The 167699-nt window shown below is 52.0% G+C and carries 145 protein-coding genes, 3 tRNA genes and 3 pseudogenes; 66 read left to right on the plus strand and 85 right to left on the minus strand.

Features of this window, described 5'->3' with window-relative positions:
* Nucleotides 1–2: 2 nt before the first annotated feature.
* Nucleotides 3–503 carry a thiol peroxidase gene (gene tpx / locus BQ7483_RS06975; RefSeq protein WP_022019961.1) on the minus strand — a complete coding sequence of 167 codons (501 nt, stop codon included), beginning with the start codon at nt 501–503 and terminating at the stop codon, nt 3–5.
* A gap of 259 nt (nt 504–762) precedes the next feature.
* On the opposite strand from tpx, the gene BQ7483_RS06980 reads away from it, so the two are divergent.
* From BQ7483_RS06980 to BQ7483_RS06990, 3 genes and pseudogenes are all read left to right on the plus strand, one after another.
* Nucleotides 763–1227, plus strand: a complete 465-nt coding sequence (locus tag BQ7483_RS06980; protein ID WP_022019960.1) for a DUF4494 domain-containing protein — start codon at nt 763–765, stop codon at nt 1225–1227.
* Nucleotides 1228–1255: 28 nt separating this feature from the next.
* A pseudogene (locus BQ7483_RS06985) lies at nt 1256–1930 on the plus strand (YggS family pyridoxal phosphate-dependent enzyme); the annotation flags it as partial.
* A gap of 20 nt (nt 1931–1950) precedes the next feature.
* Nucleotides 1951–2931: a dihydroorotate dehydrogenase-like protein gene (locus BQ7483_RS06990; protein ID WP_022019958.1), complete on the plus strand. Its 981-nt coding sequence runs from the start codon at nt 1951–1953 to the stop codon at nt 2929–2931.
* A 451-nt stretch (nt 2932–3382) separates the two neighbouring features.
* Here BQ7483_RS06990 and BQ7483_RS06995 read toward each other — a convergent pair whose 3' ends face one another.
* Nucleotides 3383–4708 (minus strand): PhoH family protein, encoded by a 1326-nt coding sequence (locus tag BQ7483_RS06995; protein ID WP_022019957.1) that lies wholly within the window; start codon nt 4706–4708, stop codon nt 3383–3385.
* A gap of 131 nt (nt 4709–4839) precedes the next feature.
* On the opposite strand from BQ7483_RS06995, the gene BQ7483_RS07000 reads away from it, so the two are divergent.
* Nucleotides 4840–6093, plus strand: a complete 1254-nt coding sequence (locus BQ7483_RS07000; RefSeq protein ID WP_072545470.1) for a bifunctional folylpolyglutamate synthase/dihydrofolate synthase — start codon at nt 4840–4842, stop codon at nt 6091–6093.
* On the opposite strand, the gene BQ7483_RS07005 is transcribed toward BQ7483_RS07000, so the two are convergent.
* The 7 genes from BQ7483_RS07005 to dnaN all read right to left on the minus strand — a co-directional run bounded on the left by BQ7483_RS07005 (nt 6061) and on the right by dnaN (nt 14082).
* Nucleotides 6061–6435, minus strand: coding sequence for a RidA family protein (locus tag BQ7483_RS07005; RefSeq protein ID WP_022019955.1), 375 nt, complete (start codon nt 6433–6435; stop codon nt 6061–6063). The genes BQ7483_RS07000 and BQ7483_RS07005 overlap by 33 nt on opposite strands.
* A gap of 226 nt (nt 6436–6661) precedes the next feature.
* On the minus strand, nt 6662–8359 hold the full coding sequence (locus BQ7483_RS07010) for a trypsin-like peptidase domain-containing protein (protein ID WP_072545343.1): 1698 nt from the start codon (nt 8357–8359) through the stop codon (nt 6662–6664).
* Nucleotides 8356–9108, minus strand: a complete 753-nt coding sequence (gene rlmB, locus BQ7483_RS07015) for a 23S rRNA (guanosine(2251)-2'-O)-methyltransferase RlmB (protein ID WP_072545344.1) — start codon at nt 9106–9108, stop codon at nt 8356–8358. Before rlmB ends, BQ7483_RS07010 begins: the two co-directional genes overlap by 4 nt.
* A 17-nt stretch (nt 9109–9125) precedes the next feature.
* The gene (gene recN / locus BQ7483_RS07020) at nt 9126–10790 is read right to left on the minus strand and encodes a DNA repair protein RecN (protein WP_022019952.1); all 1665 of its coding nucleotides are present in this window, start codon (nt 10788–10790) and stop codon (nt 9126–9128) included.
* A gap of 17 nt (nt 10791–10807) precedes the next feature.
* A complete protein-coding gene (gene coaBC / locus BQ7483_RS07025) occupies nt 10808–12031 on the minus strand; it encodes a bifunctional phosphopantothenoylcysteine decarboxylase/phosphopantothenate--cysteine ligase CoaBC (protein ID WP_022019951.1) in 1224 nt (407 codons plus the stop codon).
* 20 nt (nt 12032–12051) lie between these two features.
* Nucleotides 12052–12822 carry a 3'-5' exonuclease gene (locus BQ7483_RS07030; protein ID WP_022019950.1) on the minus strand — a complete coding sequence of 257 codons (771 nt, stop codon included), beginning with the start codon at nt 12820–12822 and terminating at the stop codon, nt 12052–12054.
* A 135-nt stretch (nt 12823–12957) separates the two neighbouring features.
* Nucleotides 12958–14082 (minus strand): DNA polymerase III subunit beta, encoded by a 1125-nt coding sequence (dnaN, locus tag BQ7483_RS07035; RefSeq protein WP_022019949.1) that lies wholly within the window; start codon nt 14080–14082, stop codon nt 12958–12960.
* 176 nt (nt 14083–14258) lie between these two features.
* Here dnaN and BQ7483_RS07040 point away from each other — a divergent pair, with 176 nt between their 5' ends.
* Nucleotides 14259–14636 (plus strand): DUF3127 domain-containing protein, encoded by a 378-nt coding sequence (locus BQ7483_RS07040; RefSeq protein WP_022019948.1) that lies wholly within the window; start codon nt 14259–14261, stop codon nt 14634–14636.
* A gap of 181 nt (nt 14637–14817) precedes the next feature.
* Here the strand turns inward: BQ7483_RS07040 and BQ7483_RS07045 are convergent, their stop codons facing one another.
* From BQ7483_RS07045 to BQ7483_RS07070, 6 genes are all read right to left on the minus strand, one after another.
* Complete coding sequence (locus tag BQ7483_RS07045) at nt 14818–16329, minus strand: IS1182 family transposase (protein WP_072545345.1); 1512 nt, start codon at nt 16327–16329, stop codon at nt 14818–14820.
* Between the two features lie 175 nt (nt 16330–16504).
* Nucleotides 16505–18136, minus strand: a complete 1632-nt coding sequence (locus BQ7483_RS07050; RefSeq protein WP_022019947.1) for a DUF3352 domain-containing protein — start codon at nt 18134–18136, stop codon at nt 16505–16507.
* A gap of 71 nt (nt 18137–18207) precedes the next feature.
* Entirely contained in the window at nt 18208–18975 is a 768-nt protein-coding gene (locus tag BQ7483_RS07055; RefSeq protein WP_072545346.1) for an MBL fold metallo-hydrolase, read from the minus strand.
* 30 nt (nt 18976–19005) lie between these two features.
* Complete coding sequence (gene murB, locus BQ7483_RS07060) at nt 19006–20007, minus strand: UDP-N-acetylmuramate dehydrogenase (protein WP_022019945.1); 1002 nt, start codon at nt 20005–20007, stop codon at nt 19006–19008.
* A gap of 6 nt (nt 20008–20013) precedes the next feature.
* A complete protein-coding gene (locus BQ7483_RS07065; protein WP_022019944.1) occupies nt 20014–20871 on the minus strand; it encodes a DUF4348 domain-containing protein in 858 nt (285 codons plus the stop codon).
* A 28-nt stretch (nt 20872–20899) separates the two neighbouring features.
* A complete protein-coding gene (locus tag BQ7483_RS07070; RefSeq protein ID WP_022019943.1) occupies nt 20900–21856 on the minus strand; it encodes an NAD-dependent epimerase/dehydratase family protein in 957 nt (318 codons plus the stop codon).
* Between the two features lie 161 nt (nt 21857–22017).
* On the opposite strand from BQ7483_RS07070, the gene kbl reads away from it, so the two are divergent.
* The gene (gene kbl, locus BQ7483_RS07075; RefSeq protein ID WP_072545347.1) at nt 22018–23205 is read left to right on the plus strand and encodes a glycine C-acetyltransferase; all 1188 of its coding nucleotides are present in this window, start codon (nt 22018–22020) and stop codon (nt 23203–23205) included.
* A gap of 84 nt (nt 23206–23289) precedes the next feature.
* On the opposite strand, the gene BQ7483_RS07080 is transcribed toward kbl, so the two are convergent.
* From BQ7483_RS07080 to hisH, 8 genes are all read right to left on the minus strand, one after another.
* Nucleotides 23290–23772 (minus strand): ferritin, encoded by a 483-nt coding sequence (locus BQ7483_RS07080; protein WP_022019941.1) that lies wholly within the window; start codon nt 23770–23772, stop codon nt 23290–23292.
* A gap of 120 nt (nt 23773–23892) precedes the next feature.
* Nucleotides 23893–25053 carry a diaminopimelate decarboxylase gene (gene lysA / locus BQ7483_RS07085; RefSeq protein WP_072545471.1) on the minus strand — a complete coding sequence of 387 codons (1161 nt, stop codon included), beginning with the start codon at nt 25051–25053 and terminating at the stop codon, nt 23893–23895.
* A gap of 19 nt (nt 25054–25072) precedes the next feature.
* Nucleotides 25073–26392, minus strand: coding sequence for an aspartate kinase (locus BQ7483_RS07090; protein WP_022019939.1), 1320 nt, complete (start codon nt 26390–26392; stop codon nt 25073–25075).
* Nucleotides 26393–26434: 42 nt separating this feature from the next.
* Complete coding sequence (locus tag BQ7483_RS07095) at nt 26435–27115, minus strand: cell division ATP-binding protein FtsE (RefSeq protein ID WP_072545472.1); 681 nt, start codon at nt 27113–27115, stop codon at nt 26435–26437.
* 7 nt (nt 27116–27122) lie between these two features.
* Nucleotides 27123–27740 carry a bifunctional phosphoribosyl-AMP cyclohydrolase/phosphoribosyl-ATP diphosphatase HisIE gene (gene hisIE, locus BQ7483_RS07100; protein ID WP_072545348.1) on the minus strand — a complete coding sequence of 206 codons (618 nt, stop codon included), beginning with the start codon at nt 27738–27740 and terminating at the stop codon, nt 27123–27125.
* Nucleotides 27741–27805: 65 nt separating this feature from the next.
* A complete protein-coding gene (gene hisF / locus BQ7483_RS07105; RefSeq protein ID WP_022019936.1) occupies nt 27806–28561 on the minus strand; it encodes an imidazole glycerol phosphate synthase subunit HisF in 756 nt (251 codons plus the stop codon).
* Nucleotides 28562–28602: 41 nt separating this feature from the next.
* Nucleotides 28603–29325, minus strand: a complete 723-nt coding sequence (gene hisA / locus BQ7483_RS07110) for a 1-(5-phosphoribosyl)-5-[(5-phosphoribosylamino)methylideneamino]imidazole-4-carboxamide isomerase (protein WP_022019935.1) — start codon at nt 29323–29325, stop codon at nt 28603–28605.
* Complete coding sequence (hisH, locus tag BQ7483_RS07115) at nt 29322–29912, minus strand: imidazole glycerol phosphate synthase subunit HisH (RefSeq protein ID WP_022019934.1); 591 nt, start codon at nt 29910–29912, stop codon at nt 29322–29324. Before hisH ends, hisA begins: the two co-directional genes overlap by 4 nt.
* A 358-nt stretch (nt 29913–30270) precedes the next feature.
* On the opposite strand from hisH, the gene BQ7483_RS07120 reads away from it, so the two are divergent.
* From BQ7483_RS07120 to BQ7483_RS07140, 5 genes are all read left to right on the plus strand, one after another.
* Nucleotides 30271–30344 (plus strand) — tRNA-Asp (locus tag BQ7483_RS07120).
* A 404-nt stretch (nt 30345–30748) separates the two neighbouring features.
* Nucleotides 30749–31972, plus strand: a complete 1224-nt coding sequence (locus BQ7483_RS07125; RefSeq protein WP_072545349.1) for a site-specific integrase — start codon at nt 30749–30751, stop codon at nt 31970–31972.
* A 14-nt stretch (nt 31973–31986) separates the two neighbouring features.
* Nucleotides 31987–32628 (plus strand): site-specific integrase, encoded by a 642-nt coding sequence (locus BQ7483_RS07130; RefSeq protein ID WP_139247558.1) that lies wholly within the window; start codon nt 31987–31989, stop codon nt 32626–32628.
* A gap of 13 nt (nt 32629–32641) precedes the next feature.
* Nucleotides 32642–33055 (plus strand): virulence RhuM family protein, encoded by a 414-nt coding sequence (locus BQ7483_RS07135; protein WP_072545351.1) that lies wholly within the window; start codon nt 32642–32644, stop codon nt 33053–33055.
* A gap of 106 nt (nt 33056–33161) precedes the next feature.
* A complete protein-coding gene (locus tag BQ7483_RS07140; protein WP_072545352.1) occupies nt 33162–34079 on the plus strand; it encodes a ribonucleotide-diphosphate reductase subunit beta in 918 nt (305 codons plus the stop codon).
* 394 nt (nt 34080–34473) lie between these two features.
* Here BQ7483_RS07140 and BQ7483_RS07145 read toward each other — a convergent pair whose 3' ends face one another.
* Nucleotides 34474–34749: a hypothetical protein gene (locus BQ7483_RS07145; RefSeq protein WP_071150611.1), complete on the minus strand. Its 276-nt coding sequence runs from the start codon at nt 34747–34749 to the stop codon at nt 34474–34476.
* Between the two features lie 554 nt (nt 34750–35303).
* Here BQ7483_RS07145 and BQ7483_RS07150 point away from each other — a divergent pair.
* The 8 genes from BQ7483_RS07150 to BQ7483_RS17725 are packed head-to-tail and all read left to right on the plus strand — an operon-like array spanning nt 35304 to nt 37832.
* Entirely contained in the window at nt 35304–35564 is a 261-nt protein-coding gene (locus tag BQ7483_RS07150; protein WP_072545353.1) for a hypothetical protein, read from the plus strand.
* A gap of 12 nt (nt 35565–35576) precedes the next feature.
* The gene (locus BQ7483_RS07155) at nt 35577–36065 is read left to right on the plus strand and encodes an SLOG family protein (RefSeq protein WP_072545354.1); all 489 of its coding nucleotides are present in this window, start codon (nt 35577–35579) and stop codon (nt 36063–36065) included.
* An 8-nt stretch (nt 36066–36073) separates the two neighbouring features.
* Nucleotides 36074–36292, plus strand: a complete 219-nt coding sequence (locus tag BQ7483_RS07160) for a hypothetical protein (RefSeq protein WP_071150614.1) — start codon at nt 36074–36076, stop codon at nt 36290–36292.
* Nucleotides 36293–36303: 11 nt separating this feature from the next.
* Entirely contained in the window at nt 36304–36894 is a 591-nt protein-coding gene (locus BQ7483_RS07165; protein WP_072545355.1) for a hypothetical protein, read from the plus strand.
* A 25-nt stretch (nt 36895–36919) separates the two neighbouring features.
* Nucleotides 36920–37177 carry a hypothetical protein gene (locus BQ7483_RS07170; RefSeq protein WP_071150616.1) on the plus strand — a complete coding sequence of 86 codons (258 nt, stop codon included), beginning with the start codon at nt 36920–36922 and terminating at the stop codon, nt 37175–37177.
* Nucleotides 37178–37188: 11 nt separating this feature from the next.
* Nucleotides 37189–37422, plus strand: coding sequence for a DUF3873 domain-containing protein (locus tag BQ7483_RS07175; RefSeq protein ID WP_071150844.1), 234 nt, complete (start codon nt 37189–37191; stop codon nt 37420–37422).
* A complete protein-coding gene (locus tag BQ7483_RS07180; RefSeq protein WP_071150617.1) occupies nt 37415–37660 on the plus strand; it encodes a DUF6956 domain-containing protein in 246 nt (81 codons plus the stop codon). The genes BQ7483_RS07175 and BQ7483_RS07180 overlap by 8 nt, the downstream gene beginning before the upstream one ends.
* A gap of 4 nt (nt 37661–37664) precedes the next feature.
* A complete protein-coding gene (locus BQ7483_RS17725; protein WP_154673571.1) occupies nt 37665–37832 on the plus strand; it encodes a hypothetical protein in 168 nt (55 codons plus the stop codon).
* A 31-nt stretch (nt 37833–37863) separates the two neighbouring features.
* Here the strand turns inward: BQ7483_RS17725 and BQ7483_RS07185 are convergent, their stop codons facing one another.
* The 15 genes from BQ7483_RS07185 to BQ7483_RS07255 are packed head-to-tail and all read right to left on the minus strand — an operon-like array spanning nt 37864 to nt 49209.
* The gene (locus BQ7483_RS07185; RefSeq protein ID WP_072545356.1) at nt 37864–38322 is read right to left on the minus strand and encodes a DUF3872 domain-containing protein; all 459 of its coding nucleotides are present in this window, start codon (nt 38320–38322) and stop codon (nt 37864–37866) included.
* Between the two features lie 15 nt (nt 38323–38337).
* Nucleotides 38338–38925, minus strand: a complete 588-nt coding sequence (locus BQ7483_RS07190) for a conjugal transfer protein TraO (protein WP_072545357.1) — start codon at nt 38923–38925, stop codon at nt 38338–38340.
* 1 nt (nt 38926) lies between these two features.
* Complete coding sequence (traN, locus tag BQ7483_RS07195; RefSeq protein WP_072545358.1) at nt 38927–39925, minus strand: conjugative transposon protein TraN; 999 nt, start codon at nt 39923–39925, stop codon at nt 38927–38929.
* 31 nt (nt 39926–39956) lie between these two features.
* Complete coding sequence (traM, locus tag BQ7483_RS07200) at nt 39957–41264, minus strand: conjugative transposon protein TraM (protein ID WP_083535671.1); 1308 nt, start codon at nt 41262–41264, stop codon at nt 39957–39959.
* Complete coding sequence (locus tag BQ7483_RS07205) at nt 41215–41538, minus strand: TraL conjugative transposon family protein (RefSeq protein ID WP_072545360.1); 324 nt, start codon at nt 41536–41538, stop codon at nt 41215–41217. The genes traM and BQ7483_RS07205 overlap by 50 nt, the downstream gene beginning before the upstream one ends.
* Before the next feature lie 6 nt (nt 41539–41544).
* Nucleotides 41545–42168: a conjugative transposon protein TraK gene (gene traK / locus BQ7483_RS07210; RefSeq protein ID WP_072545361.1), complete on the minus strand. Its 624-nt coding sequence runs from the start codon at nt 42166–42168 to the stop codon at nt 41545–41547.
* A gap of 30 nt (nt 42169–42198) precedes the next feature.
* On the minus strand, nt 42199–43206 hold the full coding sequence (traJ, locus tag BQ7483_RS07215; protein WP_072545362.1) for a conjugative transposon protein TraJ: 1008 nt from the start codon (nt 43204–43206) through the stop codon (nt 42199–42201).
* Nucleotides 43207–43208: 2 nt separating this feature from the next.
* A complete protein-coding gene (locus BQ7483_RS07220; protein WP_072545363.1) occupies nt 43209–43841 on the minus strand; it encodes a DUF4141 domain-containing protein in 633 nt (210 codons plus the stop codon).
* 26 nt (nt 43842–43867) lie between these two features.
* Nucleotides 43868–44149 carry a DUF3876 domain-containing protein gene (locus tag BQ7483_RS07225; RefSeq protein ID WP_072545364.1) on the minus strand — a complete coding sequence of 94 codons (282 nt, stop codon included), beginning with the start codon at nt 44147–44149 and terminating at the stop codon, nt 43868–43870.
* A 4-nt stretch (nt 44150–44153) separates the two neighbouring features.
* Nucleotides 44154–46658, minus strand: coding sequence for a TraG family conjugative transposon ATPase (locus BQ7483_RS07230; protein WP_072545365.1), 2505 nt, complete (start codon nt 46656–46658; stop codon nt 44154–44156).
* A complete protein-coding gene (locus BQ7483_RS07235; RefSeq protein ID WP_071150627.1) occupies nt 46655–46975 on the minus strand; it encodes a DUF4133 domain-containing protein in 321 nt (106 codons plus the stop codon). Before BQ7483_RS07235 ends, BQ7483_RS07230 begins: the two co-directional genes overlap by 4 nt.
* A 33-nt stretch (nt 46976–47008) precedes the next feature.
* Nucleotides 47009–47311, minus strand: a complete 303-nt coding sequence (locus tag BQ7483_RS07240; RefSeq protein ID WP_072545366.1) for a DUF4134 domain-containing protein — start codon at nt 47309–47311, stop codon at nt 47009–47011.
* A 31-nt stretch (nt 47312–47342) separates the two neighbouring features.
* Entirely contained in the window at nt 47343–48035 is a 693-nt protein-coding gene (locus BQ7483_RS07245) for a conjugal transfer protein (protein WP_072545367.1), read from the minus strand.
* A 13-nt stretch (nt 48036–48048) separates the two neighbouring features.
* Nucleotides 48049–48441 carry a DUF3408 domain-containing protein gene (locus BQ7483_RS07250; protein WP_072545368.1) on the minus strand — a complete coding sequence of 131 codons (393 nt, stop codon included), beginning with the start codon at nt 48439–48441 and terminating at the stop codon, nt 48049–48051.
* Between the two features lie 3 nt (nt 48442–48444).
* A complete protein-coding gene (locus BQ7483_RS07255; RefSeq protein WP_072545369.1) occupies nt 48445–49209 on the minus strand; it encodes a ParA family protein in 765 nt (254 codons plus the stop codon).
* Nucleotides 49210–49904: 695 nt separating this feature from the next.
* Between BQ7483_RS07255 and mobA the strand changes: the two genes are divergently transcribed.
* The 3 genes from mobA to mobC are packed head-to-tail and all read left to right on the plus strand — an operon-like array spanning nt 49905 to nt 53625.
* Entirely contained in the window at nt 49905–50348 is a 444-nt protein-coding gene (gene mobA / locus BQ7483_RS07260; RefSeq protein WP_071150632.1) for a conjugal transfer protein MobA, read from the plus strand.
* Nucleotides 50323–51552: a conjugal transfer protein MobB gene (gene mobB, locus BQ7483_RS07265; protein ID WP_071150633.1), complete on the plus strand. Its 1230-nt coding sequence runs from the start codon at nt 50323–50325 to the stop codon at nt 51550–51552. Before mobA ends, mobB begins: the two co-directional genes overlap by 26 nt.
* A 57-nt stretch (nt 51553–51609) precedes the next feature.
* Nucleotides 51610–53625: a conjugal transfer protein MobC gene (mobC, locus tag BQ7483_RS07270; protein WP_071150634.1), complete on the plus strand. Its 2016-nt coding sequence runs from the start codon at nt 51610–51612 to the stop codon at nt 53623–53625.
* A gap of 1 nt (nt 53626) precedes the next feature.
* On the opposite strand, the gene BQ7483_RS07275 is transcribed toward mobC, so the two are convergent.
* From BQ7483_RS07275 to BQ7483_RS07305, 7 genes are all read right to left on the minus strand, one after another.
* Entirely contained in the window at nt 53627–54220 is a 594-nt protein-coding gene (locus BQ7483_RS07275) for an RteC domain-containing protein (RefSeq protein WP_072545370.1), read from the minus strand.
* 94 nt (nt 54221–54314) lie between these two features.
* Nucleotides 54315–55235 carry a helix-turn-helix transcriptional regulator gene (locus BQ7483_RS07280; protein ID WP_072545371.1) on the minus strand — a complete coding sequence of 307 codons (921 nt, stop codon included), beginning with the start codon at nt 55233–55235 and terminating at the stop codon, nt 54315–54317.
* A gap of 108 nt (nt 55236–55343) precedes the next feature.
* Nucleotides 55344–55469 carry a flavodoxin gene (locus BQ7483_RS07285; RefSeq protein ID WP_083535673.1) on the minus strand — a complete coding sequence of 42 codons (126 nt, stop codon included), beginning with the start codon at nt 55467–55469 and terminating at the stop codon, nt 55344–55346.
* Nucleotides 55469–55687, minus strand: a complete 219-nt coding sequence (locus BQ7483_RS07290; protein WP_072545372.1) for a winged helix-turn-helix domain-containing protein — start codon at nt 55685–55687, stop codon at nt 55469–55471. The genes BQ7483_RS07285 and BQ7483_RS07290 overlap by 1 nt, the downstream gene beginning before the upstream one ends.
* 62 nt (nt 55688–55749) lie before the next feature.
* The gene (locus BQ7483_RS07295) at nt 55750–57117 is read right to left on the minus strand and encodes an efflux transporter outer membrane subunit (protein ID WP_072545473.1); all 1368 of its coding nucleotides are present in this window, start codon (nt 57115–57117) and stop codon (nt 55750–55752) included.
* Nucleotides 57118–57119: 2 nt separating this feature from the next.
* Nucleotides 57120–60296: an efflux RND transporter permease subunit gene (locus tag BQ7483_RS07300; protein WP_072545373.1), complete on the minus strand. Its 3177-nt coding sequence runs from the start codon at nt 60294–60296 to the stop codon at nt 57120–57122.
* 4 nt (nt 60297–60300) lie between these two features.
* Nucleotides 60301–61428, minus strand: a complete 1128-nt coding sequence (locus BQ7483_RS07305; RefSeq protein WP_083535674.1) for an efflux RND transporter periplasmic adaptor subunit — start codon at nt 61426–61428, stop codon at nt 60301–60303.
* A gap of 485 nt (nt 61429–61913) precedes the next feature.
* Between BQ7483_RS07305 and BQ7483_RS07310 the strand changes: the two genes are divergently transcribed.
* The 7 genes from BQ7483_RS07310 (at nt 61914) to BQ7483_RS07340 (ending at nt 74435) form a co-directional block, all read left to right on the plus strand.
* A complete protein-coding gene (locus tag BQ7483_RS07310) occupies nt 61914–62495 on the plus strand; it encodes a helix-turn-helix domain-containing protein (RefSeq protein ID WP_162274248.1) in 582 nt (193 codons plus the stop codon).
* 11 nt (nt 62496–62506) lie between these two features.
* Nucleotides 62507–63607, plus strand: coding sequence for a sensor histidine kinase (locus BQ7483_RS18010; RefSeq protein WP_235847316.1), 1101 nt, complete (start codon nt 62507–62509; stop codon nt 63605–63607).
* Complete coding sequence (locus BQ7483_RS07320; protein ID WP_072545375.1) at nt 63582–64340, plus strand: LytR/AlgR family response regulator transcription factor; 759 nt, start codon at nt 63582–63584, stop codon at nt 64338–64340. Before BQ7483_RS18010 ends, BQ7483_RS07320 begins: the two co-directional genes overlap by 26 nt.
* A gap of 328 nt (nt 64341–64668) precedes the next feature.
* Entirely contained in the window at nt 64669–66003 is a 1335-nt protein-coding gene (locus BQ7483_RS07325; protein ID WP_072545376.1) for a DUF3945 domain-containing protein, read from the plus strand.
* A 27-nt stretch (nt 66004–66030) separates the two neighbouring features.
* Nucleotides 66031–68133, plus strand: a complete 2103-nt coding sequence (topB, locus tag BQ7483_RS07330) for a type IA DNA topoisomerase (protein WP_072545377.1) — start codon at nt 66031–66033, stop codon at nt 68131–68133.
* Nucleotides 68134–68275: 142 nt separating this feature from the next.
* Complete coding sequence (locus tag BQ7483_RS07335; RefSeq protein WP_072545378.1) at nt 68276–68740, plus strand: DUF1896 domain-containing protein; 465 nt, start codon at nt 68276–68278, stop codon at nt 68738–68740.
* Nucleotides 68730–74435 (plus strand): N-6 DNA methylase, encoded by a 5706-nt coding sequence (locus BQ7483_RS07340; RefSeq protein WP_072545379.1) that lies wholly within the window; start codon nt 68730–68732, stop codon nt 74433–74435. Before BQ7483_RS07335 ends, BQ7483_RS07340 begins: the two co-directional genes overlap by 11 nt.
* Before the next feature lie 98 nt (nt 74436–74533).
* On the opposite strand, the gene BQ7483_RS17890 is transcribed toward BQ7483_RS07340, so the two are convergent.
* The 7 genes from BQ7483_RS17890 to BQ7483_RS07370 all read right to left on the minus strand — a co-directional run bounded on the left by BQ7483_RS17890 (nt 74534) and on the right by BQ7483_RS07370 (nt 81279).
* Complete coding sequence (locus BQ7483_RS17890; RefSeq protein WP_164488585.1) at nt 74534–74689, minus strand: hypothetical protein; 156 nt, start codon at nt 74687–74689, stop codon at nt 74534–74536.
* 20 nt (nt 74690–74709) lie between these two features.
* Nucleotides 74710–75669, minus strand: coding sequence for a nucleotidyl transferase AbiEii/AbiGii toxin family protein (locus BQ7483_RS07345; protein WP_072545380.1), 960 nt, complete (start codon nt 75667–75669; stop codon nt 74710–74712).
* A complete protein-coding gene (locus BQ7483_RS07350; RefSeq protein WP_072545381.1) occupies nt 75666–76391 on the minus strand; it encodes a DUF6088 family protein in 726 nt (241 codons plus the stop codon). The genes BQ7483_RS07345 and BQ7483_RS07350 overlap by 4 nt, the downstream gene beginning before the upstream one ends.
* 194 nt (nt 76392–76585) lie before the next feature.
* Nucleotides 76586–76999: a helix-turn-helix domain-containing protein gene (locus tag BQ7483_RS07355; protein WP_072545382.1), complete on the minus strand. Its 414-nt coding sequence runs from the start codon at nt 76997–76999 to the stop codon at nt 76586–76588.
* Between the two features lie 19 nt (nt 77000–77018).
* Nucleotides 77019–79061 carry a bifunctional DNA primase/helicase gene (locus tag BQ7483_RS07360; protein ID WP_072545383.1) on the minus strand — a complete coding sequence of 681 codons (2043 nt, stop codon included), beginning with the start codon at nt 79059–79061 and terminating at the stop codon, nt 77019–77021.
* On the minus strand, nt 79054–79413 hold the full coding sequence (locus BQ7483_RS07365) for a helix-turn-helix domain-containing protein (RefSeq protein ID WP_072545384.1): 360 nt from the start codon (nt 79411–79413) through the stop codon (nt 79054–79056). The genes BQ7483_RS07360 and BQ7483_RS07365 overlap by 8 nt, the downstream gene beginning before the upstream one ends.
* A gap of 651 nt (nt 79414–80064) precedes the next feature.
* A complete protein-coding gene (locus BQ7483_RS07370) occupies nt 80065–81279 on the minus strand; it encodes a transposase (protein WP_072545385.1) in 1215 nt (404 codons plus the stop codon).
* A 324-nt stretch (nt 81280–81603) separates the two neighbouring features.
* Here BQ7483_RS07370 and BQ7483_RS07375 point away from each other — a divergent pair, with 324 nt between their 5' ends.
* From BQ7483_RS07375 to BQ7483_RS07385, 3 genes are all read left to right on the plus strand, one after another.
* The gene (locus BQ7483_RS07375) at nt 81604–82575 is read left to right on the plus strand and encodes an alpha/beta hydrolase (RefSeq protein WP_022019478.1); all 972 of its coding nucleotides are present in this window, start codon (nt 81604–81606) and stop codon (nt 82573–82575) included.
* Nucleotides 82576–82735: 160 nt separating this feature from the next.
* Complete coding sequence (locus tag BQ7483_RS07380; protein WP_022019479.1) at nt 82736–84148, plus strand: S41 family peptidase; 1413 nt, start codon at nt 82736–82738, stop codon at nt 84146–84148.
* A 122-nt stretch (nt 84149–84270) separates the two neighbouring features.
* A complete protein-coding gene (locus BQ7483_RS07385) occupies nt 84271–85152 on the plus strand; it encodes a PfkB family carbohydrate kinase (RefSeq protein ID WP_072545386.1) in 882 nt (293 codons plus the stop codon).
* A gap of 98 nt (nt 85153–85250) precedes the next feature.
* Here the strand turns inward: BQ7483_RS07385 and BQ7483_RS07390 are convergent, their stop codons facing one another.
* From BQ7483_RS07390 to BQ7483_RS07400, 3 genes and pseudogenes are all read right to left on the minus strand, one after another.
* Entirely contained in the window at nt 85251–86402 is a 1152-nt protein-coding gene (locus tag BQ7483_RS07390; protein WP_022019481.1) for a PepSY-associated TM helix domain-containing protein, read from the minus strand.
* Between the two features lie 44 nt (nt 86403–86446).
* Nucleotides 86447–87866, minus strand: a pseudogene (locus BQ7483_RS07395) (DUF4374 domain-containing protein).
* Nucleotides 87867–87936: 70 nt separating this feature from the next.
* Nucleotides 87937–90327: a TonB-dependent receptor gene (locus BQ7483_RS07400; RefSeq protein WP_407657210.1), complete on the minus strand. Its 2391-nt coding sequence runs from the start codon at nt 90325–90327 to the stop codon at nt 87937–87939.
* A 229-nt stretch (nt 90328–90556) separates the two neighbouring features.
* On the opposite strand from BQ7483_RS07400, the gene eno reads away from it, so the two are divergent.
* The 3 genes from eno (at nt 90557) to BQ7483_RS07415 (ending at nt 92646) form a co-directional block, all read left to right on the plus strand.
* Entirely contained in the window at nt 90557–91837 is a 1281-nt protein-coding gene (gene eno, locus BQ7483_RS07405; protein WP_022019484.1) for a phosphopyruvate hydratase, read from the plus strand.
* A 139-nt stretch (nt 91838–91976) separates the two neighbouring features.
* Nucleotides 91977–92294 carry a type II toxin-antitoxin system RelE/ParE family toxin gene (locus BQ7483_RS07410; RefSeq protein ID WP_022019485.1) on the plus strand — a complete coding sequence of 106 codons (318 nt, stop codon included), beginning with the start codon at nt 91977–91979 and terminating at the stop codon, nt 92292–92294.
* Nucleotides 92295–92301: 7 nt separating this feature from the next.
* Nucleotides 92302–92646 carry a HigA family addiction module antitoxin gene (locus tag BQ7483_RS07415; protein ID WP_022019486.1) on the plus strand — a complete coding sequence of 115 codons (345 nt, stop codon included), beginning with the start codon at nt 92302–92304 and terminating at the stop codon, nt 92644–92646.
* A gap of 27 nt (nt 92647–92673) precedes the next feature.
* On the opposite strand, the gene queF is transcribed toward BQ7483_RS07415, so the two are convergent.
* From queF to BQ7483_RS07435, 4 genes are all read right to left on the minus strand, one after another.
* Nucleotides 92674–93129, minus strand: coding sequence for a preQ(1) synthase (gene queF, locus BQ7483_RS07420; protein WP_072545387.1), 456 nt, complete (start codon nt 93127–93129; stop codon nt 92674–92676).
* Between the two features lie 12 nt (nt 93130–93141).
* On the minus strand, nt 93142–93822 hold the full coding sequence (queC, locus tag BQ7483_RS07425; protein ID WP_072545388.1) for a 7-cyano-7-deazaguanine synthase QueC: 681 nt from the start codon (nt 93820–93822) through the stop codon (nt 93142–93144).
* A gap of 74 nt (nt 93823–93896) precedes the next feature.
* Entirely contained in the window at nt 93897–94577 is a 681-nt protein-coding gene (locus BQ7483_RS07430; RefSeq protein WP_072545389.1) for a queuosine precursor transporter, read from the minus strand.
* A gap of 180 nt (nt 94578–94757) precedes the next feature.
* A complete protein-coding gene (locus BQ7483_RS07435; protein ID WP_072545390.1) occupies nt 94758–96212 on the minus strand; it encodes an OmpP1/FadL family transporter in 1455 nt (484 codons plus the stop codon).
* A 716-nt stretch (nt 96213–96928) separates the two neighbouring features.
* Between BQ7483_RS07435 and BQ7483_RS07440 the strand changes: the two genes are divergently transcribed.
* The 6 genes from BQ7483_RS07440 (at nt 96929) to BQ7483_RS07465 (ending at nt 101470) form a co-directional block, all read left to right on the plus strand.
* The gene (locus BQ7483_RS07440; protein WP_072545391.1) at nt 96929–97930 is read left to right on the plus strand and encodes a 2-hydroxyacid dehydrogenase; all 1002 of its coding nucleotides are present in this window, start codon (nt 96929–96931) and stop codon (nt 97928–97930) included.
* Between the two features lie 203 nt (nt 97931–98133).
* The gene (locus BQ7483_RS07445; protein ID WP_072545392.1) at nt 98134–98856 is read left to right on the plus strand and encodes an MBL fold metallo-hydrolase; all 723 of its coding nucleotides are present in this window, start codon (nt 98134–98136) and stop codon (nt 98854–98856) included.
* A 19-nt stretch (nt 98857–98875) separates the two neighbouring features.
* Nucleotides 98876–100003 carry a DUF4468 domain-containing protein gene (locus BQ7483_RS07450; protein ID WP_072545393.1) on the plus strand — a complete coding sequence of 376 codons (1128 nt, stop codon included), beginning with the start codon at nt 98876–98878 and terminating at the stop codon, nt 100001–100003.
* 138 nt (nt 100004–100141) lie between these two features.
* The gene (locus tag BQ7483_RS07455) at nt 100142–100519 is read left to right on the plus strand and encodes a VOC family protein (RefSeq protein ID WP_072545394.1); all 378 of its coding nucleotides are present in this window, start codon (nt 100142–100144) and stop codon (nt 100517–100519) included.
* Nucleotides 100520–100550: 31 nt separating this feature from the next.
* Nucleotides 100551–100736 (plus strand): hypothetical protein, encoded by a 186-nt coding sequence (locus BQ7483_RS07460; RefSeq protein WP_022019495.1) that lies wholly within the window; start codon nt 100551–100553, stop codon nt 100734–100736.
* The gene (locus tag BQ7483_RS07465) at nt 100733–101470 is read left to right on the plus strand and encodes a class I SAM-dependent methyltransferase (protein ID WP_083535675.1); all 738 of its coding nucleotides are present in this window, start codon (nt 100733–100735) and stop codon (nt 101468–101470) included. Before BQ7483_RS07460 ends, BQ7483_RS07465 begins: the two co-directional genes overlap by 4 nt.
* 3 nt (nt 101471–101473) lie before the next feature.
* On the opposite strand, the gene BQ7483_RS07470 is transcribed toward BQ7483_RS07465, so the two are convergent.
* From BQ7483_RS07470 to feoB, 9 genes are all read right to left on the minus strand, one after another.
* Entirely contained in the window at nt 101474–102013 is a 540-nt protein-coding gene (locus BQ7483_RS07470; protein ID WP_072545395.1) for a TlpA family protein disulfide reductase, read from the minus strand.
* Nucleotides 102014–102095: 82 nt separating this feature from the next.
* Entirely contained in the window at nt 102096–102278 is a 183-nt protein-coding gene (locus BQ7483_RS18015; RefSeq protein WP_235847317.1) for a hypothetical protein, read from the minus strand.
* 15 nt (nt 102279–102293) lie between these two features.
* Nucleotides 102294–104981 carry a DEAD/DEAH box helicase family protein gene (locus tag BQ7483_RS07475; RefSeq protein WP_235847318.1) on the minus strand — a complete coding sequence of 896 codons (2688 nt, stop codon included), beginning with the start codon at nt 104979–104981 and terminating at the stop codon, nt 102294–102296.
* A 20-nt stretch (nt 104982–105001) separates the two neighbouring features.
* Nucleotides 105002–106090: a DNA methyltransferase gene (locus tag BQ7483_RS07480; RefSeq protein ID WP_407657206.1), complete on the minus strand. Its 1089-nt coding sequence runs from the start codon at nt 106088–106090 to the stop codon at nt 105002–105004.
* A gap of 113 nt (nt 106091–106203) precedes the next feature.
* Nucleotides 106204–107109: an IS982 family transposase gene (locus BQ7483_RS07485; protein ID WP_072545396.1), complete on the minus strand. Its 906-nt coding sequence runs from the start codon at nt 107107–107109 to the stop codon at nt 106204–106206.
* Between the two features lie 101 nt (nt 107110–107210).
* Nucleotides 107211–107906: a DNA methyltransferase gene (locus BQ7483_RS07490; protein ID WP_083535677.1), complete on the minus strand. Its 696-nt coding sequence runs from the start codon at nt 107904–107906 to the stop codon at nt 107211–107213.
* A gap of 188 nt (nt 107907–108094) precedes the next feature.
* Nucleotides 108095–108370, minus strand: coding sequence for a hypothetical protein (locus BQ7483_RS07495; RefSeq protein ID WP_072545397.1), 276 nt, complete (start codon nt 108368–108370; stop codon nt 108095–108097).
* A gap of 384 nt (nt 108371–108754) precedes the next feature.
* Nucleotides 108755–108826 (minus strand) — tRNA-Cys (locus BQ7483_RS07500).
* Nucleotides 108827–109083: 257 nt separating this feature from the next.
* The gene (gene feoB / locus BQ7483_RS07505; RefSeq protein ID WP_072545398.1) at nt 109084–111555 is read right to left on the minus strand and encodes a ferrous iron transport protein B; all 2472 of its coding nucleotides are present in this window, start codon (nt 111553–111555) and stop codon (nt 109084–109086) included.
* 226 nt (nt 111556–111781) lie between these two features.
* On the opposite strand from feoB, the gene tilS reads away from it, so the two are divergent.
* The gene (tilS, locus tag BQ7483_RS07510) at nt 111782–113059 is read left to right on the plus strand and encodes a tRNA lysidine(34) synthetase TilS (protein WP_072545399.1); all 1278 of its coding nucleotides are present in this window, start codon (nt 111782–111784) and stop codon (nt 113057–113059) included.
* On the opposite strand, the gene BQ7483_RS07515 is transcribed toward tilS, so the two are convergent.
* Nucleotides 113049–113882 (minus strand): 4Fe-4S binding protein, encoded by an 834-nt coding sequence (locus BQ7483_RS07515; RefSeq protein WP_072545400.1) that lies wholly within the window; start codon nt 113880–113882, stop codon nt 113049–113051. The genes tilS and BQ7483_RS07515 overlap by 11 nt on opposite strands.
* Before the next feature lie 232 nt (nt 113883–114114).
* On the opposite strand from BQ7483_RS07515, the gene rho reads away from it, so the two are divergent.
* The 6 genes from rho (at nt 114115) to BQ7483_RS07545 (ending at nt 121312) form a co-directional block, all read left to right on the plus strand.
* Entirely contained in the window at nt 114115–116121 is a 2007-nt protein-coding gene (gene rho / locus BQ7483_RS07520) for a transcription termination factor Rho (RefSeq protein ID WP_072545401.1), read from the plus strand.
* A 47-nt stretch (nt 116122–116168) separates the two neighbouring features.
* Nucleotides 116169–117494 carry a signal recognition particle protein gene (gene ffh / locus BQ7483_RS07525; protein WP_072545402.1) on the plus strand — a complete coding sequence of 442 codons (1326 nt, stop codon included), beginning with the start codon at nt 116169–116171 and terminating at the stop codon, nt 117492–117494.
* A gap of 397 nt (nt 117495–117891) precedes the next feature.
* Entirely contained in the window at nt 117892–118776 is an 885-nt protein-coding gene (folD, locus tag BQ7483_RS07530; RefSeq protein ID WP_022019505.1) for a bifunctional methylenetetrahydrofolate dehydrogenase/methenyltetrahydrofolate cyclohydrolase FolD, read from the plus strand.
* Between the two features lie 23 nt (nt 118777–118799).
* Nucleotides 118800–119891, plus strand: a complete 1092-nt coding sequence (locus BQ7483_RS07535) for a CapA family protein (RefSeq protein ID WP_022019506.1) — start codon at nt 118800–118802, stop codon at nt 119889–119891.
* Between the two features lie 90 nt (nt 119892–119981).
* Nucleotides 119982–120055: transfer RNA gene (locus BQ7483_RS07540), tRNA-His, on the plus strand.
* A gap of 81 nt (nt 120056–120136) precedes the next feature.
* Nucleotides 120137–121312, plus strand: coding sequence for an MFS transporter (locus BQ7483_RS07545; RefSeq protein WP_072545403.1), 1176 nt, complete (start codon nt 120137–120139; stop codon nt 121310–121312).
* A gap of 162 nt (nt 121313–121474) precedes the next feature.
* Here BQ7483_RS07545 and BQ7483_RS07550 read toward each other — a convergent pair whose 3' ends face one another.
* The 3 genes from BQ7483_RS07550 to BQ7483_RS07560 form a co-directional block, all read right to left on the minus strand.
* The gene (locus tag BQ7483_RS07550) at nt 121475–121675 is read right to left on the minus strand and encodes a helix-turn-helix transcriptional regulator (protein ID WP_022019508.1); all 201 of its coding nucleotides are present in this window, start codon (nt 121673–121675) and stop codon (nt 121475–121477) included.
* On the minus strand, nt 121668–122087 hold the full coding sequence (locus tag BQ7483_RS07555; RefSeq protein ID WP_072545404.1) for a hypothetical protein: 420 nt from the start codon (nt 122085–122087) through the stop codon (nt 121668–121670). Before BQ7483_RS07555 ends, BQ7483_RS07550 begins: the two co-directional genes overlap by 8 nt.
* Before the next feature lie 150 nt (nt 122088–122237).
* Nucleotides 122238–123311, minus strand: a complete 1074-nt coding sequence (locus BQ7483_RS07560) for a sugar kinase (RefSeq protein WP_072545405.1) — start codon at nt 123309–123311, stop codon at nt 122238–122240.
* Between the two features lie 254 nt (nt 123312–123565).
* Between BQ7483_RS07560 and BQ7483_RS07565 the strand changes: the two genes are divergently transcribed.
* Together BQ7483_RS07565 and BQ7483_RS07570 are read left to right on the plus strand one after the other, a co-directional pair.
* Complete coding sequence (locus tag BQ7483_RS07565; protein WP_072545406.1) at nt 123566–125029, plus strand: Na+/H+ antiporter NhaC family protein; 1464 nt, start codon at nt 123566–123568, stop codon at nt 125027–125029.
* A 4-nt stretch (nt 125030–125033) separates the two neighbouring features.
* The gene (locus BQ7483_RS07570) at nt 125034–126269 is read left to right on the plus strand and encodes a hypothetical protein (protein WP_072545407.1); all 1236 of its coding nucleotides are present in this window, start codon (nt 125034–125036) and stop codon (nt 126267–126269) included.
* 104 nt (nt 126270–126373) lie between these two features.
* Here BQ7483_RS07570 and BQ7483_RS07575 read toward each other — a convergent pair whose 3' ends face one another.
* From BQ7483_RS07575 to BQ7483_RS07585, 3 genes are read right to left on the minus strand one after another with little or no spacing between them, the layout of a single operon-like run.
* The gene (locus tag BQ7483_RS07575) at nt 126374–127414 is read right to left on the minus strand and encodes a tyrosine-type recombinase/integrase (RefSeq protein ID WP_005642461.1); all 1041 of its coding nucleotides are present in this window, start codon (nt 127412–127414) and stop codon (nt 126374–126376) included.
* Nucleotides 127404–128723: a tyrosine-type recombinase/integrase gene (locus BQ7483_RS07580; protein WP_083535678.1), complete on the minus strand. Its 1320-nt coding sequence runs from the start codon at nt 128721–128723 to the stop codon at nt 127404–127406. The genes BQ7483_RS07575 and BQ7483_RS07580 overlap by 11 nt, the downstream gene beginning before the upstream one ends.
* Entirely contained in the window at nt 128720–129934 is a 1215-nt protein-coding gene (locus BQ7483_RS07585; protein WP_072545408.1) for a tyrosine-type recombinase/integrase, read from the minus strand. Before BQ7483_RS07585 ends, BQ7483_RS07580 begins: the two co-directional genes overlap by 4 nt.
* A gap of 337 nt (nt 129935–130271) precedes the next feature.
* Here BQ7483_RS07585 and BQ7483_RS07590 point away from each other — a divergent pair, with 337 nt between their 5' ends.
* Both BQ7483_RS07590 and BQ7483_RS07595 read left to right on the plus strand, forming a co-directional pair.
* Complete coding sequence (locus BQ7483_RS07590) at nt 130272–130706, plus strand: S41 family peptidase (protein ID WP_072545409.1); 435 nt, start codon at nt 130272–130274, stop codon at nt 130704–130706.
* Between the two features lie 300 nt (nt 130707–131006).
* On the plus strand, nt 131007–131912 hold the full coding sequence (locus BQ7483_RS07595) for an IS982 family transposase (RefSeq protein WP_072544396.1): 906 nt from the start codon (nt 131007–131009) through the stop codon (nt 131910–131912).
* Nucleotides 131913–131935: 23 nt separating this feature from the next.
* On the opposite strand, the gene BQ7483_RS07600 is transcribed toward BQ7483_RS07595, so the two are convergent.
* On the minus strand, nt 131936–132760 hold the full coding sequence (locus tag BQ7483_RS07600) for an alpha/beta hydrolase (protein ID WP_072545481.1): 825 nt from the start codon (nt 132758–132760) through the stop codon (nt 131936–131938).
* An 83-nt stretch (nt 132761–132843) separates the two neighbouring features.
* Here BQ7483_RS07600 and BQ7483_RS07605 point away from each other — a divergent pair, with 83 nt between their 5' ends.
* Nucleotides 132844–134151 (plus strand): hemolysin family protein, encoded by a 1308-nt coding sequence (locus BQ7483_RS07605; RefSeq protein WP_022019513.1) that lies wholly within the window; start codon nt 132844–132846, stop codon nt 134149–134151.
* 176 nt (nt 134152–134327) lie between these two features.
* The gene (locus BQ7483_RS07610) at nt 134328–135839 is read left to right on the plus strand and encodes an IS1182 family transposase (protein WP_072545410.1); all 1512 of its coding nucleotides are present in this window, start codon (nt 134328–134330) and stop codon (nt 135837–135839) included.
* 182 nt (nt 135840–136021) lie between these two features.
* On the opposite strand, the gene BQ7483_RS07615 is transcribed toward BQ7483_RS07610, so the two are convergent.
* The 3 genes from BQ7483_RS07615 to BQ7483_RS07625 all read right to left on the minus strand — a co-directional run bounded on the left by BQ7483_RS07615 (nt 136022) and on the right by BQ7483_RS07625 (nt 138125).
* Nucleotides 136022–137161, minus strand: a complete 1140-nt coding sequence (locus tag BQ7483_RS07615) for an IS481 family transposase (protein WP_072545411.1) — start codon at nt 137159–137161, stop codon at nt 136022–136024.
* Between the two features lie 99 nt (nt 137162–137260).
* Nucleotides 137261–137860, minus strand: a complete 600-nt coding sequence (locus tag BQ7483_RS07620) for an OmpH/Skp family outer membrane protein (RefSeq protein WP_072545412.1) — start codon at nt 137858–137860, stop codon at nt 137261–137263.
* A gap of 31 nt (nt 137861–137891) precedes the next feature.
* Nucleotides 137892–138125 (minus strand): hypothetical protein, encoded by a 234-nt coding sequence (locus BQ7483_RS07625; protein WP_072545482.1) that lies wholly within the window; start codon nt 138123–138125, stop codon nt 137892–137894.
* 197 nt (nt 138126–138322) lie between these two features.
* Between BQ7483_RS07625 and BQ7483_RS07630 the strand changes: the two genes are divergently transcribed.
* From BQ7483_RS07630 to BQ7483_RS07645, 4 genes are all read left to right on the plus strand, one after another.
* Entirely contained in the window at nt 138323–139780 is a 1458-nt protein-coding gene (locus tag BQ7483_RS07630; RefSeq protein ID WP_072545413.1) for an aminoacyl-histidine dipeptidase, read from the plus strand.
* 18 nt (nt 139781–139798) lie between these two features.
* Nucleotides 139799–140893 carry an endonuclease/exonuclease/phosphatase family protein gene (locus tag BQ7483_RS07635; protein ID WP_139247562.1) on the plus strand — a complete coding sequence of 365 codons (1095 nt, stop codon included), beginning with the start codon at nt 139799–139801 and terminating at the stop codon, nt 140891–140893.
* A 149-nt stretch (nt 140894–141042) separates the two neighbouring features.
* Entirely contained in the window at nt 141043–142329 is a 1287-nt protein-coding gene (locus tag BQ7483_RS07640) for an alpha-l-rhamnosidase (protein WP_072545414.1), read from the plus strand.
* Between the two features lie 16 nt (nt 142330–142345).
* Nucleotides 142346–144655, plus strand: a complete 2310-nt coding sequence (locus BQ7483_RS07645; protein WP_072545415.1) for a DUF2264 domain-containing protein — start codon at nt 142346–142348, stop codon at nt 144653–144655.
* Between the two features lie 94 nt (nt 144656–144749).
* Here the strand turns inward: BQ7483_RS07645 and BQ7483_RS07650 are convergent, their stop codons facing one another.
* The gene (locus BQ7483_RS07650; RefSeq protein WP_139247586.1) at nt 144750–148817 is read right to left on the minus strand and encodes a hybrid sensor histidine kinase/response regulator transcription factor; all 4068 of its coding nucleotides are present in this window, start codon (nt 148815–148817) and stop codon (nt 144750–144752) included.
* Between the two features lie 779 nt (nt 148818–149596).
* On the opposite strand from BQ7483_RS07650, the gene BQ7483_RS07660 reads away from it, so the two are divergent.
* The 6 genes from BQ7483_RS07660 (at nt 149597) to BQ7483_RS07685 (ending at nt 161671) form a co-directional block, all read left to right on the plus strand.
* Complete coding sequence (locus tag BQ7483_RS07660; protein WP_072545485.1) at nt 149597–152890, plus strand: SusC/RagA family TonB-linked outer membrane protein; 3294 nt, start codon at nt 149597–149599, stop codon at nt 152888–152890.
* A 13-nt stretch (nt 152891–152903) separates the two neighbouring features.
* On the plus strand, nt 152904–154934 hold the full coding sequence (locus BQ7483_RS07665) for a RagB/SusD family nutrient uptake outer membrane protein (RefSeq protein ID WP_072545417.1): 2031 nt from the start codon (nt 152904–152906) through the stop codon (nt 154932–154934).
* Between the two features lie 78 nt (nt 154935–155012).
* Complete coding sequence (locus BQ7483_RS07670) at nt 155013–156005, plus strand: glycoside hydrolase family 43 protein (protein WP_072545418.1); 993 nt, start codon at nt 155013–155015, stop codon at nt 156003–156005.
* 35 nt (nt 156006–156040) lie between these two features.
* Entirely contained in the window at nt 156041–157183 is a 1143-nt protein-coding gene (locus tag BQ7483_RS07675; RefSeq protein ID WP_072545419.1) for a glycoside hydrolase family 43 protein, read from the plus strand.
* A 188-nt stretch (nt 157184–157371) separates the two neighbouring features.
* Nucleotides 157372–159291 carry a glycoside hydrolase family 43 protein gene (locus tag BQ7483_RS07680; protein WP_072545420.1) on the plus strand — a complete coding sequence of 640 codons (1920 nt, stop codon included), beginning with the start codon at nt 157372–157374 and terminating at the stop codon, nt 159289–159291.
* 100 nt (nt 159292–159391) lie between these two features.
* Complete coding sequence (locus BQ7483_RS07685) at nt 159392–161671, plus strand: beta-galactosidase (protein WP_235847327.1); 2280 nt, start codon at nt 159392–159394, stop codon at nt 161669–161671.
* 74 nt (nt 161672–161745) lie between these two features.
* Here the strand turns inward: BQ7483_RS07685 and BQ7483_RS07690 are convergent, their stop codons facing one another.
* Both BQ7483_RS07690 and BQ7483_RS07695 read right to left on the minus strand, forming a co-directional pair.
* A complete protein-coding gene (locus tag BQ7483_RS07690) occupies nt 161746–162426 on the minus strand; it encodes a response regulator transcription factor (protein WP_072545486.1) in 681 nt (226 codons plus the stop codon).
* 10 nt (nt 162427–162436) lie between these two features.
* Nucleotides 162437–163939, minus strand: a complete 1503-nt coding sequence (locus tag BQ7483_RS07695) for a sensor histidine kinase (protein ID WP_072545422.1) — start codon at nt 163937–163939, stop codon at nt 162437–162439.
* Between the two features lie 183 nt (nt 163940–164122).
* Between BQ7483_RS07695 and BQ7483_RS07700 the strand changes: the two genes are divergently transcribed.
* Together BQ7483_RS07700 and BQ7483_RS07705 are read left to right on the plus strand one after the other, a co-directional pair.
* A complete protein-coding gene (locus BQ7483_RS07700) occupies nt 164123–164986 on the plus strand; it encodes a GLPGLI family protein (protein WP_072545423.1) in 864 nt (287 codons plus the stop codon).
* Nucleotides 164987–164998: 12 nt separating this feature from the next.
* Nucleotides 164999–166732 carry a carboxypeptidase-like regulatory domain-containing protein gene (locus BQ7483_RS07705; RefSeq protein WP_072545424.1) on the plus strand — a complete coding sequence of 578 codons (1734 nt, stop codon included), beginning with the start codon at nt 164999–165001 and terminating at the stop codon, nt 166730–166732.
* Between the two features lie 11 nt (nt 166733–166743).
* Here BQ7483_RS07705 and BQ7483_RS07710 read toward each other — a convergent pair whose 3' ends face one another.
* Both BQ7483_RS07710 and BQ7483_RS17825 read right to left on the minus strand, forming a co-directional pair.
* A complete protein-coding gene (locus BQ7483_RS07710) occupies nt 166744–167433 on the minus strand; it encodes a phosphatase PAP2 family protein (protein WP_072545425.1) in 690 nt (229 codons plus the stop codon).
* Nucleotides 167434–167450: 17 nt separating this feature from the next.
* A pseudogene (locus tag BQ7483_RS17825) lies at nt 167451–167699 on the minus strand (LTA synthase family protein); the annotation flags it as partial.

The raw sequence follows: 167699 nt of genomic DNA on the forward strand, positions 1-167699 counted from the left end.
GCTTACTTCAAAGCAGCCAACGCCTTGTCATAGTCAGGTTCCTGAGTGATTTCGGGTACCAGTTCCGTATAGGTCACCCGTCCGTCTTTGCCTACGATGACCACCGCACGGGCCAGCAATCCGGCCAAGGGGCCGTCGGCCATGCAGACGCCATAGTTCTCGTCAAAATCGGAAATGCGGAAGTCCGACAAGGGGATGACACGGTCGATGCCCTCCGTCGTGCAGAAACGGGCATGCGCGAAAGGCAGGTCCTTCGAGATGGCCAGCACAACCGTATCGGGCATGGAAGCCGCCAGCTGGTTGAACTTGCGGACCGAAGTCGCGCACACAGCCGTATCGAGGCTCGGGAAAATATTCAAAACCACATTCTTTCCGCCCAAATCCTTCAGCGAGAGCGCCGACAAGTCTGTTTTTACCAATTCGAAATCAGGGGCTACCGTGCCCGTCTGTATAAACTCGCCGATGAGTCTCACCGGCTGTCCCTTAAAGTTTGTTGTTGCCATAATCTTCTTTTTTAATGATGTTTCTTTCAGATAACAAGCGAAAGTAGCAAAAAGTTTGTACACAATGATTGCAACCGTATTAAAAAAACATTTCATCCGCCCCACCCCTTTTCACAAGCCGACAGGAAAATACCTCCAAAATGGAACATCCGCCGCAATTCTTCCACCTTATCTTGCATACTTCGTACTAAAAGTTTTATCTTTGTAGGGATTTAACAGAGTTGTTTATATAAAATAGAAAACTAAAAGACTGAATATTATGGCAATGCATACGTGGTTCGAATGCAAAATTCGATACGAAAAGACAATGGAAAACGGGATGAACAAGAAGGTGACCGAACCCTATCTGGTCGATGCGCTGAGCTTCACCGAAGCCGAGGCGCGCATCATCGAGGAGATCACCCCGTTCATCAGCGGCGAGTTCACCGTGGCCGACATCAAACGCGCCAACTACAGCGAGCTCTTCCCCTGCGACGAAGAGGCCGCCGACCGCTGGTTCAAGTGCAAGCTCGTCTTCATCACGCTGGACGAAAAGAGCGGCGCCGAGAAGAAGACTTCCACCCAAGTGCTGGTACAGGCCGCCGACCTGCGTGACGCCGTGAAGAAACTGGACGAAGGCATGAAGGGCACCATGGCCGACTATCTGATAGCCTCCGTGGCCGAGACAGCCATCATGGACGTCTACCCCTACAGCGCCGAGCCCGACGACAAGCCGGAAGTATAACCCCCAAAAACGATACAACCGAAAGGAGCAAAAGAAAATGATAGCAGAAAGTATCAGACAAATTCGAAGCGAACTGCCCGCAGGCGTACGGCTGGTGGCCGTATCAAAGTTCCACCCGAACGAGGCCATCGAAGAGGCCTACCGGGCAGGGCAGCGCATCTTCGGCGAAAGCAAGGTGCAGGAGATGACAGCCAAGCACGACAGCCTGCCGCAAGACATCGAATGGCACTTCATCGGTCATCTGCAGACCAACAAGGTGAAATACATCGTGCCCTACGTCGCGCTGATTCATGGCATTGACTCCTTCAAGCTCCTGGCCGAAGTGGACAAGCAGGCGGCCAAGGTGGGCCGCAGGGTAGACTGCCTGCTCCAGCTGCACATCGCCCGCGAAGAGACGAAGTTCGGCTTCAGCTTCGACGAATGCCGCCAGATGCTGGCCGAAGGCCAGTGGCGCCAGTTGCAGCACGTCCGCCTGTGCGGCCTGATGGGCATGGCGACCAATACCGACAACACCACGCAAATCAAGGAGGAATTCGAGTCCCTGAGCCAGTTCTTCCGCGAAGTGAAGGCCACCTGGTTTGCCGATGACGACGCCTTCCGCGAACTCTCGATGGGCATGTCGCACGACTACCACGAAGCCATCGCCGCCGGCAGTACCCTGGTGCGCGTAGGAAGCAAAATCTTTGGAGAACGCATTTATTAATCTTAAAAATAATCATCATCATGGCAACAACTTTACAAACCACATTCGCCGGGCTTTCCCTGAGAAACCCCATCATCGTCAGCAGTTCGGGCCTCACCGACAGCGCCGCCAAGAACCAGAAGCTCTGCGAAGCCGGAGCGGGAGCCATCGTACTGAAATCGCTCTTCGAAGAGCAGATCATGATGGAAGCCGACTGGCATGGCGACCCCAACATGTACCCCGAAGGAAGCGACTACCTCGTAGGCTACATCCGCCAGCACAAGTTGGGCGAGTACCTCACCCTCATCAAAGAAAGCAAGAAAGTGTGCGACGTCCCCGTGATAGCCAGCATCAACTGCTACCAGGATGCCGACTGGATTGACTTCGCCCAGCAGATTGAAGAGGCCGGAGCCGATGCGCTCGAAGTCAATATCCTGGCTCTGCAGACCGACGTACACTATACTTACGGCAGCTTCGAGCAGCGTCACATCGACATCCTGCGCCACATCAAGAAGACCATCAAGATTCCCGTTATCATGAAGCTGGGTGACAACCTGACCAACCCCGTGGCCCTCATCGACCAGCTCTATGCCAACGGAGCCGCTGCCGTCGTACTGTTCAACCGCTTCTACCAGCCGGACATCAACATCGAGAAGATGACGCAGGTGGCAGGCAACGTATTCAGCAACGAGGCCGACCTGGCCAAGGCTCTCCGCTGGACGGGCATCGCTTCGGCCGCCGTCAGCAAGATAGACTATGCCATCTCGGGCGGCATCCACTCGGCCGAAGGCGTGGTGAAGGCTATCCTGGCCGGTGCCTCAGCCGTAGAGATCTGCAGCGTGCTCTACCAGGAGTCGTCTGCCGTCATCAATGAATACAACAAGTTCGTGGCCGACTGGATGGCCAAGAAGGGCATGGAAAGCATCGCACAGTTCAAGGGCAAGCTGAACGTGGGCGACGTGAAGGGCGTCAATACCTTCGAACGTACACAGTTCCTGAAGTATTTCTCTTCGCACGAATAAAATCTTTCCGGTCCAAACAGGAAAAATCAGGCTGGATTCCGCTTCCGTGAAGCAGGATTCAGCCTGTTCTGTTTTCAGTATCCACACTTCATCCTTCCATCCTCCAACCCGGACAGAACGTACACATTGAACGGACAGGACGTTTACACTGGGCAAACAGAACGTTTACGCTGGGCAAACAGATTGTTTAGGCTGGACAAACAAATCGTTTAAGCTGGACAAACGGATGCTTTTCCCAGCTTCAACGACCGACCTCGGCTGGAGGAATCTTTCTTGCTGAAGAAAGAGCTATTGCTATCGGCAAAAGGCAGCAATGTTCCCCCGCAAAAGAAGCAATGTTTTGCCTGAGAAGAAGCAATGTTCTGCCACAAAAAAGCAATGCTTTCCACGAGGGAAAACATTGCTTTATGAATAAGGCGGGGATGCCTGTCAGCCAGGCACCGCCAGAGGTTTACATCAGGTTGCTGGCCAGTTCGCTCAACTCGCTGCGCTCGCCCTTCACGAGGTTGATGTGGGCGAAGAGGTTCTGGTCGCGCATGCGGTCGATCATATACACAAGGCCGTTGGACTGGCTGTCCAGATAGGGCTGGTCAATCTGCTGGATGTCACCCGTAAACACCATCTTCGTCCCTTCTCCCGCACGGGTGATGATGGTCTTTATCTCGTGGGGCGTCAGGTTCTGCGCTTCGTCGATGATGCAGTAGGTCTCGCTCAGGCTTCGCCCGCGGATGAAGGCCAGGGCCTCGATGACGAGCTGGTCGCTCTTCTGCATATCCTCCAGCCGTTTCACTTCGCTGGAGCTGGCGGCAAACTGATGCTTGATGACGTTCAGGTTGTCGAACAGAGGTTGCATGTAAGGCGCCACCTTCTCGTTGGCATCTCCGGGCAGGAAGCCGATGTCCTTGTTGGACAGGGCCACAATGGGGCGGGCCAACAGAATCTGCTTGTATTCGTTCATCTGATGCAGAGCGGCAGCCAGGGCCAGAAGGGTCTTTCCCGTACCGGCTTTGCCCGTCAGTCCCACCAGCTTGATATTGGGATCGTTCAGCACCTCGAAGGCAAAGCTCTGCTCGGCGTTGCGCGGCTCGATGCCGTAGTTCTTCGACTTGTTGACACGGCACACTGTGTGGCTGAAGGGGTTGTAGCGAGCCAGCACACTGTTGCGGTCGCTCTTCAGAATGAAGCATTCGTTGGGATGGATGATGTCCTTGAAGGGGAACTCGCCGATGTCGATTCCCTCCTTCGAGGAGTAGATGCGGTCTATCAGGGCAGGGTCGGTGCCGTCGAACACTTCGTTCGACTTTTCAAAGATGTCGACATTCACCACCTTGTCGGTAATGTAGTCTTCGCACAAGATGCCGATGGAGCGGGCCTTCATCCGCAGGTTGACGTCCTTCGTCACCAGGATGGACTTCATCTTGGGATACTTCTGGGTCAGCCAGTCGGCCACGGCGAGAATCTGATGGTCGGGCTTGCGCTCGGGGAAGGAATCATACACCCGCTTGGACTCCACATTGCCGGTCACTACGAACAATTTCCCCATCCCTTCACCCAAAGAAGCACCCTTGGTGAAGAGGTTGTCGTCGGTGATGTCGTCCAGTTCGCGGACAAACTCGCGGGCGTTGTAGTTGATCTGCTCGTTGCCCTTCTTGAATTTGTCCAGTTCTTCGAGTACTACAATGGGAAGATAAATATCATTCTCCTGGAAATTTTTCAGACACTTGTAATCGTGCAGGATGACATTGGTGTCAATTACAAAATTTTTCTTGGCTCCCATAACGCATAAGATTTAAATAGTTAATATCTTTGTCCGACGAAGACAGCAGGGTGGACCGCCATCTTTGTTGCCTATAAAGATAACAAATTAACTGATAGAAAGGATTGGTTTCCCGTTAAATATTTCAAATGATGGACTATCAGAGCACATTAACATACTTATACAACAGCGCCCCCTTGTTCCAGCAGGTGGGCAGCGCCGCCTACAAGGAGGGACTGGAGAACACCCTCGCCCTGGACGAACACTTCGGACACCCACACCGCCGCTTCCACACCATCCACGTGGCCGGTACAAACGGCAAAGGCTCCTGCTCGCACACCCTGGCTGCCATCCTGCAGGAGAGCGGCTATCGCGTAGGCCTCTACACCTCGCCCCACCTGGTGGACTTCCGCGAACGCATCCGTGTGAACGGACAACCCATCTCCGAACAATACGTCATCGACTTTGTGAAGCAAGAGCGCTCCTTCTTCGAACCACTCCACCCGTCGTTCTTCGAGCTGACCACCGCCATGGCCTTCCGCTACTTTGCCGACGAGCAGGTGGACGTGGCTGTCATCGAAGTGGGCTTGGGCGGACGGCTGGACTGCACCAACATCATCCGGCCCGACCTGTGCATCATCACCAACATCAGCTTCGACCACATGCAGTTCCTGGGCCACACGCTGGCACAGATAGCGGGCGAGAAGGCAGGCATCATCAAGGAGGGCACGCCCGTAGTCGTCGGCGAAACCACCCCCGAAACGAAGCCTGTCTTCCTGGCCAAGGTCGCAGAGATGCATGCCCCCATCTACTTCGCCGAAGATTACGACCGCGAAGACTATCCGGGCATCGAATTCGAACTGAAAGGACTGTACCAGAAGAAGAACAAACAGACGATACTCACGGCCCTGCCCCTGCTGAAGGACATCGGTTACCGCCTCGACGGCACCAGCGTGCGAAGCGGATTCGCCCACGTCACCCGCCTGACGGGACTCATGGGACGCTGGCAAAAGCTGCAGGACGCCCCTACCCTGGTCTGTGACACAGGGCACAACGTGGGCGGCATCCAATACGTGGCCGAACAGCTGAAGCAACAATCCTGCCGCCAGCTGCACATCGTCATCGGCATGGTGAACGACAAGGACATCCGCGGCGTACTGGCCCTGCTGCCACGCAACGCCGTCTACTACTTCACCCAAGCCAGCGTGAAGCGGGCCCTGCCGGCCGATGAGGTGAAAAGGCTGGCCGAGGCTGCCGGCCTGCATGGAGACTGCTACCCCGACGTGCCCACTGCCGTCAGGGCCGCACAAGAAAAAAGCCTCCCCGAAGACTTCATCTTCGTGGGAGGCAGCAGTTTCATTGTGGCCGACCTCTTAACGCACCGCGATGCACTCAATCTCCACTAAGGCATCCTTGGGCAGCGCCTTTACGGCTACAGCCGAACGGGCAGGGAAATCGCCCTCGAAATAAGTGGCATATACCGAGTTCATGTCGCCAAAGAGGGACATGTCGGCCAGGAAGACTGTGGTCTTCACGATATTGGCCATGCCCAGGCCTGCCTCTTCGAGGATGTGCTTCACGTTCTCCAGTGACTGGCGGGCCTGTGCGGCAGCCCCTTCGGGCATCACGCCGGTAGCCGCATCGATGGGCAGCTGACCCGATACAAACACCATACCATTGGCTTCGATAGCCTGACTGTAAGGTCCGATGGCACCCGGTGCCTTCTGACTACAAATTACTTTCTTCATGTTCATTCAATTTTTAGTTCTGTATATCTTTATCTTTTTCTCCAGTTGGGAAAAAATTTTTCTCCAACCGTGCAGTATTTTCTTCCTGCCTGCATTTATAGAAGTGAATACATCAAGCAATATTCACTCATAACCTTTTTTTCATACCTAGACTTAACTATCGGGGAAAGTCCCGGAAGAGGATGTGCCTGCTGCACATCCTCTTTCTTTTATTCAAGTCACCGCATCATTTGCAGTTCTTTTCTATCAAAGCATCCACATTGGGGTCGCCCAGCTCCTTGGCCTTGGCGAAACTTTCACAGGCAGCAGCCTTCTGCTTCATCTGCACCTGGGCAATGCCCATCAGGCGATAGGCTTCCGCATACTTGTCGTCGATGGCCAATGCTTCCTTCAGTATCTTCACAGCTTCTTCGTTGCGTCCCACACGGATGTTGACCACTGCCAGCTCGGCCCGATAGGTCAACTCCTTCGGATTGAGTTCGATGGCCTTGGCCAGGTCGTCGAGTGCCCGCTGATACTGGCGCGACTTCAAGGCGGCCTGCTCGCGGTAATAGTAGAAGACGTCGTTCACATTTCCATTCACCGCCTCGTAATAGGCATCATAGTCGACTACCGCGTTCCGGGCCTGGTCGGCCACCATCCGGGCCTGTGCACGCTCCAGCAGATAGGGAGCAGCCTCCTGCGTATAGGGCTTGTTGAAGCAGGCCATGCAGCTGTCGAGCAACGCCAGCACTTCTTCAGCCGGTTCCTTCATGGCCTCCTTAATCTTGGCGGTCGTAAAGAATGTGGCAGCCGAACGCAAGTCAGACTGGTTGACTGTATTGTAGGCTTCCAGCGCGGCAGGATAATCGCCCTTGGCAAACAGGATGTCGCCTTCAAGCTGCACGTAGACGGGCAGCGGCTGGATGTCGACGGCTGCACGAGCCTCCTCCAGCGCCTTGTCGAGCGACCAGTCGCCATACGGCTTGTCGGCATGGGTCAGCACGTAATTGTATATCATCTTGGAGCGGCTGAAGTGTACATCGTCCTTCTTGGATGCTACGTCCAAAGCCTTGTCCATGTCGTCGTACACCAGGTCCATGGCAGCCTCATCGGTTGCCGTCAGCTCCCGCTGGGTGGCGCGGCGCAGGTATCCCTCAGGGTTGTTGGGGTACTGGCTGATGAAATCGTTAAGCACTTCCATATACTTCTCGGGCGACAGCTGGGAGGAAGCCATGAAGAGGAAGACCAGCGCCTCCTCCTCGGTAGAAGGCAGGGCTTTCTTGATGCCGATGTCCTTCAAGGCCATATCGCTGTAGGACAAGGCGGAAATTTTCTGCGCCATCACATAGTTGGCATCCACGGCATAGCAGATGCTGGCCGTGTCCTGCCCCGTAGCTTTCTGGGCAAGACCGAACACTTCGCCTTCGGCCGTAGCCAGCGGACAGCTGACCATCTTGTCCTTCAGGTGCATGTCGAGGGTGTAGTACAAATAATTGTCGGCCACCTTGTCGACGGCCTTTACCTTACCGGCCGTAAAGGTGCGGCTCTTCTGCGTGGAGTACGGCAAGAGATATACCTCCGCACCTACCGCAGGAGCAACGGCCGCCAGCGGCAGTGCAGGTACCTTCTTCTCCGTAATGGCTACCTTGAACTTCAGGACATCGTACATGTCGTCGGCGCCCATGATGGACTCGACCGTCATCTCCTTACCCTCGTAATTGACAATCACGGCACGATGCGCACCCTTGAACAGGGAATAGTCGGACAGGGCTACACCGTCTTCACTCACAAAAAAACCGTTGCCGGAATTCAACATTTTACCGTCCTTGTCGTAAGTGACAACTGAGAACACGGCACGCTTGGCCTTTTCCAACCATTTGGGCTGGGCGAAGGCACACTGGGCCATCAGCGTGATGGCAAATAACAAAAGTATCTTCTTCATCGGGATATATCGGTTAATCGTTGTTTGACTGCTTCATAAATCAGGATACCTGCCGCCACGGATACGTTGAGCGACTCGATGGTACCCAGCATCGGTATCTTCACCCACTCGTCGCACAGGGCCAGGTTGTCGTAGGAAACGCCTTTGTCCTCGGCGCCCATGATGATGCACATCGGGCCGGTATAATCGGCCTTCGTGTAGTCGTAGTCGCCCTTCTCGGTGGCGGCCACAATGTGGAAGCCGCTGTTCTTGAGGTATTGCAGGGTGTCCTTCAGGCTCTGCTCGCGGCATACGGGCAAGGTGTGCAGAGCGCCGGCCGACGTCTTCACGGCATCGGCATTCACCGTCACGCTGTTCTTGGCGGGGATGATGACGGCATCGACCGCCGCACACTCGCACGTACGGGCAATAGCTCCGAAGTTGCGCACGTCCGTCACACCGTCGAGCATCACGAAGAGCGGGTTCTTGCCCTGCTCGAAGAGGAAGGGTACGAGGTCTTCCGTCTTCTGGTAAGTGACGGCCGAGACAAAGGCCACCACGCCCTGGTGGTTCTTGCGCGTAATCTTGTTGATGCGCTCCACCGGCACCCGCTGGACGGGTATCAGCGTCCCCTTGAGGGCGACAAACAGCTCCTTGGACAGGTCGCTCTGTATGTCTCTCTTCACCAGTATCTTGTCGATGTCCTTGCCGGCCTGTATGGCTTCTATCACGGCACGGACGCCGAAAATCATTTCGCTTTTGTCTGTCATTCCTTTATCTTATTAGTTTATTTATCCAGTTTCAACAAGGCGCGGGCGTTGTTCAGCGCGGCCTCGGTCAGGGTGGCTCCACTCAGCATGTGGGCCAGTTCCTCTACCCGTTCGTCGTCGGTCAGGCGACGGATGTGGCTGTTCGTCTCTACCTCGTTGTCTTCCTTATAGACCTTATAGTGGGCCCGTCCACGCGCGGCAATCTGCGGCAGGTGGGTGATGCTGATGACCTGACGGTCGTTGTCGCCCATCTCCTGCATGATGTCGGCCATGCGGTCGGCAATCTCGCCCGACACGCCCGTGTCGATTTCGTCGAACACGATGGTGGGCAACTTGACGGCTCCGGCTATCATGGCCTTGACGGACAGCATAACACGCGCTATCTCACCACCCGAAGCCACCTGTGAAATGCTCTGCAACACACCGTTCTTGTTGGCCGAGAAGAGGAAATTCACCGTATCGGCCCCATGTACGCCCGGCTCTTTGCGAGTGCCGATTTCCACCTGAAAGCGTACGTTGGGCATGCCCAGCGGCACCAGCCGTGCGGACATCTGCCGCTCCACTTCGCGGGCGGCACGGGTACGCGCTTCGGTCAAGACCTGCGCCTGGGCGGTGACCTGCGTGAAGAGCTCCTTCACACGCGCTTCAAGGCGGGCGATGTCTTCGTCGGACGACGTAATGGCCGAAAGTTGCAAAGCATAGTTTTCCTGCAAGGAAAGCAATGCTTTGACCGTATCAACACGATGCTTTTGCTGGAGGGAATAAATGAGATTGAGGCGGGCGTTCACTTCGTCGAGGCGGGCGGGGTTGAATTCAACTTCTTCTTCCTTGTCGGCCACCTCCTGCGAAATGTCTTTCAGCTCGATGTAGACGCTGTCCAGGCGGTCGGCCAGCTCGCCTGCAGGAGCAAAGACCGAACGCAGGCCCATCATCGTATTCTGACAATCCTTCAAGGCTTCGAGCACGCTGCCTTCGTCGGCATTCAGTGCCTGTCCGGCCCTATAGAGACCGGCCTTGATGTCTTCGGCATGGGTCAGCATCTCCGCCTCCTGCTCCAGCTCTTCCTGTTCGCCGTCGGTAAGATTGGCTTCCTCCAGCTGCTCCAGCTGGAAACGGATGTAGTCTTCATCCGCACGGCTCTGTTCGGCACGGGCCACAAGCTCTTCCAGGTCCTGACGGGCCTGCCGCCAGTCGTTGTACAACTTCTGATAGGCGGCCAGCTCGGCCTCATCGTGCGCCAACAGGTCGAGCACGTTCAGCTGGAAGCCCTCCTTGTTGAGCAAGAGGTTCTGATGCTGCGAGTGGACGTCGATGAGCAGTTCGCCCAGTTCCTTCATCTGCGCCAGCGAGGCGGGCGTATCGTTAATGAAAGCACGGCTCTTGCCCGAAGCATAGAGCTCGCGACGCAGGATGCACTCGTCTTCGTACTCCAGTTCGTTGGCTTCGAAGAAAGGCTTCATGCCATAGGCCGAAACATCAAAATGAGCTTCGATGACACACTTCGTAGCCCCCTTGCGGATGGACTTCACGTCGGCACGCTGGCCCAGCAACAGGCCGATAGCCCCCAAGATAATGGACTTTCCGGCACCAGTCTCGCCCGTTATGACAGAAAAGCCACTATCAAAGCGGATGTCCAGCTTTTCTATCAACGCATAATTCTGTATGTAGAGTGAACGCAACATAATATCTTACTCCGTATCTATCGGTTCAACACTTCGGCCAGCCGGGCAACAATGTCGGCGGCCACTTCATCCTTGGTTTTCAGCGGATACTCCGTACGGCCCTCGGCATCGATAATGGTTACCTTGTTGGTGTCGCAGCGGAAGCCTGCCCCCTTGTCGTTCAGCGAATTCAAGACGATGAAATCCAGGTTCTTCCGCTTCAGTTTGTCTTCGGCATTCTGCTGCTCGTTGTGGGTTTCGAGCGCAAAACCCACCAACACTTTCCGTTCGGGAGAAGCAGCCTTCAGCCGTCCCAAAGCGGCGGCAATGTCCTGTGTGGGCTTCAAGGCGAGGGTCATGTCGCCTGTCTTCTCGCGCTTGATTTTCTCGTCGGCCACGTGTTCGGGCGTATAGTCGGCCACGGCCGCACAAAGGATGGCGGCATCGGCCTGCGGGAAGAGCGACGTGGCGGCTTCGTACATCTGCGCGGCCGACTCCACATCACGTCTTTCGGCCATCGGATAGCGGGTGTCACGCTGTACGGGACCCGTCACAAGCAGGACACGGGCGCCACGGCTGGCACATTCGTCGGCAAGCGCAAAACCCATCTTGCCCGACGAATAATTTCCGATGAAGCGAACAGGGTCTATCTTTTCGTACGTGGGTCCTGTCGTTATCAGAATGGCCTTTCCCTTAAGGTCACCCTCCTGCGCTGCAAAGTATCGCTCCAGGTGGCGGATGATGTTTTCAGGTTCTTCCATACGTCCCTTGCCCACGAGGTGGCTGGCCAACTCGCCCGTACCCGGCTCGATGATGTGATTGCCATAGGAACGGAGCTTCTCCAAATTCTGCTGGGTGGACGGATGGGCAAACATGTCGAGGTCCATGGCCGGTGCGATGAATACGGGCGCCTTGGCCGACAGATACGTTGTGATGAGCATGTTGTCGGCAATGCCATTGGCCATCTTGCCGATGGTGGAGGCCGTAGCGGGAGCAATCAGCATGGCATCGGCCCAAAGGCCCAGGTCCACATGACTGTTCCACGTACCGTCGCGCTGGGCGAAGAACTCGCTGATGACAGGCTTGCTGGTAAGGGCAGACAGGGTAATGGGCGTGATAAACTCCTTGCCCGCAGGCGTGATGACCACCTGCACCTCTGCCCCACGCTTGATGAGGCCACGGATGATGTAGCAGGCCTTGTAGGCAGCAATGCTACCCGTAATGCCCAGAACAATCTTCTTGCCTTTCAATACATTTGTCATAATCGGAAAGCCTCTCTGATTTATTTATGTGCCAACTCACGCAAGCGGATTTTGGTGAGCATGGCCTTGGTGTTCAACGTAAAGTCACTGTTCAATATCCAGCCATAATAACCCGGATCGCGCTTCAGCACTTCGGCCACAGGCATGCCTTTGTACTTGCCAAAGTTGAAGATTTCCACCCCTTTGTCATCGTAAACCATGCGACCTGCAAAATCCACATTCTTGTTGAAGCTGGAATAGTCGGACAGGAAAGCGACATCGTTCTGCAACTCCGGATAGCGATCGAGCTGCGCCATCAGCACCTCGTAAGTAGCCCTCGTATCGGCTTCAGCCGTATGGGCATCCTCCAGATTCTTGCCGCAATAGAACTTGTAGGCAGCAGAAAGCGTACGCTGCTCCATCTTGTGGAAGATGACCTGCACGTCAATAAACTTACGACGACTCAAGTCAATGTCCACTTCGGCACGCAGGAATTCTTCGGCCAGCAGAGGAATGTCGAAACGGTTGGAGTTGAAGCCGGCCAAGTCGCATCCCTCGATGTCATTGGCCACACTGCGCGCCACTTCCTTGAAGGTAGGGCAGTCGGCTACATCGGCATCATAAATGCCATGAATGGCCGAAGCGGTTTCGGGAATGTGCATTTCAGGATTGATGCGCATCGTCTTGGATTCTTCATTGCCATTGGGATATACCTTGAGATAGCAGATTTCCACGATACGATCGCTATTGATATTGGTACCGGTGGTTTCCAAATCGAAAAACACCAGCGGATTCTTCAAATTCAGTTTCATATTGCAATTCATTATTGACAGCCGACAAACGAACGAGTTGACAAGACCATAAAGCCATCCTGACCGAAGTCCTTTTTTCGCTTTAGCGTCTTGCCAACTCGCAGGCCTTGCCGACCTTTTTCGCTATTTGTTTGTTCAATCGTTCAACATCATAGGCATCAACAACATCAACAGGTCTTCATTCTCTTCCTGCTCCACAGGAATGATGACGCCCGCCCGCGAAGGATCGGCCAGCTCGATGACCACCTCTTCAGCGGAAATGTTGTTGAGGATGTCCAGCAGGAAGGTCGACTTGAAGCCGATGCTCATGTCATTGCCCTCGTACTGACAAATCTGTGTCTCTTCGGCAGAAGTAGAGAAGTCGATATCTTGAGCTGAGATGGTAATCTGGTTCTTGCTCAAACGCAACTTGATCAGACTGCTGGCCTGAGAAGAGAAGATGGAGACACGGCGCAAAGCTCCTATCAGTGACTGGCGGTCTACCGTCACCTTGTAGGGATTGTTCTGAGGAATGACCGAATTGTAGTTGGGATAACGTCCTTCTATCAGACGGCACACCATGCGATAGCCTTCCAGCGTAAAGACAGCATTGCGTTCGTCAAACTCAATGACCACCTGTCCCTGTTCCTTGGCAAGCAAGTTCTTCAACAAGTTGGCCGGCTTCTTGGGCAGAATGAAGGCCGCACGCTCATTGCCATGGGCAGCCAGTGTCTTGCACCGTACCAGCTTGTGACCATCCGAAGCAACCATCGTAATGTCGTCCGTCGTAATGTCAAAGTAGATACCGTTCATTACAGGACGGAGTTCATCGTCGGCCGTGGCAAATACCGAACGGTTGATGCCATTCAGCAACACCTGTGCATCAATTTCCACACGAACAGCATTGTCGCCCAACTGGGTCAGCTGAGGGAACTCATCGGCATTCTGTGCCATCAGACTATACTTACCGTTCTGATACTGCACATTGATTTCCAATGTTTCAAGATTGATTTCAAAAGAAAGCGGCTGTTCAGGAATTTCCTTCAAAGCATCCAGCAACGTCTTGGCCGTGACGGCGAAACGTCCGTCAGCGTCACTTTCGTTCACCTCCAAAGAGGTAACCAGAGTTGTCTCGCTGTCCGATGCTGTGACAGACAAGGTTCCGTCCTGCAAATCGAACAGGAAACAATCCAAAATGGGCAAGGCATTCTTCGAATTTATCACACGGCTAACGGCCTGCAAATGACCGGAAAGCGCAGTGCTCGACACAATAAATCTCATATCTTCGTAATATTTTAGTTTTTTATCTCTTCAAGTTGACGTTTGCTGCACAAAGTTAACAAAAGAATTTCCTACTGACAAAGAATATGATGAGAAAAAACTGGGAAGAATGCTTCCTATATTCCTAAAAAAATGTAACTTCGCCCCATCAAAAATTAGAAAAAGCAACAATAACAATGGAATTTACAGGAAAAATTATTGCCATACTGCAGCCTAGAAGCGGTACATCCAAGAACGGCAACGAATGGAAAGTACAGGAATACGTGATCGAAAACCACGACCAATATCCCCGCAAAATGTGTTTCGACGTGTTTGGCGCCGACAAAATAGAACAATTCAACATCCAGATGGGTGAAGAGCTGACCGTATCTTTCGATATCGACGCCCGCCAATGGCAGGACCGCTGGTTCAACAGCATCCGCGCCTGGAAAGTGGAACGTGTAGGCACAACCGCTACCGCTGCTCCCGCACCAGGCATGCCGACACCTCCACCGGCACCGACAGCAGCTCCTGAATTTATAAGCGGAGACTCAACAGACGACCTGCCTTTCTGAAATCAAAAAACGGACAAGAGGAAGCAACAGCTTCCAAACAATGAGGCTGTCTCAAATAGACTTGAGATGGCCTCTGTTTGTTTCATCTCAGATTGAAGTCATTTTTCTCAAAAGAGGAGTTTACAAACTTACTTTTGAAGATATCATTCTTTCAAACTGTTTATTCGTTGTCATAAGCCTCCTACGAGGCTACTTTTGCAAGATTATGTGCCATGGCTAGCAGTCCGAACTCAATCTCAACCTTCTTAAGTCCACGAAGATGGAATCTCTTGAAGTGCTTGTTGTTCTTGAGGTTTCCAAATACAGCCTCCACATCCTGTGGTCGCTGACTGCGATATTTCAGACCTTCATCAGAGAGTAGCTTTTCACGTTCTCTTTTCTTGATTTTCCTCAGACGGTGATTTACCTGTACAATCCTTTCCGACTGGCTTCTGTGACACCGGCATCTTAACGGGCAGCCTTTACAGTTACGTGCTCTGTATCTTGATATGGTCTGCTCAAAACCGTTGTCTGTCGAACGCGTTATATCAGCAAGTCTTTCCATCCTTTGTCCCATCGGACAGTACATTCCGTCCGTTTCTTCATTATAGTAGAAGTTGGCAGACAGAAAAGGATCATTTCTGAAGTTCTTTTTCTGTTCCTTATGAAAATAATTGTACTTTATAAAGGTTTTAATGCCATGTCTGGAAGCATACAGATAGTTCTCTTCACTCCCGTATCCGGCATCACAGACAGATATGTCAGGGTATCTGTCGTAAAGGAAATGAAAATCATCCATATGCAGAGAATAGGTGGAGGTATCTCCCGCACACTGATGGAGGGTATAGTCCAGAATGAACTGCCTGTTGGTACTGATTTGGGTATTATATCCGGGTTTGAGTTGTCCATTCCTCATATGGTCTTCTTTCATACGCATGAAGGTGGCGTCATTGTCCGTCTTTGAATAGCTGTTGCGTCCGTCAAGTATCTTTCCCTGTGATTCATATTTCCTGAGCTGTTCTGGCCATGACTTCCTTACACGTCTTATCTTCGCTTTCATTTTCTTGTCCGCATCCACTTCATTCAGGGCATCATCAATCTGCTTGAGTGCCTTTTCTACTTTCTCCGGAGTGATATCCTGACAGGTGACCGGAGCGGAATCACGCAGTTCCTGTTTGGTGACAGACTCGGCGTACTGCCATATCTCTTCAAGCTGTTCCGCGATTCTGACTATGCGGGTATGTATGGACTTGCCCCAGACGAACGTATAACGGTTGGCGTTCGCCTCCATCTTCGTCCCGTCGGTACAGGCTACATCCAGACTTACAAAACCTTCCGACACGAGAAACTTTACAATGGTGGCAAATATTGTCTTCAGTACATCCTTCAGCCGGCTGCTGCGAAAACGGTTGATGGTGTTATGATCAGGAGTCACATTGCCGGTAAGCCACATGAGGCGGATGTCATTGCGACAGAATTCTTCTATGCGACGGCTGGAATAGATATTACGCAAATAAGCATAGACAAGAATTTGAAGCATCATACGTGGGTGGTACGCAGAACAGCCTTTAGGGGAATACTTACGGTAAAGTTCTTCAAGGTTTATCTGTTCAATGATACGGTGAACAACACGGACTGGATCGTTCTGGGGGATAAAATCGCCTAAACATGGAGGTAAAAGCAGATTATCGTTGGATGTGTAACTTTTAAACATTATCTTTGGGATATCTTAACTTGGTTCCCTAAGATACAAAAAATTAGGGAAACGGGCAAGTTCTGGCTGAGAGAAGTTAGGGCTTGCCCATTTTTTTTTGTAGACACAAAAAAGGCCATCTCAAAGTTTATTTGAGACAGCCCCATTGTATTATCTCATCCACATGCCGTTACATTCAGGAGGACTCCGACACTGCGTCTTTCAAACGATAAAGCAAAACGATATTCGGACAAATTACCCCATCCACACGACAAACTTGGATTGCCAACTGAAAATGACGGAAGAAATCGAAATGCGTTTCAAAAAACGAGGGTAACATTCCTGTTGTGAGCAAAGGATTCAAAGCCATGGTCTCCATATCTGCCATCAACACAAAATCATAAACAGGCGACAACTGTTCCACCATTGCTCCATATACAGGAGAACGTTCCAAACAGTTCTTTTGCTTCAATTCCTTGACATAAGCAGCCAAAGCATCTTCTTCTGCAGCAATCAACAAACGATTTTGATAAAAAGTAGCATACCCATAAGTTTGTCCACGCTTATCTGCCGCCAATTTTGCAATCAGACAACCGGAAGGCAAACGGTAAAGACGCATGCCTCCAATTCCTGTCACAGCCGAAAAATTCTTATAAAAAGGATATTGTCCTTGAGAAATATCATACAAAAGTGTGTGCAAATCCCTTTGAGCGGCCCCAACATCCTTCAACTCAATCCCCAATACCTGCCTGGGCTTGGCAAAGGAAGAATCGAGTGGAGAAAACGAACAAGAAACAACTTGTCCCTGAGCGTGTTCCAACAAATAAGCAACCAATAAATGATCAAAACGTTCTCCCTCGGCAGCAGTCAACGAATCTGCAGCACAATGACTCAAAACGTGTTGCCAGCCAGCCATGTCTACCGGCAAAGCTTCACATCTATACAATAAAGTAGATTGTGGCAATTCGACTCCTGGAAAACCTGCGACAGGATGACATCCGGCAAAAGCATAACGACAAGTATCCGCTGCCGATACGCCATAAGCCGCACCCGCACAATAAATTCCCTCTTCGGACAATTTCATATCAAACTCCAACCACACATCCCGATAGTCGGCCGAGTCTGCCTGTGGCCTTTCCCCAAGATTCTTCCAACGCAAAAATAAAACAGACTTACGAGCTTCCTGACGGGCCTGTACAGCAGGACGGAAATTTTCTAAACGAAGCAAAGATTTTCCACTTTTCCAAGTGTCGATAACCTGCTCCACCAACCGCTTCTGAAAACTGACTACCAAAAAATCGCGTTTCATCCATAACGAAAGAAAGCGTCCGTCGGAAAGAGAATAGATAGATATTTCTTGCCCCCGATAACCGAATGTTTTTGAAGGGAAACTCGATGAGCCATATTGCTTTATATAGCTTTCCAGCATCTCGCGGTCTTCAAGTCCCAATTTACAATAAAGCACCTGGTCATTTTTTAAATCAGACGGATGGAAACTGATAAGCATCTCGTTCATCTGGCCACTCAAGCCATGAGGTTCTCTTTCCATCAACATCCGCAGATAACGCTTGACGCAAGAAAACAAATCGGAAGCATAAAGGAAATGATGGTCACGACTACAGCCCATACAGTCAATAGCCTCTATGAAGTCCGTCAGTTTGTCTGTCGCAAATACAGCCTCCACATCTTGAGGGACCAAAGTACACAAATCGAAATCACGCCGCTCGTCCAACGCATTGAGCCGTACAAACGAATACACACCAAAAGCCATGCACATCAACACGATGCACACAATCAAACTAACTCGTATCGAATGGGTTGGCTTCATAGGCGCTCCAGCTTTTCTGTTTGCAAAAATAAACAAAATTGCTAACGAAGCGAAATCTGCGCCAAAAAAAATTAAAACTTTATTTTTAATCCATCATAAGCGAAATGCACATGGGGAGGAAGATGACGACTAATCTCCGCATGTAAACCAGCATGATGACTCATGTGAATAAAATAAGTTTCACGGGCACCAATACGAGCCGCCGCTTCCAAGGCCTGGGATATACATTGATGTGTGCCATGGGGTTCCACACGCAGCGCATTCATCACCAAGACATCTATCCCCTTCAACAATTCATAAGAAGCATAGGGCATCGTGAGCATATCCGTCACATATCCCAAACGCCCTCCGATCCGATACCCCAAAATGGGCAGACGACCATGCATTACCTGGAAAGGCCATATCTCTGTATTTTTTATAAGAAAAGGCTTCCCAGCCTTTACTTCGTTCAAATCAATGCGAGGTACTCCCGGATATTTGTGTTCCACAAAACAATATGGCATACGCATACGTAAATGTTCTGCCGTATACGTATCTGAAAAAACGGGAATTTCACCAAAACGACAGAAAGGACGCAAGTCGTCCAACCCTCCCACATGGTCATAGTGTTCATGCGTTATCAGTACACCATCAATGGCACCAAACCACGATGAACGCATCATCTGCTCTCTGAAGTCAGGACCACAATCTATCAAAATTGTCGTCCCCTCATCCGTATGCAATAAAGCCGAAGCTCGAAGTCTGTTGTCACGCGGATCACCCGAAGTACATACAGGACATGTACACCCTACCTCTGGTACTCCTGTCGAGGTTCCACTACCCAAAATTCTCAATTCCACTGTTATATCAAAATTAAATAGTTTCTTCCATTAGAGGAAATTTACCTCCGGCCGAATGGTAATCCCAAATTTATCGGCCACCGATTTCTGTACCGCTTCAGCCAATGCCAGAATATCTGCTCCCTGAGCTCCTCCCAAGTTAACAAGTACCAATGCCTGCTTGTCATGCACAGCCGCCCGCCCCAAAGCTCGTCCTTTCCACCCGGCTTGCTCTATCAACCATCCGGCAGGTATCTTTACATGATCAGAATCCACTTCATAACAAGGCATATCAGCAAAACGCGTGTGCAATTCCACGTATTGCTCACGTGAAACAATAGGATTCATAAAGAAACTACCGGCATTGCCACGTTCCGAAGGATCGGGCAACTTACTACGACGAATGTCAATGACAGCTTGACGAACAGCACCTGAAGTCACTTTTTCTTCATGAGAGAGCTGTTGTCGTACATTCCCATAATCAAGGATAAAATAAGGATGCTTGCTTAATCGAAAATTTACATAAAGGATAAACACCGACTTCATGGACGGAGACTTGAACAAGCTATCGCGATAAGCGTATGCACACTCCGAAGCACGATAAGTTCTTTTTACCCCATAGACATCCATCGTTTCAACGGAATCTATCAGGTCACATACCTCCACACCATAAGCACCGATATTCTGAACGGCGGCCGCTCCCACTTCTCCTGGAATAAGTGAAAGATTTTCAGCTCCGTACCAGTTTTGTTCCACACAATGACACACAAAGTCATCCCACACGACACCACTGCCTACACGTACTTCCACCCAATTCCGATTTTCATAAGTCACTTCTATGCTTCGAATCGCGGAATGAAGAAAAGTCCAGTCATAATATTTTTGAGTTAAAAGCAAATTGCTTCCTCTGCCTATACAAAAATAAGGGCGCAAGGAAAATATGCCATCGGCTACCAACTGCTTCAAATCCGCTTCAGAAGCAAATTCCAAAAACTCAGCGGTCGTGGCCTCTATGCCAAACGTATTATGCGGCAACAATGAAAAATTCTTCATAACATATTAAATCCCTGTATCTTCATATTTATAGAGTTCCCACTCTCCTCCTCTCCGCCGAAAGTAAAAGACTGTCGAATAGCCGTTACTCATGCCATTAACCTTCAAAATTTTGTTAGAAGAATGATCATCGTTCTTCTGACCATAGTCAATATTGGAAAGACGGTCAGCAGGCAAAGCTGGCCTGAACACATACCACTGATCTATATCCAATGTCGTTTCCAAAATAGAAAACTCATCATCGGGATCTACCGTAACAAATGTCAACGGTTCATGAATATGTTCCCGCTGATATACACTGTCAACAGCAAAACGTGCATAAAAAGAAGCAAAATCCTGCTCATCGTCATGCTCATCTTCCAACTTACGCAAGTTAATGGCTTCCAGCATCCACACACCCTTGTTGCGCTCAAAATAGTAACGCTTCATCGTCCTCGTTTTAAGATAAATCCATTCTACCTGAACCGATGTCAAAGATGTATCGCCTACCAGTTCCATATCCTCTTCATTGTCAAAAAGTAAGGTATAGCAGGTCTGATCAGCGAACAGAGGATCGTGTTTCCAATACTTTTTTTCAATTTTCAGCGGCGTATCACCTTTGTAATAGGGCAGAGGAAACACTGTACGCTGCCGCTGAAATGCTGTATCTGTAGCATAATAAAAAATAAAATCATCGAAAAGTTCATCCGCCTCTATTGGCTTAGGTACTTCTTCCACTGGCTCTGCCACCAATGTATCGACCTGCCCGGAACGGGCCGAATCAACCATAGCGGATATTGAACGGAAAGAGTCGATGTTCGACTTCGGGTTCTTACAAGCGAACACGCAGACGAACATCGAAACTCCCAATAATATTTTTCTCATATTTATTATTCTGACAGATCTCTCACTATCACTTGTTAAACTTGATTTTCAGCTTCTCAAGCATATCAACGGTCATTGATTCAAGATCGTATTGAGGCTTCCAATCCCACTCGGCACGAGCACAACTGTCATCCATGCAATCAGGCCAGCTATCCGCAATGGCCTGTTTCAACGGATCAACTTCATACACCATTTCAAAATCGGGTACATGTTTCTTGATGGCCGCATAAATGGTTTCGGGAGCAAAACTCATGGATGCAATATTGAAAGCATTACGATGCTTCAAACGAGAAGGATCAGCCTCCATCAAAGAAATCGCCGCATTCAGCGCATCCGGCATATACATCATATCCATCAGTGTACCTTCCTTAATCGGACAAACGAACCTTTCACCCTTTACGGCCGAATAATAGATATCTACAGCATAATCCGTAGTACCTCCTCCCGGAGGAGTCACATTCGAAATGATACCCGGGAAACGAACGGCACGAGTGTCCACCCCATATTTCGTATGGTAATAATCACTCAGCAATTCAGTTGTCACCTTACTGACACCGTACATCGTACGCGGACGTTGGATTGTATCTTGAGGAGTCATTACATGAGGCGTTTCCAAACCGAAGGAGCCAATGGAACTTGGGGTAAACACTGCACAATGGTAAACACGTGCCACTTCCAAAACATTCCACAACCCGTCAATGCCTATCTTCCAAGCCAAACGGGGCTTGCTCTCGGCTACAACAGAAAGCAAAGCTGCCAAGTTATAAATTGAATCAATCTTATATTCCTTTACAGCAGCCTCAATAGCACTATAATCTGTCACATCGACCACAGCACAGGGGCCGCTTTCTTTCAGCTCCCCCTTAGGTTCGGCACCTGTGATATAACCGGCAACTACATGCTCATTGCCATAACGCTTGCGCAGCTCCATCGTAAGCTCCGAGCCTATCTGGCCGGTAGCTCCAATTACCAAGATATTTTTCATTTCGAACAATTATAAAGTTAGAGAGTCTCATTTAATAAAGACATGCAAAGATACGCACTTTTTTTTCGAATTTCTATCTTTCTGATATTGTTTATTTCGATAAAAATGATGTTCTTTGCAGTACATGTAACTATTTGCAGAAATCTCTAAAGAAAAATGTTATGTATGGTAAAATGAAAGAATATCTCAGCCAGACACTTACTGAGATTAAAGACGCCGGACTTTATAAAGAAGAACGTCTGATTGAAAGTGCACAACAAGCCGCTATTACAGTGAAAGGCAAAGAAGTCCTGAATTTCTGCGCCAATAACTACCTGGGCCTGTCCAACCATCCACGACTCATCGCAGCCGCACAAAAGATGATGGACCGCCGTGGTTACGGTATGTCGTCCGTCCGCTTTATCTGTGGTACGCAAGACATTCATAAAGAACTGGAAGCCGCCATTTCCGACTATTTCCACACAGAAGACACCATTCTATATGCCGCCTGCTTTGATGCCAATGGCGGTGTATTCGAACCTTTGTTCACAGAAGAAGATGCTATTATCTCCGACTCACTGAACCACGCATCCATCATCGACGGTGTACGCTTATGCAAGGCCAAACGTTATCGTTATGCCAACGCCGACATGGCTGACCTCGAACGTTGTCTTAAGGAAGCGCAAGCCCAGCGTTTCCGCATCATCGTGACAGACGGTGTTTTCTCCATGGATGGCAACGTAGCCCCGATGGACAAAATTTGTGACTTGGCTGAAAAATATGACGCACTGGTCATGGTAGACGAGTCACACTCCGCAGGCGTAGTAGGAGCAACTGGCCACGGAGTCAGTGAGTTATATAATACATACGGACGTATAGACATTTACACAGGAACCTTGGGTAAGGCTTTTGGCGGTGCCATGGGTGGGTTCACCACTGGCCGCAAGGAAATTATTGACTTGCTGCGCCAACGCAGCCGTCCATATCTTTTCTCCAATTCAGTTGCACCGGCCGTTATTGGCGCCAGTCTTGAAGTGTTCAAGATGCTGAAAGAAAGCAATGCATTACACGACAAGTTGGTTGAGAACGTAAATTATTTCCGCGACCAGATGACTGCTGCCGGATTTGATATCAAACCAACTCAAAGTGCCATCTGTGCCGTCATGCTTTACGATGCAAAATTATCTCAAGTCTATGCAGCCCGCATGCAAGAAGAAGGAATTTACGTCACCGGTTTCTATTATCCGGTTGTACCTAAAGGGCAAGCCCGTATCCGCGTACAAATTTCTGCCGGACACGAAAAAGCCCACTTGGATAAATGCATAGCAGCTTTCATCAAAGTAGGCAAAGAATTGGGAGTACTGAAATAATCTGTTGAATACCCACAAAACAAATAGCCCGGAGCTTGACATCTGTCATCTCCGGGCTAATTTTATTAAGGATAAAACCAAATCTTATTGACGCTCACCCAGCTTGGAATCTACATAATACAAGTTTGAATTTCCTGCTCTCTTGATCATTTCAACAATGTTGGATGCTGTGGCTTCCTCTTCAACTTGTTCACGCACATAGCCCCACAAGAAATCCTGTGTAGCCTTATCGCGTTCAGCAGCTGCGACATCAACCAGATCGTCAATCATCTTCGATACACGGCATTCATGCTTATATACTTGCTCAAACACCTCAAGCGGAGTACCGAAATCATTCGGTACTACATCAATCTTATCCACACGAGCAGCTCCACCACGCTTAATGACATAAGAAGCCATATCAAAAGCATGCTGATGTTCCTCAAACGATTGTTTCTTCAACCAGCTGGCCATACCGTTATATCCCTCTTTCTCCATAAAGAAAGACATGGCCAAATAAAGATTGGCAGACCACATTTCAGCAGTAATCTGTTCATTGATAGCGTTCTGTAATTTTTCCGAAATCATATCTGTTTGTTTTTTAAAATTGTAAACATTACAAATATAGCAAGTTAGTTCTAATATTGTCCTAACTATAACATTTTTTAAACAAAAGTATTTTTAGTGACCTATCCACTAGCTTCTTTATTATACAAATTCATCCGAAAGGTAACCTTGAGGCAACTCACGGCAATTATATCGGGAAGCCATAATCTCACCATAAGCCCCAGCCGAACGAATAGCCAAGTAATCGCCACGCTTCACCGCATTGAGATCAACTGCCTTCCCGAAGACATCAGAAGATTCACAAATGGGACCTACCACATCATAAGTCTGTACCGGAGCATCGGATGAAATATTCTCTATTTTGTGATACGCCTGATACAAAGCCGGGCGTATCAAATCGGTCATACCTGCATCCAAAATGGCAAACTGCTTGTTGGTACCCTGTTTGACGTAAAGTACACGAGAAATAAGCGAACCACATTGTCCTACCACAGAACGTCCCAATTCAAAATGAAGCGTCTGATAAGAGCGCAACTTCAAATGATCAGCATACGTCTTAAAATAGGATGCAAAATCCGGAATAGGCTGACGATTTGGATGCTGGTAATCGATACCCAAGCCTCCTCCTACATTAATATGGCTGACCCGAATACGATGCGCCTCCAACTTATCCAACAGTTCATTGACCCGATTGCATAGAGCCACAAAGTCACCCATATCCAATATTTGGGAGCCGATATGGAAATGCAAACCGACGAATTCCACATGCTCCATCGAAGCTGCAATTTCTATTACTTTTTCCATATCGTTCATGCTGATACCAAATTTGTTCTCAGCCAATCCCGTTGTAATATTGGCATGCGTATGTGCTCCCACATTGGGATTAATGCGGAAAGCTACACGAGCAACTTTCCCTTTAGCAGCGGCCACCTCATTAATGACTTCCAATTCGGGTATAGACTCCACATTGAAACAGAAGATGTTATAGTCCAATCCCAATTCTATTTCCCAATCAGCCTTCCCCACACCGGCATATACAATTTTACCCGTGGGAAAGCCCGCCTTCACTGTTGCCTGAATTTCACCGCCACTCACACAATCAACTCCCAAGCCGCTCTCACGAATAACGGTCAGCACCTTAGGATTGGCGTTAGCTTTCACGGCATAATGGACTACAAAATTCTCATAGCGTGCCACTTCTGCACGAATCGTCTCCAGCGTCTTGCGTAACACCTCCGTATCATAATAATAGAAAGGAGTGCGTACTGCGCCGAATTTATCCAAAGGAAAATGTCCTTTCATACAGTCCCTATTCTCCCTCTTAGTTTTCACCAAACAAAGCGGCACTCAAAGACTGCAATGCCCGTTTCTTATCTTCTTCACGTATCAGGAAGGATATGTTATAATTGCTTCCACCAAAAGAAATCATGCGTACAGGTATGTCGCGCATAGCATCGAGTGCTTTGGCCTCAAATCCGACATTTTCCCATTCCAAATCACCTACTACGCAAATGATACACATGTTGCGGTCAACAGTAACGGTTCCATATTTCTTCAAATCATCCAAAATTTCATTCAGATGTTTTACATTATCTATTGACACCGACACGCCCACTTCCGATGTACAAATCATATCAATGGAAGTCTGATAGCTTTCAAATATCTCGAATACCTTACGCAAAAAACCATAAGCCAACAACATGCGGCTCGATTTGATTTTAATGGCCGTAATATTATCCTTAGCTGCCACAGCCTTGATTTTGCCCTTCTCCGTATCGTTGGAAATCAACGTACCCGGAGCAGACGGATCCATTGTATTCAGCAGGCGCACAGGAATATTGGCATACTTAGCCGGTTGGATGCAGGTCGGGTGCAGAATTTTGGCTCCGAAATAAGCCAATTCGGCAGCCTCTTCAAACTGGAGCTGACGGACGGGAGACGTTTTGTCGACTACACGCGGGTCGTTGTTGTGCATGCCGTCGATATCAGTCCAAATCTGAATTTCTTCAGCATTGATGGCTGCTCCAATCAAAGATGCCGTATAGTCACTGCCTCCACGTTGCAAATTGTCAATCTCGCCATAGGCATTGCGACAGATAAAGCCTTGGGTAATATAGATGTCGGCTTCAGGATAAAGTTCGAGCTGGGCCTGCAATTTTTCACGAATGTAAACAGGATCAGGCTCAGCATTCTTGTCCGTACGCATAAATTCCAACGCAGGAAGCAATACAGACTTTACGCCGCACTCCTGAAGATAAAAATTCATCATACCGGTAGAAATCAGTTCACCTTGAGCCAGTACAACTTTTTCCTCAAACAGGGTAAACAAATCCTTCGTGTACGAACGGATATAGTCAAAATGTGACTTAACAAGTTCCAGACACTTCTTTTTATATTCATCGGTCGAATAGAGTTCATCAATATGCCGGCGGTACTGACTTTCCAGCTTATTGATAATTTCATTGGCTCCTTCCGGATTCTTCTTATACAGATAATCGGAAATTTCGACCAACGTGTTTGTAGTGCCCGACATGGCAGACAATACCACAATCTTGCGTTCGCCGTCAGTAATCAATTTGGCCACTTCCTTCATCCGCTGGGCCGAACCTACCGACGTACCTCCAAACTTTAATACTTTCATTTTTTCTTCTTGTTAAGTTGTTAAACTATTTATTTTCTATTTTTATTCCTCTTCTACCGCCTGGCAAAGACGGTGACTCTCACAGCGATACACTTTGCCTGGAAATTCGCGAAGCAACTGCAAATTATGGGTCGTCATAACCACCAATGAACCTTGTTCACTAATTTGATGCAACAATGTCGTGATAGCCCTTCCTGTCTCCACATCCAAATTTCCCGTGGGTTCATCGGCAAAAATAATGCGAGGAGAGTTCAACATGGCACGTGCAATGACGATACGCTGCTGTTCACCGCCCGACAGTTCGTTAGGCAGCTTATACCCCTTGTTGTTCATCCCCACCAGCTGCAAGACTTCCTCTATACGATCTTTCCGCTCACCACGATGTTTCCAACCCGTTGCCTGAAGCACAAAATCCAAATTATCGTAAACAGGACGGTCAATCAACAATTGAAAATCCTGAAAGATAATACCCAGTTTGCGACGCAACTGAGGAATATGCTTGCGTTTGATACGCCCCATGTCATATCCCAAAACTTCAGCACTGCCGGAAGCTATCTCCAGTTCGCCATAAAAAGTTTTCAAGAGACTGGTCTTGCCCGAACCTACCTTGCCTATCAGATAGACAAACTCGCCCGGATAAAACTCCAAATTGACATCTTCCAACACGGTCAACTCCTGCTGACGTATCTCTACATCTTTATATTTAATCAGCGGTTCGCTCATTCCTCCATCAATGCTTTTTCCAACCAGCTCCATGCCTTTCTTTCAGTTCGCGGGCAATGTCTTCGATACTATAGCCTTTTGAAGTCAGTAAAACGATGAGATGATACAACAAATCGGCACTTTCATAAATCAAGCGGTCGCCCGTACCGTTGCAAGCTTCAATCACCGTTTCTACAGCCTCTTCACCCACCTTCTGAGCCATCTTATTGACTCCCGAACGGAAAAGGCTGGTTGTATAAGATCCTTCGGGCATCTCGCTATGACGAACGTTGATAAAGTCCTGCAATTCCTTCAGGAACATCACCGGCTGTTCATTCTTCTCCCCCCAACAAGTATCGGTACCGGTATGGCAAACAGGCCCTGCGGGATGAACTTGAATGAGCAATGTATCCTGGTCACAGTCTTCCTTGACTGACACTACATGCAGGAAATTTCCACTTTCCTCGCCTTTCGTCCATAAACGGTTACGAGTGCGGCTATAGAAAGTCACCTTGCCTGTTTCCATCGTCTTAGCGTATGCTTCACGATTCATGAAGCCCAACATCAGCACCTTGGCAGTGTCAGCATCCTGTATGATGGCCGGTACCAGTCCGCCCATCTTGTCGAAATCTATATTTACTTCCATTTTGTCCATGACAACTAATAATCCACGCTTCTAAAAGCTATTTAAAAATAAGGTTCAAACAATCATCAGATTCTCATCGGTACACCTTGGCCGCAAAGATACGATTTTAAATCGGGAATTTTAATCTCTCCGAAATGAAAAACGCTGGCTGCCAACGCAGCATCGGCTTTACCCACCAGAAAGGCATCGCGAAAATGCTCCTTCCGACCGGCTCCCCCCGAAGCAATGACAGGAATAGAAAGTCCGTCAGACAATGCTGCCAATGCCTCGTTGGCATAGCCTGTCTTCACACCGTCATGATCCATGCTGGTAAACAGCACTTCGCCGGCTCCACGCTCCTGCGCCTCCCTTGTCCAGGAGAAAAGTTCCTTGTCGGTTTCCACACGGCCACCATTCAGATAGCAACACCAACCGTCAGCCGTCTGGCGGGCATCAACAGCCAGCACACAGACTTGTGAGCCAAAGTGGCCCGCTATCTCGTCTATCAGTTCCGGATGGCGTATGGCGGCCGAATTGACAGACACCTTGTCGGCCCCCGCCTCCAGCAACCTATCTACGTCACTCAGTTCGTGAATACCTCCTCCCACCGTAAAGGGAATACTGATATTTTCTGCGATACGTCTGACCAAATCCGTAAATGTCTTCCGTCCTTCAAAACTGGCCGTAATGTCAAGGAAAACCAATTCGTCCGCCCCTTGCTCACTATAGATACGAGCCAATTCTACAGGGTCGCCCGCCTGACGCAGGTTCACAAAATTGGTTCCTTTCACTGTCTGCCCGTCCTTGATGTCGAGACAGGGAATAATTCTTTTGGCTAACACAAACTTATCTATTATTTACTTGTCCAACAAATATCATTTTCTCATTCAAGCAAAGGACGCAGATCATCCAACGTGACCCGTCCTTCATACAAAGCCTTGCCAAAAATGACAGCAGGCACGCCGATATCCTGCAGACGATAAATATCGTCCATATTACCTACACCGCCACTGGCTGTAAGATACAGATCAGAATCATGCGCCAGGATTTCCTTATATAAATCCAATGAAGGCCCCTGCAACATTCCGTCCCGACTAATATCCGTACATATCACTTGAGTGATTCCTTTCTGGCGATAACTGTCTAAAAAGGAAAACAGGTCGAGATCACTGTCTTCTTTCCAGCCGCTCACGGCAATATGACAATCCTTGACATCAGCTCCCAAAATAATGCGTTCAGGGCCATATTGCTCTACCCAACGGCAGAACGAATCAGGATCTTTCACAGCCACACTGCCACCTGTCACCATCCGCGCACCGCTTTCAAAAGCGATGTGAAGGTCTTCGTCACTCTTCACACCTCCCCCAAAATCGATGACTAAAGAAGTGGCCGAAGCAATCTGCTCCAACACCCGATAATTCACCACATGTTTGGAAGCCGCACCATCCAGATCGACCAGATGCAAACGTCTGATGCCACCCGCTTCCAGCATACGTGCCACCTCGAGCGGATTTTCATTGTACACCTTCTTGCTGCCATAATCACCCTGGGACAAGCGTACACACTTGCCGCCTATGATATCAATGGCCGGTATCAATTCTATCATAATTCCAAAAAGTTTTTCAAAATCCGTTCACCCACATTTCCACTCTTCTCCGGATGAAACTGAGTGGCATAAAAATTATCTTTGTGCAAAGCGGCACTGAACGGCAATATATAATCGGTTTCTGCTGCCGTAGCCTCGTTCAAAGGAACATAATAGCTATGAACAAAATACACAAACTCATCTTTAGTAAAGCCACGAAACAGAGGACTGCAGGTCTGTCCGATGGTATTCCACCCCATGTGGGGCACTTTGTCTTCATGCCTTTCCGAACAGAAACGCTTTACTTCGGCATCAAAGATTCCCAAACAATCGACATTTCCCTCTTCCGAATGCCTGCACATCAGTTGCATACCCAGACAAATACCCAATACAGGTTGCCGCAAGCTCTTAATCACTTCATCCAGTTCGGAAGCACGCAGAAACTCCATTGTTGTGGCCGCTTCTCCCACACCTGGAAAGATGACCCGGTCGGCTGCACGAAGCTTCGCCACATCAGCCGTCACCTCCGCTTCTACACCAAGGCGCTTTAGCGCACAATGTACCGAACGCACATTACCGGCATTATATTTCACAATCGCTACTTTCATTCGCTCCTATTTTGTCCTTCAGATTACAATATTCTCTCATTAAGTCCGCAAAAATAACCATTTATTACTGAATAACGAATTTTTAGAGCACAAAGTTTCAAAACAGAGATCATTCGTTTCGCTATCCACATCGACAGTCCTTTTTGCACAATCTATCCTCTCCAATAATGGGAATACTAAATAAAAGTTAAATGTCGATTCGTTCGTTTTTCACCAACGCTCTCTATATAAGACAATAAGGGTTACTTGTTCAAGCAAACCACGAAAAAAAATAATCCGATGCTATTGTAGATTCAGAAAAAAGGTCTACCTTTGCAACCGCAATCGAGAGAGATGGCAACGAAACAATAAAAAATCTGGTGCGTTAGTTCAGCTGGTTAGAATACATGCCTGTCACGCATGGGGTCACGGGTTCGAGTCCCGTACGCACCGCTTACGAAAAAAGACTGAAATAAGAAAGTCGAAGACAATATCCTCAAAGTCAGTAACTTTGGGGATATTTTTTTGTTATACCACGACAGATGAATACCCCGTTGGAAGTCGAAAATTGGACAAATCGAGTAACCAAATCGTAACCAAGAAAAAAAACGGGAATTTTGGTTACGACTTCGTAGATATGTCGTTGATTTGTCGTTGTTTACGTTCAATTTTATCGACACGCCGTAACCTAAAATCCTGAGCAGAAAAAGGAAACAACCGGCACGTTTACGATTCATTTCATGAGGATACACGACAATGACCCTCAAATGTCTGTTTCATAGCCGCCAAGTGTCCGCCTGTGGATTGCGTCAAGTGATTGTCAAACAGTATTTTTGCAACAAAAAACTTAAAAGCGCATGAAACGGAACACATTCAGCGTACTTTGTTACGCAAGGAAAAGGGAACAAGGAAAGGACAAGCAATATCCTATCATGGTTCGCATCACCATTGACAGCGAACAGGTACAGTTCAACTCACAGTTAATGGTGGATAAGAAGATGTGGAAGGACGGTGGCGTAGTCGGTCGTAGTGCGACGGCGGTGTATTTGCGCACGCAGATAGAGAAAATCAAGACCGACATTACCCGCATCTACGAAAAGGAAATCGAAAACAACCGCTACCCTTCACCGCTGAAGCTGAAGAACATCTATCTGGGCATTGAAACGAAAGCCAACACGCTGCTGACCGTGTTCAAGAAGATGAACGAGGAAAAGCGGAAGGAAGTGGGCACGTCGCTCTCACAGAACACCTACAAGAAATACGACCTGACATACCGCCGTATGGAAGAATACATTCAGTTCAGGTTCAGGAAAGAAAAGTATAAAGACATTCCATTGACGGAAATCAACGAGGAATTTATCAACGGCTTCCGCAACTTCCTGCGTGTGGACAAGAAGGTCGGCCACAACGCCACCTCGAAGATGATGCAACTGTTCAAGAAAGCCGTTACCCGCGCAAGGAACGCCGGTCTTATCCAGTTCAACCCATTCACGCAGCCCATCACCTTCGTTCAGGTGGACAAAGGCTTTCTGACGATGGACGAACTCCAGAGCATTATGGACAAGGAGATTGAAGTGGAACGCCTGCAACGGGTGCGCGACGTCTTTGTATTTTCCTGTTGGACGGGGTTGGCGTACATAGACGTATATCTGCTCAAAGACGAACATATCCAGAAGTATCTGGACGGCAACTATTGGATTATCTCCAAGCGCCATAAGACCGGTGTGCCCATCAACGTGCGCCTGTTGGACATTCCCCTGCGCATCCTGCAAAAGTACAAGGGTAAACAGCCCGACCACCGCGCCCTGCCCATGCCGAGCAATCAGAAGATGAACGCATATCTGAAGGAACTCGCTGATATTTGCGGAATTAGGAAGAACCTGACCTATCACCTCGCAAGACACACGTTCGCCACAACCGTTACGCTAACTAACGGAGTATCAATAGAATCCGTATCAAAAATGTTGGGACATACTAATATTCGCACTACGCAAATCTACGCGAAGGTAATCAACCAGAAAAGCGGCAGTGAGATGGAAGCCCTTTCCGACAGGCTGCATGTATCCATGAACGCATTATAGAAAGGAGGACAAATATGAGAACGATAGAAAGACAGCTTAGAGCCAGACAAACGGCGGTGGGTCTGAACGAAAAGGAATTGAGCAGACTGATGAAAGCCACGTTTGACACACCGCGTTTGGAACAGGTGCGTGACCTTTTCATCTTTTCGAGCTTTACAGGCCTGCATTACCAGAACCTGAAATCCCTCCGTAAAGAGAATTTCCACAACAAGTACGGGCAGAAGTGGATTTTCATGGTAAGGGAGCAGACCGACGCTTTCATCCACATTCCCCTGCTGCCTGTCCCACAAATGATATTGGAGAAGTACAAAGTCCGGTTTGCCGGAACGGATGAACTGTTGCCCGTCCCCAGCAACCAACGGCTGAATGTCTATCTGAAAGAGATTGCGGAACTCTGCGGCATCGAAAAGAACATGACCATGTATCTGGCTTACCATACGTTCAAGGATACGATAACGACAAAAAACGGCATATCCACCGGTACGGTATGCCGCATGTTAGGGCGGTTCGACCTGCGCGGCCGCCATGCTTATGTTACCGACCGCATCATCAAGCGCGAAATGGACAGAGTGGCGCGTAACTGCACCCCGTTTGAAAAAATTGCGGCGCAATACATCATGACAACCAATAAATCCGTATATTGTCCCACCAAATAAAAACGATACCCCTATGCTACACAGAGGAAACATCACCATCACCGGGCTGGAGGACATCAACCGCCACCCCACAGTCAGCGTCAGGCTGGAGAACGGCAACGTATGGCTCACCAAACATGAGCTTGCCCGCCTGTTCGGAGTGTTCATCCAGACGATAGACGCCAATATGCGCTCCATCTTCAAGTCGCGCATCCTGAACGAGAGCGAGGCAACCATCACGGAGAAGCAGGATAAGCGATACGTTACCTACTATAATCTGGAGGCCGTCATTTTTCTCAGCTTCCGCATCAACACCTATTGCACGAAGCTGTTCCGCGAATGGGTGCTGAATTCCCTGTGCGAGTACAAGCGGCTGAAGGAGAAGCAACCCGAAGTCCTTGTCGTGTTCAACGCTTCGGACAACCAGACCTTTATCTCGTATAACTGAAGTCCCCCGAATCCCGCAAAAGCGAGCCTTGTCCACGAAATAAAACCGGGCAAGGCTCGTTTTGTATTCTCCAAACCCTTATCTTTGGGCAGAAAAAGCCCCAAAGATGATAGAAGACCTCCACATATCCGTCCCTCTTAGTGAAGTACCCGAAGCCCAAGTGGGCAATTACTTCACCCTCTCCCGGATGCCCGGCGAGTTCCTGATAATCCAAAAACCCGACAACACGTTCTATTTCCTATGCAGCCGGGAGTGCGACATCGTGCGGATATGCGAGTCCTTCGACTGGTACATCGTATCGAAGGACGCTTTCAACGACCTCCTGAGCATCGGCATCGGTCTGGCCGACAAGGAGAGCATCGACGGCGAGGTCTATCGCGTGCAGGACGAGGCCACGCTCTCCCTTTGGCGCGACATCCTCCGCTTCACCTTCGACAGCGATTTCGTGCGCCGGTTCTTCCCCTACAACACCCGTTTCAAGGGCAAGATGCGCATCGACGGCGCACTGTGCTTCTACATTCACGATTATTACCCCACGCGCTGCAAAGGCATCGCTGTGGAAGACCGCAAGACCAGCAACTTGGTTTTCCGATTCAAGGAAGGGCAGCAGGCGGCTCTCGTCGCCAAAATCTTCTCCCTCTGCATCGCCCGTATGCCTTTCTACAAGGAAAAGGCGGCCAATGCCGTGCTTATCCCCATTCCGGCGGCTACCCGTGAGCGCAACGCCGCCCGTTTCGCCCGGTTTTGCAGCCTCCTTTCGCGGCGTCTGAAAATCGTTGATGGTTTCCGTGCCACATGGATAAGGGAAGACCGTGAGCAGATGAAAGGCACTCATGGTCTTGATAAGCTCTCCAACCTCATTTTCCACCCCGTCTATTTTCAAGGACGCGATGTCTTTCTTGTGGACGACATCGTGTCCACCGGCGAGAACTTCACGCAGATGAAGCGCAGGCTGATGCAGCTTGGAGCCAACTCCGTTACCGGATTATTCTTGGGACGGACGGTGAAAATGGGGAAAGAATAAAAAGACACACCCTTGGTTTCGACATTTCCGCAAGTCGGGCAACCCAAAGTGCTGAGTTGGGCAACTCAGCTCGGTGAGTCGGGCAACTCAGCAAAACGAGTTGGGCAACTCACGGAAACGGGTTGGGCGACTTGCAGGCTTGGGATAAATGCAAAGAATACAATATTCCAATCCCCGACCCATGCTGCGGAATGTAAAAGCCCGTCATTTCCGTCGGCAAGCATATCCCCGTTCCCGTTGGGAATGGAAATACCCTTGCCGCCTACGCAAAACCGTAGAAACATGCCGCATGGTCAAGCGTGATGAACCAAATCATCACACCATATCCCATACGCCACTTTTCCTTGCCCGGTTTTGCCGCAAGGTAGGCTTTTACGCTTGCCCGACCCGCCCGTTATTGCACGTTGCCGCCTTCGAGGGCGGAGTCGAAAGCACTATAATGGTCATCGTCATGCACGCTCAATGCCGCCACGAGGCTGTTCAACGTGCGCACGGCATCCAGCCGTTGTTCTGGCGAGCATTCCTCCGGATGGCTCAATACATCAATGGCGCAGGTCAGATGCGCCTTTGTCTGCTGCAAGGTGGACACATCTTGAATGGGAAACAGGTAGAAAAGTCCTTCATCGGAAGAACGGACGATGCCCTTCAGGGCGGTAGCTTGTAATTCCATATCTTTCGGGTATTAACAAATGACGTAACGCTGCCGGCCACCGCACCCAAAGCATCGCCAAACGCTTAATACAGAGTGAACCGGCAGGTTACGTCAAGGTATAACCTACCCGGTCCATTTACCTCTGTATTTTGAAATTGGCGATTTCTGGATGCCGGTAAATGAACAACATTACCACGATGCTATTTGCACCGCTGGCACAAAGGTAAGAAAATAACGCCAATAATCCATTGCCATCCTTAAAAACCTCCTTCGGAAAAATCCATTGCGGAGAGAAATCAATGTCCCTACGGTATGTTTCCCTTGCCGCTTTCATTCCCCATCACTCCACAATGTGCTATTGAAAGGTTGGGGGAGCTGACTTATTACGTGCGCAAAGGTAATTTCGGGTTTTGACGGACTAATCAAATTTTTTAGGCACAATCTCCACACTTCGCAGGCTCAGGTAGTATTCCACCGAAAAAATTTGCTTCTGCAAAACCCTGTCCTTTGCCCCGCTTACGAAATAAGTCAGCTCACCCAACTCGTCAATGCATAAAAAAAATGTCGTGATTATGAAAGCAACAAGAGAAACAAATGGAAATAAGTCGCTTCCCAATCTGCCTCTGCATAAATTCTTGGGCGTGGCGGTGAGGTTCTTCCTTGCGGCATTCTGCACATCCCTGTACGGTGGCTCCCTGCTGGTGTGGTTCGTCGGGTCGTGGCTGGTGTGGAACTTCCTTGCGGGTGTAGTACGTTTCCTGTGGGGCTGCCTTGTGTTCCTGTTGGCATTTGTTTCGCTTGTCGCTTTCATGGTCTGGGTATTAACACTCTAAACTCACATCATCATGGAAACAACAGACATCTCAAAAAACGTGTCGTTTACCGGACACCGCTCCGGCAGGATAAGCCAACCCATGCTCACCCTTTTTGCAGGCATGGTAACGGAAATCAAAAGCCTGTATGCTTCGGGATGCCGTAATTTCTTCTCCGGCATGGCGGAAGGCGGCGATTTGGTTTTCGCCAAGGCGGTCTTGGCGGCAAGAAACGAATTGACCGACATTCGGCTGGTAGCTGCCATCCCGTTCCGGGAGCAGTCCGCACGCTATTCCGACATGAACAAGAGGCTTTACATCAGCCTGTTGGAAGAAGCGGACAAGACGGTTATCCTTTCAGAAAGCTATCACAAGGGCTGTTTCCACCGGCGCAACGACTTTCTGGTGGAACATGCGGCAATCATGCTCGCTTATTGGGACGGACTGCCCTATGGCGGCACATACTATACCATAGGAAAGGCGCAGATGCTGAACAGAATAATTATAAACCTTTATAAATAAGAACGCTTATGAAACGGTACAGCAAGACTATCGCACAGCAGTGCAAGTATTATGAAGTGGAGGACATTTTCGAGTACATGGTGGAAACCTACATCAACGGCAACCACAGCACCTTTACCCGGCTGTTCAAGGAACTGGAGAAGGACGCACGCAGGTTGTTCATCGAATACCTGTTGTGGGAAGTCAATCCCCAATACCACGTGGAAATACTGAAAGCAACCATCTAAAGAATTACGGTATGGACAAGATAATATCCCAAATGACGAAAGAAGGAAAATTGCAGGCTTTGGCGGACTACCATGCCTGCAAGCGTGAGCGGCACATCATTCTCCGCTATATCCAGGCACTCCGCCGGGAAGATGCGGAACAGACCGCCTATTTCGAGAGCTTCGGCGAAAGCGTGCATCAAATTGTGCTGAACGTGAATACCTACGAGCGCAGGCTTGTTTTCGGCTATGTGGACAAGCAGTTCAACGAATATGGATGGATAAATGGCATGTTGCCCATCGTGGAGGAAATACGGTTGGACACATCCAACGTGATACACATCGGCCAGTCCGTGAATGGCACGTATGCCGTTACGGTGAGCTGGTGTACCGGCACGGCAGGAGGCGGTAGCCACCCATCGGTATGGGATGAACCCATTTCCGACTACAAGGAAGCGGTACGCACGGGAATACATCGGCTGGAAGGGCATTACACTTATGCGGAACGCCACTCCCTGACAGACAAGGGAAATTACAACCCGAAGTATATCCGCAAGTTGAAAGCCGGATTGCGGGAACTGAAGTTACGCTATACCGCCCCGCAGCAGTTGAGCCTTTTTTGATTATTCACCTATAAATATATAATGTATGGACGTAAAGATTGAAAGCATGATTTTCGGGTGGGACGAGCGGATACCCGAAGTGTTGGTAAAGTTCATCAATTCCGTGACGCTGACAAAGGACGAACAGGAGCTTCGCGAACTGGTGAAAGTATTTGCACAAAGCAAGGAGTTCAACCGCTTCTTCGCTTTCGGATACGGGAGCAGCCACTTTTGGCTCAAACAAAGGATGGCATCTGACCCGGACAAGTGCATGGAGAACCGCTTATTGATTGTCGAATTTTAAGGAATTGTATGATGGTTACAAGAATGACAGAAAACGGCGTTTCGACCTGCCGGGCAGCAGGAACGGAACAATTCGAGAAATTCCAGACTGGTTTTGGGAGAAGAAAACGCACGCTTGTGCAGTACGATTACAGGGCATCCGATGGGGAATTGTTCTCCTGCGTGGCTCCGACTTTGGAGGAATGCCGCCGCAGGCGCGATGCATGGTTATCGGAAAAGGAAAGAAAGGAGGCCGGCAATGAATGACGGTTACGAAACGCTGATAATCACATTTAGCGAACCCATCGAGGTTTTGGACGGTAGGTTTGAGGACATCGACACATGGGGCGTGGACAGCCTGAAGAAGTGGGTGGACGATTACGAGACCACACGCTTCACCCCGATAAACGGCTATACGGCAGTCATCACATCCGAATACAACATGAAGCCCGTAAGGGAATGGTTGGAACATTACATGCCCATAGCGGAAATGAAGGAATTGTAGAGGGATGATGCGCTTGCAGAAGCAGCCCGCCAGAACCAATCCGACGGGCTGCAACCGTTTCACACCACAGGCATGTCAGTCCGTTTCCTCGCCCCAAAGCTCCGTATCAGTCGGGGCATGGCGTATGGCACGCCAGATGCAACAGCCGGTTACGGCAAGAAGCGTCAAGTAAGCAATGGCAAAACAAAGCATAGCCGTCAGTATTATGGAGCAGGCTGTTCCGGGTTCTCTACTCCTTCTTCCGTCTCGTTGTTGAACGAAAAGCTCTTGGTTACCGTCTGGTTAAACGAATCCACAATGTAGATGTCAATCGTCTGCTGGTCGGTGCAGAGCGACCTGTAATAGAGCCGGAAGGTCTCGCCCGGCAACGAATAAAGGTCATTGGGCAGCAATACCGTGCCGTCCTCCAGACGAAGCTCCCCCTTGCCCGTAGGCTGGAAATAGCGGATGAAATACTCCGTTTCCTCGTACCGCCCGCTGCGTACCAACTGGCAGCGTATTTCGGCTTCCCCGCCTTCCACGATGGTACTCTGTACCGGCAGGGTTGCCAAATCGAACTCATACACCTGCTGGATGTCCAGCTTGTCGGAACAGGCGCAAAGCAGCACGGCGGCTACCAATGCGAAACCGGCGGTAAAAATCAGTTCAGTCATTCTTTTCATTGTCTTGATGATTTATTAGTCCAATATGAATTTCAGCCCCACCCCGAACTGGAAGTGGAAATTTCCCGTACCGCCACCCCACAGGCAGCGTTCACGCGCATGGAGGAGCAGTACTGTCCGGTTGGTGAGGTAGGTTTCTATCTCCAGCGATACCGCGCCGCCATAGACGAAAGCGTCGCCGTCCGTGATGCGTGCCCCGTCATAAAGCAGGCTCTCGCCCCAATTCACCGTTTCATAACCCGCCATCGCCGAGCCGCCCACGTAGCAGAGGAACACTTTGTTCGCGTCCGAGAGGAAGTTGTAGTAGTATCCCCCTTCCGCCGTGAACTGCGACATCGGCAGGCGCGTGTCCTTGTACGGGTGGTACTTTTGCAGGTACTCCGCACCGAACACCCACTTGCTGCACCCTTTCGTGTACGAGTCCATCGACAGCCCGAAGTGGTAGCCCAACTCATTGCGCCGGCTTGCCGAATGGAAGCCGTCCGCCATGCCCGCCGTCAGCCGCAGCCCTTTCATGCCCGGCAGACAGCGTTGCGCCTGCACCTTGTCTGCAAGGACAAGGCACAGCGCCATGCCGATTAGAATAAACACCGTCCGTTTCATCTTACTTCACCTTCAGTTCGTTGATGACACGGGCACGCACCAGTTCGGCATTGGTGACCGTGAACTGCTGATGCCTCCCGCCGTTCTGCTCGTTTATTTCCACCACCAGTTGCTTGTCGTCCGGCAGGGTGAATTTGGGCAGAGTGAACACCGTGCGCTCCCGGCTCTTGCCGCCAATCTCCGTCACGTAGTTATAGGCACGCAGCGGTACAATCACCTGCTCTTGGATGGCGGTGCGCTTCGCCACTTTCCGGTCCACCACCTTGAACGACACGAAGTCCACCGTGAACGGCACGTTGGAAGAGTTCTTCAGTTCCGTGTGGAAGTAGAGCAGCCCGTTGTGCGTATAGATTCCCTTCAGGATGTACTGGATGCCGAAGCGTTTGCAGCCGATATGCTTCACCAGCCGTTTGTCGTCCTTGTGGATGGACTTCATGATGAGCCGCACCAACAGCGGTGATTCGCTGCCCAACTCCTTCAGATAAACCTCCTGCGAATTGTTCGGGCGGTTCACCGCCTCCCCGTCGTGCAGGAAGTCCTTCATCTCGATGTTCAGCTTGACCGGCTCGTCGGCATATTTCACGTTATAAGTATAGTAGCTCCCATCCTCGGTTATCACCGCCAGATTGGTCTCTCGGGAGAAGTCGCGCAGGGCGGCCTTCACCCGGAGCACGTTTTCCGAGCCGTCCGCCTTGCCCGCAATGATGTCGGCGGAACCCAAGTCCACATACTTGATGGCGGAGGGAAAGATGATATGCACGGTCTTGTAAAACGTAACCTCCAGCGCATACGGTGGTATCATCCGGTCGAAGGTTATCGGGCGTGTCAGCCCGTCGAACAGGTCGCCGGTGGACGGGCTTTGTTTTACCCCATCATCGCCCGTTTCAGTTTGCTCTACTGTTTCTTCCGTTTCTTTCAAGTCGGTTTCTTCCACGACCCTCTGCGCTTGGGCATGGGTCATTGCGGTCATGAGAGCCGCCATAAGCATAATTTTCTTCATTTTTCCTTGTGAATAATAGTGATACATAAGATTATTTCTTGGGCACAAGCAGCACCGCGTGGTTCGCTTTGAGCGTTACCTTGACGGTGCGGAACTTCGTGGCGAGGTATTGCGACAGCCCCTGTATCGCACCGCGTCCCAAGTCCGAGGCCAGTTGCGCCCCGGCATCGGTGGAGATGTTGATGCTGCTGCCCATCGTGGAACCCATGTTGGCCGCCATCTCCTTGAGTGCGGTCAGTTCCTGCGACCCCGGCACGGAGATGCCTTTCATGCCGCCCATGTCATATACCTCCAGTTCCACCGGCACGACCCTCCCTTTATAGGCAATGGAGCTGACGGTCAGTTCCATGCGCTCCCCGTTGATGCGTGCCGTAGCGGTCAGCACGGTGTTGGCCGGTATATACATGCCCCCGACATCGACCGGTTCCAGCAGGCGGATTTCCGCCTCCTTGCCGTCGCTTACCGTGACCGTGCGCCGGATGCAGGCACGGATGCTGTTCCGGGCCGATACGCCCGCATGGTCCGACACGGTATGGAACCCCAGATTGTGTGGACGGCTGTACCGTTCCATGAACTCGGCATCGGACATCGGTTGTGCCAGCATCGACACGACCTGTTCCGCCACCTGCGTGACCGGGCTGACCGTCCTTCCCTCCGTTTCCGTTACGGGTACGGACTTCGCTCCGCCACCCTCTTGCGGCAGGTAGCGCGAGGCCATCTCGTAGGATTTCTCCATCAGGCGGAGCTGCTCGTCGGCGGTTTCCTTTGCCTTGCGTTCCTCTTCCGCCCGGCGTTCCTCTTCCGCCCGGCGTTCCAGTTCCTGTATGCGCCACTCCAGTTCCAGCGTTTTCTGGTCGTCCTCCGGCTCCGGCTGCTCGTAGAAGCTGCCAATCTGCCGGTTGATGTCCCGGTAGGCATCTGCCGAGGTGCGGATGGACGACCTGCCCGATGATGCAGTTTCTTCGGTCTGGAACACATCTTCCACGGCCTCCCTGTCCGTATCATCCTCCGCCACCGCCAAGTCCTGCAGGGTGCTCATCTTCTCCCGCTGCTTGCGCTCGAAATCCTGCTGTTCGTAGGCGGCACGCTTGTCCGAAGGCAGGTTCTTTTCCTCCGGCATGGGCACTTCCACGTTGAAGCCGTCGGGCAGGCTCTCCCCCTCGTCCGACGGTGCGAATATCAGCCACATCGCCACGCCGAAGACAAGGAACAACAGCGGATAGACCAGCATCTTCCTCCGTTTCCGGATTTCTTCGGGAGTCAGCGGTTGGGACTCCTTCCGCCCGAGTTCATTCTTTTTTGCCGTTTCCGGCTGTTTTTCCGTTTTGTTCTCTTTCATGTTTCCTGTCATGATTAAAATGGATACTGTCTTTACTTATGCCCGGATGCAGTTCCAACTGCCGCATCCGTTCTATTCTCATCTGCTCTCCCCGGCGTTTGCCGATGTTGTATATCGACGACACGGTGATGTAGATGGAGAGGGCGCTGAATCCCACGAGCATCGCCACCACCACGATGAGCCGCACATCGGGCGACATCCGCCCGCACACGCAGCGCATCCCGTCGCTTATCCGGTCAGGGATGTAATGGAGCCACTTTCTTGTCTTTCCCATACGCCTTTACCTTTCTATGGTCCGTAAATCGCGGTTCTCCAGAATGGTGAACTGCTCCATCGTGAAACCGTGAGGATTGTTGTCCGACCGCACCGAGTTCAGCAGGCGGCAGCGGGTTACAAGACTGCGCTCGGTGATGTTGCTGCTCCTGACGAGCGACTGGCGGGCATAGGTCGTCACGATATAGGGGTAACGCTCGAAGTCGCACGCCACGCTGTCCACCCGCACGGTCTGGTTGATGTTCGCCGAGATGATTCGGTTGTAATACCCCTTCTCTTCCCAGTCCTTGTAGTAGCGGAAGGCACTTTCGTCACACAGGTACAATGCCCGGCGGATGTTGCCCTCAATGGCCGCCTTGTCGGGCGAGAGTGTGAAGAACAGTTCGTGGAACCGCCTGACATGTTCCCGCGCCTCGACCGGACGGTTCTGGGAAAGGTCTTGCGAGAGCGCGAGGATGAGCGACTTGCCGTTGTCCAGCACGTAGATTTTCTCCCGCTGCTTCTCGGCGAAGCTGTATGAACTCCACAGCGCGTAGCCCGTGACCAACGCGCACAGCACGACGAAGGCTATTGCCATCGTGCGTATCTGCCGGAAGCTCGTTTCGATGTTCTTTAATGACTTGAATTCCATTTTCTTTAATTCTTGTTGTTGATTGTTGAATCATTTGCCCCGCAGCTTGCCCGCGACATGCCCGGCACCAGCCCCGGTAGCCGCTGCCGCCACTTTGCCGGTCTTGACGGCGGAGTTGTTCACCTGCTTGCCGTAGTTGCCAGCGCCCGCCGCCTGTATCACCCATGTCGATACCGTCGGGATGGTGAAATACCCCACGATGGCGATGAGCATGAAGATGATGTAGGCCGAGTTGTTCGTGTCCGGCACGAAGTTCGGGTCGGTCAATGCCGCGATGTCCTTCTCAATCATCAGCGTCTGGATGCGTGCCAGCACCGAACTGAACAAATCGGAGATGGGCAGCCACAGGTAGATGCTGATATACTGGCATATCCAATGCACCATCGTGCTGTGGAAACCGTCATACACCGAAATGGCGAATGCCAGCGGCCCCAAGATGGAGAGCACGATAAGGAAGAATGTCCTCAGCGTGTCCAGTATCAGCCCCACCGCCTGAAAGAGCAGTTCCAGAAAACTGCGGAAGGCGTTGCTGATGGTCTGCTTGATTTCATACTTGCCGCGCTCGATGGCCATCCCCGCCATCGTCTTCAGTTCCGACGGTGTCCAGCCCAAGTCTTCAATCTGCCGCTCGTATTCCTCGTCGCTGACCAGATAGGCCGTTTCCGGGTTACGCACCAAAGCCTCGTATTCCAGTTTCTCCCGCTTCTCGGCGTACTCCTCCATGTCGAGCGTCTGCCCTTGCAGGATGCCGTGGCAACCGGTGACGATGGGACTCATGATGCCGTTGATGGTTCCTAACACGAAGGTGGGGAAGAACATGATGCACGCCCCGATGCAAAACGGACGGAACAGCGGATACACATCTATCGGCTCGGCACGTGAGAGCGCCTGCCACACCCGTGAGGCCACGTAGAACAACGCGCCCAATGCCGCCACCCCGGTGGCCACGCCCGTGATGTCCGAGCAGAGCGGCATCATCTCGTCATAAAGGCTGCGCAGCACTTCATGCAGGTTGCCGAATGTACTTTCTCCCGTCATGGCTACCAGTATCTTTGGTTATCGGTCCCGTACAGGTCGAGCACGCGCCGCGTGTCGTTCTTCTCCTTTGCCCGGAGGTACGACACGCCGATGTTGCGGTTCGTATAGTAGCGGACTAAGTTGCGGTGGTTCTTCACATCGCGGTAGATGCGGTCTATCAGGTCCATGCGCTCCTTGTCCGTCATTGAAAGGCCGGTCTGCGTGACGACCGTCTTCAGCTCGTCGAGCATCCCGCTGCTTTCCTCCAGCATCTTCGTGTAGCCCGAGGCGATGGCGGCCAGTTCGTCCGTCGTGTAGTTCTCGTCGGCAAGCATCTTCTGGAACGAGTTCACGTAGATGTCCGATATTTCCCCCACGAGCAGCACGGTCTGTTGCACCTTGCGGGCGTCCTTCACCAAGTTATGCACCGACTTGAGCGCGTCGTAATACTTCTTTCCCTGCTCGTAAATCTTGACCGTTTCCTGAAAGTTCTTCACCATGTTCTCAGCGGTCGTGGTGGTCTGTATCACGTTCCGCGTGGTGTTCACGATGCTCTGCGCGAGGTTCGACGGGTCAAAGGTCACCCATTGCGCCCGGACCGTCGTGGCGGTGCAGAGCAAAACCGTAAGACAGATTGCTGTTATTCTTTTATTCATATCCGTTGATGATTAAAATGTTCTTGTCAATATTCATATTCCCTGCAATCCCGTACATACACCCCTTCCGAGGCGAGCACGAGCCGCTCGTTTTCTTCGTCATAGGCGACCTGCACCCTTTCGGGCAGTTCCGCCCATGTCCCTTGCCCGTTCCGGTAGAGCGTGGCGGTCAGCACGGCTCCCCAGCGGTAGGCGAGGGCGATGCGGTACGTATGCCCTTCGCGGTACACCCTGACCGGGGGCGACTTGCCCCGGCTTTTCCACCGCCCGCAGATGCGGTCGAGCGGGAACAACGTTGCATATTCCATAGGCTCATCCTTTCCTTGCGTTCCTTTTCTCCTCTGCCAGCCGCTTGATGGCCAGCTCGATGTTGCCGCCGAGCTTCTCCGCCATGCGCTGCACCTCCACCTTCTCGCTCTCTTCGGTGGTGTAACAGAGGTATTCCTCCAACGAGGTTTCCGTTGCATACACCGCCGACTGCACGCCGCCAAGCCCGAACCACACCTCCTTGTACTTGCGCGTCGGGTCGTTGGACATGTTCACCGAAAGAATCTGCCCCTTCTCCTTGTCCGTCAGCCCGAGCAGCGTCTGTATCTGGTCGAACTTGTTCAGGTATTTCCGCTGGTCAAGGAGAATCTTGCAGTCCGAGTTGTTGATGATGCTCTCTTTCACTATCGGCGAGGAGATGATGTCCTCCACTTCCTGCGTGACCACCACCGCCTCCCCGTAGAACTTGCGGACGGTCTTGTAGAGGTAGCGGATGTAGTCCGCCATGTTCGCCGAGGCGATGGCCTTCCACGCTTCCTCGATGACCACCATCTTACGGATGCCTTTCAGACGGCGCATCTTGTTGATGAACAGTTCCATGATGATGATGGTCGTGACGGGGAACAGGATGGGATGGTCCTTTATCTGGTCGATTTCGAAGACGATGAAGCGTTTCGTCAGCAGGTCAAGCTGCTTGTCCGAGTTGAGCAGGAAGTCGTACTCGCCGCCCTGGTAATAGGGTTCCAGCACATTCAGGAAGCCCGCCAAATCAAAGTCCTTCTCCCGTACCTGCTTCTCCTCCAGTATCCGCCGGTAGTCCGACTTCACGAACTCGTAGAAGGTGTTGAACGAGGGTTCTTCCACTTCCCCCGAGCGGATGCGCTCGATGTAGAGCGACACGGCGTTGGACAGCGCCACCTCCTCCGAGCGCGTGGCCGGTTCGTTGTCCTTCTTCCACAGGGTGAGCAGCAGCGTCTTGATGCTCTCCCGCTTCTCGATGTCGAACACCCGGTCGTCGGTGTAGAACGGGTTGAAGGCTATCGGGTGCTCGTCGGTGTAGGTGAAGTAGATGCCGTCCTCGCCCCTGGTTTTCTGGTGTATCAGCGAGCAAAGCCCCTCATACGAGTTTCCCGTATCCACCAGCACGATGTGCGTGCCCTGTTCGTAATATTGGCGGACAAGGTGGTTCATGAAGAACGACTTGCCACTACCCGAACCGCCCAGCACGAACTTGTTGCGGTTGGTGGTGATGCCCCGTTTCATCGGCAGGTCGGAGATGTCCACGTGCAGCGGTTTCCCGCTGATGCGGTCTGACATCTTCAGTCCGAAAGGGGAAAGCGAACTGCGGTAGTTCGTTTCCTCCGTCCAGAAGCAGACGGCCTGCTCGATGAAGGTATAGAATGATTCCTCCGCCGGGAAGTCTGCGGCGTTGCCCGGCATCCCCGCCCAATAGAGCGTGGCGGCATCCACTGTGTCGTGGCGCGGTTTGCACTCCATTGCGGCAATCTGGCTGCCCGTGTCGTTGCGGATGACCTTCACTTCGTCCGGGTTGTCCGTCCACGTGATGACATTGCAATGGCAGCGCACCGAGGTCAGCCCGTAGGAATGCGCGTCGTTCAGGTACAGGTCTATCCATTCCTTGTTGATTTGGTTGCTCCGCGAATAGCGCGAGAGCGACTGCATGTTGCGTGCCGTCTTCTCGAAGCGTTGCAGGTTCTCCGCGCTGTCGTCGATGAAGAGGTACTGGTTGTAGATGTGGTTGCATGGGAGCAGCAGCCCCACCGGGCTGGCGAAGGAGAGGCGGCAGTCCGACCGGTCTGTGGAGAGCCGTTCATAGCGGCTGTCCGTACCGACCCGGCCCGGCAGCGCGTCCAGTTCCGAGAGCGTATAGACCGACAGCCGTTTGTCGCCGATGCGCACCCCCTCGTCGCCCAGTTCGATGTCCTCCAGCGTGCCGGTGTCCTCCAGCGACAGGCAGAGGTATTTCTCCAGCAGGCCGGACTGTTCCTCCGTGCCGGTTACCTCGTCGCCCGACAGACGGCGCAGTCTGACCAGTCCCGTGTCGTTTACAATGCGGGCGAACTGCCCGGCGGCATCTAAAAAACGTGCCGCCGTGTCCCGGTTCACTTCCTTGGGGATGATAAAGCCCCGGCACAACGACGAGAAGCTGCTCTGCATCCGCATCCGCTCCTTGGTCGTCTTGGTCAGATACAAGTAGCAGCAGTGGTTCAGGAAAGGCCGTTCGTTGAAGTGCAGTTCATAGCTCCGCGAGAGGAAGCCGAGCTTTTCGCCCTCCGTCCGGCTGCGGTAGTGTTCCTTCACGAACCAGTCCTGCTTGTGTACCACCGTGTAGTCGGGCAGCACCTTAACCGCTTTGCACCATGCCGCATGGATGGCGGCATATTCGGCAGAGGTTACCGTGAACAGTTCGGGAAGCTCCACTTCGAAGGCCACGGTGATGTCCGCGTCTTTCGAGACGATGCAATCCGACTCGACGGCCAGCAGCGGGAACTTGCTTTCCAACGTGGCGGCTTTCAATATATTTCTCATAGGCTTCTCTTTGGGGTGAATAACTTCCGGACGCTAATCCGGTTAATCAGGTATCGCGGGTGCTGCCGTTTGGCGAGCCGTTTCATCAGCCCGTGCTCGCCGTACTTGGCGTTCAGGCGGAATGTGAGCCATACCAGTATCGATGCGGATACCGCGCCAAAGGCGATGCACACCCATTGACCTGTTCCTGCCATGTACATCACGATGAACACCACGAACACGGCAAGCAGTCCTCCGGCGAAGATGAACAGGTATTGTGCCTTCAGCCCCTTGAACTCCGCGCTCTGCCCGATGCCCTTGTTCAGTTCATATTCCATAATCCTATTCTATATATTATTTATGTATAGGGATTAGAGGAAGAACGAGCGCAGGATGGTGGCGGCGACTATCAGGAAGATGCACGCCCCGAACCACGAGGCGGCGGTCTTGCTCGTATCCGGGTCACCCGAACTGAACTTGTTATATACCTTGATGCCTCCTATCAGGCCGACCACCGCACCGATGGCATAGACGAGTTTCGTTCCCGGGTCGAAGTACGAGGTGACCATCTGCGTGGCTTCCGTGATGCCCGCTTGTCCGTTACCTTGCGCATAGAGCGCACCGGCTGCCATCAGGCAAACCGCCATGAAAAAGATTCTCTTTGTTGTGTTCATAAAAAGTTGGTTTTATGCGGATAGACCGCTGTTAAACAATGTCGTCAATGGAAAAATCACCGGGTACGATACTCTCGGCGGGAGGCTCTGGTTGCCGTATCCGGCGGTAGTCCGCCAGATGCAGCTCGATGAGCGAGGCGATGCGCCGTTCCCGTTCCGCATCCCCGGCGGTGAGCTGGTCGAACATCGGCGTGCCCTTGAGTTCGGCAAGTGCACGTCCGGCCTGCTGCCGTTCTGCTTCGGTGGCGGTGCTGTCATCCATCGCCATGCGCACTGCCAACCCCATGTCCTCGAAACGGAGGCCTGTAGCTTTGGGAGCATAGCCTTCCAGCATTTCATCTTCGTCTATTGGAGGCTCACCGGCATCCGTTTCCCGGTATTCCATCGGTTCGTCCTGCCCCTCCACAGGTTCCAGCCCGCCTTCGGCAAAGAGCGCGTCCAGCTCGTCGGCGGACACCACCTTGGGGTATCGTTCCGATTCCGCTGCAAAAGTACCCGCTTCGACTTCCGGTTTCACGGTTTCCGTTTTCTCGGGTACTTGTGGCGTGGAGTGGCACAGGGAAAATGTGCTTTTGCCTAAAATATCTTCCGCGTCGGCTACTTTACGGGGCAGCGTTTCCTCGCTTTCGCGCTGCCTTTTCCGGCGTTCATGCCGCTCATACAGGAGATAGGCGGCTGTCCAGAGCAGGTAGCCCACGACGCATAGCGTGATAAAGGTTGTCATAGATGATTGTTTTTTAAAAGATTCCCGTATTCCGTTGCTTGTATTCGCGTTCGATGTCCCCCTGCCAGTCGGCAAAATGCTTCTCTAACACATTGTCCACGTAGCTGAACAACGATACCCGGTTGCCTCCGATGGTCTGCACGATGCGCTGTATCCGCTCGTGGAACTCCTTGCGCAGATAGATGGTCTTGCCTAACCGGGCGCATACGGGAGACTCGTGGATGAACAGGCGGAGGTATTCGCTCTCATGGGCTGGCTTGATGTCCGGCTGTTCCGTTTGGCGGGGTGCGGGCGTTTCCGGCTCCACCGTAGGAGGGACGGCCAGAGCGGGCCGTTCTTCCTTGAACGAGGCGACGATGGAGCTTTCGTCCAGTTCCGTCAGGCTGATTTTCTTCCGTTCTCCCATAGCCTACCTCCCGATAATGGTGAGTATCTCTTCCGTTATCTCCCGGATATGGCTTCCTTTGGCGAGCGTGCCGTCCACGGGGAACAGCGTCGAGCGGAACACCGCCTTGTGTTCCCCCGTCAGTTCGCGCCGGAACCGCTTGCTGTCGGGCAGGAAGGTCTGCAGCACCTGCAATCCCAGCTCCCGGATGATTTCCTCATATACCCTGTAGAGTTCCGACTTCTCGCGCCCGTCCACCATGTTCCACAGCAGGTACAGCCCCTTGATGTTCGTCTTGCCCGTGTCCATTAGCGTGTCCTTCAGCTTGGTGGCGAAACGCAGTGTGCTTTCCATCACCACCCGGTCTGCCGCGATGGGCGAGAAAATGTAGTCCATGTTCGCCAGCGTCCGCAGCACGCCGCCGCTGTTTACCGTGCCGGGCAGGTCGAAGAACACGATGTCCGTGCCGGGCAGCTTCTCCAATAGTCCTTCCGCCTTTTCCACGGCATCCTCCGCCGTGCCCTCGACGACCGGGTAGGCCTTCTTGCCGATACGTTGCAGTTGGCGGTAGGCCATCGCCTTGTAGTGTTCGTCCTCCATGACGGTTTTCAAGTCGCGCTTGCGCATTTCGGCGATGCTGTGCTGCGGATAGTCGCAGTCCACCACCGCCACGTTCAGCCCTTTCACGTAGTGCAGGTAGCTGGCCGCCAGCACCGTCAGGGTCGTCTTGCCCGCCCCTCCCTTCTGGGTGGAGAAGGCGATGTAAAGTGTTTCTTTTTCTGTTGGCATAACCGTTCCGTTTCAAATGATGCGGCAAAGGAAAAGAGAAACGGGAACGGTGGAAAAGGATTTCACGCTTCGGGGCGCGAGTGGCTCGGCTTTGGCGTGGAGTGGCTGGCTGGTTGGTCATACATCTGATTGTCCGGATAGTCCGTTGGACATCCGTATGATTGCCGGGTGGAATGGCTGATGTGTCGGTGGCTGGTATGGTTGGACGGTTGTTTGTGCCGTTAGCCGCTTGATAGGTTGTCTTGTTCTGCAACTGCCCGGCTGTCGGTACGGTTGGATGTCGGGCTGGCTGGTCAGTCGGCTGTCCCAACGTTGCAACAGGGTATGGGTTCCTATCGGAATTATCCTCAGGGCAAAGTGGCTGTCCTATGGCATAATGTGGCCGGCTGGGATGTTGTGTGGCAACCGGCTCCGCTTCCTACCTTTGCGGCATGAATCCGTCGGCGTGGCCGGAGGCTTACCGTCCGGTTATCGTCCGCTTTCCCCGAAAGCGCTTTTCCCCACCGGTGGGGAAAACGTATGTTCGCCAGAACATAGCAAGCTGTGTTTTTTGCAGCACGCATCCGCTTCTGCCGCAAAAAACGCTTGCCCTTGCAGGGGGCGCAATTTGGCTCCGAAGTCGCAAATTGTAAGGATGGGGCATAACGGCGGCACGGCCACGGACGGGCAGGTTTCACCTTTTAATGACAGCAAGCATGAATGAACAACAGCAACACCCGAAAAGAAGGAAAGGCGGACGGACACCCAAGTCCGCGCCCGCCTTCCACCGCGAGACCGTCAATCTCGACGCCGCGCAGCACGCCCGGTTCCTCACCCTTTACGAGCAGTCCGGCCTTTCGTCCAAGTCGAAGTTCATCGCCGCGCGTATCTTCGGCGACAGCTTCCGGGTCATACGCACCGACCGGGGCACGATGGAGTATGTGGCCAAGCTCACCGCCCTGTACCAGCAGTACCGAGCTATCGGTGTGAACTACAACCAGGCGGTCAAGGAACTGCATGTGCATTTTACCGAGAAAAAGGCGTTGGCATTGCTCTATAAATTGGAGAAGCTGACCCTCGAACTGGTGGCGCTCAGCCGCCGCATTGTCGGACTTTCCGAAGAACTCAGGCGGCATGGTGGCGAAAATCAGCACGGGTAAGGACTTGTACGGTGCGTTGGCTTACAACCAGACGAAGGTGGAGAATGGGCACGCGAAGATATTGGATGCCAACCTGCTTCCGTACCCGGAGGACGGGCGTTTCCGCATGGGCGGAACAATGGAGGCTTTCACGGCATGGCTTCCCTCGCACTACCGCACCGAGAAGCCGGTCATCCACATCTCGCTCAATCCGCATCCCGACGATGCATTGACCGACGGGCAGCTTGCCGCCATCGGCAGGGAGTACATGGAGCAGTTGGGCTACGGCAACCAGCCTTTTCTTATCTTCAAGCACGAGGACATCGACCGCCACCACATCCACATCGTGTCCCTGCGCGTGGACAGCGGGGGCAGGAAGATTTCCGACCGCTTCGAGCACCGCCGGAGCAAGGAAATAACCGAGCAGTTGGAACTGAAGTACGAGCTGCATCCGGCAGAGGGGCAGAAGAAGGCGGAGGAGTGGAAGCTCCGCCCGGTGGATGCGACGAAGGGCGACATACGCCGGCAGATAGCTGATACCGTCAAGCCGTTGCTCAAGCTCTACCGCTTCCAGTCGATGGGCGAGTTCCGGGCGTTGCTCTCTTTATATAACATAGGCATGGAGGAAGTCTGGGGCGAAGCGGGCGGACGCGCCTATCACGGCATTGTCTATACGGCATTGGATGCGGACGGGAACAAGGTGGCGACCCCCATCAAGTCGGCAAGGCTGGGCAGGATGGCGGGTGCGGAGGGCTTGCAACGGCGCATGGAGTGGTCAGCCTCGCGCATCAGGGCGGACGGTTGCCGCGAGCGGCTGCGCCCTCTGTTGGCCGATGCGTTGCGCAAGGCCGGGGATGAAGTGGATTTCCGCCGCCGTCTGGCTGTCATGAACATGGACTTGGTGCTACGCCGCAATGAATCTGGCAGGATTTACGGGGTAACCTTCATCGACCACACGAGCCGTACCGTGCTCAACGGCTCCCGGCTCGGCAAGGAGTTCTCCGCCAATGCCTTGGAAGCGCGTTTCAACGTGGCGCAGCCCGGACTGTCGGAAGAGGTACAGCCACATATAGCAACATCTGCGCCGGAACCCGATACGGACGGTAAGGTACTGGGAGGGCTGTTGTCCGTCATTGAGCCGGAAACCGGTGCCGTTCCGCGCTATCCGCGCCTGCACAAGCCTGACAAGAAGAAACGCCGCCGCAGGTACGGGCGGCAGGACTGAATGCAGCCCGGATAACATTCAACCGAATTTCAATCACCGTTAAAACAAGTATAACTTATGTCACAGGAAGATGATTTGAGAGGGCTGGCCAAGGTCATGGACTTCATGCGTGCCCTCAGCGTATTGTTCGTCATAGTCAATGTATATTGGTTCTGCTACCCCTCGATGAAGGAATGGAACATCGACATCGGGGTGGTGGACAGGATACTGCTCAATTTCCAGCGGACGACCGGGCTGTTCTCGTCCATTCTTTGGACAAAGCTGTTCGCCCTTGTGTTCCTCGCGCTCTCCTGCTTGGGGACAAAAGGCGTGAAAGAGGAAAAGATTAAGTGGCCGCATATCTGGGCGGCGCTTGCCGCCGGTATCGTGCTGTTCTTCTTCAATTGGTGGCTGCTTGCCCTGCCGCTGCCCCTTTCGGCGCGTACCGGTTTCTATCTGCTCACCTTATCCGCAGGCTACGGCTGCCTCTTGGCCGCCGGGGTATGGATGTCCCGCCTGCTCCGGCAGAACTTGATGGAGGATGTGTTCAACAACGAGAACGAATCCTTCATGCAGGAGACACGGCTCATCGAGAACGAGTATTCCGTCAATCTGCCCACCCGCTTCTGGTACAGGAAAAAGATGTGGCACGGCTGGATAAACGTGGTGAACCCTTTCCGTGCTTCCATTGTCTTGGGCACGCCGGGCAGCGGCAAATCCTTTGCCGTGGTCAATTCCTATATCAAACAGCAGATTGAGAAGGGCTATGCCACCTATATTTACGACTTCAAGTTTCCGGACTTGAGCACCATCGCCTACAACCACCTGCTCCGCCATCTGGACGGCTACAAGGTCAGGCCGAAGTTCTATGTCATCAACTTCGACGACCCCTCGCGCAGCCACCGCTGCAACCCGCTCAACCCGAAGTTCATGACCGACATCTCCGATGCCTACGAGAGTTCCTACAACATCATGCTCAACCTTAACCGGACTTGGGCGGCCAAGCAGGGCGACTTCTTCGTCGAGTCGCCCACCATCTTATTTGCTGCAATTATTTGGTTTTTACGCATTTACAAAAACGGAAAGTATTGCACCTTCCCCCATGCGGTCGAGTTCCTGAACAAGCCCTACGAGCAGATTTTCCCCATCATGTCCTCCTATCCCGAACTGGAGAACTACCTCAGCCCTTTCCTCGACGCATGGCTCGCCGGGGCTGCCGACCAGCTCATGGGGCAGATTGCTTCGGCCAAGATACCGCTCTCGCGCATGATTTCCCCGGCACTCTATTGGGTGATGTCCGCCGACGAGTTCTCCCTCGACATCAACAATCCCGACGAGCCGAAGGTACTCTGCATCGGCAACAACCCCGACCGGCAGGCCATCTACGGGGCGGCGCTCGGACTGTACAACTCGCGCATCGTCAAACTGGTGAACAAGAAGGGCAAACTGAAAAGCTCCATCATCATCGACGAGCTGCCCACCGTGTTCATCAAGGGGCTGGATAACCTTATCGCCACCGCGCGTAGCAACAAGGTGGCCGTGCTGCTGGGCTTTCAGGACTTCTCGCAGCTCATCCGCGACTATACCGACAAGGAGGCGAAGGTCATCATCAACACCGTCGGCAACATCTTCTCCGGGCAGGTGGTGGGCGAGACGGCCAAGACGCTCTCCGAGCGCTTCGGCAAGATTCTCCAGAAACGGCAGTCCATCTCCATCAACCGCAACGATGTGTCCACCTCCATCTCCACCCAGATGGACAGCCTTATCCCGCCGAGCAAGATTTCCTCGCTGACGCAGGGCATGTTTGTCGGTTCGGTGGCGGACAACTTCGGCGAGAAAATCGAGCAGAAGATTTTCCATTGCGAGATTGTGGTCGATGCCAAGAAGGTGGCGGAAGAAGAAAGGACTTACCAGAAGATACCCGTCATCACCGACTTCCGGGATGCCGACGGCATCGACCGCATGAAGGAAATGGTGCAGGAGAACTACAACCGCATTAAGGAGGAAGCCCGGCAGATTGTCGCCGACGAACTGGAACGTATCGGGAGTGACCCGAATCTGAAGCACCTGCTGGAACTGAACAAACAGGCGTAGGCTACTTGTTCCGCCGGTATTGCTTCTCGTCGTCCGTGTCCATCTTCCGCAGCAGGACTTCCCGGAGCCGGTCGATGAAATAGGTGCGGTCGTCGCCTTTCCGACGCCGCATCCGGGCATAGTAGCTCGAAGCGTTTTTCACGTCCACGCCGAGCACGCCGCACACGTATTCCACCACTTGCTTGAGTGTGATTTCGCCGTTATTGAACAGCTTCAGTTCATGGCAGGCATAAAGTATTTCTATCAGATGAATTATGTCATCCGTCCAGCGGATAGATGCCGAATTTGCGGGAAAATTTTTTCCTCCGGATTCTTCTTTTACAGGAGGATTCTTGCATACCCATTCAATGGCGGAATCCGTGTATTGGATGGCCGCATGGATATGTGCCCGGCAATGTTCATGCCGGTATTTGTTTACCAAGAGGATGACTTTAATATGGTTCAACCAGAAATAGACTTTTCCCAAAGGGTTGTTATCCATACAATGACAGAGTATTGCATGGGCAAAATCCTCGAAAGCGTCGTTGAGTTCATCAATGCTGACTTGGGAAGCATTGAGCAGACGGATATATTTCAAATTATGTATAGGTTCCATTAACATTGCAGCTTGTTAAAAGCCACAAAGTTAGGCTCTATATGCGAGAAATGAATTCTTTATTTGGCTCAACAGATTGTTTAAAATGTCCAAATCAGAATTGTCGAAAACGGGTGATGAGATTACCGGGAGTGTCGCCAAGATACTTCTTGCAGAAAGAATTGAAATAGCTGGCAGACGAAAAATTGCATCGGTCGGCGATTTCAAAAGGGAGAAACTTGCTGAACTGAATCAGATACATTACCTGTTCCTTACGCTGTTTCAACATCCATTTGTATGGAGAGGTATGGAAATGTTCACTAAACAGTCGTTTGAACGTGGAATAGGAATATCCGCAAAGGGCGGCCAGTTCCTTTACATCTTTGGCTTCACTATGATGCTTGAATACGGAATCGATGAAACTGTATTGGTGAAGAGGTTCTGCCAATTTAATCAGGATGTCTATTTCTTTATGGACTTTTTCATTTAGGATGTTTTGATGTGCAATAATGCGTTGTTGATAAAGATATTTGTCTATAAGACATACAATGGGAGATAGACGAACAAAATCACTCAACATATAAAGGATGAACGACAATGTTTTTAATTCTTCTATTCGTTTTTCTTCTATGTATTGTTGTGCAATAGAAATGAGGAATAAAACGGTCTTTTCTTCAGAAGAAAGACATGTTATTAGGAGATATTGCTGATAATCTGCATAATCAGAACAAAGATATATTTTGTTTTGAATTAATACAGAGGCTATGTCATTGATAATTGGGTTTTCTGTTGTCAATGGCATTAATTTGTTATCTTGCACAAGCAGTTCGAGATAATTGGAATGTTCCAGTGATGCTACCGTTCGGATGAAAATACCCGAATGTAGAATTTCTTGGGGTAAATTACCATATAAGAAATCACGAACTGTCATTGTATCCTTGCATTTGATTAGTAATTTATTATTTGTTTCTATTCCATTTTCAATGTTTTTCACACCTTCCTTAAAACTGCGTACTCCTTTTCCTTGACCTTTCATCAGTTCGGGGATTTTTTGATTTTATGGAATTTACTGTTATTCCATCATATCACTGGCCCAACTTTGTATAGTATTCCGGCTTGCTCTGTTCAGCAGCTTGCCGTCCTATCATTCCAAGCTGGGATAAGTTTTCCGTAATTCTTTTACGCTATTGCTTATGCCACTACCGCTAGAAGTGGCAAACGGAATGAACACTTTGTCTTTCAGGTCATGGCTCTCAATGAATATGTTCATCAATAATAAGTTTCATGGAACAGCAGGTCAAAATACAGGGTGTCATTCCGGAAGTATATCATGATTTTATTTTCCCTCGCCAACCAGCCGATGGCAAATGCCAAATCTGTTGGATTTAATTCTGTTAGTTCAACCAGTTCCTTCATCGAAACGGTTTTGTTATCACGCAACGTGCGCCATACAACGCCCGCATTTTTACCAATCATATTTTTATACATACGTTTGAGTTTTTAGTGATTACAACTACTATTCCTGACCATTCACTTTGTAAAGGTGGAGGTCATTCGCAACCTCCACCTACCGCGTGATATAAGTCTATCACGCCTTGTATCTTCTCAAAGTGGTCTTGCGCCTGTGTCAATTCCGCGTTGAGCAGGTTCTGGCGGGCGGTCAGCACTTCCAGATAATTGGTGGACGAGTGCCGCATCAGCAAACTGGTTTTACGCACCACTTCACGCAGGGCGGCAATCTGTCCGCTGTCGTAGTCAAGGCGGATACGGGCAGACTGCCAACGGGTTAAGGCATCATTTACTTCCTTTCCGGCATCCAGCAGGGATTGACGGAAAAGCAACAGTGCTTCCTCTTGCTGGGCTTTGGCTTGCCGGAGATTGGCAATGTTCGCTCCTTTATTGAATAATGGCTGTACCAAAGAGCCGACGGCGTTCAACAGCCAACTGCCGGGATTGACTACGATGCCCCCTGCATTGTTCGTCCAACCTGCCGAGCCTGACAAGTTAATGCTGGGGTAGAAAGCGGAACGGGCTGCACTGGTGGCGTAATAGGCTTGCGCTAAGTTCGTTTCCGCCTGTCGCACATCGGGACGGTTTGCCAACAACGCTATCGGTATTCCTGCGGACAAGGTATCTGGGAACTCTTGCTTTTCCAACGTACCTCGTTCTATATCCCGTGACGGGGATGCCAGCAATGCGAACAGGCTGTTTTCCGTCTGGCGGATGTCTTGCAGAGTGGTTGTGATGGAGGCTTCCAACGCCAGACGGCTTGCTCGTGCTTGGAGTACAGCCGCGTCATTCGCTTGTCCGGCACGTTTCAAGGCTTCAAGCGTCCGCTCCGTTTCCTCCCAACTATCCAAGGTCTGCTCGCTGATGGCAAGCTGACGGTCGAGCATCAGCAGGGTGTAATAACTGTTGGCAATAGTGGCTATCAGTTGTGTCCGTACCGCCTGTTCATAAGCACGGCTACCTTCCAGCGCAGTTTGCGCACCGCGTTTGGCATTGGTCACTTTCCCGAATAGGTCTATTTCCCAACTGGCAGAGCCTGCCAAGTTATAGGTTTTGGCAGGTTTGCCGCCATCAATGCTGCTCAATCCGCCGTCCGCGTTCAATGAAAGTGAGGGAAGGTAAGAGAGCCGTGCGCCTAATAGCACCGCTTCCGCCGCTTCCACCCGTGTACGGGCTATGCGCAAGTCGGTGTTTTGCGCCAACCCTTCCTTTATCAGGGCTTGCAGGCAAGTGTCGGTGAAAAGTTTGTCCCAAGCGACTGTGGCAATGGACGCCGAGTCGGTTGGCTCCACATCCCTATACAGTCCTTCTGTGTTTATTTCGGGACGGGAATAAGGTTTGTAGATGGAGCAGCCGCCGAGGACAGCCGCCGCTCCAATCATCATCGTTATTATATATATGTGTTTCATATTCATTTTTTCTTATCTAAATTCTCTATTTCCGCTTGTATAGCCCAATCTGTTTCTTGCCGTGAAGCCTGTACCGGCCTTATTTTTTCTTGCAGATATTGGAATACGATAAACAGCACAGGAACGAACAGGAGCAATGCCACCGTGCCGACTAGCATACCTCCGACCACGCCCGATGCCAATGAACGGCAACCATTCGCACCCACACCGTGTGCCACCATCAAGGGCAACAATCCGAGCACCATTGCCGCGACGGTCATCAGGATGGGGCGCAGACGGTCTTTTGCAGCCATATACGCGGATTGTACCAGCGACATACCCGCTTGCCGACGTTTCACGGCGTATTCCGTTTGCAGGATGGCGGTCTTTGCCAGCAAACCGATGAGCATAATCAGTCCGGTCTGCATATAGATGTTGTTCTCCAACCCGAAGATTTGCGCGAACACGAAACTGCCCAATAACCCGAAAGGCACGGACAGGATAATGGAGAACGGGATGAGGAAACTTTCGTACAGGGCGCACAATATCAGATAAATCAGCACGAAACAGATGGCGAAGATAATCGTCACGTTATTCGTCGTCTGGCTTTCCTCACGCGAGATGCCTCCGTATTCATATCCGAAGTTGGCTGGCAATACTTTTTCCGCCGTCTCTTTCACGGCATTCAGCGCATCTCCTGAACTGTACCCATCGGCAGGCGTTCCGTTGATTGCGATGGAATTATAAAGGTTGAAACGCGCCACATCCTGCGGTCCGTAAGTCTTAGTCAGCCGGACAAACTGGGACAGCGGTGTCATTTCTTCGCCCACACGCACATAGATATGGTTCAACGATTCGGGCGTGACACGATACTTCGGGTCTGCCTGTATCTGCACCCTATACAATTTGGAGAAGCGGTTGAAATTGGACACATAGCTTCCTCCATAATATCCCGACAGCGTTTCCAGTATCTGGGCGGTGGTGATGCCTGCCTGTTCACACTTGGCTGCATCGATGTCCACCCAGTATTGCGGATAATTAGTTTCGAAAGCTGAGTATGCCATAGCAATCTCCGGACGTTCGTTCAAAGCTGCCACAAACTGGTCGGCCACCTGCTTGAACTCGTCCAGACTGCCACCCATCTTGTCTTGCAGATACAGTTCAAATCCGTTGCCCATACCGTAACCGGGAATCATCGGCGGGGTCATCGCGAATAGTTGCGCATCGGGTATTTCTGGCGCAAAGGCATAAACGCTGTTGGCTATTTCCTGTGCCGACTGTCCCGGTTCGTTGCGCTCGCTCCAATCCTTCAATGAGAGGAAGCAAATACCCATTGACGGGCCAGCCCCGGTAAAGGAAAAACCGGCAATGTTGCCATTGTATTCCACACCCGGAATCTGTTCCAAGTGTTTGTTCACCTCAGCCATAATCCGTTGGTTCTCTTTCATAGATGTGCCCGGCTTAGCGTTCATACTGACCATTACCGAACCCATATCCTCATCTGGGATAAGTCCGGTCTTGGTGGTGCGTATCAAGAATACGAGCAAGACCAACGACAGCCCGATGGTGCTCCACATCAGCCATTTCCGTTTGACGAAGAACAAGACACCACGCAAGTAACGTCCCGAAACGGCTTCAAACGCCGCATTGAACGCCTTGCGGAAACGGGCGGCGAAATTATCTTTCGTCTTGCCCTGCTCGTCTTTGTACGGACGAAGCAGCATAGCACAAAGTGCGGGCGAAAGGGTGAACGCGTTGATGGCGGATATACCTACTGACACTGCCATTGTTATACCAAACTGCTTATAGAACTCGCCGGATGTACCTCCCATCATTGACACGGGAATGAATACCGCCATAAAGATGAGCGTAGAAGTAAGAATGGCGGAAGACACGTTCCGCATGGCATCGTTGGCTGCCATATAGGACGAGCGATAGCCTACATCAAATCTCGCCTGCACCGCCTCGACCACGATAATGGCATCATCGACCACCGTACCGATGGCAAGCACCAGCGCGAACAAGGTCAGCAGGTTGATGGAGAACCCCGCTAAGGACATCACGGCAAAGGTTCCCACAATGGAAACCACAATGCTGATGGTAGGAATCAACGTGGAACGGATGTCCTGCAAGAACACATAGACTACCAGCACCACCAGAATGAGTGCTTCCAGCAGAGTCTTCAATACAACATTCATCGAGGCGTGTAGAAAACGGTTGGTGTCGCTCAGTGTAACAAATTCCAATCCGGCAGGCAAATCCTTGCTTATTTCTGCCAAGGTAGCGTCAATCTCGTCGATGGTGGCGGAAGCGTTAGACCCTGCTTTCTGGTATATCGTCGCCATCGAAGACGGAAGCCCGTTCATCTCCGTGGCGTAGTCATAGGCTTCATCCCCCAATTCGATTTCCGCCACTTCTTTTAGGCGCAGCACCTCGCCATTGGGCAGCGAGCGGACAACCAACTCACCGAACTCTTCGGGTGTGGAAAGGCGTCCGCGGTATTTCATCGTGTATTGATAGGCGTTGTCGTGGTTCTCGCCGAAAGCACCGGTTGCCGCCTCGATGTTCTGCGCGTTCAACACCGCCGTAATATCCGAAGGGATGAGCTTGTATTGCGCCATCTTGTCGGGATTCATCCAGATGCGCATACTGTAATTAGAGCCGAATATCATCATATTGCCCACGCCGCCGATGCGCTTGATGCGAGGCTCTACATTGATTTTCATATAATTGTTCAGGAACTGGCGGTCGTATTTCCCTTCTGGCGAATAGAGGGCGAATGTCTTCAGTTCGGCATTCTGCTGCTTCATCGTAGTCACGCCGATGCGCGTCACTTCGGCAGGAAGCAGGCTCAGGGCGGTGGAAACGCGGTTCTGCACGTTCACGGCTGCCATATCAGCATCGCTGCCTTGCTTGAAATAGACATTGATGGTGGCCATCCCGCTGTTGGAGGCAGTCGATGTGATGTAAGTCATATCTTCCACGCCGTTGATGGCTTCTTCCAACGGGACGATGACGGATTTCTGTACGGTTTCCGCGTTGGCTCCCGGATAGGTGGTGTACACCTGTATGGTAGGCGGTGCGATGTCGGGATACTGTTCTACGGGTAGGTTGAATATGGCAATGACTCCCATCAGCACAATCAGCACCGAGATGACGATGGACAATACCGGGCGGTCTATAAAAAGTCTCAGGTTCATAAGGCTATTTCTCCTTTCTTTCGTCTTTTAGGGTAATCTGCATACCATCGCGCAGCGTACCGACACCTTCTATCACGATTATATCTCCTGCGGCCAGCCCCGAGCGGACAATGTATTGCTTGCCGTCATTCAGCTTCTCCACCTTGATTTCAACGGCAGATACGGTATGGTCTTCCGCTACCTTATAGGCCAAAATCTTGTCTTGCAGTTCGGTGGTGGCGGTCTGCGGTATGACAATGGCGGCATCGTCGCGGTGGGGAATGATGACGTTGCCGATGCCTCCACTCAACAGTAGGCGGTCTTCGTTGGGGAAGACACTTCTCACAGATACCGTACCCGTCTGTTGGTTGATGACACCGCTGATGCTTTCTATACGTCCTTCCCCGGAATACAGCGTCCCGTCGTTCAGTCGCAGGGAGATGGAGGGCATCTTCCGGATAAGGCTGTCCGGCGAGCCATATTCACGGAGCAAGGTACGCAACTGGTTCTCGGTCATCGAGAAATAAACATACATCGAGGAATTGTCCGACACGGTGGTAAGGGGCTGCGGAAGCGATGCGCCAACCAATGCCCCTACCCGATAGGGAAGCGTCCCCACCACACCATCGGAAGGGCTTTTCACTTCCGTATAAGACAGATTGTTACGCGCGTCCGTTTCCTGTGCACGTGCCTGTTCCAGCGAGGCTTCCGCTACGGCAAGCGCGTTCCGTGCCGTGGAAAGGTCGTATTCCGACACCACCTGCTCCGCGAACAACTGCTGCTTGCTGGTGTAGTCCAAACGGGCGGTTTCCACCTGCGCTTCTGCCGCATGGACGTTGGCTATCGCCGTGCGGAGAGCTGCTTGGTAAGGCACTTGGTCGATGACAAACATCACCTCGCCTTTCCTGACCTTCTGCCCCTCGGTGACACAAAGCCGAGTAATCTTGCCGGACACTTGCGGATAGATTTCAATATCCTGCCTTCCACGGATGGAAGCGGAATAGCTCTCATTAATCTCTACCGGCCCTGCGGAGACGGTTATCACCTCGCACATCGTCGGTACATTTCCTCCTGTTTCCTGTTGCTTACAGGCAACCAAAGAAACCATACATCCTATGAGGATGGCTCCAATTGCTGTTCTTTTCATGTTCATTTGAAAACCATTAAATTTGATTTTAGCAACTGCAAAGAAAGCGTCCGAAGGAGAAAATGGCAACGGTCCTTTGCGCGAAGCGGTAGAATTAGTGCGTGAAGCGTAAATAGGCGCGGATGGGGCGAAACTGCTTTTTAACTACAGTCCCCAGCGGGGACAGCATCAATCCTACAGGATAACCGCTTTCCCCGGCGGGGACAACACGAATCCTGCTGGAGAAGCACTATTCCCAGCGGGGACAGCATCAATCCCACAGGATAAGCACTTTCCCCGGCGGGGACAACACAAATCCTGCCGGAAAAGCACTATTCCCAGCGGGGGACAGCATCAATCTTGCAGGATAAGCACTTTCCCCGTTGGCAATTCCCGCTCCGTCCTGCCATTCCGACGCTTCACGCGCCATTATCGCTGTTTCCTGCTTGATGGACTTGATTCACTTCCCGGACGGGCGTAATTTTGTCGGCGTGGAAATAAAAGCAGACGTTATGAACGATAATAAAGAAAATGTTAAGACCCTCGTGTTAGAGGTTATCAAGCATCAAGGTGATTCATCTTTTCAGCATTGGATGGAATGCACGGGACTGGAGTTTGTGGAACTGTCATCCGTTATCGGAGCTTTGTTGGAAGACGGGAAGCTGGCTTTGCATACTGTGGAAGAGCGGTGTACAAAGCATCTGTACCAGCCTCACGACAAACAGATTTTTATCCGGTTTATGGAATTGCTCTCCAAATACTTTACCCAAGAAAGGCACGTGGAATTTTATGCGTCCAAAATGTGCATCACTCCCAAGTATCTGTCCACTACCGTGAAACAAGTGAGCGGAAAGACTCCCACTGCCTGGATTACAAACCGGACGATTGAAGAAATCAAGCACAGGCTGCTCCATACGCAAGACACGATTAAAGAAATAGCATATAGCCTTCATTTCCCCAACCTCTCTTTCTTCGGCAAGTTCTTCAAAAAGGAAACGGGGATGTCGCCCAAGCAATATCGTGCCAATAATATGCATTTATCCATCAGTCCGATTGGGGTGTTTGCGGAAAATTGTAATTTTATGCTCGAATAAAGAGATTTCTTATGGAGAAAACCATCGAAGGATATAAATTCGACCGACTAAGGAACCGTCTGCCACTGGTGGCTGCGGTATTTTTGCTTAGCTATCCGCTGTCATTCATCGTAGACAAGGAATATATCCTATGGCTGCTGAGCGGGGAAATGACTTGGACTGAATGCTTGGCGGACTTCGGGCTGACATTGCTGTCCAGTTTCCTGTTTGTGGAGATTTCCGTATTCTATTGCAAGCTGTTGCTCCGCTTTATGCCCTTTTCGCGCAATCCATATCGCAGTCTGTTCATTTACGCTGTACTGCTGCTTGTGCTCAATAATCTTACAGCCGTCGCATTCTCGTGGCTGACGGATATGGTTTACAATACGGAGGTTTCCTTTTTCCACGAAATGATGTATATGGTCAGTGCCATTGTAACATTCATTTCGTATGTTTATACAAACGCCCGGTATATGGAGGCCATCATAGATTCGGAAAATCAGAAGAAGAAATTGGAGATTAACTTGTTGAAGGAAAGCGAGCGCACCACGCAAATGCAGTTGGAAGTGCTGAAAGCGCAGATAGACCCGCATTTTATGTTCAATAATTTCAGTATTCTTTCCGAACTGATTGTGGAAGACCGCACATTAGCGGAGCGGTTCTTGGAGAACCTGTCAAGCGTCTATCGCTACGTCATCCAAAACTTGAAGCGCGACACCGTGCCGATAAGCGAGGAGTTGGCTTTCCTGCGTTCCTACATCTACCTGATAGGAATGCGCTATGAGGATGCTATCTGCATCGATGTGGATGAAAGGCTGGAACAAGCCTGCGGGCAAGTTCCTCCGGTCAGTTTCCAGTTGCTGGTGGAAAATGCTATCAAGCACAATCAATTGTCGGTGCGCCAACCGCTTCATATCCGTATCTTTCAGGAAGGGAACTACATAGTGGTAGAAAACGATTTGCGCCCTATGTCCTCCGAACTGTCCTCCACGGGCATCGGACAACGGAACATCGCCGAGCGTTACTTCTTGTTGTGCAAAGAAAAACCAATCATTGAGAAAAGTGAACATTCATATATAGTCAAATTGCCCATAATACCTAACGAGTATGAACATCCTTATCATAGAAGATGAAAAGCGGAACTTCAACCTGTTGAAAAGGCTGTTGGAGGAAATGGACGGCACATTCCGTATTGACGGACCATTGGCAAGCATCGTGGAAGCGGTGGAATGGTTGCAGACGCATCCCGCTCCCAATCTGATATTGGCGGATATCCGCCTGTCCGACGGACTAAGTTTTGATGTGCTGCGACAGACAGCCGTGCCATCACCTGTCATTTTTACTACTGCATACGACGAGTACGCCATTCAAGCCTTCAAGTATAACAGTTTCGATTACTTGCTGAAACCCGTCAAGCCTGACGAACTTGCCGCCGCCATCGGGAAAGTGCGCCGCGCGAACACTCCGCAAACCAACGGCGAGGATATGCGCCAATTGTTGGAATATATGCGCCGCAGTAATTATCGTTATCGGGAACGTTTCCTTCTTCCTTACCGTGACGGTTATCTATCTGTACAGGTGAAAGACATCAGCCACATCGCTTTGGAAGAACGCAATACGCTCTTGTATCTGAAAAACGGCACGTCCGAAACCGTGCCCTATTCCCTTGATGAACTGGAAACCCAACTCAATCCCGATGCCTTTTTCCGTGCCAACCGTCAATATATCATTCATATAGACAGTATCCTGAGCATTAATAACTGGTTCAACTCCAAATTGAAGATTCATTTGAAGAAGTATCCCGATGTGGAAATCATCGTAAGCCGTGAAAGGGCTGCGGAATTGAAAGGGTGGCTGGACCGATAATAGAGTTTATATAGAATAAGGAATGGAAATTATGATTATCAAAGCCCTAAAACCTTATTCTATATATTCTCTATTGTCTAATAAGAATAAGTTCATTAATTGGGCAGGCCATCTAATAGGCAATCTGTTGCTATTAATAAATTTAGTGTTTTCATTTCTCACCTTGTACCGATTGATAGAGAGAGTCGTGTCTAATTTCTTGTGGCCACTTCACGCCACCCCATAGCCACTTGCCTCCCGTCCGCTTATTTCCCATTGCCTGACAAGGCTGTCCGTTTACTTTCGTGCCGCAATCAACTTATTGTTTCACGATTTAATTCATTTGTATATGGACAACCTCAAGGACATGAAAGACGAAGTGCTGGTAGTGACCAACGCTTCCGACGGCAACAACCCCCATGTGGTGGAGCGCATCGAACAGGACGGCTTATTGAAGACCCAGCCGCTGGCAAAGGCCAAGCCCGACGGCGATTTCCTGAAAATCGACCGCAGCGAATCCATCCTCGAAGCCTTCTTCTCCAATTTCAAACGGCAGTTTGACAACCCGTCCGACTTCCGTTTCTACCACATCCCGGCGGAACTGCTCGCTGCCGCCAAGGATATGGCGGACTTGTTCCGCAAGCCGGAAGAGAACGCGGCCATGATTGACGGGTACAGGTTAGACCCGGAACAGCACGTACAGAAACAGGACTTGCGGCAGGCTCCCGCCACCGAAGAACCCGCCCCGCAGCAATCCACGAAGTGGAGCATGGAGCAGGTGGACTGGCAGCAGCTCGCACGCATGGGCATCACGCCCGAATCGTTGGGCGAAATCGGTACGGCACGCTTGCTCAACGGGCATGAATCTGCCGTGCTTGACATCCGCACCAGCTTCGAGGGCATCAGCTTTGAAACACCGGCCTGCATCCGGCTGGTGGAATCGCCCGACGGAAAACCCGTACTCAACATCGAATGCTGCAAACGGTATCCGGATTTGAAGGAGTACATGGGGACGGAACTGCCCCAAGAAGTGCAGGACAACCTGCTGAAAACGAATAACGCCGGACGAACCATTGACATCCGCCAACCTGACGGTACGGTGGAGTCCTGTCTTCTGTCCTTCAATCCCAAGACCAACCGCCTGCACCACCTCCCCATGCAGGATATGAAGCAGGTACGTGAAATCAACGGCGTAACGCTGACCGAAGACCAGGGACTCCGCCTGATGAACGGCGAGTCCGTATTGGTCGGGGGCATGTGGTCCGAGCGGAGGCAGAAGCATTACGACGCACGCCTCCAGTATAATGTCTGCAAGGGCGGTTTCGATTACGACTTCCGGGGACTGAACCGCAAGGTGGAGCAAGGGCAAACGGAGCGGCAGGAAATCATCATCCCGCAAAAACTGAAAGGGGTGGAACTGACCCAAGAGCAGAAAGATGCGTTGAAGGCAGGCAAGGCGGCGTATGTCAAGGGTATGTCCGACAGTGGCGGAGGCACGTTTAACGCCTACGTGCGCCCCAATTACGAGAAGATGAAGTTCGACTTCTTCCGCTGGAATCCCGACAAGAGCCAAAAGCAGTCGCAGGGACAGACTGGCGGGCAGCCGAAACAATCCGCGCAGACGGCATCCCAGAACCGCCGTATCCGGAAGTCGGAGAAAAAGGGAGTCGGTGCATCACTCTGATTACTTACCTATAATATATAAGTGTATATGAAGAATGTCATCATCGCAGAAAAGCCGTCGGTGGCGCAAAGCATCGCGGCAATCGTAGGAGCAGGACAAAGGAAGGACGGGTATCTGGAAGGCAACGGCTGTGCCGTAACATGGGCTTTCGGGCATCTGGTCGGGCTGGCCATGCCCGAAGCCTACGGGTTTGCCGGTTTCCGGCGGGAGAACCTGCCCATACTGCCAGCCCAATTCACGCTCATCCCCCGCCAGAAGCGTGAGGGGAAGGAATACAAGGACGACCCCGGCGTGGTGCGCCAGTTGAACATCATCAAAGGACTGTTTGAGGGTGGCGACCGCATCATCGTGGCGACTGATGCCGGACGCGAAGGGGAGCTGATATTCAGATATATCTACCATTATTTAGGCTGCACCAAACCGTTTGTCCGCCTGTGGATAAGCAGCCTGACCGACAAGGCCATCCGCGAAGGGATGGAACGGTTGCTGCCGGGCAGCAATTATGATAATCTCTACCTTTCCGCCAAGGCACGCAGCGAAGCGGACTGGCTCATCGGTATCAACGGCTCGCAGGCGCTCAGCCTTGCCGCCGGGCGGGGCGTGTTCTCGCTCGGACGGGTACAGACACCCACATTGGCCATGATTTGCTCCCGTTATCTGGAGAACAAGTCGTTTGCCCCGAAGAAGTACATGCAGATACGCATCACGGTGGAGAAGGACGGCATCGCGTTCCATGCCACAGCGGAACAGCGTTACGAGAACAAAGCCGCCGCAGACAGTGCGTTGGGCGAAATGAAAGCGTGCGGCACGCTCCGCATAACGGCACTTGCCCGGCGGGAGGTCAAAGAAGAACCTCCGCTGCTCTATGACCTGACCGCCCTTCAGCGGGATGCCAACACCCGGCTGGACTTCCCCGCCGACCGCACGCTCTCCCTTGCGCAAAGCCTGTACGAGAAAAAGGTGCTGAGCTATCCGCGCACCGGCAGCCGGTACATTTCCGAAGACGTGTTCGAGGAAATCCCCTCGCGCATCGCCCTCTTGCGGCAACATCCGCGTTTCGGGCAGTATGCCGCATCGCTTTCCGGAGCACCGCTCAACCGCCGCAGCGTGGACGGAGGGAAAGTGACCGACCACCATGCGCTGATTGTAACCGAAAACCTGCCCTCCGGCCTTTCCAAAGACGAACAGGCCATCTACGACATGGTCGCCGCCCGTCTGCTCGAAGCCTTTTCCGCCCCCTGCATCAAGGAGGTGACGGAAATCCGTGCGGCGGTGGGCAGCAGCGAAGCGCAGGCCAAAGGCACGGTGGTCAAGTCCGCCGGATGGCGTGCCGTGCGCGGCGAAAAGGAAGAGGACGACGGCGGGGGTATGGCACTCCCAAATCTGGAACAGGACGAGACGCTCCCGGTAAAGGCACTCGAAGCGGTAGAGCGGCAGACCAAACCCAAGCCGCTGCACACCGAAAGCTCGCTGCTCTCGGCGATGGAGCATTGCGGCCGGGAGATTGACGACGAGCAGCTACGGGCGAGCATCCGCGAGACGGGCATCGGAACCCCTGCCACCCGTGCTGCCGTCATCGAAACGCTGTTCGCACGCGGTTATATCCGGAGGGAGAAGAAAAGCCTCGTGCCCACCGACAAAGGCATGGCGGTCTATGAAACGGTGAAGGACAAGAAGATTGCCAACATGGAAATGACCGCCGCATGGGAGGACACGCTGGCACGCATCGAATCGGGCGAGGCCGATGCTGCCGCCTTCCGGCGCGACATCGAGGCATATACCGCACAGATTGTAACCGAACTGTTGGAAACCAAAGTGTCCGTAGCGCCTTCGGAAAGCGAATACCCGTGTCCCAAATGCCGGAACAGCCGGGTGCTGTTCTTCCCCAAGGTCGTCAAATGCGCCGATGTGGACTGTGGCTTTACCCTCTTCCGTAACAAGGGCGGCAAGGAACTGTCGGACAAACAGCTTGCCGAACTCCTGACCAAAGGCAGAACCGGTGTTATCAAAGGTTTCAAAAGCAGGGATGGCAAGGCTTTCGACGCTTCATTGGTATTGCGCCCCGACTTCTCCGTGGGCTACGAGTTTGCCGACAAGAAACCATCCAAAGGCAAATCTTCCAAGAAATGACCCTCCCGACATCAACTCGGACTTGAAGCGGGATGAGGTCGGACTTGATGTGCCATGAAGTCCGGCTTGATGCTACATCAGGTACGGCTTCATCCTATACAGGCATAAAATGTATTTTGTAACACGAATAAAAAGAAGAATCATGAATCCGAACAAACCGAACATGCCGGCTCCGTCGGTAGAGCCGGACGAACTGTCCTATTACCGCCTTACCCTGTTGTCCTACCTCCGCGAATCGCATCCCGAACGGGCTGCCGACGATGCTTTTATCCGCGCGCGTGCCGACCTTGCCGCCGAAGCGTTCAGCAATGCCGTCAGGTCGGGCATGAATTATGACGAAGCCGTCCAACAGGCGGACGAGGTGCTGTTCCAGGGTCTGCACTTTTCCCGGCTCGACACGCTCATCACCGTGTTGTGGAACGAGTTTGCCGATGAGGTACCCGCAGGCCGCGCCCGCGAGGTAGCTCTCCAGCTCCTGCCCGAATGCGGCAGGGTGTTCAGCGGTTACGACCTGAGCGACGGTTTCGAGTTTACCCCCGACTTCGACCGGCTGTGCGGGGAACTGGCCGGTGTAATCTCAATCTGGCTCGAAGAAAATGGCATATAACAAGAAGGCACATCTTAGGGACAACATCGAGGCCATCCGCCTGATGTTCCGTCTGGAACGGGAGAGGCGTGCCGCCACCCCGGAGGAGCAGGCGGTATTGGCCGCCTATTCCGGTTTCGGGGGCATCAAGGCGGTACTGTCCCCTTTCGGCAAGCTCACCGACATCCTCCGCTGGACGCAGAGCGACCGCGAACTCTTTCCCCTTGTGTCGGAACTGCATGGCGTGCTCCGCGAGGGGGCGACGGATGAACGGGAATACAAACGGCTGGTGGACAGTGTGAAGGCATCCACCTTTACCGCGTTCTATACACCGCCGGAAATCATTGGTGCACTGGCATCCTCATTAAGTGAGCATGGCGTGTCGCCGCACCGCTTCCTTGACCCGTCATCGGGCACGGGCAATTTCTTGTCTGCCTTCCAGCCGCATTTCTATAACGCCACCGCTGTGCCCGAAGCCACCGCGTATGAAAAGGACTTGCTGACCGGGCGTATCCTCCGGCAGCTTCAGCCCGGTACGGATGTTCGTGTGCAAGGCTTCGAGGAGCTTCCCCCACAGGACAACGGGCGGTTCGACGTGGCGGCGAGCAACATCCCCTTCGGCGACATCCGCGTATTTGACCCGTTGATGGACGATGGCACGGCACGGCGCTTCGCGATGAACTCCCTGCACAATTATTTCTTCGTCAAGGGGCTGGATGCCGTGCGCGAGGGCGGCATCGTGGCTTTCATCACCTCGCAAGGGGTGATGAACTCCGCGATGGGCACGCCCGTGCGCCAATATCTGATGGAAAGGGCGCGGCTCCTGTCCGCCATCCGCCTGCCCAACAATCTCTTTACCGACTATGCCGGTACGGAGGTGGGCAGCGACCTCATTGTGTTGCAGAAGGACACGGCATCCGGAAGGGAATATACCGGCCTTGAAAAAGCCTTCGTGGAAGTCAGCACGCAGGCCGACGGCACAACCCAGAATGAATACTTCGAGCGTACCGCCGCCATTGTCCATACGCGCGGCCATGTGGGAACCGACCCTTACGGCAAACCGGCACGCGTCTTCCTGCATGACGGGGGCATGGATGCCATCGCCGCAGACCTGAAATGGATGCTGGACAAGAACCTGTCGGAAAACCTCGACCTTGACCTTTATCTCCGCTTCTCGCCGGTGCGCGAGTTGCGCGAACTGGCGGAAGTACGGGCGGAAAGTCTTCAGGAACGCATTGCACAGGTGCGGGCGATATCCATGCCGGAACAGCAGCGTGTCGCGACGGAAATGCCGGAGGCGGTTGTGGAAGAACCGCCCATTGTCCGCTCTGAACCGGAAAAACCCGTCACGCAGGAGCCACTGATGTCCCTGTACGACCTTTTCGGCTTCACACAGGAGGAACGGCAGGCGTTCAGCACCGGACGGAAGCCCAAGCGGAAGAAGAAGCAGGACACCCCGCAGCTCTCCCTGTTCGACATTGTGGAACCGCTCAGCGGCCAGTCCGTACCCGACAAGGGGGATGCCATTGCCGCATCGCCCGCAGAAAAGCCTGCCCGGACTGCACAGCCCGAACCGGCAGCCGCACCCCAAGCCCCGTCGGAAGAAGAACTTCGGGAACGGGAGCGCCGCCGGGCGGAGGAAGAGGCCGCACGGCAGGAGCGCATGAAGCCACGCCCCTTCACCGGCGAAAGGCTGGAGCACTACCGGAACGGCTCACTGGTGGATATGGACAGGCAAATCGGCTACCTCTCCGGCATGGATAAGGGAATCCCTGTGTTCCATCCGCTGGAACTGCCTGCCCGCCAGCAGCAGCGTGCCGCATCCTACATTGAACTTCGCGACACCTACCACCGCCTGTACAACGACGAAGCGGAACACCGGCAGGAGAACGGGGAACTGCGTGCGGGCCTGAACGGGCTGTACGACGGCTTTGTCCGTCAGTTCGGCAACCTGAACGACAAGAAGAACATCGACCTGTTCCGCATGGATGCCGATAACCGGGAAATCCTCGCCTTGGAGCGTTATACCGACGGCAAGGCGGTCAAGGCCGACATCTTTGACCATCCCGTGTCGTACAACGTGAACGAGATTACCCACACCGACGATGTGCACGAGGCATTGGCGGCCTCGCTCAACAAATATGGCGAGGCAGACATGGAATATATGGAATCGCTCACCGACAAGCCGCAGGCACAATTGCTGGATGAACTGCGCGGCAGGGTGTTCTACAACCCGCTGGCGAAGCGTTTCGAGATTGCCGACCGCTTCATCGCGGGCAATGTCGTGGCAAAGGCGGAGTATATCGGGGAATACTTGCAGACACATCCCGACGATGCCGAATCGCGCGTTTCGCTTGAAGCATTGCGTAAGGCGGCACCGGTACCCATTCCTTTTGAGGAACTGGACTTCAACTTCGGCGAACGCTGGATACCGGCTGCCGTGTACAGCCGCTATGCCTCATGGCTGTTCGACACCGACGTGTCCGTCCGCTACAACGCCAGCGCGGACGAGTACAATATCCGTGCCTCCGAACTCAGCCCGCGTATCTATAACCAGTACGCAGTCCGTTCCGAAACGCGCCTGTTCAACGGCGTGGCCCTCATGCGCCACGCCATCCACAACACCACGCCCAACATCACCAAGACCGTCACGGACAAGGACGGCAAGGACATCAAGGTGCGCGACCCCGAAGCCACGCAACTGGCCAACAGCAAGATTGACGAGATACGTGAAGGCTTCTCCGACTGGCTTATGGAGCAGTCGCCGGAGTTCAAGAAGAAGCTGGAGGACATGTACAACCGCAAGTTCAACTGCTTCGTGCGCCCCAAGTTCGACGGCAGCCACCAGACCTTTCCTGACCTTGACTTGAAAGGGTTGGGCATCAAGGATTTGTATCCATCTCAGAAAGACTGTATCTGGATGCTGAAGATGAACGGCGGCGGCATCGCCGACCATGAGGTGGGTGGCGGCAAGACGCTGATAATGTGCGTCGCCGCCTACGAGATGAAGCGGCTCGGACTGGCGCACAAGCCGCTCATCACCGGCCTGAAGGCGAACATCCACGAGATTGCGCAGACCTTCCGCACCGCCTATCCCCATGCCAAGATACTCTATCCGGGCAAGGAGGACTTCACGCCCGACCGCCGCGTGGAAATCTTCAACCAGATGAAGAACAACGACTGGGATGCCATCATCCTCTCGCACGAGCAGTTCGGCATGATACCGCAGTCGCCCGAAATCCAGCGCGACATCTTGCAGCAGGAACTGGACAGCGTGGAGGAAAACCTGGAAGTCTTGCACCAGTTAGGCAGCGAGGTAACCAATGCCCAACTCAAGGGCGCGGAAAAGCGCAAGATGAACTTGGAAGTCAAGCTTAAGGAGCTGACGCACGAGATAGAAACCCGCAAGGATGATGTGGCGGACTTCAAGCGCATGGGCATCGACCACATCTTTATCGATGAGAGCCACCGCTTTAAGAACCTCATGTTCACCACGCGCCACGACCGTGTGGCGGGGCTGGGCAACTCGGAGGGCAGCCAGCGTGCGCTCAACATGCTCTTTGCCATCCGCACCATCCAGCAGCGCACCGGCAAGGACTTGGGAGCCACATTCCTGTCGGGGACGACCATCAGCAACTCACTGACCGAGCTGTACCTCCTGTTCAAATACCTGCGCCCCAACGAACTGGAGCGGCAGGGCATCCGCTCCTTCGACGCATGGGCGGCGGTGTTCGCACGCAAGTCCATTGACTATGAGTTTTCCGTGACCAACGAGATTGTGCAGAAGGAACGCTTCCGCTATTTCATCAAGGTGCCCGAACTCGCCTCGTTCTATTCCGAGATTACCGACTTCCGCACGGCGGAGGACATCGGCATCGACCGCCCGAAGAAGAACGAGATACTGCACAACATCGCGCCCACGCCCGACCAGCAGGAGTTCATCGCCAAGCTCATGCAGTTCGCCAAGACCGGCAACGCCACCGTATTGGGCCGTCCGCCGCTCACCGAGAAGGAAGAAAAGGCCAAGATGCTCATCGCCACCGACTATGCCCGCAAGATGTCGCTTGACATGCGGCTCATCGACCCGCTGAAATATGACGACGACCGCGACAACAAGGCGACCCACTGCGCCGACATGATTGCGCAGTATTACAACCGATACGCCGAGCATAAGGGCACGCAGTTCGTGTTCAGCGACTTGGGCACGTACAAGCCCGACCAGTGGAACCCGTACAGCGAAATCAAGCGCAAGCTGGTGGAAGACCACGGCATCCCCGAAGACCAGATACGCTTCATTCAGGAAGCCAAGACCGAGAAGAAGCGCAAGGCGATGATTGAGGCGATGAACGAGGGGCGCATCCGTGTGCTGTTCGGCTCCACCGAAATGTTGGGCACGGGTGTCAATGCGCAGAAAAGATGCGTGGCCATCCATCACTTGGACGCACCGTGGCGCCCAAGCGACCTCCAGCAGCGCGACGGGCGCGGCATCCGCAAGGGCAACGAGGTGGCGAAGCTCTATGCCGATAACAAGGTCGATGTCATCATCTATGCGGTGGAGAAATCATTGGACAGCTACAAGTTCAACCTGCTCCACAACAAGCAGCTTTTCATCACCCAGCTCAAGCAGAACCGCATGGGCAGCCGCACCATCGACGAGGGCAGCATGGACGAGAAGGGGGGCATGAACTACTCCGAGTATGTGGCCATCCTCTCCGGCAACACAGACCTTTTGGACAAGGCGCGTCTGGAGAAGAAGATTGCCGGACTGGAGGGCGAGCGCAAGGCGTTCCAGCGCAGCAAGGGCGATTCGCGCATCCGGTTGGAGACCCTGTTGGCCAACCAAGCCTCCAACAGCGACATCATCGCGAGGGCGCGGCAGGACATGGCCGACTTCGAGAGCCGCGTGCAGTACGACAAGGACGGCAAGAAGCTCAACCCGCTGAAGATTGACGGGGTAACGGGCAGCGACCCCAAAGTCATTGCCGCCCGGCTGCACGAGATAGAGGACAAGGAGCGCACGCACGGCCAGCCGGTTCCCATCGGCTCCCTCTACGGCTTTGAAATCGTGGTCAAGACCGACACCACCGTCAAGGAGGGATTGGACTTCTGCGAGAACCGCTTCTTCGTGCGCGGCACGGGCAAGCTCCTGTACAACTACAACAACGGACGCTTGGCAGCCGACCCGCAGACCGCCTGCCGGAATTTCATCAACGCCTTTGACAGCATCCCCCGCCTGATAGAGAAATACACGCGGGACAATGCTGACATCGAGAAGGAAATCCCCGTCCTGAAGCAGGTCGTGGACGAAACATGGAAAAAAGAGGATGAGTTGAAGCAACTCAAGGCCGAGCTTGCCACGCTTGACCGCAAGATATTGCTCTCCTTGAAATCCGTCGATGCGCAGGAGGCCAACACTGAAGGGGTAACGGAAATCCGGCCGGAGCCGCAAGCTCCATCGGTGGCGCAACCCGCTCCCTCAATGCCCGGCGACCCTGCCGTCCCGGCAGCATCCGAACCATACGTCCACCGTATGCCCGACTACATGGCACATGCGGCGGAGCGCAAACCGCCGGTGCTGTCAGCCATGCCCAAGACCATCAGCATCAAGGAGCTGATGAGCGCGGGCAAGGAAAAGGTCGTAATCGGCGGCATCCCCCAACCGGAAGACGGCACGGAGAAGCCGCAGGAAAAACCGAAATGGAGGATGAAGCTGTGAGCGGGGTACACTTAATGAAAAACTTGGCAACTACATATAGTAAGGTGGTTGCCAAGTTTTCTATTTCAAATCTCGCCAATACATTCTTTATATGTTTTTCACCAAAATGTATATTGAGCCTTGAACTTCGCATAAACCTTCTTTGCCGCCTCCCTTTCTTCCTTGCTTTCAGGTTTCAAGTGAGCTATCTTCTCCGCAAAGCGTTTAGCGTCCTTACCGGTAACTACCGGCGTTTCTTTAATCGGTCGAGCCATAAATTCCTGTATGTTGTAAATTATATCTTGTTTTCAATTATCGAAATGAAATCATGCAATTTCTTTCCAACTTGATTCGCATCAGGTATCCGGCTATATGCCAGATAATTTAATTCCCGTTCATAATATCCGCCCAATTGCTTCCATAGCTCATTGAATGAACCAAGAAGGGGAGATTCTTTAATGGGTGTATGTTTCCATTTTTCCGGTGAGTCAAACATTTGTCGGTCATGCGCCGCCAGTTCTTGCAGGTCTTTAATGAAATCCTGTTCCACATATTCCATACATTCCCTATCGTCAAGCAGAAAATAGATATCATAGAAATGGCGGATTTTCCCGGTTAATCCTTGCACCGGATTATCCATAAAGGAGAAACGGAGAAGCGAAACGACTTTCTCGCACAAGGTGCGCCGTTTGTCCAGAATGTTCAGTTCAAACGGATGCAGGTCATATTCTTCAATGAAAGAGTCCATACCTGTATTTTCAAGGTAGGAAGTGATAAAGCTCTTTATTTGCCGTCTGACATATGGATAAGGATTGGCAAACGAATTTATTTCCACGACTACACGGTTGGCGACAAAATCAAACAACGGGTCATGGACGCTTGCCGGATATTGGTACAAGGCTTTCCGATAACGGGAACCCTTACTTGTCAGTTCAGGCACAACCTGTTCCTGCAAGCCTTGGGTCATTTCTTTGCAGACCTTGGAAATCAAAGTCTTTATCTGATTTCCGCTCAACTTTTGCGTGAGTACAGCCACATCCACATCTTCCGAGAAGCGGTTAATCAATCCGTACCCTTTTGACAAGGATGTGCCGCCCTTGAACACCGTGTTCTCCATATAAACGCTTCGGGAGAGTTGTTGCAATATCTTGCTTATCCAATAGTCTTTTTCGATATAGACCGGTGCTATATGGTAATATTCGGAAGCCGCGCGTATTGCATCTGCTAACAGTTCAGGTTGTTTTTCCAGTATCATTCAATCCTCCATTTCTTTTTATTAGGCAATGTATCTTCATTTATTCCCAATTTATAGACCGTTACTGGATTCAATGAATCCCATAAAGGTTGCGCTTTCGCCATACCGCAATCGTTCTCGATGATGGTTCCCAACAAGGCGCGTACCATTGGCGGATAGGCCTCGGCCAAGGCAACCATCTTTTCCTTCTCCCTCCTGCCAAGTTCTCCTACCAGAAAAGCTATGCGCCTGTATGATGCCTCTATCGTGGTGTCGGGTATTTCCTTGATGAAGCGGATGGCATCCAATAATTGCAGGAGCGGAATATTGTCTTTGGTTATCGGGTTAGGTTGCAGGACAAAGCAGACGGTGAATATATCCCGTTGTTTCTTGTTCCTGCGTTGGTTTGTGCCGATTTGGATGATGTTGGGCACTTGTGTAGTAAGCCCTAACCGATTAAAGACGGAGTAACCGGTCAAATATCCGATGCGCTTTCCGTTCTTTTCCAACAAATCCTTCACCAACTCTTCTTGTCTGGGTTTCAACGTTCCGAACACGCTCTTTTTAGGCTTGTAGAACCGTCCTTTGGATATTTTAGCCAAGTAGCCTTCACCCGCCAGCCGATTCAGCATTTTAATGATGCTTTCGCTCGTTTCGGCAGGCAAGTTTAAGTCCCGGTAGGTAAACACGTAATCGGGCTGAAAATCTTCCAATCGTTTCTGTACTTCTCTTGTGATAATCATAATCCCATGTCCTTGGTTGTCGGTGCAAAGATAAGAAATATTCTTGTTTTTACGACACAAAACTGGAATTTTATTAGAAATGGCTCCACCCTGTCCTCCCGACAGAATGAAGCCGGTTGTTTAACTTAAATAGCGGGAACTTCCTGCTTCACAGCGGTAGAGAGTATCCCTGAACGATGAACATCCAAGATGCATTATCCACAATCATCTGAGAGTTCTTTTTCTTCTGTTTCTTTCTCCCCGCCGTTTTCATCCATTTCTTCGGGCATCGGATAAGTTTCCGACAGCTTGTCCTTCCGTGCCTGACGCTTGATTTCGTTCTCGTCGAAGTTGTTGCGGATGAACTCGTGCAGGTCTGATTCCTTGTAATAGGTCTTGTGGTATATTGAATGGAATTTCAATGCCCCGTTGTTCCGGTATCGCTGGAGCGTGCGCTTGCTGATGCGCAGCAGTTGGCACACCTCCTGGTTGTCGTACAGCCGTTCCCCGTTCAGGTAGTTCAGGTGCTTCTGCCGGTTCTCCGCCTTGTCCAGCTTGCGCGATATGCGGTAAAGTTCACCCATGATGCGCTCCATCCACGCCTCAAATTCAGTCTTGTCCACTAACATGGCCGTTCCTCCTGTGCTTTTATACCTCGCCCAGCATGTAGCTGTTCGGGCTGTCGGGTGATTTCACAATGATTTCCTTTTCCCGCATGAAGCGGATGTAGCTCTTGGCCGTGCGTTCCTTCACCTCGAACGCCGCCTGAAGTTCTTCCGAAAGCTCCATGTAGCCGATGAAGCGTTTCCGGCTGAACAGTTCGCGTGCTACCGCCACGAGTTCCTCTTCCTTGCGCCTGTCCTTTTCCTCTTTCGGTTTCTCGCCCAGATAGGCGTGCATCGCCTTCTCCTTGTCCCATGCGAATTGCATGAGCGGTACATCCAGCGGGCTGCCGTCCCGTACTTTCAGGGCTTTCACCACCGAAACGGCGGGCTTCGTGTCCTTTTCGATGGAGAGGATGGCGGCAGCCTTGCGTTGCAGTTCGCTGCCCAAGTGCCCGCGCAGCTTCAGCCCGTTGGGGATGAAGTGCAGCACCGTGACGATGCACGTGTTGTAGATGCCCGCCAGCCGGTAGAGTTCCTCCACGACGGCGATGCTCTCCGCCTCGTCGTTGGCGCAGCGTATCAGGTCGGCGATGCCGTCAATGACCACCAGATGGATGCCCCCGTATTGGTAATGGAACTTGTCCATGCTGAGCACAATGGACTTCAGCCGCTCCTTGCGGCTCATCCCCGTCAGGCAGTATGCCTTGAACCACTCCGGCATCGTGTCGCGCCCGCAACGGCGCAGCAGGGTACTTACGTTCTTGTATAGTTGCACCTCGCTCTGTTCGGTGTCATAGAACAGCACCGCCTTGCCTTTCGGGTTCCCTTCAATGGAAACGCCCAGCGTGTCGATGCCCTCCGCGTTTTCCGGTTTCACAGCACCGGCAATCAGGGCGGCCACATAGTTGCTTTTCCCCGTACCCTCCCCGCCGGTGATGCAGAGCAGGTTCCCTTGTGTTCCCAGCGGCACATCGTTCACCGATACTATCATTTGTGCCACAGGTGGCGGGTTGTTGAAATCCAACTCGCATGATTTTAATGCTGACATATCTTCCTTGTATAATGAATCCAAATGGTTTAAGAACAATTTCAATAAATCGTCGTGCGTGTGTCCCAACGCAAAATAATCCGTTACATCCTTTTCTTCTTTTGTTCCTGACAGTGGCAGCAAAAGGCGTTTCAATGCAAACGGCTTCAATTCTTCCTGCCGTTTGGCGGAAACTTCCAGACCGGTCTTGTCCATATCATACAGCAGGACAATGTGTTTGAACCGGTAGGAGAGCAGCATCAGCACAGAGGTAGGGATGACTGTCGTTTCCGAATTGAAACAGATGGCATGGAATCCGTTTGCCGCAAGGCTCATCACGTCTTTCTCACCGCCTGTGATAAACAACAAATCCCCTTTGGCGGATAATTGGTCAAGTCCGAAGCAGTAATTGTCGCCCAAATCTCCGGCATAGAGGAAACGCATCTCCGAGCGCGGGCGGTAGATTTTAATGTATTTGTTGCCTACATAGCCATACATCGGTTCCTGTGCCGTTTCAGTCAAGGTATAGCTTTTCCCTTCCTGATTGACGGAACTGAACGAATGCAGAGGCCGTACATTATATTTATTTAATGTATGCTCCGTGATTCTGGATTTGCTCCAAAATATCCGGTCTGTTTCATTGAACGCCCTTGGTACGATATTATACGGGCGTATTTTCTTTATCACCTGTTCCGGCGTGGGCGGACAAACTACCTGAACGGAAGATGTGTCCACACAATTTTCGTAACCGTCTGCCAACCCCAAATGCAGGTCATGGTCAATGATGCGCATGATTTCAACGAAATCCTTCGCGTTCCTGCAACTCAGCCCCGTCATTGTCCCTACCAACTCGAAGCAGTCCCCGGAATATTCCTCATTGCCGAAATCCTTCATCTTATACACCGAATGCCGCCGGTCATAATATACGTTGCACGATGCCTTCGTATCCTTATATAAAGGATTCAGGAACTTCTTACCGATGCGGAACGGCACGGGCAGGTAGTGTCTGAACACCGAAAGCCCCCTGTCCGTCGCCTGCAAAATATCCTCCTTATTCATTGTCTTCGTCCTTTGTTATATCCAACAACCGGTTCTTCTTGTAAACGTCTATCAGGTGCGGTTCACACGTGATAACCTTTTCCCGTACCTTTTTCTCTATTTCTGAGAGCTTGTACAGGCACTTGCGGCGGAACACCGAATACTCTACCAGTCCGTCGCTCCTTAACCGTTGCAGGGTGCGTGTGCTGATATGGAGCATATCGGCCACTTCTTGACTGTCCAGCCATACATCGTTGTCAAAGTCGCAATCCTGCAACTTGTGTTCATTCTTGGTAATGAACTCAGCGATTTTCGCTATTTGCCCCATCATCTTTTGATAGGCGGCACTTTCCATTACGATAACTTCTGTCATAATCCTAATTATTGAAATGTTTGCCGCAAAGTTCCCGATAAGTCAAAATCCGCATGGTATACTATACGTGTACTACACCATAATTTTTTTGTTCCTGCATTTTTTTGCGGGAAAATGCGAGGTCAATCCGTTTCGGTCAGGAGTAAGGTTAATAGGTTCAAAATTAGTTCAGTGCAAGGTGCAAGCCTATTTATATATATAGGCTCGCACCTTGCACTTGAAAAAAAGGCTGAAAAAAAATATTGTCAAGAACTTGCATGTTTCAAAAATGTGTAGTACTTTTGCACTCGCAATCGAAAGGTGACACGGTGGTGTCATAAGCTACGAAAATTGACAAGATGAAATCGTAACCAAGTCGTAACCATTAAATTTTAGGTTACGCATAAGTTACTGATTAAAAAGATATTATAAGCGGCAGGTACGATTACCGTACGCACCGCGAAAACAATAAAGAGGCTGTCTCAAAATTAAAAACAGAGATAAGTTTACTTACAATTTATAAGCTACAACATAAAAACCTCCTGCTTTTAGTCCTATAATTGCAATAAATAAGGGCTAAAGCAGGAGGCTTTTTATTACTAAGTTTCAATCTGTAAGATTATTACTTTTGAATTTCTATTTTGACAATAGTTCGTTAACCATTAGCCTAGCCTAAGCGGCTTTGGCAGTAAATAAAATGAGTTCTTTGAAAAGTCTGTCAATTAAATGCGTGTCTGGTTCAATCCCAGACACGTGAATAAATCGTTCAAGCATGTAAGCATTGTGTATGACTGACTTGCATGATGATATGGAATATTTTATTCCCATCCTCTTACAGGCAGCCTTGGCAAGGTTTATCGCTGCAAGTGATGCATTAAAGTGAAATGCCAGTTTCCTGAAGTCTGTAGACTGACAGTTTGTTATTCCGGCATATTGCTTGGCATCACGAAAGCAAAATTCGAGTTGGAAACGTGTCCTGTAAAAGTCCAGAACATCCTGTGCGTTCTGTGTTTCGTCCGTAGAGAAATACAGCTGCCATTTGTCCGTTCCATCCATAGGATACCATACAGCCAGGCTCACAAAGCGTTTGAGCGCTTTGGAGTATGCTTTCAGTCCGTAAAGTTTACCCTTGTTCACTTTGTACTCGGTACATCTTGTGATGTCCAGATTTTCAAAGTCAATTTTCTCGTCATGTAATTTTGGACGTCCGCGTTTTCCTGTCCTATTTTCTAAGGTGGGATAAAACAATACGGCATCATTCCTGAAACGGCTTATTACGTGGAAACCGTTATCGTACAATGGTTTGATGAAAGTTGCCTTTGAAAAGAACGCATCACATACGACTGTGCCAGAAATACGTTTCAGCTGTTCCTGTATGCTGATAAGGTAAGAGCTGTACCAGTCAACAAGATTCTTCTCACAGCTTTCCAGCGTTGCGTTGTCAGGTGTCTGTACAGAACCCAAAGTCATACATTCATGGTTGTCAACGTCTATAACTCCAATACCGGTTATTTCCAGTCCGCGTTTGTATTCACCGGCACAACCGGACCAGAAATAGCCAATCCATGGCGTTTTGCTGCCTGATTTTGGAATGAAAGACGGATCAACGGCTATCGCCTTACGACCACCTTTAAGGTGTTCTCTAATGATGGCTTCATTGAAGGAAAACCAGTCAAAGCCATCATTCTCAAAATTGTTTCGGTATGTCTGTTCTGAGAAACATCCATATCGTCCCATTTGTAGGAAATTGATGCGGTCAGGTATGGCCATGAACAATTTTATTGCATCCATGAATACTTTCTGGAAAGATTTGCTTATATTTACAACTGATTCGAGAGCATTCCTGCACTCGGATTGGTATTGCATAAGGAGTGATTCTTTGGTCATAATTAAAAGTGGTGAGATACTTCTAATTTACTAATAATCAACAAATTATGCAATACTTTCATGCTTTATTTTCAGCTATTTATCATATATTTTTCATCACTTTTCTTACCCCTTAACGATTCATTCTTGACAGTATTTCAATGATCTCTTTAATAATATTGAACTGGCTAACACCGATTCTATTATTTAATTAAATTTATCGGTAAAAATTTACCGAAGTATTGATTTTGAGACAGCCTCTTTATTTATTTTTATACATTTCCTCGGATTAAGCATTCTTGTTAATCTTGACTATCAAAACAAACCTATATAGATAAACAGAATATGGAAACAAAAAAGCATGTAACAGCCTGCCTGTTGATCGGACTTCTATCCATTGCCTACCTGCCGAATGCCGCACGTGCCTCTGAACAATCAGGCAAGAAAAAGATGAAAGTGGAGATAACCGAAGGTCAGATTGATGTCATCAGCAATATCATCTATTCCCAAGTTACCCTACGCAATGCCAATCGCCCCCTCAAGATGACCCTGCTTGTTCCACGAACCCAGGAAGCCAAGCCTGCCATTGTTTATTATCCGGGAGGCGGATTTACTTCTGCCAACCACGAAAAATTCATTGAAATGCGCATGGCTTTGGCAAAAGCCGGTTTTGTAGTGGCAGCTGCAGAATACAGAACAGTCCCCGATCGCTATCCTGCATTGATTAACGATGCCAAAGCCGCTGTCCGATACCTGCGGGCACATGCCCGGAAGTTCGGCATTGACCCTCAACGCATCGGTGTCATAGGCGACTCGGCAGGAGGCTATGTAGCCCAGATGATGGGAACCACCAATGGAGAGAAGCAATTCGATACAGGCGACTTCACAGAGGTTTCATCCGACGTACAGGCAGCAGTAACCATCTATGGCATCAGCAACTTGATGAATATTGGTGAAGGCTATCCCGAAGCCATACAGGAAGTACATAAATCACCGGCCGTTACCGAAGCTTTGCTGATACACGGCCCTGCCTTTGCCGATTTCGCCGGCGAAAGCATACTCAGTGATCCTCAAAAGGCTTTGGAAGCCAGTCCGATAGGTCATATCAAACAAGGAATGCCTCCATTCCTCATCATGCACGGATCGGCAGACAAGCTGGTGTCTCCCATACAGAGCGAACAGCTCTACCGTGCACTGACCGAGAAAGGCAACCAAGCAGACTATATCGAAGTAGAAGGAGCCGGACATGGTGATTTGTACTGGTTCCAACCGGCCATCATAGACACAGTGGTCCGCTGGTTCAAGGAGCACCTGTAATCCGTTGCTGGACATCCTGTCTGCCAAAGGCTTTTCTCTCGCATGATTCACTGCCCATCCGTTCTAAAAAAGAATAAATGAGCCAACTGTCCGACATAGAAAGATGTTTATTGGACGAAAAACTGTACTTTTGTGCCATATATCAAGCTGTAGATTTCAAATGATGAAACGAAATATCTTATCATACCTGACAGCTGCATGCCTTGCCGCACTGACAGCCCTCACCTCCTGCGGAGAAGACCGTTCTGGAGAATATTATGCCCTTATCAGTTCGAAGACGTGGATGTACCAGACCATGCAGGACTACTACCTCTTCTACCAGGACCTTCCCGCCGAATCGGAACTGGACTTCTTCATGACGCCAGAACAGTTTCTGAATGCTGCCGCATCAGAGAAAGACAAGAAAAACGGAGTACTCTATTCGCATATCGACTCGGTAAAGACTACTTCCACCACCCGAACCTTGAGCGAAGTCCCCACTTACGGCTACGAAGCGGTCATGCTCCAGGCTGAAAACGGTGATTATGCCCTGCAGGTGCTCTACACACAGCCCGACTCGCCAGCCGAGGAAGTCGGACTGAAACGCGGAGACCTCATTATCGGTGCCGACAGCATCAAAATAGGCTCGAACGACTACGGAAAATATGTCAGTAGCCCCACGACAGCCCATAAGTTTACCTTGGGAACGTACAATGCCGAACTGACCAAGATGGATACAACCGGCACCGTACAGATGCCTGCCCCCCGCATCGTCGAGATGCAGAACCTGCTGAAGACAAGCCTCATCAGCAGTGGGAACCGCACGGCGGCCTATATCCTTTATAATGAATTCGGAGAGGAAGATGGCAGCCAATGGCAATCACTTTACAGCCAACTGGCCTCGACACACCCCGACGACATCATTCTTGACCTGCGCTACAATCCGGGAGGATACGTTTCGACGGCCCAATTGGTAGCCACGCTGCTTGCCCCTTCCACCGCCCTCGGACAACCCATGCTCTACATGACGCCCAACGACAAGATTGCCACCGTAGAAAGCTATAACTTCGATGCTTCTCTTCTGCCCGGAGGAAGCAACCTCACTTACCGCAACCTGTACATCCTGACGTCGGGTAATACGGCCTCGGCTTCGGAGATTGTCATCAACTGCCTGCGCCCCTATCTGACGGGCAACCTGTATCAGGTAGGCACCGCCACCTTTGGCAAGAACGTGGCCCAGGCACGATACACCGACGAACAGGCTCCCCTGCTCGAACTATGGCTCACCACCTATTACCTGAGCAATGCCGAAGGCTATCAGGATTATGATGCCGAAGGACTTCAGCCGGACTTTACCCTTTCCGAAAGCTATGGAGGTACATTGGGCGAACTGGGATCCGCGGACGACCTGCTGATGCAACCCGTACTGGTCCACATGGCTACCGGCGCCTTTCCCAGTAGCGAAACTCCCGCCGCCACACGAACCGGCAAGGCCATTCCGGCCGGCATGAGGATTATACACCATTCCATCGACGACAAGCCCCACCGGACGCGTACCGACCGCCGTCCAGACGTTCTGTCATCCAGCAATTGAGCTCCAATCCCGGCACCGAAAACGTTTTTTCACTTGAAAACTGAAACAAAGTCCTCCGGTTTTCAAGACTTAATCTAAATATTGTGTACCTTTGCAGCCCGAATACAAGAGAAGAGAATAGAATGAACCATAAATTATGCTGCATCGGGTACATTACCCGTGACAAAATTGTTACGCCCGGCAACACCGTCTACATGCCAGGAGGTACGGCCTTCTATTTTGCCAAAGCCGTCAGCCGCCTGCAGGCCGATGACTTCCTGCTGGTCACTGCCCTGGCCGAAGAAGACCGGGCTGCCGCCGATGACATCACCAACGAAGGTATCGAAGTAAAGCTGGTGCCCACGGCCCATTCCCACAGTTTCGAAAATATCTATGGCGACAATCCCAACGACCGCCGTCAACGGGTCACCGCGCAGGCCGACCCTTTCTGCATCGAAGACCTGAAGGACGTACAGGCCGACATCATCCACCTAGGTACCCTGCTGGCCGATGACTTCTCGCTGGAAGTCATCAAACACCTGGCCAGCAAAAGTACACTGGCTGCCGATGTGCAGGGATTCCTCCGCAAGGTGGAGAACGAAAAAGTCTATCCGGTAGACTGGGCAGAAAAGAAAGAGGCACTGAAATACATCCACACCCTGAAAGCCAACGAGAGCGAAATGGAAGTGCTGACCGGATGCAGCGAACCCCACGAAGCGGCACTGCTCATTGCAGACTGGGGCGTGAAGACCGTCCTGCTGACGCTGGGCGACAAAGGTTCACTCATCTACAGCGGCGGACAGTTCTACGACATCCCCGCCTACCCCACCCTTCAGGTAGTAGACGCTACCGGATGTGGCGACACCTACATGGCCGGCTATCTGTACAAACGCAGCCAAGGCGCATCCTACGAAGAGGCCGGCTGCTTTGCCGCAGCCATGTGTACCATCAAGCTGCAATCGCACGGTCCCTTCAACGGAACGGAGGAAGCCATCAATGCCATCCTGTCGGGTGTGAAGCATTAAATCCTGCGACGGCATAAACATAACGCGGGCTACACGAGAGAAGAGCTTCTGCTCCATCTGCGTGTAGCCCGCGCCATTGTTTTTGTTCCCTTATCCGCCTATGCAGCAGGGCGTTTGCGCCCGATGCGCTTGATCCACAAGTAATAGCCTGTCAGCGGCAAGGTAGCTCCCAACAAGGCAGCAAGGAACCATAATATGCGGGTCAGCAATCCACCCCAACTACCCACGTGTACAGAATATATCCAGCCGCGTATCTTGCCCGAACCGTCCAAATCCTGGTAGAGCGTGCTACCGGTCAACCGGCCGGTACGAGGGTCAAACTGATAACGGTCCACGCCCCGCACATTGCCGAAACGATTGGCCGTGACACTGGCCGAACCGTCGGCGATACTGATTTCACGGCTACCGGGATGAGAAGCTGCCAATGCATCGTACACTTCCTGCCAGTGGGCATACCGTTCGAATGTCCCTGCACCGGCATGTTCCTTCTTGCCGTGTCTTTTGCCATCCCCTCCTTTGGACGAGGCATTCATGGCCGCATTGCCATGTCCCATGCTGGGCTTCATCTCCACGCCGAACAAGGTATAAAATCCCGTCTGATACCAGCTGAACGACCACGTCAGTCCTGTCAGAGCCATGACGAGCAGCAACAGCAAGGCATACATGCCACCCGCCACATGCAGGCCATACCAGAAGCGACGCCAACCCTTGCGGACGGCAATCTTGAGACTATTCTTCAACGCCTTCCGTGTACGGGGCCACCAGATAATGACACCGGAAACAAGCACGAAGACAAACAGCAGCGTGCTGACGCCCACCACGACCTTACCCCAAAACACACCGTCGCCCGACGGACGACTGTCCAGCAGCCAGCGGTGCAGACGGAACATGGTACTGAAAAAAGGCAGACGCTCCGCACTCCCCGTCACCTCACCCGTATAGGGATCGACATAGACCGATGCGCGAGACGGCTTCGAGAGCGGCAACTGCCAAGCCTTTCCCTTGTCAGGAAAGACGGTGACACCTGTTACCTGCACATCTATGGGCAACGTAGCCGATACCCGACGGACCACCTCATCCATCGGTAGCGGCTGACGCCCCTGCGGGTCTACATGGAACACTTCGGGACGCAGCCACTGCGTCACCTCCTTCTCGAACACCAGCATGGCCCCCGAAAAGCAGGTCAGCATGATGATGAGTCCGAAGGGTACGGACAGCCACAGGTGTATGTTTCTAACTGTTTTCTTCATACAATCTTATTCTATTCAAAGCGCAAAGATACAAAATTCAGTCCTTATTCCGCTTCCAGCCGCCCCACACCGTTGAGCGATGTTGCCTTTACGACCAGTCCCTTGGTAGCCGTGGCTGTAGACGGTTCGATGCGGTAGATGGCGGGATAGCCCGAAGCGGTGGTCACGGCAATGTAGGCCGAACCGTTCTCCATGTAGGGCGTGTTGCCGAAGCCGCTGACATCATCGGGCAGTCCGCCGACGTAGGACAAGTTTCCATTAGTAACGTTGAACACAGCCAAACGGTTCGCTACCTTGTCCGAAGCGGTAATAGCCTTGTCGTACATCAGCAACAGGAAGTAGTCGCCCCCGATGTACCAGCTGCGCAGGAAGGAAGCGCCGTCGGCCTTCTCCTCCAGATTGTAGTAGTAGGCATCGTCGAAGGTTTCGGTCGTAGTGTTGATGCGTACCACACCGGCAGGCAGAGTGGTCTGCTGACGGACGTCCTTCATGGTCTTGGCATACGAGGGCGAGAAGACATACACGTAACCGTCGTCTGCCAGCCAATCCATCTGGTAGTACTGCGACTTGTTGCGCCCGCAGGCGTAACTGATTTTGTCAGTTTTGATCAGCTTATACTCTGTCAAGGTCTGGTCGGTGAAGACGACCATCCAGCATTCATCGGGATACTGGGTCCACTGGAGTTCGTCCTTGTCGTATGAACCACTACCACTGCCGCCGGACTCGGTCTTGATAAGGTCCTCATAGCCGCTACGCACCCACTTGTAACTACCGTCCTCGTTCTTCTGCATGCAACCATATTGGCTGAGGCCCATGGGCACAGCAGCGGCATAGAGTTTCGAGCCCACTTGCTCCAGCCCGGCCAAGGTCACATATTCGCCGTTGCCCAGGAAGTTCTCGGAAAGGAAAGGTGTCGAAACGGTGACGGAATTACTGGTATTAGGTCTGGTTCTCCACGTCGAGATACGAAGCCAAGAACGACTGGGGCACATAGCCGTTCTCGTCTTTCAGTTCCGAAGGACCGTCGCCTGTGGAAGTGGTCATAATGTAGCGGTCGTAGAGACCGTAGGTGGTGAAACGATTGACGTAGTACTCCTGCGAACGTTTCTCCAGCGCACCAACGGCGTCCATCTGAAACGACTGTGTGGTACCCGCCTCTCCCTGGTGGTAGTTCAGGGCATAAAGATACCGATTGCCATAGAATACCCAATAAGTGGCACCTTCGTTCACCAGACCATTGCCCTGGGTAGTCACTTCGCCTTCGTCGAGCGAGGGAACAGTCAGCAGCACGTAGGTATCGGTACTGCTGCTGGTCACAGTAGCGGCTATCACGTAGTTTCCCTTGGCAGCTTCATCACCGTTGCCTCCGTTATTCGGTTCGTCCTCCGAACAGGAGGCCAAGGCCATACCAGCCAGCGTGGCGGCAAAGAGGCCTGTCAGTAAATAGTTCTTGTTCTTTTTCATCTTCTTCTTTTCATTTTATATTTATAAATTAGCTCTTTTTCAGTCAGCCAAAACTTTTTGCGGAGCGTAATCAATCACCGAAATATACCCGTACCTTGCCGTAGAACGCCCGTCCGGCCTTCTGAAGGCTGAAGTTGTCATACAGGTCCTCGTCCGTAAAGTTACGGCACTCCACAGAGAAGTTGTAACGGCCGCCCTTCAGGCTGTAGCTCAACATGAGGTTGTGGGCAAACTGGTTGGGGACGATGTAGTCACTGCTGCTGCCGATGACCTCGGAATAATAGGAAAAGGCATGCGTCCACTGGTTGTCATAGGTCAGTGTCAGCACATTGCCCCGTCCGCCCAGGTCGTGCCAGTAAAGGTTGGCGTCGAAGTCGGCGAAACGATAGGGCACGTTGGGCATACGCGAGCGGTGGCCCAAGTTCTCTACCGCGTTGCCCGTGCTGCCTATCTGGTAGCGTTCATTGTCGCGCACGTCCATCTGGGTGAAGTTGCCGCCCAGGCTGAGCCAGCGTCCCAAGCTGTAGCGGGCAGAGAGGTTGTAGCCCTTGGTCAGCACGTTCCCGTAGTTGATGTAGGTGGCGTTCTCCTTGCCGCCGCTCAGGTCCTGCACGTTGCGCTGGATGTAGTCGTGCGTGTCGCGGTACACCAGCCCGCCCTCCACGTAGACGGAGTGGCGGCCCCAGGTCTTGCTGTAACTCAGACTGAAGTTCACGTTGTGGCTGCTCTCGGGGCGCAGACTGATCTGCCCGCTCTCCAGGTCCTCGTCGCCGAACATCTCTTCGATGGTAGGCAGGCGGTAGGCACGCTCGTAAGACAGCTTGGCCTGCAGACCGTCGAGCACGAAGTAAGTGCCGGCCGCACCATAGCCCCAGGAGCTGACCGTCCGGTCGGTGCGCACATAGTTGCTGCCGGTGTCGTCTTCGGCCATGGGGCCGGCCACATACTGGCGGTAGTACTTGCCAAAAGCGGAGAGGTTCCAGCGATCGGTCGGCATCAGGCGGTAAGAGAGGCCGGTGATGTTCTTGCGCGTTTCTTTGGCAATGGGGTCGGTCTGTGCCTCGGCAGCCAGCAGCGACGTGTTGTCACGGTGGAAAGTGCTGAGCACGTGGTTCAGGGTGAACGTATGTATGCGGGCCAGGCGATAGTTCAGCGTGGCCGTGGCGTTCCAGTTGTCGTTGTCGGCACGACTGTACTGGCGCGACTGTTCGCCGGGCGTGTTCAGCGGGTAGCGTTCGCCCAGCCAGTTGTATTTGTAGTGGGCCGTATCCACATTGGTGGTGGCGTTGCGGTTATAGTTGGCAGACAACGTCAGGTCGAGTCCCTTCAACAACAGATTACGCTTGCTGTACTCCACCGAAGGGATGAGCGAATGGCCGTAACGATGCTTCTCGCCGAAGACGGTCTTCTGGCGGACACCCGTCTGTATGTCCTTGTACATGTGCGACCAGATGAAGCCCACCATCAGGCGGTCGGCCCACGGCTTGTCCACAAAGCCCGCCTTGGCGACGACGGCCTCGTTGTGATACGTGTCGTTGAAGCGGCGGACGCGTACCAGCTCCTTCTCGTTGAAGCTGCCTGTCTCGAAGTTCAGCACAGGAGCGTCGACGTGGTAATCGTTGTCCGAATAGTTCTGGAAGGCATTCACCTCGTAGGTAAATCCATTGCGGAAGGTCTGCCCGAAGCGAACGTTGGACTTGTGCGTGTTGAACGAACCGTAGGAATAGGAAGCGTCCGCAAACCAGCGGCGGCGCTGTTTTTTTGTCACGATGTTGATGACACCGCCGATGGCATCGGTACCGAAACCTACGGGCACCACACCTTTATATACTTCAATGCGTTCGGCAAAGCCCACGGGGATGTTGTTCAGACCGAACGAGCTGCCTGTGCCCTCCTGCGGGATGCCGTCGATGAACACCTTGACGTGCTTGCCGCTGAATCCGTCCATCATCACCTGCATATCCGAACCCACCCCGCCCGACTCGCGAAGCTTCATGCCCGGAGCCTTGGCCAAGGCCTCGCTCAGGTTCTTGGTGGTATTCTGCAGTTCGCGGGTGTCTACCGCCACGGCGTTGAAGGCCGAACGTTTGACACGGCTCACACCCGTAGAGACGACCGTCACCTCTTCCAGTTGCTGTACGTCGGGAGTGATGGTGATGTCCACACCGTGCGCACCGTCCTTATCCAAGGTGAGAGGCCGTTCCACCGTCTTGTAGCCCACGGCCGAAACGACCAACGTATACTTGCCTGCGGGGGCATGGATGCGGAAGCGTCCCTCACCGTCGGTCGCGCCGCCATAGGACGTTCCCTTCAGATAGACGGTGGCGAAATCAACCGTTTCCTGTTCCGTAGAAGTGATTTTACCTGATACGAGGCAACGATTCCCTGCATCGTGTCTTCTGCCATGAGCCCCCTGTGCCCGGAGCACCGATATTCCCAGCAGGCACATCAGACCTGCCATCCATAAAGTAAATGTAGTTGTTTTCAATCTCTTTCTGCTCTTGATTTCCGGCTGCAAAGTTCCGCAGAAATCACTTTTCCCACAATCGCCTGTTTTTGGTATTTCCCACACATCCAAATACTCGATTGTAGGTATTGCACAGAAACGTCCTTTCGCCGAACTTTGTGCCACCGAAAAATGTTATCTGAAAAGAAACGTCAGAACAATAAACCATCAAAACAAGGAAAGTATGAGAATAGAAAAAATCACCGCCCGCGAGATACTCGACTCGCGCGGCAACCCCACTGTAGAAGTAGACGTAATGCTGGAATGCGGCGCCATGGGCCGTGCCGCCGTGCCTTCGGGCGCATCGACTGGCGAACACGAGGCTCTGGAGCTGCGCGACGGCGACAAGCACCGCTATGGCGGCAAGGGAACGCTGAAAGCCGTAGAGAATGTGAATCAGATCATAGCCCCTGCCCTCATCGGCCTATCGGCACTGGAACAGCGGACCATCGACCACAAGATGCTCCAACTGGACGGCACGCCCACCAAATCGCGTCTGGGTGCCAATGCCATCCTCGGCGTGTCGCTTGCCGTGGCCAAGGCAGCCGCCTGTGCGCTCGACATTCCTTTATATAGGTATATAGGCGGTGTGAACACGTACGTGATGCCCGTGCCCATGATGAACATCATCAACGGCGGCTCGCACAGCGATGCGCCCATTGCCTTCCAGGAGTTCATGATACGTCCCGTAGGTGCCCCCTCCTTCCGTGAAGGCCTGCGCATGGGCGCCGAAGTATTCCATGCCTTGAAGAAGGTGCTCCACGACCGCGGCCTCAGCACCGCCGTAGGCGATGAGGGAGGTTTTGCCCCCGCACTGGAGGGTACGGAAGACGCACTGGACAGCATCATGGCCGCCATCCGTGCTGCCGGCTACGAACCGGGACGGGATGTAAAGATTGGCATGGACTGCGCCTCCAGCGAGTTCTATAAAGATGGCGTATATGACTACACCATCTTCGAAGGCGCCAAAGGCAAGAAACGCACCGCCGACGAACAGATAGCCTACCTGGAGGAACTTATCGACAAGTATCCCATCGACTCCATTGAGGACGGTATGAGCGAGAACGACTGGGAAGGCTGGAAACGACTGACCGAGCGCATCGGACACCGCTGCCAGCTGGTGGGTGACGACCTCTTCGTGACCAATGTGGAATTTCTGCGCAAAGGCATTGAAATGGGCTGTGCCAACTCCATCCTCATCAAAGTGAACCAGATCGGCTCGCTGAGCGAAACGCTCGATGCCATCGAGATGGCCCACCGCCACGGCTACACCACCGTCACCTCCCACCGCTCGGGCGAGACGGAAGATGCTACCATCGCCGACATTGCCGTAGCCACGAACAGCGGGCAGATAAAGACCGGCTCCCTGAGCCGTTCGGACCGCATGGCCAAGTACAACCAGCTGCTCCGCATCGAGGAAGAGCTCGGCGACCTGGCCGTATACGGCTACCGACGCATCAGGTAACCTGCACCGACCATAGATTTACTTGGGAATGCCCTCCGCCAGCGGAGGGCATTTTTTGTATTATTCCGCCAAATATATGTTCACTTATTTGTGAATAAACGGATTATTCCATACATTTGCAGGCACAATAGGAAATGCCATGACTGTCACATTTGAAGAAACCTATTTGCAGGAACTATACGAAAAAGGGACGACCAGCGACAAGAAACATCGCTATCAGCCCGATATTGTGAGGAGATACCAAAAGTGTATCAAGTATCTTAGAGCAGCTCCCAGCATTGAAAAGCTGGCAGCCATCAACTCTTTGAATTATGAATTGCTGAAAGGAGATAAAGAAGGAATTTCTTCCATTCGCGTGAATAATAAGTATCGAATAGAATTTACCGTCCGCGAAACCATAGAAGAGCCCATAATCACCGTATGCAATATATTAGATTTGTCCAACCATTATAAATAATAACGATATGATAACCCTGAAAGGCATTGACCCCAAAATGATTGCTAACAATCTGACCTCATCGGAACTCATTCATCCCGGCGAGATGATCAAGGACGAAATAGAATATCGAGGTCTGTCCCAACGGAAACTTGCTGCACAGATGGGTATCTCACCTACATTACTCAACGAGATACTGAACGGAAAACGTTCTGTTTCTACCGAATATGCGTTATTGTTTGAAGCAGCACTGGGCATTGACGCAGAGATTTGGATCAGACTACAGGCCGACTACGACATGCAAAAGGCCAAATCGAACAAGTCTTTTCTGGAGAGACTGGCGAATGTCCGCAAACTTGCCGCCGCCCTCTGAGAGAGCGGCAGGCAGTCGGTGCGGAGACTATTCCCGGCTCATCAGCCGCTGCTCGGCCATGCGCTCGTATTTGGTACCGGGACGGCCGTAGTTGGCATACGGATAAATGGAGATACCGCCACGAGGAGTGAACAGGCCTGTCACTTCGATGTACTTGGGATTCATCAGGCGGATGAGATCCTTCATGATGATGTTCACACAGTCTTCGTGAAAAGCACCGTGATTACGGAAGCTGAAGAGGTAAAGCTTGAGACTCTTGCTCTCTACCATCTTCACATCGGGAATGTAGGAGATGCGTATCTCGGCAAAGTCGGGCTGGCCGGTGATGGGGCACAGACTGGTGAACTCGGGGCAGTTGAAACGCACCCAGTAATCGTTCTCGGGATGTTTGTTGTCGAAAGCTTCGAGTACTTCGGGAGCATAGTCTTGCTTATACTCGGTCTTGCGACCCAACAGGGTCAGTTGGTCTTTCAGTTCTGTCATTGTTCGGATGGTTTAAATAGGTTTCTTTTTGAGGTACATGTTTTTGTTCGCCAGGTATTTTTCCAGCCCTTCGCGGCGCAGCTTGCAGGCAGGACAGTGTCCGCACCCGTCACCGGGGATACCGTTGTAGCAGGTCAGCGTCTCGTGGCGAACCAGATCGAGTACACCCAGTTCGTCGGCCAGCGCCCAGGTCTCGGCCTTGTCAATCCACATCAATGGGGTGTGGATGACGAACTGCTCGTCCATAGCCAGGTTGAGCGTCACGTTGAGCGACTTGATGAAGGCGTCGCGGCAGTCGGGATAACCGCTGAAGTCGGTTTGCGACACACCTGTCACCAGGTGGTTGATGCCCCGCTCGCGGGCATAGACGGCGGCAATGCTCAGAAAGAACAGGTTGCGGCCCGGCACAAAGGTATTCGGGAAGGAGTCGGCCGGCTTCACCTGGTCCATCACCATCGTCGTGTCGGTCAGCGAATTGTGGCCCAGCTTCCCGATGAACGACACATCCATGACATCGAAACCGACATCGGCCTTTGCGGCAATCTGTCGCGCCAGTTCCACTTCCTTCTGATGTTTCTGCCCGTAGAGGAAGCTCAGGGCAACTACTTTCTTGAATTCACGTTTGGCCCAGAAAAGGCAGGTGGTTGAGTCCTGTCCTCCGCTGAACACAACCAAAGCAGTATCACGGTTCATATACAATAATTATTTTAGAATATATTCTTAAGAAAAACAGCCACGATCACGCAGATTTACCCAGATAGGAACACTCAGAGTTCCTTCACCTTCCACACCTTGTAGGAGATGCCCTCGTCGTAGACATCGCTGCCGTCGATGCGCTTCACGGCCTTCACCACGCGGATGGTGACGGGCAGGATGACCACCTCGTAGGCCGACTTCAGCAAAATCTGCAAGCCCATCATCACCACCAGCTCACGCCAGGCAATGACACCTCCGAAAGCCACGGGGAAAAAGATGAGCGAATCGGCCGTCTCGCCCACAACGGTAGACCAAATGGCACGCACGGAGAAGTTCCGCCCGCGGCTGGCTATCTTCATGCGGCTCATCACATACGCATTCAGAAAGGAACCGACCAGAAAAGCCATCAGACTGGCCGCCACGATGCGCGGCGCCATGCCGAAGACGAAGTTGAAGTGCTCCTCGCCCTCCCAAAACGGAGCGGCAGGCAGCGACACGGCTATCAGTCCCAACGTGACGACGAAGAAGTTCATCACAAAGCCGCTCCAGATGATGAGCCTCGCCTTGCGGAAGCCCCAGACTTCGGCAATGCAGTCGTTGATGATGTAGGATATGGGAAAGACCAGCAATCCGGCAGTAACGGTGAGGCTGCCCAGCTGGATGACCTTGGTTTCGAGAAGATTGGCTGCGATGAGGCATACGTTGAACACAATGCCCATCAGCATAAAAGATACGGATACTTTTTGCTTCATACTCCTGTTTTTTACGTGGTTGTCCTAGAATACACGGCCGCCTCAGGCGGCATTTCCTTTTGAAATCGGGTGCAAAGATAGACTTTTCCAAGCAAACAGACAACAGGCGGAAGCAGAAAAAAGACTGCCGACAAGCGTCGGCAGCCTCTCTGAGTAAATACAAAAAAGGGGAAAAGAATGTCAGAACTTATAGTCGATGCCCACGCCGAAGACCTTGTTCGTGCGGGTGAACACGTCGGTACCGGCCAGCTTGGGCAGCTGGGAAGCCACGGACTCGGGCAGGCCGATGTTCTGCAGCTTCTGAGCCATGTTGTTGTAGTCGCTGCTGTTGCGGGTATAGTCTTCGTAGTTGGTCCAGAAGTAGGCGATGTTGAGGTTCAAGTTCTTGGCCAGCTTGATGCCCGCGCCGAAGCCGAACGACCAGGAACTGGTGACGAAGCTGATGTCTTCCATGTAGTCGTCCGTCAGGCCATACTTGGTGCGCTGCATGCCGCCGCTAATCTGTATGCGCTTGTGCACGTCCCACTCGATGCCGGCCAGGTATTCGTTTGTGCCGGAGGAGAGCAGCTTCTGTTTGTCGTCGGCCATGTCGGCCTGCTTGTCGAAGAAGTGGTGGTAGCCCACGGAAGCACGGAGCGTGGGCAGCAGGTCGTAGGACACGCCGACGGTCAGCAGGCCGGGGATGTCGTTCGGCGTGTTGATGCCGTGGTCGTAGGCAGGGAAGCCGGTAGTGTTGATGCGCGTGTCGTTCTCCACATTCAGGTTGGTGTTGAACTCATACTTCACGCCGACGTTCAGTTTGTTGTAATTGAAGTCGAGGCCGATGATGGGCGTCAGTCCCCAACCCTTCTGGTCGCAGTCCAGCTCCTTGTCGGCGGTCGCGTCGGCCAGCTTGGCGAGCAGGGCTTTCTGGGACTCGTCGGACACCATGCCTGCCATGGCCTTGAAGGCATCCGAAGCCGGCACCATATTCTCCGTACCCGGCATATTGATCTGGATGTCGCGCAGGTAGCCTGTATAGTTGTTGCTCACGTAGTTCATGCGTCCGCCCACGAAAGCCGAGAAGTGCTCGTTGATTTTGTAGGTGACGCCCAGCTGCACGCCGTAGAAGAACTGGCTGCCCTCCATGTAGCTGTCCACGTTGTAGCGGTTGATACCCAGGCTCTGACCAAAGACGGGGAGCATGGAGATGATGGACTCGAACGAGGCCAGACCGCTGTTGAACGTCGCCTTACCGCCACCGCCCGTCACGGCAAAGCTGCCCGAGAACACCCAGTCGCCGTTCTTGTAGGCCGCCTGGAAGCTGGGGATGACGGGAGCCGAAGCCTCGCCCTTGAACAGCTTGGTGGCATTGCCGCCATTCTGCACGCCGTAGGCAAAGGGCGCGAAGGTGGACGTTATCTGACGCGTCTGATAGGCGCTCTGGATGTTCAGTGACAGATGCAGACCGTCGCCGCCCTCGATGAAGGCCAGTCCGGCGGGATTGGAGTAGACGGCGTCGATGCGGGTCGAAGCGTCGCGCGCCAGCATGCGCAGAAACAAAACATTCTGATTGGTGTTAGTCAGGAAACCTCCTGCGAAAGTTGGGATAGAAACCATCAGCAGCGCTGTGCTGATGAACAAGTTTTTTCTCATCTCTTCGTTTTTTTATTGATTTCGGGCGCAAAGGTACAATAAAATTGCACACCGGCAATAGCTTTGTGCAAATTTCCAGCGGAAACGCCTCCCGATAATTGAAAAACAAAACTGTTTCCGATGAAACAAACAGAAAGACGGAAACGTTCATTTTCCCCTCTGAAACCACTTACAGGCAGCCTTGACATTCTGTCAAGAAGTGACACTTTGCTTTTCCTATCGCCTGAGAATCGCTTCTTTCGGCCCAAAGGACGAGCCGGTCCGAAAGAACGAAGCAGGAAGCACGTTATCATCTGATGCACAATCGGATAGCAAAATCCTTACATTTGAAATAGAAGGGGAAAGAGTGAAAAAACGAGGTCGCGAAGCGGAAGCGATAGCTTTTCCAGCCGAAACCCACCCTTTTCCCACACGAAACACACGACTTAACGAGAGAAAACAGTGCTTTTCCCCGCAGGAAACATACGATTTGACGAGGGAAAAGCAGCGGTTTGCCCTGCCCAAAGCGGCTTTCCGACGGGTTTTGAGCGGCTGTTTTCCCCTTTTTCCGCTCTATCCGGCCGTTTTCGTCCGAAGCCGCTGTCAGCCAAAACGGCCGATTGCTATCTTTTTGTCATTCATCCGCGTCCAATCGTTCTTCTGCAAACATTTTCGGTACAAGGTTTGTTATTGTATAACAAAGAACAGAAATCAACCCAACTAAAACTCAATGAACCATGGCAACAACCATCGCATTCTTCGGTTCGAAGCCCTATGACGAGGCTTCCTTCAACGAAAAGAACCAGGATTTCGGCTTCGAACTCCGCTTCTACAAGGGACACTTGAACAAGAACAACGTCATACTGACGCAAGGCGTGGACGTGGTGTGCATCTTCGTGAACGACACGGCCAACGCCGAAGTCCTCCACCTCATGGCCCGGAACGGCGTCAAGCTGCTGGCCCTGCGCTGCGCGGGCTACAACAACGTCGACCTCAAGGCCGCCGCCGAGTGTGGCATCACCGTGGTGCGCGTACCCGCCTACTCGCCCTACGCCGTGGCCGAATATACCGTAGCCCTGATGCTCTCGCTCAACCGCAAGATACACCGTGCCGCATGGCGCACACGCGAGGGCAACTTCTCCCTGCACGGCCTGCTGGGCTTCGACATGCACGGCAAGACGGCCGGCATCATCGGCACGGGCAAGATTGCCAAGAAGCTCATCAGCATCCTGCGCGGCTTCGGCATGAACATCCTGGCCTACGACCTCTATCCCGACTACAACTTCGCCCGCGAGAACCAGGTGGTCTACACCACGCTCGACGAGCTCTACCACAGCTCGGACATCATCTCCCTGCACTGCCCGCTGACGGAGCAAACGAAGTACCTCATCAACGACTACTCCATCAGCAAGATGAAGGACGGCGTGATGATCATCAACACCGGCCGCGGACAGCTGATCCACACCAACGCCCTCATCGAAGGGCTGAAGAACAAGAAGATAGGCTCGGCCGGACTGGACGTCTACGAGGAAGAGAGCCAGTACTTCTACGAAGACCGCTCGGACAAGATCATCGACGACGACACGCTGGCCCGTCTGCTGTCGTTCAACAACGTCATCGTCACCTCCCACCAGGCCTACTTCACGCAGGAGGCGCTGAGCAACATCGCCACCACCACCCTGCAGAACGTCAGGGACTTCACGCAGGGCAAGGCGCTGGAAAACGAGGTGAAGCTCTGAGGCGTACGGCAGTGAAGGCGTATCCAGACAAAAGTATCTGAAAAACTCTCCTCCTTCCGGAAGGAGGAGAGTTAACATAGCCCCTCTTATCCGATACAGCTTTGCCTCTTCCCATGCTTTCAAAAAAATCAATAAAATATACGACCCGCAGCGGAGTTTCGCCCACTTTTTCGTAATATTGCAATCGCAACGAAGAAGAAAGCATGAAACTGGACTACATATACCACAGCGGCTTCGCCATTGAAGCAGACGAAGTGACCGTCCTCATCGACTATTGGAAAGACTCGTCGGACGAGCCGGGGCAAGGCTTGGTCCGCGATCATCTGTTGGGACGGCCGGGCGCACTCTACGTCCTCTCCTCCCATTTCCACCCGGACCACTTCAACCCCGAAGTGCTCCGCTGGCGCGACCAGCGGCCTGACATCCGTTACATCTTCTCCAAAGACATTCTGAAGCACCGCCGCGCCTCGGCCGACGATGCCTTCTATATAAATAAAGGTGGTATCTACGAAGACGACCGCCTCCGCATCCAGGCCTTCGGCTCTACCGACGTGGGAGTGTCCTTCCTCCTCGACCTGCAGGGCATCCGCCTCTTCCATGCCGGCGACCTCAACAACTGGCACTGGAGCGAAGAGTCCACCCCGCAGGAAATCCGCAAGGCCGAAGGCGACTTTCTGGCCGAAGTCCGCGACCTGCAGCAAGTCGCCCCTGCCGTCGACGTCGCCCTCTTCCCCGTAGACCGCCGGATGGGTCGTGACTACATGCGCGGCCCCCTGCAGTTCGTCGAACGGATCAAGACCCGCATCTTTGTCCCCATGCACTTCAGCGAAGACTACGAAGGCGGCAACGCCTTCCGTGCCCAGGCCGAAGCCAACGGCTGCCGCTTCCTCGCCATCGACCGGCGGGGCCAACGTTTTGACATCTAACTAAAAATATATGTACACAATGAAAAGAATGACACAAATCCTGTTCGTACTCTTCTGCCTGTGCCTGCCCGCCGTGCTCCAGGCCCAGAAGCGCGACGACAGCAAGTATCTGGCCGGAGCCGTTCCCGAAGAAGACGGCAAAGTGGTCTTCAGCAAGGAATTCAGCATCCCCGGCATGTCGCAGGACGAAATCTTCGAACGCATGAAGAAGTGGATGGAGCTCCGCCTGAAGAAGAATCAGAACGAAACCAGCCGCGTCGTCTATACCAACAAGGAAAAGGGGCAGATAGTCGGCATGGGCGAAGAGTGGATTGTATTCGCCTCCAGTGCCCTCTCGCTGGACCGTACCCGCATCACCTACCAGCTCAGCGCCTTCTGCCAGCCCGAGAAGTGCGAGTTCCGCATCGAAAAGATACGCTACACCTACCGCGAAGGCCGCGACCAGGAAAAATATGTAGCCGAGGAATGGATTACCGACCAATATGCCCTGAACAAAAGCCAGACCAAGCTGGTATTGGGACTGGCCAAATGGCGCAGAAAGACGGTAGACTTTGCCGACGCCCTCTGCACGGAAGTGACCGAAGCCCTGAGTGCCGCCAGCATCGACCAGATTACGGTGAAGAGCGACAACGAGGATGACGGCAAGGACGAAGAAAAGACAGAAAGCAAAGCCATCGTCAACGCCGGCCCGACGGTCATCGAAGCCAAGAAGCAGGTCGTAGAAGTTCCGGCTGAAGCTCCTGCCACTGCGGCCGAAGTACAGCAGCAGCCTGCCGCCCCGGCTCCCCAGCAGACGGCCTACAAGGAAGTGGCCCCCGACCAGGTGCCCGCCGACGCCATCCAGATTGGAGCCGGCAAACTGGTGATTGTCATCGGTACCGACGCCTTCAACCAGACCATGATGACCGCCAACGCCGGAGGCTCGCTGGGCCAGATGTCGGGCAAGGCTGTCATCTACACCTTCCTCTCACCCGACCAGGCTCACGAGCTGCTCGACCGGGCCGAGACCTACACCGTTCGCTTCTACCCCAACAGACAGCAGGAACCCACCGTCGTACTGGAATGCAAGAAACTGCCCTCGCAGGAACCGCTGGAAGGCCAGCCCCGCATGTACATCGGCGAAATCGTGAAGGCACAGATAAAATAAACCCAAGAGAGATATGAAGCACCACAGATTACACAGATTCCCACAGATGATAAATTAATGAACAAGTAAAAACAATCTGTGACAATCCGGGTAATCTGTGGTTCCATATACCCTACAAGCACTTATTCAAAACCAATTATGGAAATCAAAAGCAAATTCGACCATTTCAACATCAACGTCACCAATCTCGAACGCAGCATCACGTTCTACGAAAAAGCCCTGGGGCTGAAGGAAGACCACCGCAAGGAAGCTGCCGACGGCTCGTTCACCCTCGTCTACCTGACCGACGGATGCAGCCCCTTCCTGCTGGAGCTCACCTGTCTGAAAGACCATACCCAGCCCTACGAACTGGGCGAGAACGAAAGCCACCTGTGCTTCCGCGTCAGCGGCGACTACGACGCCATCCGCCAATACCACAAGGAGAACGGCTGGGTGTGCTTCGAGAACACCGCCATGGGCCTCTACTTCATCAACGACCCGGACGACTACTGGATAGAAATCCTCCCCGCCCGATAACTTTATTTTTCACCTCCAAACATCCAGACCTATGAGCATAGAAGACGCCATGATGGGCGGCATCGTTTTCAAAGGCAAGAAAGAAAAGCCGAAAGGCGAAGCCAAAGTGAAGACCAAAGCCAAGAAGAAAACCTACATCACCGGCCTCCACAACTCGGGAGCCGCCAAGATGAAAGCTGAAATCCGCCGCAAGCGGGCCAACCGACATAAGAAATGATACAGACCGACCTGCTGACAGCCGACAAAGACCCCATGGGGGCCGCCATCCTCGACTACCTGGAACACGGGAAAGCCGACAAGCTGCGTGTGTTCTCCTCCCAGTTCGACGAGGATGAGATACCCGTCCGCACCCTGTTCCGCACCGGGAAGCAGATGTCTCCACTGGAACGGACCGCCCTGCAACTGGCCTCCGGCCGCATCCTCGACGTGGGAGCCGGAAGCGGTTGCCACAGCCTGGCCCTGCAGGCGGCAGGCAAGGAAGTGGAAGCCATCGACATCTCCCCGCTCTCGGTGGAAGCCATGCGCCGGCGGGGAGTGGGGCAAGCCGTGCAGGCCAACCTCTTCAGCGACAGCTTCTGCGGGGCCTACGACACCCTCCTCATGCTGATGAACGGTTCCGGCATCATCGGCCGCCTGGAGAACCTGCCCGCCTTCTTCCGCAAGGCCAAACAGCTGCTCCGCCCGGGCGGCAGCATCCTGATGGACTCCAGCGACCTGCGCTACCTGTACGAAGACGAGGACGGCAGTTTCGTCATCGACATCGCAGGCGACTATTACGGCGAAGTGGACTTCCGGATGCAATACAAGCAGGTGGAAGGCGACCCGTTCGACTGGCTCTACATCGACTTCCAGACCCTTTCCCTCTATGCCGCACAGAACGGCTTCACGGCCGAACTCGCCAAGGAGGGCAAGCACTACGACTACCTGGCCCGGCTGCGCCCGAAAGCGTGACCGTCAGTCCCCGGCCAGCATCGCGTCAATCTTTCCGACCAGCCGCTGGAATTCCTCGGGATTGTAGAGGCGGGTCAGCATGACGATTTTCCCGTCACGGTCTATCAGCACATTGCGGGTGATGCCTGCCTCACGCTGGGCATAGAGGGCAAAGATGTCCGCACCCGGATCCAAGCCGAGCGGATAGGTCACCTTCGTTGCTTTCCCGAACGCGATGACCTTCTCCAAAGGCTCGTCGCGGTCGATGCCCACCAGGTAAAAATCCTTGTTGTCCTTATGCTTCTGCCAGATGTCCTTCTCGATGAACGGCATCTCCTTGCGGCACACACCGCACCAGCTGGCCGTAAACTGAAGCATGACCACCCGGCCGCGCAGGCTGGACAACTTCACGCTTTGCCCGTCCGTGAGTTCCACCGTGAAGTCGGGAGCCTGATCGCCGACTTTGACAATATAACCGTTGGCATCGCCCTGCTTCTCCTGGGCATGACCCGCCAGGCTCATCAGCGCCAGCAGGCAGAAAAAGAATACATTCAGTCGTTTCATGTTGCGTAAAGGAATGATGGTTGGTCGCAAAAATATGGTTTAAAACTGGAATGTACAAATCCCGTCCCATGATTTTCCCTTCCTATTCAAAAAGCTCCCCTTTCATCAGGGCATCGGAAACCTTGTTCAGCCGGCACATTTCCTCCCACGTCGCCCCATTGCGTTCCAAGGAATAAAAGGCCGACTCCGGCAAAAGGATGTATTCCCACTCCCGTTCCATCCGGTCGGCAGCACTCAGCGTATTGATCTTTCTGCACCATTCCACCGCCGCCTTCTGTTTTTACCTGACATTGGCATCGGCTATGCGGTCGTCGCTTTTCGTTTCTACGATATAAATATGTGCTGCCGTGCAAACCATGAAGTCGGGATGGTAAGAAGCCAACAAACCATCCTGGCGCAGGTAAAACAGCGAAGCAAAGGGATGCTGACTTTCATTGATTTTCAGAAAACGTTCCACCCCTCCGTCCTTGTCCAGAAACTCAGAAAAAGCTCTTTCAAAGCCACCCCGGTTACTCGGATAGCCCACGCGCTCGTAAATCACCTTCTGCAACGGCAGGCTGTAATGCTCGCGGATGCGCAAGACAGGAACCGACGAGAACCATATCTTCTCGACCACCGCTTCACTGACCATCACGCTCTGCTGCATCCGGTGAATGGCCACACTCATCTCGCGGATGATGTGCGAAGTGACTGCCCCGTTCTTCGCCAACAGGATTTTCCAGTCATTACCATTGAAAGGATCGAACGGCTGGCCGAACAGCCGCGTACGAATATAACGGTCCAGAATGCGCATAATAGCTGGCTGGTTGATCTGCAAGGTGGGAAACGGACGGAGTGAACGCACTCCCACCCTGTCCATACGCGTCGTCACGATGCGCAACAACTTCTGCAAATATTCATTGTAACTGGCAGCCGTAAACAGGTCGGCCTTCACTTCATACCTTCCGAAACGCGTTTCAGCCATCACTGATTCCGACACAAACGTTTCCCCCTCCGTAGCCAGAAAGCCGCGCAGATATTCCAGGGTAAAGTCGGTATATGGATAGAGGGAAGCGGCATCGATCTGAGCCGGAGTAATCTCTTCCTCGGCATCACGCATCACCACCGGCCAAAAGAGGTCGTAGTCTTCATAGTCTTCCTTCAGCCCCACTTTGACAAGATCGCCCACGGCACTCCCGGATGCCACTTCGCCCTCATCCGTACCGGCCAGTCCTTCGTCCATCAGTTCCCGGTAGAAGGCACTGAAAGCCGGATGCTCGATTACGGAAAGCATGTCAAGGTAGGATGTCGGCTGCAACCGCTTCACCAATACCCTCCGACGGTCTCCTTCCTTCTTTTCCCGATAGGCAGCCTCCCGCCACATCAGCCGGAGTCCGCGCCCCACAGTCTGCTCCAACAAGATAGGAGCCTGCGACGGACGGAGCGGCACAATGACACAGATGTTGTTCACATCGAAGCCTTCACGCAGCATCAGTACCGACACGATAACCTTGGGCGAGGCATAGCGGTCTACGTTGAACAGCCGTTCCTTCACGTGCAGCCACTCACGTTCCTTCATCTCTCCCTTCTGATTGCTGTCGATGCGCAACACGTCTTCCTCGCACAACCCTTCTTCCATCAAGAATTGCCCGACAAAAGGCGTCACCGACGTGTCTTCGCACACCACCAGCATCTTGGGATGCTTGTCGGCGTCCAGCTTCACAAAATCATTCTCCAGAATACGGAGCTTGGCCAGTCCGGCACGCAGCATCAGCCGCTGCCCTCCGCTCAGGGCGACCACTTTATTCCGTTCGTCACGCACCGCCCTGTAGTCAAGGCTTTCCAGTTCGATCAGTTCCTGCCTCCTGTCCAGCAACAGGGTCTTCACCAATCCCTGCTTCATGGCCTCGGCCAAAGGAAAATCTGTCACAATGTGCGGGAAGTAATGCTTCACCCTCCTGATGCCGCTTCCGCTGGTGTCGTAGGGGGTAGCCGAGAAATCTATCTGGAAGAAGGTCCCCTGCTTGCCGCGGGCCATATAATCCAGCCCTTTCTGCCATTCCACTTCCTGCACCTCGCCGGCCACTCTGTTCTCGTGGATGTGGTGCGCTTCGTCATTGACCACCATCAGTCCGGGCAGGGAAGCCAGATAGTCCATCTCTTCGCCCCGCAAGAATTTGCGGTCGAGCACGTCGAGCGAGTTGCCCGCACTGATACCCGGGCGCAAGGGCAGCAAGTCCTCAACAATCACCTCCGGAGAAGTCTCGTCGTACACTTCGGCATCCGCATCCTGCGAAAGGAACAGATGCCAATTGGTCAATGCCACCAGACCGTCGGCCGTGGTCTTGCGACCGATGCCCTCTTCCTTGCTCACCACATTGTTGCGCAAGAAGCCGAACACTTCATCCCGATAGACCGAAGGCAGAAACAAGTCACTGTTGCGACATAGATCGTTGGTATCAAAATCACGCTCGTTGGTTTCCGGATCCAGACGCCCCATGTAGGCGTCGAGCAGACGGTCGTACACGACCAGGCCGGGAGCCACTATCAGGAAATTGCGGGTATACCGCCCGGAAGGCTCGCTTTCGTGCCGGGCATTGAGCAACTGCCAAAGTAGGAGGGCGTGCATCACCCACGTCTTGCCCGTACCGGTGGCCATCTTGACGGCATACTTGGGCAAATTGTATTTTTCAGCCGCCAGCAGGTTCAGGTCGGCCTGGGCCAGCAGGTCGGGGGCCATCTCCCGATAGATGTCGGCCACCGAAGCGATGCGCACTACTTCGTGCAAATAGATGATATTCAGAATGGCCTGCCGCTGCCCTGAATGGAAATTGCAGGCACGTTCACTGAAGTAGGGTTCCGTAAACCAGTATTTCAACAAATCTGCCGTAACGGGCGATACCGCCTGCAACATCTCACCGCTTTCGAAGGCACGGTTCACCCGTTCCGACAGGCGGGCCGCCAGTTCAAGGGAAATATCTGTTTTCATGTTGATTCTCATTGACAGGTTTATAAAGTTTCAGTAACCATACTCTCGAAGCCGAATACATCGACGGCCTTCACACAGACCGTCCGCCTTCCCGCTTTACGCGGCACGCGAAGGATGGCCCGATAGACACAATGCAAGGGGTCGCCGTCGTTGGCCATATTTTCACGATAGTCCTGCCAAAGGCTTCGGAAGGTGATGCCGTCGTAATCGGGGTCGATGCTCCAGTACTCAATCAGGGCCAAAGGGTCGAGACGGATTACCTGCCTCAACTTTTCCTTATCCTTGTCGTCCAGCGGGATGTTGTCGGGCGAAAGCAGGACATAGTTGTCAAGAACAACCTGCAATTCGTCCACCTCCTGCGAGAAAGGACGGATCTGCATGGGCCTGCAAACCAGATACTGCAACGTACTGAAGCGTACGGATCCTTCGCGCACCAGCTTGTCGTAACCTTTCTTCGAGAGCTTGTCGAGCAAGTCGGGCGGAATGACAAGCACATCCACCTCGTCCTTGTACTGCATGATGGCACGGCTGACGTCGAAAGCAAAGTTCCAACCCAGCACTACCGCCTTGCGCCAACCGCCACCCAGCAGGGTATTGCGTGCTTCGCAGGCCCGGCGGACGGTGGCCATGCCGGTCAGCTTGTTGGGACTGTCTACCAGCACCAGGGCACGTTCGGCCTTCACATGTCCCCAATTCCGGTCGTTCAGTTGCTCTTCGGTAAAGGGAATGGCACCATAGAGCTGCATGACGATGCGGCTCAAGTCGCCGATGCGTCTGTACAGCTTGCTGGAGCCGAAGACTTCTTTCTGATAGTCCCCGATGGACTGATAAAGGAAGGGCTTCACCTTTTGGTCGATAAACCGTTTGCGCATGACGAGTGTAGCGGGTTTACCGATATCGGTCGTTATCCAGCGGCGTCCCAAGCGTTCGGCCACCGCAGCCGCAGTACCGCTACCACCAAAGAAATCACAAACGAGGTCACCTTCGTTAGAAGATGCTTTAATGATACGTTCAAGGAGGGCTTCGGGCTTTTGAGTTGCGTAACCTGTCCGTTCATAGGAAGAAGTTGCCAACATTCCTATATCTACCCAATAGTCTTTCGTATTCACAAGTGTATATGTGCCCTTTTCATCTTGATAATACACTTGAGCTGGATTTTTACCAGACCAAGGCATCATATACGATTTTTCTTTCACTATATTAACGTGAGTTCGATATAAAATTAGAAAATAGCCAGTTGTCCGTCATTGACAAAGTTTACATCAATGGCGGGCTTTTTTTCAAAAAAACAATATGCTGCTATAGCCGACAAAGAGTTGGCTATAAAGTTATTGAACGAACGATGTCTGGAATGTTCTATCTGTGCAATGTTCTTCAGCTCGTCATTGACCGTTTCAATCAAGGCCCTTTTTCTGAGCAGGATCTTGTCGGCAATGCTCATCAGCGAGTTCTTCATATTGTTTTTAACTTTAGTGACAAGCTGAATGCCATTAAGGAAAAGGTTCTCGAAGAGAGCCTGGCCAATATATCCCTTGTCAGCACATAGTTTTCCTTTGATGTTTTCCAGAAACTTACCCTGCTTCAAAGGCTCCCGGTCATCCACGTTTCCAGGAGTAAACATAAAATTGAGGATTTCCCCTTTGTCATTGATTATCAGATGTAGTTTGAATCCGAAGAACCATCCCATAGAACATTTTCCACGCTCGGCAAGTCCTTCAAATGTCTTATGAATAAGGATTCTTTGGTTACGGCAGACACGTAAAGGAGTGGAGTCGACAAAACTGATGCCGGTACAGGTTCCCAGCAGGACTTTCTTGATGAAGATGGTCATAGGAAGCAGCACTTCCTTCTCCAGTTCCACAAAACGGTTATAAGAAACCTGACGCGGAAAAAGGTGTTTCAGATGTTTACAGACATATTCCTTGTAGTAATGCTTGAAACAGCGAAAACCACCGGAGTGAAACAGGATTAGAATAACCATAATCTCAGCATCATTCATACGGTTAGGCTTGTTACGATGCCTGGTTTTCTTATCCTCAATCATATATTTTTCCTGTTGCAATGTAAATTCCTTGCAAAAATCATCGGCCATACAATAAATCTCTGTAACTTTAGACTCTGGAAACATAGTGGTAATCGTTTAAATCTTATAATTCAGCACTATAAATTTAATACTTTTATCGCTATGTTTCTAATTATCACTGAAATATATTTATTTTTATTTCGAACTCACGTTATTTTAAAAGTCAAATGACTATTATTCTTACTATAAAATAGTATTGTATCATGCTTCTTCGCATATCCCCCACCGCCAGCTCCTCCAGATTTATAACACCAAATAATTTCATTCAAGAAATTCTCCTTTCCGAATATATCATCCATCAACACCTTCACATAATGCCCTACGTGCCAATCAATATGCACATAAATGCTTCCTTTATCAGAAAGCAATTCGCGCATCAAGACCAATCGGGGATAAAGCATCTTCAAGTAAGACACCGTTCCGTCTTTCCAAGTGTCTGCATAGGCAAACTGCTCGATTGTAGTAGGCTTCTGTTCAATATCCGCCCCCGGCAGATTGATTCTGGTCCGATAATCGGCCTTGCTGTCAAACGGCGGATCTATGTAGATCAGATCCACCTTGCCGCGCATCGGCGGAAGTCCCGTGGCCTCATCGCCGGCGATAAGCGCCTGCATGGCCAGCAGGTTGTCACCATAAATCAAGCGGTTGATCCACTCTTTACCGAAATTCAGTTGTGCCGCTTGCCCCTTCCACAGGCCACTGATGTCTTTGGAAGGCAGCACCAGTTCGTTGGTTTGCAGCCCTATGTGCGTGCTGCTACCAATCCGCTCCAATATCCGTTGTGCCTCTCTCCGGCCTTCCTCAACGATTTTGGGCAATTCAAAGATCAAGGACTTTGGCATACGCTCTCCTCTGTTTTTATGCGTTGTGCCATCGCCCTAATCCCTACGAACACACTGCGTGGGCTAATCCTTGCCTCTAAAGTGCGGTCGTAGGAAACCGATGCAAACAGACAAGAACGCCCACGCATATACGCGAGCATTCGCACATCTGTTCCCGGTTTGCATTATGAAATTTCCTACGTTTCACTTTAACTAAGAACAAACAGCAAACGCTGATTCATAAATTCATAAACTGTCGGGAAACCGCCACCACCGTGGCCCGCTTCCCTACTTGCAAAGATAAGAGTATTTTGCCAATCCACGGCAAGCAAAGGAAAATAATAATTCGTCTCAATCCGAATATGCAGTTCCCATACCTTCCTTCCCAATAGGAATTTCCATAAATCGCAATCAAAACATTCAACAAACAATACGTCGTTTCCTTCCTTCCCGATGCCGTCTGCATTTTCAGCTTTAAACCCCAAGACCCTTATGTTTCAAACATAGGGGGTGAATGTTTCAAACATAAGGCCTTCATGTTTGAAACATTCCCAACGATGGCCCAAAACCGCCCGAAAACAAACATGGTTACTTTCCATAAACAAGAAATCAGAATTGTTTACAAACTATAAACAAAAAAAAGAAAGTCAGAGCAACACTCTGAATAGAGTGAGGCCGCTCCAACTTCTTAAGACATGCGCTACTGTTCATGCATAACGGTCTGCAATCGAGTATTTTTTTTGCGTCGGACTACAGGCGGTCTACGGGCGCACAATAAAATTATAAAATCAGGAAGTAGTTAAATAGCTGAAAGCCAATAAACAACAAAAGCCCCGCCTTTTTGAAAGGCAGGGCTTTTGATGATTTCGAGGTACCTGGCGGATTCGAACCGCCGTGCACGGTTTTGCAGACCGCTGACTAAGCCACTCATCCAAGGTACCAAGATCGCTTCGCAAGGGCTTTATTTCCGATTGCGGATGCAAAGGTAGTACATTTTTTGTAATTACCAACTATCCGCAGCATTTTTTCTTCATTTCTTTTTTCACCCCTGCCGAGGGACATCCGCCCGAACAACCGCAGCACCCGCTACAGGGATGCTCCCCGCTCTTCGAACGACGGAAAAAGGAACGGATGCTCTTCGCTATGCGCCACACACAATAGGCAAGGAGCAGCGCAACAACCCAATTCTGCCAGCCTGTCATACGAACAGCCCTCCCAGCTGATGGACGGCAAAGGACATGATCCATGCCAACACGGTGGTATACGTGGCGGCAAAGGCCGCCCATTTCCAACTGCCCGCCTCCTGCCTGATGGCAGCCAGGGTGGCGATACACGGGAAGTATAGCAGTACGAAGACCATATAGCCATAGGCCACAAGCGGCGTGATGGGCAGGCGCTCGGCCAGCGTAGTCTGGTCGGCCTCGGCATCGTCGGCATAAAGCACACCGAGCGAGCTGACCACCAGCTCCTTGGCACCTACACCCGACAGGATGCCGATGCTCAGCTTCCAGTCGAAGCCCAGAGGCTCCATGACAGGTTCGATGGCCTTGCCTATCCGACCGATGTAGGAATTCTCCTGCTGCTGGGCCAGGTCGGCCGAAGCGTCAGGACGGGGATAGTAACCCAATGCCCAGATGACGATGGAAGCCACCATGATGATGCCGCCCATCTTGCGCAGGTATTGCGCACCCTTCTCCCACGTGTGGCGGAAGATGGCTTTCGAAGTAGGCATGCGGTAGGGCGGCAGCTCCATGACGAACGGCGTGTCGTCACCCTTCACCAGGAAGCGGCTGAAGAGGCGCGCCATGATGACGGCCAGGATGATGCCCAAGCTGTAGATGCTCAGCAGCACCAGGCTGGCGTGCTTGGGGAAGAAGACGCCCACCAGCAAGAGGTAGATGGGCAGACGGGCACTGCACGACATCAAGGGATTGATGAGGATGGTCACCAGCCGGCTCTTGCGGTTCTCGATGGTGCGCGAAGCCATGACGGCCGGCACGTTGCACCCGAAGCCCATGATGAGAGGGATGAACGACTTGCCGTGGAGGCCCATCTTGTGCATGATCTTGTCCATGATGAAGGCGGCGCGGGCCATGTAGCCCGAGTCTTCCATCAGAGAAATGAACAGGTAGAGTATCAGGATGTTGGGCAGGAAGACGATGACGCCCCCCACACCGCCGATGATGCCGTCAATGAGCAGGTCCTTCAGCGGCCCTTCGGACATGTTGTTGCTGATGAAATCGCCAATGACAGCCACCAGGCTCTCAATCCATCCCTGCGGATAGGCTCCCAGCACGAAGGTGATTTCGAACATCAGGAACATGAAGAGGAAGAAGACGGGGAATCCCCAGATGCGGTGCGTCACGATGGAATCGATGACCCGCGTCATGTGCTCCTTGTCCTGATGGTTGTCCACGAACGTCTCGCGCAGGGCGCCGGAGATGAATCCGTATTTGGCATCGGTGATGGCCTGCTCGCTGTCCTCATTGAGCACCTCGCGGATGCGCTGCTTTTCGCGGTCGCGCACTTCCAGTATCTTGTCGCCGTTGGGCAGGCCCTTCACCATGCCCTCCAGGTCCTTGTCGTTCTCCAGCAGCTTGATGGCCAGGAAACGGGTGGAGTATTTGTGGCGGATGTTCTCGTTCTCGCTGATGACCAGCTTCACCGCGTCGATGCTGCGCTCCAGCTCGGGGCCGTGGTTGATGTGGATGTGGCGGAAGAATCCCCGCGGATGCTCCTCCTCTTCCTGATGGCTGCCGAACGCATGGTCGGGCACATATTCCTTGTGCCACTCGCGGAAGTCCTCGAGAATCTCGGCCCTAACCTGTCCCTTCTTGTCGAGGAAGTCGCCGCCTTCGTACAGGGTGATGAGGATGTGGAAAAGTTTCTCCACGCCGCGGCCCGTACGGCTCACGGTGGGCAGCATCGGCACGCCGAAGAGCTCGCCCAGCTTCACATAGTCCAAGGTATTGCCGCTGGCCTCCAGTTCGTCGTACATGTTGAGGGCCACCACCATGCGGACATTCATGTCTATCAGCTGGGTGGTCAGGTAGAGGTTGCGCTCCAGGTTGGAGGCGTCGACTACGTTAATGATGATATCAGGCGTCTGGTCGATGATGTGGCGGCGCACGTAGATTTCCTCGGGCGAATAGGCCGAGAGCGAATACGTGCCCGGCAGGTCGACGATGCGGAAGTGATAGCCCTGGAAGTCGAAGAAGCCTTCCTTGGCATCGACCGTCACGCCGCTGTAGTTGCCCACATGCTCGTGCGCGCCCGAGGCGATGTTGAAGAGCGACGTCTTGCCGCAATTCGGATTGCCCACGAGGGCCACGTTGATGGTGCGGCGCTTGTCGCGCGCCAGGTTACGCATCTCCTCCTCGGTCAGGCGGATGTCCTCCTCCAGGCCTTTGTGGTAGCCGGGCTGCACGTTGTGCTCCCTCGCCTCCTGTTCGCTGATGACCTCAATCATGTCGGCCTCCTGCCGGCGCAGGGAGATTTCATACCCCATCACTTTATATTTCACCGGGTCCTTCAGCGGCGCGTTGAGCAGCACTTCCACCGTCTTGCCCTTGATGAAGCCCATTTCCACAATGCGCTTGCGGAAACCTCCATGACCCATCACTTTGACAATCACGCCTTTCTCACCGGTCTTCAATTCGGATAAACGCATAGTCTTTGAACTTTCTCTGTTAATAATCAGGCGCAAAGATACAAGTTATACAGACAAAGCACAAGCAATTTAGAATGTTTTTAAATAACGAGAAGCAGAAAGCAGCTGTTTTTCCTCATCAGTTCTTTCCTTCCAAAACCACAAAGCAATGCTTTCGTCCAGGGAAAACGGTGCTTTACGGGCCGCAAAGCAATGCTTTTCCAAGGTTTTTCTTACCTTTGCACGTATGGAAAAGAAGAAAGTTGCACAATACATTGCCCGAGAACGCCTGCTGGAAGCCGGCGACAAGGTCGTGGTGGCCCTGAGCGGCGGTGCTGACTCCGTAGCGCTCCTGCTCCTGCTGACGGAGCTGGGCTATGCCTGCGAGGCGGCACATTGCAACTTCCACCTGCGCGGCGAGGAGTCCGACCGCGACGAGCGGTTCGTCCGCCGCCTGTGCGAGGAGCGGCACATCGCCCTGCACGTGGTCCACTTCGATACAGCCCAACATGCCGCCCGCCGGCACCTCTCCATCGAGATGGCCGCCCGCGAGCTGCGCTACCAGTGGTTCGAGGCTCTCCGTCGGGAGCTGGAAGCAGACGCCGTAGCCGTGGCCCATCATGCCGACGACAGCGTGGAGACCTTTCTGCTCAACCTGATGCGGGGCACGGGCATCAACGGCTTGCGGGGCATCCGCCCACGCAACGGCCGCATCGTCCGCCCCCTGCTCTGCCTGACGCGCGATGACATCCTGCACTACCTCGACCGCCAAGGACAGTCGTACGTCACCGACAGCACCAACCTGCAGGACGAGTACACCCGCAACAAGATACGCCTGAACCTCCTGCCCCTGATGCAGGAAATCAACCCCTCCGTCCGTCGGAGCATCCTCCACACGGCCGCACACCTGGATGAAGCCGCCACCTTATATAATATAGGTATTGCCGAAGCCAAGGAAAGGGTCCTCTGCCCCGAAGGCATCCGCATAGCCGCCCTGCTGAAGGAAGTCGAGCCGCGGACGCTGCTCCATGAAATCCTCCATCCGCTGGGCTTCAACGAAGCGCAGACGGACGACATCTTCCGCTCGCTCGACGGCCAGGCGGGCAAGACGTTCGAGTCGGAAGGCTGGCTGGTAGTGAAGGACCGCGACCTGCTGCTGATGCAGGACAAGCAAGCCATGAACCGCCCGCCTCGGTTGGAAATGACGGAAGTGGAACTGACGCCCGACTTTGTCATCCCCCGCAACCGCCTCACCGCCTGCCTGGACACCGACAAGCTGCACCACGCCCTGACCCTGCGCCTGTGGCAGACGGGCGACACGTTCGTCCCCTTCGGCATGAAAGGGCGCAAAAAAGTAAGCGATTATCTGACCGACCGCAAATTCTCCCTCCTGCAGAAGCAGCGCCAATGGGTGCTGTGCTGCGGCGAAGACATCGCCTGGCTGGTGGGCGAACGGACAGACAACCGCTTTCGGGTAGACGAACACACCCGGCGGGTGACGCTCGTCAAGGTTCTTACAGAATAATCCGATTCTCTTTCGGCCGCTGGAAGCAGTCGCTCAGCAGAGCCGCGAAGGGCGTATCGAACGTACGGGCCTTCTGCGGGCAACCCTTCACGCAGGCACAGCAACGGATACACTTGTCGGCCAGCGTCGTACACTCTTCTCCCTTCACAATCGCCCCCGCAGGACAACGCTTCACGCAAAGGCCGCAATGCGTACAGAGTTTTTCGTCCACCTGAGGCGTACGAGGCATGGGTACACCATTCTTACGCAGCTTGATTACCTTCCGCAAGAAACGCAACAAGGGGAAGAACGGCTGCCGCGGACGCTGGATGCGCTTCACGTCCACGCCATACAGATGCTCCGCATCGGCGGCAGAATCTATTTTCGTCCGCACCTTGGCTCCAAACTCTTCGGCATATTTCAGGTCATCCTCATCAGGACGGCCGGCCGCAATGGGATAACGGTCGCTGCTGTAGGAATGCTCCCCGACAAACGTCCCGCCGGCTATCACCTTGAAGCCCCGCGCGCTGACAAAGGCGTCCAGCTCCATCAATGCCTTCTCGTAGGCACGATTGCCATATACCACCACCACGACCGCCGGCGTACCGTCGGCCTGAAAATCCTTCATCCGCTCCAACGCCAGGGGAGCCACATGGCCGCCATACACAGGTACGGCAACCACCGCCAGCGTGTCGGCCTCAAAGTGCGTCTTTTCAGGCATCTGCAAGGTCGCATCTACAAAACCCACCTCGGCAAGGCCGGTACCACGAACAATCGCCTCACCTATTTGTTTGGAAGTATGTGTCGGCGAAAAAGTAATCAGATCAATCGATTTAATAGTCATAAATTCATTTTTATGGAAGCAAAGATAAGTTATTCCGTTCAAAAAACAGGGCATTTTATAGGAAACCTGAAAAATAATCATTACCTTTGCGCCGTTGAAACACATTCAATAAAACAACATCCCTTTTAAAATTATAATTCAAAGCAAAGGCGGTTTCAGACTTAAGTGTCGGCAACGGCTGCGTTAAGCTGGGTACCTCCTTCTAAAAAATATAATCATACACACATATTATATGTATAACATTATTCAATTGAACGACAAAAGTTTGTCGGAACTCCAGAGTATTGCGCAAGAATTAGGTATCAAGAAGACAGAATCTCTGAAGAAAGAAGAACTGGTCTACAAGATTCTCGATGAGCAAGCCATCGTCGGCGCAACGAAGAAAGTAGCGGCCGACAAGCAGAAAGAAGAGCGTAAGAACGAACAACGCCAGCAGAAACGGTCGCGCGTGACCATCAAGAAAGAAAACGTAGACAAGGTCTTCTCGGCTGACAAGAACGGCGACCTGAGCCGTCCCAATCCGAAAGAGGCACCCCAAATAGAAGAAAAGCCTCTGATCCCCGTACAGCCCGCCGCAGAAACAGCTGCTGCACCTGCTGCAGAAACGGCCGCAGAAGGTTCGGAGACAACGAAACGCAAGCCGGGCCGCCCCCGCAAGACCAAGAAAGCAGCGGAAACCAAGGAAGCTGCCCCTCAGGCAGAGGCTCAGGAAACGACGGAGACACCTGCCCCCCAAACTGCAACCGACAGCGAACTGAAAGCCGCTCCCGCAGAAGAAGACAAGAAGGAAGTGGTAGACGACAATCCCATCCTGGCGGAAGCGGACAGCGACTTCATCCCCATCGAAGACCTGCCGACGGAAAAGACAGAGCTTCCTTCCGAACTGATCGGCAAGTTCGAGGCTACCCGCGTAGAAGCTCCCGCCCTACCGGCCGCCCAGCAGAAGCAGCAACGCCAGCGCATCCGCCGCGACAAGAACGTTCCCGAAAACCGCAACAACGGAAACAACAACAATCCCAATAACAACCAGCCACGGGCCATCCAGCCCTACAATGCGGCCAACAACGCCCAGCCCCAGCCCGAAAACAAGCCGGCCGAACGCGAAAAGGCCTACGACTTCGACGACATCCTGAACGGCACCGGCGTACTGGAAATCATGCCCGACGGCTATGGATTCCTCCGTTCGTCGGACTACAACTACCTCTCCTCGCCCGACGACATCTATGTATCCCAGTCGCAAATCAAGCTCTTCGGCCTGAAGACAGGCGACGTGGTCGACGGTGTCATCCGCCCGCCCAAGGAAGGAGAAAAATACTTCCCGCTGGTGAAGGTATCCAAAATCAACGGCCGTGATCCGGCCTTCGTGCGCGACCGCGTTCCCTTCGAGCACCTCACGCCGCTCTTCCCCGACGAAAAGTTCAAGCTTTGCAAAGGCGGATACAGCGACTCGCTCTCGGCCCGCGTGGTAGACCTCTTCGCCCCCATCGGCAAAGGCCAGCGCGCCCTCATCGTGGCCCAGCCCAAGACCGGTAAGACCATCCTGATGAAGGACATCGCCAACGCCATCGCCGCCAACCATCCCGAGGTATATATGATCATGCTCCTCATCGACGAGCGTCCCGAGGAAGTGACCGACATGGCCCGCACCGTCAACGCCGAAGTCATCGCCTCGACCTTCGACGAACCGGCCGAACGCCACGTGAAGATTGCCGGCATCGTGCTGGAAAAAGCCAAACGCATGGTGGAATGCGGACACGACGTAGTCATCTTCCTCGACTCTATCACCCGTCTGGCCCGCGCCTACAACACCGTTTCGCCCGCATCGGGTAAGGTTCTCTCCGGCGGTGTGGATGCCAACGCGCTGCACAAGCCCAAACGTTTCTTCGGCGCCGCCCGCAACATCGAAGGTGGCGGCTCGCTTACCATCCTGGCGACGGCCCTGATCGATACCGGCTCCAAGATGGACGAAGTGATCTTCGAGGAATTCAAGGGTACGGGCAACATGGAGCTGCAGCTCGACCGCAACCTGGCCAACAAGCGCATCTTCCCCGCCGTCAACATCGTCGCTTCGAGCACACGCCGCGACGACCTGCTGCAGGACAAGCAGACACTGGACCGCATGTGGATCCTGCGCAAGTATCTGGCCGACATGAATGCGCTTGAAGCCATGGACTTCGTGAAGGACCGTCTGGAGAAGACCAAGGACAACGACGAGTTCCTCATGAGCATGAACAGCTGAGAATAATGAACAATTGATAAGAAACAATTGATAATTGATAAAACCTTATGTTCGATAACTTAAGCGAACGGCTCGAACGGTCGTTCAAGATATTGAAAGGTGAAGGCAAAATCACCGAAATCAATGTAGCCGAAACCTTGAAGGACGTACGCAAAGCCCTGCTCGATGCCGACGTCAACTACAAGGTGGCCAAAAACTTTACTGATACCGTCAAGGCAAAGGCCATGGGACAGAACGTGCTGACCGCCGTCAAGCCCAGCCAGCTGATGGTGAAGATTGTCCACGACGAACTGACGCAGCTGATGGGCGGCGAAACCGCCGAAATCGACCTGAGCGGCAAACCGACAATCATCCTGATGTCGGGTCTGCAAGGTTCGGGTAAGACAACCTTCTCGGGCAAGCTGGCCCGCATGCTCAAGACGAAGAAGAACCGCAAGCCGCTGCTCGTGGCCTGCGACGTCTATCGTCCTGCCGCCATCGAACAGCTGCGCGTACTGGCCGAGCAGATTGACGTGCCCATGTACAGCGAGCCCGACAGCAAAGACCCTGTAAAGATTGCCCAGAACGCCATCCAGGAGGCCAAGGCCAAAGGTTACGACCTGGTCATCGTCGATACCGCCGGTCGTCTGGCCGTAGACGAGGAAATGATGAACGAGATCGCCGCCATCAAGGAGGCCATCCATCCCAACGAAATCCTCTTCGTGGTCGATGCCATGACCGGTCAGGATGCCGTGAACACGGCAAAGGAATTCAACGACCGCCTGGACTTCAACGGCGTGGTACTGACCAAGCTCGACGGTGATACCCGTGGCGGTGCGGCCCTCTCCATCCGCTCGGTGGTGAACAAGCCCATCAAGTTCGTGGGTACCGGCGAGAAGCTCGATGCCGTCGACCAGTTCCACCCCAGCCGTATGGCCGACCGTATCCTCGGTATGGGCGACATCGTGTCACTGGTAGAGCGCGCGCAGGAGCAGTACGACGAGGAAGAGGCCAAACGCCTGCAGAAGAAGATTCAGAAGAACCAGTTCGACTTCAACGACTTCATGAGCCAGATCCAGCAAATCAAGAAGATGGGTAACCTGAAGGAACTGGCTTCCATGATTCCGGGTGTGGGCAAGGCCATCAAGGACATCGACATCGACGACAACGCCTTCAAGAGCATCGAAGCCATCATCAACTCCATGACGCCGAAAGAGCGCACCAACCCCGAAATCCTGAACGGCTCGCGCCGCCAGCGCATCGCCAAGGGTAGCGGCACGAACATCCAGGAGGTGAACCGCCTGCTGAAGCAGTTCGACCAGACCCGCAAAATGATGAAGATGGTGACCGGCAGCAAGATGGGCAAGATGATGATGCCCAAGCTGAAGAAATAATCCCCTTCTCATAGCGTCCCAACGTCGAAAGAAAACGAGCAGACGCCAATAAGTCTGATAAACGCAGATGATTATCTTCTGAAAAGGATAATCGCCTGCGTTTATTTGTATAAGGCATCAACGAAGCACTGCGTGACACTCTCACGAAGCACTGCATGACAACCTCACGAAGCACTGCATGACACCCTCATGAAGCACTGCATGACAACCTCACAAAGCACTGCATGACAACCTTACAAAACCCATACTTTCAAAGTATAGTTAAAATCTTACTTTTCCAACCTTTTATTAGGGTAAATGAATATTTCACATTATCTTTGTCTGAAACCCTGCGTGGAGAAGCAATGACAAAAACAATAGAATAGAAAAATCATGAACCTTCAATAAAAAAGAAATTATGACACTGATAGACGGAAAAGCAATTTCAGAACAAGTGAAGCAGGAGATTGCCGCCGAAGTGGCGGAAATCGTGGCCCGCGGAGGCAAGCGTCCCCACCTGGCCGCCATCCTGGTGGGACACGACGGCGGTAGCGAGACCTACGTGGCCGCCAAGGTAAAGGCCTGCGAAGTATGCGGCTTCAAGTCGAGCCTCATCCGCTACGAAGCCGACGTGACCGAAGACGAACTGCTGGCCAAGGTGCGCGAACTGAATAACGACCCCGACGTGGACGGCTTCATCGTGCAGCTCCCTCTGCCCAAGCACATCTCCGAACAGAAAGTGATTGAAACCATCGACTACCGCAAGGACGTGGACGGCTTCCACCCCATCAACGTGGGACGTCTCTCCATCGGCCTGCCCTGCTACGTATCGGCCACACCGAACGGCATCCTCGAACTGCTGAAGCGCTACCACATCGAGACGCAAGGAAAGAAGTGCGTCATCCTAGGCCGCAGCAACATCGTGGGCAAGCCGATGGCCATGCTGATGATGCAGAAAGCCTATCCGGGCGACGCCACCGTCACCGTATGCCACAGCCGCAGCCGCGACCTGGTGAAGGAATGTCAGGAGGCCGACATCATCATCGCCGCCATGGGCCAGCCCAACTTCGTGAAGGCCGAGATGGTGAAGGAAGGCGCCGTCGTGATTGACGTAGGTACCACCCGCGTGCCCGACGCCAGCAAGAAATCGGGCTTCAAGCTGACGGGCGACGTGAAGTTCGACGAAGTGTCCCCCAAGTGCTCGTTCATCACCCCCGTGCCGGGCGGCGTAGGTCCCATGACCATCGTCTCGCTGATGAAGAACACCCTGCTGGCCGGCAAGAAAGCCATCTATAATGACTGACCCACCTCCCGACCCTGAAGGCAATGAAGAAGTGGGTGCTCCTTACCTTATTCCTCTATAGCGTAACCCTCTCCGCACAGGAGCGGATTACGCTATTGTTTGTGGGCGACCTGATGCAGCACCAGGCGCAGATCGACGCCGCCCGCACTCCGCAGGGCACCTACGACTACACGCCCTGCTTCTCCCTTGTCGGCCCGCAGATACAGGCGGCCGACATCGCCGTCGGCAACCTGGAAGTAACGCTGGGCGGACGTCCCTACACGGGCTATCCCGCCTTCAGCGCGCCCGACGAATATCTCCATGCCATCCGCGACGCCGGTTTCGACGTCCTGCTCACCGCCAACAACCACTGCCTGGACCGCGGGCAGAAAGGGCTGGAACGCACGCTCCACCTGCTCGACTCCCTGCAGATACCTTCGGCCGGCACCTACCGCGACTCCACCGACCGCCACCACCGCTATCCGCTGCTCCTGCAGAAGAAAGGTTTCCGCATCGCCCTGCTGAACTATACCTACGGCACCAACGGCCTGCGCGCCAAGGCTCCCAACCTGGTGAACTACCTGGACCGCCGCCAGATGCTGAAGGACATCCACACCGCCCGTGCCTGGCAGCCCGATGTCCTCATCGCCTGCCTGCACTGGGGCAACGAATACCAGCAACTGCCCAGCCGCGAACAGCAGGAACTGGCCGACTGGCTGTTTGCCCAGGGCGTGGACCACATCATCGGCAGCCATCCGCACGTGGTGCAGCCCATGGAGGTGCGTACCGACAGCCTCAGCGGCGACCGCCATCTGCTGGTCTACTCCTTGGGAAACTACTTTTCCAACATGAGCGCCCGCCATACCGACGGCGGTGCCGTTGTCAGCCTGACACTGGAGAAAAGCCCGTCCGCCACTCCTGCCCGTCCCCATACCCGCCTGGCGGAATGCAGCTACAGCCTGGTATGGACCGGCCGCCCTGCACTGACCGGCCGAAAGAACTTCGTGCTCTATCCTGTCAGCGTCCCGGCAGACAGTCTGAGCGCAGCAGCCCGTAACCGGCTGAAAATCTTTACGGAAGACACACGCAAGCTGTTCAGCCGCCACAACAAGGGAATCACCGAAAAGACAAAATGAAGCGGAAAGAGAAAAAATATTTTCCGAAAGCTTTGCCAGTTCAAATATAATCCATATCTTTGCACCGCATTTAGGAAATGCACTAACATGGTGGCTGTAGTTCAGTTGGTTAGAGCGTCAGATTGTGGTTCTGAATGTCGAGGGTTCGAGTCCCTTCTGCCACCCGCAAATTAGTGGTAATCCTCATAAGCGAAAGCTTATGGGGATTTTCTTTTTTAAGAAGTTTCACCTTACCCCGCACAACAATGAAACAGGAATTGAAAGAAAACGGCGGACTGCCGGCCCATATTCTCTGGACCCTCGCCATCGTGGCAGGCGTTTCCGTTGCCAACATCTACTACAACCAGCCCCTGCTCAACCTGATACGGCAGGACTTGAACGTTTCCGAATTCCAAACCAACCTCATCGCCATGATCACGCAGGTGGGCTATGCGCTGGGCCTGCTGTTCATCATCCCGCTGGGCGACCTCTATCCGCGCAAGAAAATCATCCTGACCAACTTTGCCCTGCTCGTCTGCTCGCTGCTGACAATGGCCGTCGCCACGGACATCCGCATCATCTGGACCGCATCATTGCTGACGGGTGTAGGCTCCATGATTCCCCAGATCTTCGTACCCATCGCTTCCGTCTTCTCCCGGCCGGAGAACAAGGGGCGCAACGTGGGCATCGTCATCTCGGGCCTGCTGACGGGCATCCTGGCCTCGCGCGTGGTCAGCGGCTACATCGGCGAGCTGCTGGGCTGGCGCGAGATGTACTTCATCGCCGCCGGCATGATGGTGGCGTGTGCCGGGGTGGTGCTGAAGGTATTACCCGACATCCGCCCCACCTTCAGCGGGCGGTATGCCGACCTGATGAAATCGCTCTTCCGGCTGGTGAAGGACTACCCCGAACTGCGCATCTACTCCATCCGTTCCGCCCTGGCCTTCGGCTCCATGCTGGGCATGTGGTCGTGCCTGGCCTTCAAGATGGGTGGCGCACCGTTCTATGCTGACAGCGACATCATCGGTTTCCTGGGCCTGTGCGGCGTGGCCGGCGCGCTGACCGCCTCGTTCGTAGGCAGCTGGGTGAAGAAGGTGGGTGTGCGCAACTTCAACTACATCGGGTGCGGGCTCATCCTCCTGTCCTGGTGCTGCTTCTATTTCGGGCAGAACTCCTTTGCAGCCATCGTGGCGGGCATCCTGCTGATAGACATCGGCATGCAGTGCATCCAGCTCAGCAATCAGACAAGCATCTTCCACCTCTGCCCTTCGGCCTCCAACCGTCTGAACACCATCTTCATGACCACCTACTTCATCGGCGGCTCGCTGGGCACCTTCCTGGCAGGCAGCTGCTGGGAGCTGTGGGGCTGGGGAGGCGTATCGGCTGTGGCCTCGCTGCTGACCCTGATATCACTGGGCATCACCGTCGTCACGCAAAAGTAAAAAGACAGTTTGCCCCGCCTGAAACAATGACTGTTCAAGCAGGGCAAACCAACCGTTTAGGCTAGGCAAACCGCTCGTTTAGGCTGGGAAAACCACTCGTTTAAGCTGGACAAACCAACCGTTTAAGCTGGGTAAACCGTTCGTTTAAGCCGGGCAAACCAATCAGTCGCCCTCCTCAAGCATGAAGACACTCTCGACCGGCTGGCCGAAGACTTTCGCTATCTTGAGGGCCAGCACCGTAGAAGGAACGTATTTCTTGGTTTCGATGGCATTGATGGTCTGGCGGCTCACTCCTACCGCCTCGGCCAGTTGTTGCTGCGTCATCTGATGGATGGCGCGCTGTACGCGCAAGGTATTATTCATGACTTTCCTTTCTGAAACGCCAAAGTTTCCAATGAAAAACGACAAGAAACAAAATCAATACGGTAAACATATTGACAGCCATAAAGTTGAGGTATGACATTCCGTAAATGCAAAGTGTCACTACAATCAGAATCAAGTAGTTGCTCACAACGGCCATTGTCCAGGCCTGCATGCGCAGATGGGCAATACATTCGTCCTCATCCTTCTCACGCGAAAAGGAAGCCAGCAACAAACTAACAGCAAGACCAATCACAACAAGTTCGTCAAAACAATCCCTCATCCCTATTTGGGACAAGAAAGTATCCATCCACGATCCATTAGACAAGAGATAAAGACCTCCCAACACAAAAGGAATGCCCAACCACAATCCTACTTTCTTGCAGGAGGGCGACAAAAGATAATCGGTTTTCATATCGCAATGGTTTTAAAGATTACGATGCAAATATAAAGCAAACATTACAATAAAACAAGTATTCTTGATAAAAAGTAATGTTTGCTTTACTTTTTATTCTGATTAGCCGATTCTTTTTCCCATGCAAGCCACAGCTCAGACCGCAACGTTCTACCTCGACACGCGGCCCGAGGTGTTGCCCTGCATAAGGCTTTCCACCTCTTCAACGGTTACCTGGTTGAAGTCGCCATAGACGGTATTCTTCAGAGCCGACGCCGCCAGGGCAAAGTCAAGTCCCTTCTGTGCATCGTCGGGATAGGCCAGCAAGCCATAGATCAGACCGCCCACAAAGGCATCACCCGCCCCCACACGGTCCACCTCGTGATCGATGTCGTAGATGCCGGTATGGTGGAACTGCCCGTCGGCCAACAGTACGGCGGCCAGCAGATTATGGTTGGAAGTGATGGAATTGCGCAGCTCCAGAAAAATCTTCCGGCAGCGGGGAACGCGCTCGCCCACCTGACGCATGAAATCCTCGAAAGCCGGCAGGCTGGCTTCGAACGAAGAGTCGGCCGCCGTCGTTGCCCGGAAGCCGACAGGCTTCACGCCCATAATCTCACGATATTCGGGCTCGGCGGCAAAAAGCACGTCACTGTACTGCACCAGCGGCATCATCACTTCGGCCGCCGTCCGCCCATAGTTCCACAACTTCTTGCGGAAGTTCAGGTCGCACGAGATGGTGAGCCCCATGCGGTCGGCCACCTCCAGCGCCTCGCGACAGGCATCCGCCCCCTCCTGCGAAAGGGCCGCCGCGATGCCCGACCAGTGGAACCAGCCGGCACCGTCGAACACCCGCTCCCAGTCGACCATCCCCGGCCGGATGGTGGCGAAAGCCGAATCCTCGCGGTCGTACACCACGTTGGAATTGCGGAACGCCGCTCCCGGTTCCAGAAAATAAATGCCCATGCGCTTGCCGCCAAACACAATGCCTTCCGTACCCAGCCCTCCGGCACGCAACGAAGCGATGCAGGCGCGGGCAATGGCGTTGTCGGGCAGGCGTGTCACAAACTCGGTGGGCACCCCGAAGTGGGCCAGCGAAAGAGCCACGTTCGCCTCGCTGCCTCCATACGTCGCCACAAACTCGCCTGCCTGCGCAAAACGCTTGAAGCCGGGCGTCGTGAGCCGCAGCATCACTTCACCGAAGGTCACCACTTTCTTTCCATTGTTCAGATTCTTGCTTTCCATATCTATTCCTTTCTTTATGCAATCAGTCTTTTACGCTGCGAAAGTACAAAATAGAATGAAAAAAAGCAGGAGACAAACGATAAAAAAGTAAAATCAAGCAGGAAACAGAAAGCATAAATATTCAATAAACGAAGATAAAAGTACAAACAAATGAAAAATCAGCCTCATTTTTATGCATAACAGACTACAACATGAAAGAATATCCATAAAAATGTCGTACCTTTGCGGCCGAAACAAAAAACTGAACAAATCTCATGGATTCTACGAAAAAGATTCCCTCTCCCCTTGTCTCCCTCCTGCCTATCGCGTTGCTGGCAGGGATGTTGTTTGCCACCATCAGCACCTTCGGAAGCGATGCCCTGAGCGGGGGCAGCCAGATTTCCCTGCTGGTCACCACCTCCTGCTGTGTCCTCATCGGCATGGCCTTCTACCGCATACCGTGGAAAGACTTCGAACTGGCCATCACGAACAACATTGCGGGCGTGGCAACCGCCCTGCTCATCCTGCTCATCATCGGTGCCCTGAGCGGCATCTGGATGGTCAGCGGCGTGGTGCCCACCTTAATATATTATGGGATGCAGATTATCCATCCCGACTTCTTCCTGGCCTCGACCTGCCTCATCTGCGCCCTCGTGTCGGTGATGACGGGCAGCTCGTGGACGACCATCGCCACCATCGGCATCGCCCTGATGGGCATCGGTAAGGCACAGGGCTTCCACGAAGGCTGGATAGCCGGAGCCATCATCTCGGGAGCCTACTTCGGCGACAAGGTCTCTCCCTTGTCGGACACGACGATCCTGGCATCGTCGGTTACGGATACTCCACTCTTCACCCACATCCGCTACATGATGATTACCACCGTTCCCTCGCTGCTCATTGCCGTCATCCTGTTCACCGTCATGGGACTGACCCACGACGGAGGCAGCACCGCGCAAGAGATGAATGCCTTTGCCGCCACCCTGGAGGGCAAGTTCAACATCACTCCCTGGCTGCTGCTCGTACCGGTGGTGACGGGCATCCTGATTGCCCGCAAGGTACCCTCAGTAGTCACACTGGCCATTTCGACCGTTCTGGCCTGTGTGGCCGCCCTCATCTTCCAGCCCGACCTGCTGCGCGAGGTAGCCGGTGAAGGCGGCGGTCTGTTCAAAGGTACCATGATGACCTGCTACGGCAGCACCAGCCTACAGACCAACAACCCCATCCTGACCGAGCTGGTGGCGACGCGCGGCATGGCGGGTATGATGAACACCGTGTGGCTCATCCTCTGCGCCATGTGCTTCGGCGGCGCCATGACGGCCGGCGGCATGCTGGGCAGCATCACGTCCGTATGCGTGCGTTTCATCAAGAATCGTGTCAGCACCGTAGCCTCGACGGTCTTCTCGGGCCTCTTCCTGAACATTGCCACGGCCGACCAGTACATCAGCATCATCCTGCTGGGCAACATGTTCGGCGACATCTACAAGAGGCAAGGCTACGAAAGCCGCCTGCTGAGCCGCACCACCGAAGATGCGGTCACCGTCACCTCCGTCCTGATTCCCTGGAATACGTGCGGCCTGACGCAGGCCACCATCCTGAGTGTACCCACACTGACCTACCTGCCGTTCTGCTTCTTCAACCTCATCAGCCCATTGATGAGTATCCTGGTAGCCGCCACTGGCTATAAGATAGTGAAGACTGCCTCACCCGCTATCGGACAATCCTCTAACAAGAAACGCTAAAAAGATGAAGAAAATCATTCTGTTATTTGTCTGTCTGTATGCATGCATGAACCAGGTGCAGGCGGCGGACGATTCCCGTTACATCGAATTTGCCCGCACGTATGGCATCGTGCGCTATTTTTCTCCCAACCCCTATACGCAGGACTGGTCGGAAAGCGATTGGATGAAAGTATGTGCGCTGTTGGCCAACAGGATAGAGACGCAACCTTTGGATGAAGTATTCCGTCCGCTTGCTCCCACGTTATCATTTTCGACCACCCCTGTTTCCGCAAAGGAGGACATCATCGCTCCAAAAAGTTCAGCCAGATATTACCGTTACAACGGTTCCGGCGAGTTGAATGTACCCTTTTTGGCCAAGCTACTCATCCCTGGACTGTCCAAATACATACCTTATTATAAGAAATTCAGCACTGTTACCGAACGACTGGATTCGGTAACCACCCCCGTCGCTTGCCGGTATTACAGCTACCCACTGACCGATGGCAAATACCTGAACATCCAGCATGCTCTGCCGGAGAAGATATTTGACCGCAAGACTACACACCGCCTGCTTGCCGATGCAAAAAATTATTGGAAAAAACATCAGAGCGACGATAAAACATTATCCCAAAGACGCCGTTTCATTTTTGGACTGCTGGCAGATAAAGCAATCAGGGTAGCCGATCTGACTGTCCGCTGGAATATTATCCGCCATTTTTATCCTTATTATGAGGAAGACAATCTTGACTGGGACCACCAATTGGAAGTCTATCTGCAAAAAGCCATTCAAATGGACAACATGGATTCTTTTGAATCACTCCTTAAATGGTACAATTTGATTGGCCGTTTTCTCAATCCGATAAAGGACGGACATCTTTTCGTCCGCAGAGACATGACAATTTCTTCTATCCAAACCACCTACCTGCCCGAATTCTACGCAGACGCTGAAACAAAGTTCGTAAACGACACATTGCTCATACGCACAGGAATAAATGACAAGCAGTCCTGGCGCATACTATACACCATCAACGACCGGCCAGCTTCCGCATGTTTGCAAGATGCCAGGCTGATAACGAACGCTGCCACCGACTCACACCGCGACCAGATGGCCGCAGACAAACTTTTCTCTTCTACGGCATACGACGCCCCATTCGTTATCTTGAGCAGCGATCTTTCGGGAAATATGCGCAAAGATACGCTGCTATTATCCGAAATTTCGGATAACAGCAGTTATCCAAACCAAAATATTATCCCAACTTGACTTTTTACTATATTGAATATCAGTAAATTGTTATATTTTGGTAGCAGATAATAAAGAGTGATTGTTCCATTATTCAAGAACAGTCACTCATTTATTACTAAGTATTATCTCAATCCAAGAACTGTTGCTAATGAATCTTTATTTCTGATTTTCTTATATTTCTTTTCAACGCCTAAAGTCAGATTGTCTTCCATAGAGCATAAAGCTTGTATCATTTGTTCTGATGAAACTCCTACGTATTTCATTGTCGTTTCAATGCTCTCATGCCCCAATAGTTTTTGTATCTGCGCCAAGTTTACACCGTCTTCCAACCAATGGGTAGCCCGTGCATGCCGAAAACTATGGCAATGAAAATCTACAGGAATTTCAAGTAGCCCCTGAGACGCAATCCTAACATACATTTTCAACCGCTTGCTAATCGCTTCTGAAGTGATTTTTTTGTTTGCATGGCCATATATGGGGAAAAATACAAAATCAGAAGGTAACGGATTTGCCGGATGGAACAACTTCACATAATGTCTCAGTATTCTTACCATGCTGTTCAACAAATAAATGGTACGTTGTTTATTCCCTTTACCCAAAACAAGAATGTAACCTTTCGTTTCATCCAGGTGCAGTGCCGACAGCCTCAATGATAATATTTCATCTATTCTTGTTCCGGTACTATATAAAAGATTGAACAAGGCAAAATCCCTCTTACCTATCAATGTACGTGTATTGATGCTTGCAAAAATCCGTTTGATTGTATCTTTTGTGATTACTTCCACTTGTTTTTTAGGTTGCTGCATTCTTTTTATTTCAGCGGCATCACAATCATATTTTATGAATTGGATTTTCTTGTGCGCAAGGAAACGGAGGAAATTTTTCAATATGGAGAGGCGATGATTGCATGTTTGCGGGCTGCATTTTCTTACTTCTTTCAGCCACGCAATCCATTCTTCAATCCAGTCCTTACGGAAGCATTCCCCACAAAGGGTATTTGATGTGACTCCTTTTGAGGATTCAAGGAAGTCTATATAGATTCCCATTCCCTCTCCGTATGATTTTAAAGCGTTATGGCTCAGATTCCTTATACACGGAAGATAGACCGTATGCCACTCATGGATGGCATCGGCGATAATTGAATGTTCTGCTTTAGTCTTCATATTCAAAATAGTCGTTTAAATCAGGCAAAAGTTCTTCATACCCACATCCTGTCAGATTTTCCAACTGGTGTGCAAACAGCGGTACAAGCCTGTAATAATATAATGTGTTTTGAATGTAACGGTGTCCCATGGAACGGCTGAGATATAAGAGTTTGTCCATCCATTCAATGCCGCAGTGATCCCAACCGTTTATGTTCACGACCACATAGTGACTGCGAAAATCATATGCTCTTGCGTGTGCCGTACTGACTTTCTTCCATACTTTCTTAAAACTTGCCGTTACCCATTCTCCGGAATATGGTTTGTCATACCCGTTAGGAAAGAATGTCTTTCTTCCGGGCATGAGATTTTCCATTTTGACATTATACATCTGCAATAGCGACCACATGGATTCGTGCAAGGCAACCCGATGTTCATCTATGCTCTTTGTGTATCTTATATTTATAACACCGGATTGCAAGTCTACGTCTTCTACTCTGAGCAGACGGGCTTCTGTTGTACGCATCCCTGTACTGTACAAAAGTCGGAAAAAGACCGGAACTTCCACTTTCATAAGCGCAGCCCTCATGTCACGGCAATTTATTGGAGGTTCGAGATTGTCCGCTTCATTAAAGAATCTTGCAAGCTCTTCTGGAGTAAACGGATGTGGTTCGAATGATGTGACATTGACTCTTGGAATGGTGGATGGAAGAGGAATATTTACAAAACCACGGCTATTCGCATATTTCAGAAATCCTCTGACACCTACAATTCTGTTATTGCATGACTTTGCGGATTCCGTTTTTTTCTTCTTGCAATAATCAAGGACAATTTCTTCTGTAAGAACTTCGGCTGACGGATAATTTTGAGCGCAGAAGTCATTGAAACGGCGAATCTTGTCCATTGTCCGCCTACTGAATTTCCCAGAAGCTCTTTTGTAAAGTTCATATTTCTTGACTATATGGGATATTGCGGAATAAGAGTATGGCTGTTCTGAAACAGGAATACGCTTTGGCTTAGGTGTGTATTTTATATCCGGAGGATATGATGGCAATTTGAACGGTGCCCCATATTTCGACCGGATATAACGGATGAAGCGCCTCAAAATAATGCATCTGTTACGGTTTGTATAATAGCTTTCCTTATCTGTCCTTGATGCCCATCCGGAGATAATATCATCCGACAGCACTCCGCCATGATTCATACAGTACTTGGCGAAAGAGTTCAGGTATATGCGGGTTATATAGTCACATTTTCCGATACCGGAGATGAAATTGACATATTCAGACATCAAATCTGCAAATTGGGGTAGATGTGAATCTGTTTTCATTCGAACAACTCCTTTCTTATTGGATAACATTCAATATTGATTCCGCATTCTCTCAGATGAGGGATGTCAGCATCTATATATGGGACTATAGATGAAGAACAGATATGTCCTAAAATATGGCTGATGACCCTAATCTCGGTACCTTTACCAAGTAATTTAGAGGCGAGGTTGTGCCGAAATACGCTGACTCCACGCCCGGATTCACCTTTTCTAAGGTTTAGTTTCTCAAAGACTGTATTGACAATGGTGCCGATACTTTTGTTCTCCAACCTTTCTGTCGTATTCTTCTTGTTGGGAAACAGATACACGGATCCGGCCTCATTGTCCCGTTCATTCCGTATGTAATCAAACAATGAGTTTCCAACATGGGGAAGAAGGGGCAACACTATCGGATTACCGGTCTTTTCCTGGACGAAGCTGACTCGTTCCTTCTTCCAATCTATGTCTGTCAATTTCAAGTTGGCAATGTCACATCCTCTTATGCCAGTATATAAAGCCAATGAAACTATAGCTTTTTCCCTGAAAGTCAAAATATTGTTAGAATCTGACAAAGCATTTTTTATCACATTGATTTCATCATCCTTAAGATAGTTGAAGTTTTTCCTTTCATATTTCAAATCAGGGAAATAACCTAATACTTTTTTCATGTCGTATAAATCCCCCAACTCTTTAAGGGCTGACGCTATGTGACCGCAATATGTCCTTGAACGCTTTTGCTGTTCTTCTTTAAGGAAAAAGGACAAAACATGTTCTTCTTTGATTTCATCCAATGAAGAGACGTGGAACTTTTGCATCTCAAAAAGGAACATTGTAACGGCATCGGTTTCCATTTTTACTGTGGACTTCTTTTTATGTTCTGCGACACGCTTCCGATAAATGTCTATAACTTTCCGAAAACTGGGGTTAAGCATATTATACCTGGAAGGATAGCATAACGGAACAAAGGACTTCTTGTCCGGGTAGTGCCCAAATTCATCATATGCTTGGATAGTACGTAAATGCATCATCCTAAGATCCAATGTCGCTTTTGTATATCCCCTTGTACGGATAAACTTTTCTGCAAACTGTTCATACGAATGAAAACATCCTTCATGTTCAAAAAGAAGTCTTAAAACAAATTTTACTCCTTTGATGTACTGAATGTCATAACCACGGGAAACGAGGTTGTCCAGTAACTTCTTCTGGCTTAATTTTAACTGTGCTATATTCATATTCTTCCTATTGGCTTTAGTGCCATTAGCAAAGATATAGGAATGTATTATCCAAACCTATTCATCCTATAACAGAATGATTTACAGAATAAAAAACTATATTTTTAGGATAATGCTGGGGTTTGGATAACTCTATGCCCAACGTCCTGACCTACCAGTTTCCAGCCGTAAGCCCCAATCCATCCGGAAAGATGCAAACGGCATCCTCCATATTGACGCCACTTCACCCGAGCTGAACGAGAAACGATTTCTATCCGCACTGACTCCTGACGTCAAGGGGCTTTGTTTCGATTTACGGGGACTCCCGACATACCGGTTCGAAGACATACTGGCACACTTGATTGCCTCCGATGTGAAAGCACCGGCCACCGAAATTCCAATCAATAGTTTTCCATTCCAGCAAAATGTATCGTGGCATATCAATGCAGAAACCTTGAAGGCAAAATCACCTCACGTTGACTTGCCTGCAACCTTCTTGTGCGATGCCCGAACTGTCAGCTGGGGCGAGACCATCCTCATGATGATCCGTCAATACGGATTGGGCAAGATTATCGGACAAACAACAGCCGGTACTACAGGCGACATGACTTTATTCAATCTGCCACTTTTCCCATTCTCCATGACCGGAATGCGTATGCGTTGCATGGATGGGGAAAAACACCATTCCCAAGGCATCGTGCCTGACAGAACAGTCCCCGTCTATGCTAAGGATTACATGACTGATTATGACAGGACCTTAAACGTAGCTTTAGACGACATTGAATCCCGTTGAAAGGAAATAGAGCTGTATCAAAATGAAAAAAAGCAAAGACACATACCCATTGCCGTACAAACAACTACGGAATGTGGATCCCGCATCAAGTGCGGGATGACAAGATATCAGTACTTTTTCATTCTGATACAGCTTCGAATCGCTACAGGCTCGAATTCAAGAAGGACAGGGCTCCTGCTTCTCTTCTTATTTAACGTGAATTCGATATAAGTAAATAAATATCTCATTGAAAATTAGAAACATAGCGATAAAAGTATTAAATTTATAGTACTCAATTATAACATTTAAACGATTACCGCTATGTTCTCAGAGTCTAAAATTACGGAAATTTATTGTATGGCCGATGATTTTTGCAAGGAATTTGCGTTGCAACAAGAAAAATATATGATTGAAGACAAGAAGGCTAGACATCGTAACAAGCCTAACCGTATGAGCGATGCAGAGATTATGGTGATTCTTATCCTGTTTCACTCGGGCGGTTTCCGCTGCTTCAAGCATTATTACAAGGAATATGTCTGCAAACATCTGAAGCACCTTTTCCCGAGACAGGTTTCCTATAACCGTTTTGTGGAACTGGAGAAGGAATTACTGCTCCCCCTGACCATTTTCATCAAGAAAGTCCTGTTGGGGACATGTACCGGCATCAGTTTTGTCGATTCTACAGTCCTGCGTGTCTGTCGCAACCAACGTATATTGATTCACAAAACATTTGAGGGGCTTGCCGAGCGTGGGAGAAGTTCCATGGGTTGGTTCTTCGGATTCAAATTGCACCTGATAATCAATGACAAGGGCGAAATCCTGAATTTCATGCTCACTCCCGGAAACGTGGATGACCGCGAGCCTCTGAAGCAAGGCCGGTTCCTGGAAAACATAAAGGGGAAATTATGTGCCGACAAAGGATATATTGGCCAGGCTCTGTTCGAGAATCTTTTCCTTAACGGCATACAACTTGTCACCAAGGTCAAAAACAATATGAAAAATTCACTGATGAGCATCGCCGACAAGATCCTGCTCAGAAAAAGAGCCTTGATTGAAACGGTCAATGACGAACTGAAGAACATTGCGCAGATAGAGCATTCCAGACACCGTTCATTCAATAACTTCATTGCAAATACGCTGTCTGCTATCGCGGCATACTGTTTTTTTGAGAAGAAGCCCGCCATTGATGTGAACTTTATCAATGACGGGCAACTGGCTATCTTCTGATTCTTATTTCGAACTCACGTTATTTATTTATGATTCGAGAAGAATTTCTCAAAGAACAGAATCTGGTAGTCAATGGAATTGTTCCAATAGGAGAGGTTGTGCACACCCGGACGGGTAATGAAGTCGTGGTCGATGCCCCGGCCCAACAGACGCTTGTGCAGGTCCTTGTTCACTTCCAGAAAGAAATCGCTCTCACCGCAATCGAAAATGATGGCCAGGTCGCCGTTCTGAATCTTGTCTATCTGGTTGATGACCGTATGCTCGTCCCAGCGTTTCTTGTTGGCGGCAAATTCGCCCAACTGCCTGCTCATCTCCCAGTTCTGCGGGAAAGGCCGGATGTCAACGCCACCGCTGGTGCTGCCTGCTGCACCAAACACGTCCTTGTGCCGGAAGGCATTCCACAGGGCACCGTGACCGCCCATGCTCAGGCCCGTAATGGCCCGGCCCTGCCGTGAGGCCACCGTCTGATAATGACGGTCGGTATACTCTATCAGCTCGGAAGAGACAAACGTTTCGTAGCGGTAGGCCGGATTCAGCGGACTGTCCCAATACCAACTGTTCTTTCCGTCGGGACAAACAAAAATAATGCCCTTCTCGTCGGCAATGCGAGGCAATTCAGGCTTAATCGTAATCCACGACTTGGCTTCCCCGCCATATCCATGCAGCAGATAAATCACAGGACATGCCTGCGCCTGTCCGCCCAACGCCTTGTCGGGCACTACATAAACTACTTTGACACCCTTGTTCATGGCACGGCTCTCAACCATCACAGTATCTACCTGTGCCGCCCGCATTCCCATTGCCACAAAAATCAACAGGATACCGGCCAAAATGCTCTTGTTTTTCATCATTTCTTAATGTTCTAATACTAAAAGACGGATTATTTGCTCCAAATTTACTATGTTTGCAGCAGAAACACTTCAACTATTATATGGAATTTATCATCATTCTACTTTTATTAGTATTGAACGGCATCTTTGCCATGTACGAAATCGCACTCGTTTCCTCCAGCAAGGCACGTCTGGAAACCCTGGTCGGTAAGGGGAACAAACGGGCCAAAGGAGTGCTGAAGCAACTGGAAGAACCCGAAGAATTTCTTTCCACCATCCAGATAGGCATCACGCTCATCGGCATCGTTTCGGGTGCCTACGGAGGTGCCAACATTGCCGACGACCTGGTGCCCCTGTTTGCCTTGATACCGGGGGCAGAGCCCTATGCCGCCAATTTGGCCATGGTGACCACCGTCGCCCTCATCACCTACCTGTCGCTGATTATCGGCGAGCTGGTTCCGAAGACCATTGCCATGAGCAATCCCGAAAAGTGGGCCACGCGCCTCAGCCCGTTCATGATTGTCCTCAATAAAGTATCCTACCCCTTTGTCCGCCTGCTCAGCGCTTCTACCCGGCTGACCAACCGCCTTCTTGGCATGGAAAGCAACGAAGAACGGCAGATGACGCAGGACGAACTGAAGATGATACTCCACCAGAGTTCCGAACAAGGTGTCATCGACAAGGAAGAAACCGAAATGCTGAAGGATGTATTCCGCTTCTCGGACAAGCGGGCCAACGACCTGATGACCTACCGCCGCGACATCGTGGTGCTGCACCCCACAGACACCCCCGAACAGGTGTTGAACACCATCCGTGAGCAGCACTTCAGCAAGTACCTTCTAGCAGATAAAAGCCTGGACGAAATCATCGGCGTAGTGTCGGTCAAGGATATCATTCTGATGATGGGCAACACGGAGCACCGCTTCGACCTGCGCAGCATCGCCCGTCCGGCCCAGTTCATTCCCGAAAGCCTGTATGCCAAAAAGGTATTGGAAATCTTCAAGAAGAACAAGAACAAATTCGGTGTGGTGGTCGACGAATACGGCAACACGCAAGGCATCATCACCCTGCACGACCTGACCGAAAGCATCTTTGGCGACATTCTGGAGGAGAACGAAACGGAAGAGCAGGACATCGTGATGCGCCAAGACGGTTCAATGCTGGTAGAAGCCTCCATGAGTCTGGACGACTTCATGGAAGCCATGGGCATATTGGACTACGACGACCTGAAGGAAGAGGACTTTACTACCCTGAGCGGATTGGCCATGTTTCTCGTGGGACGGGTACCGAAAGCCGGCGACCTCTTCAGCTACAAGAACCTCCATTTCGAAATTGTGGATATGGACCGCGGTCGGGTGGACAAACTGCTGGTCACCAAAGACAAGGAGGAAGAGGAAAAGGAGGACTGATGATTCTCCACCCTTCAGACAGAGATAAAACAAGGGGCTGTCTCAAATAAACTTTGAGATGGCCTTTTTTGTGTCTACAAAAAAAATGGGCAAGCCCTAACTTCTCTCAGCCAGAACTTGCCCGTTTCCCTAATTTTTTGTATCTTAGGGAACCAAGTTAAGATATCCCAAAGATAATGTTTAAAAGTTACACATCCAACGATAATCTGCTTTTACCTCCATGTTTAGGCGATTTTATCCCCCAGAACGATCCAGTCCGTGTTGTTCACCGTATCATTGAACAGATAAACCTTGAAGAACTTTACCGTAAGTATTCCCCTAAAGGCTGTTCTGCGTACCACCCACGTATGATGCTTCAAATTCTTGTCTATGCTTATTTGCGTAATATCTATTCCAGCCGTCGCATAGAAGAATTCTGTCGCAATGACATCCGCCTCATGTGGCTTACCGGCAATGTGACTCCTGATCATAACACCATCAACCGTTTTCGCAGCAGCCGGCTGAAGGATGTACTGAAGACAATATTTGCCACCATTGTAAAGTTTCTCGTGTCGGAAGGTTTTGTAAGTCTGGATGTAGCCTGTACCGACGGGACGAAGATGGAGGCGAACGCCAACCGTTATACGTTCGTCTGGGGCAAGTCCATACATACCCGCATATCCAGAATCGCGGAACAGCTTGAAGAGATATGGCAGTACGCCGAGTCTGTCACCAAACAGGAACTGCGTGATTCCGCTCCAGTCACCTGTCAGGATATCACTCCGGAGAAAGTAGAAAAGGCACTCAAGCAGATTGATGATGCCCTGAATGAAGTGGATGCGGACAAGAAAATGAAAGCGAAGGTAAGACGTGTAAGGAAGTCATGGCCAGAACAGCTCAGGAAATATGAATCACAGGGAAAGATACTTGACGGACGCAACAGCTATTCAAAGACGGACAATGACGCCACCTTCATGCGTATGAAAGAAGACCATATGAGGAATGGACAACTCAAACCCGGATATAATACCCAAATCAGTACCAACAGGCAGTTCATTCTGGACTATACCCTCCATCAGTGTGCGGGAGATACCTCCACCTATTCTTTGCATATGGATGATTTTCATTCCCTTTACGACAGATACCCTGACATATCTGTCTGTGATGCCGGATACGGGAGTGAAGAGAACTATCTGTATGCTTCCAGACATGGCATTAAAACCTTCATAAAGTACAATTATTTTCATAAGGAACAGAAAAAGAACTTCAGAAATGACCCTTTTCTGTCTGCCAACTTCTACTATAATGAAGAAACGGACGGAATGTACTGTCCGATGGGACAAAGGATGGAAAGACTTGCTGATATAACGCGTTCGACAGACAACGGTTTTGAGCAGACCATATCAAGATACAGAGCACGTAACTGTAAAGGCTGCCCGTTAAGATGCCGGTGTCACAGAAGCCAGTCGGAAAGGATTGTACAGGTAAATCACCGTCTGAGGAAAATCAAGAAAAGAGAACGTGAAAAGCTACTCTCTGATGAAGGTCTGAAATATCGCAGTCAGCGACCACAGGATGTGGAGGCTGTATTTGGAAACCTCAAGAACAACAAGCACTTCAAGAGATTCCATCTTCGTGGACTTAAGAAGGTTGAGATTGAGTTCGGACTGCTGGCCATGGCACATAATCTTGCAAAAGTAGCCTCGTAGGAGGCTTATGACAACGAATAAACAGTTTGAAAGAATGATATCTTCAAAAGTAAGTTTGTAAACTCCTCTTTTGAGAAAAATGACTTCAATCTGAGATGAAACAAACAGAGGCCATCTCAAGTCTATTTGAGACAGCCTCTAATTAATTGTAATAGTCAAGACTTGTTCTGACATTTTCTATACTATCGGACAAAAAAAGTGTCCGATGCCATCTGCGAAGATACGCAACTATTCTCACTCTCACAACCTGGTGAGCTAATAACCTGCTCATCAGGTTGTATTTTCCCTGCATCCTGCAATTGGTATCTCCTTGCCACCTCTATTCCTTCGAGGAAAGTCTGCATGGGTGTTTTCCCGAAACAGTATTTCCCGGAGTGCGTCCTTTGCGTGTTATAAGAGTTCATCCAAGTGTCAAGGTCTGCTTGCAGTTGTTCTATCGAGGTGTATATCTTCTTTCTGAAAGCGATGGCGTAGAATTCGTTCTGGACAGTCCTGTTGAAGCGTTCACAGATGCCGTTTGTCTGCGGGCTCTTGGCCTTGATCTTGGAATGGTCGATGTCCTCGATGGCCAGATACAGTTCGTATTCATGTGTTTCCCTGTTTCCGCAATATTCGGTTCCCCTGTCCGTGAGCATCCTCATCAGTTTCAGGTCATGCTGCTCGAAGAACGGAACCACCCTGTCATTGAGCATGTCCGCCGCCACGAGCGCGTTCTTCCTGTCGTAAAGTTTGGCGAATCCGATTTTGGAATAGGTGTCGATGACCGTCTGCTGGTAAATGTGCCCCACGCCTTTGATATACCCTACATAATAGGTGTCCTGCGCCACCAGGAAGCCGGGATAATAAGTCTCTATTTCTCCATGTGCCTGTTTCTCCGCCTTGGCTTTTTCCAGCGCGGCCACCTGGTTCTCGTCAAGCACGATGCCTTCCTGCTCCACCTTGGTCGAAAGTGCCTTCAGGCGTTTTTGGAAGGTCTCCATGTCATGCCTGAGCCAGATGGAGCGCACTCCTCCGGGAGATACGAGTATGCCTTTCTTGCGCAGCTCGTTGGATACGCGTACTTGTCCCAAAGCCGGGTTGTCTATGGCCATCTGCACTACAGCCTGCTCTATGCGCTCCTCCACGCGGTTCTTCATCACCGGCTTTTTACGGGAAATCTCCTGCAGGGCCAGTTCTCCGCCCTGCTCGTACAGTTCCTTGAAACGATAAAAACTGTCACGGCTGTATCCCATGATCTTGCAGGCTCGTGACACGTTTCCCAACTGTTGGGACAGCTCAAGCAATCCCAGTTTGTTCTTGATGACTTTTTCTGATGTGGTCATAACTTAATCTGCTTTTATGTTACAAATCTACTCTTTTTATGCGTAACTGTCAGATTAAGTCTTGACTAATTCAAATTAATATTCTATCTTCTTATTTTCTTATTTCTTGGCAGGTGAAGAATAACGTGCATTCAAGCCTTCCAGAATTTCCTTCGTAATGTTGTAGACACTGTCGGCATACAGCAGGTTATCAAAACCGGTATTGCTGATGATCATGCTATAACCCTTGGTCTTGTTGTATTCCTTCAGGAAGGAATTGATGGAGTCGCGCAGCTGCAAGCTGTTCTTCTCGTTTTCGCTCATCAGCTCGGACTGCAGCTTGTTGCTCAATGCCTGCAAATCCTGCTCCAACTTGGCGATGCGGTTGTATTCCTGCTGGGCTCTTTCCTGCGAAAGATAAGCGTTGTTCTGATATTTGGTCTGGAATTCCTGCTTCTGCTTGTCCAGTTCAGCAGCTTTCTGGTTCAGAGTCAGGCGCACATTCTCGCTCTTCTTTACCATAGCTTCGTTCAAATCGATGCAGAAGTTGTATTTGGCCAACAGCGTATCTATCTCTACATAAGCAATCTTCATGCCTGACAGGCCAGCCTGGGCAGGAGCATTTGCCGATTGATTGTTTGTATTGCCGGCACATTGGGAAAACAAAGCGACAAAGGCCAAAGCAGCCAGACCATTCAGGAAGTAATTTAATCTCTTCATAATTCTGAGTACAATATTATTTTTTAATTAATTAGTTCACACTTTCATTCAAGGCTTTCTCCAGTTCGTCTACAGAAAAGCGAGGCTTCTTTTGAGCTTCCCGGTCCTGCGACTGCACGCAGCCGATGCCTTTTTTCCGGAGAGCCTTGTTGCCGCTGACATGCCCGTTGGGGAACTTGCCGCCTTTCACAAAAAAGACCTTTACACCCAATAAGAGCACACAAATAGCAACTATTAACAAAGTTATCAAGATAGTCTCAAGCATTTCCATTAATTTTGTGGGTGCAAATATAGGGCTTTGCAAGGACTATGCCACCGTTTTTACCCTAAAAAAAGAGAAAGGAACGGTCAATCGGTTATCAATTTAACCATATTTAGCACTACATATTCCATGCTTAAAGCCAGTTAAACAGACAGGTCCGCAAGGACCTGCAGCAGCATTTCATACAAAAACGATATCATATGGAAAAGAAAGATTTGAAACCTGCCGGCGTTTTCCACTATTTCGAGGAAATCTGCCAAGTGCCGCGCCCTTCCAAACACGAAGAGAAGATCGTGGCCTACCTGAAGGAATTCGGTAAAAAGCACCACCTGGAAACCCTGTCGGACGAAGTGGGCAACGTACTGATCAAGAAGCCCGCCACTCCGGGTATGGAAAACCGCAAGACCGTTGTCCTGCAATCGCATGTCGACATGGTCTGCGAAAAGAACAACGACGTGCAGCACGACTTCATGAACGATCCCATTCAGACGGAAGTGGACGGGGAATGGCTGAAAGCCAAAGGCACAACACTGGGAGCCGATAACGGCATCGGCGTAGCCACCGAACTGGCTATTCTGGCCGACGACACCATTGAGCACGGTCCGCTGGAATGCCTGTTCACCATCGACGAAGAAACGGGACTGACCGGAGCCTTTGCGTTGAAAGAAGGATTCATGAACGGCGACATCCTGCTGAACCTCGACTCCGAAGACGAAGGCGAACTCTTCATCGGCTGTGCCGGCGGCGTGGACTCCGTAGCCGAGTTCAAGTATCAGGAAACTGACGTCCCTGCCGGATACTTCTGCTGTAAGATTCAGGTGAAAGGACTGAAAGGCGGACACTCGGGTGGCGACATCCACCTGGGACTGGGCAATGCCAACAAGATTCTGAACCGCTTCCTCAGCCAGGCTGCTGCCAAGTACGACCTCTATCTGTGCGAAATTGAGGGAGGAAACCTGCGCAACGCCATTGCCCGCGAGGCACATGCCGTCATCGCCATCCCCGAAGCCGACAAACATGCCCTGCGCAGTGACCTGAACGTGTTTACAGCTGAGGTACAGGCTGAATACAACGTCGTTGACCCCGACCTGCAACTGATTATGGAATCGGAGAACTTCCGCCCCAAAGCCATCGACCGCGACACGACCCGCCGACTGCTTCAGGCCCTCTATGCCTGCCCGCACGGCGTATTTGCCATGAGCCAGGACATTCCCGGATTGGTAGAGACATCCACTAACCTGGCCTCCGTCAAGATGAAACCGGACCACATCATCCGCATCGAGACCAGCCAACGCAGCTCGACCGCCTCGTCCAAGCAGGACATTGCCAACATGGTGCGCACCGTCTTCGAAATGGCCGGTGCCCACGTCACCTTCGGCGACGGCTATCCGGGCTGGAAACCCAATCCGCACTCCGAAATTCTGGAAGTGGCCACCGCTTCCTACAAACATCTGTTCGGCACAGAAGCGAAAGTCAAGGCCATCCATGCCGGACTGGAATGCGGTCTATTCCTCGACAAATATCCGTCACTCGACATGATTTCGTTCGGTCCCACCCTGCAAGGCGTGCACTCGCCCGACGAACGCATGCTGATACCCACCGTCCAGAAGTTCTGGGACCACCTGCTGGATATTCTGAAAAATATTCCGGTCAAATAAACGGGTAAGGGACAACGAATGACACCCCACAAACGGAGATACAGAAATGAATGGAAAGGTCATCAGACCCTTCTGTTCTTCTGTATCTCCGTTTTCTTTTCTTTCTCCCCGTCCATTCCCTCTGTACAGGCGCAAGACACACTGGCTTTCCGTGTCGTCAGCTACAACGTGGAAAACCTGTTCGACACACGGCACGACTCCCTGAAAGACGACTACGAGTTTCTGCCCGAATCTACCCGCCACTGGAACTATCCGAAATACCGGAAGAAACTGGACGACATTGGCCGTACCCTCATTGCCGTTGGCGGATGGACCCCTCCTGCACTCGTAGCCCTGTGTGAAGTGGAAAATGACAGTGTACTACGCGACCTGACCCGCTACTCCGTCATACGCGAAGCCGGTTACCGATACGTTATGACCCACTCCAGAGATGAACGGGGCATCGATGTAGCCCTGCTCTACCAGCGGGGATTGTTCAAACTGCTTTCCTGCCACAGCATCACCGTGAGCAAACCACGCCCGTCCGACCGCCCCACACGCGACATACTGCATGCCAGCGGCCTGCTGCTGAACGGCGACACGCTGGACGTATTGGTCGCCCACTTCCCTTCCCGCTCCGGCGGCGCCAAGGAAAGCGAGCCCTACCGGCTGATGGCCGCCCGCCAACTGAAACGGACCGCAGATAGCCTCATGGCCCGACGCTGCTATCCACAGCTGCTGATTATGGGCGACTTCAACGACTACCCCCACAACCGTTCCGTCCGAAAAATATTACAGGCCAATGCACCCCAGCCGGGAGAATCAATCTCCTCCCGACGCCTGTATCATCTGCTTGCCCGCAAAGCTCGGACACAAAAAACGTTCGGCAGCTACAAGTATCAGGGAGAATGGGGGCTGCTGGACCACCTCATCGTATCGGGCAACCTGCTGCAAACAGACGCCCCTCTATCCACATCCGAAGCCCATGCCGACGTGGCTCGTCTAGCCTTTCTCCTGACCGAAGACAGGAAGTTCGGCGGACAGCAACCTTTCCGTACGTACCTTGGACCTCGATACTTGGGAGGCATCAGTGACCACCTGCCTGTATGGGTAGAATTCCGGTTAATTTATTAACTAATCTGTCCTAACAAGGAGTAAAAATTTAAGCACACAGATACATAAATTTATCAATCTGCTCACCTGCACCCTAAATTCACACTTGCCCCGTTGTAGTTATCGAATAATTTTGCGAATATTGCACAAACAATTATCCACAAAGTCTCATGAAATACACCATTTTGATCCTGGCATTCCTCATAGGAACCATACCTGCATTTGCCCAAAAACTGATTGAAATAGGAAAAGGCTACAGCTCCACATCGGTCAATACGACCATTTTCCGCCACAGTTCCTTAGCCACTTTCAACGATCACCAATACACCGCCTATTATGACGGCGACGGCTATCTGGTCATCGGAAAACGCCCACTGAACTCCAACCGTTGGGAGCTTCTCCGTTCGTCCTACAAAGGAAATGTGGCCGATGCCCACAACGTCATCAGCCTTATGGTAGACGGCGAAGGCTATCTGCACGTTGCCTTCGACCATCACGGACAACCGCTGAACTACTGCCGCAGTACGGCACCCGAATCGCTTACTTTAGGAAAAAAGGAACCGATGACCGGTCATGACGAAGCGGACGTCACCTACCCGGAATTCTACCGGCTGTCCAACGGCGATCTGCTCTTTGCCTACCGCTCGGGAGCTTCCGGCCGGGGTAACCTTGTTCTGAACCGCTACAACTTGAAACAGCGTACCTGGCAACGGATACAGGACGTCCTCATCGATGGCGAAGGCGAACGCAATGCCTACTGGCAACTGTATGTTGATGCCCAAGACGTCATCCACGTTTCATGGGTATGGCGGGAGTCGTGGCTGGTGGAGACCAATCACGACCTGTGTTACGCCTGCTCGTCGGACGGCGGAAAGACTTGGCACAAGTCCGACGGCGAAGTCTATGACCTGCCCATCCGCCAAGACAATGCCGAATATGCCTGCCGTATCCCCCAGAACAGCGAACTCATCAATCAGACCAGCATGAGCGCCGATGCGGAGGGACATCCGTACATCGTCACCTACTGGCGCGATGCCGACAGCGATGTTCCCCAATACCGCCTGGTGTGGCACGATGGAGCAGCCTGGCACAACCGCCCCATCATGCGCCGCACCCAGCCTTTTTCCCTGAAAGGAGGAGGCACCAAGATGATTCCCATCTCCCGTCCCCGCATTGCCGTAGACAAGGGTCGTGCCTACTTCATCTTCCGCGATGCAGAGCGGAACAGCAAAGTTTCCATGGCCTATACTCCCGACATACTCAACGGTGAATGGCAAGTGACGGATCTCACAGATTTTTCGGTGGACGCCTGGGAACCCAGCCTTGATACAGAGCTGTGGAAACAGCGGCAACAACTCCACGTCTTCGTGCAGGAAACCCATCAGGGCGACGGAGAGAAACAGGTGACTTCTGCTCCCACTCCCGTCTATGTACTTGAAATCAATACCGAAAAATAACTTATAAACAAAAAACATGAACAAGATTCTTAAAACCCTTGCAGCCTGTGCCATCGCGATTCTACCGGCTGCTACATTTGCCAAGACATCCGAAGCCGACCAGGTACGGAAGATGATTGACAAGGTGAACCAACACTGGCAGGCCGAGAACAAGCCGGAAGTACGTTCCTTCTGGGACAACGCCGCCTACCACACCGGCAACATGGAAGCCTACTTCCTGACCGGCAATGAAGATTACCGTGCCTACTCCGAGGCATGGGCCAGACACAACGAATGGAAAGGAGCCAAGAGCAACGACCGCTCCCAATGGAAGTATTCCTATGGTGAATCAGACGAATATGTGCTGTTCGGTGACTACCAGATCTGCTTCCAGACGTATGCCGACCTCTACAACCTGGCTCCCGAAGATTATAAGATCAGACGGGCTCGCGAAATCATGGAGTACCAGATGAGTACTCCGAACAACGACTACTGGTGGTGGAGCGACGGACTTTACATGGTGATGCCCGTCATGACGAAACTCTACAAGATAACCCATAACCCCCTCTATCTGGACAAATTGTACGAGTACATCACCTATTCCGACCAGATAATGTTCGACCCGGAAGAAAACCTCTACTACCGCGACGCCAAATATGTCTATCCCAAGCACAAAAGCGTCAACGGAAAGAAGGACTTCTGGGCCCGCGGCGACGGATGGGTACTGGCCGGCCTGGCCAAGGTACTGAAAGACCTGCCCGCCGACTACAAGTATCGCCCCTTCTTCGTGGAAAAATTCCAGAAAATGGCCAAGGCCGTGGCCGCCATCCAGCAGCCCGAAGGCTACTGGACCCGCAGCATGATGGATCCCGAACATGCTCCCGGCCCTGAAACCAGCGGCACCGCCTTTTTCACCTACGGCATTCTGTGGGGCATCAACAACGGCTATCTGGACGAAACCGAATTCCTGCCCGTAGTCAACAAGGCCTGGACATACCTGTCGAAAACCGCTCTCCAGAAGAACGGAGCCGTAGGCTACGTTCAGCCCATCGGCGAGAAGGCCATTCCCAGACAGGTAGTCGACGCCAACTCTACAGCCAACTTCGGGGTAGGTGCCTTCCTGCTGGCCGCCTGCGAGTATGTACGTTACCTGGAAGCTCCCAAGACGGAGGACCGTGCCTACTGGTGCGACCTAGCCTACAAGATGGCAGCTCCCATCCTGAGCAACATGGCTAAAGGGGAACTGCAGAAGAACATGATTGTAGAAGTAAGCCCCACGTGGGACGGCCGCGACAAAAAAGTGACCTACATGGAAGCCTTCGGACGCCTGATGGCAGGCATTGCACCGTGGCTCACCCTGCCCGATGACCAGACGGAAGAAGGAACCATGCGCAAGCAGCTGCGCGAATGGGCCCTAAAGAGCTATGCCAACGCCGTCGACCCGCAAAGCCCCGACTACCTGCTGTGGCGCAAGGAAGGTCAGCCGCTGGTAGACGCCGCCTACATTGCCGAGAGTTTTCTTCGTGCCTTCGACCAGTTGTGGGAACCGCTCGACACTACCACCAAGCAGCGCTATATCGAGGAATTCACCCTGCTGCGCCGCATCGATCCTCCCTACACCAACTGGCTGCTGTTCTCCTCGACCATCGAAAGTTTCCTGGCCAAGGCCGGAGCGCCCTATGATGCCTACCGCATCAACTCGGCCATCCGAAAAGTGGAAGAATGGTACACAGGCGACGGCTGGTACTCGGACGGGCCGATCTTTGCCTTCGACTATTACAGCAGTTTCGTATTCCATCCCATGTATCTGGAAACCCTCCAAGCGATGAAGGATGCCAAAGCCTATACACGCATACACTATTCCAAGTATTACGACCGCGCCCTGCGCCGTGCCCGGAAATATAGTCTGATATTGGAACGTTTCATTTCGCCCGAAGGAACCTTCCCCGTATTCGGCCGCTCCATTCCTTACCGCATGGCTACCATGCAACCCCTGGCTCTGATGGCCTGGTATCAGGAACTGCCTGCCGGTGTGACCAACGCCCAGGTACGTTGTGCCCTCACCGCCGTTATGAAACGCATGTTTGCCAGCGGCAACAACTTCAACGAAGGCGGCTACCTGACCATCGGGTTCAGCGGACGCCAGCCCAACATTGCCGACTGGTATACCAACAACGGCAGCCTGTACATGACCTCCCTCGCCTTCCTGCCTCTGGGACTGCCTGCCAGCCACCCGTTCTGGACCGATGCCCCGCAAGACTGGACCAGCAAACGTGCCTGGAACGAACAACCCTTCCCCAAGGACCACCAGTGGAAGGATGAAATCCGTACATGGGATTTGTTCTGATAATAACAGCATGTAAGGAGGCACCACGGTGCATCCGACCCTTCAGGCACGGATGATACGGATAAATTGTCATCCGTGCCTGTAATACAATATATCAACCCCGGCTCTTCTGCTTCAGGTATTCGGAAGGAGCCATACCATACTCATCCTTGAAGCACTGCCTGAAATAAGCTACGCTGCTGAATCCTGCCAAATCGGAAATTTCCGCAATGCTGCACTCTCCGCTCATCAGGAGGTCCACACTCTTCTTCAGCTTCACCTTACGAACAAATTCGTTGACCGACATGTCTGTCAGACACTTTATCTTACGATAGAGTGTCGAATGGCTCATGCACATCTTATCGGCAATAAAGGCCACGTCTATCTTCTCCATACTGAGGTTGCTCTCGATGATGCGGTTCACCTTGTCGAGGAATTCACGGTCAAGCTTGTTAAGCGTATGGTTTCCTTCACCCAGGTCTTTCAGAGCCTCTTGCGTGGAGGTCCCCACCGACGACACTGTCTTGGCAGCAATCAGTCCGGCCAGCTTCCTCCTGCCTGCCAACAGGTTTTCAATTCGTCTACCCAGCAGACGGGCACTGAAAGGCTTGGCAATAAACGAGTCAGCCCCTACAGCATAACCCTCTTCGCGGTCTTGCATGCTATCCTTGGCCGTCAACAATATCACGGGGATATGGCTGGTACGCATGTCCTGCTTTACCCGCTTGCAGAAAGCGATACCGTCCATGATGGGCATCATGATGTCGCTCACGATGACACTCGGCGTACGTACCTTGGCTATATCCCATCCCTCCTTACCATTGGAGGCGGTCAGCACTTCATAGGAATCTTCAAACGAACTCCGGATATACTCACGGATATCGTTATTATCTTCCACCACCAGCAGAACGGGACGGGCATCTTCTCCTTCGGTGACCGATTCCCTGACAGCAGCCACGGATGTCTGTGCACGGGCGGACTCCTTGTGTTGGGCATGGGGATAGGTATTATCCGTCAGCAGGCTGAGGGTAAAGCAACTGCCCTCATTCAACGTACTTTCCACGGCAATTTTCGCCTCATGCAGATCGGCCAGCGACTTCACCAATGCCAGTCCAATGCCGGTACCCGACGCCTGATGCTTGCCTTCCGCCTGATAATAACGGTCAAAGATATGAGGTATCGACTCCGAGTCGATACCAAACCCGGTATCCTTCACCTTAATGTCGGTATATCTTTGTCCCGCTTCTTCACGACTGGAGAGCGACAGGGTGATGACACCTTCCGGCGTATATTTCATGGCATTGGACATCAGGTTGTTCACAATAATCCGAACCATTTCCGGGTCGAAATAGAGTTCCGTCTCTTCCGTCTCAATCTTTACTTCGATGTCCACCCGACTGTTCTGGTTCAATTCCTTGAAGCCTAATCCGATTTCCTTTACCAGCTTGGCGATGTTACCTTTCTCTATCAACAACTTCCGGTTCTGGGTTTCAGTCTTGCGGAACTCCAAAATCTGGTTGATTAGTGCCAGCAGTCTGTTGGCGTTGCTGTGTATGATGCCGATGCGCTCGGCATGTTTCTGTGACAGTGACTTGTCGGTCAGCAGGTCTTCCAACGGCCCGATAATCAGTGTCAGCGGTGTGCGGAGCTCGTGCGTGATGTTGGTATAGAAACGGAGGCGTTCGGCATTGAGCTTCTCACCGTTCTCCAATTGTTGGTGTTCCAAGCTAAGTTTATTTTCCAGGTCGAGTTTATGCTTGTAGGAACGAAGGATGAAGAACAGCAACAGGCAGCCGGCCACTGCATAGAACAACTTGGCATACCAAGTCAACCACAGGGGTGGCTCAATGACCAATGCCAACGAAGCGATATTCTCATCATTCCAATTCTGATTTCTCACCCTCGCATTCACCTTGAAAGTATAGCTTCCGTAAGGCAGATTCCGGAACGTCACCTGATTCTCACCATGCGTGTTGTACCAGGAGTCGTTCAGCCCCTCCATCTGATAGATGTATTCCACCTGCCCGGCCTGGGAAAAATCGGTCACATTAAAACCAATCCGCAGGTTGTTGTTCTTGTAGGAAAGCTTGACCTTGTTCTTGATGACAGGCACCGTCACCTCGGCATATTCCGGCCTGAGGTCTCCTGTCATACTCCGACACTCGGTGAAAACTACCGGTGCGACCTCCCCGTCGTCGTCAAGGGTTGCCGGATTGAAATAGCACACACCATTCTGTGAGCCGAAATAAATGGTACCGTCGTCCGAACGGCAGACCGAACCATCCATAAAGTCGCCACGCGGCACCCCATCGTGAAAATTGTAATTCTTAAATATCCCGCTTACCGTTTCAAGGCAGGAAATCCCATTGTTCGTACTGAACCAGATGTTTCCTTTCTCATCCTCCTGGATGGCCCTGATGTAACCGTTCTCAATGCCATCCTTTTCCGAAAAGACGCGGAAAGCATTCGGTTCGTCGGTCCTTTCAAAGAAGACAAGGCCGTTCCGAGTTGCAGCCCAAATAGATCCATTCTGACTCATGAACAGATGGGAAACTGCATTCGAAGGCATACTGTTGTCAGTCGTCAAACTATAGACCAGATTGTTGTGACGGTTCAATATCTGAATGCCCTTGCCAAAAGTACCGATCCACAATTTACCCTGCCAGTCGCGCAGGATGCTATGTACCATATTGTCGGGCAACTGATTGTTGATGCTGTCCTCGCAAACAAACCGTCCGTCTGCATAGCTGAACACACCGCTCTCCGTACCGATCCACATCTTTCCGTCAGCGTCTTCGTAGAAACATCGGACATCAAGATTGGAGTAATTGCCTCCCATCCGATTCATCTGTTTGGTTCGCCAGTCATACATGGTTACGCCGTCCAGGTACATGCCCAGCCACAAGTCACCGGAACGGTCTCTATAAATGACATTGACATGGGTATTCCTCTTTACGGCCTCAGGGACCAGCAGTCTTTCCATCCGGTTCTGGTCGAATACAGCTATCTCGTTTTCACCACCCAGCCACAAACAGCCATCCCTGTCTACATTGATACCCCACACTTGCTTATTCATGAACTCACCGTAACGCTTCATCTGATAGGGCAACGTACTGAACAGCGGTTGTTGATGACTGATGACGTCCACCCCGCCCCGATAGTTACCTATCCAGATGTTTCCAAACGAGTCCTCGAACACACAACGGGCGTTGGGTGACGACAGACCATGGATGTCGTTCGTCACCACAATGTTGCGGAACTGCACCTGCTCAGGACGGATAAAGGAGTTCTGGCGCAGATCGAGAATACTCACTCCACCCATATTGGTACAGACCCAAAGATTGCCGTCGCGTGTCTGGCTGATGTCATATACCTGATTGGACAAAAGAGAATTTGGACTGCCTGGCTGATTACGGAAGGTCGTAAACTCTTTCGTTACCGGATTGAACAGGGACAGGCCGTTCTCCGTACCGATCCATATCCGTTCCGCACTGTCCATCAAAATGGCATGGACCGTATTGCTCGGAATGCTCATGGGATTGTCGGAAGAATGGCGGAAATTCTCACAAGTCCGTGTCTTCAAGTCGATGATACTAAGACCGTCATTCACGTGTCCCACATAGAGATGACCTTTTCCGTCATCGCACGAAGTCCAGTTACGGCCAACCAATCCCTTTACATTGGACGTATTGAAACTTTCTATTTTCTTCGTCTTGCGGTCATAACGGTCAATACCCAGATGATAGTGGGTAATCCAGATGCTGCCGTCCGCAGCCATTTTCAAGTCGGTCACGTCGTTTGTTATCAGTCCGTTCCGTATATCCAGCGTCTCAAACTCCTGCGTGTCCACGTGAAAGATACTGATGCCGTCGCGTTGCGTCCCCACCCATATCGTATTGTCCTCGGGTACGGAAAGCAAAGTATTGTGTTCGTTCCCACTGATGTGCGAATTGTTGCGGTTGTAGACCGTAAAGTGTTTGCCGTCGAACTTGTTCAAACCAGCCTCGGTAGCAATCCAAACGCATCCCTGCCTGTCCTGTGTGATATCCACCACATAATTGTTGGACAAACCCTGCTCCACTCCCATCCGTTTCAGAATTAGATCATCCTGAAGTGCACGTACGGTCACAGGGAAGCACAAGATCAATACAAGGAACGATATAAGATAGCCGATTTTCTTCATCATTGTATTAAACAGATTAATTGTACCCAGCAAAAATAATGAAATAAGCCGAATGAAACAGGTTTTGCAAGTATTTTTCTACCTATTTTCATCAAAAAGCATGAAACCTCCTATACACATTTTTGGTGTGAAAGGAAGCATGAGACGCTGATTTCACAACAATCCTTTGGATTCCAGTAATCTATCAAAATAGTGAAAGCGTGAAACCATCTTTCAGGAAACAAGAATTCAGCAGAAATATAGAGCTGACCTGAACAAGCTTTCACCTTCGTCAACATCCCTACGAATAATGACCAACAACCGAAAACAGCCATTTCTGCAGCATAACTATGGACTTGAGCCACATAACTATGAACTTGAGCGATGTAACTATAAACTTTAGAAACGGCATTTTGACGAAAAAAATGATGTTTCCCAACGAAAAATTAGATGTTCATGCCTATCGAGTATATGTTCTGATTACAAAACATACACATCCTGCCCACAAGACATACGCATCCCGCTCACAGAATATGCACATTTTGTCCACAAAATATGCGCTTCCAATACAGAAGCACCTGTTTACCCCCTTCTCTCTTCCGCATCTTCAAGTCTTCTCAAATGTTAAAAACTACCAATAAGAAACAAATCACACAGGATAGAATAAAACGTCATTTGACATCTTTGAACAATTTTTCTATCCCATCTGCTTATTTCTTATAATACCTTTTTCTTTTCAAACGTCTACTTTTGACAGCGATTTAATTCTCACACAATTTTTAATTAAAATAAAATTAATGATGAAATCTAATTCTTGCAAAAACAATCGACGAGCCATGATGGCTCTGCTTCTTTGCACAGGATTCATTGCCATGCATCCCTTGGCAATGTCAGCTAAAGAAGAAGTTTCATCACTGAATGTGGTGCAACAGCAAAAAAATGTAAGTGGCGTTATCAAGGACTCAACTGGAGAACCTGTCATCGGTGCCAATGTCCGTGAAAAAGACAACCCCACCAATGGAACTATTACAGATTTGGATGGCAAATTCAATTTAAATGTAACTAATGCCACCAAATTGGAAATTTCCTTTATTGGGTACAAAACTGTTATTATAGACGCTATTCCTGGCAAGCCTGTCAATGTTACATTGGAAGATGATTCTGAAATGTTGGATGAAGTAGTTGTCGTAGGTTTCGGTACCCAGAAAAAAGTGAACCTGACCGGTTCGGTAGGTGTGGTAACAGCCGATGAGCTAAAAGAACGTCCCGTAACCAATGCTACGCAGGCTCTTCAGGGTGTAGTACCCGGATTGCAGATTACGCAAACCAACGGTAGTTTGGAAGACACGCCCAGTATCAATGTACGTGGTACAACTACCATCGGACAGGGAACAAGCGGCTCTCCGCTCGTTTTGATTGACGGCATGGAAGGTGACCTGAATACTATCAACCCGCAAGACATTGCCAATATCTCCGTTCTGAAAGATGCAGCTGCATCTTCAATTTATGGTTCACGTGCTCCGTTCGGTGTAATCCTGATTACAACCAAATCGGGCAGCAAAGAAGGAAAGACCTCCATCAACTACAACAACAGCTTCCGTTGGGGTACACCTATCAACATGAACCATTTGATGAGCTCCGTAGATTTTGCAGGCTGGATGAATGATGCTTTAACAAATGGAGGACAAGCTGTTCAATTTGATGCAGACAGAATGGCCGATATTGTAGCCTACCACAATGCAAGTCCATATAAACCAGGCCAACGAATTACCAGTGACGGTACTATCATGAGCGGTATCAGCGCAGGCGACAACGGATATTGGTTAGAAGCATATGCCAACGGTATAGATGATGTAGACTGGTATGGTGAAGTCTACAAGAAATGGACATTCTCCCAAGAACACAACTTCAGTGTCAGCGGTGGGACCAACAAGTTGAATTATTATGCTTCGTTTAATTTTTTGGATCAAGGCGGTTTCATGAAGTATGGCGAAGAAGGTCTGAAACGTTATAATGGAACAGCCAAGATCAGCTCACAAATTACCGACTGGCTGAAATTCAATTACACCATGCGTTTCACCCGTCAGGATTACAAGCGTCCTGCCACACTGACAAGTTCTCTGTATTCCGATATGGCTCGTCAGGGGTGGCCAGTTCTTCCTCTCTATGATCCCAATGGGTATTTCTATGATGCGCCGTCACCTGTTTTGGGTCTGGCAGAAGGAGGTGTTGATAAAACCCAGACAGACAACTCTTACCATCAGATTGGTCTGATTTTTGAACCTATCAAAAACTGGATTACGCATGTTGACTTCAATTACCATATCAAATCAGCCAACAGACATTGGGACAGCCAGATGAGATATAATCATGATGTCAACGGCAATCCGTATGTGTACAGCAATAGTTCCAATGTGCACGAAGATTACTACAAAGAGAACTATTACAACTTCAATGCATACACAGAATATACCTATAATCTCAATGACGCCCACAATTTCCATGTAATGGGTGGTTTCCAAGCAGAGAATCTGAAACAGACACAGTTTGGACTGCAAAGAAACGGTATCATGTTCTCTGGCAAACCCGAAGTGGACCTTACTACCGGCCTGGATTATTGGGGCAATGCAGTTACACCATCAACCAATGGGTCTAGAAATGAATGGGCTACAGCCGGCTTCTTTGCCCGTATCAATTACGACTATCAGGGCAAATACCTGATCGAGGCCAATGTACGTGCAGACGGTACTTCCCGCTTCAGAACAGGCAATCAATGGAAAACATTCCCTTCTGTTTCGGCAGGTTGGAACATTGCCAGAGAAAGTTTCTTCGAACCAATCAACGATCTGATTGGCACACTGAAGATACGTGCTTCTTACGGTTCGCTGGGTAACCAGAATACAACCAACTGGTATCAGACCTTCCAAACCATGACGGTAGGTTCTTCAGATGGTAGCTGGCTGATGAATGGAGTAAAACCGAATACCGCTACTGCTCCCGGACTGGTATCTACAACACTGACTTGGGAAACCATTGAATCATACAACATTGGTTTGGATTGGGGATTACTCAATAACCGTTTGACCGGATCGTTCGACTATTATATCCGAAACACTAAAGACATGGTGGGTAATGCTCCTGAACTTCCGGCCATTTTAGGTACTGCAGTTCCTGTAACCAACAATACCGACTTGCGCACTTCAGGATGGGAATTGTCAATTGGCTGGAATGACCGTCTGGACAACGGGTTGAACTATAGTGCCAAATTCAACATATCAGATGCACGTACAAAGATTACTCGCTATCCCAATAACCCGACCAATGCCATCAGCACCTACATTGAAGGACGTTACATCAACGAAATCTGGGGCTACGAAACCGTAGGTCTGGCCAAGACAGATGCTGAAATGCAAGCCCACCTCGCCACATTGCCCAACGGCGGACAGAATGCTTTGGGAAGCGACTGGAGAGCCGGTGACATCATGTATGCCGACCTGAACGGTGACGGAAAGATTTCCGGTGGTGCAGGTACACTGAACGACACAGGTGATATGAAGGTTATCGGTAACAGTACTCCACGCTACCTCTTCGGCCTTGACTTGAACGCCAGCTGGAAAGGATTTGACATCCGCGTATTCTTCCAGGGTGTGATGAAACGCGACTACTGGCAAGGAAGTACCTATTTGTTCGGTTCTGCCAGCAACGGACAATGGTGGGCTACCGGCTTGAGTCAGGTTCACGATTATTTCCGTGACGAGAACACATGGTCTGTCCAAAACGGTTATCAGTCTGTGAATACAGATTCTTACCTGCCTCGTCCGCTGTACAGCGACAAGAACCAGCAGTGTCAGACAAGATATCTGCAGAACGCAGCCTACATTCGCTTGAAGAACTTGCAAATCGGTTACACAATTCCGAAGAACATCACAACCCGCTGGGCCATCCAGAGCTTGCGCATATTCTTCTCCGGTGAAAATCTGTGGACAGGAACAAGCCTTGCTGACCAATTCGATCCTGAAACCATTTCAAGTTATAGTGGAAACTCTTACCCGTTGTCAAAGACATTGTCATGCGGTATAAATGTTACATTCTAAATTCGATTAAATTATGAAACTCAATAAACTTACCTATTTTTCAACAGTTTTATTGCTGTCTTCTTCATTGATATCGTGTGAGGATTTTCTGGACAAGGAACCCCCTTCATACGCAGTTCCTGAAGATTACTACTTAGCAGAAGACCAGCTTCAGGCCGTAGCCAACAAATTCTATTCTGACGGCTTGCTTCCCTCTCACGGTAACTGGAGTTACGGGACTTTCGGGACAGATAACAATACGGACAACCAGGCTGGCTTCACTGCGGACAACAAGTATACCACCGGACAATGGAAAGTTTCATTGGAAAACGGCAACTGGGCTTGGACCAATATCCGCAACATCAACTATTCACTGAATACGATTCTGAATAATTATGAAGCGGGAAAAATCAGCGGTTCAGATACAAATATCCGCCAATATATCGGAGAAATTTACTTCTTCCGCGCTTACTGCTACTTTGACATGCTGCAGAAGTGGGGAGACCTGCCTATCATCAAGGAAGCCTTACCCGATAATAATGAAATTTTGGTTGCAGCCAATCAAAGAAGTCCCAGAAATGAAGTTGCAAGATTCATTATCGAAGATCTGGACAACGCCATCGCTTACATGACAGACAATTTTGATGCTAAAAAGAATCGTTTGTCTTCGGATGTTGCCCAATTATTGAAGTCACGCGTAGCTCTGTTTGAAGCTTCTTGGCTGAGATACTTTAATAATACACCTTTTGTCCCGAACGGTGAAGGATGGCCGGGAAAAGCAAAAGATTATAATGCAAACTATCAATTCCCATCAGGCAGCATAGAAAGTGAAATCGAATATTTCTATACGATAGCAGCAGAAAGTGCTGAAGAAGTGGCTGAAAAATACAAAGGACGACTGACTCAGAACACAGGCTTAGTTCCCCAATCTGAATCAGATCCAGAGAATCCTTATTTCAGCATGTTCGGAAATACAGATATGTCAGGTTTCCCGGATGTACTCTTGTGGCGTGAATACAGTGAAGGTTTAGGCATTACCAACAATATCGAAATTGCTGTCGAGAAAGGCAATTACGGTGTAGGTTTGACTCGAAGTATGGTTCAAGGCTTTGTAATGGCAGATGGTAAGCCCATCTACGCAAGCCACAATGGCTTTACATTCAATGACGAGTCATTGGCTAACGTAAGAAAAAATGCAGATCCGCGTCTGTTCATCTTCCTGAAGGAGCCCTACCAAATCAACATGTTTAAGAACATGGATTCACAGAAAGACCATGGCGTAGAGATTGAGCCCTATCCCAGCATTTTGATTAGTGATGGTGAAAACGGCTATAGTACAGGTTACTCAATCCGTAAGGGTGGCACATTCGATAAAGCACTGACCGGTAACGGTGCCGGATATACAGGTTCCATCACTTTCAGAGCCACCGAAGCCTTACTGAATTACATGGAAGCCCAATATGAATTGACCAAGAATCTTTCTTCCGGCCATATTCTGGAATATTGGAAAGCTATCCGTACAGCTGCAGGATTTAAAGGAACCGCTATTGACCCGCAGACAACCATTGCCGCAACCGACATCAGCCAGGAAAAGCTGGATTGGGGATCTTATTCTGCCGGCGAACAGTTGACCGACCCCGTTCTTTACAATATCCGTAGAGAGCGCCGTTGCGAACTGATGGCCGAAGGACTTAGATGGATGGATCTGATCCGTTGGAGAGCATTGGATCAGATGATTGAGGAACCCTATATTGTAGAAGGATTCCACCTGTGGAACACAGAGATGCAGACATGGTATGAGGCAAGTGACATGATTGCGGATGGCAGTTCCTCAGCAACCGTATCCAGTCCGAGCTTAAGCGAATATTACAGACCCTATCAGAAGAATATGACAAGTGGTAATTTGTTCAAAGATGGGTATACTTGGCACATGGCACACTACCTGCAGCCGCTTCCCATCAAACAGTTCCAATTGACATCTTCTGATAACGCATCGCCCGAATTATCTCCGCTGTATCAGAATCCATATTGGCCAACTACAGCTGATATGCCTGCAGAGAAATAAAATTTCTAATCATAAAAGTAACTGGAGTTTCTCTCATGTAATGGGGAGCTTCAGTTACTTTTTTTATTTTTAAGTATCATGAAAGGCATTAAAATCTTATTCCTCATCATCCTCGCATTGCCGGCTATCCAGTCCATCCAAGCACAACATCATATTAAGAAGGGTATTCCAATGGATTCTATCCTATTAAGTGATCCTTGCATTCTCGCAGACCAGCAAACATCCATGTATTATATGACAGGTACAGGAGGAATGTTATGGAAAAGTAAAGATCTCAAATTGTGGGAAGGGCCTTACGCAATTGCTCAAACAGATCCCCATTCATGGATGGGGCCTAAACCAATGATCTGGGCAGCCGAACTTCATCCTTATCAAAACAAGTATTACTATTTTGCTACATTTACAAATCCTACTGTTAAAATAGACACAGTCAGAGGAAATGCAATAGAAAGAAGAGCTTGTCATATATTGGTAAGCGACAAGCCGGACGGTCCTTACCGCCCAATGCAAGATTCCATATACTTGCCGGCAAACAAGCCAACTCTCGATGGAACTTTTTGGATTGATACAGATGGAAAACCTTATATGGTTTATTGTTATGAATGGTTACAGAACTGGAATGGAACGATTGAAAAGATTGAATTAAAACCAGATCTCAGTGGTTCAGTCGGAGAAGGACAAGTATTATTCCGTTCAAATGAATGTCCATGGAGCCGTGAAATCAGCGAGGGAAAAGAAGGGCCAAACAAAGTTACCGACGGTCCTTACCTATTTCGCACAGAAACAGGCAGACTAGGCATGATTTGGACAAGCTGGATATATGACATTTATACACAAGGAGTTGCCTACTCAGAAAGTGGAACGTTAGATGGCCCTTGGATCCAAGAACCTCAACCTATCACACCACCTAATTTTGGCCATGGAATGCTTTTCAAAACCTTAGAAGGAAAATGGTTAATGTCTGTACATAGTCACAAAAACATCGATGGAACATATATTCGTGTTCCACACTTGTTTGAAGTAGACTTATCAGGTGATAAATTAATTGTCGGAGAAATCTATCAACCATAGAAAGGATACTCAACCAATAAAAAAACAATAACATTATGAAGAAATATGGATTAGCATCTATATGTGTGTATATCTACATTCTGTTATTTACAGCGTGTACACAACCTATATTAAAACCCATCCGTTCGGGCGAGATATGGCCGGACGACCGCGGCGTACACGTCAATGCACACGGAGGAGGCATGCTCTACCACGACGGTACCTATTACTGGTATGGTGAAAACAAGTCGGACACCACCAGCAAGGCTATGGTGGGCATCATGTGCTACTCTTCGAAAAACCTCACCGACTGGAAGAACGAAGGGGCCGTACTGCCCGTCGAGCTGAACGACACAACCAGTGACATCGCACAGGGTTGCGTTATGGAGCGTCCGAAGGTGATCTACAACGACAAGACAAAGAAGTTCGTCATGTGGTTTCACCTGGAACTGAAAGGGAAAGGTTATGCCGCCGCCCGCTCGGCCGTAGCCGTAAGCGACTCTCCGACAGGACCGTTCCGCTTCCTCCGCTCGGGACGAATCAATCCCGGCAAACTGCCCTTCAACATGACCGCCGAACAACGAGCCGTACTCGACACCCTGCAGGCCGAGCACTTCAAGGAATGGTGGACACCCCAGTGGTACGAAGCCATTGACAAAGGGCTCTTCCTGAAACGTGACCTGGAAGGCGGACAAATGGCACGCGACATGCAACTCTTCGTGGACGACGACGGAAAAGCCTACCACATCTATTCGTCGGAAGACAACCTGACCTTACAAATTGCCGAACTGAGCGAAGACTACCTGAGCCATACCGGCAAGTATACCCGCCTGGCACCGGCCGGACACAACGAAGCACCGGCCATCTTCAAGAAGGACGGCATCTACTGGATGATTACCTCGGGATGTACCGGTTGGGATCCCAACGAGGCACGCATGTTCTCCGCCCCCAGCATTTGGGGCCCCTGGACCAAGCATCCCAATCCCTGCATCGGACCCAAAGCCGAACTGACCTTCGGTGGACAGAGTACGTTCGTACTGAAGGTGCCGGGCAAGAAAGACGCCTACCTGTTCATGGCCGACATTTGGAGACCGAAAAGGCCGAGCGATGCACGCTACATCTGGCTGCCTATACAGTTCAAGGACGGAGTACCCTACATTGAATGGATGGACAGCTGGACACTGGACTTCTTCCAATAAGCCAAGCCGACAAAATCAAGAAATCCGCCTTCGCCCACACGGTGTAAGGCGGATTTTTCTTTATTATCTACACAAATATCGTTCATTGCATGATATTCTACCTATTTTTGAATGATTTGACTACCCTGTAACCATTGTTTATTCGTAAATTTGCGCAAACAAAAACTACATACATATACCATTCAGACATGAAAAACAAAATTCTTGCTTTCCTTTTATGCCTGTCGGCCTTGACTCCCGCCTTTGCGGAGAAGATCGAAGAAAAAGACTTGGCAGCCTATCTCTTCGTTTACTTCACCGGCAACCACATCAGCCAGGAGGCCGTATGCTATGCCGTCAGCATGGACGGATATACCTACTGGGCACTGAACGACAACAAACCGGTCATCGATTCCAAAGTCATCAGCTCGACCGGCGGCGTACGCGACCCGCACATCCTGCGTTGTGAAGACGGAAAAACATTCTATATGGTAGTGACGGACATGGTGTCGGACAACGGATGGGATTCCAACCGCGCCATGGTGCTGCTGAAATCGACCGACCTGGTAAACTGGTCGCACTCGGTCATCAACATGCAGAAACGCTACGAAGGCCAGGAAAGGCTGAAACGCGTATGGGCTCCCCAAACGATTTTTGATCCCGAAGCCAAAAAATACATGGTCTATTGGTCGATGAAATACGGTGACGGCCCCGACGTCATCTATTATGCCTATGCCAACGAAGACTTTACCGACCTGGAAGGCGAACCCAAGCCGCTGTTCGTTCCGGCCGAAAAGAAATCGTGCATCGACGGAGACATTGTCTACAAAGACGGCATCTACCACCTGTTCTACAAGACGGAAGGACACGGCAACGGCATCCGGGTAGCTACCACAAACTCCCTGACCTCCGGCCAATGGAAAGAGGATCTGGAATACAAGCAACAGACCAAGGAAGCAGTGGAAGGCGCCGGCACCTTCAAGCTGATAGGCGAGGACAAATACATCCTGATGTATGACGTCTACATGAAAGGTGCCTACCAGTTTACGGAAACTACCGACCTGGAGCATTTCAAGGTCATCGACCACGACGTCAAGATGAACTTCCACCCACGCCACGGCACCATCATCCCCATCACCCGAAGCGAACTGAAGCGCATCACCGACCAGTGGGGCAAGCCGGCCGAACTGGGCGAATTGCCCAACAACCCCGTACTCCCCGGCTTCCATGCCGACCCCGAAATCATTTACTCCAACCTGACCGGCAAATATTACATCTACTCCACCACCGACGGCCAGCCCGGATGGGGCGGATGGTACTACACCGCCTACTCGTCAAGCGACCTGAAGGACTGGACCTACGAAGGCATCGTGCTCGACCTGAAGTCCGACCAGGTGTCCTGGGCCGACGGCAACGCCTGGGCCCCTGCCATCGAGGAGAAGAAAACCAAAGACGGCTACCGCTACTACCTGTACTTCAGCGGCAATCCGAAGAACGGAGGCGGCAAGCAGATTGGCGTCGCCACGGCCGATTCGCCTACGGGTCCCTTCACCGACCTGGGGCATCCGATGATTACCGAATCGCCCACAGGAGGCGGCCAGCAGATTGACGTGGACGTCTTTACTGACCCCGTCTCGGGCAAGTCCTACCTGTACTGGGGCAACGGATACATGGCCGGCGCCGAACTGAACAAGGATATGGTTTCCATCAAGAAGAAAACGCTGAAGGTACTGACACCCGAAGGCGGCACGTTGCAGGACTATGCCTACCGCGAAGCACCCTACGTGTTCTACCGCAACGGGCTGTACTACTTCATGTGGTCGGTGGACGACACCGGCTCGGCCAATTACCACGTGGCCTACGGCACGGCCAAGTCGCCCCTGGGGCCCATCCAGGTGGCTTCCGACCCCATCGTCACCCTCCAGGACCCTGAACTGGAAATCTATGGGCCAGCCCACAACTCGGTCATCTGCAAGCCCGGCACAGACGAGTGGTACATCGTCTACCACCGCATCAACAAGCATTACCTTGACAAGAGCCTCTCGCCCGGCACACACCGCGAAGTGTGCATCGACCGCCTGGAATTCAATGAAGACGGCACCATCAAACGGGTGAAGCTGACGAAATGAGCCACAAATTATCAATATTCAAATAGATTATACCAATATCATGAGAAGAGTAGCAAGCATCGCCCTCTCCCTCCTCCTGGCCGCAGGCATAGCCGGCGGGATGACGTCGTGTTCACAAAAGACGACAGGTACGTTCGAGGCGGGAAAAGGCACGTTTCTCCTGAACGGGAAACCCATGGTGGTGAAAGCCGCCGAAATCCACTATCCGCGCATCCCCGAGCCTTACTGGGAGCAGCGCATCGAGTCGTGCAAGGCACTGGGTATGAACACCATCTGCCTCTATGTGTTCTGGAACCTGCACGAACAGGAAGAAGGCAAGTTCGACTTCACGGGCAACAAGGACATCGCCAAGTTCTGCCGCCTGGCACAGAAGCACGGCATGTACGTCATCGTACGCCCGGGTCCCTATGTATGTGCCGAATGGGAAATGGGCGGTCTGCCCTGGTGGCTCCTGAAGAAACAGGATGTACAACTCCGTTCGCTCGATCCCTACTACATGGAACGTGTAGGCATCTTCATGAAGGAAGTAGGTAAGCAGTTGGCCGACCTGCAGATTACCCGCGGCGGAAACATCATCATGGTGCAAGTGGAGAATGAATTCGGTTCCTATGGTACCGACAAACCGTACGTATCGGCTATCCGCGACTTGGTGCGCGAAGCAGGCTTTACAGATGTACCTCTCTTCCAATGTGACTGGAGCTCGAACTTCACCAACAACGCCCTGGACGACCTGCTTTGGACAGTAAACTTCGGTACCGGTGCCAACATCGAAGAGCAGTTCAAGAAACTAAAGGAACTGCGCCCCGAAACGCCACTGATGTGCAGTGAGTTCTGGAGTGGATGGTTCGACCACTGGGGACGCAAACACGAAACGCGCGACGCTGCCACCATGGTGAGCGGCATCAAGGATATGCTTGACCGCAACATCTCCTTCAGCCTCTACATGACTCACGGAGGTACGACCTTCGGCTGGTGGGGCGGCGCCAACAACCCCGCCTACTCGGCCATGTGCAGCTCCTACGACTACGACGCACCCATCAGCGAAGCTGGCTGGCTCACGCCGAAGTACTACCAGCTGCGCGACCTGCTGCAACAATACCTGCCCGCCGGACAGACCCTGCCCGAGCCTCCCGAAGCCTTCCCAGTCATCAAGGTACCGGCCATCACCGAATGGGAGGTAGCCCCCTTGTTCGACAACCTGCCCGAACCCAAGCAGACAGAAAGTGTGAAGCCGATGGAACAGTTCAACCAAGGCTGGGGAAGCATCCTCTACCGCACAACGCTGAAGGAAGACATTTCGGGTACACTCCATTTGGACGAAATGCACGACTGGGCACAAGTCTTTGCCGACGGCCAGCTGCTGGGACGCCTCGACCGTCGCCAGGGCGAGTTTACCCTTTTGCTGAAGTCACCCCTGAAGAAGGGTACCCAACTAGACATCCTAGTGGAGGCTATGGGCCGTGTGAACTTTGACAAGTCCATTCACGACCGCAAAGGTATCACCGAGAAGGTGGAAGTCATCACTGACGGAAAGGCTACCGAGCTGAAAGACTGGTCTGTATATAGTCTGCCACCCTTCTATGAGTTTGTCAGCAACAAAAACTATCAGAAAGGACAAGCTGTGAACGGCCCTGCCTACTACCGCGCCACTTTCCACCTGGATAAGACGGGCGACACCTTCCTTGACATGCAGACATGGGGCAAGGGTATGGTTTGGGTGAACGGACATGCTATGGGCCGCTTCTGGGAAATCGGTCCCCAACAGACACTCTACATGCCCGGATGCTGGCTGAAAGAAGGTGAAAACGAAATCATCGTTCTCGACCTGAAAGGCCCTGCCGAAACAAAAGTAGTCGGCCTCGAAAAGCCTATCCTCGACATGCTCCGCACACAGGCTCCCGAGACACATCGCAAGGACGGACAGAATCTGAAGCTCAACGCCGAAAAGCCCGTCCACAAGGGTACCTTCAAGCCGGGCAACGGCTGGCAGGAAGTGAAGTTTGCTACCCCCACACAGGGACGCTACTTCTGCCTGAATGCCATGTCCAACTATGACGGAAATAACATCGCCTCCATCGCCGAGTTCGACGTGCTCGACGCCAACGGCAAGCCCGTTTCGCGCGAGAACTGGAAGATTGTCTATGCAGACAGCGAAGAGACCCGCAGCGGCAATCGTACGGCCGACAAGATATTCGACCTGCAGGAGAGCACCTTCTGGCAGACGGTGGACAACACCGCCTTCCCCCATCAGGTGGTCATCGACCTGGGCAAGGACTACAACGTGAGCGGCTTCCGCATGCTGCCCCGTGCCGAAAAGGGTGCGCCGGGCCTCATCAAGGACTATGCCGTCTACGTCAAGGCAACGGATTTCAACTATTGATTTGAGATACAACAACTGGTAATTTAGGGTTTTGAGAGGGGATGTGCCACGCGATGTGACGCATCCCCCTTTTTTTATCCCCGCAACACGTATCCCTTCTTCATGAGCGACTCAATCCTGACCGACGGGTCGTTCTTCAACGCCTTGCGCAGGTAGGTGATCTGCACGTTCAGTGCCAGAGAGTTGACATAGGAAGCCGCACCCCACACGGCTTCGAGCAGGCGGTCGCGAGAGACAGCCTGATTGACATTCAGGGCCAGCAGACGGAGGATGTCCGCCTGGCGCGAAGTAATGAGCACCTTGCTGCTGGCCGTGCGGAGCTCGTTGGTGTTGTAGCTGAACACAGTGTTGCCGAAGCGGTAGGTCTCCTCCTCCACCGTCTCCTCCAGCTGGAGGGCGAAGCGCTCGCGGATGCGGGCAATGAGCTCTTCGGGGTAAAAGGGCTTGGCCAAGTAGTCGTTGGCGCGGAGGCTGAAGCCCTGCAGGCGATCGGCCTTGTCGCTGCGGTCTGAGAGGAAGAAGATGAGGACGTGCTTGTCCGCCTCGCGGATGCGGGCCGCCACTTCGAAACCGTTCAGCTCGGGCATGTTGATGTCGAGCAGCACCAGGTCGGGCTTGACCAGGGGGAACTGCTCCACGGCCATACGGCCGTTTCCGACGTAGGTCACTTCATAACCTTCCTGCTCCAAGAAGCGTTTCAGGAGCAGGGAATATTTCAGGTCGTCGTCAGCAAAAAGAATCTTCAAGGGTTTCATAATCATCCATTCATTGAGGTATAGTGACGGTCACCGTTGTCCCCTGCCCCGGCTGGCTCTGCAGGTCGACGGTGCCGGCATGCGCTTCCACGAGCAGCTTCACATAGCTCAGGCCCAGGCCGATGCCGGGTACGGAGCGGTCGGGCAAGCTGGTGCTGCGATAAAATTTGTCGAACACACGGGCCTGCTCGGCGGGTGGGATACCAATGCCGTTGTCGGCCACCGTGAGGGTGAAGCGATGCCCGTCCAGCGCGCCGGTGACAGTGATGTGAACGGAGTCGCCCGAATACTTCACGGCATTCTCCAGCAGGTTGCTCAGGATGTTGCAGAGGTGCATGGGGTCGGCCGTCACGGGGAGCGAGGGCGGGAAGTGGGTCTCGAACGTCACGAGCTTATGGTCGGGGATGTGCAGCTGGCGGAGGGTCTTCTCGGCCATCGGGCGGAAGTCGAAGGTGCGGAGGCTGAGCGGCGTGCGCTCGTCGTCGGCCCGCGTCATGTCGCGCAGCTTCTGGAGGTAGGCCGAAAGGTTGTCCACCTCGACGATGGAGTCGTCCACCACCGCATCGGTGGCCTTCGTGTCGGCACGGAGGGAGGGGTCGGACAGGTAGGCCAGGCACATCTTCAACGTCTGTACGGGACGCTTCAGCTCGTGTATCATGGTGCTCACAAAGCTGCGGCGCAACTCGTCCACCCGCCGCTGCTTCAGGATGGTCTTGATCTGGAAGAGCAGGCACACGGCCAACAAGGCTATCATCAGCAGGCTGCCCGCCAGCTGGCCGCCCATGCGGAGCAGCAGCATGTGGCAGGGGATGCGGACATCGACCTCGACCAGCTGGCGCTTCAGGGGATTGTAGGGATAGACCACCTGCGCCAGCGGCCGGAGCAGGGAGCCGCCGGAGTGCAGGGTGGCTTCCCACTGGTAGAGGCTGTCGGCGGCGGTAGTGCTCAGGCGGGTGCTGAAGGTGACGTCCGGCAGGGTGGCGGCTACGATGGAGTCGAACGGATGGAGGTCGAACGGATGGGACAACTCCAGACGCATCAGGTCGGCCAGATACATCATGTTGAGGCGTTCGTACTGCCGCTTGTCGCCCATCAGGACGACCGAGTCGGTGCAGAGCACGGTACTGTCGGCCAGCAGGCGGGATACATTCACGCCTGCCGCCCCTGTCTGTGCCGGGGTGAAGTCCGTCAGCGTGTCCTGCGTCTCCGCTCCCAGGCGCTGCACCAGGTAGATGCGCGTGCTCTCCTGCCCCGTCAGCGAGTCGGTACGGTTGTCCCAGTTGACGTTGGTGTTGTACCACTGCACGGCCTTCTGTTCGCCCAGGGGGCGGGGCTCCTGCCAACGCAGGGTGTTGTAGCTCACCACGGCTTCGGACACCTGCCGCAGCACTTCGCGTCCGTAGGCCTCGTTGGTATATTGATAGTGGCTCCACAACCAGTAGCCCTGCCCCGCCCCGATGAGGAGCATGGAGGTCAGAGAGAGTAGCCAGATAATCTTGATGCGTCGTTCCATCGTTCACTCGTTTTTCCGCAGGCAAAGATAAGCCTTTCGCCCGTACACAAGGTTCGCGCGAGGCCGATATTTCCGCCGCCGTAATATTTCCGTAATAACTTCCTGCGCCCGCTTCCGCCCCTTCCGCCTATCTTCGTGGCAGAAAAACGAACTGAATGTTTCACCCTCTAAACCATTACAGACATGAAAACCAGACACATTCTTCTCTTCGCCCTGAGCCTCGCCGCCACGGCTGCCCAGGCACAGATGAGCATCAAGATTTCTACCGGGCAAACCTTTCGCAAAGACACCATCGACCACAAGGTGCTGACCGTACAATACGGGCTGGATGCCCTGACCGACCTCAGCAAGCCCGACGCACGGATGCAGGAAACCCTGCGGCTGGACATCGGGCGGCAGGCGTCGCGCTTCTACAGCTACACGGCCTTCGTGGCCGACTCCGTCCTGGCTGCCGACATGGCCAACGGCGCTTCCTCCGAGCTGATAGCCCAGCACGCCAACCAGTACCAGAGCCAGTGGAGCGAACAGACTTTCAAAAACTATCCCGCCGGGCGGGTGACGACGCTGGACGAACTGGCGGGCGACATCTGCCGCCTGCGTTGCGAGGAGCCCGCGGAGAAGCCCCGATGGACGCTGACGCAGGACACACTGACCCTGCTGGGCTACCGTTGTACACACGCCACGACGCAGTTCAAGGGTCGGCAATGGTCGGCCTGGTACACGACGGACATCCCCGTGAGCGAAGGTCCGTGGAAGCTCTGCGGCCTGCCGGGCCTGATTCTGAAAGCTGAAGACGACGAGGGCCACTACCGCTTCATGGCCGACGGCCTGGAGCAGAGCCACGGCACGGAGCCCATCCTCTTCGGCGGCAAGGACTACCAGCCGGTTGACCGGAAGCAGTACGACAAGATGCAGAAGCGCTTCGCCGCCGACCCCGTGGGCTTTATCACCGGCATCATGCCCAACGTGAAGATTACCGTCCGGGACAATCACGGCAACAACACCAAGAACCCCAAGGACATGCCCTACAATCCCATCGAACGGTAAAGGAGGCCACCGATGAAGATACTCATATTCTCTCTCACTCTGACACTGGCGTTCGGCCTGGCGCGGCCTCTGCGGGCACAAGACGTGCTCCAAGGCCGCGTGACCGACGCCGAGACCTCCCGCCCGCTCAAGGCGGTGATGGTGAGCGTACTGCGCGACAGCATGACCATCGACTATACCCTGACCGACGCCGACGGACGCTACTCCCTGCCCTGGCGCCACAAGGGCACCCTGCAAGTGAGCGCCTCGATGCTGGGCTACGGACGACAGACGCGCGACGTCGGCAAAGGCGGCCGGCTGGACTTCGCCCTGCGCACCGAGAGCATCGTGCTCCGCGAGGTGGAGATACGCCCCGGGCGCATCAGCAGCCGGCGCGACACCGTGCGCTACAACCTGGCCGACTTCATCACGGAGAAGGACACCCGCGTCCGCGACGTGCTGAAGCGTCTGCCGGGCATCGACGTGAAGGAGAACGGCACCGTGACCTACAAGGGCAAGGCCATCGACCACTTCCTCGTGGAGGGGATGGACGTGACAGGCGGACGCTACAACCAGGTGAACAACAACCTGGACGCACGGGCGGTGAAGTCAGCCGAGCTGATGGAGAACTACCAGTCCGTCCGCGCCCTGAAGGGAAAGATAGACTCCGAACAGGTGGCCCTGAACCTGCGGCTGGACGAGAAGGCGCGCGACCAATGGTTCCCCTACCTCCAAGCGGGCGGCGGACTGACCCAAGACGCCGACGGACACCCCGCCCCCCTGTGGGAAGGCACCCTGAGCGCCCTGCAACTGGGACGCGGACGGCAGAGTATCTTCGCCCTGAAGACCAACAACACGGGGCGCGACCTGAGCGACGAACAGGCCCTCCTGACCACAAACATACCCGAAGCCGCCTCACTCCCCTCACTGCTCGACCTGCCGGCTTTCAGCGCCCCGCTGGACACCCGCCGCACGTTGTTCAACGAAACCTGGACGACCAACTCCAACCGCATGTACCGCCGCGACGACGAACGCACCCTGCGCGTACAGGCCGACTATACCCACGACTTCGTCCACCAGGAACGGGGCAACAGGCAGACCTACTACCAGGCGGAGGACACCGTCAACCTCTCGGAAGAGGCTGACTACCGCCTGCGCACCGACGCCCTGCACGCGGCCCTGGCCTACGAGGACAACACCCCGACGTACTACCTGACCGAACGCCTGGAGCTGGACGCCGCCCGCAACCGCAGCCACGCCTCCCGGCTGGGACAAGGCATCGAGACCTCCACCCTACAGGCCCGCAACTACCTGAACTACCTGAAAAGCCAGGGCGAGCGGACGTGGGAGCTGACTTCAGACGTACAGATGTCCCTGCTTCCCTCCGCCCTGACCCTGGCTACGGAGCGCGACGACTACACCCAGCGAAGCCTCCACACCCGCCACACGGCCAGCTACCTGCGCAAGCGCAACGGCTTCAGCCGCCGCCTGGNCCTGCGCCTCGTCCTGACCATCGGAAAGGTGGACATACAACTGGGCGGCGAGCACTACCGCAACGCCCTGGCCGACGGCACGCATCTGAACGTCCTCCTGGCCGATGCCTCGCTCACATGGAAGCACGACCGCTGGCGGGTGGAGGCCTGCCTCAACAACCTGTTCAACAAAAAGACCTACGCCTACACCACGTACACGGCCACACAGAGCCGCACCGACTGGCTACGCATCCGGCCCCGCGAACTCTCCGTCAAAGTGGGATATCAGTTTTGAAAGGAAGAAATCTATACAAAGGAGTACACCAGCATCCCCACGACCGTAGCGCCCCCCACGGCCACCGGCACCCACAGCTGGCACGGATGCTCGGGACGACTGTACCTGCAGATTTTCTGAAAGAGGCCGTAGCAGAGGCTGGCCCCCACGAAGCCCAGCACGGCACCCGCCAGCAGGTCGCCCGGATAGTGGACGCCCAGGTAGGCACGCGAGTAGCACGTCACCAGCACCCACGCCAGGATGAAGGCCGAGAGCAGCCGGCTACGGAAGAGGTAGACCAGGAAGAAGGCCAGGCCGAAGGTGTTGGCCGCATGGCACGAAGGGAAGCCGTAGCTCCCGCCCCGATAGCCGTTGACGATGTGAACCATGGCCGAGAGCGGGTTCTCCAGATTGGAGGGGCGCAGGCGGGCCACTTCGGGGCGGATGAGCGAAGCCCCCACCTGGTCGGCAAAGACGATGGTGAGCGCGATGGCCACCGCACACCCCACGGCCACCTGCCAGCGCAGGTTGCGCCCGATGACGTAGAGCAGCGAGGCATACAGGGGTATCCATATCCACTTGCCGCTGAAGGCGTACATGAACGTGTCTGCCCAGGGGGCATGCCATCCGTTGATGGCCAGGAGGCAGGCATTGTCGGCCTCGATGAGGGATGAGAGGAATTCGGTCACAATCGTATGTTCTTTTAAGTGTGTATCAAGCATTCAGAGAGACTGACCCGTCACAGGCGCGCCAGGTCGTCGTAGAGCTTCTGCAGGTAGGCCTTGCCCGAGCGGAGCACCTCGTCGGCCTCAGCGCCCTGGCTGGAGACGAGGCGGCCGGCCTGGTTGTCGAACACCGCCTGCGAGCCGTTCCACTGGAGCCCGAAGGCGTCGGGAAAGGTGAAGAAGGCAAAGTGGGGCGCGGCGGGGTTCATCAGATCCTTGCTGAAGGTGAACCGGCCGTGGGGCAGGCCCAGCTGGGCCAGCAG

The organism is Mediterranea massiliensis, assembly GCF_900128475.1.
Lineage (GTDB): Bacteria > Bacteroidota > Bacteroidia > Bacteroidales > Bacteroidaceae > Bacteroides > Bacteroides massiliensis_E.

Bases quoted from the DNA above. Each gene is read 5' to 3' on its own strand.
- BQ7483_RS07475 (WP_235847318.1), bottom strand. From the start codon at position 104,981: ATGAAAACAGATATTTCCCTTGAACTGGCGGCCCGCCTGTCGGAACGG.
- BQ7483_RS07595 (WP_072544396.1), top strand. From the start codon at position 131,007: ATGTTCTCAGAGTCTAAAATTACGGAAATTTATTGTATGGCCGATGAT.
- BQ7483_RS07555 (WP_072545404.1), bottom strand. From the start codon at position 122,087: ATGAAAACCGATTATCTTTTGTCGCCCTCCTGCAAGAAAGTAGGATTG.
- BQ7483_RS07150 (WP_072545353.1), top strand. From the start codon at position 35,304: ATGAAAGCAACAAGAGAAACAAATGGAAATAAGTCGCTTCCCAATCTG.
- BQ7483_RS17725 (WP_154673571.1), top strand. From the start codon at position 37,665: ATGATGCGCTTGCAGAAGCAGCCCGCCAGAACCAATCCGACGGGCTGC.
- BQ7483_RS07205 (WP_072545360.1), bottom strand. From the start codon at position 41,538: ATGGGAAAGACAAGAAAGTGGCTCCATTACATCCCTGACCGGATAAGC.
- BQ7483_RS07630 (WP_072545413.1), top strand. From the start codon at position 138,323: ATGGAAAAGAAAGATTTGAAACCTGCCGGCGTTTTCCACTATTTCGAG.
- BQ7483_RS07445 (WP_072545392.1), top strand. From the start codon at position 98,134: ATGAAACTGGACTACATATACCACAGCGGCTTCGCCATTGAAGCAGAC.
- BQ7483_RS07545 (WP_072545403.1), top strand. From the start codon at position 120,137: ATGAAACAGGAATTGAAAGAAAACGGCGGACTGCCGGCCCATATTCTC.
- BQ7483_RS07335 (WP_072545378.1), top strand. From the start codon at position 68,276: ATGAATCCGAACAAACCGAACATGCCGGCTCCGTCGGTAGAGCCGGAC.
- BQ7483_RS07440 (WP_072545391.1), top strand. From the start codon at position 96,929: ATGGCAACAACCATCGCATTCTTCGGTTCGAAGCCCTATGACGAGGCT.
- BQ7483_RS07435 (WP_072545390.1), bottom strand. From the start codon at position 96,212: ATGAGAAAAAACTTGTTCATCAGCACAGCGCTGCTGATGGTTTCTATC.
- mobA (WP_071150632.1), top strand. From the start codon at position 49,905: ATGAATGAACAACAGCAACACCCGAAAAGAAGGAAAGGCGGACGGACA.
- BQ7483_RS07575 (WP_005642461.1), bottom strand. From the start codon at position 127,414: ATGAAGACTAAAGCAGAACATTCAATTATCGCCGATGCCATCCATGAG.
- BQ7483_RS07190 (WP_072545357.1), bottom strand. From the start codon at position 38,925: ATGAAACGGACGGTGTTTATTCTAATCGGCATGGCGCTGTGCCTTGTC.
- BQ7483_RS07670 (WP_072545418.1), top strand. From the start codon at position 155,013: ATGAAAGGCATTAAAATCTTATTCCTCATCATCCTCGCATTGCCGGCT.
- BQ7483_RS07065 (WP_022019944.1), bottom strand. From the start codon at position 20,871: ATGAGAAAAATATTATTGGGAGTTTCGATGTTCGTCTGCGTGTTCGCT.
- topB (WP_072545377.1), top strand. From the start codon at position 66,031: ATGAAGAATGTCATCATCGCAGAAAAGCCGTCGGTGGCGCAAAGCATC.
- BQ7483_RS07385 (WP_072545386.1), top strand. From the start codon at position 84,271: ATGAACCATAAATTATGCTGCATCGGGTACATTACCCGTGACAAAATT.
- BQ7483_RS07345 (WP_072545380.1), bottom strand. From the start codon at position 75,669: ATGATACTGGAAAAACAACCTGAACTGTTAGCAGATGCAATACGCGCG.
- BQ7483_RS07390 (WP_022019481.1), bottom strand. From the start codon at position 86,402: ATGAAGAAAACAGTTAGAAACATACACCTGTGGCTGTCCGTACCCTTC.
- BQ7483_RS07650 (WP_139247586.1), bottom strand. From the start codon at position 148,817: ATGAAGAAAATCGGCTATCTTATATCGTTCCTTGTATTGATCTTGTGC.
- BQ7483_RS06980 (WP_022019960.1), top strand. From the start codon at position 763: ATGGCAATGCATACGTGGTTCGAATGCAAAATTCGATACGAAAAGACA.
- BQ7483_RS07285 (WP_083535673.1), bottom strand. From the start codon at position 55,469: ATGAACATATTCATTGAGAGCCATGACCTGAAAGACAAAGTGTTCATT.
- BQ7483_RS07665 (WP_072545417.1), top strand. From the start codon at position 152,904: ATGAAACTCAATAAACTTACCTATTTTTCAACAGTTTTATTGCTGTCT.
- tilS (WP_072545399.1), top strand. From the start codon at position 111,782: ATGGAAAAGAAGAAAGTTGCACAATACATTGCCCGAGAACGCCTGCTG.
- BQ7483_RS07515 (WP_072545400.1), bottom strand. From the start codon at position 113,882: ATGACTATTAAATCGATTGATCTGATTACTTTTTCGCCGACACATACT.
- tpx (WP_022019961.1), bottom strand. From the start codon at position 503: ATGGCAACAACAAACTTTAAGGGACAGCCGGTGAGACTCATCGGCGAG.
- eno (WP_022019484.1), top strand. From the start codon at position 90,557: ATGAGAATAGAAAAAATCACCGCCCGCGAGATACTCGACTCGCGCGGC.
- traN (WP_072545358.1), bottom strand. From the start codon at position 39,925: ATGAAGAAAATTATGCTTATGGCGGCTCTCATGACCGCAATGACCCAT.
- BQ7483_RS07460 (WP_022019495.1), top strand. From the start codon at position 100,551: ATGAGCATAGAAGACGCCATGATGGGCGGCATCGTTTTCAAAGGCAAG.
- queC (WP_072545388.1), bottom strand. From the start codon at position 93,822: ATGAACCGTGATACTGCTTTGGTTGTGTTCAGCGGAGGACAGGACTCA.
- BQ7483_RS07320 (WP_072545375.1), top strand. From the start codon at position 63,582: ATGAACATCCTTATCATAGAAGATGAAAAGCGGAACTTCAACCTGTTG.
- BQ7483_RS07325 (WP_072545376.1), top strand. From the start codon at position 64,669: ATGGACAACCTCAAGGACATGAAAGACGAAGTGCTGGTAGTGACCAAC.
- BQ7483_RS06995 (WP_022019957.1), bottom strand. From the start codon at position 4,708: ATGGGAGCCAAGAAAAATTTTGTAATTGACACCAATGTCATCCTGCAC.
- BQ7483_RS07225 (WP_072545364.1), bottom strand. From the start codon at position 44,149: ATGGAATATGCAACGTTGTTCCCGCTCGACCGCATCTGCGGGCGGTGG.
- BQ7483_RS07610 (WP_072545410.1), top strand. From the start codon at position 134,328: ATGTTTAAAAGTTACACATCCAACGATAATCTGCTTTTACCTCCATGT.
- hisA (WP_022019935.1), bottom strand. From the start codon at position 29,325: ATGATAGAATTGATACCGGCCATTGATATCATAGGCGGCAAGTGTGTA.
- BQ7483_RS07135 (WP_072545351.1), top strand. From the start codon at position 32,642: ATGCTACACAGAGGAAACATCACCATCACCGGGCTGGAGGACATCAAC.
- BQ7483_RS07450 (WP_072545393.1), top strand. From the start codon at position 98,876: ATGAAAAGAATGACACAAATCCTGTTCGTACTCTTCTGCCTGTGCCTG.
- traJ (WP_072545362.1), bottom strand. From the start codon at position 43,206: ATGACGGGAGAAAGTACATTCGGCAACCTGCATGAAGTGCTGCGCAGC.
- BQ7483_RS07000 (WP_072545470.1), top strand. From the start codon at position 4,840: ATGGACTATCAGAGCACATTAACATACTTATACAACAGCGCCCCCTTG.
- feoB (WP_072545398.1), bottom strand. From the start codon at position 111,555: ATGCGTTTATCCGAATTGAAGACCGGTGAGAAAGGCGTGATTGTCAAA.
- BQ7483_RS07275 (WP_072545370.1), bottom strand. From the start codon at position 54,220: ATGGAACCTATACATAATTTGAAATATATCCGTCTGCTCAATGCTTCC.
- BQ7483_RS07295 (WP_072545473.1), bottom strand. From the start codon at position 57,117: ATGAAACACATATATATAATAACGATGATGATTGGAGCGGCGGCTGTC.
- BQ7483_RS07645 (WP_072545415.1), top strand. From the start codon at position 142,346: ATGAACAAGATTCTTAAAACCCTTGCAGCCTGTGCCATCGCGATTCTA.
- BQ7483_RS07180 (WP_071150617.1), top strand. From the start codon at position 37,415: ATGAATGACGGTTACGAAACGCTGATAATCACATTTAGCGAACCCATC.
- rho (WP_072545401.1), top strand. From the start codon at position 114,115: ATGTATAACATTATTCAATTGAACGACAAAAGTTTGTCGGAACTCCAG.
- BQ7483_RS07455 (WP_072545394.1), top strand. From the start codon at position 100,142: ATGGAAATCAAAAGCAAATTCGACCATTTCAACATCAACGTCACCAAT.
- BQ7483_RS07550 (WP_022019508.1), bottom strand. From the start codon at position 121,675: ATGAATAATACCTTGCGCGTACAGCGCGCCATCCATCAGATGACGCAG.
- BQ7483_RS07625 (WP_072545482.1), bottom strand. From the start codon at position 138,125: ATGCTTGAGACTATCTTGATAACTTTGTTAATAGTTGCTATTTGTGTG.
- BQ7483_RS07305 (WP_083535674.1), bottom strand. From the start codon at position 61,428: ATGAACATGAAAAGAACAGCAATTGGAGCCATCCTCATAGGATGTATG.
- coaBC (WP_022019951.1), bottom strand. From the start codon at position 12,031: ATGACAAATGTATTGAAAGGCAAGAAGATTGTTCTGGGCATTACGGGT.
- BQ7483_RS07560 (WP_072545405.1), bottom strand. From the start codon at position 123,311: ATGGAAAGCAAGAATCTGAACAATGGAAAGAAAGTGGTGACCTTCGGT.
- BQ7483_RS07165 (WP_072545355.1), top strand. From the start codon at position 36,304: ATGGACAAGATAATATCCCAAATGACGAAAGAAGGAAAATTGCAGGCT.
- BQ7483_RS07010 (WP_072545343.1), bottom strand. From the start codon at position 8,359: ATGAAGAAGATACTTTTGTTATTTGCCATCACGCTGATGGCCCAGTGT.
- murB (WP_022019945.1), bottom strand. From the start codon at position 20,007: ATGAAGAATTTTTCATTGTTGCCGCATAATACGTTTGGCATAGAGGCC.
- BQ7483_RS07155 (WP_072545354.1), top strand. From the start codon at position 35,577: ATGGAAACAACAGACATCTCAAAAAACGTGTCGTTTACCGGACACCGC.
- BQ7483_RS07690 (WP_072545486.1), bottom strand. From the start codon at position 162,426: ATGAAACCCTTGAAGATTCTTTTTGCTGACGACGACCTGAAATATTCC.
- BQ7483_RS07300 (WP_072545373.1), bottom strand. From the start codon at position 60,296: ATGAACCTGAGACTTTTTATAGACCGCCCGGTATTGTCCATCGTCATC.
- BQ7483_RS07680 (WP_072545420.1), top strand. From the start codon at position 157,372: ATGAAAAACAAAATTCTTGCTTTCCTTTTATGCCTGTCGGCCTTGACT.
- BQ7483_RS07310 (WP_162274248.1), top strand. From the start codon at position 61,914: ATGAACGATAATAAAGAAAATGTTAAGACCCTCGTGTTAGAGGTTATC.
- BQ7483_RS07170 (WP_071150616.1), top strand. From the start codon at position 36,920: ATGGACGTAAAGATTGAAAGCATGATTTTCGGGTGGGACGAGCGGATA.
- BQ7483_RS07695 (WP_072545422.1), bottom strand. From the start codon at position 163,939: ATGGAACGACGCATCAAGATTATCTGGCTACTCTCTCTGACCTCCATG.
- dnaN (WP_022019949.1), bottom strand. From the start codon at position 14,082: ATGAGATTTATTGTGTCGAGCACTGCGCTTTCCGGTCATTTGCAGGCC.
- BQ7483_RS07600 (WP_072545481.1), bottom strand. From the start codon at position 132,760: ATGAAAAACAAGAGCATTTTGGCCGGTATCCTGTTGATTTTTGTGGCA.
- BQ7483_RS07485 (WP_072545396.1), bottom strand. From the start codon at position 107,109: ATGTTTCCAGAGTCTAAAGTTACAGAGATTTATTGTATGGCCGATGAT.
- BQ7483_RS07365 (WP_072545384.1), bottom strand. From the start codon at position 79,413: ATGACAGAAGTTATCGTAATGGAAAGTGCCGCCTATCAAAAGATGATG.
- BQ7483_RS07585 (WP_072545408.1), bottom strand. From the start codon at position 129,934: ATGAATATAGCACAGTTAAAATTAAGCCAGAAGAAGTTACTGGACAAC.
- BQ7483_RS07140 (WP_072545352.1), top strand. From the start codon at position 33,162: ATGATAGAAGACCTCCACATATCCGTCCCTCTTAGTGAAGTACCCGAA.
- BQ7483_RS07030 (WP_022019950.1), bottom strand. From the start codon at position 12,822: ATGAAACTGAATTTGAAGAATCCGCTGGTGTTTTTCGATTTGGAAACC.
- BQ7483_RS07580 (WP_083535678.1), bottom strand. From the start codon at position 128,723: ATGAAAACAGATTCACATCTACCCCAATTTGCAGATTTGATGTCTGAA.
- BQ7483_RS07005 (WP_022019955.1), bottom strand. From the start codon at position 6,435: ATGAAGAAAGTAATTTGTAGTCAGAAGGCACCGGGTGCCATCGGACCT.
- BQ7483_RS07370 (WP_072545385.1), bottom strand. From the start codon at position 81,279: ATGACCAAAGAATCACTCCTTATGCAATACCAATCCGAGTGCAGGAAT.
- traK (WP_072545361.1), bottom strand. From the start codon at position 42,168: ATGGAATTCAAGTCATTAAAGAACATCGAAACGAGCTTCCGGCAGATA.
- BQ7483_RS07160 (WP_071150614.1), top strand. From the start codon at position 36,074: ATGAAACGGTACAGCAAGACTATCGCACAGCAGTGCAAGTATTATGAA.
- BQ7483_RS07250 (WP_072545368.1), bottom strand. From the start codon at position 48,441: ATGGGAGAACGGAAGAAAATCAGCCTGACGGAACTGGACGAAAGCTCC.
- BQ7483_RS07245 (WP_072545367.1), bottom strand. From the start codon at position 48,035: ATGACAACCTTTATCACGCTATGCGTCGTGGGCTACCTGCTCTGGACA.
- BQ7483_RS07080 (WP_022019941.1), bottom strand. From the start codon at position 23,772: ATGATTTCGGAAAAATTACAGAACGCTATCAATGAACAGATTACTGCT.
- BQ7483_RS07280 (WP_072545371.1), bottom strand. From the start codon at position 55,235: ATGAAAGGTCAAGGAAAAGGAGTACGCAGTTTTAAGGAAGGTGTGAAA.
- BQ7483_RS07710 (WP_072545425.1), bottom strand. From the start codon at position 167,433: ATGCTTGATACACACTTAAAAGAACATACGATTGTGACCGAATTCCTC.
- BQ7483_RS07340 (WP_072545379.1), top strand. From the start codon at position 68,730: ATGGCATATAACAAGAAGGCACATCTTAGGGACAACATCGAGGCCATC.
- BQ7483_RS07490 (WP_083535677.1), bottom strand. From the start codon at position 107,906: ATGCCAAAGTCCTTGATCTTTGAATTGCCCAAAATCGTTGAGGAAGGC.
- BQ7483_RS07410 (WP_022019485.1), top strand. From the start codon at position 91,977: ATGACTGTCACATTTGAAGAAACCTATTTGCAGGAACTATACGAAAAA.
- BQ7483_RS07635 (WP_139247562.1), top strand. From the start codon at position 139,799: ATGACACCCCACAAACGGAGATACAGAAATGAATGGAAAGGTCATCAG.
- BQ7483_RS07235 (WP_071150627.1), bottom strand. From the start codon at position 46,975: ATGGAATATGAACTGAACAAGGGCATCGGGCAGAGCGCGGAGTTCAAG.
- BQ7483_RS07240 (WP_072545366.1), bottom strand. From the start codon at position 47,311: ATGAACACAACAAAGAGAATCTTTTTCATGGCGGTTTGCCTGATGGCA.
- BQ7483_RS07660 (WP_072545485.1), top strand. From the start codon at position 149,597: ATGAAATCTAATTCTTGCAAAAACAATCGACGAGCCATGATGGCTCTG.
- BQ7483_RS07535 (WP_022019506.1), top strand. From the start codon at position 118,800: ATGAAGAAGTGGGTGCTCCTTACCTTATTCCTCTATAGCGTAACCCTC.
- mobC (WP_071150634.1), top strand. From the start codon at position 51,610: ATGTCACAGGAAGATGATTTGAGAGGGCTGGCCAAGGTCATGGACTTC.
- BQ7483_RS07070 (WP_022019943.1), bottom strand. From the start codon at position 21,856: ATGAAAAATATCTTGGTAATTGGAGCTACCGGCCAGATAGGCTCGGAG.
- BQ7483_RS06990 (WP_022019958.1), top strand. From the start codon at position 1,951: ATGGCAACAACTTTACAAACCACATTCGCCGGGCTTTCCCTGAGAAAC.
- BQ7483_RS07045 (WP_072545345.1), bottom strand. From the start codon at position 16,329: ATGTTTAAAAGTTACACATCCAACGATAATCTGCTTTTACCTCCATGT.
- BQ7483_RS07400 (WP_407657210.1), bottom strand. From the start codon at position 90,327: ATGGCAGGTCTGATGTGCCTGCTGGGAATATCGGTGCTCCGGGCACAG.
- recN (WP_022019952.1), bottom strand. From the start codon at position 10,790: ATGTTGCGTTCACTCTACATACAGAATTATGCGTTGATAGAAAAGCTG.
- lysA (WP_072545471.1), bottom strand. From the start codon at position 25,053: ATGAAAGGACATTTTCCTTTGGATAAATTCGGCGCAGTACGCACTCCT.
- hisIE (WP_072545348.1), bottom strand. From the start codon at position 27,740: ATGGAAGTAAATATAGATTTCGACAAGATGGGCGGACTGGTACCGGCC.
- traM (WP_083535671.1), bottom strand. From the start codon at position 41,264: ATGAAAGAGAACAAAACGGAAAAACAGCCGGAAACGGCAAAAAAGAAT.
- BQ7483_RS07605 (WP_022019513.1), top strand. From the start codon at position 132,844: ATGGAATTTATCATCATTCTACTTTTATTAGTATTGAACGGCATCTTT.
- BQ7483_RS18010 (WP_235847316.1), top strand. From the start codon at position 62,507: ATGGAGAAAACCATCGAAGGATATAAATTCGACCGACTAAGGAACCGT.
- BQ7483_RS07350 (WP_072545381.1), bottom strand. From the start codon at position 76,391: ATGATTATCACAAGAGAAGTACAGAAACGATTGGAAGATTTTCAGCCC.
- BQ7483_RS07700 (WP_072545423.1), top strand. From the start codon at position 164,123: ATGAAAACCAGACACATTCTTCTCTTCGCCCTGAGCCTCGCCGCCACG.
- BQ7483_RS07230 (WP_072545365.1), bottom strand. From the start codon at position 46,658: ATGAGAAATATATTGAAAGCCGCCACGTTGGAAAGCAAGTTCCCGCTG.
- BQ7483_RS07355 (WP_072545382.1), bottom strand. From the start codon at position 76,999: ATGTTAGTGGACAAGACTGAATTTGAGGCGTGGATGGAGCGCATCATG.
- BQ7483_RS07145 (WP_071150611.1), bottom strand. From the start codon at position 34,749: ATGGAATTACAAGCTACCGCCCTGAAGGGCATCGTCCGTTCTTCCGAT.
- BQ7483_RS07040 (WP_022019948.1), top strand. From the start codon at position 14,259: ATGGAATTTACAGGAAAAATTATTGCCATACTGCAGCCTAGAAGCGGT.
- BQ7483_RS07090 (WP_022019939.1), bottom strand. From the start codon at position 26,392: ATGAAAGTATTAAAGTTTGGAGGTACGTCGGTAGGTTCGGCCCAGCGG.
- BQ7483_RS07130 (WP_139247558.1), top strand. From the start codon at position 31,987: ATGAGAACGATAGAAAGACAGCTTAGAGCCAGACAAACGGCGGTGGGT.
- BQ7483_RS07185 (WP_072545356.1), bottom strand. From the start codon at position 38,322: ATGAAAAGAATGACTGAACTGATTTTTACCGCCGGTTTCGCATTGGTA.
- BQ7483_RS07050 (WP_022019947.1), bottom strand. From the start codon at position 18,136: ATGAAGCCAACCCATTCGATACGAGTTAGTTTGATTGTGTGCATCGTG.
- BQ7483_RS07430 (WP_072545389.1), bottom strand. From the start codon at position 94,577: ATGAAGCAAAAAGTATCCGTATCTTTTATGCTGATGGGCATTGTGTTC.
- BQ7483_RS07415 (WP_022019486.1), top strand. From the start codon at position 92,302: ATGATAACCCTGAAAGGCATTGACCCCAAAATGATTGCTAACAATCTG.
- BQ7483_RS07255 (WP_072545369.1), bottom strand. From the start codon at position 49,209: ATGCCAACAGAAAAAGAAACACTTTACATCGCCTTCTCCACCCAGAAG.
- rlmB (WP_072545344.1), bottom strand. From the start codon at position 9,108: ATGACAGACAAAAGCGAAATGATTTTCGGCGTCCGTGCCGTGATAGAA.
- BQ7483_RS07620 (WP_072545412.1), bottom strand. From the start codon at position 137,860: ATGAAGAGATTAAATTACTTCCTGAATGGTCTGGCTGCTTTGGCCTTT.
- mobB (WP_071150633.1), top strand. From the start codon at position 50,323: ATGGTGGCGAAAATCAGCACGGGTAAGGACTTGTACGGTGCGTTGGCT.
- BQ7483_RS07220 (WP_072545363.1), bottom strand. From the start codon at position 43,841: ATGAATAAAAGAATAACAGCAATCTGTCTTACGGTTTTGCTCTGCACC.
- BQ7483_RS07375 (WP_022019478.1), top strand. From the start codon at position 81,604: ATGGAAACAAAAAAGCATGTAACAGCCTGCCTGTTGATCGGACTTCTA.
- queF (WP_072545387.1), bottom strand. From the start codon at position 93,129: ATGACAGAACTGAAAGACCAACTGACCCTGTTGGGTCGCAAGACCGAG.
- folD (WP_022019505.1), top strand. From the start codon at position 117,892: ATGACACTGATAGACGGAAAAGCAATTTCAGAACAAGTGAAGCAGGAG.
- BQ7483_RS07380 (WP_022019479.1), top strand. From the start codon at position 82,736: ATGATGAAACGAAATATCTTATCATACCTGACAGCTGCATGCCTTGCC.
- BQ7483_RS07125 (WP_072545349.1), top strand. From the start codon at position 30,749: ATGAAACGGAACACATTCAGCGTACTTTGTTACGCAAGGAAAAGGGAA.
- BQ7483_RS07570 (WP_072545407.1), top strand. From the start codon at position 125,034: ATGAAGAAAATCATTCTGTTATTTGTCTGTCTGTATGCATGCATGAAC.
- ffh (WP_072545402.1), top strand. From the start codon at position 116,169: ATGTTCGATAACTTAAGCGAACGGCTCGAACGGTCGTTCAAGATATTG.
- BQ7483_RS07615 (WP_072545411.1), bottom strand. From the start codon at position 137,161: ATGACCACATCAGAAAAAGTCATCAAGAACAAACTGGGATTGCTTGAG.
- BQ7483_RS07640 (WP_072545414.1), top strand. From the start codon at position 141,043: ATGAAATACACCATTTTGATCCTGGCATTCCTCATAGGAACCATACCT.
- BQ7483_RS07175 (WP_071150844.1), top strand. From the start codon at position 37,189: ATGGTTACAAGAATGACAGAAAACGGCGTTTCGACCTGCCGGGCAGCA.
- BQ7483_RS07470 (WP_072545395.1), bottom strand. From the start codon at position 102,013: ATGAAACGACTGAATGTATTCTTTTTCTGCCTGCTGGCGCTGATGAGC.
- BQ7483_RS07675 (WP_072545419.1), top strand. From the start codon at position 156,041: ATGAAGAAATATGGATTAGCATCTATATGTGTGTATATCTACATTCTG.
- kbl (WP_072545347.1), top strand. From the start codon at position 22,018: ATGTATGGTAAAATGAAAGAATATCTCAGCCAGACACTTACTGAGATT.
- BQ7483_RS07290 (WP_072545372.1), bottom strand. From the start codon at position 55,687: ATGTATAAAAATATGATTGGTAAAAATGCGGGCGTTGTATGGCGCACG.
- hisH (WP_022019934.1), bottom strand. From the start codon at position 29,912: ATGAAAGTAGCGATTGTGAAATATAATGCCGGTAATGTGCGTTCGGTA.
- BQ7483_RS07465 (WP_083535675.1), top strand. From the start codon at position 100,733: ATGATACAGACCGACCTGCTGACAGCCGACAAAGACCCCATGGGGGCC.
- BQ7483_RS07685 (WP_235847327.1), top strand. From the start codon at position 159,392: ATGACGTCGTGTTCACAAAAGACGACAGGTACGTTCGAGGCGGGAAAA.
- BQ7483_RS07565 (WP_072545406.1), top strand. From the start codon at position 123,566: ATGGATTCTACGAAAAAGATTCCCTCTCCCCTTGTCTCCCTCCTGCCT.
- BQ7483_RS07360 (WP_072545383.1), bottom strand. From the start codon at position 79,061: ATGAATAAGGAGGATATTTTGCAGGCGACGGACAGGGGGCTTTCGGTG.
- BQ7483_RS07095 (WP_072545472.1), bottom strand. From the start codon at position 27,115: ATGAGCGAACCGCTGATTAAATATAAAGATGTAGAGATACGTCAGCAG.
- BQ7483_RS17890 (WP_164488585.1), bottom strand. From the start codon at position 74,689: ATGGCTCGACCGATTAAAGAAACGCCGGTAGTTACCGGTAAGGACGCT.